The 230,686-nt window shown below is 35.7% G+C and carries 191 protein-coding genes and 3 tRNA genes (1 of these 194 running past the window's edge); 123 read left to right on the top strand and 71 right to left on the bottom strand.

Annotated elements, in window-relative coordinates:
* From ACFO7M_RS04140 to ACFO7M_RS04160, 5 genes are all read right to left on the bottom strand, one after another.
* Window positions 1-10,283, bottom strand: the 5' portion of a protein-coding gene (locus tag ACFO7M_RS04140; RefSeq protein WP_379734186.1) for a T9SS type B sorting domain-containing protein. Its footprint begins 3,013 nt before the window's first position; only the first 10,283 of its 13,296 coding nucleotides appear in the window; it begins with the start codon at window positions 10,281-10,283; the stop codon falls past the left edge of the window.
* Window positions 10,284-10,390: 107 nt separating this feature from the next.
* Entirely contained in the window at window positions 10,391-13,672 is a 3,282-nt protein-coding gene (locus ACFO7M_RS04145; protein WP_379734188.1) for a PorP/SprF family type IX secretion system membrane protein, read from the bottom strand.
* Between the two features lies 1 nt (window position 13,673).
* Window positions 13,674-15,209 (bottom strand): gliding motility-associated C-terminal domain-containing protein, encoded by a 1,536-nt coding sequence (locus tag ACFO7M_RS04150; RefSeq protein ID WP_379734190.1) that lies wholly within the window; start codon window positions 15,207-15,209, stop codon window positions 13,674-13,676.
* Window positions 15,210-15,333: 124 nt separating this feature from the next.
* Entirely contained in the window at window positions 15,334-16,614 is a 1,281-nt protein-coding gene (locus ACFO7M_RS04155) for a hypothetical protein (RefSeq protein ID WP_379717791.1), read from the bottom strand.
* Window positions 16,615-16,664: 50 nt separating this feature from the next.
* Complete coding sequence (locus tag ACFO7M_RS04160; RefSeq protein ID WP_379717789.1) at window positions 16,665-17,102, bottom strand: hypothetical protein; 438 nt, start codon at window positions 17,100-17,102, stop codon at window positions 16,665-16,667.
* 383 nt (window positions 17,103-17,485) lie between these two features.
* Here ACFO7M_RS04160 and ACFO7M_RS04165 point away from each other — a divergent pair, with 383 nt between their 5' ends.
* The 5 genes from ACFO7M_RS04165 to ACFO7M_RS04185 all read left to right on the top strand — a co-directional run bounded on the left by ACFO7M_RS04165 (window position 17,486) and on the right by ACFO7M_RS04185 (window position 23,564).
* On the top strand, window positions 17,486-18,634 hold the full coding sequence (locus tag ACFO7M_RS04165; protein ID WP_379734192.1) for an ATP-binding protein: 1,149 nt from the start codon (window positions 17,486-17,488) through the stop codon (window positions 18,632-18,634).
* 4 nt (window positions 18,635-18,638) lie between these two features.
* Window positions 18,639-19,022 (top strand): DoxX family membrane protein, encoded by a 384-nt coding sequence (locus ACFO7M_RS04170; protein ID WP_379734194.1) that lies wholly within the window; start codon window positions 18,639-18,641, stop codon window positions 19,020-19,022.
* Window positions 19,023-19,227: 205 nt separating this feature from the next.
* On the top strand, window positions 19,228-19,392 hold the full coding sequence (locus ACFO7M_RS04175) for a hypothetical protein (protein WP_379717784.1): 165 nt from the start codon (window positions 19,228-19,230) through the stop codon (window positions 19,390-19,392).
* A 100-nt stretch (window positions 19,393-19,492) separates the two neighbouring features.
* The gene (locus ACFO7M_RS04180) at window positions 19,493-20,644 is read left to right on the top strand and encodes a lanthionine synthetase LanC family protein (protein ID WP_379734196.1); all 1,152 of its coding nucleotides are present in this window, start codon (window positions 19,493-19,495) and stop codon (window positions 20,642-20,644) included.
* A gap of 37 nt (window positions 20,645-20,681) precedes the next feature.
* Window positions 20,682-23,564: a lantibiotic dehydratase gene (locus tag ACFO7M_RS04185; protein ID WP_379734198.1), complete on the top strand. Its 2,883-nt coding sequence runs from the start codon at window positions 20,682-20,684 to the stop codon at window positions 23,562-23,564.
* Window positions 23,565-23,625: 61 nt separating this feature from the next.
* Here the strand turns inward: ACFO7M_RS04185 and ACFO7M_RS04190 are convergent, their stop codons facing one another.
* The 7 genes from ACFO7M_RS04190 to ACFO7M_RS04220 form a co-directional block, all read right to left on the bottom strand.
* Window positions 23,626-25,920: a helix-turn-helix domain-containing protein gene (locus ACFO7M_RS04190; protein ID WP_379734200.1), complete on the bottom strand. Its 2,295-nt coding sequence runs from the start codon at window positions 25,918-25,920 to the stop codon at window positions 23,626-23,628.
* Between the two features lie 118 nt (window positions 25,921-26,038).
* Window positions 26,039-26,617, bottom strand: a complete 579-nt coding sequence (locus tag ACFO7M_RS04195; RefSeq protein ID WP_379717776.1) for an OmpH family outer membrane protein — start codon at window positions 26,615-26,617, stop codon at window positions 26,039-26,041.
* A gap of 251 nt (window positions 26,618-26,868) precedes the next feature.
* Window positions 26,869-27,717, bottom strand: a complete 849-nt coding sequence (locus tag ACFO7M_RS04200) for a class I SAM-dependent methyltransferase (protein ID WP_379734202.1) — start codon at window positions 27,715-27,717, stop codon at window positions 26,869-26,871.
* Between the two features lie 26 nt (window positions 27,718-27,743).
* Window positions 27,744-28,097, bottom strand: coding sequence for an SH3 domain-containing protein (locus ACFO7M_RS04205; RefSeq protein ID WP_379734204.1), 354 nt, complete (start codon window positions 28,095-28,097; stop codon window positions 27,744-27,746).
* A gap of 84 nt (window positions 28,098-28,181) precedes the next feature.
* The gene (gene mnmG / locus ACFO7M_RS04210; protein WP_379734206.1) at window positions 28,182-30,053 is read right to left on the bottom strand and encodes a tRNA uridine-5-carboxymethylaminomethyl(34) synthesis enzyme MnmG; all 1,872 of its coding nucleotides are present in this window, start codon (window positions 30,051-30,053) and stop codon (window positions 28,182-28,184) included.
* Window positions 30,054-30,192: 139 nt separating this feature from the next.
* Entirely contained in the window at window positions 30,193-30,612 is a 420-nt protein-coding gene (gene ybeY, locus ACFO7M_RS04215; RefSeq protein ID WP_379734208.1) for an rRNA maturation RNase YbeY, read from the bottom strand.
* Window positions 30,599-33,943, bottom strand: a complete 3,345-nt coding sequence (locus ACFO7M_RS04220; RefSeq protein WP_379734210.1) for a hypothetical protein — start codon at window positions 33,941-33,943, stop codon at window positions 30,599-30,601. Before ACFO7M_RS04220 ends, ybeY begins: the two co-directional genes overlap by 14 nt.
* Window positions 33,944-34,033: 90 nt before the next feature.
* On the opposite strand from ACFO7M_RS04220, the gene ACFO7M_RS04225 reads away from it, so the two are divergent.
* Both ACFO7M_RS04225 and gltX read left to right on the top strand, forming a co-directional pair.
* Window positions 34,034-35,056: an alkane 1-monooxygenase gene (locus ACFO7M_RS04225; protein WP_379734212.1), complete on the top strand. Its 1,023-nt coding sequence runs from the start codon at window positions 34,034-34,036 to the stop codon at window positions 35,054-35,056.
* A gap of 98 nt (window positions 35,057-35,154) precedes the next feature.
* A complete protein-coding gene (gene gltX, locus ACFO7M_RS04230) occupies window positions 35,155-36,657 on the top strand; it encodes a glutamate--tRNA ligase (RefSeq protein WP_379734214.1) in 1,503 nt (500 codons plus the stop codon).
* 31 nt (window positions 36,658-36,688) lie between these two features.
* On the opposite strand, the gene ACFO7M_RS04235 is transcribed toward gltX, so the two are convergent.
* Together ACFO7M_RS04235 and ACFO7M_RS04240 are read right to left on the bottom strand one after the other, a co-directional pair.
* A complete protein-coding gene (locus ACFO7M_RS04235; protein WP_379717761.1) occupies window positions 36,689-37,270 on the bottom strand; it encodes a hypothetical protein in 582 nt (193 codons plus the stop codon).
* A gap of 152 nt (window positions 37,271-37,422) precedes the next feature.
* A complete protein-coding gene (locus tag ACFO7M_RS04240) occupies window positions 37,423-38,079 on the bottom strand; it encodes a PorT family protein (RefSeq protein ID WP_379717759.1) in 657 nt (218 codons plus the stop codon).
* Window positions 38,080-38,185: 106 nt separating this feature from the next.
* Here ACFO7M_RS04240 and ACFO7M_RS04245 point away from each other — a divergent pair, with 106 nt between their 5' ends.
* Window positions 38,186-39,172, top strand: coding sequence for an SPFH domain-containing protein (locus tag ACFO7M_RS04245; RefSeq protein WP_379717757.1), 987 nt, complete (start codon window positions 38,186-38,188; stop codon window positions 39,170-39,172).
* A 949-nt stretch (window positions 39,173-40,121) separates the two neighbouring features.
* On the opposite strand, the gene ACFO7M_RS04250 is transcribed toward ACFO7M_RS04245, so the two are convergent.
* A complete protein-coding gene (locus ACFO7M_RS04250; protein ID WP_379734216.1) occupies window positions 40,122-41,807 on the bottom strand; it encodes a glutamine--tRNA ligase/YqeY domain fusion protein in 1,686 nt (561 codons plus the stop codon).
* A 109-nt stretch (window positions 41,808-41,916) separates the two neighbouring features.
* Here ACFO7M_RS04250 and folB point away from each other — a divergent pair, with 109 nt between their 5' ends.
* Window positions 41,917-42,273, top strand: coding sequence for a dihydroneopterin aldolase (folB, locus tag ACFO7M_RS04255; protein ID WP_379734218.1), 357 nt, complete (start codon window positions 41,917-41,919; stop codon window positions 42,271-42,273).
* Window positions 42,274-42,351: 78 nt separating this feature from the next.
* Window positions 42,352-42,422 (top strand) — tRNA-Cys (locus ACFO7M_RS04260).
* Window positions 42,423-42,553: 131 nt separating this feature from the next.
* On the opposite strand, the gene ACFO7M_RS04265 is transcribed toward ACFO7M_RS04260, so the two are convergent.
* From ACFO7M_RS04265 to rnr, 5 genes are all read right to left on the bottom strand, one after another.
* Window positions 42,554-43,219, bottom strand: coding sequence for a hypothetical protein (locus tag ACFO7M_RS04265; protein WP_379734220.1), 666 nt, complete (start codon window positions 43,217-43,219; stop codon window positions 42,554-42,556).
* A 52-nt stretch (window positions 43,220-43,271) separates the two neighbouring features.
* Window positions 43,272-43,958, bottom strand: coding sequence for a LysE family translocator (locus tag ACFO7M_RS04270; protein WP_379734222.1), 687 nt, complete (start codon window positions 43,956-43,958; stop codon window positions 43,272-43,274).
* Window positions 43,959-44,025: 67 nt separating this feature from the next.
* Window positions 44,026-44,697 carry a head GIN domain-containing protein gene (locus ACFO7M_RS04275; protein ID WP_379734224.1) on the bottom strand — a complete coding sequence of 224 codons (672 nt, stop codon included), beginning with the start codon at window positions 44,695-44,697 and terminating at the stop codon, window positions 44,026-44,028.
* A 222-nt stretch (window positions 44,698-44,919) separates the two neighbouring features.
* Window positions 44,920-45,603 carry a head GIN domain-containing protein gene (locus ACFO7M_RS04280; RefSeq protein ID WP_379734225.1) on the bottom strand — a complete coding sequence of 228 codons (684 nt, stop codon included), beginning with the start codon at window positions 45,601-45,603 and terminating at the stop codon, window positions 44,920-44,922.
* A gap of 29 nt (window positions 45,604-45,632) precedes the next feature.
* Window positions 45,633-47,813 carry a ribonuclease R gene (gene rnr / locus ACFO7M_RS04285; protein WP_379734227.1) on the bottom strand — a complete coding sequence of 727 codons (2,181 nt, stop codon included), beginning with the start codon at window positions 47,811-47,813 and terminating at the stop codon, window positions 45,633-45,635.
* Between the two features lie 778 nt (window positions 47,814-48,591).
* Here rnr and rpiB point away from each other — a divergent pair.
* From rpiB to ACFO7M_RS04305, 4 genes are read left to right on the top strand one after another with little or no spacing between them, the layout of a single operon-like run.
* Complete coding sequence (gene rpiB, locus ACFO7M_RS04290) at window positions 48,592-49,023, top strand: ribose 5-phosphate isomerase B (protein ID WP_379717741.1); 432 nt, start codon at window positions 48,592-48,594, stop codon at window positions 49,021-49,023.
* Between the two features lie 7 nt (window positions 49,024-49,030).
* Window positions 49,031-50,014 carry a hypothetical protein gene (locus ACFO7M_RS04295; protein WP_379734229.1) on the top strand — a complete coding sequence of 328 codons (984 nt, stop codon included), beginning with the start codon at window positions 49,031-49,033 and terminating at the stop codon, window positions 50,012-50,014.
* Window positions 50,007-51,068: a hypothetical protein gene (locus tag ACFO7M_RS04300; protein ID WP_379717737.1), complete on the top strand. Its 1,062-nt coding sequence runs from the start codon at window positions 50,007-50,009 to the stop codon at window positions 51,066-51,068. Before ACFO7M_RS04295 ends, ACFO7M_RS04300 begins: the two co-directional genes overlap by 8 nt.
* Before the next feature lie 7 nt (window positions 51,069-51,075).
* Entirely contained in the window at window positions 51,076-51,990 is a 915-nt protein-coding gene (locus ACFO7M_RS04305; protein WP_379717735.1) for a cation diffusion facilitator family transporter, read from the top strand.
* On the opposite strand, the gene ACFO7M_RS04310 is transcribed toward ACFO7M_RS04305, so the two are convergent.
* Window positions 51,987-52,667, bottom strand: a complete 681-nt coding sequence (locus ACFO7M_RS04310; RefSeq protein WP_379734231.1) for a trimeric intracellular cation channel family protein — start codon at window positions 52,665-52,667, stop codon at window positions 51,987-51,989. The two genes, ACFO7M_RS04305 and ACFO7M_RS04310, sit on opposite strands and share 4 nt — an antisense overlap.
* Before the next feature lie 27 nt (window positions 52,668-52,694).
* Between ACFO7M_RS04310 and ACFO7M_RS04315 the strand changes: the two genes are divergently transcribed.
* On the top strand, window positions 52,695-53,738 hold the full coding sequence (locus ACFO7M_RS04315) for a hypothetical protein (RefSeq protein ID WP_379717731.1): 1,044 nt from the start codon (window positions 52,695-52,697) through the stop codon (window positions 53,736-53,738).
* Here ACFO7M_RS04315 and ACFO7M_RS04320 read toward each other — a convergent pair.
* Window positions 53,735-53,995 carry a DUF1294 domain-containing protein gene (locus ACFO7M_RS04320; RefSeq protein WP_379734233.1) on the bottom strand — a complete coding sequence of 87 codons (261 nt, stop codon included), beginning with the start codon at window positions 53,993-53,995 and terminating at the stop codon, window positions 53,735-53,737. The two genes, ACFO7M_RS04315 and ACFO7M_RS04320, sit on opposite strands and share 4 nt — an antisense overlap.
* 54 nt (window positions 53,996-54,049) lie before the next feature.
* On the opposite strand from ACFO7M_RS04320, the gene ACFO7M_RS04325 reads away from it, so the two are divergent.
* From ACFO7M_RS04325 to argH, 9 genes are all read left to right on the top strand, one after another.
* Complete coding sequence (locus ACFO7M_RS04325) at window positions 54,050-56,173, top strand: Tex family protein (protein ID WP_379734235.1); 2,124 nt, start codon at window positions 54,050-54,052, stop codon at window positions 56,171-56,173.
* Between the two features lie 196 nt (window positions 56,174-56,369).
* A complete protein-coding gene (locus ACFO7M_RS04330; protein ID WP_379734237.1) occupies window positions 56,370-56,942 on the top strand; it encodes a GNAT family N-acetyltransferase in 573 nt (190 codons plus the stop codon).
* On the top strand, window positions 56,911-58,122 hold the full coding sequence (locus ACFO7M_RS04335; protein WP_379734239.1) for an argininosuccinate synthase: 1,212 nt from the start codon (window positions 56,911-56,913) through the stop codon (window positions 58,120-58,122). The genes ACFO7M_RS04330 and ACFO7M_RS04335 overlap by 32 nt, the downstream gene beginning before the upstream one ends.
* Window positions 58,109-59,071: an N-acetyl-gamma-glutamyl-phosphate reductase gene (argC, locus tag ACFO7M_RS04340; RefSeq protein ID WP_379734241.1), complete on the top strand. Its 963-nt coding sequence runs from the start codon at window positions 58,109-58,111 to the stop codon at window positions 59,069-59,071. The genes ACFO7M_RS04335 and argC overlap by 14 nt, the downstream gene beginning before the upstream one ends.
* A 35-nt stretch (window positions 59,072-59,106) precedes the next feature.
* Window positions 59,107-60,231 (top strand): aspartate aminotransferase family protein, encoded by a 1,125-nt coding sequence (locus ACFO7M_RS04345; protein ID WP_379734499.1) that lies wholly within the window; start codon window positions 59,107-59,109, stop codon window positions 60,229-60,231.
* 33 nt (window positions 60,232-60,264) lie between these two features.
* Window positions 60,265-61,212: an N-acetylornithine carbamoyltransferase gene (locus tag ACFO7M_RS04350; protein WP_379734243.1), complete on the top strand. Its 948-nt coding sequence runs from the start codon at window positions 60,265-60,267 to the stop codon at window positions 61,210-61,212.
* Window positions 61,213-61,216: 4 nt separating this feature from the next.
* The gene (argB, locus tag ACFO7M_RS04355; RefSeq protein ID WP_379734244.1) at window positions 61,217-61,990 is read left to right on the top strand and encodes an acetylglutamate kinase; all 774 of its coding nucleotides are present in this window, start codon (window positions 61,217-61,219) and stop codon (window positions 61,988-61,990) included.
* 3 nt (window positions 61,991-61,993) lie between these two features.
* A complete protein-coding gene (locus ACFO7M_RS04360) occupies window positions 61,994-63,088 on the top strand; it encodes a M20 family metallo-hydrolase (RefSeq protein WP_379734246.1) in 1,095 nt (364 codons plus the stop codon).
* A complete protein-coding gene (gene argH / locus ACFO7M_RS04365) occupies window positions 63,060-64,370 on the top strand; it encodes an argininosuccinate lyase (RefSeq protein ID WP_379717713.1) in 1,311 nt (436 codons plus the stop codon). The genes ACFO7M_RS04360 and argH overlap by 29 nt, the downstream gene beginning before the upstream one ends.
* On the opposite strand, the gene ACFO7M_RS04370 is transcribed toward argH, so the two are convergent.
* Window positions 64,367-64,828 (bottom strand): Lrp/AsnC family transcriptional regulator, encoded by a 462-nt coding sequence (locus ACFO7M_RS04370; RefSeq protein WP_379717711.1) that lies wholly within the window; start codon window positions 64,826-64,828, stop codon window positions 64,367-64,369. The genes argH and ACFO7M_RS04370 overlap by 4 nt on opposite strands.
* A 23-nt stretch (window positions 64,829-64,851) precedes the next feature.
* Entirely contained in the window at window positions 64,852-65,025 is a 174-nt protein-coding gene (tatA, locus tag ACFO7M_RS04375; protein ID WP_379717709.1) for a twin-arginine translocase TatA/TatE family subunit, read from the bottom strand.
* Window positions 65,026-65,171: 146 nt separating this feature from the next.
* On the opposite strand from tatA, the gene ACFO7M_RS04380 reads away from it, so the two are divergent.
* Genes ACFO7M_RS04380 through ACFO7M_RS04420 form a run of 9 tightly spaced genes read left to right on the top strand, consistent with a single transcriptional unit; the run spans window position 65,172 to window position 74,297 of the window.
* Entirely contained in the window at window positions 65,172-65,648 is a 477-nt protein-coding gene (locus ACFO7M_RS04380; RefSeq protein ID WP_379717707.1) for a peptidase, read from the top strand.
* Between the two features lie 52 nt (window positions 65,649-65,700).
* Window positions 65,701-67,182, top strand: a complete 1,482-nt coding sequence (locus ACFO7M_RS04385) for a GH3 auxin-responsive promoter family protein (RefSeq protein ID WP_379734247.1) — start codon at window positions 65,701-65,703, stop codon at window positions 67,180-67,182.
* Window positions 67,183-67,194: 12 nt separating this feature from the next.
* Window positions 67,195-68,073 carry a carboxypeptidase-like regulatory domain-containing protein gene (locus ACFO7M_RS04390; protein ID WP_379734249.1) on the top strand — a complete coding sequence of 293 codons (879 nt, stop codon included), beginning with the start codon at window positions 67,195-67,197 and terminating at the stop codon, window positions 68,071-68,073.
* Window positions 68,074-68,115: 42 nt separating this feature from the next.
* A complete protein-coding gene (locus tag ACFO7M_RS04395) occupies window positions 68,116-69,801 on the top strand; it encodes a DUF6909 family protein (RefSeq protein ID WP_379717701.1) in 1,686 nt (561 codons plus the stop codon).
* Window positions 69,801-70,352, top strand: coding sequence for a dTDP-4-dehydrorhamnose 3,5-epimerase (gene rfbC / locus ACFO7M_RS04400; protein ID WP_379734251.1), 552 nt, complete (start codon window positions 69,801-69,803; stop codon window positions 70,350-70,352). The genes ACFO7M_RS04395 and rfbC overlap by 1 nt, the downstream gene beginning before the upstream one ends.
* Window positions 70,346-71,197, top strand: a complete 852-nt coding sequence (gene rfbD, locus ACFO7M_RS04405) for a dTDP-4-dehydrorhamnose reductase (RefSeq protein WP_379717697.1) — start codon at window positions 70,346-70,348, stop codon at window positions 71,195-71,197. The genes rfbC and rfbD overlap by 7 nt, the downstream gene beginning before the upstream one ends.
* A gap of 1 nt (window position 71,198) precedes the next feature.
* Window positions 71,199-72,182 carry a UDP-glucuronic acid decarboxylase family protein gene (locus ACFO7M_RS04410; protein WP_379717695.1) on the top strand — a complete coding sequence of 328 codons (984 nt, stop codon included), beginning with the start codon at window positions 71,199-71,201 and terminating at the stop codon, window positions 72,180-72,182.
* Window positions 72,183-72,185: 3 nt separating this feature from the next.
* The gene (locus ACFO7M_RS04415; RefSeq protein ID WP_379734253.1) at window positions 72,186-73,544 is read left to right on the top strand and encodes an undecaprenyl-phosphate glucose phosphotransferase; all 1,359 of its coding nucleotides are present in this window, start codon (window positions 72,186-72,188) and stop codon (window positions 73,542-73,544) included.
* Complete coding sequence (locus ACFO7M_RS04420; RefSeq protein ID WP_379734255.1) at window positions 73,545-74,297, top strand: glycosyltransferase family 2 protein; 753 nt, start codon at window positions 73,545-73,547, stop codon at window positions 74,295-74,297.
* Here the strand turns inward: ACFO7M_RS04420 and ACFO7M_RS04425 are convergent.
* Complete coding sequence (locus ACFO7M_RS04425; protein ID WP_379734257.1) at window positions 74,294-75,604, bottom strand: phenylacetate--CoA ligase family protein; 1,311 nt, start codon at window positions 75,602-75,604, stop codon at window positions 74,294-74,296. The genes ACFO7M_RS04420 and ACFO7M_RS04425 overlap by 4 nt on opposite strands.
* A 112-nt stretch (window positions 75,605-75,716) precedes the next feature.
* Between ACFO7M_RS04425 and purD the strand changes: the two genes are divergently transcribed.
* The gene (gene purD, locus ACFO7M_RS04430) at window positions 75,717-76,991 is read left to right on the top strand and encodes a phosphoribosylamine--glycine ligase (protein WP_379734259.1); all 1,275 of its coding nucleotides are present in this window, start codon (window positions 75,717-75,719) and stop codon (window positions 76,989-76,991) included.
* Here purD and ACFO7M_RS04435 read toward each other — a convergent pair.
* Entirely contained in the window at window positions 76,983-77,213 is a 231-nt protein-coding gene (locus ACFO7M_RS04435; protein WP_379717685.1) for a DUF6341 family protein, read from the bottom strand. The two genes, purD and ACFO7M_RS04435, sit on opposite strands and share 9 nt — an antisense overlap.
* 46 nt (window positions 77,214-77,259) lie before the next feature.
* On the opposite strand from ACFO7M_RS04435, the gene ACFO7M_RS04440 reads away from it, so the two are divergent.
* Window positions 77,260-78,192: a DUF6427 family protein gene (locus tag ACFO7M_RS04440; RefSeq protein ID WP_379734261.1), complete on the top strand. Its 933-nt coding sequence runs from the start codon at window positions 77,260-77,262 to the stop codon at window positions 78,190-78,192.
* On the opposite strand, the gene upp is transcribed toward ACFO7M_RS04440, so the two are convergent.
* Window positions 78,187-78,840 carry a uracil phosphoribosyltransferase gene (gene upp / locus ACFO7M_RS04445; RefSeq protein WP_379717681.1) on the bottom strand — a complete coding sequence of 218 codons (654 nt, stop codon included), beginning with the start codon at window positions 78,838-78,840 and terminating at the stop codon, window positions 78,187-78,189. The two genes, ACFO7M_RS04440 and upp, sit on opposite strands and share 6 nt — an antisense overlap.
* Window positions 78,841-78,914: 74 nt before the next feature.
* Between upp and ACFO7M_RS04450 the strand changes: the two genes are divergently transcribed.
* Together ACFO7M_RS04450 and ACFO7M_RS04455 are read left to right on the top strand one after the other, a co-directional pair.
* Entirely contained in the window at window positions 78,915-79,520 is a 606-nt protein-coding gene (locus ACFO7M_RS04450; RefSeq protein ID WP_379734263.1) for a DUF4254 domain-containing protein, read from the top strand.
* A gap of 9 nt (window positions 79,521-79,529) precedes the next feature.
* Window positions 79,530-80,561, top strand: coding sequence for a glycosyltransferase family 9 protein (locus ACFO7M_RS04455; protein WP_379734265.1), 1,032 nt, complete (start codon window positions 79,530-79,532; stop codon window positions 80,559-80,561).
* 11 nt (window positions 80,562-80,572) lie between these two features.
* Here ACFO7M_RS04455 and ACFO7M_RS04460 read toward each other — a convergent pair whose 3' ends face one another.
* Window positions 80,573-81,358: a hypothetical protein gene (locus ACFO7M_RS04460; protein WP_379734267.1), complete on the bottom strand. Its 786-nt coding sequence runs from the start codon at window positions 81,356-81,358 to the stop codon at window positions 80,573-80,575.
* Between the two features lie 155 nt (window positions 81,359-81,513).
* Window positions 81,514-82,566: a 2Fe-2S iron-sulfur cluster-binding protein gene (locus ACFO7M_RS04465; protein WP_379734269.1), complete on the bottom strand. Its 1,053-nt coding sequence runs from the start codon at window positions 82,564-82,566 to the stop codon at window positions 81,514-81,516.
* A gap of 161 nt (window positions 82,567-82,727) precedes the next feature.
* Between ACFO7M_RS04465 and ACFO7M_RS04470 the strand changes: the two genes are divergently transcribed.
* Genes ACFO7M_RS04470 through ACFO7M_RS04485 form a run of 4 tightly spaced genes read left to right on the top strand, consistent with a single transcriptional unit; the run spans window position 82,728 to window position 86,329 of the window.
* On the top strand, window positions 82,728-85,331 hold the full coding sequence (locus ACFO7M_RS04470; RefSeq protein WP_379734271.1) for a tetratricopeptide repeat protein: 2,604 nt from the start codon (window positions 82,728-82,730) through the stop codon (window positions 85,329-85,331).
* A 6-nt stretch (window positions 85,332-85,337) separates the two neighbouring features.
* Window positions 85,338-85,724 (top strand): bactofilin family protein, encoded by a 387-nt coding sequence (locus ACFO7M_RS04475; RefSeq protein WP_379719019.1) that lies wholly within the window; start codon window positions 85,338-85,340, stop codon window positions 85,722-85,724.
* Window positions 85,714-85,938 carry an AtpZ/AtpI family protein gene (locus tag ACFO7M_RS04480; protein ID WP_379734273.1) on the top strand — a complete coding sequence of 75 codons (225 nt, stop codon included), beginning with the start codon at window positions 85,714-85,716 and terminating at the stop codon, window positions 85,936-85,938. Before ACFO7M_RS04475 ends, ACFO7M_RS04480 begins: the two co-directional genes overlap by 11 nt.
* A complete protein-coding gene (locus ACFO7M_RS04485) occupies window positions 85,928-86,329 on the top strand; it encodes a hypothetical protein (RefSeq protein WP_379717667.1) in 402 nt (133 codons plus the stop codon). The genes ACFO7M_RS04480 and ACFO7M_RS04485 overlap by 11 nt, the downstream gene beginning before the upstream one ends.
* Here ACFO7M_RS04485 and ACFO7M_RS04490 read toward each other — a convergent pair.
* Complete coding sequence (locus tag ACFO7M_RS04490; protein WP_379734274.1) at window positions 86,319-87,707, bottom strand: T9SS type A sorting domain-containing protein; 1,389 nt, start codon at window positions 87,705-87,707, stop codon at window positions 86,319-86,321. The two genes, ACFO7M_RS04485 and ACFO7M_RS04490, sit on opposite strands and share 11 nt — an antisense overlap.
* A 300-nt stretch (window positions 87,708-88,007) precedes the next feature.
* Between ACFO7M_RS04490 and atpB the strand changes: the two genes are divergently transcribed.
* The 7 genes from atpB (at window position 88,008) to ACFO7M_RS04525 (ending at window position 94,296) form a co-directional block, all read left to right on the top strand.
* Entirely contained in the window at window positions 88,008-89,183 is a 1,176-nt protein-coding gene (atpB, locus tag ACFO7M_RS04495; RefSeq protein WP_379717663.1) for a F0F1 ATP synthase subunit A, read from the top strand.
* A 34-nt stretch (window positions 89,184-89,217) separates the two neighbouring features.
* A complete protein-coding gene (gene atpE, locus ACFO7M_RS04500) occupies window positions 89,218-89,412 on the top strand; it encodes an ATP synthase F0 subunit C (RefSeq protein ID WP_379734276.1) in 195 nt (64 codons plus the stop codon).
* Between the two features lie 80 nt (window positions 89,413-89,492).
* Complete coding sequence (locus tag ACFO7M_RS04505; protein WP_379717659.1) at window positions 89,493-89,993, top strand: F0F1 ATP synthase subunit B; 501 nt, start codon at window positions 89,493-89,495, stop codon at window positions 89,991-89,993.
* A gap of 7 nt (window positions 89,994-90,000) precedes the next feature.
* Window positions 90,001-90,534: an ATP synthase F1 subunit delta gene (gene atpH, locus ACFO7M_RS04510; RefSeq protein WP_379734277.1), complete on the top strand. Its 534-nt coding sequence runs from the start codon at window positions 90,001-90,003 to the stop codon at window positions 90,532-90,534.
* Between the two features lie 14 nt (window positions 90,535-90,548).
* Window positions 90,549-92,126 carry a F0F1 ATP synthase subunit alpha gene (gene atpA, locus ACFO7M_RS04515; protein ID WP_379717655.1) on the top strand — a complete coding sequence of 526 codons (1,578 nt, stop codon included), beginning with the start codon at window positions 90,549-90,551 and terminating at the stop codon, window positions 92,124-92,126.
* A 73-nt stretch (window positions 92,127-92,199) separates the two neighbouring features.
* On the top strand, window positions 92,200-93,057 hold the full coding sequence (gene atpG, locus ACFO7M_RS04520; RefSeq protein WP_379717653.1) for an ATP synthase F1 subunit gamma: 858 nt from the start codon (window positions 92,200-92,202) through the stop codon (window positions 93,055-93,057).
* An 84-nt stretch (window positions 93,058-93,141) separates the two neighbouring features.
* A complete protein-coding gene (locus ACFO7M_RS04525; protein ID WP_379717651.1) occupies window positions 93,142-94,296 on the top strand; it encodes a hypothetical protein in 1,155 nt (384 codons plus the stop codon).
* A 69-nt stretch (window positions 94,297-94,365) separates the two neighbouring features.
* Here the strand turns inward: ACFO7M_RS04525 and ACFO7M_RS04530 are convergent, their stop codons facing one another.
* Window positions 94,366-96,450, bottom strand: a complete 2,085-nt coding sequence (locus ACFO7M_RS04530) for a prolyl oligopeptidase family serine peptidase (protein ID WP_379734278.1) — start codon at window positions 96,448-96,450, stop codon at window positions 94,366-94,368.
* Between the two features lie 53 nt (window positions 96,451-96,503).
* Between ACFO7M_RS04530 and ACFO7M_RS04535 the strand changes: the two genes are divergently transcribed.
* The 14 genes from ACFO7M_RS04535 to ACFO7M_RS04600 all read left to right on the top strand — a co-directional run bounded on the left by ACFO7M_RS04535 (window position 96,504) and on the right by ACFO7M_RS04600 (window position 110,828).
* Window positions 96,504-96,944, top strand: coding sequence for a GNAT family N-acetyltransferase (locus ACFO7M_RS04535; protein ID WP_379717647.1), 441 nt, complete (start codon window positions 96,504-96,506; stop codon window positions 96,942-96,944).
* 88 nt (window positions 96,945-97,032) lie between these two features.
* Window positions 97,033-97,695: a hypothetical protein gene (locus ACFO7M_RS04540; protein ID WP_379717645.1), complete on the top strand. Its 663-nt coding sequence runs from the start codon at window positions 97,033-97,035 to the stop codon at window positions 97,693-97,695.
* Window position 97,696: 1 nt separating this feature from the next.
* On the top strand, window positions 97,697-98,818 hold the full coding sequence (locus ACFO7M_RS04545) for a hypothetical protein (protein ID WP_379717643.1): 1,122 nt from the start codon (window positions 97,697-97,699) through the stop codon (window positions 98,816-98,818).
* 29 nt (window positions 98,819-98,847) lie between these two features.
* Window positions 98,848-100,662 (top strand): OmpA family protein, encoded by a 1,815-nt coding sequence (locus tag ACFO7M_RS04550; protein ID WP_379717641.1) that lies wholly within the window; start codon window positions 98,848-98,850, stop codon window positions 100,660-100,662.
* A 45-nt stretch (window positions 100,663-100,707) separates the two neighbouring features.
* Entirely contained in the window at window positions 100,708-101,478 is a 771-nt protein-coding gene (locus ACFO7M_RS04555; protein WP_379717639.1) for an ABC transporter permease, read from the top strand.
* A gap of 4 nt (window positions 101,479-101,482) precedes the next feature.
* Window positions 101,483-102,313 (top strand): ATP-binding cassette domain-containing protein, encoded by an 831-nt coding sequence (locus ACFO7M_RS04560; protein ID WP_379734280.1) that lies wholly within the window; start codon window positions 101,483-101,485, stop codon window positions 102,311-102,313.
* An 11-nt stretch (window positions 102,314-102,324) separates the two neighbouring features.
* Complete coding sequence (locus ACFO7M_RS04565; protein ID WP_379734282.1) at window positions 102,325-103,839, top strand: AAA family ATPase; 1,515 nt, start codon at window positions 102,325-102,327, stop codon at window positions 103,837-103,839.
* A 2-nt stretch (window positions 103,840-103,841) separates the two neighbouring features.
* Window positions 103,842-104,321 (top strand): hypothetical protein, encoded by a 480-nt coding sequence (locus tag ACFO7M_RS04570; RefSeq protein ID WP_379717633.1) that lies wholly within the window; start codon window positions 103,842-103,844, stop codon window positions 104,319-104,321.
* 26 nt (window positions 104,322-104,347) lie between these two features.
* Window positions 104,348-105,796, top strand: a complete 1,449-nt coding sequence (locus tag ACFO7M_RS04575; protein ID WP_379717631.1) for a lipopolysaccharide biosynthesis protein — start codon at window positions 104,348-104,350, stop codon at window positions 105,794-105,796.
* A gap of 169 nt (window positions 105,797-105,965) precedes the next feature.
* On the top strand, window positions 105,966-106,400 hold the full coding sequence (gene dut / locus ACFO7M_RS04580) for a dUTP diphosphatase (protein ID WP_379717629.1): 435 nt from the start codon (window positions 105,966-105,968) through the stop codon (window positions 106,398-106,400).
* Between the two features lie 53 nt (window positions 106,401-106,453).
* Window positions 106,454-107,467, top strand: a complete 1,014-nt coding sequence (locus ACFO7M_RS04585) for a sugar phosphate nucleotidyltransferase (protein WP_379734284.1) — start codon at window positions 106,454-106,456, stop codon at window positions 107,465-107,467.
* Window positions 107,468-107,533: 66 nt separating this feature from the next.
* Window positions 107,534-108,814: a tetratricopeptide repeat protein gene (locus tag ACFO7M_RS04590; protein ID WP_379734286.1), complete on the top strand. Its 1,281-nt coding sequence runs from the start codon at window positions 107,534-107,536 to the stop codon at window positions 108,812-108,814.
* 5 nt (window positions 108,815-108,819) lie between these two features.
* Window positions 108,820-109,599: a DUF4292 domain-containing protein gene (locus ACFO7M_RS04595; RefSeq protein WP_379734288.1), complete on the top strand. Its 780-nt coding sequence runs from the start codon at window positions 108,820-108,822 to the stop codon at window positions 109,597-109,599.
* 14 nt (window positions 109,600-109,613) lie between these two features.
* Complete coding sequence (locus tag ACFO7M_RS04600; RefSeq protein ID WP_379717621.1) at window positions 109,614-110,828, top strand: murein hydrolase activator EnvC family protein; 1,215 nt, start codon at window positions 109,614-109,616, stop codon at window positions 110,826-110,828.
* Between the two features lie 37 nt (window positions 110,829-110,865).
* On the opposite strand, the gene ACFO7M_RS04605 is transcribed toward ACFO7M_RS04600, so the two are convergent.
* Together ACFO7M_RS04605 and ACFO7M_RS04610 are read right to left on the bottom strand one after the other, a co-directional pair.
* Window positions 110,866-111,378 carry an acyl-CoA thioesterase gene (locus ACFO7M_RS04605; protein WP_379734290.1) on the bottom strand — a complete coding sequence of 171 codons (513 nt, stop codon included), beginning with the start codon at window positions 111,376-111,378 and terminating at the stop codon, window positions 110,866-110,868.
* A gap of 79 nt (window positions 111,379-111,457) precedes the next feature.
* Window positions 111,458-112,393 carry an SPOR domain-containing protein gene (locus ACFO7M_RS04610; protein ID WP_379734292.1) on the bottom strand — a complete coding sequence of 312 codons (936 nt, stop codon included), beginning with the start codon at window positions 112,391-112,393 and terminating at the stop codon, window positions 111,458-111,460.
* Between the two features lie 101 nt (window positions 112,394-112,494).
* Between ACFO7M_RS04610 and dprA the strand changes: the two genes are divergently transcribed.
* From dprA to ACFO7M_RS04665, 11 genes are all read left to right on the top strand, one after another.
* A complete protein-coding gene (dprA, locus tag ACFO7M_RS04615) occupies window positions 112,495-113,598 on the top strand; it encodes a DNA-processing protein DprA (protein ID WP_379734294.1) in 1,104 nt (367 codons plus the stop codon).
* Between the two features lie 74 nt (window positions 113,599-113,672).
* A complete protein-coding gene (locus ACFO7M_RS04620) occupies window positions 113,673-115,040 on the top strand; it encodes a rhodanese-related sulfurtransferase (protein WP_379717613.1) in 1,368 nt (455 codons plus the stop codon).
* Between the two features lie 161 nt (window positions 115,041-115,201).
* A complete protein-coding gene (locus tag ACFO7M_RS04625; RefSeq protein WP_379717611.1) occupies window positions 115,202-116,449 on the top strand; it encodes a PSP1 domain-containing protein in 1,248 nt (415 codons plus the stop codon).
* A complete protein-coding gene (locus tag ACFO7M_RS04630; protein ID WP_379717609.1) occupies window positions 116,424-116,924 on the top strand; it encodes a gliding motility lipoprotein GldH in 501 nt (166 codons plus the stop codon). Before ACFO7M_RS04625 ends, ACFO7M_RS04630 begins: the two co-directional genes overlap by 26 nt.
* A gap of 1 nt (window position 116,925) precedes the next feature.
* Window positions 116,926-119,256 (top strand): penicillin-binding protein 1A, encoded by a 2,331-nt coding sequence (locus ACFO7M_RS04635; protein WP_379734296.1) that lies wholly within the window; start codon window positions 116,926-116,928, stop codon window positions 119,254-119,256.
* A gap of 101 nt (window positions 119,257-119,357) precedes the next feature.
* Window positions 119,358-120,059, top strand: coding sequence for a CoA transferase subunit A (locus ACFO7M_RS04640; RefSeq protein WP_379734298.1), 702 nt, complete (start codon window positions 119,358-119,360; stop codon window positions 120,057-120,059).
* Between the two features lie 2 nt (window positions 120,060-120,061).
* Window positions 120,062-120,718, top strand: a complete 657-nt coding sequence (locus ACFO7M_RS04645; protein WP_379717603.1) for a CoA transferase subunit B — start codon at window positions 120,062-120,064, stop codon at window positions 120,716-120,718.
* Between the two features lie 268 nt (window positions 120,719-120,986).
* Window positions 120,987-123,722, top strand: coding sequence for a M4 family metallopeptidase (locus tag ACFO7M_RS04650; RefSeq protein WP_379734299.1), 2,736 nt, complete (start codon window positions 120,987-120,989; stop codon window positions 123,720-123,722).
* A gap of 127 nt (window positions 123,723-123,849) precedes the next feature.
* On the top strand, window positions 123,850-127,089 hold the full coding sequence (locus ACFO7M_RS04655; protein ID WP_379734301.1) for a GEVED domain-containing protein: 3,240 nt from the start codon (window positions 123,850-123,852) through the stop codon (window positions 127,087-127,089).
* A 189-nt stretch (window positions 127,090-127,278) separates the two neighbouring features.
* Window positions 127,279-128,445: a class I SAM-dependent rRNA methyltransferase gene (locus ACFO7M_RS04660; RefSeq protein ID WP_379734303.1), complete on the top strand. Its 1,167-nt coding sequence runs from the start codon at window positions 127,279-127,281 to the stop codon at window positions 128,443-128,445.
* Window positions 128,446-128,455: 10 nt separating this feature from the next.
* A complete protein-coding gene (locus ACFO7M_RS04665; RefSeq protein ID WP_379734305.1) occupies window positions 128,456-128,698 on the top strand; it encodes a hypothetical protein in 243 nt (80 codons plus the stop codon).
* A 71-nt stretch (window positions 128,699-128,769) separates the two neighbouring features.
* On the opposite strand, the gene ACFO7M_RS04670 is transcribed toward ACFO7M_RS04665, so the two are convergent.
* The 8 genes from ACFO7M_RS04670 to hemB form a co-directional block, all read right to left on the bottom strand.
* Window positions 128,770-130,371, bottom strand: a complete 1,602-nt coding sequence (locus ACFO7M_RS04670) for a fumarate hydratase (RefSeq protein WP_379717595.1) — start codon at window positions 130,369-130,371, stop codon at window positions 128,770-128,772.
* 72 nt (window positions 130,372-130,443) lie between these two features.
* Complete coding sequence (locus ACFO7M_RS04675) at window positions 130,444-131,379, bottom strand: leucine-rich repeat domain-containing protein (RefSeq protein ID WP_379717593.1); 936 nt, start codon at window positions 131,377-131,379, stop codon at window positions 130,444-130,446.
* A gap of 107 nt (window positions 131,380-131,486) precedes the next feature.
* Window positions 131,487-132,926, bottom strand: coding sequence for a nucleoside recognition domain-containing protein (locus tag ACFO7M_RS04680; protein WP_379734307.1), 1,440 nt, complete (start codon window positions 132,924-132,926; stop codon window positions 131,487-131,489).
* 64 nt (window positions 132,927-132,990) lie between these two features.
* Window positions 132,991-133,704 (bottom strand): 3'-5' exonuclease, encoded by a 714-nt coding sequence (locus ACFO7M_RS04685; protein WP_379734309.1) that lies wholly within the window; start codon window positions 133,702-133,704, stop codon window positions 132,991-132,993.
* 60 nt (window positions 133,705-133,764) lie between these two features.
* Complete coding sequence (locus ACFO7M_RS04690) at window positions 133,765-134,136, bottom strand: hypothetical protein (RefSeq protein ID WP_379717587.1); 372 nt, start codon at window positions 134,134-134,136, stop codon at window positions 133,765-133,767.
* A 25-nt stretch (window positions 134,137-134,161) separates the two neighbouring features.
* A complete protein-coding gene (locus tag ACFO7M_RS04695) occupies window positions 134,162-134,662 on the bottom strand; it encodes a methylated-DNA--[protein]-cysteine S-methyltransferase (RefSeq protein ID WP_379717585.1) in 501 nt (166 codons plus the stop codon).
* Window positions 134,663-134,721: 59 nt separating this feature from the next.
* Window positions 134,722-135,111, bottom strand: a complete 390-nt coding sequence (locus ACFO7M_RS04700) for a c-type cytochrome (protein ID WP_379717583.1) — start codon at window positions 135,109-135,111, stop codon at window positions 134,722-134,724.
* Window positions 135,111-136,109 (bottom strand): porphobilinogen synthase, encoded by a 999-nt coding sequence (gene hemB / locus ACFO7M_RS04705; protein WP_379734311.1) that lies wholly within the window; start codon window positions 136,107-136,109, stop codon window positions 135,111-135,113. The genes ACFO7M_RS04700 and hemB overlap by 1 nt, the downstream gene beginning before the upstream one ends.
* Before the next feature lie 104 nt (window positions 136,110-136,213).
* Between hemB and ACFO7M_RS04710 the strand changes: the two genes are divergently transcribed.
* Together ACFO7M_RS04710 and ACFO7M_RS04715 are read left to right on the top strand one after the other, a co-directional pair.
* Entirely contained in the window at window positions 136,214-136,846 is a 633-nt protein-coding gene (locus tag ACFO7M_RS04710; protein ID WP_379734313.1) for a hypothetical protein, read from the top strand.
* A 3-nt stretch (window positions 136,847-136,849) separates the two neighbouring features.
* A complete protein-coding gene (locus tag ACFO7M_RS04715; RefSeq protein WP_379734315.1) occupies window positions 136,850-138,706 on the top strand; it encodes a hypothetical protein in 1,857 nt (618 codons plus the stop codon).
* Between the two features lie 350 nt (window positions 138,707-139,056).
* Here ACFO7M_RS04715 and hemF read toward each other — a convergent pair whose 3' ends face one another.
* Genes hemF through hemA form a run of 7 tightly spaced genes read right to left on the bottom strand, consistent with a single transcriptional unit; the run spans window position 139,057 to window position 146,328 of the window.
* Entirely contained in the window at window positions 139,057-139,959 is a 903-nt protein-coding gene (gene hemF, locus ACFO7M_RS04720; protein WP_379717575.1) for an oxygen-dependent coproporphyrinogen oxidase, read from the bottom strand.
* A gap of 14 nt (window positions 139,960-139,973) precedes the next feature.
* Complete coding sequence (locus ACFO7M_RS04725; protein WP_379734317.1) at window positions 139,974-141,797, bottom strand: hypothetical protein; 1,824 nt, start codon at window positions 141,795-141,797, stop codon at window positions 139,974-139,976.
* Window positions 141,787-142,365 carry a DUF3575 domain-containing protein gene (locus ACFO7M_RS04730; RefSeq protein WP_379734319.1) on the bottom strand — a complete coding sequence of 193 codons (579 nt, stop codon included), beginning with the start codon at window positions 142,363-142,365 and terminating at the stop codon, window positions 141,787-141,789. The genes ACFO7M_RS04725 and ACFO7M_RS04730 overlap by 11 nt, the downstream gene beginning before the upstream one ends.
* An 8-nt stretch (window positions 142,366-142,373) precedes the next feature.
* Window positions 142,374-143,399, bottom strand: a complete 1,026-nt coding sequence (gene hemE / locus ACFO7M_RS04735; RefSeq protein ID WP_379717569.1) for a uroporphyrinogen decarboxylase — start codon at window positions 143,397-143,399, stop codon at window positions 142,374-142,376.
* Window positions 143,400-143,420: 21 nt separating this feature from the next.
* Window positions 143,421-144,098: a uroporphyrinogen-III synthase gene (locus tag ACFO7M_RS04740; RefSeq protein WP_379717567.1), complete on the bottom strand. Its 678-nt coding sequence runs from the start codon at window positions 144,096-144,098 to the stop codon at window positions 143,421-143,423.
* Window positions 144,099-144,105: 7 nt separating this feature from the next.
* Window positions 144,106-145,047 carry a hydroxymethylbilane synthase gene (gene hemC, locus ACFO7M_RS04745; protein WP_379717565.1) on the bottom strand — a complete coding sequence of 314 codons (942 nt, stop codon included), beginning with the start codon at window positions 145,045-145,047 and terminating at the stop codon, window positions 144,106-144,108.
* 39 nt (window positions 145,048-145,086) lie between these two features.
* On the bottom strand, window positions 145,087-146,328 hold the full coding sequence (gene hemA, locus ACFO7M_RS04750) for a glutamyl-tRNA reductase (RefSeq protein WP_379717564.1): 1,242 nt from the start codon (window positions 146,326-146,328) through the stop codon (window positions 145,087-145,089).
* A 225-nt stretch (window positions 146,329-146,553) separates the two neighbouring features.
* Between hemA and ACFO7M_RS04755 the strand changes: the two genes are divergently transcribed.
* Genes ACFO7M_RS04755 through ACFO7M_RS04775 form a run of 5 tightly spaced genes read left to right on the top strand, consistent with a single transcriptional unit; the run spans window position 146,554 to window position 151,278 of the window.
* Window positions 146,554-147,438 (top strand): helix-turn-helix transcriptional regulator, encoded by an 885-nt coding sequence (locus tag ACFO7M_RS04755; RefSeq protein ID WP_379734321.1) that lies wholly within the window; start codon window positions 146,554-146,556, stop codon window positions 147,436-147,438.
* On the top strand, window positions 147,439-148,455 hold the full coding sequence (gene hemH, locus ACFO7M_RS04760; protein WP_379717560.1) for a ferrochelatase: 1,017 nt from the start codon (window positions 147,439-147,441) through the stop codon (window positions 148,453-148,455).
* A gap of 5 nt (window positions 148,456-148,460) precedes the next feature.
* A complete protein-coding gene (locus ACFO7M_RS04765; protein WP_379734323.1) occupies window positions 148,461-149,009 on the top strand; it encodes a CopD family protein in 549 nt (182 codons plus the stop codon).
* A gap of 60 nt (window positions 149,010-149,069) precedes the next feature.
* On the top strand, window positions 149,070-150,488 hold the full coding sequence (locus tag ACFO7M_RS04770; RefSeq protein ID WP_379734501.1) for a sensor histidine kinase: 1,419 nt from the start codon (window positions 149,070-149,072) through the stop codon (window positions 150,486-150,488).
* Window positions 150,489-150,495: 7 nt separating this feature from the next.
* The gene (locus ACFO7M_RS04775; protein WP_379734325.1) at window positions 150,496-151,278 is read left to right on the top strand and encodes an enoyl-CoA hydratase/isomerase family protein; all 783 of its coding nucleotides are present in this window, start codon (window positions 150,496-150,498) and stop codon (window positions 151,276-151,278) included.
* A gap of 37 nt (window positions 151,279-151,315) precedes the next feature.
* On the opposite strand, the gene ACFO7M_RS04780 is transcribed toward ACFO7M_RS04775, so the two are convergent.
* From ACFO7M_RS04780 to metG, 9 genes are all read right to left on the bottom strand, one after another.
* Window positions 151,316-151,960, bottom strand: a complete 645-nt coding sequence (locus ACFO7M_RS04780) for an HD domain-containing protein (protein ID WP_379734327.1) — start codon at window positions 151,958-151,960, stop codon at window positions 151,316-151,318.
* Between the two features lies 1 nt (window position 151,961).
* Window positions 151,962-152,960, bottom strand: coding sequence for an acyl-ACP desaturase (locus ACFO7M_RS04785; protein WP_379717552.1), 999 nt, complete (start codon window positions 152,958-152,960; stop codon window positions 151,962-151,964).
* 2 nt (window positions 152,961-152,962) lie between these two features.
* On the bottom strand, window positions 152,963-153,700 hold the full coding sequence (locus ACFO7M_RS04790; RefSeq protein WP_379717550.1) for a lysophospholipid acyltransferase family protein: 738 nt from the start codon (window positions 153,698-153,700) through the stop codon (window positions 152,963-152,965).
* Between the two features lie 94 nt (window positions 153,701-153,794).
* On the bottom strand, window positions 153,795-154,205 hold the full coding sequence (locus tag ACFO7M_RS04795) for a BrxA/BrxB family bacilliredoxin (protein WP_379717548.1): 411 nt from the start codon (window positions 154,203-154,205) through the stop codon (window positions 153,795-153,797).
* Between the two features lie 305 nt (window positions 154,206-154,510).
* Window positions 154,511-155,026: a ferritin gene (locus ACFO7M_RS04800; protein ID WP_379717546.1), complete on the bottom strand. Its 516-nt coding sequence runs from the start codon at window positions 155,024-155,026 to the stop codon at window positions 154,511-154,513.
* Window positions 155,027-155,059: 33 nt separating this feature from the next.
* Window positions 155,060-155,683: a CatA-like O-acetyltransferase gene (locus ACFO7M_RS04805; RefSeq protein ID WP_379734329.1), complete on the bottom strand. Its 624-nt coding sequence runs from the start codon at window positions 155,681-155,683 to the stop codon at window positions 155,060-155,062.
* Window positions 155,683-156,366, bottom strand: a complete 684-nt coding sequence (locus tag ACFO7M_RS04810) for an HAD family hydrolase (protein ID WP_379734331.1) — start codon at window positions 156,364-156,366, stop codon at window positions 155,683-155,685. Before ACFO7M_RS04810 ends, ACFO7M_RS04805 begins: the two co-directional genes overlap by 1 nt.
* A 200-nt stretch (window positions 156,367-156,566) precedes the next feature.
* Entirely contained in the window at window positions 156,567-157,994 is a 1,428-nt protein-coding gene (locus tag ACFO7M_RS04815) for a hypothetical protein (RefSeq protein ID WP_379734332.1), read from the bottom strand.
* A gap of 14 nt (window positions 157,995-158,008) precedes the next feature.
* Entirely contained in the window at window positions 158,009-160,069 is a 2,061-nt protein-coding gene (metG, locus tag ACFO7M_RS04820; RefSeq protein WP_379734333.1) for a methionine--tRNA ligase, read from the bottom strand.
* A gap of 194 nt (window positions 160,070-160,263) precedes the next feature.
* Between metG and ACFO7M_RS04825 the strand changes: the two genes are divergently transcribed.
* The 4 genes from ACFO7M_RS04825 (at window position 160,264) to ACFO7M_RS04840 (ending at window position 164,456) form a co-directional block, all read left to right on the top strand.
* Entirely contained in the window at window positions 160,264-161,235 is a 972-nt protein-coding gene (locus tag ACFO7M_RS04825) for a S66 peptidase family protein (protein WP_379734335.1), read from the top strand.
* Window positions 161,235-161,594, top strand: a complete 360-nt coding sequence (locus ACFO7M_RS04830; RefSeq protein ID WP_379734337.1) for a YraN family protein — start codon at window positions 161,235-161,237, stop codon at window positions 161,592-161,594. The genes ACFO7M_RS04825 and ACFO7M_RS04830 overlap by 1 nt, the downstream gene beginning before the upstream one ends.
* 72 nt (window positions 161,595-161,666) lie before the next feature.
* Entirely contained in the window at window positions 161,667-162,329 is a 663-nt protein-coding gene (locus ACFO7M_RS04835; RefSeq protein ID WP_379717532.1) for an aspartate kinase, read from the top strand.
* A gap of 168 nt (window positions 162,330-162,497) precedes the next feature.
* The gene (locus ACFO7M_RS04840) at window positions 162,498-164,456 is read left to right on the top strand and encodes a M48 family metallopeptidase (RefSeq protein ID WP_379717530.1); all 1,959 of its coding nucleotides are present in this window, start codon (window positions 162,498-162,500) and stop codon (window positions 164,454-164,456) included.
* On the opposite strand, the gene mfd is transcribed toward ACFO7M_RS04840, so the two are convergent.
* Window positions 164,453-167,761 carry a transcription-repair coupling factor gene (mfd, locus tag ACFO7M_RS04845; RefSeq protein WP_379734503.1) on the bottom strand — a complete coding sequence of 1,103 codons (3,309 nt, stop codon included), beginning with the start codon at window positions 167,759-167,761 and terminating at the stop codon, window positions 164,453-164,455. The two genes, ACFO7M_RS04840 and mfd, sit on opposite strands and share 4 nt — an antisense overlap.
* Before the next feature lie 51 nt (window positions 167,762-167,812).
* Window positions 167,813-168,436 carry a hypothetical protein gene (locus ACFO7M_RS04850; RefSeq protein ID WP_379734338.1) on the bottom strand — a complete coding sequence of 208 codons (624 nt, stop codon included), beginning with the start codon at window positions 168,434-168,436 and terminating at the stop codon, window positions 167,813-167,815.
* A gap of 132 nt (window positions 168,437-168,568) precedes the next feature.
* Between ACFO7M_RS04850 and ACFO7M_RS04855 the strand changes: the two genes are divergently transcribed.
* Both ACFO7M_RS04855 and ACFO7M_RS04860 read left to right on the top strand, forming a co-directional pair.
* On the top strand, window positions 168,569-169,522 hold the full coding sequence (locus ACFO7M_RS04855; RefSeq protein WP_379717526.1) for an L-threonine 3-dehydrogenase: 954 nt from the start codon (window positions 168,569-168,571) through the stop codon (window positions 169,520-169,522).
* A gap of 314 nt (window positions 169,523-169,836) precedes the next feature.
* Entirely contained in the window at window positions 169,837-170,091 is a 255-nt protein-coding gene (locus ACFO7M_RS04860) for a hypothetical protein (protein ID WP_379734340.1), read from the top strand.
* Window positions 170,092-170,138: 47 nt separating this feature from the next.
* Here ACFO7M_RS04860 and ACFO7M_RS04865 read toward each other — a convergent pair whose 3' ends face one another.
* Window positions 170,139-170,642 carry a nuclear transport factor 2 family protein gene (locus tag ACFO7M_RS04865; protein ID WP_379734342.1) on the bottom strand — a complete coding sequence of 168 codons (504 nt, stop codon included), beginning with the start codon at window positions 170,640-170,642 and terminating at the stop codon, window positions 170,139-170,141.
* A gap of 298 nt (window positions 170,643-170,940) precedes the next feature.
* Here ACFO7M_RS04865 and ACFO7M_RS04870 point away from each other — a divergent pair, with 298 nt between their 5' ends.
* The 19 genes from ACFO7M_RS04870 to ACFO7M_RS04960 all read left to right on the top strand — a co-directional run bounded on the left by ACFO7M_RS04870 (window position 170,941) and on the right by ACFO7M_RS04960 (window position 198,045).
* Window positions 170,941-171,600 (top strand): Pvc16 family protein, encoded by a 660-nt coding sequence (locus ACFO7M_RS04870; protein ID WP_379734344.1) that lies wholly within the window; start codon window positions 170,941-170,943, stop codon window positions 171,598-171,600.
* A gap of 38 nt (window positions 171,601-171,638) precedes the next feature.
* Window positions 171,639-173,555, top strand: coding sequence for a phage tail sheath C-terminal domain-containing protein (locus ACFO7M_RS04875; RefSeq protein ID WP_379717520.1), 1,917 nt, complete (start codon window positions 171,639-171,641; stop codon window positions 173,553-173,555).
* A gap of 38 nt (window positions 173,556-173,593) precedes the next feature.
* A complete protein-coding gene (locus ACFO7M_RS04880) occupies window positions 173,594-174,025 on the top strand; it encodes a phage tail protein (RefSeq protein ID WP_379717518.1) in 432 nt (143 codons plus the stop codon).
* A gap of 5 nt (window positions 174,026-174,030) precedes the next feature.
* The gene (locus tag ACFO7M_RS04885) at window positions 174,031-174,489 is read left to right on the top strand and encodes a phage tail protein (protein ID WP_379734345.1); all 459 of its coding nucleotides are present in this window, start codon (window positions 174,031-174,033) and stop codon (window positions 174,487-174,489) included.
* A gap of 12 nt (window positions 174,490-174,501) precedes the next feature.
* Complete coding sequence (locus ACFO7M_RS04890) at window positions 174,502-174,675, top strand: DUF5908 family protein (RefSeq protein ID WP_379717514.1); 174 nt, start codon at window positions 174,502-174,504, stop codon at window positions 174,673-174,675.
* A complete protein-coding gene (locus tag ACFO7M_RS04895; protein WP_379717512.1) occupies window positions 174,672-175,442 on the top strand; it encodes a hypothetical protein in 771 nt (256 codons plus the stop codon). Before ACFO7M_RS04890 ends, ACFO7M_RS04895 begins: the two co-directional genes overlap by 4 nt.
* Window positions 175,443-175,447: 5 nt before the next feature.
* Window positions 175,448-177,130 (top strand): phage baseplate assembly protein V, encoded by a 1,683-nt coding sequence (locus ACFO7M_RS04900; RefSeq protein ID WP_379717510.1) that lies wholly within the window; start codon window positions 175,448-175,450, stop codon window positions 177,128-177,130.
* Window positions 177,131-177,421, top strand: coding sequence for a PAAR domain-containing protein (locus tag ACFO7M_RS04905; protein ID WP_379717508.1), 291 nt, complete (start codon window positions 177,131-177,133; stop codon window positions 177,419-177,421).
* Between the two features lie 13 nt (window positions 177,422-177,434).
* Window positions 177,435-177,851, top strand: coding sequence for a GPW/gp25 family protein (locus ACFO7M_RS04910; RefSeq protein ID WP_379717506.1), 417 nt, complete (start codon window positions 177,435-177,437; stop codon window positions 177,849-177,851).
* A gap of 75 nt (window positions 177,852-177,926) precedes the next feature.
* Window positions 177,927-181,250 (top strand): baseplate J/gp47 family protein, encoded by a 3,324-nt coding sequence (locus ACFO7M_RS04915; protein WP_379734346.1) that lies wholly within the window; start codon window positions 177,927-177,929, stop codon window positions 181,248-181,250.
* A gap of 6 nt (window positions 181,251-181,256) precedes the next feature.
* The gene (locus tag ACFO7M_RS04920; RefSeq protein ID WP_379734348.1) at window positions 181,257-184,286 is read left to right on the top strand and encodes a hypothetical protein; all 3,030 of its coding nucleotides are present in this window, start codon (window positions 181,257-181,259) and stop codon (window positions 184,284-184,286) included.
* Window positions 184,287-184,295: 9 nt separating this feature from the next.
* On the top strand, window positions 184,296-187,274 hold the full coding sequence (locus ACFO7M_RS04925; protein WP_379734349.1) for a hypothetical protein: 2,979 nt from the start codon (window positions 184,296-184,298) through the stop codon (window positions 187,272-187,274).
* A gap of 19 nt (window positions 187,275-187,293) precedes the next feature.
* Entirely contained in the window at window positions 187,294-187,905 is a 612-nt protein-coding gene (locus tag ACFO7M_RS04930) for a hypothetical protein (RefSeq protein WP_379717498.1), read from the top strand.
* A 2-nt stretch (window positions 187,906-187,907) separates the two neighbouring features.
* Window positions 187,908-189,416 carry a contractile injection system tape measure protein gene (locus tag ACFO7M_RS04935; RefSeq protein ID WP_379734351.1) on the top strand — a complete coding sequence of 503 codons (1,509 nt, stop codon included), beginning with the start codon at window positions 187,908-187,910 and terminating at the stop codon, window positions 189,414-189,416.
* Window positions 189,417-189,424: 8 nt separating this feature from the next.
* Window positions 189,425-190,600 carry a DUF4157 domain-containing protein gene (locus ACFO7M_RS04940; protein WP_379734353.1) on the top strand — a complete coding sequence of 392 codons (1,176 nt, stop codon included), beginning with the start codon at window positions 189,425-189,427 and terminating at the stop codon, window positions 190,598-190,600.
* 5 nt (window positions 190,601-190,605) lie between these two features.
* Window positions 190,606-191,955, top strand: a complete 1,350-nt coding sequence (locus ACFO7M_RS04945; protein WP_379734355.1) for a DUF4157 domain-containing protein — start codon at window positions 190,606-190,608, stop codon at window positions 191,953-191,955.
* Between the two features lie 15 nt (window positions 191,956-191,970).
* Complete coding sequence (locus tag ACFO7M_RS04950) at window positions 191,971-196,134, top strand: eCIS core domain-containing protein (protein WP_379734356.1); 4,164 nt, start codon at window positions 191,971-191,973, stop codon at window positions 196,132-196,134.
* 11 nt (window positions 196,135-196,145) lie between these two features.
* On the top strand, window positions 196,146-196,712 hold the full coding sequence (locus ACFO7M_RS04955; RefSeq protein WP_379734357.1) for an imm11 family protein: 567 nt from the start codon (window positions 196,146-196,148) through the stop codon (window positions 196,710-196,712).
* A gap of 28 nt (window positions 196,713-196,740) precedes the next feature.
* On the top strand, window positions 196,741-198,045 hold the full coding sequence (locus ACFO7M_RS04960) for an ATP-binding protein (RefSeq protein ID WP_379734359.1): 1,305 nt from the start codon (window positions 196,741-196,743) through the stop codon (window positions 198,043-198,045).
* Between the two features lie 271 nt (window positions 198,046-198,316).
* On the opposite strand, the gene ACFO7M_RS04965 is transcribed toward ACFO7M_RS04960, so the two are convergent.
* The 5 genes from ACFO7M_RS04965 to ACFO7M_RS04985 form a co-directional block, all read right to left on the bottom strand.
* Window positions 198,317-198,390, bottom strand: a tRNA-Asn gene (locus ACFO7M_RS04965).
* A 36-nt stretch (window positions 198,391-198,426) separates the two neighbouring features.
* A tRNA-Asn gene (locus ACFO7M_RS04970) sits at window positions 198,427-198,500 on the bottom strand.
* Between the two features lie 77 nt (window positions 198,501-198,577).
* Entirely contained in the window at window positions 198,578-200,176 is a 1,599-nt protein-coding gene (locus ACFO7M_RS04975; protein WP_379734360.1) for a site-2 protease family protein, read from the bottom strand.
* A 75-nt stretch (window positions 200,177-200,251) separates the two neighbouring features.
* The gene (locus ACFO7M_RS04980; RefSeq protein ID WP_379734362.1) at window positions 200,252-202,192 is read right to left on the bottom strand and encodes a M1 family aminopeptidase; all 1,941 of its coding nucleotides are present in this window, start codon (window positions 202,190-202,192) and stop codon (window positions 200,252-200,254) included.
* 97 nt (window positions 202,193-202,289) lie between these two features.
* Entirely contained in the window at window positions 202,290-202,622 is a 333-nt protein-coding gene (locus ACFO7M_RS04985) for a single-stranded DNA-binding protein (protein WP_379717480.1), read from the bottom strand.
* Between the two features lie 242 nt (window positions 202,623-202,864).
* Here ACFO7M_RS04985 and ACFO7M_RS04990 point away from each other — a divergent pair, with 242 nt between their 5' ends.
* Genes ACFO7M_RS04990 through ACFO7M_RS05015 form a run of 6 tightly spaced genes read left to right on the top strand, consistent with a single transcriptional unit; the run spans window position 202,865 to window position 208,300 of the window.
* Window positions 202,865-203,353: a DUF6265 family protein gene (locus ACFO7M_RS04990; RefSeq protein ID WP_379734365.1), complete on the top strand. Its 489-nt coding sequence runs from the start codon at window positions 202,865-202,867 to the stop codon at window positions 203,351-203,353.
* Entirely contained in the window at window positions 203,350-203,892 is a 543-nt protein-coding gene (locus ACFO7M_RS04995; protein ID WP_379717476.1) for a YfiT family bacillithiol transferase, read from the top strand. The genes ACFO7M_RS04990 and ACFO7M_RS04995 overlap by 4 nt, the downstream gene beginning before the upstream one ends.
* Complete coding sequence (locus ACFO7M_RS05000) at window positions 203,889-204,236, top strand: hypothetical protein (protein ID WP_379717474.1); 348 nt, start codon at window positions 203,889-203,891, stop codon at window positions 204,234-204,236. Before ACFO7M_RS04995 ends, ACFO7M_RS05000 begins: the two co-directional genes overlap by 4 nt.
* A 2-nt stretch (window positions 204,237-204,238) precedes the next feature.
* A complete protein-coding gene (locus ACFO7M_RS05005) occupies window positions 204,239-206,590 on the top strand; it encodes a M20/M25/M40 family metallo-hydrolase (protein WP_379734367.1) in 2,352 nt (783 codons plus the stop codon).
* Window positions 206,577-207,380 carry an SDR family oxidoreductase gene (locus ACFO7M_RS05010; protein WP_379734369.1) on the top strand — a complete coding sequence of 268 codons (804 nt, stop codon included), beginning with the start codon at window positions 206,577-206,579 and terminating at the stop codon, window positions 207,378-207,380. Before ACFO7M_RS05005 ends, ACFO7M_RS05010 begins: the two co-directional genes overlap by 14 nt.
* Complete coding sequence (locus tag ACFO7M_RS05015; protein WP_379734371.1) at window positions 207,380-208,300, top strand: DMT family transporter; 921 nt, start codon at window positions 207,380-207,382, stop codon at window positions 208,298-208,300. Before ACFO7M_RS05010 ends, ACFO7M_RS05015 begins: the two co-directional genes overlap by 1 nt.
* A 44-nt stretch (window positions 208,301-208,344) precedes the next feature.
* Here ACFO7M_RS05015 and ACFO7M_RS05020 read toward each other — a convergent pair whose 3' ends face one another.
* Window positions 208,345-210,417: a M13 family metallopeptidase gene (locus ACFO7M_RS05020; protein ID WP_379734373.1), complete on the bottom strand. Its 2,073-nt coding sequence runs from the start codon at window positions 210,415-210,417 to the stop codon at window positions 208,345-208,347.
* Between the two features lies 1 nt (window position 210,418).
* Window positions 210,419-213,817: a T9SS type A sorting domain-containing protein gene (locus ACFO7M_RS05025; RefSeq protein WP_379717464.1), complete on the bottom strand. Its 3,399-nt coding sequence runs from the start codon at window positions 213,815-213,817 to the stop codon at window positions 210,419-210,421.
* Between the two features lie 124 nt (window positions 213,818-213,941).
* Here ACFO7M_RS05025 and ACFO7M_RS05030 point away from each other — a divergent pair, with 124 nt between their 5' ends.
* From ACFO7M_RS05030 to ACFO7M_RS05045, 4 genes are all read left to right on the top strand, one after another.
* The gene (locus ACFO7M_RS05030; protein ID WP_379734375.1) at window positions 213,942-214,610 is read left to right on the top strand and encodes an SCO family protein; all 669 of its coding nucleotides are present in this window, start codon (window positions 213,942-213,944) and stop codon (window positions 214,608-214,610) included.
* 76 nt (window positions 214,611-214,686) lie between these two features.
* Entirely contained in the window at window positions 214,687-214,926 is a 240-nt protein-coding gene (locus ACFO7M_RS05035) for a FeoA family protein (protein ID WP_379717460.1), read from the top strand.
* A complete protein-coding gene (feoB, locus tag ACFO7M_RS05040) occupies window positions 214,926-217,028 on the top strand; it encodes a ferrous iron transport protein B (RefSeq protein ID WP_379717458.1) in 2,103 nt (700 codons plus the stop codon). Before ACFO7M_RS05035 ends, feoB begins: the two co-directional genes overlap by 1 nt.
* Window positions 217,025-217,150, top strand: a complete 126-nt coding sequence (locus ACFO7M_RS05045; protein WP_379734376.1) for a FeoB-associated Cys-rich membrane protein — start codon at window positions 217,025-217,027, stop codon at window positions 217,148-217,150. The genes feoB and ACFO7M_RS05045 overlap by 4 nt, the downstream gene beginning before the upstream one ends.
* Here ACFO7M_RS05045 and ACFO7M_RS05050 read toward each other — a convergent pair.
* The 3 genes from ACFO7M_RS05050 to ACFO7M_RS05060 are packed head-to-tail and all read right to left on the bottom strand — an operon-like array spanning window position 217,147 to window position 220,105.
* Window positions 217,147-217,539 carry a lipoprotein gene (locus ACFO7M_RS05050; protein WP_379734378.1) on the bottom strand — a complete coding sequence of 131 codons (393 nt, stop codon included), beginning with the start codon at window positions 217,537-217,539 and terminating at the stop codon, window positions 217,147-217,149. The two genes, ACFO7M_RS05045 and ACFO7M_RS05050, sit on opposite strands and share 4 nt — an antisense overlap.
* Before the next feature lie 37 nt (window positions 217,540-217,576).
* Window positions 217,577-218,230 carry a metal-dependent transcriptional regulator gene (locus tag ACFO7M_RS05055; protein ID WP_379717452.1) on the bottom strand — a complete coding sequence of 218 codons (654 nt, stop codon included), beginning with the start codon at window positions 218,228-218,230 and terminating at the stop codon, window positions 217,577-217,579.
* 3 nt (window positions 218,231-218,233) lie between these two features.
* Window positions 218,234-220,105, bottom strand: a complete 1,872-nt coding sequence (locus ACFO7M_RS05060; protein ID WP_379717450.1) for an Nramp family divalent metal transporter — start codon at window positions 220,103-220,105, stop codon at window positions 218,234-218,236.
* 105 nt (window positions 220,106-220,210) lie between these two features.
* Here ACFO7M_RS05060 and ACFO7M_RS05065 point away from each other — a divergent pair, with 105 nt between their 5' ends.
* The 8 genes from ACFO7M_RS05065 to mgtE all read left to right on the top strand — a co-directional run bounded on the left by ACFO7M_RS05065 (window position 220,211) and on the right by mgtE (window position 229,195).
* Window positions 220,211-222,430, top strand: a complete 2,220-nt coding sequence (locus ACFO7M_RS05065) for a TonB-dependent receptor (protein ID WP_379734380.1) — start codon at window positions 220,211-220,213, stop codon at window positions 222,428-222,430.
* Window positions 222,430-222,888 carry a thioredoxin family protein gene (locus ACFO7M_RS05070; protein WP_379734382.1) on the top strand — a complete coding sequence of 153 codons (459 nt, stop codon included), beginning with the start codon at window positions 222,430-222,432 and terminating at the stop codon, window positions 222,886-222,888. The genes ACFO7M_RS05065 and ACFO7M_RS05070 overlap by 1 nt, the downstream gene beginning before the upstream one ends.
* Before the next feature lie 66 nt (window positions 222,889-222,954).
* A complete protein-coding gene (serS, locus tag ACFO7M_RS05075; RefSeq protein ID WP_379717444.1) occupies window positions 222,955-224,226 on the top strand; it encodes a serine--tRNA ligase in 1,272 nt (423 codons plus the stop codon).
* 74 nt (window positions 224,227-224,300) lie between these two features.
* Window positions 224,301-226,145, top strand: coding sequence for a tetratricopeptide repeat protein (locus ACFO7M_RS05080; protein ID WP_379734384.1), 1,845 nt, complete (start codon window positions 224,301-224,303; stop codon window positions 226,143-226,145).
* 114 nt (window positions 226,146-226,259) lie between these two features.
* The gene (locus tag ACFO7M_RS05085; protein ID WP_379717440.1) at window positions 226,260-226,571 is read left to right on the top strand and encodes a DUF4286 family protein; all 312 of its coding nucleotides are present in this window, start codon (window positions 226,260-226,262) and stop codon (window positions 226,569-226,571) included.
* A gap of 89 nt (window positions 226,572-226,660) precedes the next feature.
* Window positions 226,661-226,972: a hypothetical protein gene (locus ACFO7M_RS05090; RefSeq protein ID WP_379734386.1), complete on the top strand. Its 312-nt coding sequence runs from the start codon at window positions 226,661-226,663 to the stop codon at window positions 226,970-226,972.
* 101 nt (window positions 226,973-227,073) lie between these two features.
* A complete protein-coding gene (rsmA, locus tag ACFO7M_RS05095; protein ID WP_379734387.1) occupies window positions 227,074-227,853 on the top strand; it encodes a 16S rRNA (adenine(1518)-N(6)/adenine(1519)-N(6))-dimethyltransferase RsmA in 780 nt (259 codons plus the stop codon).
* Window positions 227,843-229,195, top strand: coding sequence for a magnesium transporter (gene mgtE, locus ACFO7M_RS05100; protein WP_379717434.1), 1,353 nt, complete (start codon window positions 227,843-227,845; stop codon window positions 229,193-229,195). The genes rsmA and mgtE overlap by 11 nt, the downstream gene beginning before the upstream one ends.
* Window positions 229,196-229,449: 254 nt before the next feature.
* On the opposite strand, the gene ACFO7M_RS05105 is transcribed toward mgtE, so the two are convergent.
* Window positions 229,450-230,379, bottom strand: coding sequence for a magnesium transporter CorA family protein (locus ACFO7M_RS05105; protein ID WP_379717432.1), 930 nt, complete (start codon window positions 230,377-230,379; stop codon window positions 229,450-229,452).
* Window positions 230,380-230,686 lie beyond the last annotated feature (307 nt).

A 230,686-nucleotide genomic window follows, 5' to 3' on the forward strand; every position in this document is an offset into this window, starting at 1 on the left:
TATGGTGTTGTACCTCCACTCGCGGTTACAGTTATGGTAGCCACATTCGTAGTATTGTTCATTGCACAAGTAAATGGCGCAACTACCACACTATCAATAACTAAATCTGTTGGTTGATTTACAGTAATAGTTTGAGTAGCAGAACATCCTCTTCCAGAATTCACCTGAACTGTATATAAACCAGTAACTAAGCCTGTGAATACATTTGACGTTTGTGGAACAGCTGGTATTGGAGCACCAGGTCCCGCAATAATCTGATAAGTATAAACAGGATTATCATTACTAGCGTCTAAAGCAACAGTAATTGTACCGTTGTTACCACCAAAACAACTAACCGGAGTACTTGCTAAAGTAAATGTTACCGGAGTTGGAGCACCTAAAGTGAATGTTGTAGTAGCAGTACAAGATGTTGTTGTATCTGTTACAGTAACAGTATAAGTACCCGCAGGTAATCCTGTAATAGTATTTCCAGCAATGATACCAACAACTGGAGTGATTGAGTACGAATAATTTCCTGATCCTCCATTTGCATTGATTGTAATGCTACCATCATTGTTCGCACAACTTGGTAATGCAGTAATCGAAGTTGTAACTCCAAGAGCTGGGTAAATCAAAATAGTATCTGTTGCTGTACAACCGTTTGCATCTCTAACAGTCACAGTATATGGTGTTGCAGAAGCTACCACGGTAAATGTTGGACTGTTTTGGAAAGCACCTCCAATACTGTAAGTCAATGGAGCTACACCAGTACCAACAACAGTGAAAGTATAACTTGCACCAGTTGACGTACATTGGTCAGCCGCAAAATTTGGTGCAGTTACTGTTGGCGTAGGATCTGTTGTGATTGTTACATCCAACATTGCTCTACAACCATTCGCGTCTTGTACCCAAACATCCCATTGCGTATTCGTTAATGGATTTAATGATGCGCTATTTGCAGCAGCAAAATCAGCTGGAGTTGGAGCAACACCATTTTGCATGAATGCATAGGTGTAACCCGGAGTTCCACCAGTACCAATTACGGTAACTTGTGCATTAGCGTTACAATTCGCGTTTATATTAGAAACTAATTGAATACCAACCGCTGTGCCCGGTGTTGTTACATTGATTACACCAGTAGTATCTTGACAGAATGGCGTCGCAGTTTCTGTAATTTGAACCGTATAATTTCCTGCAGGTAAACCTGTTGGAATAGTAAATGGATTCGTAACTGTATTACCAGCACCACCTGCTACAGGAGTACCAACAGCATCGAAAACTGTATAGTTATAAGCACCTGAGTAACCCGTCACATTAATTGAAATAGCACCATTAGTACCACCTAAACATGACACTCCATTTACAAGTGTACCAGTTACATCAAGTGTATTGAAAGGGCTTACTGTATAAGTAGCTTGAATAGTACATCCCGTAGTAACGTCATTGACTTGGATTGTATAAGTACCAGGAGCTGGCAAGTTGAAAATATTCGAAGCTTGCGGAGTTCCAGATGGTAATAATTGATACGTGAATGTACCAGAACCTCCAACAACTGTAACATTTACTACCTCAGGGTTAGTACATGTAATCGCTGTTACTTGGTTAATTGTAGCAGATACTAATCTTGGTAAACGATTAACGGTTATAGTATTAGTTGCAATACATCCATTGTTATCTTTAACATAAACAGTAAATGTTTGATCTACGTTCGTATTGACAACTTGGAAAGTATTACCAGTAAAATAGTTAGTACCATCAATACTGTAAGTGTATGGAGTTGTTCCACCACCACCTACTACAGTTATTGTTGCTGTATTTTCAGAATTATCAGGAGCACAAGTAAACGCAGTTGCCGAAGCAGATGCTGTTACTGCTGAAGGTTCATTCACTACTACATTTTGTTGTAATGAACATCCTCTTCCTGAATTAACCTGAACTGTATACGTTCCTACTGGTAATCCTGTAAACACATTAGATGTTTGAGGACCAATAGCAGGTGAAATAATTTGATAAGTATAAACTGGGTTGTCGTTGCCCGGATTTAATGTTACAGTAATAGTACCATCACTTCCACCATTACAACTAACATCTGTAGAAGTAGCTGAGAATGATACCGGAGTTGGAGCTCCTAAAGTAACAGGAATATTAAACGTACATGATGTTGTAGTATCAGTAATTGTTACAGTGTAATTTCCTGCAGGTAATCCCGAAATAGTTGCAGGATTTGTACCAGTGATTGATCCAGCAACAGGAGTAATTGAATAACTATAATTACCCGATCCACCATTTGGCGTGATTACAATAACGCCATCATTATTTGCACAAGTTGGTAATGCTGAAATTACGCTTGCACCAGATAACGGTGTAAGAATATTTATGTTAACTGTTTCGCCACATCCATTAGAATCTTGAACAACAACTGTATGTGCGCCAGACGACAAACCATTAATCATATAAGGGAAAGTAACCGTTTGGAAAGCACCACCATCTAGACTTAATGAATATGGAGCAACACCTACTGTGTTCAAAGTAACGTTTAGTGAGAAGTTACCTTCAGCCGCACAAGCGTTGATTAAAGTAACATCGATATTTGGCGTAGCATCAAGATTCACAGTAACTGTCGTGCTTACTGTACATCCATAAGCATCTCTTACATATACTGTGTAAGTACCTGATTCTACATTAAATGTGTTAGGTGTATTGAAAGTAACACCATCTAAACTGTAAGTATAAGGAGCTGTACCACCTTGTCCTGATGCAGTAATTACACCAGCATTTGGATTACAATTGTCGTTTTTAATAGCACTAGCCACAATAGTTAACGGAGTTAACGATTCAACAACATTGAATACAGGCGTTGAAACTGAACATCCGTTATTCGGGCCACTAGTCTCAGTTAGTAATACAAAGTAAGATCCTGGTGCTAATGGACCTATATTATTAATTGTAAATGCACCTCCAGGTAAACCTACAACGTTTGTAGGACCTACAACAGGAGCTAATGTTACAGAATTGTAAACTGTCCATGATACTGAAGTACCACTGTAATTGTTAATTGTTACACTCACATTTGCGTCAGCACTTCCTCTACAAGTAACATTATTGACAACTAAAGTTGAAGTGGTCATGTTGGAATTTGAAGCTGTAGAAGTATCCGCTTGCGCATAATAGTAACAGTTGCTCGATTGATCCCAAACTACAAATGAATACGTAACACCTGTTAATAAACCTGTGAAAGTAGATGTTCCAGATCCAAGTGGTGATTCTGGTTGCCAACCTGCACCTGCTGGTGGCAATGTAGAAGTTGGATACAATGAGAAATAGTATGGACCACCAGCTCCGAAAGTTGAAACTGCATTCACTACAACTGATGCACCAGACAAACAGTCACCTGGTGGTAAAACTGTAGTAGTAATATCTAAACCTGATACAGGTGATGCAATCGCAATGTTGCTATTTGTAATCTGACATCCATTGGCATCTGTAACGGTAACATCATAGAAACCGAAATCTAAGTTGGTAAAACAATGGTTAATACCCGCTGTTGCAGCATTGAATGTTTGAGGTGGATTACCGTTTGAAAGATCTGTTAAAGTATATACATAAGGTGCTACACCTCCAGATACACCTTGAACGCAAATCTGACCTAATACTGTACCACCAGCCGTACACTGAATCGGTACAGTAGTTATCGTATAGTTAATTTGAGGGTTTTGAGTAATCGTAACTGAACCAGAAACTGTACACATTTTGGTGTCTCGAACTACATAGGTATAAGTACCAGCTGCTAAGTTAGAGTAAGTGAAGTTAGACGTAAATCCACCTCCGTTGAAATTGATTTGGTATGGACCTATTCCACCACCAGGTGTGAATGTTACCGAACCAGTAGCATCTCCGAAACATAATACATTTACTTGAGTAGTAGAAACTGTTACCGGTACCAAAGGTGGTATAGTAATTACACCAGATTGTACCACACAACCTCTACTGTCAGTAACTCTTATCACATATGTTCCAGGATTTGCTGTAGATACTGTATATGTAATGTTTGATCCTGCTACTGCAACTGGAGCACTGAATGCACCAGCATTGTAACTCACTTGATAGGTATAACCTGGATAACCACCTGTAATGTTTGCAGTAATCACCGCGTTTGGTGAAGCAGTACAGTCGAAATCTTTAGTCAATACTGTATTAAGAGTTAACTGAGGATTAATTGTTTGTGTAAATGGTACAGCATTAATACAGCCAAAAGAATCTCTTACTGCAATGGTATATGTACCTGGTGTCAAGTTAGAGAAAGTATGACTGTTAACCGGAGTATTACTCGGATTGAATGCGCCTCCATTAATACTGAAAGAATATGGTGCCACACCTCCTGAACCAACTACTACAAGTGATGCTCCGTTAGTTGTATCATAACAAAAATCTGAAGTAGCACTTAAAGCAATATTCGGTTGTACAGGAGCTGTTAATGTAAATGGTCTAGTAATAGAACAACCATTTGCATCAACAATTGTAATATTATATGAACCCGCAGGAATATTGGTAAAGGTATTACCGGCCTGAGTACCTGCAATAGGAGAAATTGCATAAGTATAACTTCCCCAACCACCTGAAGCATTAACTGTTACAGTTCCATTTATAGCACACGTAACCGGAGTCGTTGTTAAAGTAGCTGTTAACGGAGAAGCAGGACCACTTATCGTTACAGTAGTACTAGCGGTACATCCGGTTGTTGGATTGACAACATTAATAGTATATGTATTTGCAGTTAAATTATTAACTGTAACTGATGATGTACCAATATTGGTTCCTGAATCACCAGGGAAACCATTTGGAGTTATTGTATAGTTGTAAGTTGGACTGAATCCAGAAACCGTGAATCGAATAGATCCTGTTGCACTTCCTGCACATTGAATATTACTATTCACTACAGCACTAACAGTTAAAGCAGGTAGTGGGCTAATTGTAAATGACTCTTGATAGTTACAATTTCTACTATCAGTCACTAAGAAAGTATAAGTGCCAGGCGCTAAATTGTTAAATACATTTGATGCTTGAGGAGCAACAACTGTTGGTGCAATAATTTGATAAGTTAACGGAGCAGATCCACCAGTAACGGTCAAAGTAACATTTGAAGTATTACCTGAAGTACATGTAACTGCAGTAGCAGAGAATGTAATGTCTGTTGGTGGAGTCAATGGGGAAACAATAACTGAAGTAGTTGCTGTACATCCATTAGTATCTCTCACTGTAATGGTATAAGTCCCAGCGCTTGTAACTGTGAAAGTGTTTCCTGCTTGGAAAGTGGTACCATTTATGCTATAAGAAAGAGTTCCCGTACCTCCAGAAGCAGTTACAGTTATAATACCATTTGAACTACATGTATATGGAGTAGTCAATGCAGCTGAAACAGTAATTGCTGTTGGCTGTGTGATAGTTACTGAACCATTAAATGTACATTGTTTCGCATCACGTACAATATAGTTATAGGTGCCCGCAGCCAAACCGCTATAAGTAGTTGTTGCTGTAAAAGCGCTTCCGTTGAAACTGATTACGTAGGGAGCTGTACCAGATGAAGGTGTAATAGTAACACTTCCGTTAGAAAGACCATTACAAGTAACATTTGTAGCAACATGAGTTGCAGTTGGTAAAGTAAGTGCTGGGATTGTGATAACTCCCGATTGTGCAATACAACCTCTTGTATCTGTCACTTGGAATTGGTAGGTGCCTGGATTAGCCACAGGAACTGTATAGGTAAAAGGGTTTCCAACTGGAGCAGGAGTAATAGCGGTATAACCAGTATTATTAATGTTCACTTGGAATGTATAACCAGGATATCCATTTGCAGCGGTTACTGAAATAGTTCCGTTAGGTGAAGCCGAACAGTCGAAGTCTTTCGTTAAAGAGGCATTGATTGTCAGCTGTGGATTGATAGTTTGTGTAAACGCAGCAGCATTAGTACATCCATAAGCGTCTCTTACAACGATAGTATAGGTACCTGGAGTAAGATTAGCATAAGTATGGCTGTTAGCAGGTGAACTTGTATTACCAGCTACAAAAGCGCCACCATTGATGCTAAATTCATACGGAGCAACGCCACCTGAAGCGGTAACAATTAATGTTGCTCCATTGGTAGTGTCATAACAGAAATCTGAAGTCGCATTCAATGTCAATGTTGGTCTTACTGGTGTAGTAAACGTAACCGTATCTACATCTTGACAACCATTCGCATCTGTAGTTGTTATTGTATAAGTACCTGCCGGAACATTTGTGAACACATTTCCTGATTGGCTTCCTGCTACTGGTGAAATCGTGTAGGTATAAGCTCCCCAACCTCCTGTAGCGTTTACAGTGATTGAACCATTAGATGAACAAGTCACCGGAGTCGTCACTAAATTGGCTACCAATGCCGAAGCAGGTCCACCAATAGTTACTGTATTAGTAATTGTACATGTTTCATAAATAAGAGTTAACGTGTACGTTCCTGCAGGATAATTGTTCAACGGAATTGTTAAAGTTGTTGAACCACTATTCGGAGTAGTACCACTTCCTGAAGTTCCTGGTGAAGGAGTGATTGTATAAGAATAGTCTGCTCTATTTGGTAAACCTGTGATTGTAAATGAAGCGTTACCAGTACTTGTACCGAAACATCTCACATCATTAATCAATTGTGGAGTGATAACAGGTGGAGCAACAGATTCAAGAATAAATACTTCTTGGTATTTACATCCGTTTCTATCCGTTACTTCGAAAGTATATGCTCCTGGTGATAATCCTGAGAAATTACCATCCGCTTGAACTGTACTTGTAATAGGTGCAATAATTTGGAAACGCAAAGGAGGTTGTCCTCCAAAACCTGGAACTACGTCTACATTTAATTGACCCGTTACATTTTCACAACTTACTTTCACTTGATCTTTTAAGTACAAATCACTTGGACCAACTGGAGTTACCGCAGTAACAGTTGTTGTTCTAGTACAGTTATTGATATCTCGAACTGTAACAGTATAGGTTCCTCCCACAGTAATATTAAACACATTACTAGATTGGAAGTTAATTCCATCGATGCTATATTGTAAAGCACCTGTACCACCTGAAGCTGTAACAGTAATAACTCCTGGAGCCACACATGTAATTTGTGGATCTAGTACTGCAGCAATAGTTAGTGGACTTGGATTAGTTATTGTAATAGTTTGTGGAGTAGTTGTACATACTGCAGTTCCTGTAGTATATTGAACTACCGCAGTATATGTACCAGCAGCTAATCCTGTAAATACATTTGAGTTAGACCAAGTGGTACCATTATTGATACTGTACTGAAGTGCATTGCCATTAGCATTAGTAACATTGAAAGTAATGGTTCCGTTGTTTGCACCATTACATAAAATATTGGTTGAGGCTACTGTATAAACAGGAGGCTGTACTTGATTTACCACAATTGTCGTAACTGCCTGACAGTTGTTAGCATCTACAACTGTGGTTGTATAGGTACCCGGAGTATTTACCGTTATCACATTGGAAGTTTGGAAAGCTCCTGCGGGTGGTGTTGTATTTACATAGTATGCATACGGTGGTGTTCCTCCAGTTGCTGTAATAGTAACTTCGCCTGGATTACAAGACAATGGTCTTGTTAAAGCAGATGTTGCAACTAATTGCGCAGGGTTATTAATAGTAAACGTTGCATTTTGAGTACATCCGTTGTCTGTTCTTACCACCCAAGTATAGGTTTGACCCGGTGTTAAATTCGGGAAAGTATAAGTATTAGAAGCTTGTGGACCAGCACTAGCCACTAATGGACCTGCTGGACTTGCTCCGGAATGTAATTCGAAATAATATTGTGGGTTTACGTCATTAACACCTAAAGTAATGCTTCCTCTGTCACCAAAACATAGTGGTTGAGTAACATTCGCAGTAACTGTAAAGTTGCGTAAACGAACTTGAACATTTGGCACAGAGAATAAACATCCGTTAGTAAATCCTGTTTGTCTAATGAATACAGTGTAATTACCCGCCGTCATTATATTACAGAAAACATTACTTGTTTGCCATACACCTGTTTGAGCACCTGCTGGTGTCGATAAACTGAATTCGTATCCAGAAGATGGCACATTGTTTACGGTGATACATCCAGGAGTTGTACATATAATATCTGTAGCTACAGCTTGTGGGTCCAACAAGTTTTTGAATACATTAAAATAGAAAACACTTTGACAGTTATTTCCAGGATATGTAATCACAATCTTATATTGTCCAGCATCTGTTACTGTAAAATTGGGTCCTGTACCAACAGTTGGCCATGTACATGCTCCTGTATTAGCACACGTTGGCGGTAAAGTGGTAGCACAAGGCTCATTCAATTTCATCCATGTTATGGAAGTAGCATCTGCAATATTCGTCAAAATCGTTTCGGAATCTGTAGCACCACATAAATAAATATATGGTAATTGCTCCCCATCATTCGGACAAATTACAATCTCATCGGCATAAGGCAAAACAGGATTCGTAACGCCGGCTCCGAAAGTAATTACATTAAATGTTACAGGAATATCAATACAAGGATCTGGGGCATTACACATAACCGTGTATGTTCCAGGTTGAGTTACCGTAACTACTTGGCCTCCTACCGGAGTTACCGGTGCTGGACCGCTCCATGTATAAGTGGTATATCCACTAGGTGCGGTTAACTGAACACTAGCGCCACATAGAATTACATTTTGAGAATACACACAATCGTCGATGTTTCCAATGAAATTCGTTGGAGATGGTGTTCCCAAATTACATGCAGTGAATGATGACAAACTCGGGTCATCTGTAATTGGTGTAGTATTAATTACCCCTTGGTAACTTGCAAATGCCTGATTGATAATTCTATTTTCACAGGCATCTACTAATTCATAACAATTTTCAACAACACGAACTCTGATTCTAATAACGCTTCTTGGATCACCAACATTAACAATAGAAGGGTCGACATTAAAACGAATCTCTCTTGTTGTTGGATTGTAAGAAGCAACTGTTACGCCTGGTGGTAAAATCAAATCAGCAGGGTGATTGTAAATAACGTTGACCGGTAATACATCTCGTATGATTACATTAGTTGCATCATCATTACCGATATTTTGGAAACCGATAACATAAGTTAGGTATTGTCCTAAATTAACAGCCGATCCATCTGCAACAGGATTACCTGCGCTATCTTCTACAGTTTTAGTCAATACAATTTGTGGTTCGATGATATCAACTGCAAAAGCATTGAAGAAGTAAAAAAACACGTCTTGTGTACTTCCCAAGCGAATCGTTGCAGAAGTTGCATTATTTGCTAAAACTGAATTACTAGGATTAAAATTGGTAATAATACCGGCATCATATCCCAAAGTATTATCACTCGCTGGATTTCTTGTAGCCGCTATACCATTTAAATCGGTTATCGTACTATTGAAAAAGTTATTTAATAATCTTGGTCTTGTTCCAGCTGTAGTGGAAATCGTTGTACCGTTTATTCTAAGGTAATCCCCTGTAATATCGTAATCTCCCTCTAAACAAGAAAAAGCAAATTTTGCTCTAACTGGTCCTGCTGGGATAGTTCTAAATCCTGTGATAGGAATATCTAAAGTTGTTGCTCCACCAATACCACTAAATCCATCAAAAGTCACAATTGACTTTGAAGGTAAAAGTGGATCTTCATAAACGATAAAAATGGACCAACCAGCACTTAATCCGGTTCCTCCATTACTACCTGTACTAGATAATACGTTAGCTACTGTATACGTCCCTTGTGGATTTGTTAGCCCTGTCACAAGAGAGGTGATATCGTAATAACAAGCGTACACTTTATTTTGATCTGTTCCGATTGGTGCATTCGGATCATCATGAACAATTGTTCCGGTAATATCTGTATAAGTAGAAGAACCCGGTAGTTTTAATTTAACCTGATTAATCCCTGTTCGTGTATTGCTTTGCAATATTCCAGCCCAATACAATCCAGCATATCGAATTCGATAACAGCTTGCGCTTGTTGGTGGAATAACTAAATTAGCACTACTGGAACTAAAAGTAGACGGATCGGAATCGACATCAATAAAACCCATATTGATACTTCCGTTTTGTCCTGTTCCATTGTATGGTACATTCGGACCGTTACTTCCGGTACTTCTATTAATGGTATTGTTACCAATCAACAAAATATCACCTTTCAAATCCTGATCAAATCGCGGCGTGAACGGCTTCAAATTTTGTGCAAGTGCTATACTGTTGAAGAGCAACAGTATGGCAAACAGTGAGTAGATCTTTAACTTCATAGGGCTAGGGTTTTCTTTATTTAATAAAGGTATTCATTTTTAATCAGTTAACTTTTTTTTAAGAATATAAAATCGATATCCTGCATAATTGTTAACGAATTTTCTTGTTATTTTTCCACTTTTACAACTACCATTTTACCATTGTACGGTTTCGTACCTTTCGTTTCCATTGCTGTGTTGGCATCACCAATTTCTTCGAATTTTTGATAGTAAATATAGTACGAGCTTGTCGCAACATTATAGAAGAAATCTATATTGGTTTGACCTGCCTGAATTGCCTTTTTCAAGAACTCATCACGTTTTGCTGGATCTTTATGAACCGCCAATACCAGATAGAAACCAGGCTCGATATTTTCAACATTTTTAACAATCTGCATGTTTGCCTGATCTTCATCGCCATAGTTGAAATCTTCTGGTTTGAACGTTTGTCCTGTTGGTGATGTTGTTTCTTTAATTTGTTTTAACGATGCTCTATCTTTCAGATATTTATCTTGGTTGCTATCGAATTGAGCACGTTTAATTCTACGTTTTTTCTCAATCTCGATATCCGCCTTAATTTGATCCAATTGTGATAATAAAGCAGCATTTTGTCTATCTGTAACTGCCTTTTCAGCTTTCAATTTAGCCAAAGCTTCTGCATAGTTTTTATTCACTAAATCATTTTTATTCGGCACTGTTTTCAACCTTGCTGCGGCTAAAGTTTCAAATTCTTTAATAAATCTGTCCTGTTCTTGCGTACTTTGCGCAATTTCTGCTTTCAAGTTCTCGATAGCTCTGTTTGCTGCCGCTGAACTTTGGAACTCAATTTCTTTAGGTTGAGTAACGACACCTTGTTCAGACAAGTCGTTTTCCTTTCTCAAATCCAACAACTCTCTTTGTTTCGCATCAACCATAGATTTGAATTTATCCACATTTTCGTTTTGGATTTTCTTCGAATCGTCAATTACTTGAGTTAAGTTATCTATCTCTTTATCCTCTGCTGTTTTTGCAGCATCTGCTAATTCTTTTTCTTTACGTATACGTTCTTCTTCTTTCGCTTTCGCTTCCGCTGCCAATCTTTCTTGTTCAGCTTTTAAGCGTGCTGCTTCGTCTGCTTTCGCTTTCGCATCTGCAGCTTCTTTTTCTTTACGTAAACGTTCAGCCTCTGAAGCTTCTTTTGCTTTCGCTTCCGCTTCCGCTTTCAAGCGTGCTGCTTCCTCTGCTTTTGCCTTAGCATCAGCCGCTTCTTTTTCTTTGCGTAAACGTTCTGCTTCTGCTGCTTCTCTTGCTTTTGCATCTGCTTCCGCTTTCAAGCGTGCTGCTTCGTCTGCTTTTGCCTTAGCCTCTGCAGCTAAACGAGCATCATTTTCAGCTTTTAAGCGAGCCGCTTCTTCTTTTGCTCTAGCATCTGCTTCCGCTTTCAAACGTGCTGCTTCCTCTGCTTTCGCTTTGGCATCAGCCGCTTCTTTTTCTTTGCGTAAACGTGCTGCTTCTGCTGCTTCTTTTGCTTTCGCATCTGCTTCCGCTTTCAAGCGTGCTGCTTCATCCGCTTTCGCTTTCGCTTCTGCTGCTAAACGAGCATCATTTTCAGATTTTAAACGTGCCGCTTCGTCTGCTCTTGCTTTAGCATCTGCAGCTTCTTTTTCTTTGCGTAAACGTTCTGCTTCTGCAGCTTCTCTTGCTTTCGCATCTGCTTCTGCTTTCAAGCGTGCTGCTTCGTCTGCTTTAGCCTTAGCCTCTGCAGCTAAACGAGCATCATTTTCAGCTTTTAAACGAGCTGCCTCATCGGCTTTAGCTTTAGCATCAGCAGCTTCTTTTTCTTTGCGTAAACGTTCAGCTTCTGCAGTTTCTCTTGCTTTGGCATCCGCTTCCGCTTTCAAGCGTGCTGCTTCATCTGCTTTTGCTTTCGCTTCTGCCGCTAAACGAGCATCATTTTCAGCTTTTAAGCGAGCTGCTTCGTCTGCTTTTGCTTTCGCATCTGCTGTTGCTTTTTCTCTACGTAAACGCTCGGCTTCAGCCGCTTCTTTTGCTTTTGCATCAGCTTCTGCTTTTAAACGCGCCTGAGCTGCAAGACGATCTTGTTCCGCTTTACGTGCAGCTTCCGCTTTAGCACGTGCATCAGCTTCCAATCTTGCTTTTTCAGCCGCTTCTTTTTCACGACGTAAACGTTCTGCTTCCGTAATTGCTTTATTTTTATCCGCTTCCGCTTTTGCTCTTGCATCGGCTTCTGCTTTTGCACGTGCTTCTGCCAATGCTTTTTCTTGTTCTGCTTTAATTCGAGCTGCTTCTTCAGCTTTTGCTTTGGCTTCCGCCAATTCTTTTTCACGACGTAAACGTTCGTTTTCAAGGCGTTCCTTATCTTGTTGTGCCTTAAGCGCCAATGCTGCTTCACGTTCTTTTTGAAGTTCAGCCAACGATTTTTTCTTAACTGGTGTAGCTTTTACACCTGGATTAGTTTTCTTGGTAGCTTTAACGATAGGTTTAGATTCTTCATAATCGCCATATCCTCTTAATTTATAAGCCAAAGTAACTTCATGAGACAAGCCAAAATCGGTGAAATTGCCCAATCCTTTTTCAACATTATAACCAACAAAGAATTTTTTGGCCAACACGAATCCGACACCACCAGATACACCATTAACCGAATTGTATCCGGCTTGAGCCCAAAGACCTTTGGGTGCATAAAAAGAAACCAATCCAGAAACAATCGTTTTTTCTTTGGCCATTTCACCTTTAACCAAAGTAGAAAATCTTCCGTTTTCGAAGAAGCCATTATTGTATAAATAACCGGTATACATTAAGTGAGCACTGATGCTTTTCATTGGATCATCAGTCACTAGCCCGGAATTATTAAAATTGTAGTAAAAAATATTGTTTGCCGTTAATCCTAAATCAATCATTCCTGTACTGTAATTAATACCCGGATTGACAGAAACTAATGAATTCTTGGCGATATTTTGTAAAGAAGGATCTGGTTCATTGGTAATAATCTTACCTTCATTCAGTCCGCTATTGATGTATGCTAAGTTCAAACCAAAAGTAAAATTATTGTCACGATTGATTTCAACATTACGGGCAAAGTTCCCAACTACACCAAAAGAAGTTAATACGCCTACATTTCTCTGAAACGCACCAAAAGCCAAACCATTTTGGTCTCTGAATTTACCAGAGTAACTGAAAAAATAAGAAGTAGGTGCGTCCTCAAAACTAGCCCATTGTCGTCGATTCATAAACGTAATGAAAGATTCATCCTCTCGAATAAAACTGAAAGTTGGGCTAATTAAGAATTTATTGAACATTAATGAATTTCTTCCTGTTACGTCAAAAGAAGTCACGCCATCACCCGTTTGGGCATTAACAATGCCAAACGAATTAAAAATCAATAAAACACCTAATAATCTTCTTTTCATGCTACTTTATAACTGTAATAGATCCTTTTTTAACGGGGCTTCCTCCTTTAGAAATTACATAGTAGAAAATGGGATTTACTGACTTGAATTCTATACTATTTTGGGGCCAATCGTTTTGATAATTTGTCGTTTTTAAGATTTCTTTTCCAAAAGCATCAACGATAAAAATTTCGTGTTCTGCTGTTTGATAATCTTGTGGAATTTCCCATAGATCGTTAATCGAATCACCATTTGGGCTAATTGTATTTGGAATCTGAGTAGGATTAATTCCGAATTTTACTCTGAATAATATTTCTTTTGAAAAAATACAACCCGTTGTTTGCGTCACTACCAAACGATAGTCACCATCAATCGGTGTGCTGGTACTGAAAGTATCGGTTGTATTTATCGGTGATGATGAACCGGGATTATACCACTCATAGGTTGCATTTGCAGCAGTTGTCGTAACTGTTACTGAAAAAGTTCCCCCTTCAGGTATTTTATTGATACTAGGGGATTGCAATGCAGGGAAAGTGACATCAAAATCGAAACCATTCACCTGAATTGTATTCGTAAATACTTTTGGAACACAAGAGCCTTGGTCCACCTGAACTTTATAATTACCCGTAATTGCTGTAACGTAACTATTGGTCGTAACATTAGGAATCTCCACATCGTTTCTGAACCATTTATACACATAACCCGGAGACGTACTTAAAGTAGTTGGATTAGATGGACAGATATTATTTGGTGGATCTATACTTGATGTTAAGGTAAAAGTGGCAGAAGGTGATGCAATGATAACATTTACCTTTTGTGATTTTTCAATTTGATCGTCTAGAAAAGTAGAACATGGTCCATAATCAATGAATGCTTGATAAACACCTGTACTGTTTACTACCAAACTTGACCCTGTTTCTCCAACAATTGGGTTACCATTTTTAAACCATCTATAGGTAATATTTGGTATACCTAAAGGAGAGAGGTTTCCTGGTGTACTTGGATCAACGGATAATGTAGCTGAACCGCCGCTACAAATTCTAACATCGGTAGCATTATTATTCAATGTAAAATCTTCAAGGAATGCCTGATAATAGGCAGATATACCTGTTCTACCAGGTAATTTTGGATCAGGATTTGGTATTGCCCCTGTCGCAGGACCATTTACATCCGGTTCTGGAGCTGTATTTTTTATTCTGAATTTGTATTTATCACTTCCTTTTAAATCACTAGGTATTCTAAAAGTAAAATACCCTGGACTAGTAACTGTCTGTGACGCTAGAATAGTCAACGTTGGCATTGGAGAAACAAAAAAACCGTCTTTATTGGACATTTCCAATACGTAAGTTCCAGGCCCTGCAAATGAAAAATTTACAGTAAACTCGTTAAAATTTGATTCGGCTGGGTCATAAGGAAAAGTATATGGAGGCGGCTCTGCACACATTTTAGTAAAAGTGAACGTAGGCGCGCTCATCTGAGCATATACTCCGTCATGTATAAAAAACGGAATTAGCAGAGCCAAAAATAACCTGAATTTAAATGGTATAGTTCTCTTCATATTAACTTTTACTTAACACAAGATTGTTATAACGAGAAAGTGAAAATATTATTGTATAAAAATCTAGAAATCCATTAAAAGTTTTACCCTTTAATGGATTGTATTCTAGCTTATACTTATTAACTTATTTAGAAGCGGTAATTTTACCGATTTTAACTCTGTAGTCAGGTGTTTTTGCATCCCATGCAATAAACATTTCTGCGTTTGGAGTAGTTTCGTAAAGATTTGCGAATTGTGGATTTCCGTAATAATCTTCTAAGTCTTCGTTATTTGTAGTATTTTCAACAAAAATATTCCCCTTACAATTATTGAAATACATCTCCTCTAACTTAATTTTTTTAAGACCACCAGCTTCTGGTTTGATGTCATCATCCAAAACCACTGCTGGGCTGAATCCAGAAATAACACTTTTCTTAAGAGTTAACCCTGTGCTTTCTGCAACGAAAACCGATTCTTTTACTAAACCACTAGCTGAGTCTCTGTTAAGATCATCAGTTGAATTTACTAAAGTACAGTTAGTAGCAACTACATTCGTTAATGCTTTTGAAAAATCAGCCTCTTCTTTTTTCTCGTAAGAATTAACATTTAAACATCTAGCTCTAGTTGAACCAGAAGAGAATGAATGTCTAACTGCTAAAGAGTTTTCTAATCTAGTTTGAGAACCTTGAGTAAATCTGAAATCATCACCATTTGAGCGTAAAGTAACAGCATTTTTCATTGTAAGATCACCTCCTAAAATTTCAAAAGCATTACCTGCTGAGAAACTTGACATTACGTTTTCAATAACTGTTTTGTTACCAACTGCTGCCAAAGAGATTGCATTGTAATCTTTGTATCCTTTGATTTTCTTACCTGCAAATTCAACTCTCAAGAAACGTAATACTCCTGAGCTTGCTGTTGGGTTAGTTCCACCATAGATTGTTTGAGAAGGATCTCCTTCAAAATTTAAAGAAGCAGTTCCACCAAATTTATTGATTGGCGCATCACCAAGGATTACTAATCCTCCCCAGTCACCTGGTTTTCTTTGAGCTCCATTTGATGTAAATACAATAGGATCCGTTTCAGTACCTTCGGCCATTATCTTAGAGCCTTTAGTAATGATTAACGCACCATTTGTACCTGTGTCCCCTTTGATAACTGTACCTGCTTCAATGGTTAAGGTTGCTCCATTCGTTACGTATACCGGCCCTTGAAGTAAATAGGTATTTCTCTTCAATAACGTTGTATTCGTAGTAATCTTTCCGTACAAAATCTGATTGGTTTCGTTATATTCTACCTTCTTCGGGTTGAATTCTGTCCAGTTGTTTAACCAGTTACTAGCACCAATTATACCTTTTTCTTGTTGAGCATTTGCAGCGAAAGCTACAAATAGCGCAATCCATTTTAAGTTAGATAAGTTTTTCATGGGGATTTGGTTTTAGAAATTATTAACTAAAATTAAAAAATTAATTTATATTATTCACTAAAATTATATAATTCTTTTAACATCGCCTCGTAATATAGTATTGACGAAACTAAGTTTCCTTTGTCTGCATATGGTGTCATCAATCTTTGGAATTCAACAGTTGCAGTTAAGAACGTTCTTGTATTTTCCTGCTGAGCATCAAGAGCTTTGATGTTCTCAGAGTTATCAGGTATACCTACATCTTGCATGGTAATACCCGGTTTGTGTGTCAATGCAATATACGGAAGTGTATTTACTAACGAATTGATTCTTTCGATATATAACTCAAGTAATTGTCCTTTAGTCATCCCTTCCAATTCACTTTTTTCGTGAAATTTACGGATAGCAGAGTTAGTGCTGATGATGCTTTTGGGCTTTCCTTTAGCTTGAGCATTAATATTACCTACTGCGAAAAGCATAAATAGGCCTAAAAAGATAATTTTTTTCATGGTTGATTCAAAATTTTAGTTTAACTCTAATTATTCAAAAATATGTTTTTAAATTTAATTGACAAGTTTTTGAAAACATTTTTACGATATTTTGTAAAAACCTGTCTTTTTAGTTTAAAAACTTTAACAAAAAATTAATGCATTCATTTTTTATCATTCATACCAAAAGCGTGCCAAAATTTTGTTGCCTGTTAATTTTTTGTGAAATTTATTTGAAAAACCCTTATAAATAAAGCTTTTATAAAATTTCATTCGTGAGCAAAAATATTAAAATTTTTCTAATAAAAAATATTTATCAACAATATTTGGTTAAAAACTTATTGTTTTTCAAGTTTTAGAGAATCAAAAAACCAATTAAGGCATAGAAATTTTATATTTGCAACATGCTTTTTAAACAAATTGTAGGTCACGAACATTTAAAAAATCACTTGATTCAGAGTGCTTCTTCAGGTAGAATTCCTCATGCTCAATTATTTGTGGGACCTGAGGGGAGTGGAGTACTGCCAATGGCAATTGCGTATGCACAATATGTTTTGTGTGGTAATTCGGACAAAGAAAATACCGGAGGCAATGAAGCTTGTAATCTGAAATTTGATCATTTTGCGCATCCCGATTTGCATTTTATATATCCGACGGTAACGACAGAGGAGGTAAAATCCAAGCCAAAAAGTCTCGATTTTTTAAATGATTGGCGTCAGTTTTTACAGGAACAACCATATGGTTCTCTTTTTGATTGGTACACACTCCTTAATGTTCAAAACAAACAAGGAGAGATTAGAGTAGAGGATGCTCAGGAAATTTTAAAATCACTTTCTTTAAAATCGTATGAAGGTGGCTATAAGATTATGATTATTTGGATGGCCGATAAATTGAATATAGCCGCATCCAATAAATTACTTAAACTTTTAGAAGAACCCACCGATAAAACCGTCTTCATTTTGATAACTGAAAATGAAGAAGATATTATCCAGACTATCCGTTCGCGTTGCCAAGTTTTGCATTTTTCTCCATTGAGTGAAAATGCTATTGCGTCTCATTTGACGGAATACCAGAACGTAGAGGAGAAGAAAGCTAACTTAATTGCACATAAAGCACAAGGTAATTATAACAAGGCTTTACGATTATGTGAAGATAAAAACGACAATCAATCGTTCGAAGAGTGGTTTGTCATCTGGGTAAGAGCTGCATTTAGAGCAAAAGGGAATGCTTCGGCAATCAATGATTTAATTACCTGGAGTGAACAAATTGCAGGATTAGGGCGAGAGACTCAAAAGAAATTTTTACATTTTTGTATCGAAATGTTCCGTCAAGCTTTATTACTCAACTATCAAGCCGATAAATTGGTATATTTGGAAACATCTGTCGATAATTTCAATTTGAATAAATTTGCTCCTTTTGTGACCGGAAATAACATTACTACTATATATAAAGAAATACAAGATGCAATCTATCACATTGAACGTAATGGAAATGCTAAAATTATTTTAACCGATTTATCAATCAAATTAACCCGTTTAATACACAAAAACTAAACTTATGCACAATTTAGCTGGCTTACTGGTATTGCTGTTTTTAGCGATTACATTTTTACAATCTGGTTACGACAAATTCACAGATTATCAAGGAAATTTGGGATGGTTAAAAGAACATTTCGCCCAAACCTTTCTAAATGGAAAGGTCGATTTTGCCTTAAAAATATTATTGGTTTTTGAATTAATAGCTGGTTTACTTTGCGTGGTGGGTATAGTTGAAATGTGTGTCAACGGTGATACTACTTTTGGAAAATATGGAGCCGTTGTTTCATGTATCACTTTATTGATGCTATTGTTCGGTCAACGCATTGCCAAAGATTATGATGGTGCAAGAACTATTGCCATTTACTTTATAACTGCTGTTTTTGGCGTGTTTTTATTGCAATAATTTGGTTTACTTATAGTTATACTAAAAATGAAAGTTCGAAACTGTTAAAGTAAAAAAAAACTTATTAAATCCTCTTTTTTTTTAATCCAAATATATATATATTCGTTTTCCAATCGGGTATTAACAAACATATACTTATTGTTTTTTGGGGGGAAATAAGTCGAACAGGTACCTTACGATAGTAGACAAATCTAAATTATTACTTATGAAAAAGTTGGAGTTAAAAAACTTGACAGTTAAAAAATTAACAAACGAAGAAAAAGAAAACATTAACGGTGGATACTTGGCAAAAACAAATCCATCATCTAAAGCTAGTAACGATTCATCTTGTTATCCAATCGCTTGTATAACTACACCTTCTAACTGGTAATCAACCTAGTTTTTAAATTCTTTAAAAGAGTAATTTCCAAGATTTGGGAATTACTCTTTTTTACTAAATACAACAAAACCAATTAGTTAGGCTGTTAAATATGGAGAATGTTCTACTGACGATTGAAAAAAAAATATGGGAATCTATTGATAATGAAGAAAGGATTGGTTTATTTAACGGATTATCTGGCGTTGCACTTTTCTATGATTATTTGTTTCTCCATGATAACAGGGAAGAATACAAAGAAAAATTAATAATCTTACTTGACAAAATAAATACAATTATAGCGGAAGAACTCAGTTCAGTTAGCTTAAATAGTGGTCTTGCAGGTTTTGGATTGACGTTATTAAAGTTAAAAAATGATTTTGTTTCAATAGATGATTCCTACTTTACAGATATAGATGCTATTCTTAAAGAGGAACTTGAAGAAGAAGCAAACAATAGCAATTATGATTATTTGAATGGATCACTAGGTATAGCGATGTATTTCCTTGAAAGATATAAAAAGGATAAAAATATCGGAACTACAGCCATTTTAAACAATTACATTGGTAAATTTATCTCAAAAATAAATACCGATTTACTACTAATCTTAAGAAAACCAACGCTAAACGAAGGCCATTGCTATTATTTTGGGATGGCTCATGGTGTAGCAAGTTTCATCAATTTTTTACTTTATGCTAAACTTCATTTCACCGATCTCTCACATCAAATTGATGAACCTTTAAAGAATTGTATCGCATTTTTACACTTCCATAAATACAAGAATGACAACAGTAAACAATTGTATCCTAATGTGTTCTTGATAGAGGAGAATAAATTCATAAATCCTTTACTATCCTGGTGTCAGGGTGATTTAGGAATTGCAAATGCACTATACAATGCCGGAGTATTTCTAAATGAAGATCGCATAATAAAAGAAGCGCAAGAGTTGATTGAAAATACCTGTACGATTTCTTTAGAAGAGTCGGGGATAGCAGATTATTCCTTTTGCCATGGAACAATTGGAATACTGATTCAGTACCATTTGGCTTCGATTAAATTTAAGAATGATTATTCTGAAGTATCCGAAAAATGGAAGGAAATACTTGTAAAACAAACCAATAACTTCTTGACTTTTGAAAATTTTGAACAAAAAGAGAAAACTCAGGAAACAAACCTTTTATATGGCTTGACCGGATTAGGGTTAGGGCTATTGTCAATTGATAAAAAAATAAATACAGACTGGTTAGAAATAGTAAACTTGCACTAGTTTTGTACTCCAAATAAATAATAAATACCCAATATAAATGACTTTTTTTGATATTATAGTTAAAAGAGTAACCAATTTTCCTGTGCAATCGTATGAGAAAAACAGAGAGGATTTACACCGTTTTTTTAAAGAAAATAAACTTTTTAAACTTTCTGTCCTTTTATCTTCCATAAGCTTATACAATGATATTGAAAAGGATAAAACCGATAAAATCAAAAATGCGCTGAAAAAATATTTTATCAGGGCTCATTTTAATCCCACTCCATTTGGCACTTTTAATTCTGTTGGTACTTTACAATGGAATGATAAAACCCACATAATCAAGAAATCAACTATTCATTTGAATGTAAAGTACGACAATACTTTTCTTACATCGGTTTATGTGAAAGATTCAACTAAAGACTTATTATCAAGAACTTACACTTTAAATCCGACGATTCATTTCTTACAAAAAGGGAAAATATGCTTTTATAAATCAGAAATTCTAACCAACGACAAAGTAGAAATTAAATTTGTTGAAATTGATTACGATGAGGACTTGCAATGGTTGATGGATCAGTTTAAAAAAAATACTACTATTGATGAATTGGTAAAGCAAATAATGCTGGATGGATTTGAAGAATCCGATATTAGGGATTACTTACTAACTGTTATTGATAGTGGTTTGATAATTGATCAATTCATATTCAATTCATTTACCAAAAAGTTAAGCAATCATAATCCTTTATACCCTTCTTCAATAGTTGAAAAGAACAATCACCTTTTAACTACAACAGAAGCTTTAGAACACTTTACGAATCAATACATTAGCAATCAGGAATCTTTATTAAAAGACAATCCAGATCAGAAAAATTTCTTTGCCATCAACGCATTTGATGAAGAACAAGGAACTATGGATGCTGCGCTTCAAGAAAAAATAAGGAAATTTATTGATTTCACCATTACTTATAATTCCCATACTACATACATTAATGAAAGCCTTACGAAATTCATTACCAAAGTTTCGGAAAAATATAATGATGGTTTAATACCTCTAGTAAAGGTATTTAACCCAAACTCTGGTTTGAATTACACCTCAAATATTTCAGAATACAAGCTAAAACTTGCTGATGAAATTGTTCTAAAAATAGTAAATGCGAAAGATAATAATCTGTATCTGAATTTACCGATCACCGATGATAAAGAAAGGAAAAGAAATAATCTTCCTAATACTTTTACCGTGGTTGTAGAATTATTAACCTGCAAATCAACAGGTAATAAGATAACTTACATACGAAATTTAGGTGCAAATTCCGCATTGAATTTAGTGGCAAGATTCAGTAAAGTAACGAATCCTTTATGCCAAGATATTATCAATTATGAAAAGAAAGTACACGATGGTAAAATCATAGCCGATATAAGCTGCATCGGTTTGTTCAGAAGTGTAAATATTAATGCTGTAGAACAATTATACGACTACAGCTTACCCATAAATACTTCATATACTGATGAATCTAAAACCCTTTTATTATCTGATATCTATATACATCTCTCTAATGGGAAATTAAATTTAGTTTCTAAAAAACATAAAAAGCAAATACTTCCAAAATTAACAACAGCAATTAACACAAAATTGTCTGATTCGGAAATGTATAGATTCTTAAGTGATTTAGAGTTTTACAATCAGGAGCTTTATGATATCAATTTTAATTTTAATAGTTACGATTACTTAAAAAGCTATGTGCCAAGAATTTACTTGGATAAAGAAACATTGCTTCATCCGGCTCAGTTACTTTTGGCTTACGACAATTATACTTTGGAAGAATTTACCGTGTATTTAAATCAACGAATCAAGGAATCCGATTTTTCTACAATAGTAAATTTGAATACGCCTGAAGGTAACTTAACTCTTGACACAACCGATAATGAAGATGTTTTAGTGTTGTTCCAACAATTAAAAACCACTAAAAAACTGTATATCAACGAGTTTATCTATCAAAGTTTTAGTCCGGCCATTGTAGATAATGACGGGAACAATTATCCACATGAATTGGTTGTAAGCGTAAAAAACACCGACTATTTTAGAGACAGTTACCAATACGATGAAATCATTGAAGATACCACAAACCTGTCTGAAAATGTACCCATTGTATCGGACTGGTTGTATTTGGATTTATACCGAAATACCTACTCAAATAATGATATTCTAAAGCATATTCATGAAACTATCATTTCGAAAAATATCGTAAATAAATTCTTTTTCGTAAATTATAAAAACACCGAAGATCATATTAGAGTTCGATTCCAGACAACTTCAATTGAAGTGAAGGAATTAATAATTCAAAGCATTAATCAATTAAAAATAAACAGTATCATCAGTAAATATCATATTGTTCCTTATGAGCAAGAAATTCACCGATACGGAGGTTTAGAATTAATGGAATATGCTGAAAGTATTTTTGATTTGGATAGTCGTGACTTCATCGAAAAAATAGTTCTAGACGAATGTGATGATGAGACCAGACGTATACTATCTATTTTAAAAATCAAAAATTACTTGGAGTTCTTTGGTTTTACGCCTGATGAGATGATAACTCATTGTGAAAGATCTATCGAATCTTTTTCAAGAGAATTTGAACTTACACCTCAATTAAGAAAGACTTTTAATAAAGATTACGCCGACATCAAAGCAAAAATCGACAACTTAGACTATTCAAATTTTTTAAATAACAACAGTCTGAAAGGAAGGTTAGGTGAAAACTTACCAAAAATGAGACCAACTGCTTCCCATTATGCTTGGATTCTAATTCATATGAGTATGAATAGGCATTTCAATGAAAATCAAAGATTTAATGAGTTCAAATCCTATTACATGACTAAATCCTATTTGAATCAGCTCAAATATTCGAAAAAGAATATTGAGATAGCATTGGTATCGTAATTCTACAATAAATACGTTTTATCTTAATCTATTTCAATAAGATAACGATAAAAAAAGCCTCTTATTTTGAGGCTTTTTTATCATTATCCAATGCATTCCTTTCTATGAAAGCTTTATAGATTTTCAATTCATTCCAGGTAAATTGATCTCCATATTTTTCTTTTAACGGAGTAAGTGTTGTATCGATAAAACCGTCAAAGGCTTTTGCTAATTCGTCTAAAATATCCTTAGGAAGTACTTCTGTAATAGCAATAGTTCCATTTTCAATTAATTTAGCAATATGACTACCAATGGTTTGAGCGGATAGCTTTCGCACATCAGCTATCTCTTCAATAGAATGATTGGACTTCCAAAGTTCCAACGTTTCTTCATAAGTAGATTTTTTGGCAACCTTTTCCTTTTTTGATTTTTTTAAACTTGAATCATAATCGAAATCATCATCCATTAAGCTTGAATTACTACTTTTAAATTCTTTTTTCACAAGAGCTACCATATTCGCTTTATAAGTTTTCATTTCTTCAGATGACATATTCTCTTTTGAAATAGTTACGCCTGAAGTAATGTGTTGGGCCATCAATTTTGCTTTCATCATCCCGAATACTGCTTTAATTTGTAATTCTTCCAAAAGCTGTAACTCTTCTAGAATACCTTTCGTTTTCTTTTTTCCTTTGAATTCTTCTTGTTTCCAAAGGATTTCGAACACCAATCCGTCAAAAATCTTAAAAAAATAATCATAGGCAGCCGAAATTCGTTGGTGAATGTACTGGTAATCCTTTGTTTCACGTGAAAAGAGAAAATCCAATTGATTTCTAAATTTTTTAGCCGACTCCTGTATTCCTTCCAAAACTTCGGTTTGCTTCTTAGCCCATTGAAAATGCACAGATTGCTTCTTATTATCTCGAACGCCATATTGATGATTGCGCCATTCTTGCGTTAAATTCTGCCAATCAAAACTAGCTTTAAGGTATTCCAATAGGAATTTTTGAGTTTGTAAAGCCAAAGATTCAGCTAAAATGGTATTGTTTGCTTTATGATTTGTATAACCAACCACATCAGCGTCATTCAAAACTCCATTCAAATTAAGCGGAGAAAGCAAAATAAGGCCATTTAAGGAACGCAAACGCGATAAAGCAACATAGGCCTGCCCGGGTAAAAAAATATGCGACATATCCAACGCTGCTTTGTCAAACGTTAATCCCTGACTCTTATGGATCGTTATCGCCCAAGCCAATTTAATTGGGTAGTGCACATAAGTTCCCATTATTTCCTCTACAATCTCTTTAGTATCAGGATGTAATGAGTATCGAATATTTTGCCATTCGTAGCGTTCAACTGTAACAATTTTTCTTTCATCTGGAAAATCAACAACAATTTCTTCTTCAGACAAAGCTTTGATAATTCCCATTTTACCATTATAAAACCTCTTTTCAGGAGACAAATCGTTCTTAATGAACATAACTTGCGCACCTTCTTTGAGTTCTAACTCGCTATCAATGGGATAAATTTTTTCGGGAAAATCACCCACTATTTCAGGAAGGTATTTGAAAACTTTTGCTGGTAATTCGGCCAATGCTTTCGAATTCATTGCATCAGCTTTAGTGTTATGTGTTGTTAGTGTTATATAACCAGGATGCTCTTGCAAATTAAATTCCCGATTTACATACTGGTTCAGAAGTTGAATATTTTCATCTGTAATCTGATTTTGGCGTAAATTATTGAGTAACGAAACGAATAGGCTGTCGGTTTGTCTAAAAATTTTAGACAATTCAATGTATAACGGAGGGTTTTGACGAATAACCTGAGAGTGAAAAAAATACCTACCATTGTAATGATTTCGCAATACTTTCCACTCTTCTTCTTTGATTACTGGAGGCAACTGAAGTAAATCCCCAATAAAAAGTAACTGTACACCACCGAAAACGCGATCCGATTTTCGAACAATACGCAGCATAAAGTCCATAGCATCCAATAAATCGGCACGAAGCATACTGACTTCATCGATAATCAGTAAGTCCATGTTTCTGATAACCGATTTCTTTAGGTTGTTCATTTTGAAATGCCTAGAGAGTGTACTTTTGGTTTCAAAACGAACGAATTCAGAGAATTGCGGCGTACTGTAGTCAGGAATAAAGGCTGAAAAGGGGAGTTGAAACAACGAATGAATTGTTACCCCGCCGGCATTAAGTGCTGCAATACCTGTGGGCGCAACAACGACAACATTTTTATGAGTCGTTTGAATGATTTCGTGGAGTAGGGTAGTCTTTCCTGTTCCCGCTTTTCCGGTAAGAAAGATGTTTTGTTGTGTTTGATTGATGAATTGTAAAGTGAATTTGGCTTCTTCTGAAATTGTATACATATGGCTTATAATAAAAGAACTAAAGTATTGAATTTTAGCAAATAAGTTTTGAAAACTAGTGACCAATCCAAAAAAAAAGCCTTCAATTGTATTGAAGGCTCTATATTTTTCGAAGCAATTATTTTTTTACTTCCTCTTTCTTTTCTTCTTTCTTCTCTTCTGTTTTTCCTTTAGCGGCGTGACGATCGTTCAAGGCTTTGATAACATCTTTAGTGATATCATACGAATCTTTCGCATAAAGTACTGTAGCTGCATCACCCGTTCCATAGATATAATCGTAACCTTTCTCTTTACCATAGCCTTTGATAAAATCTCTTACATCTTTCACTATTGAATCTCTCTCAGTTCCACCTTCCATTTGCAATTGTTGTGCAATCGCTTGTTCAGCATACGCTAATTGTTGGCTTCTTTGTTGTAACTCTCCGTATTTTTGTTGTGCCCAAGCCTGACCTTTAAGTTGCGCATTTTTTTGAAAGCTTTGCTTTTCTGCTTCCAATTTTTTGGCTTCAATTTGGATTTCTCTAGCTTTTACTTGGCTTTTAGTTTTAAACTTTTCTTCCAACTCTTTGTACTGAGTATATTCTTCCATTAATTTAACGGTATCAATATAGGCAGTTTTGAATTCTTTCACTTCGGGAGCTTTGTTACATGCAAAAACAGAAACAACGATAGCTGCTACAACAACAATTTTTTTCATTTTATTCTTTTCGGTTAATTTTTAAATTTTGGTAAAAATAACATTTTTTTAGAATGTTCGTTTGATTCGCATTTTAATTCTTTTTTGGATAAAAAAACGATCATAAATTTTATCTATTAAAATCAAATTTTAATTATTTTCAACAATAAAAAACGGCGCAAATGCCTTTTATTTCTGCTTAAAACTAAAATTAGAAAGGTGTTTTCCTTGTAAACACCCTAAAACCCTTTTAAAACAGCTTAAAATGCGTTTTACTGGTTTTTTAGAAGATAAATGTGCGAAGAATATTCCTTCGAAACATTTGCTTTCCAATTGGAACAAAATCCAACCCAAAAAGCTCTCAAAAAATTCATTTTTCCATTTTTGTATTTTTCAGAGAGGAGAGCAACATAAAAACTATCAAAAACCATAGGAAGCACTTTTACCAGTTTCAGGTTTTCTTTAGCAAATAATTTTTCAATGCTTGTTTTGGAAAAATGCCAAAGATGTCTCGGAACATCATAAGCTGCCCAAAATTCTCCATAATACGTTGCATCATAAGATTTGAAGTTGGGAACAGCAATAATGATGGTTCCGTTAGGCTTTAGTAATCGCTTTAATTGTTGAATTTGGTGTTCCACGTTGGGCACATGTTCCAAGACATGCCACATAGTAATAACATCAAACTGCTGGTTTTCAATACTTTCTATGCTATTTTCAAAGCTAACACCTTTAGAAACAGCTAATTTTTTGGCATTTTCATTAGGCTCAATACCCGTAATTTGCCAACCGTTTGCCTTGGCTGTCACTAAAAAGTCACCTGTTCCTGCGCCAATATCCAATAAACTTCCTTTTTCATGGTGCAAAGAGTTGAGTAAACTCACTTTTTTATTCAAGGAATAAATTTTTACCCAATGATACATTTTTTCAAACAAAGAGCGTTTAGCATCTGTATGTGAAATGTAATCTTCACTTTCGTAATATTTCCCTAAGTTTTCCAATTCGGGTTGTGGATGCGTTTTTAACAATTGTAACTCTTCGTCCAAGAGTAATTCAAATTTTTCTCCCGATACGGAGTGATCTTTAACTTTGATGTAAACGTTTTGATTTGAAAAATTCATTATATCTGTAACTATTTTTATTTTATTTATAGCGCTATGCATTCTGATGGAATCCAGCCTTCATCTTGGGATACATGATTTTTAACCCAAGACCATCCATTCAATGATTCCAATAACTCGACTTGCTCGTCTTTGTGCACTGTTAATTCCTGCGCCGAATATTTTTTTAGTATGATTCCAGTTTTTTTATTTTCTGAAAATTGAATTATTTGATTGGGAATCCAGCCTGCATTACTTCGGTCTGACAATTCGGCCCAAATCCAACCTTTCCATTTTTCTTCAGTTTCTTCCATTCCCAAAAAAACAACATCTCCAACATTCAAAAGAATAGGGTTGGTGTACTGTTTTGTATAGGCTTGAGTAATTCTAAAAATTTTCATTGTATCCGTTCCACGTGAAACATTTTAATAAAATAAAATACGAAGTAAAAAGAAAATCTTTATACTTCGTAATTAATTTGTAATTTATCTACCCATGAAAACCAATAATACAGAAATATCATTTGGAGATACTCCACTAATTCGTGATGCTTGAGATATAGTCACTGGACGGATTTTTTTTAATTTTTCACGCGCTTCATACGAAAGCGATTTCAAAGCATCATAATCAAAATTATCCGGGATGCGAATATTCTCCAAACGATGCAACTTTTCCGCGTTAGTACGTTCCTTTTCAATATAACCAGAATATTTAACTTGTATTTCTGCTTGTTCTAAAATTTCAGTGTCCAATTGATTTTCATTAGTATAATCTCTCACTTTTTCAAACTTCATCATATCATCCATTTCAATTTGCGGGCGTGAAAATAATTTAAACATTTTATCGCCCTGTGAGATTGGCGAACTTTCTTTGGCTTCCAAAACCGGATTCGCTTCACCGATAGAAACCGAAGTTTCTTTAAAGAAGGAAACCATTTTTTCAGCTTCATTAAATTTATACTCCATGCGACGCATTCTTTCATCTGATGCCAAACCAATTGCATTCGACATTGGCGTTAAACGATAATCGGCATTATCCTGACGCAACAAAGTTCTATATTCGGCACGAGAAGTAAACATGCGATACGGTTCTTCTGTACCTTTTGTAATTAAATCGTCAATTAACACTCCAATATAGGCTTCATCACGTTTTAAAGTAAATTCATCACGTTCTTGTGATTTTAAAGCTGCATTAATACCAGCCATCAAACCTTGTGAAGCAGCTTCTTCATAACCCGTCGTTCCATTGATCTGTCCTGCGAAATACAAACCTTCCACCAATTTAGTTTCTAATGTATGCTTTAATTGGGTAGGAGGGAAGTAGTCGTACTCGATGGCATAACCCGCACGGAAAAATTTTACGTTTTCAAAACCTTCAACCGAACGTAATGCTTTGAATTGAACATCCTCAGGAAGTGAAGTAGAAAAACCATTTACATACACTTCAACCGTATTCCAACCCTCAGGCTCAACAAACAATTGATGTCTGTCTTTATCTGCAAATCGATTGATCTTATCTTCGATAGATGGACAGTATCTTGGTCCTAGTGATTTGATTCTTCCGTTAAACATAGGAGAACGTTCAAAGCCTTCGCGCAACAAATCGTGCACTAAAGGCGAAGTATAAGTCATATGACAATCACGTTGAACCGTCAAAGGTTTTGTTATATCTGAATAGGAAAATTTTGCAGGAGTAACATCACCTGGTTCAACACGCATTTTAGAATAATCCAACGATCGTCCATCCACACGGGGAGGAGTTCCAGTTTTCATTCTACCGGCTTGAAAACCTAATTGAATCAAATCTTCTGTAATACCATACGAAGCACTTTCTCCCGCACGGCCACCTCCGAATTGCTTGTCTCCAATATGAATCAAACCATTCAAAAAAGTACCATTAGTCAAAACAACCGTTTTAGCATAAATAGACAAACCCAAGGCAGTTTTGATCCCAATTACCTTACCGTTTTCTGCAATAATTCCAGAAGCCATTTCTTGGTAGAAATCCAAATTAGGAGTTTGTTCTAACATCAAACGCCACTCTTCAGAGAAACGCATACGATCACTTTGAACACGTGGAGACCACATGGCAGGACCTTTCGATTTATTCAACATCTTGAATTGAATCGCTGTTTTATCTGAAACGATTCCTGAGTAACCACCCAACGCATCAATTTCACGAACAATTTGTCCTTTTGCAATTCCACCCATTGCGGGATTACAAGACATTTGCGCAATATTCTGCAAACTCATCGTAACCAACAATGTTTTACTTCCTAAATTGGCGGCAGCGGCAGCAGCTTCACAACCTGCATGTCCAGCACCAACAACTATTACATCATACTTATCTAAAAACATTTTCTTATCTCTTTATTGTTTCACGTGAAACAAAATATTCAATTAAATTAAAAAGTTTAAAATTGTTTCACGTGAAACAATTTTAAAAACCCACCATCAATTTGTTTCACGTGAAACAAATTGATGGTGTAATAGAATCTTAATGTTTCACGTGAAACATTTGTAATTTTTCATCTTCCTTTAAACGCATTAAATTCGCTTCTTCTTCCGATTTGTCTTTATATCCGCAGTAATGTAAAACACCGTGGATAACAACACGCTTTAATTCATCTTCAAAAGCAACAGCTAAATCATTAGCATTGTCCCGAACACGCTCAATAGATATGAATATATCGCCACTTATTACATTGTCTTCAGAATAGTCGAAACTAATAATATCTGTTAAATCATCATGGTTTAAGTACTGTTGATTGATCTCTAAAAGATATTCATCATCACAAAAGATATACGTGAGTTCACCTAGAATCTTCCCTTCAGAAACAACAACATTTTCAATCCATTCTGTAAAAACAATTTCATCGTCTAAAGTAAAATCTATTTCGTAATTATAATCTATCATTCTCTTTAAAGTATTCTTGTACGCGTTTATTAAATTGAGAGCGCAAAGGTAATGTTTGTCTATTTAAAATTTCTATACTCTTTAAATATTCTTGTAATTTTAAAGGTAGGGCAGGAGCATTGTTTTGAAAATCCTTTTTATTGGTTGTAGCCTCTCTTTTATTGTCTTGCTTCTGTTCTTGAACGGCTTGTTCTAATTTGAGTAATTCGTATTTTAAATTCAATGCTTTTTGGATCACATCTTGTGTAAAACCTTTGTTAATTAATTGGCGTTCGATCTGTTTCATTTTATCCAAAGTTCCCTGACCTGCACCTGTTAAACCATGTTTTTGTAATTCGTTTTCCAAAGCTTCACGCAGTTGACGTTGCTCTTTAAGTATATCTAAAACTGCTTTTGCATCACCCTCACCATCGCTTCCTTCGCCTTCTTTACCTTTTCCATTATTGCCTTTGCTTCCGGATTGACCACCTGATTTGCCTCCCGACTTTTCACCTGGTTTATCACCTGGCTTTGCTCCAGGTTGTTCTCCTCCCTCTTTTTGTCCTTCTTGCATTTTTTTTCCTAAACCCTCTTGCTTCTTAATAATATCTGGTAATTGCATACCACTACCTTGTCCTTTTCCTGGTTTAGGTGCTCCTTGTCCAGACCCAGACATCGCCATCTGCATGTTGTTCAAAGCGTCTGCAAGAAGGTTGGCTAATGTATTGGCACTAGTTAAACTATACTGTTGACTAGCCGTGCCACGGCCCAATTGATTTTCGGTAAAATAATCAATACTCTTGTCGATGTTATAATATACATTTCCAATTTCATTAGTAATTTTTTCTCCAATTTTCGGGTTACGAAGTGACATGGCAAATAAACTATCATCAACATGTTTGAATTGAAATTTTAAATCTTGTTGTTCTTTCAAATACTTTGTAAAGGTTGAATTACCTCTAGATGCTTTAAAATTATTCATCAATTTTTCTTGTGAAAAAGAGAATTCTAAAAGATTATCCAAAATTTGACGGAGCATTTTTACATCTTCTTCCATTTGTTCTTGCTCACCACTTTGCATTTCCTGCTGCATACTTTGGCTCATTTGTTGCATTTTTTTGGCAGCACTCTTTTGTTTAGGCGACGCCTTAGATGGTGAATTTTTCTTTAATTCATCGGAAGCATTTTTTAAATCATTATCAATACTTTGTTCCTTTTCTTTATCATTAGGTATATCCAAAGGGGATTTTAATTCTTTATTCTCCTTCTGTAATTCCTCTAAATCTTTTTGAATTTTATCAAACTCCTGGTTGATTTGATTTTGCTTTTGTTCTAAATTCCCTTCTTTTTCTTCAGAAAGCTTTTCTTGTTTTTCAGCTAACTGATTTAATTTATCGGCAATTTGTTCCGCTTTCTTTTCTACATAATAACGCTTCGTTAGTTCAACCAATTGTTCTAAACTTTTAGTTTGGTTCTTGCTTTTTTGCTGGAACTTTTCTATCTTATCCAACAAATCTTCTTGTTCTAACTTATTGTTTAAATCTTTTAACTCATCCAAAAGTTTCTGATTCTTTTCAGCATCTTTATCCACTTTTTCCAAACGTTCTTTTAATAATTCCTTTTCAGGATCTACTTCATTAGGGTTAAACTTTTCCAAATTCTCTTTCATTTTTTCTGAGAATTCTTTCATCATTTCTTCCTGCTGTTTTTGACGCTTAATAAAATCATTTATCTTTTGTTGATCCTTATAATCCAATTCTTTTTTCTCTTTATTGGTATTTTGGATCTTATCCAATTCATTCAATTGTTTGTCTTGTGCCTTGAGTGCCTTCTCCAAACCTTGAATACTTTGGTTTTGATTTTCTAAATACTGATCTTGCTTTTCACTTTCTGTATCTTCACGGTGTGAGAAAACTACCGATTTTGAACTCTTAAAATTATGAATAGCATCATTATCGAAAACCTCAAAATAGTATTCATAATTAACCCCAGATTCAATTGGTAAATTACTAGGGAAAGCAAAAACAAATTGATCATAAATATCTTTTTTGATACCAATCGTACCACGTTTGGCAGCCAGTGGATTGTTCTTAGGATAATAAATAATTGAAAGTTTAGATAAACCATAATCATCAGATATCTGACCTAAAACAAAATTAGTTTTACTCTTCAAACTGTCTGGTGCCATCTCAACTTTAATTGTTGGATACTGATCTTTGACAACATTAATAGCATAGCTTAGCTTTTCATAGTTTTTTACCAACTTATTCGAAGTAACTATTTGATATTCTGAATTTTGATATAAATTTCTTGCTAAAACAAACGAATTTTCAACATTTCGAAAAGAAAAGTGTTGTTTACCTTCCAACATAGACACAAAATCAGTTGCAATTGTATTCATTTTCCAAGTAATAAAAGTTCCTTCAGGAACAATAGCATTACCCGTACCTTTAATAATTTCTGATTTCTTATTGAGATACTTTGGATAATTCAGCACCATCTCGAAATTAGCAATCGATGGTACAGTCGTTACTTTTAAAGTAAAATCCTCAGAAACTACATCATTGGCTTCGATATGAAAAGAAACATTATTGCTTGGTTTTTCGAAAACGTATTGGAAAACACCTGGCTGGATACTTTCCATAAAATAACTCTCATCATTAATAAAAATCATTGCTTTATCGGGAACAACATTGCCAACAGTTGTGATACGTAATGTGAAATCTTTATTCTGTTCGGTAATCAAATTTCCAGAAACAAGAAAGTTAAATGGGGCAGGTGGGGTGTAATGATTTTGATAATGCAAGACACGCCCCATACCATCAGTAATTAATTCTTGTCGTCCTGAAATCATTAAAAAGAATATAATCAACAATGGAATCAGGGCCAATGGCAAAAACTTTTTGTTTTTTTTAAAGTCAATGGCATTTGAAAACGGAATGGGTTGTAATGAATTCGCTTTTTGTTCGATGGAAGCTAAAAGTAATTCCGATTGATTGACATCATTACTAAGCTGTAAAAAATTGATCAACTTATCATTAACAGTCGAAAAGTGATTACCGATAATAGCCGAAGCTTCATTATAATCGATACCTTTTTGCAACTTAAATAATTTAAGAACCGGAAAAACGATAAACCTTCCTAGTAAAAAAAGTTCAACCAAAATAAACAACCAAAAAAGAATGGTTCTTCCAGAAGGTTGTAACCAAAGGAAATATTCCACAAAACTCGTAAAAAGAAAATACAACAAACCCAACCCGACGAAAAACAAAGTTCCACGTAAAAGCTCATTGGTGTAGAATTTCTTTATGAACTCTTCTAATTTAGTAAATATGATTGCTTTAGAATCCAAGGTAAATTATTTAAATATAACTTATAAAGTTACGATTTTTGCTGAATATCAAAACAATTAGTAATTTTAGTAGAATCTAAAACTAAAATTATGAAGTACTTATTGGCATATACGATACCACTTGTAGCATTTTTAGGAATTTACTATCAAGGTATTTGGGCCTATTCAGCTTGGGCATACGCATTCCTATTGCTGCCAATTTTAGAAATACTGATGCCTTTAAATGAAAAAAATTATTCAGAATCGGAAATACAAAGTAAACTTTCCAATCGATTTTATGATATTCTATTGTATTTGAATGTACCGATTGTTTATGGAATGTTATGGTTTACTTTAAATAAAGTCACTACGACTGAACTAACAGTAGTAGAATTTATAGGAACAATTTTAAGTTTAGGAATTGTTTTAGGTTCAAACGGAATTAATGTAGGACATGAATTGGGACACAGAGAGCAATGCTATGAAAGAATTTTAGGTAAACTATTACTCATTCCTTCACATTATACTCACTTTTTTATTGAACATAATCATGGACATCATTTACATGTGTCAACACCGGAAGATCCTTCTACAGCAAAATTGAATCAAAATTTATATGCATTTTGGATCCAAACAGTTGCAGGAACATATACCAAAGCATGGAAAATTCAGAAAAAAATAAATGAAGTAAACCAAATCAACTATTTAAATATAAAAAATGATATGTTTTGGTTTACCCTAATTCAAATAGGCTATCTAGTAACGATAATTTCAATTTTTGGAACCAAAGGATTTCTAGTCGCATTATTTTCAGGCATTGTTGGCTTGCTATTATTAGAAACAATCAATTATATTGAACACTATGGTTTAATGCGCAAACAGACACCATCTGGAAGATATGAAAGAGTTACAGAAAAACATTCATGGAATTCAAATCATATTTTAGGTCGAATCATATTATATGAACTAACAAGACATTCGGATCATCATTACAAATCACAAAAAAAATATCAAATCTTAGAGTATCACGATGTTTCTCCACAAATGCCCTATGGCTATCCAACGAGTATGGTTTTGTCATTTTTTCCACCGATTTGGTTCAACATTATGAACAAAAGAATTCCAAAAGAATAAATTACCAAAACTAGAGAAGAACATCACAGAAAGTTAAAGTCTAAAATAAGTCTATTGTAGCTAACTCTTTTTATCTTTGCAATCTAATTTTTAGCAACATGTCGAAGCCAGTTAGAGTGCGTTTTGCACCAAGTCCAACAGGACCTTTACATATAGGCGGTGTACGAACAGCCTTATTCAATTATTTATTTGCCAAAAAACACAATGGTGTTTTCTATTTACGTGTGGAAGATACAGATCAAACTCGTTTTGTTCCAGGTGCAGAAGCCTATATTATGGAAGCATTAGAATGGTTAGGAATTCCTCCTGATGAAACTGTGGGTAAAAATGAGAAGTTTGGTCCATACCGTCAAAGTGAAAGAAAAGAGTTATACAAGCAATATGCAGACCAGCTGATAGAAAATGGTTGGGCTTATTTCGCTTTTGATACCGCAGAAAAATTAGATGACTTGCGTAAAGCAGCAGAAGCAGAAGGTAAAACATTTATATATAATCATTCTGTTCGTGAAACTTTGGATAATTCATTAACTGTTTCACGTGAAGAAGTAGAAAAAAGAATAGCAAACGGTGATGCTTATGTTGTACGTTTCAAAACTCCGGTCAATGAAACTTTGCATTTACAAGATATCATTCGTGGGGATATAAAATTTGAAACCAATTTATTAGACGATAAAGTATTGTTTAAGAGTGATGGTATGCCAACCTACCATTTAGCAAATATTGTAGACGATCATCTGATGGAAACATCTCACGTTATCCGTGGAGAAGAATGGTTACCTTCGATGCCATTACATGTCTTATTGTACAAAGCTTTTGAATGGGAAGCACCTGAATTTGCACATTTACCATTGATACTGAAACCAGTTGGAAATGGAAAATTATCCAAACGAGATGGAGACAAAATGGGATTCCCAGTATTTCCATTAGAATGGAAAACCGAGGAAGGCACTTCTATGGGCTATCGTGAAAATGGTTTCTTTCCTGAAGCAGTAGTTAACTTTTTAGCATTACTAGGATGGAATGACGGAACGGAACAAGAAATTTTTTCTCTAAACGAATTGATTCAAAAGTTTGATCTAAACCGTGTTAATAAGTCGGGTGCGAAGTTTGATCCTGAAAAGAACAAATGGTTCAATCATCAGTATCTGCAAAAAGAAAGTGATGCCAATTTAGCTAAATCATTTGAAGCTATTCTTACTGAAAAAGGGATTTCAACTTCATCAGATATTACAAGAATTGTTTCTTTGAACAAAGAAAGAGCCAACTTTGTAACTGATTTATGGGATTTAACCGATTATTTCTTCGTAGCACCAACGTCTTATGACGAAAAGGCGGCTAAAAACTGGAAAGAAGAAACTCCTGCGTTGATGAAGCAATTAATCACAGTATTAGAAGCCATAACAGACTTTACTAGTGTAACTATTGAAAACGAAGTAAAAGAGTGGTTAACATCAAACGAAATTGGAATGGGTAAAGTAATGCAACCTTTCCGTTTAAGCTTGGTAGGGAAGATGATGGGACCCCATTTATTTGATATTGTAGAAATTCTTGGTAAACAAGAATCTATTGCACGAATAGAAAAAGCGATTGCAACATTATAAAAAGAAACCCCCGGATAACCGGGGTTTTTTATTATTTGGAGGTACAGTTGTAATAAATAGGCGTTTTAAAAAACAAAACAATTCTACTATGACTCATATCTGTCGAATACTGATCGTACAATTCCAATCGTTGAATCATATCTGTACAATCGGCAAAATAATAACGGATTTTTAAGAAAATTTCTGAACGTTGTGTTATACTCTTTTTACTTGTACCATTATCAAAAGAATGATAATCTAGAATCTTATTATTATTGTCAATTACATAAAAAACATACTTAATTAAACTGGAATCTTCGTCCTGAGTCGTTCTAAAAATTAGTTTCTTCGTCGCAGTTTCTGATAAAACAAAATAACCTTCGGAAACTGATGAACCTTCTAAGATAAAGGATTGAAATTTATTAACACCAACTGTTACCCAATCAAAATCCTTAAAATGTAGGGTTACCTCTTTATTGCTATTGGTTTGATAACTGATTTTTCTTTCGTTATAATCCACTTTAAATGTGTTGGTTTTAATAGTTTCCTTAATACCGGATTTTAAAAGAATTTCATCTTCGTCTAAAGCAGATAAAGACAATAAGTAACAAAAAATAAGTAATAGTTGTTTCATAGTTTTTAGCAATTGATTCTGATTCAAAACTACTTCTTACGTGTTAAATCAGCTTTACTATAAAACTATGAATGGTTTAAAAAACCAGTATAGTAAGGTTGTATTTGTAAACTAAATAAAAAGAAAAACTCCCAAAATTGGGAGTTTGTTTACTATAAGTTAATTAGAATCTGACCGGATAACATTCCTATGTGACCTTTAAAATCATCATTATTATTTTTAATTCTAAGATCGTCAAATTTATTTAAGTTGTTGAATATATTGTTTAAACCGTACTGATAAAAGATAAAAGCACGAATATGTTTACCACCTGCAGAGGCACCAATGTAGAAATTTCCATTAACTTTTGTAATATCTACAATGTCTTCGGCCAACAAGGCAGTTCCTTTAATCACATTATTTTTTTCGCCTTGATTGATTTTAAGTTTGCCATTTACCTGTAATACAGGACCAAAGTCAATTGAAACATGATTCTCAACTAAGTTAGCACTTAATAACAATCGGATTTGAGCTCCGGATAATTTGTAACAAACATTTTCGTTTTGCAATAAACCATTCAATGTTTCCACAGAAAAATTACTTTCAGTGAACTCCATTCCAAAAACCATACTCCAGTCATTGTAAAAGTTACCTCTAACAGAAAGACCACCAATCCATCCAATTTCCGGTTTGGTATTAAAATTAGATGTATAAAGCGAAGTATGAGTTACACCACCTGAAAAACCGATATGATTTCCATCATTCTTACGGTATTGTGAAAACGAAAGGGTAGTGCTCAAAACGAAGACAATCAATAGGATGCGTTTCATATATTTAAAAATTTCGGCGAAAGTAAACATTATAATTGTAAAACGGTTTGTAACATTTAAAATTATTTAGCGTATAACTTATATAACAAACTAATCTTTATAAATCATGAACCCATTTACAATTGCTATTCTCCTTTTCGGATTTATCCTTCTGATGTCTAGTTTTTTTACTGTTAAACAACAAACGGCAGCTGTTATTGAACGTTTTGGTAAATTTCAAAGTATCAGAAATTCCGGTTTACAACTTAAAATTCCTATTATTGATCGCATAGCAGGAAAAGTAAATCTTAGAATTCAACAATTAGATGTAATCATCGAAACACAAACGAAAGACAATGTGTTCATTAAAATGAAAGTTTCAGTACAATTTAAAGTAATACAAGAAAATGTATATGATGCTTTTTACAAATTAGAATATCCTCACGATCAGATTACTGCGTATGTATTTGATGTGGTTCGTGCTGAAGTACCGAAATTAATTTTAGATGATGTTTTTGTACGTAAAGATGATATTGCTATTGCTGTAAAACGAGAGTTGAACGAAGCAATGACTACTTATGGTTATGATATTATCAACACTTTAGTAACTGATATTGATCCGGATATCCAGGTAAAAAATGCCATGAACCGAATCAATGCTGCTGAAAGAGAAAAAACTGCTGCCATGTTTGAGTCTGAAGCACAACGTATTCGAATTGTAGCCAAAGCCAAAGCAGAAGCAGAAAGTAAAAAATTACAAGGACAAGGTATTGCTGATCAACGTCGAGAAATTGCTAAAGGATTAGTTGAAAGTGTTGAAGTGCTAAATAATGTGGGAATCAATTCGCAAGAAGCTTCGGCACTTATTGTAATTACTCAGCATTATGACACATTACAAGCAATTGGTGCTGATACCAATTCAAATTTAATTTTATTACCAAATTCTCCACAAGCAGCAACCGATATGTTAAATACAATGGTTGCAAGTTTTGCAGCATCAAATCAAATTGGAGAGTCGATGAAAAATCAAAAGAAAATTAGTAAAAAATCAAACGATACTACTTCGACAGATTTTAATCCATCTGATACTTCAAATCCAACTGACCTTTCGTAAGATTTTAAAAATACAATTTAAAAGAGTTCATTTCATGAGCTCTTTTTTTTTGTGATTAAAATGGTAACTAAAAAAAGTAAAATTTAAGCTTTCTGAATGTAAAATTAAAATAAAGTGATTTAAGCAATTTTTAGAGTTATAAACAATAAAATACCTTACCACATTTTTTTATACGCTTACAATAAAAATATGAAAGTCAACTATAATAAATAAAATCTATTCAATTTTATAAAAACATAGATTATTTCTAAATAAACTATTTTAAAGTAACTAAAAAAGTAGAAAATTCAAATAAGCTTATTAAAGCGATTTTTAGGTGTTTAAAAGTAAAATCACCTTGCTTAAAAAATAAAATACCTTAGAATTAAAATATGAAAGTCAATGTTAATAGATATAAACTATTATTTTAAAAATAAAATAAATTTAACATATAATAATAAAATTCATTCTATATTTTTTTTTCTATTAATAAAAACTATATTATCAATTAGCTCTAAAATTTTTAAGCAAAATAAATTTGATTGGATATTCATTAGTATCATTTTGTGGCTGATGAAAATTTAGAAATACTAATTTCTCTACATAAACTTTTTCCAATTGTACTTGTATGGAATTTCTCTTCGAAAATATACAAGTTTCAATGTTTCAAACCTGAATAAGTAAAAGCGCTTACTAATTTTAGTAGTTAACTAGTTGATTAATGATCCATAGTGTTGATAAACCAATTTTAAACCTTAGTTGTTAACATCTTTAACGTTAACTTGGTTATCCTTTTACTTCAAGTAACAGAACAAAACTAGCAGTAACATAGAACAATTAATAGTGAGAAAAGCCTATATTTTAAGAGGAAATACAATCAATTTATAAGAACTTTTTTTTATCAAAAAAAACAAAAAACCCTCTCAGTACTTTTACTAAAAGGGTTTTTAATCTATTGAAAATAAAATAGTTATTCTTTATTTTCCACTTTTGCCCAAGTATCTCTTAAACCAACCGTTTTATTAAATACCAGTTTTTGAGCAGAGGAATCACGATCTACACAGAAATAACCTAAACGTTGAAATTGAAATTGATCCAACTCTTTAGCTGATTGCAAACTTGGTTCAACAAATCCTGTAATTACTTTTAAAGAGTCAGGATTAATAAATTCTTTAAAGTCAACTTCTTTATTTCCATCAGGACTTTCATGCGAAAATAAACGGTCATAAATGCGTACTTCAGCTGGTAGAGCATGTTGTGTAGAAACCCAATGAATCGTTCCTTTAACCTTACGTTTACTAGCTTCTGTACCACTTCCAGAACGAGAATCTGAGTCATATGTAGCATGAATTTCAATGATATTTCCATCGGCATCTTTAACTACAGATTCACCTTTTATGATATATGCATTCTTTAAACGAACCTCTGTTCCAAGTGTTAAACGGAAGAATTTTTTATCAGCTTCTTCTTTAAAATCTTCTCTTTCAATATAAATCTCTTTAGAAAAAGGTACTTTTCTATAGGTTAATACCTCTTCTTCAGGGTTATTTTCAGCTTCTAACCATTCATCCTGACCTTCTGGATAATTAGTAATTACCAATTTTATCGGATCTAAAACAGCCATTACACGTGGTGCAGTCTTATTCAAATCTTCACGTACACAGAATTCTAAAAGCGAAACATCAATCAAATTGGTTCGTTTGGCAATACCAATTGTATCGGCAAAATTACGAATCGAAGCCGGTGTATATCCTCTTCTTCGCATACCTGAAATAGTACTCATTCGAGGATCATCCCAACCAGTAACATGCTTTTCTTCAACTAATTGCAATAATTTTCGTTTAGAAACGACTGTATGCGATAAATTTCTTCTGGCAAATTCACGTTGTTTTGGACGTACCTTATTTTCATCATAAATATTATCTAAAAACCAATCGTATAACTCTCTATGCGGTAGGAATTCTAAAGTACAAAATGAGTGCGAAATTTGCTCTAAATAATCACTTTCACCGTGTGCCCAGTCGTACATTGGATAAATACACCAATCATCACCAGTTCTGTGGTGATGTTTGTGTAAAATACGATACATAATAGGATCACGCATTAACATATTAGAAGAAGCCATATCGATTTTAGCACGTAAAATATGCGTACCTTCTTCGAATTCTCCATTTTTCATACGTTCAAAAAGATCTAGATTCTCTTCAATCGAACGATCTCTATAAGGACTATTTGTTCCAGCTTGTGTTGGAGTTCCTTTTTGTTTTGCCATTTCTTCAGAAGATTGGCTGTCTACATAGGCTTTTCCTTTTTTGATTAATTCAACTGACCAATCGTAAAGTTGTTGAAAATAATCCGATGCATAACATTCTTCTGCCCATTTGAAACCCAACCATTCTACATCACGTTTAATAGCATCAACATATTCCTGCTCTTCTTTAGCTGGATTGGTATCATCAAAACGTAAATTTACAGGTGCTTGATAATCAATACCTAAACCGAAATTTAAACAAATTGCACTGGCATGACCCACATGCAAATAGCCATTAGGTTCTGGTGGAAAACGAAAACGTAATTTAGCGGGAGACAAACCATTTTTTAAATCTTCTTCAATGATTTGTTCTATAAAGTTCAATGATTTTTCTTTTGTAGACATTGTATATTTTTATCTTTTGAACAAAGATAAAAAAAGTTTAAGGTTTAAGGTTTAAAGTTGTTTAATAAACCTTGAACTTGTACCTTTAACGTTCAATTTTTATAGCCAAATGGGAATTATTAGATTACAAAATATACGCACATTCTCTTATCATGGGTGTTTAGTAGAAGAAAGTAAAATTGGGAGTGACTACCGTGTTGATTTAGAAATACATGCCGATTTAACAAAATCATCAGAAAGCGATAAGCTTGCAGATACTGTAGATTATGTCCATTTGAATAAAATTGTAGTGGAAGAGATGGCGATTCGTTCCGAATTATTGGAGCACGTAGCGCAACGAATTATCAATAGAACACTTCAAGAGTTGCAAATGGTAACCCAAGTTACGGTAGAAGTTTCTAAAATTAACCCTCCAATTGGTGGTGACGTTCAACAAGTTACTATAGTGATCACAAAAAATAGGTAAAAGAAGAAAGAAAATAGACAAACTTTTAACTTTTGACTTTTAAAATTTAAACTTTTTACTATATTTGCAATCCACAATGGCGTCGTGGCCGAGCGGCTAGGCACCGGTCTGCAAAACCGTCTACCCCGGTTCGAATCCGGGCGATGCCTCAAAAAGAGTTACAGTAATGTAGCTCTTTTTTTTATGTTCTTTTTTTAGAAAAACTTAAGTTAAAGAGAACTAAACTAAATGGTATTATAATAAAAAAGAGCAACAAATGTTGCTCCTTATATAATTTGTTTTAAACCTTCTTAATCTTGATCACCGGTGTTTTGGCAACCGATAAATTCAAGTCGGAGGTAAAGGTAATTTTATGAATGATAATCAGGTTTGCTTTGTCATTCTTAATAATTTCATCATACACATCTTGTGGAATTTTATTTCCAGCAATTTCGTAACTGGCCAAAGTATCGCCATTAGTATTCGTTAAATACAAACGAAAACCTGTTATTGAAATCGTGTAATCCAAAAAGAAATCAATCATTTTAATAGAAACTTCCGCATTTAAAAGTTCTTTGGTAGGTATTTCAACCACACAATCCGTATTAAGACAGCCTTTTTGATTTACTAACAATGCAGCTGTAGGTAATGGTTTTACTTTAAAAACATGTTCTTCAACAACCTTAGTACTGTCTAAACTTTCAATTTCTAAAGTAATTTTAGTCTCGTTTCCTGATCTAGGTTTGATACTATAAGTTCCGTCTTCATTCTTTGTTATTTCCTGACCTTTTATTTTAAATGATTTTGCGTTGTTTACAGCAATCGAAATAGGATTGGGGATACCTCGGTAAAGAATATTCATTTTATCCGCGGAAATAACCGAAATTTTAGGTTTGATAGCAACTACAGAATCTTGTTGCGCATAAAAGGTAGAAGTAAACAGAAGTAGGAATAGTAGTTTTTTCATAGGGTTTTAAATTAAAAAAGACACTCGTTTTGGAGTGCCTTAATATAGTAAATTATTTGTTTTCAATCTTCTCAATCGTATCTTTTACAAACTGCTTATCGGAAGGGAACCAACCTTGACTTAATAAAATAGCTCCGAATATGATTAAAAGAATGCTACTTACTTTTTTGATTTTGATAATGTTGGGAGGTGTTAATTTGTTTCTCAACTGTTTTGCTAAAAGTATTTTACACACATCGGTAGCCAAATAAGAAAGTATTACCGTAGTAAAAAACCAAACAATATTCGAGGTTTCCATATGTAGTCTCGGTCCGAAAGTAATAATAATCAACAACCAGAAACCTAAAACACCAATGTTAATAAAGTTCAATAAAAACCCTTTGATGAATAAGCTGAAATAATCCTTTTTTATCAATTCAACCACTTCTTGATCCTCCTCGATGTTTTTACTTGCTTTACGTAGCTTAAAATACGAAATAAGGCCATAAGTTAACATAATAATCCCACCGAAAATAAATAAAGCAGGATCGTCTTTTAAACTTTGAATTAATCGGTAACTTCCTAAATAAGCTACACCAATAAAGAAAATATCACCAAGGACAACACCAAGGTCAAAAACAAAAGCAGCTCTGAATCCTTTGGTAATACTGGTTTCTAACAATACAAAAAAAACGGGTCCGATCATAAAACTTAAAAAAATACCCAGCGGAATTCCGTTGCTTATAATGTATTGTAACATAGAAATAATTTAGATACCGCAAGTTACTCTATATTCTTTAAAAATCTAATTTTTGTTTGCATCTATTTTATTTCATAATGATGTCGCCTCCTAGAATCATTTGTTTGTTGACTTTTTTGGGTTTTCCGTGGATAAAAATACTACCACCGGCACGTACTTTAGCATCAACCAATTGTGAAGCATTTACATAAATTTCTCCTCCAGCATTCGCATTTACATTGGCTTGTTTCACCAAACAGTCTTTAGCAAAAACCTGTGAAGCATTATTAGCCACCACTTCTAGATTTTCGGTACTACCCAATAAATCCAATTTAGAACCCTGAGAAATTCGGGCAGTAACCTTGTCTGATTTTAAATTCAATTTAATTTTAGAACTCTCTTTACCAATGATTTCAAAGCTAGGTGCAGTAATTAAACCACTAGCTCCAAAACTTGAACCATCATTCGCTTCTACCGCTATTAATTTCGTAAAATACACTTTGGCAAGAATATCATTGCTTTCCGATTCATTTTCAGAAGGAAATTTAATTTTGAGTTCGTTATTTTCAATAGTTACTTCCACCTTTTCAGCGTTAAAACCTGAAACTTCTACTTTATTTTCAGAAGATGGAATTAAAAAAACAGCAATTTGATTGTATGCGGTTACTTTGGAAAAATCACCCACTTTTTGAGTAATTTGACCAAATCCCACCATTGGAAATCCTATCAAAAAAAGTATAAAAAATAGTATATTTTTCATTTTTACATGGTTTTAAAAATTAGTAAAAGAAAAAAAAGAAATAGGCTAAAACCTTTTATACCATTAAGTTAGGGTTTATCTAGTGAGAATGGATAAAAAATCGATGAAGTGTATAAATACTATGTAAGAGGACAAAAAAAAAAGATTCCCAACTCATTTTCAAAAGAAATGAATTGGGAATCGTGCTATTCAAATAGTAAATTCTATGCTTAACTAAAAGACTTAATTAGTATCTTTTTTAATTACAATAGTACCACCTAAAATGGTTTTTTGATTCACTTGTTTCGGTTTTCCATAAACCGTAATATTTCCTCCGGCACGCGCTTTGGCTTCTACCACATCAAACGCTGAAATTGCGATAGTTCCACCAGCGTTAACAGTAACAGTTGCTTGTTGTGTTTTACAATTTTCGGCTTCCAAAATACCACCAGCAGTGGCAACGGCATCTATATTTTGTGTAGTACCTGATAAATTAACAACAGCGCCACTAGAAGTTTTTACCGAAATTTTAGAAGCCTCTATAGTAATTCGAACAGCTCCACCTTCTTTAGCAATGATATCGAAAAGATTGGATTTGAATGATTTTTCGCTACTAATAAAACTTCCTTCATTTGCTTCTACAGCTTCCAATTGCTTACAATACAAAACTGCAACCACATCGTCACCTTTCAACATTTTTCCTAAAGGCATTCGTACTTTTAGTTCATCGTCTTTAGTAACTAATTCCACCTGATCCGAATTCGTACCTGATAATTCTATTTTATTTTCATTGGAAGGAATCACATGCACTTCTATTTTATCAAAAGAAGTGACTTTCGTGAAACTCCCTAATTCTCTTTTCGTTTGCGAATATCCCGATATTGATAATGCAGCAAAAAGGGATACCGCTAAAAATTTGATTCTCATGATGATCTATTTAATTGATGATTAAAAAATTACTCATTTCTTCGGATGAAATGATAATCCAATTGTTTCTTAACCAAATCGGCATTTTTCACTTTAACAATCACTTCATCTCCTAATTGCAGTAAACTTTTGGTCATTTCTCCTACCAATGCATACTGTTTTTCATCAAACGTATAATAATCATCTTTTATTTCACGAATGCGAATCATTCCTTCACATTTGTTTTCAATAATCTCTACATAAATACCCCATTCGGTAACACCAGAAATCACACCTAAAAATTCTTGGTCTTTATGATCCTGCATGTATTTTACCTGCATGTATTTGATGGAATCTCTTTCGGCATTAGAAGCCAAACCTTCCATATTCGATGTATGGACACATTTTTCTTCATATACTTCTTCGTCAACGCTTTTTCCTCCATCCAAATAATACTGTAACAAACGGTGCACCATTACATCCGGGTAACGACGTATAGGCGAAGTAAAATGAGAATAATAATCGAAAGCCAATCCGTAATGACCAATATTATCGGTAGAATATTTTGCTTTACTCATGGTTCGAATGGCTAAAGTATCAACCATATTTTGTTCTTTCTTCCCCACAACTCCTACTAATAACTCATTCAATGATTTAGAAATAGATTGTTTACTTTTGAAATTGATGCTATAACCGAATTTAGAAATGACACCTTGAAGATTCATCAATTTATTTTCGTCCGGTTCATCGTGAATACGGTAAACAAAAGTTTTTTGTTGTTTTCCGATATATTCCGCTACTTTACGATTCGCTAAAAGCATGAATTCTTCAATCAGATGATTGGCATCTTTTGCAATCTTAAAATACACACCAACAGGTTCAGCTTCTTGATTCAAATTGAATTTAACTTCCACTTTATCAAACGATATCGCACCATTATTCATACGATTTCTTCGAAAAATTTTAGCCAATTCATCCAATTTTAAAGTAGCATTGACAATAGCATCATCAACAACATATTCATTTCCAGTAATTGAAATTTCGGAAGGAATTGTATTCGATCGAGTTTCTATAATGTGTTGCGCTTCTTCATAAGCAAAACGTTGATCCGAATAAATCACTGTTCTTCCAAACCATTGATTCGTAACTTGTGCTTTTTCATTGATTTCGAATACTGCAGAAAATGTATATTTCTCTTCATTTGGGCGAAGTGAACATGCAAAATTGGACAAAACTTCGGGTAACATTGGAACAACTCTATCTACCAAATACACCGAAGTTGCTCTTTGAAAAGCTTCATCATCTAAAATAGTTCCCTCTTGCACATAATGCGAAACATCGGCAATATGAATTCCAATTTCATAATGACCGTTTTCTAACTTTTTGAAAGACAAAGCATCATCAAAATCTTTAGCATCTTTCGGGTCGATCGTAAACGTCAGCGTATCGCGCATATCACGACGTTTTGCGATTTCACTTTCTTGAATTGACGTATCTAACTTTTGAGCATAGGCTTCCACTTCTACTGGAAATTCATAAGGTAATCCGTATTCAGCCAAGATCGCATGAATTTCGGTATTGTGTTCTCCAGGTCTTCCTAATACTTTGATTACTGAACCAAATGGTGAATCTGCTTTTTTAGGCCAATCTTCGATTTTAACTAAAACCACATCACCATTTAAGGCATTACCAATTTTATCTTTAGGAATAAAAATATCCGTATACATTTTTGCATTGGCCGTGGTAACAAAAGCAAAATTCTTTTGAATGTCAATTACACCCACAAATTCAACTTTTTTACGTTCCAATACTTCAATCACTTCAGCTTCAGGACGTTTTCCTTTTCTTCGGTTATAAACATATACTTTTACCGTGTCGCCATCCAATGCATGATTCAGATTGTTCGTTGGTATAAATACATCTTCTTCAAATTCTTCGCTAATAAAATAAGCCGTTTTACGAGAAGTCATATCAATTACACCTTCGTAATAATCTTGACTTTGTGCTTTGATTACATATTTACCCGGTTCAATTTCAACAATCTTCTTTTTAGACGCTAGTATTTTTAAATCTTTGATTATTTCGTTTCTGCTTTTAGTGTCATCTACTTCAAGTTTAGCGGCAATCTGTTTGTAGTTAAAAGGCTTATTAGGGTCTTTCGAAAGAATTTTCAAAATCTTTCCAGAAAAATCTTTTACACCTTTACTAAACTTTTTAGGTTTCTTGTTCATTATCTCTTTTCTAAATTATTCCTGAAAATTACAAAATACTTTACAGTAATTTCTATTCTGATAAAACAATTAAGTAAAAGATAACTTTTAAATTTTTTTATTTTTTAAAAACCAGAGTTTTCAACAATTACTAAAAACAAAAAAAAAATCTTTTTTTAAAAATTTAATTTATGATGGTTATGATAGGTTGTTAATAATAGGAATAACTTTTATGTGTTTTCTTTTTTTTGGAAGTTATACGGAGTTATACAACGATATTAACATACTTATACAAGGTTAAAGTATTGTAAATGAATTGTAAGAATATGGTTATTAACAATTGTTAACTACTGAATTTTACTTTCTTTTTTTGAAAACTTCCTTTGTGAATAACTGTTGAAAAGTCTGTTTTTTTGTTGAATAATTTTACAACAAATCGACGAAACTTTTCTTGTATAATCCAAATCAATTTTGGATTACACATTTTATCAATACAACCAAAAAATAGTTCTTATTTTCTTTACGAAGTTGTTAACAAAAGTTGTTAAACGCTAACAAGCTGATTTTAAACAGCTGTATGATTTTTATTAACAACGGTTAATAATTCACAAGAAAAGATTACAAATTATTGATTTATAATGAATTAAATTAATTTAACTGCTTTTGCACTATTCAAAAATAGTTGAGTAAATGTTACATAAATTAAAATAGAATTGTAATTAAATATCTAGACATCTTTTTTGCGCTTTATATAATTCTGTATTTTTGTAGAATACAAACACAACACAATCTTTATATTATGATTATCTCAATAGGTAACGATCACGCAGGTCCAGACTACAAAAATGCTATTGTAAAATACTTAGAAGCAAACGGGCATACTGTTATTAACCACGGAACAGACACTTTTGAAAGTGTAGATTATCCAGATTTAGGCCATCCTGTTGCCTATGATGTAGAAAGTAAAAAAGCTGATTTCGGAATTGTAATCTGCGGTAGTGGTAACGGAATTGCCATGACAGCCAATAAACACCAAGATATTCGTTGTGCCTTATGTTGGACAGTAGAGATTGCAGAATTGGCACGTCAACATAATAATGCCAATGTAATCAGTATTCCAGCCCGATATACATCGATCCAACAAGCGGTTGAAATGGTTGAAGTTTTCCTTATAACAGAATTTGAAGGAGGAAGACACGCTAACCGTGTTGATAAGATTGCTTGTAAGTAAATCGACTATGAAAAAACTATTATTCACATTCTTAACTATTTCTACTTCTCTTTTTTCTCAATCGGATTCTCAAAAAAGAATAATAGAAGAGAATTTACCAAGTAATAAATATTATAAGAAGGAATTTGGTCTAAAAGAAAATGTAAAAGATCTTAAAATAATAGTTTCTATTCTTTCAGACAACAAAGAATTGTACGAATATAAAAAGAACAAACTTTTTTATCATGATTTTCATTTTGATAAAAAGGGAAAGTTAATTACTAAAGGCATTATTGAAAACCCACCATTTATGCCAATTGAATACATTTCTAAAGATACTTTGATTTATTGGGAAAATAATAAACTAAAAAGTATTTACACTTATGGATCAGAAAAGCATAATAGGAGGTTTGATCAAGAAGGGAATGAAATAGAATTTAAAGAAATAAGTAATGAGGATGCTATGACTTACACCAAAAAGTATGTTTATAACAATCTAAAACAAATTACCAAAAAAATTGAATATTCTCCATTTGAGACGAAATCTTTAGATAAAAATATTGATAATGAGACACTTTATTTTTATGACAAAAATAAAAACGTTATCAAAACGGTTGAAAAAAATCCAGCAGAAGAATTATTCTATACATTTCCTCTTAAAAACAGACAATATGAACAACCTTTGGTAACAGTGTATTCCTATAATGTTACTAAATTAAAAAAAGTAATAGCAAGTATTGGGGATTGGCAAATTCATAGTACCAATTATAATTATGATAGTAATAACGCATTAAGTTCTATAGAATTTGAATCAGCGCAGATTACAACGAAAAGTTTTTTTAAAGATGATTTAATTACAGAAATTATCATAGCAACCAAAAATAAAGAAGAAAAGATAAAAATTCAGTATGAGTTCGATAGTAAATCGAACTGGATTAAAATGATTTGTAATTCTAGTTTATTGCCTCAAGAGACTTTATTAATTGAAAGAACCATTTCTTACTATGAATAAACTATTTATTGTATTTTTTTTTTGGCAAATCAGTCAAGCGCAGAATGACTTAAGTAAGTCTAATACCAAAGGTAATATAGTTTCTATAGATTACTCTATTGAAGTATTGTTTAAAAATGATAATCCCAACGCCTATTTTTACAAACAGATAATCAAACAATGTAATCCTTTTTACTCAAGTTGTAATTCTTCTATAGTTAGGTTAGATTTAGAAGCAAGTAATAGTTTTGAATCAATCCCTCATTATTTTCATGAATTTGATAAAAGTGGTCATCTTATAAAGTTTAGAAATAAATCGGAAAATAATTTCACAGCAGTCTTCTTTAAAGAAATAAAAGAAATAGATAAGTTACCTTTTCCAAAGTATCCCAACTATTTGGTCAATAGTCCAATTGCTAAACCTACTAAAAGGTTTTATAAATCTGAATATGGAGAACAAAATTTTTATTCGGATTTTACTAGTTATGAAATCAAAAATCAACAATTATTAAAAATGATAGAGTTTGATACGTTGATATATCATGACAAAAAAATAGGCAAATTGAATATAGTACAAACAGGATATGTATATGATTCCAATGGAAATGTTGTAAAAAGAACATTGACAAAAAAAGATGATGAGAATGACAAGGGTATTGCTAAAAATGAATTTTATCAAGAGCAATCCTTTGATGATATAAAAGAAGAAAAATCAATTTTTTACTACGATAAACAAAACCGAATACAAAAAGTACAATCCTTCAGAAATAGAAAGTTCAATTATCAAGAATTTTATTTTTTTAATTCAGAAGGTAAAATTGCTTCAATTGAAAGACATGGGGTATTTGATTCGGGTTATGAAAAAATTTGTAAAAAAAGAATGATCTATACTTTTGATGATAAAGGAAATATCAATAAAATAGAATTTTATGACAATGATTTTGGTATACAACTGATGAATACCTATGTATTTGAATATGTATATGATGATAAAGAAAATTGGTCATCTGCAAAATTAATTGCTGATGGAAATGAAATCGCTGTATTTAAACGAGTATTGAACTATTATAATTAGTATCTAAATGTCCCACAATCACAATCACATCCACATCCATAAACATGAGGTAGAAGGTAAAAATTTGGTAATCTCTATCATTTTAAACATGTTGATAACCGCAGCACAGGTAGTGGGCGGAATCATTTCAGGAAGTTTAGCTTTGATTTCGGATGCTTTGCATAATTTTTCAGATGTAATTTCCTTAGTTTTTAGTTATGTTGCACACAAGTTGTCAAGAAGAAAAGCTTCAATTAACAACACATTTGGTTACAAAAGAGCGGAACTTATAGCCGCCTTTGTGAATGCGTTTACACTTATTTTAGTTGCCGTTTATTTAGGCTATGAAGCGGTTGATCGTTTTTTAAACCCGCAACCAATTAAATCAGGAATGGTGATATGGTTAGCACTATTAGGAATTGTTGCGAATGGATTATCGGTTCTTATGCTTAAAAAAGATGCTGATCATAACTTGAATATGAAATCGGCTTATTTGCATTTATTGACCGATATGATGGCTTCGGTAGCCGTATTGGTTGGTGGTTTGTTAATGAAATTTTATGGATGGTTTTGGGTAGATAGTGTAATGACATTACTAATCTCAGTTTATTTGATTTATGTTGGTTATGATTTGTTAATCCGTTCCACTAAAATGCTGATGTTGTTTACGCCTGAGGAAATTGATATTAAAGAAATTGTTCGAGAAGTGCACAAAATCCCTGGAGTTGGAAAATTGCATCACATTCACGTTTGGCATTTGAATGAAGAAGAACTGCATTTGGAGGCCCATTTGGATTGTGCAGAAAATATTTTAATGAGCGAATTCAATGATTTACTCCATGAATTGGAGATTGTGTTGTTTACTAAATTTGGTATCAACCATATTAATATTCAACCAGAATTCAAAAAAGAAGATCCGAAAGATTTTATCGTACAGGATTAAATTCTAGGTAATTGTAGTTTTTTTCGAATGGCAAAAATCCGAATGGAAGCAATGATTACTATTCCGATCAACATGCTCATTTCCGATTGAAAATTATACGTCAGCATTAATAAATATAAACTTCCTCCAATCAAACAAGCTGTGGCGTACAATTCGCCCGGTTTCAAAATACTTGGCACTTTATTGCACAAAACATCAGCTAATAGTCCTCCAAATGTTGCGGTTATAATTCCCATGACCAAAGCATAACCACTCGAAATCCCATACCGTAAGGCTACTTGGATTCCAACTATTGTGAACAAACCAATACCAAAGGCATCAACCCAAAAAATTAGTTTTTTGATAATATTAGTATTCATTTTGAAAAAAAAGGCAACAACTGTTGAGGCAAGGACAATAAAAATGGCCACATTATCATTAACCCAATTGACAGGTCTGATTCCAATCAGTAAATCGCGTATAGTACCACCCCCGTAAGCGGTCACGAATGCCAATACCGAAGCTCCAAAAATATCAAAGCGTTTGGTTCGGGCTTTCAATACTCCGGTTACGGCAAACACAAAAACCCCAGTATAAGTTATGATTTGTAATGCATCCATGGAATCGATTATTGATACAAAAGTAATATGTATTTCTTTTGATGAACCTAAAATAATTGAAGTAACTTTACTTTTCACAAATTTGTTTGAAACTGTCACTTATTTATGAACGAAGACGCACCATTGTTTAAAAAGCAATACTATCCAATATCTGAAAACTTATTTCAGTATCTTGAAAAATACAAAAGAGTTACCAAAACCAATGTGTTTTACGATGATCTGCTTCGTTTTCAGGGATCAGTGGCTGTGTACGATTTAAAAGGAGAAGATACTTTGTGGCTTCGGGTGTTTTATAATGAATTCGACCAAAAAGAAATCGATTTGAGTCTGAAGAAAATTTACACCTTACTACATTCTGATGGCGATGAACGAGTACTGAATCATCTTACTGTCGACTATATCGACTTCTGTGCCTTTGGGAACTCGAAACCGTTCCGAGTAAAAGTCAGAAATATTTTAAATGACAACTACACCCATTTTTATGTCAAAAAAGCCGACGCTTCGCGTATTTTCGGACTGGAATTGGAGCATATTTTATCGCCCAACCGGATCAACTTTTTGGTCTATGGAAATACATTAATTGAAGAACATATTATTGGTATTCCAGGTGATATGTTCTTAAAAAACCACCTCGAAAAATGTACCGAAGCCGAAAAATCGCAAATAGCGAAAGAGTTTGTCAAGTTCAATGAACGCTGTATGATTGGACTGTTGGGCGATATGCGTTCCTATAATTTTGTGGTGATTCCTATTTATGATTATGATCATATAGTTTATAAAATCAGAGCGATAGATTTTGATCAACAGTGCTATGAAGGGAGTTTTAAACTCTATAAACCGCATTTATTCAAAGAAAACTTCCAGTTCACCCAATTGGTGAAAGACAAACTGGAACCGGATTCGATCGATCAGTATCAAAATGAAGAACGGTCATTGTTGGTCAAACGTTTGGCCGATTCCGAAGAAAGACTGACCGATTTGTTACAAGTCATGAAGTCAATGAGTCTGTCACCATCTTTCCATATGGAGCAACTGCGTAAAGAAACCTATGAGTTTACCAAAGACAAGAATTTCAAGAATGCGAAATCAATGGGTGAAATTATGGAAGCGGCGTTACTATTTATGAAGCGCAATTACAAGACACATTAAAAACGCATGAAGTAGAAAAGCAAAATCTGACAGACTAAAATAAAGACAAAACGCAACAGAAATGAAGGTTTTGCTGTTTTGTGACGGAAGATAAACATTCCCAATAAACCACCGATGGCACCGCCTACAATACAGAAAGCCAATAAATCCTTTTCAGGTATCCGCCTTTTATTTTTTATAGCCAAAAACTTATCGGTACCAAACAAACCGATAGTCAAAATATTAATACAGAGAATGTAAAGTAATATGATTTTCATTTCTTATAATTGCGCCAAAGATACTATTTTAGCACCCTTATTTTATTTTACAAAATGACAAATTTAGAATACATTTTAAAAGTAGTACCTACTGCTCCCAAAAATATAGAAGCAACATTACAATTGCTTTCAGAAGATTGCACTATTCCTTTCATCGCACGTTACCGTAAAGATAAAACAGGTAATTTAGATGAGGTTGTAATTGAGCAAATTGCCAAACTGAATAAGCAATTCGACGAAATTGTGAAACGTAAGGAAAGCATTTTAAAATCGATCGAAGAACAAAATGCTTTATCACCTGAACTGAAATCAAAAATTGAAAACAGTTTTGACCTACAGGAAATAGAAGATTTATACCTTCCGTACAAAAAGAAAAAGAAAACCAAAGCCGATACAGCGCGTGAAAACGGATTGGAACCTTTGGCTAAGATCATCATGTCGCAACGTAATGATGATATCGAATTCCTTGCATCAAAATACTTGAATGATAAGGTAGCCAATGAAGATGAAGCATTGCAGGGAGCGCGTGATATCATTGCCGAATGGATTAATGAAAACATCTATATCCGTAAAAATCTGCGTCGCATGTTTCAACGCAAAGCGGAAATCACCACCAAAGTGGTTAAAACGAAAAAAGACGATGAAGCCGCTCAAAAATTTTCACAGTATTTTGACTGGGCCGAGCCTATAAGTAAAGCGCCATCTCATCGTTTATTGGCAATGTTGAGAGCGGAAGCCGAAGGTTTTGTCAAACTGAATGTAGAAATTGAAAAAGAAGAAGCTATTGCATTCATTGAAGACAATATCATTAAATCAAATAATGATACTACTGAACATTTAGAATTGGCTATTAAAGACAGTTACAAGCGTTTATTGGAACCAGCTATTTCAAATGAAACTTTACAGGAAGCTAAAGAAAAAGCAGATATCAAAGCGATTGATGTTTTTGCAGGAAACTTGAATCAGTTGTTATTAGCACCGCCTTTAGGTGAAAAACGAATTTTAGCGATCGACCCTGGTTTTAGAACAGGTTGTAAAGTGGTATGTCTGGATGAGAAAGGCGATTTGTTGTACAATGAAACCATTTTTCCTCACGCACCGCAAAACGAAACGACTATGGCGATGAAAAAGGTAAAATCGATGGTGAATGCGTATAATATTGAAGCCATTTCAATCGGTAACGGAACGGCGAGTCGTGAAACCGAATTTTTTATCAAGAAAATTGCTTTTGACAAACCGGTGCAGGTTTTTGTGGTATCCGAAGCCGGCGCATCAGTATATTCAGCTTCTAAAATTGCAAGGGAAGAATTTGGAAGTTATGATGTAACAGTTCGTGGCGCCGTTTCTATCGGTCGTCGTTTATCTGATCCATTGGCCGAATTGGTTAAAATTGACCCTAAATCAATCGGAGTAGGACAGTATCAACATGATGTAGATCAAACGAAATTGAAAGAAGAATTAGACACTACAGTAGTACGTTGTGTGAACTCAGTCGGAATCAACATCAATACAGCCAGCAAATCATTATTGAGTTATGTATCGGGTATTGGTGAAAAAATGGCCGAAAATATCGTCGCATACCGAAGTGAGAATGGTGCATTTGAAGACCGAAGTCAATTGAAAAAAGTGCCACGCTTGGGAGAAAAGGCTTTCCAACAAGCTGCTGCCTTCATCCGAATTAAAGACGGTAAAAATCCGTTGGATAATTCGGCAGTGCATCCTGAATCGTATAAAATGGTAGAAAAAATGGCTAAAGATTTGGGTGTTAAAGTCAATGAATTAATCGGTAACAAAGAAAAAATAAGTCAAATTATACCGGAGAATTATATTACTGAAAACGTGGGTATTTTGGGTATCAAAGATATCTTGAAAGAATTAGAAAAACCGGGATTGGATCCTCGTAAAGCCGCTAAAATTTTCGAATTCGACCCGAATGTAAAAACCATTGCCGATGTGCGCAGTGGAATGATTGTACCAGGAATTGTAAATAATATTACGGCTTTTGGTTGTTTTGTGGATATCGGAATCAAAGAAAGCGGATTGGTACATATTTCCCAGCTTAAAGATGGTTACGTTAGTGACGTAAACGAAGTAGTAAAACTGCACCAACACGTTCAAGTCAAAGTCGTTGAAGTGGATGAAAGTAGAAAAAGAATTCAATTGACAATGATTTTATAATAGGTTTCATTATTTATAAAAGCCCTGATTTCAAATCGAAATCAGGGCTTTTTTATTTGGATAAAATATCTGATAATCAGAAATAAACAGGTTAAACGAGTTGTTATATTCATTTGCAAAGATAAAATATCTGTTAAATTTTATTAAAAAAAGATATTATATCTATTTGTTTGTATATTTGCGCAAAAATTAATCTATGTTTAGTATTCAAATTGCAAATAATAACCACATTCACTTCGCTCAGACGATATGCGACGAGATGGAAGCGTCCGCGAAAGTGAGAGGAACGGGTATTGCAAAGCGATCGGCAGAATATATTATTGAAAAAATTCAAGAAGGGAAAGCGGTTATTGCTTTGACAGAAAATAACGAATGGGCAGGGTTTTGTTACATCGAAACTTGGCAAAATGAAAAGTATGTGGCCAACTCGGGTTTGATTGTTTCACCTGAATTCCGTCAAAGTGGATTGGCTCGGCAGATCAAGGCCAAAATTTTTGAATTGTCACGAACCAAATACCCGAATTCCAAAATCTTTGGATTAACCACAGGTTTAGCCGTGATGCGGATCAATTCGGAATTGGGTTATGAACCAGTAACGTATTCAGAGTTAACCACTGATGAAAAATTCTGGAATGGATGTCAGAGTTGTGTGAATTTCGAAATTCTGCAAAGTAAAAATTATAAAAATTGTTTGTGTACAGCCATGCTGTATGATAGTAATATAAAAGAACAGAAAAATGCAAAAGAAGAAAATAGTATTAGCGTATAGTGGTGGTTTAGACACGACGTATTGTGCAGTATATCTGAGTAAAGTTGAAAATTACGAAGTGCATGCGGTGACCATTAATACAGGAGCTTTTGATCAGAAAGAGATTGAAGTCTTAGAAGAAAAAGCATTGCAGTGTGGCGCTGCTTCTTATACCTGCATTGATGTACGCAAGGAATATTATGACGATTGCATTAAGTATCTGATCTTCGGAAATGTATTAAAAAACGGAAGCTATCCATTAAGCGTCAGTGCGGAAAGAGCGGTTCAGGCAAAAAGCATCGCTGAATATGCTATCCAATTGGGAATTAATACAATTGCTCACGGAAGCACCGGTGCCGGAAACGATCAAGTACGTTTTGATATGATTTTTAATCATTTGTTACCAAATGTGGAAATAATCACTCCAATCAGAGATCAAAAATTAAGCAGAGAAGCCGAAATCGAATTCTTGAAGTTGCATGGTGTAAACTTCAATTTCGAAAAAGCAGTGTACAGTATCAATAAAGGATTGTGGGGAACTTCTGTGGGAGGCAAGGAAACCTTGACTTCACATCAAAATTTACCCGAAGAAGCTTGGCCTACACCAGTTTCGTCAACAGAATCAATAGATATTATATTGGGTTTTGAAGCTGGAGAACTGATTTTAATTAATGGGGAATCCTTCGAACATCCATCAATCGCTATTGAATATTTACAGCAAATCGCACAACCTTTCGGAATTGGAAGACACATCCATGTGGGGGATACGATAATAGGAATCAAAGGAAGAGTAGGTTTTGAAGCCGCAGCTCCAGAATTGATTATCAAAGCACATCATTTGTTGGAAAAACATACACTGACCAAATGGCAATTGTTTTGGAAAGAACAATTATCAAACTGGTACGGCAACTGGCTGCATGAAGGGCAAATGATGGATCCAACTATGAGAGATATTGAAGCCTTTTTGACCAATACTCAAAAAACAGTAAGCGGAGAAGTTCACATTACACTTCATCCCTACAGATATGAGCTAAATGGGATTGAAAGTCCATTTGATTTGATGTCGGCCAAATTCGGTTCGTACGGTGAAATGAATAACGGTTGGAGTGGAGAAGATGTAAAAGGATTTACCAAAATATTCGGGAACCAAACCTCGATTTATCATCAGGTTACAAAGGAATTGATACATGAAAACAATTAAAGCCGGAATTATTGGCGGAGCCGGATATACAGCCGGAGAATTGCTAAGAATCCTGATTAACCATCCGCAGGTAGAAATTGGGTTTGTACACAGTAAAAGTAATGCTGGCAAGTTCATTTATGAAGTACACGATGATTTGTTCGGAGATACCGATTTGAAATTTTCAGCAACATATAATTCAAATGTTGATGTCGTTTTTTTATGCGTGGCTCATGGTGAAGCTAAAAAGGTAGTGGCTGAATTTTCGTCTTCGGTTAATATAATCGATTTGAGTCAGGATCACAGAATTGAAGCAGATCATTCTTTTGTTTACGGTTTACCGGAATTAAACAAAGAAGCGATTCAAAATGCGGATTATGTAGCAAATCCGGGTTGTTTCGCAACAGCAATCCAGTTGGCTATTTTGCCTCTGGCTGAAGCCGGATTATTGAACGGTGAAGTGTATGCTTCGTGTACAACGGGTTCAACTGGAGCCGGACAATCTTTGGCTGAGACTTCGCATTTCAGTTGGAGACAGAACAATTTGTCGGTGTACAAAGCCTTTACACACCAGCATTTGGCAGAGATTAATCAAAGTCTAATGCAAGTTCAGAAAAACGATTTGGGCAACCTACATATTTTACCACAAAGAGGTTCTTTTACCAGAGGTATTTTGGCGTGTATTACATTAAAATCTGATTACTCTTTGGAGCAATTGATTGCCTTATTTGAAGAAAAATACAAAGACGAACCTTTTGTGTTTTTATCACCTCAGAATTGTCATTTGAAACAAGTCGTAAATACAAACAAATGTCTTTTGTATTTAGAAAAGAATGATGATGATGTCATGATTGTGAGTGTGATTGATAATTTATTGAAAGGAGCTTCGGGACAGGCAGTACAAAATATGAATCTGATGTTTGGTTTACCCGAAACGACTGGATTAAAATTAAAACCAAGTGCATTTTAAGTATGGAAACAAAAATTATAGATAGTTCAACAGGAATGAATTTGTTCGATGTGTATTCGGTTTCAGATATTGAAATCGTTAAAGCATCAGGATCTGATTTGTGGGATAAAAACGGAAAACACTATTTGGATTTATACGGTGGGCATGCCGTGATTTCCATTGGTCACACACATCCTCATTATGTTTCTAGCCTTACGAAACAATTGCAGAAAATTGGTTTTTATTCCAATTCGATTGTGATTGATCAACAGAAGCAATTAGCAGCAAAATTAGGCCAACTTTCGGGTTATACCGATTATCAGTTGTTCCTGTGTAATTCAGGCGCCGAAGCAAACGAAAATGCCTTCAAACTGGCATCTTTCCATAACGGAAGAAAAAAAATTATCGCTTTTAGTAAAGCTTTTCATGGTAGAACATCATTGGCCGTTGCAAGCACAGATAATCCTGCGATTGTGGCGCCAGTGAACGAAAACAACAACACAACTTTTTTACCATTAAATGATAGAAATGCTTTTGATCAGGCAGTAAACGATGAGGTATGCTGTGTGATAATTGAAGGAATCCAAGGTGTTGCCGGAATTCAGATTCCAGAAAAACAATTTCTACAATATGTTTCCAAAAAATGCAATGAGTTGGGAATTGTTCTGATTCTGGATGAGGTACAGTCCGGTTACGGAAGAACGGGTAAATTCTTCGCGCATCAACATGCCGATATTCAACCGGATATCATCACTGTGGCAAAAGGAATGGGCAACGGATTTCCAATTGCCGGAGTTTTAATAGCGTCACACATTCAGCCCAAAAAAGAAATGCTCGGAACCACTTTCGGAGGAAATTATCTGGCTTGTGCTGCCGGTTTAGCAGTTTTGGAAGTGATTGAAAAAGAGAACCTGATGGAGAATGCCCAAAAATTAGGAGATTACCTAAAAGAACAATTGCATACCATTACGAATATTAAGGAAATAAGAGGAAAAGGATTGATGATTGCCATCGAATTGTATGAGCCTTGCGCCGATGTCCGAAAAAGATTATTGGAGGAATTCGGAATTTTTACTGGAACCGCGAGCAATAAAAATACCCTAAGAATTTTGCCTTCATTGGCAGTAACCAAAAAAGAACTAGATGCCTTGTTAAAAGCTTTAAAGATTATTTTAAAGTAAACATCAGGATTTGAAACGATTAATGAAAGAGAAATGAAACATTTTACATCTGTAAACGATATAGAAAACCCTAAAACTTTGGTTAAAGAAGCTATAGCATTAAAAAATACTGAAAAGCAATCGGAGATTGGTAAAGGCAAAACTATCGGATTATTGTTTTTTAATTCAAGTCTTAGAACCAGAATGAGTACGCAAAAAGCAGCTCAAAATCTGGGAATGGAAGTCATGATTCTCAATGTGAACAACGATGGTTGGGCATTGGAATTTGAAGAAGGAGCCGTAATGAATGGTAAAACAGTGGAACACATTAAAGATGCAGCAGCTGTAATGGGTTTGTATTGTGATATTTTAGCCATTCGTTGTTTCCCGAATCTGGAAAATAAAGAAGAGGATTACGCTGATAAAATTATCAATCAGTTTGTTCAATACGCGAAAGTTCCGGTAGTGAGTCTGGAATCGGCAACGAGACATCCTTTGCAGAGTTTGGCTGATATGATCACAATTGAGGAGCACAAAACCAAAGAAAAGCCCAAAGTGGTGCTGACTTGGGCGCCACATATCAAACCGATTCCGCAAGTGGTTGCGAATTCGTTTGCTGAATGGACTTTGGCTAGCGGTTATGATTTAACCATTACACATCCTGAAGGATATGAATTGAGCGAGGAGTTTACAAAAGGCGCAACAATCGAATTCGATCAGGAAAAAGCGTTGAAAGATGCCGATTTTGTATATGTGAAAAACTGGTCTTCGTATACCGATTATGGAAAGGTTTTACCAGTTACGGAAGATTGGATGTTAACTAATAAAAAATTAGTAGTTACTAATTCAGCTAAAGTAATGCACTGTTTACCAGTGAGAAGAAATGTGGAATTGTCAGATGAGGTTTTGGACAGCGAAAATTCTTTGATTCTGCAACAAGCCGAAAACAGAGTCTATGCAGCACAGACAGTTTTGAAAAATATACTGGAAACTAATTTTTAAAGCTATGGTACATGTAATAAAGATTGGTGGAAATATTATTGATGATGCAACAAAATTGGATGATTTCCTCAACAGATTTGCCAAACTGAAAGGTTCAAAAATATTGATTCACGGTGGCGGAAAATTGGCTACCAGTTTAGCAAAAGATTTGAATATTGAACAGCAAATCATTGATGGCAGACGTGTTACTGATGCCGAAACTTTAAAAATTACAGCGATGGTTTACGCCGGATTGGTAAATAAAACTATTGTGGCCAAGTTACAGTCAAAAGCATGTAATGCCATTGGATTAAGTGGTGTGGACGGAAATATCATTCAATCGGCAAAAAGAAATCATCCGACTATTGATTACGGTTGGGTAGGTGATGTGGAAAGTGTTAATGCCGGGTTTTTGCAGAGTTTGATAGACAACGGAATTGTACCTGTTATCAGTCCGATTACCCACGATGGAAAAGGGAATTTATTAAATACCAACGCCGATACTATCGCAACAGAGGTGGCTATGGCACTTTCTGAAACCAACGAAGTGAATCTTAGATTTTGCTTTGAAAAATTAGGCGTGTTGACAAATCCTGAATTGGATGGTTCATGGCTAAGGGTTTTGGATAAAAGCGAATACGATTATTTAAAAGAAGGAAAAATCATTTCAAAAGGTATGCTTCCGAAATTAGAAAATGCGTTCAGAGCCAGCGAATCAAATGTAGCAAAGGTGGAAATATGTCATGCGGATTATGCGAGCGAGCAAGGCGAATCTTTTATCGGAACATTAATACTGTAAAAAATGGAACAGTTACAAAAAGAGGCATTGGAACTTTTGCAAAAGTTAATTGCCACGGAATCTTTCAGTACGCAGGAAGACAAAACAGCAGAAATTCTGAATGATTTCTTTATTCAGAAAGGAATTCCAACAACGAGATTGTTGCATAATGTTTGGGTAAAGAATAAGTATTTTGACGATTCAAAACCAACAATCTTACTGAATTCGCATCACGACACCGTAAAACCGAACAAACAATACACAAGAGATCCTTTTAGCCCGGATATCGAAGATGGAATTTTGTATGGTTTGGGAAGTAACGACGCTGGCGGACCGCTTGTTTCTCTAGCTGCCTGTTTTTTGCATTTTTATGACAGACAGGATTTGCAGTTCAACTTGGTTTATGCTGCGACTGCCGAAGAAGAAATATCCGGGAATAACGGAGTGGAAATCGTCTTGCCGGAATTAGGAAAGATTTATTTCGGAATTGTGGGCGAACCAACAAAAATGGATATCGCCATCGCCGAAAAAGGACTTTTTGTGATTGACTGTATTGCACACGGAAAATCAGGACATGCCGCTAGGGAAGAAGGAGAAAACGCGATTTACAAAGCTTTGAAGGATATTGAATGGTTCAAAACGTTTGAATTTCCCGAAGAATCCGAGATGCTGGGCAAAGTGAAAATGTCGGTAACCATTATCAACGCAGGCGTACAGCATAATGTGGTTCCGGAAAGTTGTCAGTTTACAGTGGATATCAGAACGACGGATAAATACAATAACGAACAAGCTTTGGAAATCATTAAACAATATGTGGATTGTGAAGTGATTCCACGCTCGACTCGATTGAACCCTTCTTTCGCACCGAAAGAGCATCCGATTGTACAAAGTGGTATTGCATTGGGAAGAGCTGTTTATGCTTCACCAACCACTTCAGATCAGGCTTTAATGAACGGTTTTCCAACATTTAAAATGGGACCGGGCGACTCGGCAAGATCACATACGGCGAATGAATATATTTATGTTGAAGAGATCAACAAAGGCATTGAAATTTATATCAAAATGCTCGAAAAATTTAATACGATAGACTATGAAGTTGTGGCAAAATACATCAGGTAACGTAAAAACTTCCATCGAAGAAATGGTGGAACAATTTACGATAGGTCAGGATACAATTTGGGATTTATATTTGGCAGAAGCAGATATTAAAGGTTCCATCGCACATACTTCCATGTTGCACGAAATAGGATTATTAACGACTGAAGAATTAAAGGAAGCCCACGACGGGTTACAAGCCATTCTAAAAACAGTATATGATAAGACTTTTGTTATTGAAGATGGAGTAGAAGATGTACATTCTCAAGTGGAACTTTTGCTCACTCAAATGAAAGGGGAAGTCGGAAAAAAAATCCATGCCGGACGTTCCAGAAACGATCAATCATTGTTGGATATTAAATTATTCATAAAATCAGAATTGAAACAAATTGTTGAAAAAACAGAGAACGTGTTCAATAGTCTGATAGATTTGAGCGAGAAGCATAAAAACGATTTATTACCAGGGTATACGCATTTCCAATTGGCCATGCCTTCATCATTTGGTTTATGGTTTGGTGCCTATGCAGAAAGTCTTTGTGATGATCTGGAATTGATTCTTGCTGCATATCATATGGCAAACAAAAACCCATTGGGATCAGGCGCTGGCTATGGCTCTTCTTTTCCCTTGAACAGAACATTCACAACGTTGCTTCTTAATTTTGAATCGATGAATCATAACGTGGTCTACGCCCAAATGACAAGAGGTAAAATTGAAAAAGTGACAGCCATGGCTTTGTCCGGAATTGCTGCTACTTTGACAAAAATTTCAATGGATGTGTGTTTGTACATGAACCAAAATTTCGGATTCATTAGTTTTCCGAAAGAATTGACAACAGGAAGCAGTATCATGCCACACAAAAAAAATCCGGATATTTTTGAATTAATCAGAGCCAAATGCAATAGAATTCAGTCATTACCAAATGAGTTGACGCTACTGACCAACAATTTGCCTTCGGGTTATCACAGAGACATGCAATTAACCAAGGAATGTTTATTTCCAGCCATTATAACTCTGAAAGAATGTTTGGACATGCTTGAAGTGATGTTGGAAAATATGACTATTAAAAAGGATATTTTATCAGACGAAAAGTATTTGAATCTATTTACTGTTGAAGCTGTTAATGAATTGGTGTTATCAGGAATTCCATTCCGTGAAGCTTATAAAATAGTTTCAAAACAAGTGGAGGAAAATCAGTTTTTGTATAATAGCAAAACGATTCATCATACCCACGAAGGAAGTATTGGTAATTTGCAAAATGATAAAATCATTGCAGAATTTATTCAAAAGAAAAAGCAATTGGTTTAATCTTCCGGTAAGTAGTAGGAAGTTTCGTTTTTCACCATGCTCATCACAATATTACTGTGATATTGACCAATGTTAGGAATATTGGCTAATTTATTCACTACAAAGTCATTGTATGCTTCTATATCTGTAGTGGCAATTTTCAATACATAATCATAAACGCCTGAAAGACTGGTTACTTCCAGAATTTCAGGCATTTTCATTACTTCTTCTTCGAAGCATTGTAAATTTTCCTTGGATTGTTGTTTTAAGGTTACATTGCAGTAGGCAAACAGCTTGATTCCCACTTTTGAAGGATTCAAAATCACCGCACTTTTTTTAATAACTCCAGATTCTTCAAGATGTTTAATTCTTTCGTACGTTGGAGTATAAGATAACCCTACCATAGCCGCCACATCTTTCACAGAAAGCGTACAATCTTTTTGTAAAATATTCAGAATTTTTGCGTCTATTTTATCCATAAGAGAAAAGTAAACAGTTATGCTTACTCTTTAGTTTCGTCTTTTTTTGCAGCAGTATCTTCGCCTTTAGAAGCTTTTTTGAATTCATTCAATCCACTTCCTAAACCTTTCATTAATTCCGGTATTTTTTTACCTCCAAAAAGTAATAAAACAACAACTAATATTACAATAATTTCAGTAGTTCCAAATCTTCCCATGATAAATAAAAATTATGCTTCCGCATCTTAAATTATTCAACAAAGATATTAAAGAAAAGAACAACACTTTCATTTTTTAACGATTTATTATTTATTGTCTTCAGAAAATTCGAAATTGCTATATTTGTAGATTAAGTTGCCCTCTTATGACTAAAAAAAGATTAAAAAGAAAAGCTTTTTTTGATGCGATCAAAGCCAGACGACGCTTGGTTATTATCAATGAAGAAACTTTTGAAGAGCAGTTTTCTTTGAAATTAAGTATACTTAATGTGTTCATTTTAGGAAGTATTGGAGCAATTTTCCTGATTTCTGTTACTAGTTATCTTATCGCTTTTACACCACTCCGCGAGTACATTCCGGGGTATTCTTCAACACAATTGAAACAAGACGCTTTGTTATTAGGGATTAAAGCCGATTCATTGGAATTTCAACTGAATAAAAATGATGAATACATCAAATCGGTAAAAAAAGTATTGACAGGCGACCTAGAATATGCCAAAGTCAATAAAGATTCTATTCTAGCTTCTGATTATGTCGATCCATCCGAATATGAAATGGAAGCAAGCAAAGCCGAATTAGAACTTAGAAAACAAGTACAACAGGAGGCACAGAAGAGTAAATAATTCATCAGAATACATCCTATGAAAGTTTCTAGGAAAATAATACGTATCGACAATGTCTGTTAAATCAATAATTGCCAAGCAATTTGCCAAATACATTTATCGTAAAACCCAACGCTGGGCTAATAATCCGGTAAAAACTCAAAATAAGGTTTTTCAAAAATTAATCGCACAAGCAAAAGAAACGCAATTTGGTCAAGAGCATCATTTTCGTGAAATTCGATCATTTGAAGATTTTGCAAATCGGGTTCCTGTTAGAGATTACGAACAATTACGACCGTACGTTGATCGTGTGGTACAAGGTGAAGAAAATATCCTGTGGACAGGAAAACCGCTATATTTCGCCAAGACTTCAGGAACCACTTCGGGTGCAAAATATATCCCATTAACAAAAGAATCCATGCCATATCATATTGAAGCGGCACGAAATGCAATTTTAAGTTATGTTCATGAAACTGGTAAAGCCAATTTTGTCGATGGGAAGATGATTTTTTTGCAAGGTAGTCCAATTCTCGACGAGAAAAACGGAATTAAATTGGGTCGTCTTTCTGGGATTGTTGCACATTACGTTCCTAAATATTTACAGAAAAACCGTATGCCTTCTTGGGAAACGAATTGCATTGACGATTGGGAAACCAAAGTAAGTGCCATTGTAGAAGAAACTTTCCACGAAGATATGGCGGTGATTTCGGGTATTCCTTCTTGGGTGCAAATGTATTTTGAAAAATTAGCTGCAAAAGGAAAAAAACCAGTTGGAGAGATTTTCAAAAATTTCAACTTATTTATTTATGGCGGAGTGAATTATGAACCGTACCGCGCCAAATTTGAAAGTTTGATAGGTAGAAAAGTTGACTCAATAGAACTTTTTCCGGCTTCTGAAGGGTTTTTCGCGTATCAGGATTCCCAAAAAGAAAAAGGAATGCTGCTATTATTGAACTCAGGGATTTTTTACGAATTCATCAAAGCAGAGGAATTTTTTACCGAAAATCCTCGTCGTTATACCATAGGAGAAGTGACATTGGGCGTAAATTATGTTATGATTATTTCCACTAATGCAGGTCTTTGGGCCTACAACATAGGCGATACTGTTCAATTTACCAGTTTGAAACCTTACCGAGTACTAGTTTCTGGACGAATCAAACATTATATTTCAGCCTTCGGAGAACATGTTATTGGAAAAGAAGTCGAAGAAGCACTCCGCTTGGCAATGGATGGGACAGAGGTTCGTATAAGTGAGTTTACTGTTGCACCACAAATCAATCCAGAATCTGGGTTGCCTTACCACGAGTGGTTGATCGAATTTGAAAACGAACCTCAGGATATCGACCAATTCGCTCTAAACATTGATCAGGCTATGCGTAAACAAAATGTGTATTATGATGATTTGATTACAGGTCATGTACTGCGAACAGTTGTAATTACCAAGGTTCCCAAAAACGGATTCCAAGAGTATATGAAATCTATCGGTAAACTAGGTGGACAAAATAAATTACCAAGGTTGTCTAATGACAGAAAGATTGCCGATTATTTCAAATAAATAAAAAATGCAATGAGGATAAAAGACGTATTGTTAGTTGGGTTTGGTTTTCTGAATGTACTGGTGAATGCTCAAATTAAGGGTAAAGTTATTGATGAAAACAATCAACCTATTCCTTATGTGAATATCTTGGTGGAAAACGAAAATATTGGAACAACCTCCGATCTTGACGGAAGTTTTGCATTAGGAATTAAAGAAGAAAAAACATTGATTTTTTCGATTTTAGGATACGAGAAATTAAAGTTAAAATCGACTCAAGCTACTGTAGTAAAAATGCGTTCTACTACATATCAGTTAGGAGAAATTTCCATTGTAAACAAGAAAGAAACCAAGCAACTTGAAATAGGTAAAACCGAAAATAGCATACGCCAAGCTTTTGAAAACGGCCCTAGATTTGACGCAAAGTTTTTCCCTTTTTTACCAAAATACACTAAAACCAAGTACGTAAAAAAAGTAATCATTTATACCGAGAGTAGTATTGAAAAGGCTACAGTGAAAATTCATTTTTATCAAATTGGAGATGACGGTTTGCCAGGAGAAGAACTATTAGAAAAGGATTATATCGCAACAGTGAAAAAAGGATCAAGGATGACACAATTTGATCTTTCAAGTTTGAATATTATTTTTCCTAAAAAAGGTTTGTTTGTAGCAATCGAACGATTATTTGTAGAAAGTAATAAATTGGAAAAAACAGTTGCTGCTTCCGATCCTTCAAAAACCAAAACACAGCGAATGTATTATCCTTTACCCTTTTACAACTTCGTGGAAAATGAATTTACCTATACTTTTTTAGGCGGTAAATGGACCAAGGAATTCAAGAAAGATGAAAACGATAAACCCGTAAAATCAAGAGTTTTTGAGCCCGCTATCAATCTTATCCTTACAAACTAAAAATAAAATCGTACCTTTGCAGGTTAGAAAATATAAAATTTAATGAAAGAGATTAAAAACATTTCGCGCTCAAGAGCGCAAGAGTCTTCGGGAGCTATCGAAAGACTGTACATTACCATGAGACATTTATTCAACAGAGGTTTCTACAAACCAATGGGTGTTTCGGGTGAAACTTTAAGAGAAGCTTTATTGGAGCTTCGACCAGAAATTTACGGTTCAATTGCCGAAGAAAAAGTTGAATTGAACGGATTGTTGTATGTAATCGAACGTCTTCCCGTTGGGATCGAAGAATGTCGCTACATCAATTTAACTTCAGACGAAGGCTATTCAAAATCCCATTTCCAACCTATTGTTCCTCCAAAACGCCGCAGAAACTGTTATCGTATTGACGACGAACAAATGAATGTGGAAATCACCAGAGGACGTTCGGATATCTATGATATCTTAACTCACTTGACTTTTATCTTTATTGAATCACACAAAATCAAGGACAGGGTTTTGGTTGACGAAGAAGGAAAAGTATCACGCGATTGGGAAAAACTAGAACAAGCGGCACTTCAATCTAAAAAACTGACTTTAATTGAAAGAGAAAAAGCAATTTCTCATGCGGCTAACGTATTAGGAAGAACTTTTGCTGAAGTAAGTGATATTTACGATGATTTTGGAAATAGTGCTTCACCAGACCGCTTCTTACATATTGTATACTGGTTGGGTAAAATTGCTATTGAAGAAGTGGTTGACAATAACAAAAGAACCATCACATTCAGTCCCATTTTAAGAGAACGTTTAGGACACCACATCTACGGTGATATCTGGGCAACTAACATAAAAAAGACTTTGGCTGACAACGGCTTGTTGGAAAGACCTATTCATATTATCAGTGCCAATATGCACAGTGTAATGAACTCGGTTTTTGCACCTAGTGTTCTGGCTTCAAAATACAAAGGAAAAGGTGAGTATCAGATTTACGAAGATTTATCGGCTTCAGGAAGTAAAGAGCTACGTAAAAAAGTAGAAGACTTTGCTTTACAACATGGTATGATTTCGCAACCGGATGAATCAGGAACGAATATCGATGTTCAGATTTTTGATACCGCTAAATTCGATTGGAAGAAAACAGCATTCCCTAATGCAAAAATTAATGGGGAAGCTCCAGTATTAATCGTTATGGATTATGCATTTGGAGAGCAAGCTTTTGAAACTATCGATGAGCTTTTGAAACCTTATAAAGTAGATAAAAAGAAAACATTACTCAATGTAGAATCAGTTTCAATCATGGGTAAAGCTGGAATTCTAGAAGGTGGAAAAGGAGATATTATGATTCCGAATGCACACGTAAACGAAGGTACAGCAGATAACTATCCTTTTGAAAACGAATTAACAGCTGAAATGTTTGAAGGTAACGATATTCCAGTGTATGCTGGTCCAATGATTACTGTTTTAGGAACATCACTTCAAAATAGAGATTTATTGAAATTCTTCCACGAGTCAACTTGGGCAGCCATAGGACTTGAAATGGAAGGGGCATATTACCAAAAAGCGATTCAATCAGCCTCTAGAATTCGTAAAAGCATCAATCCAGATGTTAAAGTACGTTATGCGTATTATGCTTCCGATAACCCTCTAGAAACAGGTAGTACTCTTGCATCGGGAGGTTTAGGAACAACAGGAGTAAAACCAACGTACTTGATTACAATAAAAATTTTAGAGCAAATATTTAACTGTTAATGAATTTTATTGAAACCAATCTTCCAGGTTGTTTTATTATAGAACCTAAAGTTTTCCATGATGACCGCGGTTATTTCATGGAAAGCTTTAATCAAAATACATTTGAGAAGGGAATAGGACAAAAAATTAATTTCGTTCAAGACAATCAGTCTTTTTCTAGCAAAGGTGTTTTGCGCGGTTTGCATTACCAATGCGGAGAACACGCTCAAGCAAAATTAGTACGTGTTTTAGAAGGAGAAGTTTTGGATGTAGCTGTTGATTTAAGACAAGGTTCTCCAACATATGGTCAGTCGTATTCCATTTTACTATCTACTGAAAATAAAAAACAGTTTTTTATTCCAAGAGGTTTTGCTCATGGATTTTTAGTACTGAGTGATACAGCAACTTTCTTTTACAAGTGTGATAATTTTTACAATAAGGAAAGCGAAGGCGGATTGATCTATAATGACGCAACGGTAAATGTGGATTGGGGATTTCCTACCAATGAGTTGATTATTTCGGATAAGGATCAAGTGTTACCAACTTTGGAAAACGCAAAAAAAGTATGGTAGTTTTAGTAACCGGTGCGTCCGGACAATTAGGACAGTCACTTCAATTTATCCAAAAAAAACATGCTGAAATTCGTTTTGTATTTGCGTCATCAGCAGATTTGGATATTACGAATGAAAAAAAGGTAACAGAATTTTTTGCATCTAATACATTTGATTTTTGTATCAATACAGCAGCATATACTGCTGTCGATAAGGCAGAATCGGAATCAGAAAGAGCACAATTGGTTAATGTTACAGGGCCGGAAAATCTGGCGAAAGCGTGTAGAAATGCTGGAACAACGTTGATTCATATTTCTACCGATTTTGTTTTTGACGGAACTTCATCAAAACCATATTTAGAAACAGATACAACAAATCCTATCGGGGTTTATGGGCAAACTAAATTGGACGGTGAGAAGAAAGTGATGGAAAATTGTGAAAACTACTTTATTATCAGAACTTCCTGGGTGTATTCTCAATTTGGGAATAATTTTATGAAAACCATGCTCCGTTTAGCACAAGACAGGAATGTTTTGAATGTTGTAAATGATCAAATTGGTACACCAACGAATTCGGTTGATCTAGCAGAGGCAATTGTAACATTGATTAAGCATCCCAATTCCAAGAAACTGCAATACTCGGGAATTTATAATTTCAGCAACGAAGGTATTTGTTCTTGGTTTGATTTTGCCAAAGAAATTTTTAGAATCAATACGATTCCAATAACCGTAAACCCAATACCTACAAGTGCTTATCCAACTCCGGCAAAAAGACCGGCTTACAGTGTTTTGGATAAGAATAAAATAAAAGCGATATTTGATATCAATATAAAATCGTGGCAGGAAAGCCTGTTACAAACCCTATAGAATGAAGAGAGTTTTAATTACCGGAGCAGCTGGCTTTTTAGGTTCACATTTATGTGACCGTTTTATTAAAGAAGGATACCATGTTATTGGTATGGATAATTTAATTACGGGCGACTTAAAAAATATTGAACATTTATTCAAATTGGAGCATTTTGAGTTTTATCACCACGATGTTTCTAAATTTGTACATGTTCCCGGCGAATTGGATTATATCCTTCATTTTGCTTCACCGGCAAGCCCGATTGATTATTTGAAAATTCCAATTCAGACCTTGAAAGTAGGTTCTTTGGGAACTCACAATTTATTAGGTTTGGCTCGTGTTAAAAAAGCACGAATTTTGATTGCTTCTACTTCTGAAGTATATGGAGATCCATTAATTCACCCGCAAACGGAAGAGTATTTCGGTAATGTAAATACAATTGGCCCCCGCGGAGTGTATGACGAGGCAAAACGTTTTCAGGAATCCATTACCATGGCTTATCACCGTTTTCACGGATTGGAAACACGCATCGTACGTATTTTTAACACGTACGGACCAAGAATGCGTCTCAATGATGGTCGTGTAATTCCAGCCTTTATCGGACAAGCATTGCGTGGTGAAGATTTGACCATTTTTGGTGATGGAATGCAAACCCGCTCGTTTTGTTACGTAGATGATCAAGTGGAAGGAATTTACAGGTTATTGCTTTCAGATTATGCATATCCGGTAAATATTGGTAATCCTGATGAAATAACCATCAAGGATTTTGCGGAAGAAATCATTAAATTAACTGGAACCAATCAAAAAATTGTATACCATCCGTTACCAGAAAACGATCCATTGCAACGTCAGCCAGATACTACTTTAGCCAAAGATATTTTAGGATGGGAAGCAAAAGTGAGTCGTTCTGAGGGTATGAAAATTACCTATGAGTATTTCAAATCATTACCCAAAGAAGAACTATTGAAAGAAGCACATAAAGATTTCAAAGATTATATCAAATAATAAGTGACTAAAGGAAGGTATTCAAAATACATTAGACCTATTAGCGTTTTGACCGATTTTTTTCTGTTGATTATTTTAGCAGAAATATTTCTGAAAAACTTCGCTATTTATTTACCGTATTTCTTTTTTTTTCAATTGCTTGCCTGGATTGTTATTGCTTATTTTACGGAATTCTACGAAGTTTACCGTTTTACAAAACCAGCCGAAATTTTAGCTAAACTAGCTAAACAGTTTACATTATTTACCTTAGTGGTTATTGCCTATTTCTCGTTAGCAAGAGAAATTATTTCAAGTTTTAGTAAATTATTAATTTTCATTGGTTTTGCTTTCCTATATATTACCCTTTTTAAGGGTTTGCTTTTTTATTACTTAAAAAAATACCGTATTGTTTTAGGAGGTAATTATCGAAGAGCCATCATTATTGGCCATACAGAAAGCGCCATTAATCTTAAGGAGTTATTTGTTTCTAGACCTGATTATGGTTACCGGTTTTTTGGTTTTTTTTCGGATAAGGTAGTAGATAAAGATGTAATTGGACCAATCAAAGAAGTTCAGGATTACGTATTAGCAAATAAAATAGATGATATCTATTGTGCACTTAAGGAATTATCAGAAGATGAACTGAAAGAGCTTGTAGAGTTTTCCGACTATAACCGAAAAACCATCAAATTTATTCCCGAAGGCAGCGAAATTTATTCTAAGAATCTTCAAATTGATTACTATGAGTTTTTCCCCGTATTGTCATTAAAAAGAACTCCATTAAATGATTTACCTAATAAGATAATCAAGCGATTATTCGACATAGTCTTTTCCCTTTTTATTGTCCTTTTTGTATTCTCATGGTTGATTCCTATTGTAGCCATTCTCATTAAATTGGAATCCAAAGGACCGGTTTTCTTCAAACAAGGCCGTCCCGGTTTGGATCAAAATGAGTTTTTCTGCTATAAATTTCGTTCGATGAAAATGAATGAGAAAACGGAAGAAATGACTACCAAAAATGACCCACGTGTTACTAAAATAGGATCTTTTTTACGTCGGACCAGTTTAGATGAAATGCCTCAATTTTTGAATGTTTTATTGGGTGACATGTCTATTGTAGGTCCAAGGCCACATCTGTGGATCCACAACAATGAATACCAGAAAAAAATAAAAAAATACAATGTCAGGCTACATGTTAGACCTGGAATTACTGGATTAGCCCAGGTAAAAGGATATCGTGGAGAAATTGAGACCGATGATGAAATGGTGAACCGAATTAAATATGATGTTTTTTACATAGAAAACTGGTCACTGTTTCTCGATATTAAGATTATCATGCTTACCGTCATCAATATTTTCAAAGGTCAGGAAAAAGCATATTAGATGAATGAATTGGTTTCTATAATTACCCCAACGTATAATTCTGAAAAATTCATTTCAGAGACCATCCAATCTGTACAGAAACAATCTTACACGAATTGGGAAATGATTATTGTTGATGATTGCTCGTCAGATAAAACGGTTGAAGTAATTCAAAACATGATGGAGGAGGATACAAGAATCCATCTTATCCGATTAAATAAAAATTCAGGTGCTTCCAAAGCTAGAAATGAAGCCATTAACCAAGTTCAGGGCAGGTATATGACATTTTTGGATGCAGATGATATTTGGTTTTCAGATTTCCTTAAGAACAGCATCAAAACAATACATGACACAGGAATACCATTTGTGTTCTCTTCGTATAGACGTTCCAATGAGATTTTAGAATTTGTGTATTCAGATTTTATTGTACCACAAAAGGTTACTTATACCGACATTTTAAAAACCAATTCGATTAGTTGTCTTACAGCCTTTTTAGATGTCGAAAGATTAGGTGTGAAATTTATGCCAGATATTCGAAAACGACAGGATATGGGATTATGGCTAAAATATTTAAAGGAAATTCCTTTTGCTTATGGAATTCAAGAACCACAGGCGATTTATCGTATCCGAGAAAATTCGTTATCGAGAAATAAAAAGAATCTGATCAAATACCAATGGCAGTTTTACAGAGAAGTAGAAAAATTGGGATTTTTCGAATCTGTTTATTACATGTTACATTGGATGTATCGTGGCTTTATGAAATATAGAAATTAAAGTATCGATTGAAATTGTTTCAGTTTTCCTCTGGCAGACCGCTGTAAAAATTCTTTTCGGTTGAAAGTAAAATGCAATCCTTTTTCTAAATACAAAGCAATTGCTTCTTCAATTTTTGAGATTTGTACAGTAGTTAATTCCACATCACTAACATAATCAATTTCGAAAGTATCCTTTTGTATTTGTCGAATGATGAATTCTTTGACATTTCCATCATCTTCAATAATGCTTTTGGTGACATAATAAAACGTTAGTCCCGGCGCTTTTTTTCCACTCGGTAGTAATGCTATATCATTAGTTCGGCCTATTAATGTCTTGAGCAACGGTTTTTGAGTTGTGCTTTTTTCGTCTACAATTCCAATATCACCAATATCATAGCGAATGAACGGATGTGCTTTGTTGAACAACGAAGTGATAACAATTTTTCCTTCCTGTCCGTTTGGTAACGGCTGGTTATTTTCATCCAAGACTTCAACAAACAAAGTTTCTGCATTCAACTGCCAATCGCCTGCACGATTTTGAAAAGCAATTAAATCCAGTTCGGAAGCACCGTATTCATTTACAACAGGAACGCCTAAGTATTTCTCTAACAAGATTTTGTCTTCTTCAAAAAGCATCTCTGATGTGACCATGCAGACTTTCAATGTTGGACAAATAGTGGTTAAAATGATATTCTTTTGTTGGAGGAATTTGGCAAATAATACAATTGAGCTGGTGTAGCCATTGATATAGTCAAACTCCTTCTGTTGGAATTTTTTCAGTACGTTTTCTAAAACTTTATCCGATAAATCAAAAATGGTAAAACGATACCTTTTTCCTAAAAAATCTTTAATCCGTTCTTTGGTATAACCAAAAAAATCTAATGGAATACCGTAAAATCGTGCTTGAAAGGATTGATTAAAATCGATACCGTACCAGCCAAATCGGTAAATAATAGACGCCCACGTAATGGCATGCGCATATTTGTCCTTCGCAAAAACGAACGGATCACCGCTAGAACCGGACGTTTTATTTTTAAAGACACTTTTCTCAGAATAACCTCGGGATAACCTTTCTACTAAGGGTTTCTGAAAATCTTTTTTGGTCATGACAGGGATATTGTTCCAGTCTTCAGTTTTAGTATTGCCAACAAAATTTTTGTAGTAGGGATTGTGCTCCAAATGAAAAGCGACAATTTCCTTTTTTTTGTTTTCAATAAATTGTTGGTGTTCAGTTTCTGACAAGGAAATAATGGCATCGAATTCTGCTGTGGCTTTCTTCATCGGAAAACCATTTATTCGTAACGACCAATCAAAAAACCGGATCATAATGTAAGATTTGCTCAAAAATAACAAATATGACACACAAAGCCATTGTCAATTGTTTTTTTTCTGTTGAAAACAAGCTATTTTTGCACCACAAAACAACAACACAACAACGATGACAATTTTACTTTTAGGTTCAGGAGGAAGAGAACATGCTTTAGCATGGAAAATGCTGCAAAGCGACAAATGCCAACAACTTTTTGTAGCACCGGGTAATGCCGGCACTTCACAAATCGCAACTAACATTAACCTTAATCCATTAGATTTTACTTCAGTTAAAGAGTTTGTTCTTCAAAATAAAGTGACAATGGTAGTCGTTGGTCCCGAAGATCCATTGGTTCATGGTATCTACGATTTCTTTAAAAACGACGTAAAAATCAATCATATTCCCGTTATTGGCCCATCTAAAATCGGGGCTCAATTGGAAGGAAGTAAAGAATTTGCTAAAGAATTTTTAGTAAAACACAACATTCCAACAGCACGTTATGAAAGTTTTACCAAAGAAACGGTAGAAGCAGGATGTGCGTTTTTGACCACATTAGACTCGCCTTATGTTTTGAAAGCCGATGGATTAGCAGCAGGAAAAGGAGTTTTGATTCTGAATGATTTAGCCGAAGCACAACAGGAATTGCATAACATGTTAGTAGATGCAAAATTTGGTCAAGCATCTTCTAAAGTAGTAATCGAAGAATTCTTGGATGGAATCGAATTGAGTTGTTTCGTTTTAACAGACGGAAAGTCCTATAAAATTTTGCCAACTGCAAAGGATTACAAGCGAATTGGTGAAGGCGACACAGGATTGAACACAGGAGGAATGGGAGCAGTGTCTCCAGTGCCTTTTGCTGATTCGGTTTTGATGGAGAAAATTGAAACCCGAATTGTAAAACCTACAGTGGAAGGTTTACAAAAAGACGGTATAGAATACAAAGGATTTGTCTTTATCGGTTTAATTAATGTGAAAGGAGAACCAATGGTTATTGAATACAATGTTCGTATGGGTGATCCTGAAACAGAAGTGGTGATGCCAAGAGTGAAATCAGATTTAGTTGAATTGTTTGAAGCTGTTGGTGCTCAAAAACTTGATGAGGTTTCCTTAGAAATTGATGAAAGAAGCGCTACTACCATCATTATCGCTTCAGGCGGATATCCAGAAGATTATGAAAAAGGAAAAGTGATTTCAGGTATTGAAACAATTGAAGATTCTATTGTTTTTCATGCAGGAACTAAAGAAGATAATGGTCAAATAGTAACCAATGGCGGTCGCGTACTCGCGATTACTTCCTACGGTAATGATTTCCAAGAAGCCATAAAAAAATCTTACCAAAATATAGAGAAACTACATTTTGATAAGATGTATTTTAGAAAAGATATCGGTCGCGACTTACTTTAAGAAAGAGTGAGCGGTAGTATCTTGTTCGTCTTCGTTATTGTCTTTGAAAATCTGTAATTGCTTTGTCCAGTATACGATGTAGTAACTGATGATTCCCCAAAGAACCCAGTTTACTAGGTTTGCGATCCACCAGTTGCTTAATTCCATTGAGCGCATTAGATCGTGTGGAGCAAAAAGGATTTGTTCAAATAACCAAGCAATTGCTTCAAAAAATGATTTCATCTTTTTTATGTATTATATTTACAAAGCAAAAATATAAAATATACTTATGATTACAAGCATTTTTAGTAAATCTAGACCAATAAATTATATTTTGACAACTCTACTGATGGTTGTCTGTTTTACAATTTATCAGTTTAGTACCAACTACAATACTATTTCCAGCTTTGAAATAGGCAAGAAAATAGTTTTTTTGTTGTTGTTGATTGGTTCTTTGTTTGTGTCAAATTTTATCACTAAAAAGAATGGACTAACGAAAGACAACAGTTATACATTTTTATTGTTTTGTATATTTTTTATCCTTTTTCCTTCGACTTTGTCTAATGGGTATTTGATTGTCTCCAATGGGTTGATTTTGTTGGCTTTACGAAGATTGATATCCATGCAATCCTTAATCACTCCGAAAGAGAAAATCTTCGATGCGTCTTTGTGGATTTTTATAGCCAGTTTATTTCATTTTTGGAGCATACTTTTTATGCTTTTGGTTTTTATTTCCATTATTTTCCACGTTTCAAGAGATTACAGGAATTGGATTATTCCTTTCATTTCTCTGGTGACAGTAGCAGTAATTACTCTGTTGCTTGCGTTGATTTTTGATCCGACTTTTATCAATAGATTTATTGCTACGATTCAAGTTGATTTTGATATCAGGTATATCGAAAATGTATTCCAAAGTTTTTCATTGGGGATTTACATCTTAACAGCGTTGGTGGCTTTTCTAACCATGCTTTTTATTCTTTCGAATAAATCATTGAACATGCAAGCATCGTATAAAAAAGTGATTTTTGCCTTTATCATTGGATTAGTGATATTTTTTATTTCTCCAAATAAAGACAATAGCTACCTGATTTTTACTTTCGTACCTGTAGCAATTATGCTGACCAATTACTTGGAGACCATCGAAAAATACTGGATCAAAGAAACCATTTTGGGAGTTATCCTATTTGCAAGTTTACTAAATTATGCGCTGAGATTATTATAATTTACTGCCGTAAGCTAAATCTCCAGCATCGCCTAAACCAGGAACGATGTAATTTTTCTCATTCAATTTTTCATCCAAAGCTGCTACCCATAAATGGCAGTTTTCTGGAAGATTTTCTTGAAGATAAGCTACTCCTTCTGGTGCAGCAATAACTACAGCAATGTGAATTTCTTTTGGTTTTTGTTCTAAATGTAATTTCTGTAAAACCGCAACAATAGATTGACCTGTAGCCAACATTGGATCAATTAGAATCAGATTTTTTCCTTCGAAAGAAGGAGCAGCTTGGTATTCTACCAGAATATCAAATGCATCATCGTTATTATAGTGATGACGATAAGCAGATACGAAACCATTTTCTGCATCGTCAAAAAAGTTCATAAAACCTTGGTGCAAGGCTAAACCAGCTCTCAAAATAGAACATAATACAACCGGTTCAGCAATAGTAGTAGTATGTTTTATGCCCAGTGGTGTTTGCACATCAATATTTTTATAATCCAAGGTCTTACTCAATTCATAGGCCATAATTTCTCCAATACGTTCGATATTTTTACGAAAACGCATGCTGTCTTTTTGAATATGAATATCGCGCAGTTGCGTAAGAAAATGATTCAGAATACTGTTTTGTTCCGAAATGTAATGGATGTGCATCTTGATAAATTTTACAAATTCAGGATAAAAGTACAAAAAAACGCTACTTTTGTAAAAAATAAAGAGTCAAAACTATGTTTGCAGAATTTGCTTTTCCAATATTTGAGCGTTGTATTAACGATTATCATGTTATTGATGATGTATATCAACCTGCTTTAAATCCTTATGAAAAAGGATCAATTGAATATTTATTATATGCTAAAAACTGGGTAGACACCGTTCAATGGCATTACGAAGATATTATTCGTGATCCGAAAATCGATCCGGTAGCTGCCTTGGATTTAAAAAGAAAAATTGATGCTTCAAATCAGGTTCGTACTGATATGGTGGAATATATCGATAGTTATTTTTTACAAAAATACAGTAATGTTGAGGTTAAAGCAGCTGCAAAAATCAACACAGAAAGTCCTGCATGGGCTATTGACCGTTTGTCAATTTTAGCATTGAAAATATACCACATGAGCGAAGAGGCAAATCGAGCTGAAGCTACTGCGGAACATAGAGCAAAATGTCAGGAAAAACTAAATGTTTTATTGGATCAGAAAAATGATATGTTCGTTTCGATTAGTCAGTTAATTGAAGATATCGAAAATGGCGACAAATACATGAAGGTATACAAGCAAATGAAAATGTACAACGATGAGGAGTTAAATCCAGTGTTGTACCAGAACAAAAAATAAAAGGTTTCGATGTCAAACATCAAACACATTTTAGTTATAAGGCTCTCAGCTATGGGTGACGTTGCAATGACGGTTCCTGTTTTGAGAGCTTTTTCTTTGGATTATCCTGAAGTAAAAATCACAATAGTTTCAAGACCTTTTTTTCAACCTTTTTTTAATGGTTTACCTAACGTTACTTTTTTCCCAGTCGATTTGAATTATAGGCATAAAGGAATGATCGGTTTGGTGAGATTGTATAACGATCTTAAAAAACTCGATATTGATGCTGTTGCCGATTTACATAATGTGCTCCGTTCCAAAGTGATTAGGGGATTATTTGCTGTAAATGGAAAAAAAGTGGCTTTTACGGATAAAGGTAGAACGGATAAAAAAGCATTGACTCGAGCCAAAAATAAAGTTTTTGTTCCAGTAAAATCAATGTTCGACAGACACGCTGCAACTTTTGAAAGTTTAGGTTTTCCATTGAATTTTAATTCACAACATTTTCCTGCCAAAGCAATATTATCACAAGAAGTTACTTCTATCACCGGAACTAAAAATGAAAACTGGATTGGTATTGCGCCTTTTGCTCAATACGAATCAAAAGTTTATCCTTTGGATTTAATGCAGAAAGTAATTGATGGATTAGCAGTTTCAAAATGTAAGTTATTCTTATTTGGTGGAGGAGAAAAGGAAATTCAACTTTTGAATCAATTAAGAGCCAAGCATGAAAATGTTATCGTAGTGGCTGGAAAAATAAAATTACAACAAGAGATGGATTTGATATCTAATTTGGATATCATGCTTTCGATGGATTCGGGCAATGCTCACATTGCTGCCATGTTAGGGATTAAAGTTGTAACCCTTTGGGGTGCTACACATCCTTATGCGGGTTTCAAACCATTTAACCAACCTTGGGAATTTTGTATTACTGCAGATCGTGAACTTTTTCCTTTACTTCCAACATCCGTCTATGGAAATAAAAAAGTGGAGGGCTATGAAAACGCTATGCGAAGCATCTCTCCCGAGACGATACTAAATACAATAAAAAAGGAGCTGTAAAGCTCCTTTTTTTATCTTCCGATATAGGTAACATTCACTTCACAAAAATTTCCTAAAGCCGTAGATCTACCTACGACATGGGCATTATTTTCTGTGATATTATCATCAGCCACACCATTGTAAGAACAATTGATAGTACAGGTTTGTCCAGCTGTTAAATAGACATTTACATTGATGTTGGTTTCATTAAATAATTCATAATATTCAGTTGCCGTATCACTATTGTAAAAACTTGAAGAATGAGAATACTTTCTGTAATCAGTTCCATTAATAGTCATTTTAAAATTTCCTTCCACAAAACCAACTTTAGAAGAATTATTGTCTACTGTGCCAGCTCCTAAATATCCAGAAAATAGTAATGTATATCTTCCTGTATAGGGAGCAGTGAAAGATTTGGAATTTAGTCCTGGTATATTCGTATATGAGGCTGAAGTAGCCACTGTAAGATCTGATGTTTGTGTGAATTTAGTTTCGTAATAACGATGTACTTGTGATACCCAATTGGTTCCATCCCAGTAGTATATTCCAGGAATTACTCCATAAGTTCCACCAGTTGTTGCGGTATTGAAAACGGCTGTTCCTATTTCTAAAGCAGTAGTTCCAGTAGCTGGATTTATTACCGGGGAAGCTACATTTGAAGCGGTGAGAGCAATTCGAGGCATTAAGAAACCATTGGTAGTACTTGTAATGTCTAAGGCACCTTTGGGTGTAGTTGTGCCAATTCCAACTTGAGCCCAACTTGCAGAGGTGAAAAACACCAATAGCAAAGCAAGCGAATTTATTGATAAATTCTTCATTTTTTGGTTTTTAGTTAGTTTGTTTTTGAAAAAGTTTCGGCGAAACTAACTAAAAACCAATTATTTATTAAAAGAGATAGTGTTTATTCGATAAAGTAATTAAAAAAATCGATTAAATGTAAGACAATCAACTAATTAAGAAAAAACTTACACATTTATACATCGTCATAATCGACAACAATTTCATTTGAGGTTGGATGCGCTTGACAAGTTAAAACCAACCCGTCTGCAATTTCTTTGTCTGTTAAAATTGAGTTTTTCTTCATTACAGCAGATCCTTTTGTAACTCGAGCAATACAACTACTACAAACGCCACCCTGACATGAATAAGGAGCATCTAAACCTTGTTTTAATGCAGCTTCTAAGAGTGTTTGTTTAGCCGACATTTCGAAAGTGGTTTCATCGGCATCTACGATAACGGTGATGTTGGCATGATCCGTTGCGCCCAAGTCAACTTTATTTTCAGAAGGTGATGCCGAAAACAGTTCGAATTTGATGGCTGATTCCGGAATGTTTTTTTCTTTCAATGTACTACTAACTATGTTGATCATTTCTTCAGGACCACATAGATAGAATTTTGAAAATTCCTTTCCAATATGTTTCGTATTCAGTACATTACTTATAACAGATTTATCGACTCTTCCAAAAAATGCATCAGAAACATTTGCTTGACTGTATACAAAATGAATAAAGAAACGTCCTAAATATTTTTGCTGTAAAGCTTGTAGTTGATCGTGGAAGATAGTTTCTTCAGGTGATTTGTTTCCATACACCAAAACAAATGTACTTTGTGGTTCACCAATTAATACAGACTGAATAATAGACATAATGGGAGTGATTCCACTTCCAGCCGCGAAAGCAATGTAATTGCGTTGTCTTTCAGCATTCGGTTCAAAAGTAAATTTTCCCTCAGGAAGCCCTACTTCAATCACATTTCCAACAGCCAATTGTTCATTAGCAAATTTTGAGAAATTACCATTTTTTACCGCTTTGATAGCGATGCGTAAATCACCACTAGTTGGTGCTGAACAAATTGAATACGCTCTACGTAATTCTTGCCCATCTAGCGTTAGTTTTAAGTTAACGTATTGACCAGCAGTAAACTTGTAAAATTCTTTGAATTCTAAGGGCATATTGAATAACACCGAAATGGTTTGCGGAGTTTCTTTAATGATTTCTTTTATAGCTAATTTGTAGAATGTTGACATAGCGATTTCTTTTTAGCAAAATTACTAAACAACATTGATAATATGACTTTACTGATTAAAATTAAACACATTTAAATAGTTGGAATTTCAAAAAGAAGCGTACATTTACGGGTTATAATACTAAAAAACAGATTTTGAAGTTTATATTTTAAAATTTTTTTATGTTGAAAATTAAGCACTTAAAATATTTCCCCCCATTTCTTTTACTTTTATTTATTGTAGCCTGTTCTACTAAAAAAAATTCGTTCGTAAACAGGAACTGGCATGCTATAAATACCGAATACAATACTTTGTACAATGGAGACATTGCGCTTCAGTCAGGTATAAACGAATTGAAATCAGGTTATTCGGACAATTTTTGGGAAATTTTACCAGTAGAACGTATGCAAATTGAAGAGGATGCAATGTTACCGGGTGAAAAGGGGAAAAATAAAAATTTTGAACGTGCTGAAGAAAAAGCCACGAAAGCGATTCAAAAGCATTCCATGAATATTGGAGGTAAAGAAAAAAACATGCAGATGGACGAAGCTCATCTGTTGTTAGGAAAATCGCGTTATTACGATAAAAGATACGTGCCTGCTTTGGAGGCGTTCAATTATATCTTGTATAAGTATTCCAATTCTGATAAAATTTATGAAGCTAAAGTTTGGCGTGAAAAAACGAATATCCGCCTCGAAAACGATGCTTTGGCAATAAAAAACCTCAAATTGTTACTGAAAAGAGATCAATTAAAAACGCAGGTTAAAGCGGATGCTAATGCAATTTTAGCTCAAGCGTTTATCAATTTGGAACAAAAAGACAGCGCCATCGCACCTTTAAAAATTGCGATCGAGTCTACCAAATTGAAAGAAGAAAGAGCGAGATATCATTTTATCCTTGGACAAGTTTATCAATCATTGCAATATAACGACAGTGCTTACGCTCAGTTTCAGGAAATCATCGAGATGAAGCGAAAATCACCGCGTCATTATGTAATTAGAGCACATGCGAAACAAGGACAACTTGTTGATGCGACAAAAGATACCGTAGCTTTTTTAGAAAAATATGAAAAATTACTGAAAGACAGAGAAAACCGTCCGTATCTAGACGTGCTGAATTATGAAGTTGGTTTATTTTATGATCATCTGAATAAGAAGCAACAAGCAGTTAAATTCTACAACAAATCGTTACGCTCTACTTCTACAGATTCCTATCTACAGGCGCAAACGTATAAAAATCTGGCGACTATTTATTTTGACAGAACAGAGTATGTTACTGCGGGTAAGTATTATGACAGTACTTTAATTCGTTTGGTTAAGAAGAATAAAGAATACTTCGCAATTGCGAAAAAACGTGAAAATTTAAATGATGTCATAAAGTATGAAGGAATTGTAAAGCACAATGATAGCATTTTAAATATAGTTTCGCTTTCTCAAGCAGATAGGCTAAGCTTTTTTGAAAAACACATTGCGGATTTAAAAGCAAAGGATGATGCCAAAAAAGAGTTGGAAAAAAAACAGCGAGAAGCTGAAGAAAATGCTCGTGGCGTTCAGGATATCAAACCTAACCTAGACATTAGCACAGGAAGAAAAACACTTTCACAAGATCCATCTTTGAGTCCACCGGGATTTAATACTGGTCAAGACAAAGGTTTGTTTTATTTCTACACACCGACTACAGTAGCTTATGGTAAAGTAGAGTTCCAAAAGCGATGGGGAAAAAGAGCTTTAAAGGACAATTGGCGCTGGTCTGTTCTAACAGAGAATGAGACAACAGATGGCGAAGTCAAAACGAATGAAGTCAAAAAAGACGAACCTGTTTCTGAATTGTATACTACGGAATATTATCTAAAAAAATTACCTACGTCTCAAGTTGTATTGGATAGTTTGGCTAGAGACAGAAATTTTGCCAATTACCAGTTGGGTGTTATATACAAGGAAAAATTTTTGGAACAAGAATTAGCATCATCAAAGTTTGAAAAGGTATTGGCAAGTAATCCTGAAGAGCGATTGATCCTGCCGTCAAAATACAATTTGTATCAAATTTATCAGAGCAAAAACCCGGCAAAAGCGGATGAAATAAAAAACAGTATCATTGCAGATTATCCAAATACGCGTTATGCGCAAATTTTGAGCGGTCAGATTGTTGATGAACCCGCTTTGAACCAGACACCTAGTGAAGTATACAATACTAACTTTAAATTATTCGGAAATCAAGAATATGTTCAGGTACTTCAGAATATTGATAAGTCTTTGGAACAATTTGCGGGAGACGATTTGATTCCGAAATTCGAATTGCTTAAAGCAAGTGCAGTTGGTAAACTCCGTGGTGTAGAAGAATATAAAAAAGCGGTGAATTATGTTGCGATGACATACCCTGACAGCAAAGAAGGAAAACAAGCGGAAGATATCTTGAAAGTAAGTATTCCTCGATTAGAACAAATGGCAATTTCTTTGGATACCGTATCTACGAATTGGAAGATTTTGTATAAAGTTGGAAAAAGAGACGATGCAGCTACTGTCGATTTGATGGATAAAATTAATCGATACATCAAAGAAAAAGACTACACAAAATTCAGAGTATCTTATGATGTGTACAATGAAGCTGAAAACTTTGTGGTAGTTCATGGTATTTCATCAAAAGAATTTTCTAGGTATTTAATTGAATTGCTTCAAACCAATAAAGAATATAAAATCAAAATACCGGCAAATGTGATCTCTTCGGAGAATTACGCCGTAATTCAGGTAAGAAAAAATTACAATCAATTTTTAGAACTTAAAATTTAAAAAATGATGTTTAAGGAAAGCTCAAAATCATATACCGATGCACTTGGTAAAACAAACCGAATTGTTGAAGGGACCTCTATTGAAGGAAATATTGAATCACTTGCAGATTTTCGTCTTGATGGAAAATTGAAAGGGAATTTTACTTCTAAAGGTAAATTGGTAGTCGGTCCTGCAGGAATTGTTTTGGGTGATATCAATTGTCCTAATGTAGATGTGGAAGGAAAAGTAGACGGTAAAATTGTAGTTACAGAAATTCTGAATGTAAAGTCAAAAGCCGTTATTAATGGAGAAGTGATTTGTGGTAAATTGGCTGTTGAACCAGGAGCTGATTTTAATGCCAGTTGTGTAATGAATCCAGACTCCAAAGCGGAACAACCAGCAGATGGAAAATAACCAACCGAAAAAGCCTAAGATGAATAAATGGTTGGGATTAATTAATATTCCCATCCAAATGGGGTTGATTATTTTTTTATTCTTTAAACTCGGAGAATGGCTTGACGTCAATCATCCGAGTGAAAAAATTTATTATAGTCAATTGTTAACGGTTGTAGGAGTTTTTATTGCGTTGTATAACGTTATCAAACAAGTGAATAGAATTGGAGAGTAATACAATGTTGTCAGATAATAAAGTGATTGTTCAAATTAGTAGTATTGGATTAGTAGTCTATACAGTTCAAAAAATTCTTTTTAAAATACTGAATGTAGATACCGCTTCTTTTCAAATCAACCTAGAAATCATACATGCAATTATGTTGGTATTCTCTTTGATTATTATGATAATTCTTAACGTTGTTTTTAAAAAAAATAAAGATGTGGTCGGCATGACTTTTTTATTGATCACTTCTATAAAAGTCTGTCTTATTTATGTCATAGGTTCATATTTCATTTTAGATTCTGGGAATGCAATTGAAAAATGGAATTTCTATGGACTGTTTGTACTATATCTTGGTTTAGAAACTTTCTTTACCGCACAAAGACTCAATCGGACTAGTTTTTAATAAACTTCACTTGGTACAATTGATTATCAGTTATGATTTGCAGAATATAGATACCTGAAGATAAAGGATCAATAGCTATTTCTTGACCATTGTTGGTGTTTAACAGTATTTTACCGGATAAGTCCAAAACGCGCAAAGTTGAAATAGTCAAGTTTTGGTTGTTTTTTAAATGCAAAATCGAACTCGCCGGATTAGGATACACAGAAAAATCTTCTGCTGAAACAAAATCATCGGTCGCTAATGTTGGGCACGAAACGTTTACCGGAGCACTTTTGGCAGTTTGTGAATTATCTCCTAATTGTCCCCATAAATTGGCACCCCAAGTATATAGAGTACCATCACTTCGGATAGCCGCAGTATGTGTGATTTTTGAATCGATATATATCCACGTATTGTTAAAGGTGTTTTCTTGAGTTGGATTTAGTGTTGGTGAAGGAGCAGGTGATAGTGGTGTACCAATTCCTAACTGACCCGAAGCATTGCCTCCCCACGACCAAATCGTTCCGTCATTTTTAATTACCAAAGTATGTTGATGCCCTTTTGCTATTTTTATGGCACCATTGAGAGAAGCTATGTTGATAGGGGTAGTTTTATCTACAGTTGTTCCATCACCCAATTGTCCAGTTGCATTCGAACCCCATGTCCAAAATGTGCCATTGGTTTTCAACGCCGCACCATGATCTCGCGATGCAACTACTTTTGACCAATCGGTATCGGTTTCCATTTGAATCGGTACATAAGAAAATGCAGGTAGCGTTGTACTGAATCTTGCTGTGTTATTAGTTCCCCAAGCCCACAATTCTCCATTAACTTTTAAACCTAATGCATGTTGTGTTCCGGCCGATACTGATGCCCAATTAGTTGCGGTTCCAATTTGTACCGGGGAATTTCTATCGTCAGTAGAAGTATCTCCTAATTGCCCAAAAGCATTATCTCCCCAAGCCCAAAGTGTTCCGTTGGTTTTTATGGCCAAAGAAAATTCATCTCCAGCAGATATGAAAGCCCAATCTGTATCCGTTCCAATTTGTTGTGGTGTATTAAAAGTGGACGCATTGGATCCTATGCCTACTTGACCATCTGAATTTCTACCCCATGCCCACAACGTTCCGTTGGCTTTTATTGCCAAATTATGAGCATTTCCAGCTGAAATTTTTAGCCAATTGGATTCCGTTCCGATTTGTTTAGGTAGTAAATTGATCGTTGAAGAATTTTGGCCAGTACCTAACTGCCCTGAGTTATTTCTTCCCCAAGACCATAATGTACCACCATCTCTTATTCCAATAGTATGTATACCTCCGGTGGATATTTCAGACCAACATTGAGAATAAGTAGTTATGGAATAGGAAAAGAGAAAGAAAACAAGTAAAGTTTTTCTCATATTTTACAGATTTAAGGAGCCTGCTAAAATAGGAAAAAATAAGTTATTAACAATTTCATTGTGCTTATATCGACGAAATAACCACTTTTACCGCTGAAATACAGGGTTTTAGCAAATAAAAAAGTCTAAAAATTGTTGATAACTATACCTAAAACTCTTGATTTTTAAGGGAAAAGCCTTCAAAAAAGCCTTCAAAAAGCCCTAAAAACGATCTTAAATAAAAAAAATAATTTAAACGTTTCGGATATTAATAAAAAATGTACCTTTGCACCAAATTTAAACACTAGCATTATAGTTTTTATGGTGATTACAAAAAAACCGGTATCATTAATATTATCAGCATTAGTAGGGCTATTTGCTTCGGCAGTTTTAGCCAATCCTACAACTGATTCTACCCACGTAACTACGCAAGAAAAACACGAAACACATGCTGTTGCTCATGATTCTACTCATGCGGCTGCAACACATGAAGAAAAAGCATTAACCCCTGAAGAGGAAAGAGCGGAATACATCCAGCATCACCTTTTGGATTCTCATGACTTTACCTTTTTCTCTTACGGTAAAGAATCAGGACATGAAAAACATATTGGTTTTTCGTTGCCTGTAATTTTATGGGATAATGGTTTTCAAATTTTCTCATCGTCTAAATTTGAACACGAAACTAAAGTTGCCGAGAATAATGGTAACTATTATAAAATTGTACACGGACAGATTTTTAAAACAGATGCTAACGGTACAATCAATATGGATGAAAAACACCATCCAACAAATGTAAAACCTTTAGACCTGTCTATAACTAAAAACGTCTTCATGATTTTAGTAACAGGTATTCTATTGTTGTTATTGTTTTCAAGTTTAGCAAAATCTTACAAAAAGAATAATGGTATTCCTTCTGGAGTTGGAAGATTCTTTGAGCCTATCATTATTTATATTCGTGATGAAATTGCAATTCCGAACATCGGAGAGAAGAAATACAAAAAATACATGCCATTCTTGTTGACAGTATTTTTCTTTGTGTGGTTTTTAAATATCTTCGGATTGACTCCGCTAGGTGTAAACGTTACTGGGAACATTGCAATTACGGCTGCATTGGCTATCTTAACGTATTTGATTACAACTTTTACAGCAAATAAAAATTACTGGGGACACATTTTCTGGATGCCAGGAGTGCCAGTTCCAATGAAAATTATTTTGGCCCCAATCGAATTATTGGGAACAATTATTAAGCCGTTTTCATTAACAATTCGTTTGTATGCAAATATTTTGGCAGGTCACGTAGTATTGATGAGTATTATTGCATTAATGTATACTTTCAATAATATGGTAGGAAGTACTTTATCTTTCTTCTTAGCTTTTGTACTTTCGTTACTTGAAATATTAGTTGCATTATTACAAGCATATATTTTCACGATGTTGTCTGCTCTTTATTTTGGAGCGGCTAACGAAGAACATCATCATGATGAGGATCATCATTAAAATTTGAATGTTTAATTAATTTAATATATACATTATGACTATTCCAAACATTGTAGGAGCTGGTTTGATCGTTATCGGAGCAGCATTAGGTATCGGTAGAATCGGTGGTTCAGCTATGGACGCTATCGCTCGTCAACCAGAAGCTTCAGGTAAAATCCAAACTGCTATGCTTATCGCTGCAGCTCTTATCGAAGGTATTGGTTTTGCTGCTTTATTCGCAGTAAAATAATCAAAAAAAAGCTAAATACAGTTGCAACGGTTGGTTGCAACTGTACTTTTTAAAATTTAATTTACTTAATAAAAAATATAATGGAAGAATTATTAGGACAATTTTCGTTAGGTCTATTCTTAATGCAAGTTTTATTATTTGTAGGTCTTTTACTTTTATTAAAAAAGTTTGCGTGGAAACCAATTTTGGACGCAGTTAATGAAAGAGAAGAAGGTATTAAGGATGCTTTGCTTTCGGCTGAAAATGCTAAGAAAGAAATGCGTGAATTACAAGCTAATAATGAGCGTATTTTACAGGAAGCACGTTTAGAGCGTGACACATTGTTGAAAGAAGCTCGTGAGATTAAAGAAAAAATGATTGCTGATGCAAAAGAAGAAGCGCAAGTACAAGGTCAAAAAATGATCGAACAAGCAAAAGCTTCTATCGAAGGTGAGAAAAATGCAGCTATGGCTGAATTGAAATCTCACGTATCTTCACTTTCATTGGAAATCGCTGAAAAATTATTAAAAGACGAATTGTCTAACAAAGAAGCTCAAGTAAAATTAGTTGAGAAATTGTTAGGTGATGTAAAATTAAACTAATTCAAGCATGTCAGGTACAAGAGCAGCCATTCGCTATGCGAAAGCAATTTTAGACTTAGCTCACTCAAAAAGCGTTGCTACTGAGGTGAGTCAAGACATGACTTTAATTGCGAATACGATTAAAGAAAGTAAAGAATTACAGGATTTTATCGTAAACCCAACTTTAAGAAATGAAGTAAAAAATAGTGCATTATTAGAGGTATTCGCTTCTGTAAATGGTGTAACTAAAAGTTTATTTCACTTGTTGTTTGAAAACAAAAGATTCGAAATCTTAGAATCAATTGCTGTTGAATACAACAAACTGTTTGATGAAGCTAATGGTGTTGAAGTTGCTAAAGTAACTACAGCTGTTGCTATGACTCCAGAATTGGAAGTGAAAGTTTTGGCTAAAATCAATGAGTTTTCAAACAAAAAAGTAACCATTGAAAATACAATTGATCCAACTATTATTGGGGGATTTATTTTAAGAATAGGCGACAAGCAATACAACGCTTCAGTTGCTAATAGATTACAAGTTTTAAAAAGAGAATTAAGTAATTAATTATTTATATAATTATGGCGGATATTAAACCTGCTGAAATTTCAGCAATCTTAAAAAAGCAATTATCAGGTTTTGAATCTGGTGCTACGCTAGAAGAAGTAGGAACAGTACTTCAAGTAGGAGATGGTATTGCTCGTATTTACGGACTATCAAATGTACAATACGGTGAGTTAGTAGAATTTGATAACGGTATGGAAGGTATCGTTTTGAATCTTGAAGAAGACAATGTTGGTGTGGTATTATTAGGCCCATCTACAGGTTTAAAAGAAGGTTCAACTGCTAAAAGAACACAACGTATTGCTTCTCTTAAAGTAGGTGAGCAAATGGTAGGTCGTGTAGTAAACACATTAGGTCAACCAATCGATGGTAAAGGTCCTATCGGTGGTGATTTATACGAAATGCCTCTTGAGCGTAAAGCACCAGGAGTAATTTTCCGTCAGCCAGTAACTGAACCATTACAAACTGGTATCAAAGCAGTAGATGCAATGATCCCTGTTGGTCGTGGACAACGTGAGTTGGTAATTGGTGACCGTCAAACAGGTAAATCAACTGTTTGTTTGGATACTATCCTTAATCAAAAAGAATTTTTCGATGCTGGTAAACCAGTATTCTGTATTTATGTAGCTATTGGACAAAAAGCTTCAACTGTGGCAGCTATCGCTAAAACATTAGAAGAAAAAGGAGCAATGGCTTATACTGTGATTGTTGCAGCTAATGCATCTGATCCGGCTCCAATGCAAGTTTATGCTCCAATGGCAGGTGCTGCAATTGGTGAGTATTTCCGTGACACTGGTCGTCCTGCTTTAATCGTTTATGATGATTTATCAAAACAAGCGGTGGCTTACCGTGAGGTGTCATTATTATTAAGAAGACCACCAGGACGTGAAGCTTATCCTGGAGACGTTTTCTACTTACACTCTCGTTTATTAGAGCGTGCTGCTAAAGTAATCGCCGATGACGATATCGCTAAAAACATGAACGACTTACCTGAGTCATTGAAACCAATCGTTAAAGGTGGTGGTTCATTAACAGCTTTACCAATCATCGAAACGCAAGCAGGTGACGTTTCTGCCTATATTCCAACTAACGTAATTTCGATTACTGACGGACAAATCTTCTTAGAGTCTGATTTATTCAACTCTGGTGTACGTCCGGCAATCAACGTAGGTATTTCTGTATCGCGTGTTGGAGGTAATGCACAAATTAAATCGATGAAAAAAGTATCAGGTACTTTAAAATTAGACCAAGCGCAATTCCGTGAATTAGAAGCTTTCGCGAAATTTGGTTCTGACTTAGATGCTGCTACATTAAACGTAATCGAAAAAGGTAAACGTAACGTAGAAATCTTGAAACAAGGATTAAACTCTCCGTTTACTGTAGAAGATCAGGTAGCTATTATCTATGCTGGTTCTAAAAATTTATTGAGAAATGTTCCTGTAAATAAAGTGAAAGAGTTCGAGAAAGATTTCTTAGAATTCTTGAATGCAAAACACAGAGATACATTAGACGCTTTAAAAGCTGGAAAATTAGATGACAACATTACTGATGTTATCGAAAAAGTAGCGAAAGAAGTTTCTGCAAAATATAACTAATAATTTAGTGAAGAGTAAGTAGTGATTGAACCAAAACAATCACTACTTGCCAATCATTATTTACTGATAAGAAATGGCGAATTTAAAGGAAATCCGTAATAGAATTACTTCCGTTTCATCAACGATGCAAATTACATCTGCGATGAAAATGGTTTCTGCTGCAAAGCTTAAAAAGGCACAAGATGCCATTACAGCAATGCGTCCTTACGCTGAAAAATTAACCGAATTATTGCAAAATCTTTCGGCTACTTTGGAAGGCGAAGTAGGAGGAGACTATACTACGCAAAGAGAAGTAAAAAAAGTACTATTGGTTGCTATCACCTCGAACAGAGGATTGTGTGGTGCCTTTAATACTAACGTGATTAAAGAAATCAAAACGATCACCGAAAAATACAAAGGTATTCAAGTGGATGTGTTGGCTATTGGGAAAAAAGGTAACGATGTTCTTAAAAAGACACATACTATTGTTGAAAACCAAAGTGCTATTTTTGACAATTTAACGTTTGATAATGCTGCTACAGTTGCTGCATTACTTACAGATAAATTCATTTCTGGAGAATACGATCGTGTTGAATTAGTATACAACCAATTTAAAAACGCTGCCACACAAATCGTGAAAGCAGAACAGTTTTTACCATTGGCTCCAATTGAAAAAGGTACGGCAGTAGCTGGAGATTATATCTTTGAACCTTCTAAGGAGGAAATTGTGATGACTTTGATTCCAAAATCATTGAAAACACAATTGTATAAAGCCATTCGCGATTCATTTGCTGCTGAACATGGTGCTCGTATGACGGCAATGCACAAAGCAACAGATAACGCTACAGAATTAAGAAATCAATTGAAATTAACATACAATAAAGCGCGTCAGGCTGCAATTACTGGGGAAATCTTAGAAATTGTAGGTGGAGCTGAGGCTTTAAATGGTTAATACTATTGTACTATAGTATCAATGAGCCTCATGATTTGAGGCTTTTTTTTATTTTATTTTTTCAATCCTAAACATTAAAACGTAATGAAATTTAGAATTACAATTTTCACTTTATTCATTGTTACGATGAGTTTTGCTCAAAAGGTTAAACCACCAAAAGTTGACCTTGATAGATATTCCTTCCGTGTTAGCTATCAAAAATTACCTGAGATTTTTGTTCCACTCGAAAATATGACGTATTCTACATACGTAAGTACAGCATTATCATTAAGAAGCGCTAATGTTGACGGATCAGTTTTGAATAGCCAACTTCAAATTTTTGGTTGGAAAAAAGTTGATGATAGTCCTAATCTAAAGGTTTCTCTTAATTTAAACGAATACAACCAACAGGGTTCAAAAGTGAATACAGAGGTTGTTGAAAATAAAGATAAGGATGGAAAAGTTACAGATAGATATAATTTATATCAACTTGTCGCAGATTATTCCGGAAGTGCAGTTTGTTATACTGAAGGTATTAAATCCGGTGAGGTAGAAGCTCCAAAACAAGAAACCAAAACAGAATCGAAAGTAAATCGCTTTTTGCAAAAAGTAAGTGATGGCGCCGCTAAATTAGATGATTCAGATTCAAACAATAAGAGCACTTTGAAAAGGAGTTTTGGGTATTCGTACCAGTATAAGTCGGATCAAGTGAAACACTCTTCTAATGAAATTGTTAAAAATTACAATTTAAGTAAAGGGGATTTATTTAGAACGTACGCATTAAAGTTTTCAAATGATGTTTTAAATGGTGCAAATGAATTTATAAACAATAAATACGGTTACACACCTCTAACAATTTCTGATAACCTTTGGATTATAGATTCTGAGGATGAAGAAGGTAAAATTCAAAAAGAAGCCGTTGACGCTGTTAGAACTATTTTTAACACCATGAATCCTAATATGCCATTGGATGATATTAAAACTAATATTCAACCCTTAATTGAGTATTTTGATTCTTTAAAAACTAAATATACAGGTGATGACAAGGGGAGTAGAAAGATTAGATATTCTGCGTATTACAACCTTGGAAAGATTTATTTATATTTGGATATGCCAGAGAAAGCAATCGCTGAAGGTGAAGGTTTGATTGCAAATGATTATGATAAAAAAGATGGGAATAATATCATCAATGATGCAAAAAGATTAATGGCTGATTTTGAAAGAACAAAACTTAAAAGCAGACATAATGTTTTGAATTAATAGTGCTTTTTCTATTGAATTATTTAAAAATAGCTGGTAATAATAAATTACCAGCTATTTTTTTTAGTATTATTTCATCAAGAAGTATAAGAGATAATCATAAAACTCCGCTTGTTCGCGTACATATTTTTCATAAGTATTACCACCGTAATGACCTAAATCTTTCCTCACAACCAATAAGATTTTATTTTTTTGAGCTTCTCTGTTCTTTAGCGAAGCATAAAATTTATAGGATTGAAAGGGAGGTACCCTATCATCATTGTCCGCAGTAAACACAATAGTTGTTGGATAGTTGACCTCATTTTTAATTTTATTTAAAGGCGAATAATTAAAAATTGCTTTGTATTCTTCCTCTATCTCTGGGTTGCCATATTCTATCGTATTATATACACCCACTGTATACTTGTGTTTATTAATTACATCAAATACACCCACTTTGGGCAATGCCAATTTGTACAAATCAGGTCTTTCGGTCAGTGCATAGCCAACAACCAAACCCCCATGTGATCCTCCAGTTATCGCCAATTTTTCTGAATTGGTATATTTTTCCTTTATCAAAAATTCAGAAGCATCTATAAAATCATTCAGACAATTTATTTTATTGATACCACTTCCTTTTTTATGCCAATCGGGTCCTTTTTCTCCACCACCTCTAATTTCTGCAAAAGCATAAATACCGCCTTTGTCTACAAAGTGCAAAAGCCCATTATCATATCTTGGTCCACTGATTATTCCAAAACCTCCATAGGCTTCTAGTAAACATGGATTTTCACCATTCAGTATTGTTCCTTTTTTGTAAAGTAGGGTTATTGGAATATCAATGTTATCTCTGTTTTTATAAGTGATACATTTCGTTTCAAAATGATCTAATGGGAAAACGGTTGGCCTTTGTCTATTAACGGATGTAAATACTTGTTCAGGCTCACCATTATTTAAACTTACTTTAAAGTTTCTATTGGGTATTGTATACGAAGAAACGCCAAAATAAATTTCGTTAGTTTTTTCATCGTAATTCTGAAAATTGATGTTCATGGCTAAAGGAACTTCAATTTTCTTGACGAATTTACCTGAATAGTCATAAATTGAAAGATAGATTTTACCGAGAGTTTTGTATTTACAAATAATATAATCATCTGTAAAGTAATTATTTACAAGTAAATGATTGTAGAATTGAGGAATAATTTGTTTGTCATCTTCTTTATTTTTCAAATCAAATGACCGTACTTCGCCCCAATTGAATTTATTGGAAGAGTAATAAATTCTTCCATTATGGTAATTGATGAAATTAAATGTATCATCATTGTTTTCATAAAATTTGATAAGTTCAAATTTATCGTTGGTCAAATCACTGTAATAGAAATTGGTTTTGGTGTAATTGAAGTTTTTCTCAATCACAAACAGTTTTGTTCTAGTTGTAAAAAAAGAGATATGATTTTTACTGTCGCTTGTATCAAATAATAGTTCATCTGCTTTTTGAGGTGTATTCAATCTATGGTAATATAGTTTGAAAGTTGAGTCTTTGGCAAATTTTGTTTGATTTGAATTTTGCTTATAGAAAACACCTAAATCTTTATTCCATGCTACAGTTGAAAACTTAAAATTAAGCAATGAATCTTTAATGGGTTTACGTAGATTTAAATCGTTAAAGCGTATTTCAAGTTTGTCACTTCCATTGATTCGAATACTGTAAGCAATATAATTTGAGTTTTTGGAAGGATAAAAATCTTCAATGTTTACATTTTTAGAGGTATAAATCTTAGTTGGATTGATGATTTCAAACGGCTCATCTTGAATCGTTTTAAACATAAATAATGAAGGCGCTTTTTTTCTGTCTACAGTCATGTATTTGTAGAAATACCTACCTGCTCGCATTGGTAAAGTTCCCGTGGAATTGGAATTATACAATTTTATGGTTTCTAAAGTTGAAACCTTTTTTTTAATTGTTGCGTAATAGCCTGCAGAATAACCACTTTGATAAGCTACCCAACTTTTAACGTCTTCCGATTCCAGATTTTCCAACCACGAATATTCGTCGTTGAATTGTAAGTTAAATTTAGAAATTTTATTGTCAACTTTTTTGGTTTGGTAAGAGCCGGTCTGCGAATAAGCGTTTACAGTCAACAAAGCAAAAAAGAAAAAGCTTTTTAAATTCATGGTATTATTTTTTGCAAAAGTAATGTAATTTTATAGACATTAACAGATACTATATGGAACTTAGAGAACTCACCACTATAGAAGAAATGTTGGCTCAAATTGAAGCCATCCATTTTTTATATCCCAAAATGACATTGGAAAAATACAGACAGTATTTATCACAAATGATACCTCATAATTATAAACAATTGGCAGTTTTTGACGGTGAAAAATGCGTAGGAATTACCGGTTTTTGGAAAGGAGTCAAACTTTGGTCTGGACCTTATTTGGAAATCGATAACTTTGTTGTGCACCCCGATTATCGTAAAAATGGCATCGGAAAATTAATGACAGATTATATTGACGCTCTAGCTCATGAATTGGGAAGTACCATGATAGTACTCGATGCCTATGTTGAAAATTTTACAGCTCATAAATTTTATTACAATCAAGGATTTGTTCCCAGAGGCTATCATTTCCTGAAAATCATTAATTCTGAGCAATTAAGCTCGTAATTCTAAAACTTTTTATATTTTTATTGGGAGTTATAGTAACTTTTTTTAAGAGCTTACGTATAAATGATGTAAACAAAAACCAAAGTACATGTCAAAAGAGAGTTTTAATTGGAAGAGTCTTTTTATAAATGAAGAGACTGGCAAATCTGAATCTTCAAGCCAAGAACCTCAAACCGTAATACCAGTAAACAAATTTCCTGAAGTCAACGCACCCGTAAATATTCCATCCAATTCCAACAATCCTTTTTTAAATGAAATTTTGGAAGTATATCAAAAAGGATTTGAAGGATTGAATCATGAAGGTTTTGATTTTTTCGAATTGTATAAATCAGTATCGGCAGTTGGGGTAACCAATCCACAAAGTTATCAAATGGCATTTGCCATGGGTAAATCACTTAATCCAAGTTTAAGTAAAGAATTACTTGTCGAAAAGGCAAAACATTATCTGACTGAAATTGATAAAGTACACCAAAAATACGATGCTACCGGTAATGCCAAAAAAAGTGATTTGAATAACAAAATCACTCAAGAAAAAAACACACTTTCAAAAGCAGTTTCCGATTTGGAACAGAAAATTGCACAATTGCAACAAGAATTGAATCAAAAGAAAATTGAATTGGAAAAAGTAGATTTAGTAAACCAAGAAGATTTTTCTGAAATTGAATTGAAAATTGAAGCCAATAATTTGGCAAAACAAAGAATAGTTGATTCAATCAACACAGTTTTAACAGGAGTAAACCAGTATTTATAAGATGAATAAATTCGAACAGGAAAAGAGCACTTTATTAGAGTTGCCTATTCTTAAGCACTTTGACGAAACAAAAGGGGAAATTGCATTAAAAACGGATGCACTAAAAAAAGGAGAAAAATCATTATTTTGGGTAATAGCACTTGGATTACTTGGTATTGGAGGTTATTTGACTTGGACTTATATCATTCCGCCATTGTTCACCATGCTAGGTCAAGCGATTGCTTTGTCGGCCACCGGAATTTTCTTGATTTTCTTGGTAATTATGTTTCCTGTAATCATGAAAGCACTGCGTTTTTCAGCTAAAAATCTTCACAAAGCATTAATACATAGTAATCCGTTCAATGAATTGGAAGAACAAAAGCAAAAAATGATCAAAAACCGTGAAGTTTTTAAAAACACAAAAGCCAAGCTTAAAGGTTTGAAAAACGAAATGGAAATTGAAGCGGGTAAATCTGAGAAGGAAGCAAAAGATTTTCAAGAACAAGTATTAAGCTTACAACGCCAAGCGGAAAAATTAAAATCTGCGATGGATGAAATGGTGAAGCAACACGGAATCGGAGCTAAAGATACTGATGAATATGTAGCGCTTCAAAGTGAATTGGCAAAAAAACTAAGTGATTCACAACGTGTTTCGAATCAGTACGAACAAAGCAAAACCTTCATTCAAAAGTATGGGGTTAGAGCGAATGTTCTTGGAAAAATGGACAGAAAACTTACACTTGCCGGAACAGCTATTGATATCAAAATTGCCGATTTTGACACTACAATTACCATGTTGCGAAAAGAATATGAGTTTGCTAAGAATGCCAAAGCAGCTACAGAAAGTGCCAAAAACGCCATGATGTTTACTAAAGACTGGGAACTGGAATATGCTCTAGAAGTGGTAACGTCGACTATCGCTCAGGATATTGCCAGAACATCTGAAAATTTAATTGACATCGATTCGTTAACATCACAATATTCGGTTGATAATGATGAGTTGTACACACGATTGGATTCGTTGGCAGACAAAATTAAAACAGGAGATAATACAATTCCGGACTCTACCAAATATACAAGTCCGAATTATAAAATGTCTAAAGAAGACAAACAAAACGCCGGAGGATTTGGCGATATATTTTAATAAACACACGTAAAACAAAATTTATAAAAATGGGAAAAATTTTAAGAATGGCTAAATTGACAACTCTTTCTGAGTTATTGATTGTAGCTGTAGGTATTGGAGGAGTTCTTGGTGGAATCTATTTTATTTCTCCTGGAATTAAAACTGCCGTTTCTAAACAATTAGGTGGAATGGAATTGAATTCTACCGATGTGAATAACGTTACTAATGCTGAAAAAATTGAACTTCCTTCAAAAGAAGTATCCACAGCAGTTGCTGATAAACCTTTGGTTCGTATCGCTGGATACGCATGGAACGGTCAATCAGGTATTATCGTTTCTAATGGTGGACCTAAAACAACTAAGGGTTCATTAATGGAGAAAAACGGAGTGAACCTACAAATCATCCGTCAAGACTGGTTGTCAGAACTTCGCAATATGCAAATGAAATTTATTGAAGAATTCGACAAAGGACAAGAATTCCCTTCTTCAGATAAAAGTGCTTTTGCTGTTATGATTATGGGTGACGGTGCACCGTTCTATATCAGTTCTGTTCAAAAATCGTTAGACGAAAAATACGGAAAAGATAAATACCATGTTCAGGTAATGGGAGCAATCGGTATGAGTTATGGTGAAGATAAATTAATCGGACCACCAAGCTGGAAATCAGATCCAAAATCAATGAAAGGTTCAGTTATTTCAGCTGTATTAGGAGACGGTGACTGGGTAACAACTGTTAATTACGCTTTCGCTAACGGTTTGAAAGTAAATCCGGATCCAACAACATATGATGCAGAAGCCGTAAATATCTACCCTTCTGAAAATGACGATTACATGAAATCAGCTGAAGAGTTGATCAAATCGCAAACCACTGGATGGACAGTTACTTTGAAAGAAGTAAATAACGGAAAATTAACAGGTAAAACGGTGAACCGTAAAATCGATGGTTGTGCAACTTGGACGCCTGGTGATAAAACAGTTTTTGATAAATTGTCAGGTTTCGTAGATATCGTTTCTACAAAAGAATTCAATAACCAAATGCCAACGGTTTTAATTGGTGTAAAAGAATGGGCAACTAAAAATCCGGAAATCGTTACAAATATTTTGAAATCGGCTTTGACAGCTTCCAACCAAATGAAAAACTATGAGGATTGGAAAGTGAGAGCTTCTGAAGCAGTTGCGGATACGTACCAAATCGAAAATGCAGAATACTGGTACAAAATGTTCAAAGGACAACAAGGAACTAAAAACGGATTAACTTACAACATGGGTGGATCGAAAGTATTCAACTATGCTGATGCAATGCAATACTTCGGTATGTCTGATGGTGTAAACAGATACAAATCGGTTTATAATCAAGTATCGGGTTATTTAACAGAATTGAACCCATTCAACTTCAATGAAAACGTGGGTGGTGTAGTAGCTTATGAAGATGCAGTAAACTTATTCTTCTTAAAAAATATCAACGATATCGAATCAACTTCAGCAGATAAAGCAGATTATTCAAAACAATCTACTGAAATTATGGCTTCTGGTGAATGGAAAATCAACTTCTCATCGGGTAGTACTAATATTCAAAACAACTCTACTAGAGATTTGGAAAAAATCTACAACTTGTTAATCCAAGCGGAAAATTCTAAATTGACTATTGTTGGACATACAGATAACGTAGGTAAGCCGGAAAGTAATTTATCTTTATCAAAAGGTAGAGCACAAGCTGTGGTGGATTATCTGAAACAAAAAGGTATTCCTGAAAATCGTTTCCAAATGATTGATGGTAAGGGTTCAAACGAGCCGGTTGCGGATAATAATTCAGAGTCTGGAAAAGCACAAAACAGACGTGTTGTAATCACTTTCTTAAAATAAAATTCAATAAAACAGGCTATTCTTCGGGGTAGCCTTTTTACTCTTATGATAAAATTAATTACGCCTTTCGAGAAAATTTCCAAAGCCAATAAAACAATTATTTTAGCGGTATGGATTATTGCATTATTAGCAATTTGGTTTCTAGGAACCATGGGTGAAAAACATTTGTTTCCTTCACCGGCACAAGTATTTAAGGGTTTTTCAGAATTGTATAATGAAGGTTTGGTAGTACACATTTTTAATTCGTTGAAATTGTGTTTTCTGTCTATTTTTTTGGCAGTCATCTTATCCATGATCTTTGCTTATTCGTTTCCGATTCCGATTCTGAAACCAATCGCTGAGTTTGTGACCAAACTTCGTTTCTTGCCGTTCACCGGATTATCATTTTATATCACGATGGTTATTCATGAAGCACGTAATATGCAAATTTGGATCATGGTTATTTTCTTGACAACGTTTTTAACTACCTCATTGATTGCCGTAATTTCAGCGATACCACAAGAAGAATTCGACCATGCCAAAACATTAAAATGCTCAAGATGGGAAGTCTTGTGGCAGGTAATTATTTTGGGAAGAGTAGATCATGTTATCGATGTAATCCGTCAAAATCTGGCGATTACTTGGATGATGTTAGTAACCGTAGAATCCATCGTTGTGGCTTCCGGTGGCTTGGGATTCCTAATCAAAAACTCGGATAAATTCATGAATCACGGACGTATCATCGCCTTGCAAATTATTATTTTATTAATCGGTCTCTTTTTAGATTGGGGAATAAATTTCTTACGTAAATCAATTTTTAGATACTCAAAAATATAAACTGATGGAATTTCATTTTAAAGACACTTTACTTTATGTAGAGAACTTAAGCGTAGCGTATGATGGTGTTACAATTATCAAAGACATTAGTTTAATTGAAAAAGATGTAGTTCGCAAGGATAAGGATCAAACCGGGCAAATTATTGCAGTCGTAGGAAGATCAGGTCGAGGTAAATCGACTTTTTTTAAAGCACTTACCGGACTGGTTCATCCCGAAACTGGAAAAATCTTGATTAAAGATTTTGAAAGTAATGAACCCAATGCAGCCAAACCAGTTAAAGAAGGAGATATCGGTTTTGTAGATCAGAAATATACCTTATTCCGTCATAAAACGGTACGACAAACTCTCGAATTTGCCTTACGAAAAAGTACACTTTCCAAAACAGAAAAAGACAAAAAAATCAACGATCATATCCAGAAATGGGGTTTGGAAACATGTGAAGACAAATACCCAAATGAACTTTCCGGCGGACAAAGACAACGAACCGCTATCATTGAGCAATTGTTTTCTTCGGATAAATTTATTGTTATGGATGAACCTTTTTCAGGTTTGGATATCGGGAACATTCAAGAAGTAAAAAAATCGTTCGATTTGTTGTGTGACGAATCAGAATTTAATACGGTATTGTTTTCAACACATGATATCGAATTGGCTATAGAAATGGCACAAGTTATATATGTTATCGGTCATCCCACAGTAAACGGATCCAAACAAAAATATGGTTCGATTATCGCACATTACGATTTGAGAGAAAAAGGATTAGCTTGGAAAGAGTACGGAGACGATCACCGTAAATTATACAAAGAAATCGTTCATCAAATGATGGAATCTTAATTCACACTGCCTTGAAAAACCAAAATCCAATAACAATTTTACAGGAATACTTGCTTTCACTCAAAAACAATATTGAAGGACAAGTCGAATCCGGACAAATGATTATCAAGAAAGAAGATATCGTAGCATTAAAAGAAGCGTCGTCTAAACTGCTTACTTTTTGTAAAGAGCTCAATAAAGATGCTCAGTTTGTTCAGCAGAGCAATGCGTTGGTTCATAAAGAGGCAAATCAAACAGGATTGTATAAAGCCGAACACTTTTTCCTTTCCGATATCATCACATTGATCGAATATCAAAAAGAATTGACCGAGAAACAATGGTTTTCTTTGGCGTATTTTTATGATGTATTGCGAAACGAAAAATTTGTAGACGAAGCAGCTATCAATACACTGAACCGATTAGCAGTTTCCCCAGATTTCAAACACAATATTCAAAAATTGTTGTTGGGTTGTAAAATTGCTTCCACTACAAAAGAGACGCAAAATTTTGTGATTGAAGCTTTAACCAATGCAAAGAATATAAAATTGGAAGAAGCAAAAAAACATTATGAAAGTGTGGGCCAATTGGTTTTTGGATCTTCAACTGAAGTTCAATCGAAAATCCAAAAAATAGTGGAGAATCAAGAATTAAAACAACCTGTAAATACAGCAATCAGCTTGCCTCCCGAAAATGATTCACTGGAAAAAGTCATGGCCGAACTCGAAGCTTTAATTGGTCTTGAAGAAGTGAAAGCGGATATCAAGGAACTGATTAATTTGCTAGAAATTCAGAAGAAAAGAAAAGAAGCCGGATTACAAAATATTGACATTGCCTTACATACCGTTTTTCTCGGCCCTCCAGGAACAGGTAAAACCACTGTGGCTCGATTATTGAGTCGTATCTTTAAATTACTAGGGTTTTTATCCAATGGTCAATTGTATGAGACGGATAGGGAAGGATTGATTGCTGGGTATGTGGGACAAACCGCTATTAAAACAGACAAAGTAGTCGATGAAAGTATAGGAGGTGTTTTGTTTGTGGATGAAGCTTATGCACTGAATCAAAATGCCATGCAAAGTGATTACGGTGCTGAAGCAGTGAATACCATCCTGAAACGAATGGAAGACAATCGGGATAATTTGGCAGTAGTTGTAGCTGGCTATACAGAACCGATGCAACTTTTTATTGAGTCGAATCCAGGTTTGCGTTCACGATTTAATAGGTATTTCCATTTTGAACATTTTAAGCCACAGCAATTGTATGCCATATTTGAAGCTTCATGCCAAAAATTGGATTTTGTTTTAACGGAAGATGCAATAGATAAAGTAAAAGAAACGTTCGAATTGTTATACGATAAACGAGATGAAAGTTTTGGAAATGCTCGTGTGGTTCGAAATTTATTCGAAAAATGTGTACAAAATCAAGCGAACAGGGTAATACAGATTAAAAATATAACTAGAGATGTATTGCGCGCTTTGACCGATGAAGACATCCCTGAACCAAAAGAAACTGTAGAAGATGTATTTTTCTTTTCTAAAAATGAGTAGTTATGAAAGTACTAAATATAATATTACTGTTACTGTTACAGCTTAGTTGTTGTAATAAGTTAGCGTATCAGGAAACAAGCACATTCCCAGTTAAAATTAAAGAAGTCTATTTTCAAAACTGGGTTGCAGGAGTTCGTGGGGGAGGTTCTGGCACCAATTTTCATCTGGAATTTGAACAGGAATTACCTACCGATATTATTTTGAATCAAGTCTATTTCAGAGGAAAAAAAGCCGTTGTCCAAAAAAATAGTGAAACACAATACGTTATTGCTTTTCACGGAACAGCTAATCTGCATAACAATGAAGAGCTAGTTTCTGATGCTCCACCTGTCGAAGTAAAGAAGATTGAAGCACCAATTCCTATTTCTGATGATGAAGCTGTTTTAGAATTTACGCAAAAAGGGAAACTCAAACACTACAAAATCAAAAATGTTACCAGAAAAGAAATGCTAGCGTATCCTTCAGTACGACCAAGAAATTAATTATTTTTGTTGCAAATAAATTCACTTTGAGCGTTTATAAAAGCCTTTTCAAACAAACACTGATTTATGGTTTGGCAACCGTTTTGCCAAGAATGATAAGCTTCATGCTTAATCCGTTGTATGTGCATGCATTACCAAAAACGGAGTTTGCGGATGTTTCCATTATTTTCGCTTACCTGGTTTTTTTCAATGTCATCTTATCCTACGGAATGGAAACCGCTTTCTTTCGGTTTTACAATCTGGAAGAAGATAAAAAAAATGTTATTGCTACATCCACCATATCACTGTTCTGGTCGTCTCTTATTTTTCTGTTTTCAAGTTTAATATATAGGGAAACCATCGCTGATTGGATCAATGTGAAAACCGAATACATTACGTATACCATTTGGATTTTAGTGTTGGATGCCTTGGTCATCATTCCGTTTTCAAAATTAAGAGCCGAAAGCAAACCCATGAAATACGCGATAATCAAAATCGCCAACGTTGGGATTAACTTCGGATTGAATATTTTCTTCTTGATGATTTTGCCAAAGTTGTCTAAAGACAATCTTTTAAGTACCATCTATTTTGAAAATTTTCAAGTCGGTTACATTTTCGTTTCGAATTTGTTGGCCAGTTTGTTCACTTTTGTGGTAGTATCAAACAACTATTTTAAAATCAATTGGCATTTCGATTTTGCACTTTGGAAAAAAATGATGCGCTACGGATTGCCTATCCTGATTGCCGGAATCGGTTTCGCCATCAACGAGCATTTTGATAAAATCTTATTGGAAAAATTAAATGTTCCCAAAGCCGATATCGGTGCTTATTCTGCCTGTTATAAACTGGGAATGTTCATGGTATTGTTCCGCACAGCCTATACACTGGGAATCGAACCTTTTTTCTTCAGCCATGCTGATAAGGAAAACGCTTCACAGACGTACGCCACCATCACTAAGTATTTCGTAATTTCGGGCTCATTCATTTTGCTGTTTGTCATCGTTTTCATTGATCTGTTGAAATTGCTTTTAGTTCCCAATAGCAACTATTGGGATGCTATGAATGTAGTTCCGTTAATTATTATAGCCAATTTCTTTTTAGGCATTTACACCAATCTTTCGGTGTGGTACAAACTCATCAATAAAACACATATTGGCGCTATTATTTCTATAATTGGTGCAATTCTCACGTTAGTGCTTAACTATTTGTTGGTTCGTTCAATGAGTTATTATGGTTCCGCAATCGCGACTATTGTGGCTTACGGAAGTATGATGTTTATTTCGTATTTTCTGGGTCAGAAAAAATACCCGATTCCTTACGATAAAGAAAAAATTGTTGCTTATCTTGGGCTCTCCATTTTTCTTTCGGCCTTGTCATTTTATGTTCCTAAATTTAGAGAAAGCTATATCTTCGGGATATTTGCTTTAGTAATTTTTGGTTATTATATTTATCGAAACGAAAAAGAAACCATTTTAAAAATAGTAAAACGAAAATAATTTTCAGGAGCTGATCGCGCTGTACGCTACAAGCTTTTGTATTCCTGTTGGTTTTCCATTGTCCTAAAAAGTGCTTCCTTCGGTCGCTTTTTCAGTACGGGAAAACAACAACAGTAATTTCAAAAGGCTTTTCGCTACCATCACGGCTAGCCACAAAGAAACTAAGAATATGCAAATCAAAATCATTAATAAATCACAGCATCTATTACCCAATTACGAAACCAATGCTTCTGCAGGAATGGATCTTCGTGCCAATATAGAAGCGCCCATTACACTAAAACCATTGGAACGCGCGTTGGTTAAAACAGGATTATTTATCGAGTTACCCATCGGCTATGAAGCTCAGGTTCGTCCGAGAAGTGGATTGGCATTCAAAAAAGGAATCACGGTATTGAATTCTCCCGGTACTGTCGATGCCGATTATAGAGGCGAAATTGGTGTAATTTTAGTAAATTTATCCAACGAAGCTTTTGTAGTGGAAAATGGCGAGCGCATTGCACAGCTTGTCATCGCCAAACACGAGCGCGCCGAATGGATCGAAGTAAATGAATTAACCGAAACCAATCGTGGTGAAGGTGGCTTCGGAAGTACAGGAGTAAAATAAATAATAATACATCGATTAAAAGATTTTTTTAATCATTCAATCATTCAATAAATATGAAAATAATCGTCCCTATGGCAGGCCGTGGCTCACGTCTTCGCCCACATACATTAACCGTTCCAAAACCGTTAATCCCAATTGCCGGAAAACCTATTGTGCACCGATTGGTTGAAGATATCGCAAAAGTAATCGATCATAAAATAGACGAAATTGCCTTCATTATTCATAAAGATTTTGGTGATAAAGTACCACAAGAATTAATTGCCATTGCAGAAAAATTAGGTGCGAAAGGTAGCATTTATTACCAAAATGAACCTTTAGGAACGGCACATGCTATTCTTTGTGCGAAAGAATCTATGGAAGGACCAATCGTTGTGGCGTATGCCGACACACTTTTTAGAGCCGATTTTACGTTAGATACTTCAGCAGATAGTGTGATTTGGGTAAAACAAGTAGAAGATCCAAGTGCTTTCGGAGTGGTACAATTAAACGATGCGAATGAAATAGTGGATTTTGTCGAAAAACCAAAGGAATTTGTTTCGGATTTAGCTATCATCGGAATCTATTATTTCAAATCAGGAGAAACGCTAAGAAGTGAGTTGCAATTCCTGTTAGACAACAATGTAGTAAAAGGTGGAGAATACCAATTAACCGACGGTTTGGAGAACATGAAACAAAAAGGCATGAAATTTGTGCCAGGTAAAGTAGAGGAATGGATGGATTGTGGTAACAAGAATGTTACGGTGGAAACCAATTCGCGTATGCTGAATTTTCTACAACATGACGGAGAGGAAAATTTAATAGCCGATACTGTTCGTATTGAGAATTCTACCATCATTCCGCCATGTTTCATTGGGGAAGATGTAATTTTAATTAATTCAACAGTAGGACCGAATGTGTCATTAGGAAAAGCAAGTCATCTAACGAATGTGAAAATTCAAAATAGTTTGGTGCAAACTCATGCGCATATCCGTAATGCAAAATTAGACAATGCGATGATAGGGAATCATGCAACATTTGATGGTGATTTTAAAAGTATCAGTATCGGAGATTACTCCGTTTTAGAATAAATGGTGAAAAAGGGGTTGGTAAATATTGCGTTAGCTTTTGGGATGTTTTGCATCTCAACTGTCGCTATGGCCCAAACCGAACCGGATGAAATTGCATTAGCGGAAGATGATTTTCAAGAAGCCTATTATGAATCGCTCAAACAAAAAGGCATCGAAAATTACGACAAAGCAATTGCTGCTCTGGAAAAATGCTTGAAATTGCAACCCAATAATTCGGTAATTTATCATGAATTAGGAAAAAACTATAGCTACCAAAAGAATTTTATTGAAGCTGAAAATGCGCTGATTAAAGCTACGCAAATGGAACCCAATAACAAATGGTTTTGGATCGATTTGTACGAAGTGTATTATGAAACTAAAAATTACAATCAGGGAATTTTAACACTTCAAAAAATTATTCCACTAGATAAAAACTACAAGGAAGATTTATTGTCACTTTACATGTACACGCGACAATACGATAAAGCCTTGGTTTTAATCAACGAATTAGACGAAGCATTCGGTAAAACGGAAGTTCGTGATCGCTATCGATTGGAAATTAATGCACAAGCGTTAAACAACAGTACTGGAAAAAGTGACCTCGAAAAAGCCATAGAGCAAAATCCGCTAAATGAGGAAAATTACATTTCTTTAATTTACAAATACTCGGAGAATAATCAAGAGGAAAAGGCGAGGCAGATTACCCAAAAGTTGGAACAAAATATTCCCAATTCAGAATGGGCGCAAGTATTCCTGTTCAAATACCATATCAATGAAAACAAAGGAAATGAAGCTTTAGGATCTTTGTTGAAAGTTTTGGATGGTAGAAAAATTGACAAGAAAATAAAATTCAGAATGTTTAATGAATTTCTGATTTTTACAACGAAAAACCCAACTTTCGAAAATCAATTGACAAAAATCGCAACCTATTTTGAAAACGACACCGATGTGAATGTTTACAAAGAACTGGGGAAATTTTATTACAAAAGAAAAGATTGGTCAAAAGCAACGCAATATTTAGAGAAATCATTTGTAACAAACAATAGCGATATAGAAGCCAATATTTTCTTATTAGCTTCGTACGAAGAGGTCGCTAATTTTGAAAGTATGTTTAAAAAGGCATCAGAATTGGTAGACACCTATCCAAATCAGCCCGAATATTATTATTTCGCTGGAAAGGCTTCCAGTAAACAAAAAAATTATAAAAAAGCTATCGACTTTTTGGAAACAGGCATAGATTATGTAGTAGACAATGTAGCACTAGAAACTGATTTTTGTCAGGTTTTATCAGATGTGTTTAAAGCATCGGGAGATAGTAAAAAAAGTGATGAATACGCCCTGAGGGCCAATCGTCTTAAAAAGAAATAAAAAGAATGCAAAAAATAATTCCTATACTGCTTTTGCTAGCAGTGGTTTCTTGTAAACCCAAACAGAATTTAGTAGTTCCTGTGGATGTCGAAACCACAGTGTCGAATGAAACGGTAAAAAATATCATTTCAAACCATTATGCCGTTAATCGTAATTTTAAAACACTATTGATAAATGCTAATGTTAGTTACGTAAGTCCAAAACAATCAATGAACGTTGCGGCTGATATCCGCATCAAAAAGGACGAAATGATTTTGGTGACAGTCAAGTTTTTTGGTATTACAGGAGCAAAGGCTTTAATAACGCCTACTCAGGTAAAATACTACGAAAAAGCAAGAAATACCTATTTTGAAGGAGATTATAAAATGTTAAGCCAATGGCTTGGAACCGATTTAGACTTTCAAAAGGTGCAGAACATGCTCATCGGACAAGCAATAGATGATTTATCAAAGGCAAAATATGATGTGGTTCAGGAGGAAAGCGCACCACGATTGGATGAAGTTACTACTGGAAATTTCATAAAATCGTTTGTGTTTAACCCCGACACTTTTACCATCAAAAAGCAAGAAATCAAACAATTGACACCAGAACGTAAAATGTTGGTGAATTATTCAGAGTATAAATCGTTCCCAGAAAGTGTTTTACCACAAGAAGTTGCTATTTTTGCAATGCAGAACAATCAAACTACTTCTATTGGTGTCGAATACAAAGATGCAAAATTCAATGAAGATTTGAATTTTGTGTACAATGTACCCAATGGATATGAACAAGTAATCATCAAATAGTCAAATAACACCGAATGTCAAAATATTTTATACTCCTTTTCGCTTTGTTTACGATAACTTCTTCAGTTGCACAAGAAGAAGAAAGACAACGCAAACTTGAAGAGCAAAAAGCGCGATTGCAAGAAGAAATCCGTCAGCAGGAAAAATTATTGCAAACACAGAAGAAAAAAGAAAAGTCGGCCGTAAAAGTGGTGGAACAGCAAAATGTGAAAATCGGTTTGCAACAAAAATTGATTAATACTACCGAAAAGCAAAAAAAGGTTTTGGGTAATAGTATGTACATCAATCAAGTGAAGGTAAATAATCTTAAAAAGGAATTGGTGGTATTGAAAGAAGACTATTCGAAGAATATCGTGAAGTCTTATAAAAGCCGATCGGAACAAAGTAAAGCCATGTTCATCTTGTCTTCTGATAATTTTTTGCAGGCCTACAAGCGTTTTCAATACATGAAGCAATATTCAAGTTTCCGTAAAGTGCAAGGAGAAGAAATTAAAGCCAAAACTTTAGAGTTGGAGAGATTCAATAATAAGCTATCAATTCAAAAGAAAGAAAAGGAAAAACTTATTGCCGAAAGCGAACAAGAGAAGAAAGAATTAGAAAAACAACGTCAAGAACAGCAAAGAGAACTGAATTCTATTAAAAAAGATAAGAATAAAATCATTGCTGACATACGTAAAAAACAAAAAGAAGCGAAGGCAATCGAACGTCAAATCGAAAGATTGATTCGTGAAGCAATTGCCGCTGCCAACAAGAAGGCGGGTAATACCACCAATACTACTACTTTCGTATTAACACCGGAAGCCAAAGAGCTAGCGAATGATTTTAAAGCCAATCGAGGCCGTTTACCTTGGCCAGTAGAAAAGGGAGCATTAACCAAACGTTTTGGTCGTCAACCACACCCATTAGAACCTTCCATTATGATTGAAAGTAGTGGTATTGAAGTTTCTTCTGAAAGAGGAGCTAAAGCACGTGCAGTCTTCAACGGTGAAGTCAGTGATGTGCAAATGGCACCAAACGGTACAGCTACAATAATGATTCGTCACGGGGATTATACCACTACCTATTCTAACATTGGAAAAGTGTTTGTAAGTAAAGGAAGCAAGGTGACAACCAAACAAGCATTAGGAGAAATCTTCTACAATCAATCAGCAGGAAAATCGGTTTTGAAATTCTTGATTTACCAAAATACGACCAAATTAAATCCACAATCCTGGATTATCAATATGTAATAAAAAAGTCCCGAATTCGGGACTTTTTTTATTGTAATTAAGAAGTAAATAATGCTTTCAATTCTGTAGCTTCGTCAGGTTTCATTTTCCCGGCCAAAACCAAACTCAATTGTTTTCTGCGTAATGCAGCATCGAAACGCGCTTTTTCTTCATCGGTTTCAGGTACAATTTGTGGGACTTCTACAGGGCGTCCCGTTTCATCAACAGCTACAAACGTATAAATGGCTTCATTCGCCTTGGTTTTACTGCCAGACTCACGGTCTTCAATCCAAACATCAATATAAATTTCCATTGATGACTTGAAACTTCTAGAGACTTTCGCTTCTACAGTGACTACACTTCCTAATGGAATGGCTCTGTTAAAAGCAACGTGATTTACAGATGCAGTGACGGTGATGCGACGGGAATGACGACGTGCAGCAATACTTGCAGCTCTATCCATTCTGGCTAATAGTTCGCCACCAAATAAGTTATTCAAAGGATTGGTCTCACTAGGTAAAACCAAATCGGTTAAAACCGTTAAGGATTCTGAAGGGAATTTAGTTTGCATGTTAATTTTTTATAAAGGTACTAAGTTATGATGTTTTGTAAATAAAAAAGCCTTTCAGTAGTGAAAGGCTTTGCGTGTATTATTTTTCTTCCAGGAGAATCCAAGCGTCTTTGTTTTCTTCACTTTGGATTTTCAATAATGCTTCGTCAGCCTCAACTTGAGATGAATACGTTCCATACAATACAGAAAATAAATCATCTTCATTTCTTGCTAAAACCGATGCCTGATACCCTTTTTGAATTAGTAAGTTCATCGCGTTTTCTGCATTTTTCTTATTTCTGAAAGAACCGGAAACAATGTGAAAATCGTAATTCAAGTTCGGGTTGATTGTTGCCTCAGTAATAGGATTGCTAATAAAAAATGTAGCTTCCTGTATTTTGTTTTTCAATTCTTTTTGAACCTCTGCCTGAACTATCATGGTTTCGGTTTGTTCCTGTTGGTTGATGTAAGTGGCGTAACCAAATCCGGCGCCTCCCAAAGAGAGAACAAACATTGCCGCATATCGTAAATAAGGACGGCTAATCTTTCGCTCTTGGATCAATTCAATTGTTGGCTTTTCTTCAACTGAAGCATCAATAACTTTCTTCAATTCTTCACGCTTAACTACCGGAGAAACAAACGAACTTAATCCGAATGCATCGGTAAGATAGTTCACATGACTAGAAGCTTCAAAGACAATGTTGTTTTCAGGATTTAATTTCAAAAGTCCAATGCCTTTGAAAATCAAATAATCGCGATTCTCTAATTTGATATTCCATTCTGCAACTTCGGTTTTAACTTTACCAAGAGCTTCCGCATAGGTGGTTTTTTCAACTTGAGCAATGTGATTGGCTAATAAGCCATCGTTACTTTTTATATTCGCATTAAAAGCAATAACTTTTTTCGGTGGGAAAAAGGTGTGATTACTTTCCTGTATGTTTGCAGATATGGTTTCGGTTAAAAAAGCACCAAAACCCGGAACCGTTACACATTGATAACGGTACAATAACTGAGAAATGTATTGTGAGATATTCATAGCAACAAAAATAAAGAATACAAGACGAAATAAAAATTTTATCAACAAATGTTATTAACAATTTAAATTTCGTTTATTTTGTGATTCTATTTTTATACGCCATGTTACAACAAGATTTATTATATGCCTTAGCCTTATTAAAGGTAGAAGGGATCGGTGATGTCACCGCAAAAAAGTTACTACAGCATTTGGGTTCAGCAGAAGAAGTCTTCAAAGCCAAACCTAAGGAGTTGGCAAAAATTGACGGTATCGGACCTTTACTTAGTAAAGGTCTTCAAAAGAACACTTACTTGCAACTAGCGGAAGCAGAATTGCAATTCATACAACAACAAAACATTCAGGTTTTACATTATCAGGAAGCGCTGTACCCAGAAAGACTCAAACATTGTTTTGACGCTCCTGTTTTACTCTTCACGGCAGGAAACATCAATCTGAATAATCGAAAAATAATTAGTCTCGTAGGAACTCGAAAGGTGACTTCTTATGGTGCCGAATTTTGTAAAAAACTTATTGCTGATTTAGCACCACTGAATCCTATTATCGTTAGCGGGTTTGCTTATGGTGTTGATATTATTGCACATCAATCGGCGATGGAAAATAAACTACAAACAATTGGTGTTTTAGCACACGGTCTCAATCAGATTTATCCGAAAGTACATAAAAAGTATATGGCCAAAATGGAAGAAAATGGAGGCTTTATAACCGAATTTTGGAGTACTTCCAATCCGGATCGAGAGAATTTTGTCAGACGAAATCGTATCGTAGCCGGAATGTCTGAAGCGACTGTTGTGATTGAAAGTGCTGAAAAAGGAGGCTCATTACTTACTGCTACCATGGCTAATGACTATAATCGTGATGTGTTTGCCGTACCAGGCCGTACCACCGATAAATACAGTCAGGGATGTAACGAACTAATTAAAAACAATAAAGCACAAACTTTAACAAATGCCTGTGATTTGATTTATCACCTGAATTGGGATATTAAAAAATCAACTCAAAAAGCGATTCAAAAACAGTTGTTTGTTTCGTTAGATGGTGATGAACAAAGTATTTATAATTATCTACAAAAACAAAGTAAGGCGCACTTGGATACAATCGCCATCGAATGTGGAATTCCAGTCTTTAGACTTTCTTCTATTCTGTTAAATATGGAATTGAAAGGAGTGTTGAGGCCTTTGCCTGGGAAAGATTTTGAAATTATATAAAAAGCAATACCTTTGCATCGGAATCCTTCCATCTAGGGTTTGTATTTATTAATTTCTCACTTAACGTTTATAGCATGCAACTGTATAACACCTTAAGCGCAGAAGAAAGAAAAGAACTGATTGATCAGGCTGGTCAACAACGCCTTACGTTGTCTTTCTATGCGTATGCAAACATTGAAAATCCTCAAAAATTCAGAGACGATTTATTTATTGAATGGAATAAGCTAGATGCTTTAGGCCGAACTTATGTGGCCAAAGAAGGTATCAATGCGCAAATGTCGGTTCCGGCTGAAAATTTCGAAGCTTTCCGTGAAACTTTGGAAGCCTATGATTTTATGAAAGGTATTCGATTGAATGTTGCTGTGGAACAAGATGATCATTCATTTTTGAAATTAACAGTTAAAGTTCGCCATAAAATTGTTGCCGATGGGTTAAATGACGCAACTTTTGATGTAACAAACAAAGGAGTGCATCTGAATGCAAAAGATTTCAATGCCATTTTGGATGATCCCAATACAATTGTAGTGGATTTCAGAAATCATTACGAAAGTGAAGTAGGTCATTTCAGAGGAGCAATTACTCCCGATGTGGAGACCTTCCGCGAATCACTCCCAATCATCAATGATCAATTGAAAGATTTCAAAGAAGATAAAAATTTGGTGATGTATTGTACCGGCGGTATTCGTTGTGAAAAAGCTTCTGCCTATTTCAAGCACCAAGGCTTTAAAAATGTATACCAACTAGAAGGCGGTATTATAAATTACGCCAAGCAAATTAAAGAAGAAGGACTAGAAAGTAAATTCATTGGTAAGAATTTCGTATTCGATCATCGATTAGGAGAAAGAATTACAGATGATATTATCGCGCAATGCCATCAATGTGGTAAGCCTTGTGATACCCATACGAATTGTGCTAATGATGGTTGCCATTTGTTATTCATTCAATGTGATGAATGTGCAGATAAAATGGAAAACTGTTGTTCATCCGATTGTTTAGAAACAACGCATTTGCCTTTGGCTGAGCAGGTGAAGAAAAGAAGAGGAATTCAAGTTGGTAATAAAATTTTCAGAAAAGGTAAATCGGATTCGTTAGTGTTTAAAAAATCAGGTGAGCTTTCTGCAATTCCATTAGCTAAAGCGACCGGTGAAGAAAAACCAAGAAATATCCGTCAGAAAATAAAAATTAAAAAAACGCTCGTTGGAAAAGCGGAACATTTCTTCGTAAAAGCCAATGTTGCACAGTTTTTAATTACCAATGGTGAAATTGAGGTGGGTAATACAATTTTGATTTCTGGCCCAACAACAGGTAACCAAGAATTGGTAATTTCCAAATTGCGTGTAAATGGTTCAGAAGGTACAAAAGGAACTGTAAATGATAAAATTACCTTTGAAGTGCCTTTTAGGGTACGTCTTTCTGACAAACTATTCAAGATCATCGAATAAATTTTTTAAAATTTACCGATTTTAAATCCCAAATCCCAAAATGTAAAAATTGGTATTTGGGATTTCTTTTTTGGAATTTAAAATATGTATCTTTACCCTCTAATAGTAATTTGGCAATAGTAGTTTCATGTTACAATGGAACGATCAATATATATAAAATTATGGCATGTAATAGTTGTTCAACCTCGACTGGCGGAGCGCCAAAGGGGTGTAAAAATAATGGGACTTGCGGTACCGATAGCTGCAATAAATTAACTGTTTTTGATTGGCTTTCTAATATGAGCCTTCCAGGAGGTCAAGAGCCTTTTGATTGTGTGGAAGTGCGTTTCAAAAACGGGAGAAAAGAATTCTACAGAAATTCAGAAAAGCTGACCCTTAGCATTGGTGATATTGTTGCCACTGAAGCATCTCCAGGACACGATGTAGGTATTGTTACTTTAACCGGAGAATTGGTTAAGGTTCAGATGAAGAAAAAGGGGGTAAATCACGAAGGCGAAGTTCCTAAAGTGTATCGTAAAGCATCACAAAAAGACATCGATATTTGGAGCGAAGCACGCGATAGAGAAGAGCCAATGAAAGTTCGTGCTCGTGAATTGGCAATTGCATTGAAATTGGAAATGAAAATTTCGGATATCGAATTTCAAGGTGATGCCTCAAAAGCAACGTTCTATTATACAGCCAATGACCGTGTCGATTTTCGCCAATTAATTAAAGATTACGCAAGCGAATTTAAAATCCGTATCGAAATGAAACAGGTAGGTTTCCGTCAGGAAGCTTCTCGTTTGGGTGGTGTTGGTTCTTGCGGACGAGAATTGTGTTGTTCTACTTGGTTGACCGATTTCAGAAGCGTGAATACTTCTGCGGCACGTTACCAACAATTGTCGCTAAATCCTCAAAAATTAGCGGGACAGTGTGGTAAATTAAAATGCTGTCTGAATTATGAATTGGATACGTATATGGATGCTTTAAAGCATCTTCCGGATATGGACACGAAGTTATATACGGATAAAGGAGAAGCAGTATGCCAGAAAATAGATATTTTCAAAGGGTTAATGTGGTTCTCTTATGTTGATAATTTCTCTCAATGGCATGTATTGAAAGCAGAACATGTAAAAGAAATTATGGCATTGAACAAACAGAAAACGAAAGTTTCTGCGTTAGAAGATTATGCAATTGAGGCCGATAAACCGGAAGTGGAAAAAACGTTCCAGAATGCAATGGGTCAGGATAGTTTAACCCGTTTTGATCAGCCTAAAAAGAAAAATAAAAACAACAATAAAAAACGTCGCCCTCAGCAAAACCAAAATAAAGAGCAACAACAACCGGTTGCACAAGCTGGTGGTGAGAAAAAAGAGAATAAACCAAACCGTTCTAAATTTAGAAATGACAAGAAGAATCCTAAAAAGTAGCCTGCTGTTTTTTTTCTCCGCATTGATGTTGGTGTCATGTGATGAAAGTCAGGTCTTTGATGAATACAAAACAATCGAAGATGGATGGCATAAAGACAGTATTATTACATTTGATTTTGAGCAAAAAGCGTCAAATATTCCTGTAAACTTGTTTCTTAATGTAAGAAATAATAACGATTATGAGTTTAGTAATCTATTCTTGATTGTGAAAATGGAACAGCCCAAAGGAAAAATAAAAGTGGACACTTTGGAGTATCAAATGGCTAATGCTGATGGAACACTTATGGGTGAAGGTTGGTCAGATATTAAAGAAAATAAACTTTGGTACAAAGAAAATATGTCTTTCCCTGAAGACGGAAAATACAAAGTATCCATTCAACAAGCTGTAAGACAAACCGGAAAGGTTAAAGGTGTGGAACGTTTGAATGGAATTACAGAAATAGGTTTTAGAATAGAATCATTACAAAAGAAATAGGATGACACAAAAAACAAAAACTAGCAAACCAGACTATTCACCTTACGTGAAAAAATTCTGGAAATTTTTCTTCATGGGATTTGGAGGAATTTTATTGTTTTTCCTTTTTGCTTCTTGGGGACTTTTTGGTCCTATGCCTTCTTTCTCAGAGTTGGAAAACCCGGAATCAAATTTAGCTACCGAAATCATCTCGTCCGATGGAGTTACTATCGGAAAGTTTTTTAACGAAAACAGAACACCAATCAAGTACGAAGACTTGCCTCCACATTTGGTAAAAGCTTTGGTTGCAACCGAAGACGAACGTTTTTATGAACACTCAGGAATCGACGGAAGAGGAACAATGCGAGCGGTTTTGAGTATCGGTACAAGCGGAGGTGCAAGTACGTTAACTCAACAGTTGGCTAAGTTATTGTTTCACGGTGAAGGTTCCCGATTTTTACCATTTCGTATCGTTCAAAAAGCGAAAGAATGGATTATTGCTATTCGTTTAGAACGTCAGTATACCAAAAATGAAATCATTGCAATGTACCTAAACAGAGCCGATTTTATCAATACGGCTGTTGGTATCCGATCGGCTTCCAAAGTATATTTTGCTAAGGAACCGAAAGATTTAACTGTTGATGAAGCAGCCATGCTGGTCGGAATGCTTAAAAACCCTTCTTTGTTTAACCCTCTTCGTCGTGAAGAAAAAGTAAGACTTCGACGCAATGTGGTATTGAAACAAATGGAAAAGAACAATTTCTTGACGGCAAGCCAAAAAGAAAATTTTCAGGCGAAACCCATTAAATTAACATTTACTCCAGAAAAATACAACGAAGGAACAGCTACTTATTTCCGTGAATACCTTCGAGATTACATGAAAAAATGGGTATTGGAAAATAAAAAAGAAGACGGTTCTGATTATAATATCTATTCTGACGGTTTAAAAATCTATACTACCATCGATTCTAGAATGCAATTGTATGCCGAAGAAGCTGCGAAAGAACACTTGGCAAATCTGCAGGAAGAATTTTTTACGGAAATGAAGAAAAATAAAACGGCACCGTTCGTGAATATCCAACAAACAGACATCGATAAAATTATGGAACGATCCATGCGTAATACAGAGCGTTGGAGAATTTTGTCGGAAAATGGAAAAGATGAAGAGGAGATTAAAAAATCATTCTACATCAAAACGAAAATGACCGTTTTCACTTGGAAAGGAGATAGAGATACCATCATGACACCGTACGATTCTATTCGTTACTATAAACATTTTTTACAACCGGGATTAATGGCAATGGAACCGCAAACCGGTTTCGTTAAAGCGTGGGTTGGAGGTATTGATTATCGTTATTTCCAGTACGACCACGTTGGTTTAGGTGCAAGACAAGTGGGTTCAACTTTCAAACCGTTTGTGTATGCGACAGCTATCGAACAATTAGGGATGTCACCATGTGATACTATTGTGGATGGTCCTTTTATGATTCGCAAAGGTAGACATAATGTAACGGAAGATTGGGAACCGAGAAACTCTGACCATAAATATCGAGGAATGATGACATTGAAAAAAGCTTTAGCCAATTCGGTGAACACGGTTTCAGCAAAATTAATTGATAGAACGGGACCGGATGCGGTGATTGATTTAGTGAAGAAATTGGGAGTTGAAACGGATATTCCTTCTCAACCTTCGATTGCTTTAGGAGCGGTAGATATGACCGTGAGAGATTTAGTGGCCGCTTTCAGTTCGTTTGCCAACCAGGGAATTTATTTGAAACCACAGGTAATTACGAAAATCGAAGACAAAAACGGTAACGTCATTTTTGAACCAAAATTAGAATCCAAAGACGTATTGAGTAAAGATGTTGCGTATGCGGTTATCAAATTGATGGAAGGAGTAACCGAATCCGGTTCCGGTGATCGTTTGAGAACACAAGGAGGAGGATGGAAATACAATAGAGTAACGGGTTATCCGTACATGTTTGATAATCCTATTGCCGGTAAAACAGGAACAACTCAAAATCAATCCGACGGTTGGTTTATCGGAATGGTACCTAATTTGGCAACAGGTGTCTGGGTAGGTAACGAAGACCGTTCGGCGCATTTCAGAACATTGGCATCCGGACAGGGTGCTACCATGGCTTTGCCAATTTGGGCTTTGTTCATGAAAAAATGCTATGGTGATCCTACTTTGAATGTATCGAAAGAAGGTTTCGAAAAACCAAAAGATTTATCAATCAAAGTGGATTGTTATGTTGCTCCGAAAAGAACGGTTAGTGACTCTATCGCCAATGATTCTATTGCGGTTAAACCAGAAGATGAAAATAATACAGACGAATTTAAAATTAATTAAATTGTACTTGAAGCTTTTCCAGCTGTACGCTGTATCTTTTATTGCCATTTGTTAAAGCAATAAAAGGATGCCGCTTCCATCTGGGCTAAAACAACAAACTAATGATTAACAGAAAAGTAAACAACGTTAAAGAGGCTTTGCACGATATTAAAGACGGACAAACCATCATGCTAGGTGGTTTTGGTCTTTGTGGAATTCCTGAAAATAGTATTGCCGAATTGGTAACTAAAAATGTAACGAATTTGACTTGTATTTCGAACAATGCAGGTGTAGACGATTTTGGATTGGGTTTATTATTGCAAAAGCGTCAAATTAAAAAAATGATCTCTTCTTATGTGGGTGAAAATGCCGAATTTGAAAGACAAATGTTGTCCGGAGAATTGGAAGTGGAATTAACACCTCAAGGAACTTTAGCAGAGAAATGCCGCGCCGCTCAAGCCGGAATCCCCGCTTTTTTTACTCCGGCAGGTTTTGGTACCGAAGTGGCTGAAGGAAAAGAAACTCGTGAATTTAACGGAAAAATGCATGTGATGGAATTAGCATATCAAGCTGATTTTTCAATCGTAAAAGCTTGGAAAGGGGACGAAGCAGGAAATTTAATCTTTAAAGGAACCGCACGTAACTTCAACGCTTGTATGGCAGGAGCTGCTAAAATTACTATCGCCGAAGTAGAAGAATTAGTGCCGGCGGGTACATTGGATCCAAACCAAATTCACATTCCAGGGATTATGATCAATCGTATTTTCCAAGGTGAGAAATTTGAAAAAAGAATCGAACAACGTACGGTAAGACATAAAAGTTAATCATGGCATTAGGTAAAGAAGAAATCGCAAAAAGAATCGCAAAAGAAGTTAAAGATGGATACTATGTGAATCTGGGTATCGGTATACCTACTTTAGTAGCCAATTATGTTCGAGAAGATATTTCGGTTGAATTTCAATCTGAAAACGGAGTTCTGGGAATGGGACCATTTCCTTTCGCAGGAGAAGAAGATGCAGATGTAATTAATGCCGGAAAGCAAACTATTACTACATTACCAGGCGCAAGTTTTTTTGACTCTGCATTCAGTTTCGGAATGATTCGCGCGCAAAAGGTTGATCTAACTATTTTAGGCGCTATGGAAGTTTCTGAAAATGGAGATATAGCCAACTGGAAAATCCCAGGAAAAATGGTAAAAGGTATGGGAGGCGCTATGGATTTAGTAGCTTCTGCCGAAAATATTATTGTAGCCATGATGCACGTCAATAAAGCAGGAGAATCTAAAATTCTGAAAAAGTGTACTTTACCACTAACCGGAGTAGGTTGTGTGAAGAAAGTGGTTACTGAATTGGCTGTTTTGGAAATTACAGACAAAGGCTTCAAATTATTGGAAAGAGCACCTGGTGTTTCAGTAGACGAAATCATCAAAGCTACCGAAGCAAACCTGATTATAGAAGGGGAAATTCCTGAAATGGTATTTTAAATAATTATTAAAAAATAAGTAAAAGGGTCGTGCATTGCACGACCCTTTTTTGTTATGACATTAACAAAAAATATGGTTTTACCATATTTTTATTTCAATACTTTAACATATTTTTGTTTTTTAACGATATAAAACCAAATATTGTTAAGAATATTCAAAATTTGTAAGTGTTACGCTCGGTTTTTATTAATGTTAATAATTCTGCATAAACACTGCGATTTTGATAAAAATAAACAAATTATTAACCAACCAAAAAACCAACCAAATTATGAAAAAACAACTACGCGGTTTAGCCTCGCTGACTGCATTGTCGTTGTTTACATTGTCGTCGTTTGCTCAAACAGACAAAAATGTAAGCAAAATTGAAAAAAATGGAAATGGAACTCCTGGTTTCATAACATTTAATGAAAATGCAGGCTTCAAAACCTCAGATTCTCAATCGCTGTTCAAAAGCCAATTGGGTTTAAAAAACAACCAAAACTTCTCAAAGATTAAGTCAAACACTGACGAATTGGGTTACACCCACGAAAAATTTCAATTGTTTCACCAAGGTATTAAAGTAGAATTTGCCAATTACACGCTTCACGCTAAAAATGGCAGAGTTACTGCAATGTCAGGTGAGTACTACACGATTGGAAATATCGATGTACAACCTTCGCTTTCTGCAGATGCAGCATTGAATAGAGCATTGTCACAGATCAAAGCTAAAAAATACCTTTGGGATAATAAGGAAGAAGCTTCAAAACTGAATTATGAAAAACCAAAAGGGGAATTGGTATTGCTACCCGTTAGTGATAATGAAGTAAAACTAGCCTATAAATTTGACATTTATGCTACCGCTCCGGTAAGTAGAGGTGATGTTTATGTTGATGCTAAAAACGGACAAATCTTATTCTATAATGCAACCATTAAGCACTTAGGCGAACATAGTCATGGTAAGAATTTAGTACCTAACAATAACAATGATGTTAACCTATTCAAAACACCTTCAATGTTCGTTGCAGCCAATGCAGCAACACGTTACAGCGGTACACAAACTATCCAAACGCTATTGAGTGGTTCTTCGTATATCCTTCAGGATAATACAAGAGGTGGTGGTATGCAAACGTATAACATGAAAAAAGGAACCAATTATTCTTCAGCAGTAAACTTTACGGATGTAGATAACAACTGGACTGCTGCGGAGTTTAATAACACCAATAAAGACAATGCTGCACTAGACGCACATTGGGGTGCCGAAAAAACGTACGATTATTTTAGTACCGTGCATTCTAGAAATAGTTATAATAACGCAGGTGCAAAGATTAACAGTTATGTTCACTATAGCAGCAACTATAACAATGCGTATTGGGATGGTTCTCGTATGACCTACGGTGACGGAAGTGGAACAGGAGGTTTTAACGCTTTAACGTCTCTAGACGTTGCTGCACACGAAATCGGACATGCTGTATGTACTTACACGGCTAATCTAGCCTACCAAAAAGAATCAGGTGCAATGAACGAAGGTTTCTCAGATATCTGGGCAGCTTGTGTTGAGTTCTTTGCTGCACCAACAAAACAACCTTGGTTAATTGGTGAAGATATCGAAATGAGATCAGGACATGTGGCATTGCGTTCAATGAGTAACCCAAATGCTGAAGGACAACCGGACACGTATGGTGGAACGTATTGGATTAACCCTAATTGTACACCAACACAATCCAACGACTATTGTGGAGTGCACACGAATTCAGGGGTGCTTAATCACTGGTTCTACATTTTGTCAGTAGGTAAATCGGGAACAAATGATTTAGGGAATGCTTTCAATGTAACAGGTATCTCTGTTGATAAAGCTGCTAAAATCGCGTACCGAACAGAAGCAAATTATTTGTCTGCCAATTCAACTTTCGCGAACGCAAGAACATATTCTATACAATCGGCTACAGAATTATACGGTGCCGGTTCTGCGGAAGTAATCGCTACTACAAATGCATGGCATGCTGTAGGTGTAGGTGCTGCTTATTCTGGTGGAGGAACAGATACTACTGTACCAACAACACCTACAAATTTAGCAGCTTCAGGAACAACTTCATCTTCTACAAACTTGACTTGGACAGCTTCTACAGATAATGTTGGAGTTACAGGTTATAACATCTATAATGGGGCAACTTTAGTTACGACTTCTACTTCGAATTCAGCTACTGTTGCTGGGTTAACAGCTTCAACGGCTTATACTTTCACAGTTAGAGCAAAAGACGCAGCAGGCAATTTATCTGCAGCTAGTAACGCGGTGAATGTAACGACTTTAGCTGGAGGAACTACAACCTACTGTGCATCCAAAGGAAACAGTGTAGTCGATGAATATATCGATTATGTTGCTCTTAACGGAATGACGAATACTACCGGTGCAAATGCTGGTTACGGTAACTTTACAAGCTTAGTAGCGAATTTACCTTACGGATCCAATACTATTGTTTTCAGCGCAGGATTTACAGGATCTGCTTATACAGAATACTGGTCAATCTGGATCGATTACAACAAAAACGGTACGTTTGAAACTTCAGAAAAAGTAGTAGCAGGTTCTTCTTCAAGTAGCGGCAACTTATCATCAACTTTCACAGTACCAACCACTGCTTCGGCTGGAAATACAAGAATGAGAGTTCAAATGAAATACGGTTCTACTTCAACGGCTTGTGAAACGTTTTCTTATGGAGAAGTGGAAGATTATACAGTAAATATTGGCGCTTCTGCTATTACAACTGTAACGGGTGATACTACAATCGCAGAAGAATCTAACGTGTTCGATTTCGATATGTATCCAAACCCAACAGAAAATACTTTGAACATTAGAATGATAGATAACCGTAGTGTTTCTTATCAAATTTACAACCTTATGGGACAATCTTTGAAAACAGGAAAAGTAACACAACAAGAAATTAATGTGGCTGACTTAGCTTCTGGATTGTACATTGTAGAAGTGAATGATGGTCAAAAAGCGATTACTAAAAAATTCGCAAAAAAGTAAATCAAATAAATTAAACTAATCTAACTGGAAAGAGGCTGAGCAATCGGCCTCTTTACATATCTAGGTTTTTGAACAATTTCAAATGTTTTAAAAGCGATACTAAAAATTTAAAAAAAACCAACACACCATGAAAAACAAACTAATTAAAAAGTATAGCCAACTAGTAATAATTGGTTGTATGTCGTTTTTTTCTACTGTTGTGAATGCACAGTTTAATTCGGATGCACCATGGATGAATGAAGCGTCTACAAAAGCAAAAGGAAAAGAATTGACTATGGATGAAATAGTAGCTTCTTTTGATGCGTATTGGCTAACACACGACAAAAACAAAAAAGGATCGGGTTACAAACCGTTCATGCGCTGGGAGTACTATTGGAGAAATAATACACACCCTAACGGAACTTTAATCACACCTTCGGAAACTTGGAACGCTTGGAAAAATAAAAAGAATGCCAAAAAAAGAAGCACCAATTCCATAACTGCTAAAGTAACAAATTGGCAACCAGTGGGACCATTTTCACATACAATTACAGGATCATGGTCTGCCGGACAAGGAAGAGTCAATGTAGTCTATGTCGATCCTAATAATTCCAATATTATATATGTAGGAACACCTGCCGGAGGGATTTGGAAAACGACCAATGCCGGAACCAATTGGACTCCACTATCGGATGAATTACCACAAATTGGAGTGTCAGGAATTGTGACCGATCCTACCAATTCCAACATCATTTACATTGCTACCGGGGATAAAGATGCAGGTGATACTTATTCAATTGGAGTGCTAAAATCAACAGATGGAGGAACAACATGGAATACTACCGGATTGTCTTTCTCAAATACTTCCACCAGAGCTGCAGATATTTTTATCCATCCTACCAATCCAAGCATCCTATGGGTGGCAACCAGTGCAGGGGTATATAAAACTTCCAATGCAGGGGTTTCTTGGACCAATGTATTAAGCGGAAATATTAAAGATATTAAAATAAAACCGGGTGATCCAAATACGGTGTATGCCGTTACAACTTCAACGTTTTATAAATCAATAGATGCGGGCTCAACATTTACTGCCGTTACTTCTGGATTACCAGCAAGTTCCGGACGATTAGCCATTGATGTGACGCCCGCAAATTCCGCCTATGTATATGTATTAAGCGCAACAACAGGAAATGGTTTCCAAGGATTGTACCGCTCTACAAACAGTGGAACATCATTCACTAAAACAGCTTCAACCACCGATATTTTCGAATCTACTCAAGCATGGTACGATATGGCATTGGCCGTTTCTAGAACCAATGCCGATTTGGTCTTTACAGGTTGTTTGAACGTTTGGAAAAGCACGAACGGAGGAACTTCTTTCACAAAAGTGAACAGCTGGAGTTCGCCAACTTCTGCAACATATACACATGCAGATATTCATTTCTTAAGATATTATGGTGATAAGCTATACTGCGGAAGCGATGGTGGTATCTATGTTTCTTCCAACAATGGAACCTCTTTCAGTAGCCTAACTACCGGTTTGCAAATCGGACAATTCTATAAAATCGCCGTGTCCAAACAATCCTCAGGAAATATGGTTGGTGGATTACAGGATAACGGAGGGTATGCTTATAGCGGTAGCCAGTGGAAAAATTATTATGGCGCCGATGGAATGGATACTGGAGTAGATCCCAATAACAGCAGTAAATACTACGGTTTTATCCAATCGGGTTCGAATTTGTATGTAACAACTAACGGTGGGAATAGCTTGACTTCAACCATTACCGGTCCTGGTACTGGAAACTGGGTAACACCGTTGGCTATAAACGCAGCCGGAGATGTTTTCGGAGGGTATACCAAAGTCTACAAACTAAACGGAACTTCTTGGATTGGCAGTACAACCACTTTCGCCAGTAATGTGGAAAATGTAATTATCGATCCGTCAAACGACAATATTATGTATGTTTCTGACGCAGCCAAATTGTATAAAAGTACCGATAAGGGAGTTAACTTTACCTTATTGTATACTTTCCCAACAACAGTAAAAGACATCCGTGTTCATTCTACCAATGGCACTATCATTTATGCAATTACGCAAGGAACCGGAGGTTTGGTATATAAATCAACCGATTCTGGTGTTACGTTTACAAGTATAAATACCGGATTACCGTCTATTGGTAAAAATGTAATTGTGCATCAGGCAAATAATCCGTTAAATCCTTTATATGTTGGTACTTCATTAGGAGTATACTACAGAGACGATAGCTTGACGGCTTGGGAACCTTTTGATACAAATTTACCGAATGTACCGGTAACCGATTTGGAAATCAATTATGTCGACAACAATATTACAGCTGCAACATACGGTCGTGGTGTTTGGAGAACGACTATTGCAACAAGTACAGATACTCAGGTTCCATCTACACCAACTAATTTAGCAGCCTCAGGAACCACATCTTCGTCAACAAACTTGACTTGGACTGCTTCAACTGATAATGTTGGGGTTACCGGATATAATATCTACAACGGAGCAACATTGATCACAACTTCCGCATCGAATAGCGCTACAGTTTCCGGATTGGCAGCTTCAACGAATTATTCTTTTTCTGTTAGAGCGAGAGATGCTGCAGGAAATGTATCAGCATCTAGTAATGCGGTTGCCGTGACAACTTCTCCTATAACGATTACCTATTGTGCTACTAAAGGAAACAGTGTGGCCGATGAGTTCATCGATTATGTAGCCATCGGTGGAATAGCTAATTCGACTGGAGCTAACGCCGGATATGCTAATTTTACCAACTTGGTAGGTAATCTACCTTACGGATCCAACACCATTACCTACAGTGCCGGTTTTACAGCCTCAGCGTATACCGAATTCTGGGCAGTGTGGATTGATTATAATAAAAACGGTACTTTCGAATCAACAGAGCAAGTGGCTTCTGGTTCATCGTCGAGCAGTGGAAATCTATCCAGTACGTTCACTGTGCCTACCACAGCTTTGGCCGGAACTACAAGAATGAGGGTTTCTATGAAATACAACGCAGCACCAACGTCTTGCGAAACGTTCTCGTATGGAGAAGTGGAAGATTATACCGTGAATATTGGCGCAGCAGCACCGGTAGTACCAATTAGTGCAACTGCAATCGCTAATGAAGAGAATATTTTCGATTTTGATATGTATCCGAACCCTGTGGAAAGTATATTGAATGTTGCTATGGTAGATAACCGTAAGGTGTCGTTTGCAATCTACAATCTGAACGGTCAACAAATCAAAACCGGAAAAGTAGCTCAAAAAGAAATTAATGTGTCCGACTTGGCTTCAGGATTGTATATTTTAGAAGTTAATGACGGCCAAAAAACAATCAGTAAAAAGTTTACCAAAAAGTAAATCGGTATAACGAATACAGAAACAGAAGAGAGGTTGAGCAATCAGCCTCTTTTTTTATAAAATAAATCATAGCTTTGCATAATAATTTGGGCGTGCCCCTTATCCCGTTTTACAAACGCAATAAGGGTCGGGCTGTTCGCGCTACACGGTAGCTTGCTTCCATCCCTCACGCGGCTTAACACAGAAAAAATGTCCTATCCGAAAGTTATTTTAAAATCAGGTAAAGAAAAATCCATTCAACGTCGCCACCCATGGGTGTTCAGCGGAGCCGTTTATGGTGTAACACAAGAAGTGAATGACGGTGAAATGGTCGATGTGGTCGATTCCAATAACAATCATTTGGGTACAGGCTATTTCAGTGATAAAGGAAGTATCGTAGTACGTATCTTAACTTTTGCCAAAGAAACATTTTCAGAAAACTTCTGGAACGATAAATTGCAATCGGCTTGGGAATTACGCACGAAATTATTGGATTTGGAAGTAACCAATGCGTTCCGTGTAATTCACGGAGAAGGCGATGGAATTCCGGGTTTAATCATCGATTATTACGATAAAAACTGGGTACTGCAAGCACACTCTTCGGGTATTTATTTCCAAATTGAGAAAATAGCAGAAGCCATAAAGCATAATTTTGCTACCAATTGTGATACGATTTATTGTAAAAGCAGTGGTACGTTACCCAATACGGGTAAAGACTTTTTCTTACATGGCGATAAAGCTGAAACCGTAGCTAAAGAAAATAATATTCTATTTGCTGTTAACTGGGTTGAAGGCCAAAAAACGGGCTTCTTCCTGGATCAAAGAGACAATCGTAAATTGTTAGGAGAATACGCGAAAGGCAAAAAAGTATTGAATACCTTCTGTTATACGGGTGGTTTCTCTATTTATGCCATGAGCGCCGGTGCCGAGTTGGTCACTTCCGTGGATATTTCCCAAAAAGCAGTCGATTTGGCCGACAAAAATATGCAACTGAATTTCCCGGATTCCAATCATAATCCTGTCGCTTCCGATGTATTCGAATTCATGAAAGCACACACACAACAGTACGATGTAATTGTATTGGATCCGCCGGCTTTCGCTAAAAGCATCAAAAGCAAACATACCGCTACACAAGCATACAAACGGTTGAATATTGCCGGATTGAAAGCATTGGCGCCAAAAGGTATTCTGTTTACTTTTTCTTGTTCTCAGGTGATTGACGATGTATTGTTCTACAACACGGTTGCCGCAGCGGCTATCGAAACCGGAAGAAACATCAGAGTATTACACAAACTTTCACAAGGTCCGGATCACCCAACCAACATTTACCATCCGGAAGGACATTATCTAAAAGGTTTGGTTTTATACGTAGAGTAGAATTACTGAAATGATTTTTAAGCAAAAGTTTTCAAATTATAATGTTTTATCTACGGGTGTAGATGGAGGACATTGCTATATTTCAACTGAAATTAAATACAAAGGATTAACAAGAACAATAGTAGTGTTTTTTGAAAATAAATTAGACGAAAAAGCGCTATTGGCTAATGAAGAGATTTTGGTAAGAGGTAATTTAATTGACGATGGTTTGCAACAATCATTAACTCTAAAAAATACTATAATTATTCGTTAAATAAAAAAACCCGCTTCATCATTGAAGCGGGTTTTCTATTTTCTTTACTCTTTATTCTATTGTCTTAAAAACTATAAATTAGCAAAGAAATCATTGCCTTTGTCATCGGTGATGATGAACGCAGGGAAATCTTTCACTTCAATTTTACGAACGGCTTCCATACCTAACTCTTCAAAGTCAACCACTTCAACTGATAAAATGTTTTCTTTGGCTAAAATAGCTGCTGGACCACCAATAGAACCTAAATAGAATCCTCCATAAGTAGCACAGGCATTGGTCACTTCTTTAGTACGGTTTCCTTTTGCTAACATGACCATACTTCCTCCGGCTGCTTGGAATTCGTTCACATAAACGTCCATTCTTCCCGCAGTAGTCGGCCCAAAACTTCCCGATGGCATACCGTCTGGGGTTTTGGCTGGTCCGGCATAATACACCGGGTGATTTTTAAAGTAGTCCGGCATCGGTTTTCCGGCGTCTAATAATTCTTTGATTTTAGCGTGAGCAATGTCTCTAGCAACAATCAATGTTCCGTTAAGTTTCAAACGGGTTTTGATCGGATACTTCGACAACTCAGCCAATATTTCTTGCATTGGTTTGTTCAAATCAATCTCCACTGCAGGTTCCAAATGCGGTGCGGTTTCTGGTAAAAATTGTTTCGGATTGGTTTCCAATTGTTCCAAAAAGATACCGTCTTTGGTAATTTTTCCTTTGATATTTCGATCGGCAGAACACGATACTCCCATTCCAACCGGGCACGAAGCAGCATGACGCGGCAAACGAATCACTCGAACATCGTGGGTTAAATATTTTCCTCCAAACTGCGCACCAATATGACTTTCTTGACAAATTTGTTGTACTCTGGCTTCCCATTCTAAATCACGAAACGCCTGTCCTGACATGTTTCCAGAAGTAGGTAGGTTGTCATAATAACCGGCAGAGGCTTTTTTTACAGTAGCTAAATTCGCTTCTGCAGAAGTACCACCAATTACAATAGCCAAATGGTAGGGAGGACATGCCGAAGTTCCTAAATCCATGATTTTTTCACGGATGAATTCTTCTGTCGATTTCTCGTTCAATAAGGACTTTGTCTTTTGGTATAAGAAAGTCTTATTTGCCGATCCACCACCTTTGGTCAAGAATAAAAATTCGTAAGAATCTCCTTTTTTAGCATAAATGTCAATTTGCGCCGGAAGATTCGATCCCGAGTTTTTCTCTTCAAACATAGAGATAGGAACAATCTGTGAATAACGAAGATTTTTGTTTTGGAACGTATTGAAAATCCCTTTCGATAACCATTCACCATCATCTACACCAGTATACACATTTTCTCCCTTTTTTGCCATCACGATTGCAGTTCCTGTATCTTGACAAGAAGGCAATTCTCCATCAACGGCTACCACTGCATTCTGCAATAAGTTGTATGCCACGAAACGATCGTTGTCTGTAGCTTCGGGATCATCAATAATATTTTTTAGCTTTTGTAAGTGTTTTGAACGAAGCATGAAAGAAACATCATTCATCGCTTCCTGCGCCAATAATTCCAAACCTTTTGGATCTACGGTTAAAATTTCACGGTCGCCTAATTGTTCTGTTTTTACATAATCAGAAGTTAATTTTTTGTACTGCGTATCGTCCTTTAAAATAGGATACGGGTCTTGGTATATAAAGTCCATGAAGTTATTTTTTGATGCGTAAAGATAGCAATAATTACGAAAAAAGCCGATCAGAAATCGGCTTTGAAATTTTTATGGTTTCGGAGTGGTTACCAGTTTTTTTACTAAATCAGACTGTCCGAACAGCATTTTTTCCAGTAATGGTTTTAAGCTGTCTGGGAAGGAAACCCACGGATTGGTTCCTAAATACAATTCTTTTAAAACTACCAAATTGTTCATTTCCTCTGGAAGTGTTTTCAATTGGTTTTCATCCAAATCGACTATTTTCAATTGAACCAAATTCCCAATAGAATTCGGAACTTTACGAATCAAGTTCTTTTCCACATTCAAGGTTTGTAAATTGGTCAGATTCCCAATTTCATTCGGAAGTACACTAATTCTGTTTTGGTTAACCATTAGGGTTGTTAAGTTAGGTAACGCGCCAATCTCTATCGGAAGGATTTCAATTTTATTATTACCTGCATTGATTACTTTTAAATTTCTGCAGTTCTCGAAACCGGGAAAAATAGCTCTGATGGTATTGGTAGAAAAATTGATTTCAGTCAAATTAACCAATCCACTCATTTCGGCAGGAAGATCACTAATGCGGTTATTGCTCACATCCAGTTTTCTTAATTTGGTCAACTTTGCAATGGAAGTTGAAATGTATTCCATTTTATTGCGACTCAATTCCAGTTTTTCAAGATTTGGAAGTTTACAGATTTCAATCGGAAAACGCTGAATCTGATTGTTGTTCAAATACAACTCCTTCAACTTGGTCATTTTACTGATCTCAATCGGTAAGGAAACGATTTGATTGTTTCTCAAATACAACTTCTCTACATTGACAAATCGAGCAATTTCAGGCGGAACCTTGGTTAGTTGTTTGTTCGAAAGGTCTAAGATTTTTACTTTCTGAGGGTTCTCAGCATTGATATCACTCTCAATACCTACTTCTTCTTCTTGTGCGGAAGCGGCAATTGGGAGTAGAAAAAACAAGGCCAATAAGGCTAAAATAGATTTTTTCATATTCATAAATTTGGGCGCTATAAAAATAATCATTTTGCTCAAAATCAATCTATAAAATTGTTTTTTTAAGATTAAATTATTGTAAACATCCTAAACTACTTACAGGATTAAAAAAACAAACTGGCCACTAATATGGCTGTGATAACACAAATCAAATCTACCAGTAACATCATCCCTAAAGTATATCGGGTGTTTTTAATATTAACCGATCCAAAATAAACGGCAATCACATAAAAGGTGGTTTCTGCACTACATTGGAAGATACAAGCCAAACGTCCAGTGAAGGAATCCGGGCCGAAATTACGCATCGCATCAATCATAAATCCTCTGGAACCTCCCGAACTAAAAGGACGCAACATGGCTACAGGCAACGAATCGGTGATTTGTTTGCTCACACCAATGTTCGAAAAGACAAACGAAATACCATTACTGATAATTTCAAATAAACCACTGTTTCTAAAGAAGGAAATGGCAACTAACATTCCCATTACGTATGGAAAAATCTTTACTCCGGTAGTCAATCCGTTTTTAGCTCCTTCTACAAAAGTGTCGAATATGGTCGTGTCTTTTTCTGTAAATTTCGCTTCGTTCTTGAAAGCAAATACCAACGTAAAACCAATAATCGTAACCAACATCAATCCGGAAAGATTCCCGGTGAAATAATTTTTACCGATTAAATCCATACGGTTGATATAGAATAACAAACCGGCAATTCCCGCTATAACTGTCGTAATGGCAACAACTAATGAAGCGCTTTTGAAATTGATTCGTTGTTTGATACCCACCAGAATAAATGCAGCAATCGTACCTACAAAAGAGGTAATAATACAAGGTAACATCACATCCGCAGGATTGGAAGCGTTTTCAGCAGCACGGTAACCAATAATAGAAGTTGGAATCAAGGTCAATCCTGCCGCATGCAAACACATAAACATAATCTGTGCATCACTCGCTTTGTCTTTCTCCGGATTGATTTCCTGCAAACTCTCCATGGCTTTCAAACCGAATGGCGTTGCAGCCGAATCCAACCCCAAAAAGTTAGCCGCAAAATTCAACGTCATATAGGAAATCGATTCGTGATTCTTCGGAACGGTTGGAAAGACTTTAGAAAAAACCGGACTCAACTTCTTCGCTAATTTTTCGGAAGCGCCAGAAATAATGAGTAATTCCATCAAGCCGCAAAAGAAAGCCAAATACGCAATCAACGGAATAATCAAATCTGTCAAACTGTTTTTACAGGTAGGTAATAATCCATCCGATTTTTGAACACCACTGTATACTTTTACAGTCTGGTTTTTATACACATAGGTAGTATCAGCATTAACAGTATCACGATTAACAACCATAGTCATATCAGGCGCTTTTTCAATACTGTCGGCAATAAATTTCGGCACTTGTTTTAAGTATTGCTCTGAAACTAAAATAGGTTCATCCTTTTTGCCATTCAATACGTAATCGATCGAATAACTGTTTCCGGTAAACAAACTTACCACCACAAATAGAATAGATGAAATAAAAATAACGAGCCAAAATCTGCTTAAAACCATAAAGTGTATTTTTTGTAAAGATATTTATTTTTTTATTCGCAATGTGATTTCCATAAGGATTGCCTTACACATGAATAATTTCTTCCTCAATCAATAAATCTTCCCTGCGCAAACGAAGCAGGATTTGTGCCACAGCAATCACATCTTTTTCGCAATAGGTGACTATACGGTCAATGTTTTTGTCTGCATAATAAACCTGTGCTACTTCACTGCCGTCAATATCATCCTTCGGGGAAGGAATGCCCAAAACATTAGTCAGTAATTTCAATGAGGTGTAATGTTTGAAATCCCCGAATTTCCATAATTCCAAGGTGTCCAAATGGGGTACTTCCCAAGGTTTCTTCCCAAATAAATTCAGCTTTTGCGGTATCGGAAGTCCATGAATAATCATACGTCTGGCGATAAATGGAAAGTCGAATTCCTTGGCATTGTGTCCGCATAAAATATGTTGGGGCTGACTGAAATGATTGTTCAGTACATTAGAGAAGTCTTTCAGTATCTTGACTTCTTCACCGAAAAAGGAAGTAACTCTAAAGTGCCTGATATCTCCTTTGAACGTAAAATAGCCTACCGAAATACAAACTATTTTTCCAAACTCGGCCCAAATCCCGGCACGGTCATAAAACTCCTCCGGAGTAAAATCGTCTTTGCGTTGGTATTTGGTTTTAAGATCAAAAAGTTCTTGCTTGGTATCGTCTAAGTCTGAAAAGGATTCCGTTTCAGGAACGGTTTCAATATCTAAAAAGAGGATGTTTTCGAGCTGGATTTTGTCTAACATGATATGATGATTTTGGCGTTGATGTTACGAATGTAATAAATAGAAAGGTGTAAAACCGATTTAAGATTTTGATAATACGAAGGGGGTATTTCCTAATTCGATTACTAATTCACTTTCATCTAGTTTGATGATAACAAGTTTTGCCTTTTTGCCGGTTTTCGAAACAGTATTAATGATATTGGAATTGTCTGCATCAAAACTCCATTGGGCTGCCTCTGATTTTCCCATTAAGGTAAGGATCATTTCACTTTCTTTAAAATCCAGACTAAAGCCTTTAAACATCATTTCAGTCATTGCTAAGTTTTCCTCCTCTTGTTTTTCTTTTTCATAAATTTCCTTATAAGTCCATTTGCCAATTATAGCCTTTTTTTCCTGGGCTAAACTGGATAAGGAAAAGAACAAAATACAAATAGTTACAATGATGTTTTTCATGATATTGATTTAGTTATTGAATAATTTAAAATAAACTTTGCTGTTGCGACGGACTTTCATGTTCCAACAACCATTTCTTACGCCACAATCCTCCGGCATAACCGGTTAGCGATCCGTCACTGCCAATCACTCGGTGACATGGCACTACAATCCATAACGGATTTTTACCATTGGCCGATGCCACAGCTCGGATGGCTTTCACATCACCTAATTTCTTGGATAAGTCCATATAGGAAGTGGTCTTGCCAAAGGGTATAGTAAGTAATTCCTGCCATACTCTCTGTTGAAATTCGGTGCCTTGTGGATTGAGTGCGAAAGTGAATTCGGTACGTTTGCCTTCAAAATAATCCTGTAGCTGCGTAACGGCTTCTTGAAGTACTGCAGGAATGGTTTTGCTTTCGTTCCCCTCGGATGATACCGACTCGAGAGCAACGCTCGAACTGGCGCAGCAAATCACCGCAATGCCGTTCTCGTCTCCTTCTATTTTTGTAATGCCCAATGGCGATTGTATATACGCAGTTTCCATCGCATAAAAGTAAAACATTTAAATAAAAAAAGCCATCCGGGGATGACTTGATTTTTGTTTTATTTTGCAAAACTGAGCATATACGCTTCTAACGCTTTTAACTCTTCTTCAGGTAAATTCTTAGTGATTGCAAAGTTGGTTTTCATCGTTGCATACTGACTCGGATCAACAATCGGTTCGCTTTTTTCCTTCAGGAATTCAGTAATGCTTCCGCCTTTTTCTTTGTAAATTTTGGCAATGTCCTGTATCGAAGGTCCAACTGTTTTTACTTCTGGTTTATGACAAGTATAACAAACACCTTTTCCTTCAAATATTTCTTGTCCTAATGCCTCCGGTTGTACTTTCGTTGTTGTCGTTAGGTCTTCATCGGTTTTCCCAAACTGCTCTTGGCTTTCTTTTTTACACGATAAAAAACTGAAAACAAGTAGGGTAAATAGTAATTTCTTCATTATTTCTGATTCAATAAAATAGCAGCTTCTTTAGCAAAATAGGTAGAGATTAAACTGGCACCGGCACGCTTGATACACATCAATTGTTCCATCATGATTTTATCATGGTCCAACCAACCTCTTTCAGACGCTGCTTTAATCATGGCATATTCTCCGGATACATGAAATACTGTTACCGGAACATTCACCGCATTTTTGACTTCTCGAACAATGTCCAAGTAGGCAATCCCGGGTTTTACCATAACCATATCGGCACCTTCTTCCACATCCATAACGGCTTCTCTAATGGCTTCAATACGGTTGGCATAATCCATTTGATAGGTTTTTTTGTCTTTCGGAACGGCAATTTCAGCTTCTTTTGGCGCACTGTCCAAAGCATCACGGAAAGGACCGTAAAAGGCAGAGGCATATTTCGCCGAATAACTCATGATGCCTACATGATGAAATCCTGCAGCATCCAATCCTTCACGCAAACGCAAAACACGACCGTCCATCATATCACTCGGTGCTACAAAATCAGCTCCGGCCTGCGCATGTGAAACCGCCATTTTAACTAAGGCTTCTACTGTAGCATCATTGGCAACATCTCCGTTTTCAATAATTCCATCATGACCATAAATCGAATACGGATCCAATGCCACATCGGGCATCACAATCATCTCAGGACAAGCCGCTTTGATGGCACGAATGGCTTGTTGCATCAATCCGTTCGGATTCCACGCTTCTTTTCCGGTATTGTCTTTCAAATCGTCATTGACTTTCACATAAATATTAACCGCTCGAATTCCTAAGGAAAATAATTCTTGCACTTCAGCTACGGTCAAATCAATCGATCGTCTATAAATGCCTGGCATCGAAGGAATAGCAACGGAAACATTTTCGCCTTCGGCAATGAACATGGGAAACATAAAATCGGCAGGACTTAAACTGGTTTCGCGCACTAAACTTCGTATCGATTCATTCACGCGCAATCTTCTGCCTCGGTGTAATGGAAACATAATGTGATATTCAATTATTGAGGGTGTAAAGGTACGGAATTCGGGTTAATATCTTTCTCTTTACAAATGATGACTATATGTTAATTATATCTTATTTTTGCACCATGAAAAAATGGACTTTATTAAGTATTTTCTTCCTTCTGACCAGTTGTTTTGAAATCACCGAAAAAATCAAACACAATAAAGACCAATCGGGTGATTATACACTGATTGTTGATTTTTCCAATTCGTGGCTCAAAATGAAATCGGCAATTATGCTGGAAGAAGTCGACGGTGTTAGCATTCCCAATGAAGAGGAAATCAAAGCGAAATTGGCACAATTCAAATCGGATGCACTTAAAATAAAAGGGGTTTCTAATGTCTCAACCTCCCACGATTTTAGCAGTTATATTTTTAAAATCAATTTTTCCTACAGCTCGGTTGAGGTGCTCAATAAAGTGCTCAATAACATGAATAAAAAAAATAACCTGGTGCACTTCAGGGAAAATGATGGTAAATTTGAACGTATAGCCTCCTATCCATTACCGAAAAGTCTAACGAAGAACGACGATAAGAAAGAAGATTTACTCAAGGCGCATATTACTGCGGTGTATACTTTCGATAAAGAAGTAGCCAATAGTCAAAATCCCAATAGTAAACTGTCAAAATCCAAAAAAACAGTGTTTTTAAAACAGAATATATGGAATGTTTTAAATAACAATAAACTGATGAACAATTCCATAAGCTTCACAAATTAATTTATGAAAAAGTATTTCTATTTATTTTTAATGCTACCTGTATTGGCTTTTGCACAGGTACAAAAACAAAATCATGACTATTTTGTTCAATTCAACATGCCGCAATTGGATAAAAAAGTAAACATTGATAGTATCTTAAATCACAAGGCTTTAAAAGGTTTCAGTCAGGAAAGTGCTAAGGTGAAACTAAACGATTTTATGTCGTTTGTTGACAAGACGAAACCGGTTACCATTCACGGAAATTACACCGATAGTATTCCGTACTACCAAATTTCATTGCCACTTCGCAATAACAAAGGGTTGAAGCAGTTCATTCAGAATCAAATCGATCAAGACAAAGCAAACGATACTATCGTAGAAACCATAAAAAGTTTCCCAAAATACGAATTGTATTCTCCTAAAAAGAACAATTATACGCTGGCATGGAACAATGAACATCTCGTTTTGTTCGGTCTATTGGATAAAAAAAACTACGAAGCATACGCTGCTGACAGTGTCGCAGTAATTGATTCAGCAGCTGCTGTGGTAGATACAGCATATGCAGTAATTGAGGAAACTGCTCCAATTGTAGTGGATGAACCGGCAGTAATTGAGGAATTGAAACCTATAACCGAATTAGAACCTGCAAATGATGATGAGGAAGGGGAGTCCGGTGAGGCCGATCTTTACAATGAAGACTATTACCGAAATCTTGAAGAGGAAAATAGAAAGGAACGCGAAAGAGAACGTTTGGAAAAACAAGCGGAACAGGAAGCTCAATTGGCACTCTTGTTCGAAAATGGTTTTACGTTGCCGGTTTCAGCTAAAATCAATACCAAAGCAGATATCTCGGCGTGGGTCAATTATACCAGCTTAATGGGTAAATTCAATGCGTTATCCTACTTATACCGCTATATGCCGAACGTTAATAGCTACAATGCAACACACTCCATCAAAGGAATGAACTGTGACTTTTATTTTGAAAATGACAAAGCCAGAATGGAACAATCAGTTGAATATTCTGAACCTTTGGCCAAAATTGTTGCGAAAGTAATTGCAAGAAAACCCAACAAAACAATCTTTAAGTATTTTCCAAATGAGGCGCCACTAGCCTTTATGTCGTACCATGTGAGTACGGAAGAAGTGCTTAAAAGTTACCCGAAATTAACAGAGCAAGCGCTGGCAAGCTTACCAATGGAACAACAAGACTTAGATATTATTACCGACTTGTTTAGCACCATTATCGATGAAAAAGCTGCAGCTACAATTTTTGACGGTGACGTTTCCATGTTCCTGCACAACATGACACCTTACACTAAAAATATAACCGAGACTACCTACAACGAAGACTATGAAGAGGTGTTGGAAGAAAAAACAATCACGAAAACAAAACCGATTTTTTCTATACTTTTAACTTCTTCGCACCCAACATTGGTGAATAAATTATTGGATCTTGGAGTACGAAAAAAAGGTTTGGAAAAAGTAGGGAATGATTACGTAATCACTAAAACTTCTGAGGAATTCGGACCAATTGTCTTACTGAAAGACGGTGATGTTTTCGTGATCACCAACGGATTGAATTATTTGGTAAATCCTACCAAATCCGGTTTTGCTGTCAATACCAAAAAAGAAATCGCTAAAAATTACTTTGTCGGAAATTTGGATGTGAGTGCATTCATAAGAAGCCTAGTGAAAGCAAATCCATCTGAAAAAGATGCGGATAAAATGATGAGATTCGCCAATCAATTCAAAAATTTACAAGTCAAATCGGCTAAAAAACTGAAAGAGAATACCATGAAATTAGAAGCAGAATTCAATGCTACTAACAATTCGAAAAATGTTATTCTGCAGTCTTTGGATTTATTCAGCTACTTGAAGTAAAAGAAGTTACAACCTACCTTTAACAAGGATTTCCAATGAGCCCGATACTATTTCGGGCTCTTTTTTTGTAAGTTACGGTTGCATTAATATCGCCTCAAAGTATATAGTAATAAGTGAACTGTATATGACGTATATATGACGTATATATGGCGTATATATGGCGTATATATGGCGTGTATATATCGTATATATGTCGTGTGTATCTAGCACATGAATTGCTCTTGAGTGAAGAAGGAGCAGTGTATAATCGCTTTTCACCTTTAACTATAAACGACAAACCATAAACGATAATCAACTCCTGACCATAAAAAAAGCCCCAAATAGGGGCAGTTTGAATCTGTTTTTATTTTTTAAACCCAAGCTTTTGGGTTGGCTAAGACTTGAATTAATCGCTCTTCTTCACTTCCTTTTTCAGGATGATGGTCATATACCCATTGTACATGGGGCGGTAAACTCATTAGTATGGATTCCATTCTTCCATTGGTTTTTAACCCAAATAAGGTGCCTTTATCATGTACCAAATTGAATTCCACATAACGTCCTCTACGAATCTCCTGCCAAGTGCGCTGCGCTGAGGTATAAGGCAAGTCTTTTCGCTTCTCGACAATTGGTAAATACGCTTCAAGGAAACTATTGCCTACCTCGGTAACAAACTGATACCAATCTTCCATAGACATAGTTTCGGTTGCTTTGCAATGATCAAAGAATAAACCGCCAATACCGCGGGCTTCATCACGATGCGCATTCCAAAAGTACTCGTCACATTGTTGTTTAAACTTCGGATAAAACTCCGGATTGTGCTTGTCGCAAGCTGTTTTACACGTCTGATGAAAATGACGGGCATCTTCCTCAAACAAATAATACGGCGTCAAATCTTGTCCGCCACCAAACCAGGAATTGAGTAATGTTCCTTCTTTATCATACATTTCAAAATAGCGCCAATTGGCATGAACTGTAGGAACCATAGGGTTTTTCGGATGGATAACCAAACTCAGTCCGCAGGCAAAAAAATCAACCTCGCCCACATTGAAATAGGTCTGCATGGCTTTAGGTAAAGCGCCATGTACCGCAGAAATATTTACTCCGCCCTTTTCGAATACTTGACCGTTTTCAATAACACGGGTTCTTCCACCTCCACCTTCGGGACGCTCCCACAAATCCTGACGGAATCGGGCAACACCATCCATAGCTTCCAATCCTTTGCAAATTTGATCTTGCAGTGTTTCTATGTAGTGATAAAATTTAGTTTTCATCTATTCTGTATCGTTTATTCGTAGTCTAATTTAAACTTCTTTTTCAGTTGTTCTATTTTTTTAGTTTCGCCAAAAATATACATCGCATCTTGTCCTCCGGTACTAACGTAAACAAATTCTTCTGTTATCCCAGAATCTTTTACAATTAAGTCCAATAATTTTGGAAAACTTTCCATATCATACCAGTCGCCGAAATCTTCTGGAAACATTACATAACATTTGTTTTTATAATGAACCAAAAACTGGTAGTCTAACTGCTCTTTTTGGGGATTCAACTTTGCAATTACAACCGATTGTATACCGCTAATTTTATGCTTGGATGCCTGAGCAAAATTATCCAATAATACATCATAGTCTACTGGTGTGAATCCGGTTTCGGTATCAAATGCCACACTGATTTTAGCGATTTCCATACAGGTATAAATCGAATTGAGGTCATTGGGATACTCATTTTCAGTCAGGTAGTTGGTAACCTGTTCTTTCGAAATCGGCTGTTCAATTAAGCCGCTACTATAAAGGTACTGATTGATTTCGTCAAACGTATATTTGTTAATGGTAAACGCTTCCAACAATTGGTGTTGTAGTTCTTTGGAGCGGATGTTTTCTCGAACCAATAAGGTAAATTCCTCTTTTTTCTTGTTCTTAAAATACGTTAGTAATCGGTCATGATCATAGGCGTCTGTAAATCCAAATCGGTCAAACTGTTGTAAAACGTGTTGCTCAATATTTTTGTTTTCTTGTAAAAATGGATCTTTTTGAATCACTTCAAGCATTTCAAAGTAAATGTCTTTTTTTGTAAGACTCTCCAATGTAGCGCCTACTTTCTCTGAATTGTTTAGAAACCGTATTGATGTCAGCTTTATTTTATTTTTAAAATCGTCAATATCTTCCATCCCTTTTAATTCTTTGATCAAGATATCTTCAATTTTTTTAAGTAAGCCGAATGTTCTTTGATCTCCATTATCCAGTACTATTGAAAGTAAAGCAAGTTTAAGTTGTGATTCTGAAAAAAAGGAGAAATGGGTGTCATGTTTAAAATCGGCATTCGTAACAGGATTTTTTTCAAGGTAATCAAAAACAATGTCTAAGATTTTCTTTTTTTCCTGCTCTGATCCTTTTTTCAATATTTCTGAAATTCCCTCAAAAATCCACGTTTCGTGAAGTAAATTTTTACCTTGTTTAAAATAGAGTTCGTGGATGTAATTGACTGCTTTTTCTGTTGTGCCTTCTTGGGCAAGCCAGAAGAAAATACGTCCGTTATCCTTCGATTGCCCTGAGAGTAATCGGTTTTCAAATAAAGGAATACTTCCTTCTATCTTGTTAATTCCTAAAAATTGAACAATAATATGTTCTAGATTTTCATCTTCAATGTATTGAAAAAGCAGTTGCTTTATCGCTGGATCAAGAATTAGTTTCTTGGGTTTCTCATCAAAACCCAAATCCATTTCAGAAAGCAGGGTATTGATTTTTTCTAGATTTTTTTCTCTTAAAATCTTTATAATATCGGGTACAACCGAATTGTCACCATTGCGATAGCGTCTCCCAAGTTTGGATTCGTGCTCCAACTTTAGTTTAGCCTCCTTCTTTTTTTTCTCAACAACACATTTTTCAATATATTGAGAAATCAATTGCACCTCTTTGGTATCGGTAATGGTAAGGAGTGTAGGGACTTTTTTCTCCTTGTTGTATTTCTGAATTATTTTTTGAACGGCGATACTGTCTTTCTTTAAGCTTTGTGCATTTACCGATGTAAGTATGCCCAGCAATAGAAAGGAAAGTGAATGGTTTACAACGAATAAACTAAGATTTTGGATAATTTGAAATAACTTATTTTTCATTCTTCCGATTCAGTTTGTATACAATCATAATGCCACCACGGTAGGGCAATAATTCGCCACTTTTGTTGAAGTGTCTGGCATTTTCATAACGTTCTCCGGTACTTAATAAATAACCGTTATAGTAGGCTTGTTGGGATCCGCCTCCTAAAAAGGCATCCATTGCAAAGCGCTCATTAATTTTTACTTGATAACCCACCGTAACACCGTAGAGTACATTATATCCTTTTTGGTAATAGTCGGTATTGATATAGCTCCACTTCTGCATTTTGAAAGCCGAAGCACCTACATGTCCACCTATATAGAATCCTTCCATCGCTTTTTTGGGGTAATACCGAAACTCAGGAATCACCATATAAGCCTGCTGTGGAGCACCGTTGATCGATTTCCAAACCGAAGCCAAAGCATCTACTTGAAAACTGGTTTTCTGTCCCAAAGCAGTTTCAATCCCAACTTGTGGAAAACCAAGAACGCTGATGACATTGGCCTTTACAGTAGTTTGTGCTTGTGAAAAGTGACAAACCAACAGCAATAGAAAAATAAAGGAACTAGTAGTGAGGCGACGACGCATGCCCAAGATTACTTTTGGTATTCTTTAACGGCTTCAATAAAAGCTTTAGCATGGTCTACCGGGATGTTCGGTAAAATACCGTGTCCAAGGTTTACAATGTATTTGTCCTTTCCAAATTCATCAATCATCTCATGTACCATTTTTTTGATGGTAGGTATTGGAGATAATAAACGTGATGGGTCAAAATTACCCTGTAGTGTGATGTTACCGCCGGTTAAATAACGGGCGTTTCTTGCCGAACATGTCCAGTCTACTCCTAAAGCTGATGCTTTCGATTTCGACATTTCATTCAAGGCAAACCAACATCCTTTACCGAAAACAATTACTTCTGTTTCTTCGGCTAAAGCTTCTACAATCTGGTTGATGTATTGCCATGAGAATTCCTGATAATCTACAGGCGATAACATTCCGCCCCAAGAATCAAAAATCTGTACGGCATTTACGCCTGATTTTACTTTTTCTTTTAAGTATAAAATGGTGGTATCTGTAATTTTCTGTAATAAAGAATGTGCTGCTACCGGGTTTGAAAAACAGAATCCTTTGGCAGTATCGAAACTTTTAGATCCTTTCCCTTCTACAGCATAACAGAAAATAGTCCATGGGGAACCCGCAAAACCAATCAAAGGTACTTCGTCGTTCAACATTTCTTTGGTCAGTTTGATGGCATCCATTACATAGCCCAAACTTTCTTCAATATTCGGAATGAATACTTTTTCAACTTGCTCTGTTGATCGGATAGGATCCGGGATAATTGGACCTAAATTGTCTTTTAATTCCACATGGATTCCCATAGCTCTTGGAACTACAAGAATATCAGAGAATAAAATCGCAGCATCCGGCTTCACAATTCGGATAGGTTGAACTGTAATTTCGGCAGCCAATTCAGGGGTTTCACAACGGGTAAAAAAATCATATTTATCACGTAATGCTCTGAATTCTGGTAAATATCTTCCGGCCTGACGCATCATCCAAACAGGTGGACGTTCAACAGTTTCTCCTTTTAATGCTCTTAAAAATAGGTCGTTTTTTATCATCTTATTGCTTTTAGCGAACTGCTATTCGTGTTTGTAATAATTTATGGTTTGAATAATCGTGTTTTCCACAGTAGGTTGATTCGCGATTATAATGTTTTTTATTTTCTTGGATTCCAATGCTTCTGCAGTAGTGTTGCCTATGCAGAATGCAATTTCATCAGTAATGTTGTTTTGCTGAAAATAACTTTCTACCGCCGACGGACTAAAAAATAGAATACAGTCCGGTTTGGCGTTCATCTTTTGGGGTGTTAAAAGTGTTTCATAAACCTGTATCTCATTGAAAACAATTCCGGCTTCCTTCAATAAATCAGGAAGGGTATCCCGACGTAAAGTACCACTAAAAAAAGTATAACTTAAATCACTATATACTAAAGCTATGATTTCGGCCAAATCTTGTGCATATCCGGTATAAGCCACTACCTTAAATCCGTTTTCTTCCAGTAATGCTTTTGTTTTTAATCCCACACAGAAGACTTCTTTGGACTTCAACTGCTCAATAGAGGGATGATTCAATAGTGCATTTACAGCATTCTGACTCGTAAAAATCAAAGCACTATTGGTGTTTTTTAATTCGAAATCCAAGGTTTTGGTTTCGATGAAATCTGCTTCAATAACAGAGAAATCTGCATTCAATAAAAACTGCTTTTGATTGGTCAAAAGTGTTTTGGTTGAGAGTATACGGATTTGTTTCGCTGCCATAAACCGGTTATTTTTTTAATTTTTCCTTGATGTCGGCCATCAATTCCGCACCACCATTGGCTAAGATTTCTTTTGCACAATGGAATCCTAATTTCTTCCATTCCGAAATATCAAAAGCACGGTCTATTTCTAATTTCTGCTGACCATCCAACGAAAACAATACACCCTGAAATTCAATCGTATCATTATCTTCATTGTATTTTGCTAAAGCACCGATGGGTGCAGTACAACCGCCTTCTAATGTTCTTAAGAATTGACGTTCTATGTAGGTGCAAATTTCGGTTTCAACATGATTCAACTCACGCAATGCTTCCAATGCAAACGTGTCATTTTCCATGGCCACTACTAACATGGCACCCTGAGCAGGTGCAGGAATCATCCAATTCAAATCAATATAAGTTTCAGGTTTTAAATTGATTCGCTCTAAACCTGCTGCTGCAAAAACAGCTCCATTCCAGTCGTTGTCTTGTAGTTTCTGCATGCGTGTATTGACATTTCCACGCAAATCAACTACCGTATGAGTAGGGTATTTGTTCAGCCATTGTGCCTGACGGCGTAAGCTTCCAGTAGCGATAGTTCCGGTTGATTCCAAAAAATCAAGATTGCCTTTGTGTACCAAGATATCTAGTGTGTTGGCGCGTTCTAAAACTGCTGCCTGTACTATCCCTTTTGGCAAAGCAGTCGGCACATCTTTCATAGAATGTACCGCAATATCCACTTGACCTGAAATCATGGCTACATCAAGTGTTTTAGTGAAAATTCCGGTAATTCCTAATTCGTATAAGGGTTTGTCAAGTATGATATCACCTTGCGATTTTACGGCAATGATTTCTGTGGGATAACCTAAATCGTTTAACTGCTTTTCAACAGTATGCGCCTGCCATAAAGCTAATTCACTATCGCGGGTTCCTATTCGGATGTTTTTTTTGTTTGAACTTTGTTTTGACACGTATATTGGAGTGTTTATCAGTGTTGTACTGATTGGCTTTTACAATTGAAATATCTTTTGGATCCATTCTACACTTTCGTCAACCGTAGTGTTTTCGTCTTTTAAATGATTCGCAAAATGATTGGTTATTTTTTGGATAATTCGGTTACTGATGATTTCAGCTTGTTCCTCATCAAAATTATCCATTTTTTTCTTTTGGTAGGTCAATTCTGTTTGTTTGATAGCATTCAGTTTCGCCTTTAACGCATGAATGGTTGGAGCATACTTTCTGCCTTTAGACCAAGTAATAAACTCTTCTTTGATTTCTTCAATAATCGCTTCGGCAGCCGGTACTTGTTTCTTTCTGTTTTCCAAAGTTTCATCTGTAATTTGCGACAAATGATCCATGTGTACCAGTGCTACACCTTCTACATCCAATACGTTTTCGTTTACGTTTTTCGGAATCGATAAATCTAAAATCAAAAGTGGTTTTTTTAGATTTAGAATAGCCTTGTCTACTGTAGGGTTTTGTGCACCAGTGGCAACCACTAAAACATCGGCTTTTTGAATCTCAACCTGTAAATCAGTATAGTCTTTAACAATTAAGTCTAGTTTTTTTGCTAGTTTTTCTGCTTTATCTTTGGTACGGTTAATTAAGGTAATTTGGTCGTGTTTGGTATGTTTTACCAGATTCTCACAAGTATTTCTTCCTATTTTTCCAGTACCGAAAAGTAAAATGTTTTTCTCCGAGATATCGGGAACAGTCTTGAAAATATATTGTACTGAGGCAAACGACACCGAGGTAGCTCCAGAGGAAATTTCGGTTTCATTTTTCACTCTTTTGCTTGCCTGTATTACTGCATTGACCAAACGTTCAATATAAGCGTTAATCAATCCGTGTTTTTTAGAAGTAACAAACGCGTTTTTGATTTGAGATATGATTTCAAAATCACCTAAAATCTGGCTATCCAATCCAGTGCCTACACGAAATAAATGATTGATGGCTTCTTTGCTTTTGTAAACGTAAGCTACTTTTTGAAAGTCCTCTACTGTGCCTTGACTATTGTCACACAATAATTTGATGAGTTGGAATGGATGTTGTGCAAAACCGTAGATCTCGGTTCTGTTACAAGTTGAAGTAACAATTAAACTTTCTATACCTTCATTTTTTGCTTGAGTTAACAAGGATTCTTTAGCCTGTTCGTCCAGACTAAATTTTCCTCTTATCTCCGCATCAGCCTTCAAATAACTTAATCCAATTGCGTAAAATGTAGTGGTTTTGGCCTCCAAATTGTTCGTCATCCCTTAAAATCAATTGATGGGACAAATTTAATCGGTAGGAATTTATAAAAGTAACGCTAAAAGTTCTTTTTGTGTCGCTAAACGTTTTTTTGGGAATAAAAAAGATTTCAATCGTTATTTCTTTTATTTTTGTAGCAAAATAGGGTCGTTAGAACATGATTATGTAGAATCATTCTAAATAAATAGTTTTCTAGACTTTTGTTTATATTGAAAAAAAGTATCGCTATGAGTACCAGAGAAGCATCAAATTTTTCGGAAGAGATTAAAATTGACGATGAGTTTATTTTAATTCGTTTTCAGAATGATACCGTAGAACATCTGACCTATAAGCGTCAGGTTAAGACCGGATTGATTCAGTTTCATTTTGGTTTAAAAGGCAAGGCAAAATTTATTTTTAACCAAGGGAATTATACGCTGGATTTGATGGAAGAAAAGTCTTTACTTTTTTATAATCCTGAAAAAGAATTGCCTTTGGACGTTGTTTTAGAACCGAAATCCTGGATAATCTCCATTTTGATCTCCATAAAAAAATTCCATGGTTTGTTTACTTCCGATGCCGATCACATTCCGTTTTTAAGTGAACAGAACAAAGACCGAAAGTATTATGGGGAAGAGAATATTACGCCTTCAATGGCAATTGTACTAAATCAGATGTTTCATTATAGTCTCAATCCTTCCATAAAAAATTTATACTACAAAGGGAAAGGATACGAATTGTTGAGTTTGTTTTTTAATAAAAATGAAGACCCTAATGCGGAACAATGCCCCTTTCTTATAGATGAGGAGAATGTGCAGCGTATTAAGAAAGCCAAAGAAATTATTATAGCCAATATGGCCGAACCTCCAGGCTTGGAAGAGTTGGCACATCAGGTTGGTTTAAACCTAAAAAAACTAAAAGCCGGTTTCAAACAAATTTATGGAGATACGGTTTATGGTTTTTTGTTTGATTATAAAATGGAGTATGCTCGGAATTTGTTAGATTCTGGTTCCTACAATGTGAATGAAGTCGGACTAAAAATAGGCTACAGTACCGCCAGTCATTTCATTGCAGCATTTAAGAAAAAGTACAATACTACACCCAAGAAATATTTATTAGAAAAAAGCATATAGATGAAAGGAGTTTTATTAGTGAATTTAGGATCTCCGGAAAGTCCGGATCCAAAAGATGTGAAACCATATTTGGATGAATTTTTAATGGATAAATACGTGATTGATGTTCCGTATTTGTTGCGTGCATTTTTAGTACGAGGAATTATTTTACGAAAACGACCAGAAGAATCTGCTCATGCCTATGGTAAAATATGGACAAAAGAAGGTTCTCCGTTAGTGGTGATTTCTAAAAATGTACATCAAAAAGTACAAGAAAGAGTTGCTATTCCAATCGCTTTGTCAATGCGTTATGGTTCAATGACCATTCAAAAAGGACTTCAAGAGTTAAAAGATAAAGGTGTTACTGAAGTATTGCTTTTGCCAATGTATCCACAGTATGCAATGGCATCGACCAAAACAATTATAGTTTTAGCGGAAGAGTTGCGTAAAAAGCTTTTCCCTGAAATGAAATTCACGGTCATCAATTCATTTTACAACCGAAAAGAGTATATTCAAAATTTAGCCGATTCCATTAAAAAACATTTGGAAGGATTCGAGTACGACCATCTTTTATTCTCTTATCACGGGATTCCTGAACGTCATATCCGTAAAACCGATGTAACCAAATCTCATTGTAAAATTGATAAAAGTTGTTGTGTGACGGCATCTCCGGCTCATGAATTTTGTTACCGTCATCAATGTTTTGAAACCACACGCCAAGTAGTTGAACTTTTAAATATTCCAAAAGAAAAATACAGTGAAACGTTCCAGTCTAGACTAGCTGGTGACAAATGGCTTGAACCGTATACTGATATCGAAATCAATAAAATGCCGAAAAAAGGTATCAAAAATTTAGCAGTGGTTACTCCTGCATTTGTTGCCGATTGTTTGGAAACTTTGGAGGAAATTGCCATGAGAGCTAATGAAGATTTCGTAGAAAATGGTGGTGAGAAATTCAAAGCGATACCTTGCCTGAATGATGATGAAGCTTGGATGGATACTTTAGCAAAATGGATTACCGATTGGGCTAAAAATTAACCAATATGGAGCTTTACAATTACATCAAATCACTGCATTTAATTTTTGTAATCACATGGTTTGCCGGATTGTTTTATATCGTACGCTTATTTGTTTACCATGCCGAAGCGAAACAAAAGCCTGAACCTGAACAACAAATCCTAATCAAACAATACCAGTTGATGCAATACCGTTTGTGGTATATTATTACATGGCCAAGTGCGATTTTGGCTAGTTTTTTTGCGTATTGGATGTTGTTTTTTACAGATGCAGGTACAGTTTGGCTAAGCCAATCGTGGATGCATGTTAAATTGGGATTTGTGTTTCTTTTGTATTTCTACCATTTGAAATGCCATCAAATTTTTCTTCAGCTACAAAAAGACGATGTAAAGCATTCTTCAGGATTTTTCCGATTATGGAATGAAGGTGCTACCCTAATTTTATTCGCAGTTGTTTTTTTGGTTATCCTAAAAAATGCCATCAATTGGATTTATGGGGTAATAGGTATTGTACTTTTTTCTGTACTTTTAATGCTGGGTTATAAATTCTACAAACAAATCAGAGAAAAAAAGTAATCAATGGAAACCCTTTTGAAGGTAAAAAACTGGTCGTTACGCGTTAGAATCTTTTTAGCAATGATTCTCATAACGATTGTATCGTCTATTTTAATTGCCGGGGTATCATTAGTGCATTTTCAAATTGAAAATCAAGAGTACCATCAGGACAGGCTAATTCGGAAGGAAAATCAAATTAAGCAACATATTCAATATGTCCTCGAAGTGACTCCGCATCCACTGACAACATTCAACTTGCAATCTATTTTTAAAGATAAAATATTTGAGATTGCTGATATTCATAATATCGAAATCGATATTTATGACTTATCTGGACATTTGATAATTACATCGAAAGCACCCATAATAAAAGGACAGTTGTCTCCTAATTTACCTGAAGCAATAATTCGTAGAATTAAAACTTCAGAAAACAACAGGTATGTATCCATAGCCGAAGACGAGCAAAATACCTACCGTTTTTCCTATACGTATCTGATGGATTATATCGAAGACAAACCGATAGGGATAATTCGTTTACCCTACGTTGAAGAAGATGATTTTTACAAAGAAGAAATTATCAGTTTCCTGAAAATTTTTGGGATGGTATATTTTGGAATGATTGTTATTTCTATTTGGATTGCGTATTATTTATCACGTTATATCACGAGATCTCTTAAAACCATTTCCGATCGTTTAACCGAGACATCTTTAACGGAGAAGAACGAAAAAATTGATTTAGTAACCAATAGTTATGAAATCGATAGATTAATACAATCGTACAATCATATGATCGATGAGTTGGAAGAAAGCGCCAACAAATTAGCACAAGGTGAAAGGGAAGGAGCTTGGCGAGAAATGGCGAAACAAGTGGCCCACGAAATTAAAAATCCTTTAACACCAATGCGTTTGACTGTGCAGAGCTTTGAAATGCGATTTAACCCAGAAGATCCAAATGCAAAACAAAAACTTGCGGATTATTCCAGAACTTTAATTCAGCAAATTGACACGATGAGCGCTGTAGCTTCTGCTTTTTCTAATTTTGCTTCGATGCCGGCACAGCAAAACGAAACCCTTAATGTGGTGGATGTAGTGGATTTGGCACTGGATATTTTTAATGAGGATTACATCGAATTTTCAAGCGAATCGGAAGAAATTATTACCAAAATTGATAGAACGCAACTGATTCGTATTATCACCAATTTAGTTAAAAATGCTATACAGGCAATTCCAGAAGAACAAGATATCAAAAGAATTGACGTTACGGTAAAAAGAGAAGATGGAAATGCGGTCATTAAGGTGCATGACAATGGAAATGGAATAGCCGTAGAGGATTTTGACCGAATTTTTGAGCCTAAATTTACAACCAAAACCAGCGGAATGGGATTGGGATTGGCAATTATTAAAAATATTATAGAAAATTATAACGGAACCATTACCTTCGATTCTACCATTGGTAAAGGAACTGTTTTCAAAGTAACATTACCTATCATTAACCAATAATTTAGTTATGACATTTGAGAATATTTTAGTCGAACACGAAAAAGGAATTGCAACAGTAACCATTAATCGTCCCGAAAAATTGAATGCATTGAATAAAGCTACTATTGAAGAGTTGCATGATGTATTAAAACAATTGGATGCGAATGAAAATGTACAAGTGGTTATCATTACCGGAAGTGGTGAAAAAGCTTTCGTTGCGGGTGCTGATATTTCAGAATTTGCTCATTTCTCGGCAAAAGAAGGCGCGCAATTAGCAGCCAAAGGACAGGAATTGTTGTTCAATTTTGTAGAAAACATGAAAACACCGGTAATCGCTGCAGTGAACGGTTTTGCTCTAGGAGGTGGATTGGAATTGGCCATGTCGTGTCATTTCCGTATCGCTTCAGATAATGCTAAAATGGGTTTGCCTGAAGTTTCTTTAGGAGTTATTCCAGGATATGGTGGAACGCAACGTTTGCCTCAATTAGTAGGTAAAGGTCGTGCAATGGAGATGATTATGACTGCAGGTATGATTGATGCTGCAACAGCATTGAATTATGGTTTGGTAAATCATGTGGTGCCACAAGCAGATTTATTTGCTACCTACATGACTATTGCCAATAAAATTTTGAAAAATTCACCGGTTGCTATCAGTAAAGCTATGCAGGCTGTGAATGCCAATTTTAAAGACGGCGTAAATGGTTATGATATCGAAATTAATAAATTCGGTGAATGTTTTGCTACTGCCGATTTTAAAGAAGGTACAACGGCTTTCTTAGAAAAGAGAAAAGCCGAATTTACTGGAAAATAATGTATAAATAAAAAGAGAACCATTACGGTTCTCTTTTTTATTTATGGCCTTCCCATTCCGCGTAAAATTGGGAAAGAAATTGTTCCATGTAACGATGACGTTCTTCCGCAATTTTCTTGCCGGATACAGTATTCATTTTGTCTTTTAAGAGCAGTAGTTTCTCGTAAAAATGATTGATAGTTGGGGAATCACTTTTTTTGTATTCTTCCTTACTCATGTTGAGGTTGGGTTGAATGTTCGGATTGTATAAGGCACGGTTTTTAAAACCACCATAATTGAAAGCTCTTGCCACACCTATCGCTCCTATAGCGTCTAATCGATCGGCATCCTGAACAATTTCCAACTCAATAGAGTTGAATTTCTTCTCGAAATTCCCACCTTTGAATGATATGTTTTCAATGATGTTAATGACATGTTGGATGGTTTCTTCTGCGGCATTTTGACTTTCCAAAAATTCACGAGCTACTTTTGGACCAACCGTTTCGTCGCCATTGTGGAACTTACTATCGGCTACATCATGCAACAAAGCACCTAACTTCACAACCGTCAAATCGCAGTCTTCTCCTTGTGCAATCAATAAAGCATTTTTAAACACACGCTCGATATGAAACCAATCATGTCCTCCTTCGGCATCGTGTAATTGTTCTTTGACGAAGGTAATGGTAGTATCGATCAAGCTCATATTAAACGGTTATTGAAGGTTGTACCCATTTGAATAATTTTTCTTCTGCAGGAATTACTAAACGTTCCGCAATTCTGGTCATTCGTGAAGGTAATTTCATTAAATAATCTCTCGCTTTTTCTGCTTCATCTGTCAAACCAGTAATCTTATCAATTTCCCATTTGTCAATTAATTTTTGAAGAATCTCTACATAATCCATAGCAGTATATACTCCAATACGTTGCGCCGATTCTGAGAATTTTTCAAAGGCTGTACCTATAGATTCTCCAGATTCACGAATTAAATGCGCAGGCATAGTGATTTTTTGTTTCATCATGTATTGAAAAGACAACATCATTTCGCTTGGATCAATTTTGAAAATACGGTTAACAAACTCTGAATAAGCATGATGGTGGCGCATTTCGTCCCCAGCAATCAAACGACAAATTTTAGATAATTTGTGATCTCCAAATCGTTTGGCAATTTGAGCTACACGATTGTGAGAAATGTAAGTTGCTAATTCTTGAAAGCTAGTAAATACAAAGTTTTTGTAAGGATCTCTGTCGGTTCCCGGATCAAAACCGTCATTAATTAAATGCTGTGTAGTAATTTCCACTTCACGCATGTTTACTTTTCCGGATAGGTACAAATATTTGTTTAATAGATCGCCATGACGGTTTTCTTCTCCCGTCCATTGACGTAGCCATTTTGCCCATCCGTTATCGCCGCCTTCTCCTTTTTGAGAAACGCCTTCCACGTCCATCAACCAAGATTCATAAGTTGGTAAAGCTTCTTCGGTAATGGTGTCGCCGACTAAAACTACCCAGAAATCATACGGTAAATCTTTTGCAATTTCTCTCAATTCTGTTACTTCTTCTAGAAAAGTATCTTTTTCAGAATTGGGTAATAAATCACTTGGCTGCCATATTTTTTCTACAGGCATCAAGTAGGTCTCGACAAAGGAGTCGATGTTTTTTTCTAAAAACTGCATCACTTCACGACGCACATTTTGTATAGACATAATTAACTTTTTTTGATGTTTTGCGTGATAACACTTTCGGTTTTTTCGATAATTTCTTCGAAAGTATGATCGCTAATTTTAAGTGGTTTGTGAATGGTAAACGACAAACGATTCCCCAAACCTAAAGGGAATTGTCCATAACGCGTCATTTTCCATGAATTGTTTATGGTAACAGGTAAAAAGTACGCGTCGGGCGCAAATTTATACAGCATTTTCAATCCGTTGACAGCAAAAGGTTTTGGTACACCGGTTTTGCTTCTTGTTCCTTCCGGAAAAATAACAACAGAATAATTATTTTTGTTAATATACTCAGCTACACGTTTGATTTCAGGCAGAGCTTGTTTCGGATCTTTTCTGTCTATAAGTGCAGAGCCACCATGGCGGAGATTAAAGGAAACACTTGGAATTCCTTTCCCTAATTCTTTTTTACTGATGAATTTTGGATGGCATTTTCTTAAAAACCAAATATACGGCGGAATATCGTATAAACTTTGATGATTGCTTACAATAATTAACGGCTGATTGTTGGGTATATTTTCAAAACCTTCAATCGAATAAGTAGTGCCGAGTAGGTGAGTGGTTCGAACTAAAAAACCATTTAAAATCGCAACACTCCATCGATGTGCGTTATAACCGAATACAGTAATACAAAACCATTGAATTGGATGAAACAGAACTAGCCAAAATCCGAAAAATAAATAATAGACTATAGATAGCGGATAGGAAATAATTTTTTGCATCGCTTTAAAGTTTGCACAAAATAAATAAAAAAATGTCATTCTGATGAAAGGATAGCCTTCTTCCAGAATGACATTTGTATTGTAATCAAATCAATTAACAGAATTCGCTATACGCATCTGTTAAATTTTCTGCAATAATTTCAGCTGGGCGACCTTCAATGTGGTGACGCTCTAACATGTGAACCAATTCTCCGTCTTTAAATAAAGCAATGCTTGGTGAAGACGGTGGAAAAGGAAACATGTGTTGGCGAGCAGCATCTACAGCTTCTTTGTCTACACCTGCAAAAACAGTTACCAAGTGGTCTGGTTTTTTGGCACCAGCTAAACTCATTTTAGCTCCCGGGCGCGCATTACGTGCTGCACAACCACAAACCGAATTTACCACTACTAATGTTGTTCCTTTTTGAGCTAAAGCATTTTCGACAGCTTCAGCACTATATAAATCTTGAAAACCTGCCTCTGATAATTCAGCACGCATTGGTTTTACCATTTCCTCTGGATACATAATTTTTGAGTTAAAAAGTTAACGAACGCAAAGGTACGAACTTGATGGATTATCTTCTAGTATGTTTGGCTATTTTTTAACGAATTATTCTTTTTTTGAATTCAGCTCAAAATCATTGACATGAAGTTTTTTGATGAGATCAAACATGGGACATCGTTTGCAACGCTTGCTTTCTTTTTTTTTGTACTTCTCACAGCATTTCGACTTACAATCTTTGGCGATTTTAAGTTGTTTTTGCAACACTTTATCGTGTTTCTCTTTTTTTTTATGTTTCTCTTTTTTACTCAAAACATAATGGGATACGATTAATTTTTGGCCCCCACCGAACTTTTAACATTCAGTTGTTGTATGTCTCTGTCAAATAGATATAACCCTCCTTTGTCATCTCCAATAAGATTGATTTTATCCAAAATGGTTTTCGCTTGTGCTTCTTCTTCGATTTGTTCGGCTACATACCATTGTAAGAAATTGTGGGTGGCATAATCTTTTTCCTGTAAAGCAATATGTACCAGTTCGTTGATTGAGTTGGACACGAATAATTCGTGCTTGTACAATTCTTCAAACATTTCTTTAAAATCGCCAAATTGTGTTTTGGGTGCTTTTAGTTCGGTTACAGTTGCGTGTCCGCCACGTTCGTTAAGGTATTTAATCAGTTTGAGCATGTGCGCTCTTTCTTCATCCGATTGTAAATACATAAAACTGGCAATTCCTTCAAAACCTTTAGTTTCGGCCCAGCAAGCCATAGATAAATAAATTTGTGAAGATTCGGCTTCGATACGAACTTGGTTATTTAATGCTGATTCGATACTTTTAGATAACATAACTTTACTTTTTTCATAAAGTTACGAATTTTTTTATTGCATTTCTGCTTTCAATCTTTCTAAAAATAATCCTACATGATAGCCATCCATTAGACCGTGATGTACGTGTACAGAGAAAGGCATACTTTTTATTCCATCGGTTTCAGTGTGTTCACCAAAGGCTATTTTTGGACAGCTGTCAGGGTAATTAAAGCCGCGTGCATGAGAAACGGATGAGAAATTGACCCATGGTACTGCAGAGAAATGAATCAAATTCACTTCATTGAATTCGCGGGTAAACAATCCAGAAGTAGTTTGAATTCTTTGGATTTCTTTTTGGGCAATTTCATTAAATCTATGAATGTCTTCGTCAAACTCGATGAATGAAAAGCCAAAAGTTTTGTCTTCACGCATAATGGTTGCCGAAACATTGATTCTGTCAAATACAACCACTTCATTGTTTATGATCCTATACCTGAAATTTTCAATACTATTAATTGCGATAAGCGTTTTATGTAGGTAATAGACAAAAAACGAAATGTTTAACTCTTTCGCTTTTTCATAGGCTCCCGTGCAATCCAGTGGAATGGTAAACCCAAAAAAAGGTTCTTCCATTTTGCTGAAGAACTCGTAATGTTCTTTACGATTCCAGGTGGCTATATCAAGTTTGCGCATCATTATAACAAAGGTAAGATATTCATAATTTGTTCAACCGCACGAAAGTTAATGTGGTCGATTTCAAAATCTATTTTTTCGTATTCCCATGTCGTATGGTAAGGTATATGAATAGCGTGACCACCTATGTTCAATACAGGAAGAACATCTGATTTCAGTGAATTGCCAATCATTAAAAATTCAGATTCTTTGATATCCAGTCGGGACAACATTTTTTGATAATCCAAATCGGTTTTATCGCTCATTACTTCAATATGGTGAAAATAATGACCCAAATGCGAATCGTGTAATTTGCGATGTTGGTCTTTCAAGTCGCCTTTAGTAGCTACAATCAATTTGTATTTACCGTGGAGTTCTTTTAAAACAGTTTCTACATTAGGTAACAATTCCACCGGTTTTTCCAATAATTCCTTTCCTATTTGCAGAATTTTTTCCACTGCTTTACCGGAAAGCTGATGATTGGTCAAGGACAAACCCGTCTCAATCATGGATAACGTAAATGCTTTAATCCCGAAACCATACAAGGGTAAGTTTTTTACTTGATGCGTCAGAATGAGCTGTAACAATTCCTGACGAGAAGCAAAGTCCTGGAATAGGTCGCAAAACTTGGCCTGTGCTTCATCAAAATAAGGTTCGTTGTGCCATAAAGTGTCGTCGGCATCAAATGCGATTACTTTAATGTTCATTAGGGTGTGAATTTTCAAAAATCTTTCTTTAGAGGGATTTTTCTGATATGTACTAAGTTATAAAACTTTAGCGTATTTAAAAAGGATTTAGTAATCAAACCGGATTGCGGGAAAATAACTTTTATGGGTGTTTATCAATCAACAAATTTTATGAAACTGTATTTTATCATTTATAGTAAGCCGTTGAAGGTTATTTTGATTTAAAATTGATAGAAGGTAGTTTGTTTTAATTCCTTGTTATAACTTGTTAAATACAACTTGTTTTTTAAACTGTAAACCAATTGAAATTCTTGATCTTTTTGAGTTTCAATATATTTTCTCAAGTTTTCTAATTTTGAATCCTGTGCTTTTTCGGCAACATGATTAAAATTTGAATCAAAAATGATTTTGGTATGTACAACTATTTTATTGGCATAGGAATTAATTTCCAAATTACTAGTATTTCCAGCCACCAAAGCACCAACTATTCCACCAATTAACCCACCAAATGCTCCGCCAATAAATGCTCCTGAGTTTTGTTGTGGATAAGAAACACCACCAAGTGTAATATGGTATTTGTCATTTTCAAAATAACCTGAGATAGAAGGATTTTGTCTGTTAACTCGTCTTACAAATTGATTCGGCTTTTCTAAAATTGTTTTTTTGGTAATGCTACCAATTTCCTCAGTTAAATCAGAATTATAAGTAGTTCCAAAATTATCTATTTGATATAATATATTTTTAACTTCATTGTTTTCAGCATCTTTTATGCTTAAATAAATCTTTCCTTCGATTGTTTTTATTTGAAAAACATGATTGTTGATGATATAGGAATTTGAATCAATAGTAGCTAACTGATTGTCTGTAGTAACAAACTGTTTGTTGAAAACCTTCTGTGATGCGGAAAAGTCTTTTAAATTAATGGATAGTGTTTGCGTGAAATTGGAATTGTAATCAAAACACAAAGTTAATACGTCATCTTTTAAGAAGATCTTTTTCTTTTGAGTACTTGAAACTAACGATGGGAAGGTATTGTTTGACATAACTCTGAAACCGTCTTTATAAAAAGCTCCATTTCCTTCCCAACATATATCATTAAAATTGGCGAAACCACCATCTGAGTTCAAGAATTTCATATCTTTAAGATCGACTGTTTTTTGAATTGCAGCATTTTTTTCTAAAACGAAAATGGTTAATAAGTTGCTTCCTTTACTAGAAGATAAAATATAACATTTTCCGTTTTCCGATAAGTAAGAAATTACTTTTCCTTTGTTTTCTGAAATCAAATCAATTTGGCTTGTTTTTACAGTATTGGTAGCAAAGTCCAATTCCTTGACTTCAATAGTATTATCTTTTGCCCAATAGGTGTAATAAAGATTGTCGCTAAAACTATATCCCAAATAGAATCTATTTTCCTTTTCTGCAAATGATTCCGAAATTTTTCCTTTAGGACTCATAGTATCATCGAAAAGTAAAAAATCGATTTGAGTTTTATAGTTGTAAATAAATACAACTTTTTCATTTATGTCATCCGTTAGAGTGACAACATTTTTTGGTTTATTAATTTCATAACTAAATGTGTTTATCTTTTCTTGAGATAATGAAATTTGCTGCACAAATAGCAGAAAAGCAATGATTTTTAGTTTCATGATGTAGTAACTTATTATGCGATAGTTGCTCCGTTTTCCACTCCTTCTTTTTCAGGAGATACAAATACTAATTTTCCTTCAGCATTGTTAGTCAATAATAACATTCCCTGACTTTCTACACCACGTAACGCTCTTGGTGCTAAGTTTACTAAAACTGTTACTCTTTTTCCAATTACTTCTTCCGGTGTAAAGTGCTCGGCAATTCCCGAAACAATCGTACGAACGTCAAGTCCGGTATCTACTTTTAAAACTAATAATTTATCGGCTTTTGGCATTTTTTCAGCTTCGATAATGGTTCCAACACGTAAATCGATTTTTGAGAAATCATCGAAAGTAGCAGTTTCTTTTTGAGGCATAATTTTATTGTTATCAGCAACTACATTGGCTTTTTTAGTTGCTTCGAGTTTGTCAATTTGTTTTTGTATTTCAGTATCTTCAATCTGAGCGAAAAGAATTTCAGCTTCGCCAATAGTGTGACCTGCCGGTAATAAATCGCTGGTTTCAGCAACCGTATTCCAGTTCAATTCGTCTAATTTTAAAATGTTGGCCAATTTCGTAGCAGTAAAAGGCAAGAATGGTTCAGCCAATACACGCAAAGCAGCGGCAATTTGCAACGCCACATACATTTGTGTCTTTACACGCTCAGGATCGGTTTTTACCATTTTCCAAGGCTCTTCATCGGCTAAATATTTATTACCCAAACGGGCTACATTCATCATCTCACCCAAAGCTTCTCTGAATCGGTAGCGCTCCACAGAAGATGCAATCACTGCAGGATAGGCTTTTAATTCTGTTAAAGTTGCTAAATCAACTTCACTATATTCATTTGGCGTTGGAACAACTCCTTCATAATATTTATTCGTCAATACCACTACACGGTTGATGAAGTTTCCGAAAATAGCCGCTAATTCGTTATTGTTTCTCGCCTGAAAATCTTTCCAGGTAAAATCGTTGTCTTTGGTTTCAGGTGCGTTCGCCGTCAAAGCATAACGTAAAGCATCCTGTTTTTCAGGAAAATCAATCAAGTATTCGTGTAACCAAACCGCCCAGTTTTTAGAAGTAGACAATTTGTTGCCTTCTAAATTCAGGAATTCGTTCGCAGGAACATTATCCGGCAAAATGTAACTTCCTTCCGCTTTTAACATCGCTGGGAAAATCACACAGTGGAATACAATATTGTCTTTTCCGATGAAGTGTACTAATTTGGTATCATCCGATTTCCAATACGGCTCCCAGTCTTTTCCTTCACGTGCCGCCCATTCTTTGGTGGAAGAAATATAGCCTATAGGCGCATCAAACCACACATATAGTTTTTTGCCTTCAGCACCTTCCACGGGAACATCAATTCCCCAATCCAAGTCACGGGTTACCGCACGGGGTTCTAATCCACCATCAATCCATGATTTTACCTGTCCGTACACATTCGGTTTCCAGTCATTTTTATGACCTTCTACAATCCATTCCTGTAAGAAATCAGAATATTCATTTAAAGGTAAAAACCAGTGTTTGGTTGATTTTAAAACCGGCGTTGTACCAGTAATGGTTGATTTCGGATTAATTAAATCCGTAGCATTTAAAGAGGAACCACATTTTTCACATTGATCACCATAGGCTTCCGGATTGGAACACTTCGGACAAGTACCGGTAACAAAACGATCGGCTAAAAACTGTTCTGCTTTTTCGTCATACAACTGATCTGTTGTTTCTTCGATGAATTTACCTTCATCGTATAATTTTCTAAAAAATTCTGAAGCCGTTTTATGATGAATTTCCGCAGAAGTTCTAGAATAATTGTCAAAAGATATTCCGAAATCAATAAAGGATTGACGAATGATTCCATCGTATTTATCAATTACTTCCTGAGGGGTAATGCCTTCTTTTTTGGCTTTCATGGAAATGGCTACACCGTGTTCATCGCTTCCGCAGATGTAAGCTACATCTTTTCCTTGTAAACGTAAAAAGCGGGCATAAATATCACCGGGCACATAAACACCAGCCAAGTGACCAATGTGTATGGGACCGTTTGTATAAGGCAATGCTGCCGTAATAGTATATCTCTTCGGATTTTGTAACATAACGCAATTAAATTGAGTGCAAAAATAAGGTTTTTAGATTTATTATGCTGATTTTTATTAGAAGCTATTCTCCCGTCTTTAGGACGAGATCACTCTATCTTTTTTTGCCATTGGTCAAAGCAAAAAAAGGATGCCGTTTCCATCAGGGCTATTGTATTATAATTTTTATATTTGTCAAACCTGATGCAGTTCAAATGAAAAAGGCACTTACATTTTTACTTTTAGTATTTTCATTCACCTTAATGGGACAAACCAAAACTATGATTACACCTCCTTTATTAAAAAAAGGCGATACCGTAGCCATTGTAGCTACAGCGCGTAAAAATATTGATGACAATTTAAAACCGGCAATCGATTTGCTTAAAAGCTGGGGATTGGAAGTAAAAGTTGGGAGCACAATTGGTTTGGATTTGAATCAGTTGGCAGGAACCGATGAACAACGTGCTAAAGATTTTCAAGAACAGTTGGACAATCCTAATATTAAAATGATTTGGTGTGTTCGTGGGGGTTATGGAACGGTTCGTATGTTGGATTTATTGGATTTTACAAAGTTCAAACAAAATCCAAAATGGATTGTCGGCTTTAGCGATGTTACTGTTTTACACAGTCATTTGAATACGATGGGTTATCAATCCATTCACGGTATCATGCCAGTAACCGTTGCTAAAGCATCGAAACAGGCAAAAGAAACAATGAAGGTCGCTTTGTTTGGTCAAGAACGATTGGAATATGATATTCCGTTTCATCCGATGAATAAATTAGGCAAAGCCAAAGGAGAATTAGTCGGAGGGAATTTGTCGATTTTATACAGTTTATTTGGTTCTCCTTCTGCCATAGATTGCAATGATAAAATTTTATTCATTGAAGATTTGGATGAATACCTGTACCACATTGACCGAATGATGATGAATTTAAAACGCAATGGCTGTTTGGAAAGCATTAAAGGAATCATGGTGGGTGGAATGACAAAAATGAAAGACAATGACATTCCTTGGGGTAAAGATGCTTTGCAGATTATCGAAGACGTTACCAAGAAATACAATATTCCTATCGTTTATAATTTTCCTGCAGGCCATATTCAGGATAACCGCGCATTGGTTTTCGGTTCTCAAATCGAATTGGATGTGAATGCAGAATGTACTAAAGTTTTTTTTGAATATAAATAATGGCGGATCATAACGATTTAGGAAAACAAGGTGAAGTAGCTGCAGTTGCCTATCTTCGAGAAAACGGCTATGAGATTTTAGAACAGAATTTCGTTTTCCAAAAGGCGGAAATTGATATTATTGCCCGAAAACAAGATTGGCTTATCGTAGTGGAAGTGAAAACCCGTTCTACTGTAGAATTTGGTTCGCCCGAGGATTTTGTCAACAAGAAAAAAATCAAACTCTTGGTAAAAGCCATTGATGAGTACGTGCAGCAAAGTGGTCTTGACTTGGAAATTCGTTTCGACATCATAGCAGTGGTGAAAGAAAATGGTAATTTTAACATAGATCACCTGGAAGACGCCTTTTATCACTTTTAAAAAATATTCTGTTGTTTTTGTAACAAATTGTTTTATTTAGTAAATTTGCACAGAATTTAAAACAAGTTGGAAATGAAAACGATTTCTTCTGTTGTAGAAAACTACATTAAGACTAAGCCTTTCTTACTGAACGCCTTATCGCAAGGCATTATTAATTTGACTTCTTTGGCCAGAAATATTTCTGACGAATTGGAAGCGGAATTAGGAAAAGATGTGAAGCAGGGAGCTGTCATTATGGCTTTGAAACGTCTTTCCGAAGATTTGGATTTTCAAGTGAATCATAAAGTTACCAAAGTATTGAAAGGAATTGGTGAAATCACCGTTCGTTCTTCCTTAACAGATTATACTTTTTTAGTCTCGGATACCATTTTTGCAAAACAATCCGAATTGATTGCCGAAATTAATGACTTACCGGATGTTTTCTTTACATCTTCTCGCGGAGTTCATGAAACTAATATCGTGTTAAGTGACAGCCTGGCGCATTTGGTAGACAAATATTTCAAAGGGGAAAAGTTGACGCAAAAACTGGAAAACCTTTCATCAGTAACAGTAAAATTACCCAAAGAAAATACTACTACATCAGGGATTTATTACTTTATTTTCCAACGTTTGGCTTGGGAAGGTATTATTATCTACGAAGTAATTTCGACTTCTAATGAATTTACGGTATTGGTAAGTGAAGATGTGGTAGATAAAGCTTTTAAAGTAATTAAAGACTTGAAATTGACGAAGTAAAATTCAATACAATTTTTATTTATTCCGATGAACATAATTACAATTTCCAATCCGGTTTTAGTTCCTAAAAATCTGACTAGTTTATCTAAGTCCTATATGTTTAGGGCGGGTTTGGCAATACTCGCAATTATTCTTTTTTTCGTTTTATACCTTGCCTTGCTATTTGGTTTGGTACAATTAGTAAAGCTTGCTTTTTTTTATGAGATTGAAAATGTCAACAAATTCACTCTTTTAGTAAAATTGGGCTCAATTGCAGGATCAGTAATGCTATTGTTATTTACATTAAAGTTTATAGTAAAGCTTAAAAATGTAAAGCCGCAGAACAGAATAAAACTCAAAAAAGAAGAAAACCCTCTTATATTCGATTTCATTCATCAGATTTGCAAAGAGACAGGTGCGCCCAAACCTAAATCAATTTATATAGACCCCGATGTTAACGCCTATGTCAGATATACTAATGTATGGTTAAGTTTGCTATTACCTACAAGGAAAGAATTGACTATTGGACTTGGTTTGGTGAGTTCATTGAATTTGAGCGAATTTAAAGCGGTAATGGCTCATGAGTTTGGTCATTTTTCCCAAAGAAGCATGAAAATAGGCAGTTATATACATAGCGCAAATACCATTATTTATGATATGATTTATGACAGGGATAAATGGGATGAAATTCTTGAGCAATGGAGAAATTCCGATTTTAGGCTTTCTGCTGCAGCGTGGGTTATAACACCTATTATTTGGATCATTCGAAAAACTCTCGAACTTTTTTATATGTTTCTGAATTTAATGCATTCCTCTCTTTCGAGGGAAATGGAGTTCAATGCGGATAAAGTAGCTGTAAAAAGCGCAGGCAGCCTCGCAATTGTATCAGCTTTATGGAAACTTGATTTTGGTTTTTCCTACTGGGAGACAATATTGAATAACGCCTATTATGCTTCAAAAAAAGAGATATTTACAGATAATCTTTATCATCATAAATTAAATTATGCACAGAAAAACCTACCTCATTTAGAGGAAAAATTTGAGAATCTATCTGTCGAAGAAAATGGTGTTAGAAAATTTTTCAATGCTGATGAGCATTCAAGTGTAAGTATGTATTCCAGTCACCCGCCTAATGATCAGCGAGAAAAGAGTGCTAAAACTCCTTTTGTAGAATGTGATGAAGATCAACGCTCGCCTTGGATTTTATTTTCAAAAGAAGAAGAAATACAAAAGGAAATGACAAAATTCATTTATGACAAGTATTTTGGGCTTCAGCCAGAAGTTTTTGTCAATCACAATGAATTTGAGAATTTTATCGAATTGGAGTCAAGAAATTTGAATCTCGTAAATGAATATCAAAATACATTTCAATTTCGTTTTATCAATTTGCCTGAATTAAATTCGTTGGAACAAAATGATATTTTTGAAGGGGATTTCAAGAAAAGGGTTGAACTTTTAAAAGAAGAATTAACAGTTTTAATGGAACCTGTCGTTAACATTGAAGAAAAAATGAATCTAGCTATTCAAATTTCCAATGACGAAACCAAAATTAAATCTCTAGAATATAAAAATACTCACTACAATAAAAAAAATATTATTGAAGCGTATAATATGATGTTTAATGACAGAGAAGAATTATTCACAACTACTTTTAAAGAATGGGATGAAAAGTTCATAAAGTCACATTATCGATTGGCCAAAAAGTACAATAAGGATAATGAATATAAAAAATTACTTACTCAGCATAGTAAAATAATAAATGTCTACAAAAAACTTATTGAAGTTAAAAATCAAATCATAACCGAGATAAACATACTTCAAGCTAAATCAGATGTAACACCTTCTGAGGTGACTTCCCTTTCTGAAGATATTATTCATTTTTGCCTGAAGATTAATGATGAAATCAATAATATTGATGAAAATAGTTTTGTAATGATTTCAAATATCGACTCTGTTCAAGAATTAAAAGATGCCTTTATTGATGGTGGATTAATTAAGAAAGAAACAGGTAATATATTTGAAAATGGAGGATTAGATAGGATTATGTTTGCAATTGAAAACGGAATTGTAAATTCTAATCGTATTGAAAATAAGAACTTGGATGAGGTTCTTAAATTCAACAATGATCTCGTTTTACTTGAAACCTAAACCATTTCCATCAATTCCAAGCCTTTCTTAATCGATTTTACATTTTCGAATGTCAACAATAAACGGAGACCATTTTTGGTCTCTTTTTCTTTCATCTTGCACAGGTTGCTGTTTTGCTGTACAAACTGCAATACTTTATGAAAACGCGCCGATTGGTAATACGTACTTTGTTGATCGCCTATAAAATAACACACCATTTTGCCTTGCTTCAAAATGACCCTTTCCACTCCAATGTGAGTGGCTTTCCATTTGATGCGTAAGCTATCCAATAAAGCCAAGGCTTGCTTAGGTAGTTTCCCGAAACGGTCTTCTAGTTGTTGTTGGTATTCCTGTAATTTTTCTTCGGTTTTGATGATGGCCAAATCGTTATACAAACTCAAACGCTCGGTAACACTGTTGATGTATTCGTCCGGGAATAACAATTCGAAGTCGGTATCAATTTGTAAGTCTTTGACATATTCTTTGGTTTCCACATCGCTTTCTTCGGGATACAAATCTTTGAATTCGTTTTCTTTCAATTCTTCGATGGCTTCCTGCATGATTTTCTGATAGGTTTCGAAACCAATTTCGTTGATAAAACCACTTTGTTCACCACCCAATAAATCTCCCGCTCCACGAATTTCCAAATCTTTCATCGCAATATTGAAACCACTACCCAATTCACTGAATTGCTCCAATGCCTGAATACGTTTTCGGGCTTCATCGGTCATCGCCGAATACGGTGGCGTAATAAAATAACAAAACGCTTTTTTGTTGCTTCTTCCCACACGACCGCGCATTTGATGCAAGTCAGATAAACCGAAATTATTGGCATTGTTGATGAAAATAGTATTAGCATTCGGTACATCCAATCCACTTTCAATAATGGTGGTTGCAATTAATACATCAAAATCACCTTCCATGAAAGAGAGCATGACTTCTTCTAGTTTTTTGCCATCCATTTGTCCGTGACCTATTCCCACTTTGGCATTAGGAACCAAACGCTGTATCATTCCGGCAATTTCTTTGATATTTTCAATACGGTTATTGATGAAGAAAACCTGACCGCCGCGTTCAATTTCGAACGAAATGGCATCACGGATAATTTCTTCGTTAAAACCAACCACTTGTGTTTCGATAGGATAACGATTAGGCGGAGGAGTGGTAATTACAGATAAATCCCTGGCTGCCATCAATGAAAACTGTAAGGTTCTCGGTATTGGAGTGGCTGTCAATGTCAGTGTGTCGACATTGGTTGCGATGGTTTTCAATTTGTCTTTCACGTTGACTCCAAACTTCTGTTCTTCATCAACAATCAATAATCCTAAATCTTTGAATTGTACATTTTTATTCACCAATTGATGTGTGCCAATAACTATATCCAGTTTTCCGGATTCCAAATCTTTCAGGATTTCTGTTTTTTGTTTGGCCGAACGGAATCGGTTCAGATAATTCACATTGACCGGTAAATCTTTCAATCGTTCTTTAAAGGTTCGGTAATGCTGATAAGCTAAAATAGTGGTTGGAACCAGAACGGCTACCTGCTTGCTGTTATCTACGGCTTTGAATGCCGCACGAATGGCCACCTCAGTTTTTCCGAAACCTACGTCACCACATACCAAGCGATCCATTGGACGTTCATTTTCCATATCAGCTTTCACTTCCTGAGTGGCTTTTAGCTGATCTGGTGTGTCTTCATATAGGAAGGAACTTTCCAATTCAAGTTGTAAATAACTGTCGGGCGCAAAAGCAAATCCCTTGTCAAGTCTTCGTTTCGCGTACAATTGAATCAAATTGAAAGCAATATGTTTGACACGGGCTTTGGTTTTTTGTTTTAACGCTTTCCAAGCACCGGAACCTAATTTGTAAATTTTGGGCGGTGCTCCGTCTTTTCCGTTGTATTTCGAAATCTTGTGCAGGGAATGAATACTCACATACACAATATCATTGTCAGCATACACCAGTTTAATCGCTTCTTGGGTTTTACCTTCTACTTGTATTTTTTGCAATCCACCAAACTTTCCAATACCGTGGTCAATGTGTGTTACATAATCACCCACTGACAAAGCATTCAATTCTTTTAAAGTGATATTCTGCTTTTTGGAATAGCCGTTTTTGATGGAGAATTTATGGTAACGTTCAAAAATCTGATGATCAGTATAACAAGCAATTTTATTTTCTTCATCAATAAAACCTTGATATAAGGGCAGAACAATAGTTTCGTAATCTTTGACAAAATGCTCATGGTTTTGCTCGTCCATGGATTCAAAAATGTCATGGAAACGTTTCGCCTGTTGCTCGTTAGCACAAAACAAATAGTTTCTGATGCCGTTTTGCCTGTTTTCCTTCAAATTCTCCATCAACAAATCGAATTGTTTATTGAATGAAGGTTGTGGTTTGGTATAAAACTCAAAACTTTCCTGAATCTTGAAAGTAGGTTTTGTACTCAGCTCCACTACCGAAAATTGCAAGGCTTGTTTAAGAAAGGCTTTCTGATTCAAAAATAATTCTTCGGGCGAAGCGTGCTTGATTTCTTTTGATAATTTCTCGAAACTCTCTTCGGCTTTGCCAAATAATTTGTCCAGATTCGCCCCAAGCAAATCGGTATTCTGAATAAAAAGAGTGGTTCTTGGATGGATATAGTCTAAGAAACTTTCTCTTTTTTCTTCCAATAATTTATTTTCAAAATTCGGAATGATCGTAATCTTATTTTTCTTTTCTACCGATAATTGTGTAGCCACATCGAAAGTTCGTATACTATCGACTTCGTTGCCGAAAAACTCAATTCGGTATGGATTGTCATTGGAGAAGGAAAATACATCTAATATCCCGCCTCGTACTGAAAATTCACCGGGCTCAGTAATAAAATCGACCCGTTTGAAATGGTATTCGAATAATACTTCGTTGATGAAATCGATGGAAAGATTGTCGCCAACCGCAATTTTTAAGGTGTTTTTTTCAAGCTCTTTTTTGGTGACTACCTTTTCGAACAAAGCCTCCGGATATGAAACAATAATAACCGGTTTTTTTCTTGAATTAATACGGTTTAATACCTCGGAACGCAACAATACATTGGCATTGTCTGTTTCTTCAATCTGATAAGGTCTTCGATAAGAACTAGGATAAAAAAGTACGTCTTCTTCACCTACTAATTCTTCCAAATCGTTGAGTATATAAGCAGCTTCTTCTTTCTCATTACAAAGTAAAAGAAACGAATTTTCCTTTTTCCGGAACAGACTCTCGACGACAAAAGATAAGGAAGAACCTAATAATCCTTTGATGTGCAATTTGGCATCACCGGTAATAGCATCGGCAATGGAAGTAATTTTAGATTGTTCTGCAATCAGCTGCTTGATGTAATCGGTACTCAACGGTTTTTATTTTATTTCTTCAAATGATTCTATTTCTTCGTCCAAAGCAGGTTGTACCGGCGCAGAAGGCTTCACTACAGTTCCGCCTGCACGTTGGATCATTTCGGCTTCTCCTTCTTCCAGTTGGATTTGGCTTCTTCTCACCGTTTCTTCAATTTGGTCTTGAAAAGCATTGACTTCGAGATTTAAGTCACGCACCAATTGCAATACTTTTTTTTCCGGGATTCGGTCCAGATTAATGAACATATGCAATGCTTTGACTTTAGTGATTAAAGTTGCGAGGCGACTTTTGGTTTGTCTTTTATTGAGCTTTTCCGGAATAGTGGTTTGAAGCACTTCTGTTTTAGAGACTAAACTGGTTGTCTTACGTTTGAATGCACCAATGGTTCCTTTCGGTTTTTGGTACAATTCATCAGTAAACAAACGCCATTCATTCCAGTTGGATGCAATGGATTGTGAGGCCGGAGTTAATTTTCTTCGATTAAAATTCCATGCCTTATTGATGTTATTGAAGACTAATTCTTTTTCTTTTTTGGCTCTTGTGATTTCAATTTCATGCTGTTCGCTATCGTCTTTACACGAAAATACAACAAAAATTAAGCTCGATAGAACTACTAAAAATGATTTCATAGCTTTGGATAAAAATGTAATAGCAAATGTAAGGTTTTTGTTTTTTGGATAACTATAAGTGTTAAAGTTCTTAAGAGTTAATAGAGTTAGAAATAACGAAAACTGTATCTTTGTAACACAACTTTTCTTAAAATGGATACTAAAATTTTAATTATAGGTGCCTGCGGTCAAATAGGTACTGAACTTACTCAAAAATTAAGAGAAACTTACGGGAACGAAAATGTAATTGCTTCTGATATCAGAAAATTAAATATCGACGTAGTTAATGATGGTATTTTTGAAGTAGTCAATGCGCTGGATTACAATCAGATTGAACATTTGGTAGAGAAATATCAAATTACCGATGTCTATTTAATGGCAGCATTGCTTTCGGCTACCGCCGAGAAAAACCCTGCATTTGCTTGGGATTTGAATATGAATTCCCTTTTCCATGTTTTAAATTTGGCGAAAGCCGGAAAAATAAAAAAGGTTTATTGGCCTTCAAGTATTGCTGTTTTTGGACCAACAACACCAAGGGATAATACCCCACAATATACCGTTATGGAGCCATCTACTGTTTATGGAATCAGTAAACAAACCGGTGAAAGATGGTGTGAATACTACCACGTGCAATATGGTGTTGATGTGAGAAGCATCCGTTATCCAGGATTAATCAGTTGGAGTACACCTCCAGGTGGCGGGACAACCGATTATGCTGTAGATATTTATCATAAAGCGATTACCGAAGGGAAGTTTACTTCATTTTTATCTGAAAATTCGGCTTTGCCAATGATGTATATGGATGATGCGATCAAAGCAACGATCGGCATCATGCAGGCACCGGCAGAGCAGATTAAAATCCGTTCGTCGTATAATTTATCGGCCATGAGTTTCACACCGAAAGAAATCGCAGAAGAAATCAAAAAACATTTCCCAGAGTTCACCATTGATTATGCACCTGATTTTCGTCAGAAGATTGCTGACAGTTGGCCAGCTAGTATTGATGACTCAAGAGCAAGGGAAGATTGGGGTTGGAAGAATGATTTCAACATGGATAACATGACGGTCGAAATGATCACAAAACTGAAAGAGAACATTTATAAATAATAAAAAGGGAACGTTGAAGCGTTCCTTTTTTTATGAAGTTGCACTTCTGAAAGAAATAAACTGGGGCTCATAGTCGCTATACTCACAGCGATTTTATTTTGGAAACGCCGGCATACCACAATTTTCAGGCCATTCCACAGTTGCATGGCCGTTTTTGTCACTTTTTGCCGTTTTTTGCCACTTTTGGTGAGTAAATTGCACTTTCGGGTTACTCTTAGTACGGTATGGCACCTAGTAAAATAAGGGCTTCCCAATAGTTCATCCATAGTTCATCCATAGTAAAGTGCTATATAAGTGTTATATAAGTATAGTATATGTACTGTATAAGTGTAGTAGGACTTATGGTCCATTGGGCTATTCTACTTCTTAGACACGCAATTGAAATACTTCAACCTCAAACGATTTCCACATTCCAACGCAACACAATCCAGCCTAACCATTTTGTAATGAGATATGATGGTCTGGAATTAAAAAGGAACGCCTTAGCGTTCCTTGTTTTATTTTCCCAAAAAGAATTTGGTGCCAAAAAAGGCAACCAGAAAAGTAACCACAAAAATGATAATTTGTAACAGTAACTTGTTCTTGGGTTGCGGTTGATTGTTGTTTTCCATCGGTATTAATTCGGTTTGTAATTTGCTTTTAATTTTTCAATCAACGGATCTTCTAAAGCAGCTTTGACTTTAATCACCTCATTGGTGTTATCATTCGGAACGGTCATCGATAAAACATAATGCTTTATCTTCCATTCTTTTCCTACTTTCATTAGTACACCGCTGCCACGGCAGATTTTCATCTGTGTATTTAATAATTCGTCAAACCAAGCCATTTTTCCTGATTTGTCAAAATAGATATTTCTTTCAATAGCCGTGAAATTCCAGGCTTTTCCTCTATCAAAATAGGGTTTGGCGAAATCCATAAACTGTTTTTTGTTCCAGTTTTCGGTGGCATCTGTTCCAATGAAAATAGATTCTTCAGCTAGGTAATTAAAGTAAGTGTCAAATTTACCTTCCGCCGCAGCTTTATGCCAATTGTCTAATAGTAAACTGATGTTAGTTTTCTCTTTAGTTTGTGCCTGAACCAATGTAGAAAGGAATACGAAAGCAAAGAATATTTTTCTCATAAAAATTGAAATTGACGGTACTAAAGTACTTAAAAAAATTAAGAAGATTTAGGCTTTTAGATAGATGTTTCAGTTAATCAATTGTTACTTACCCATTTATTCAAAAACAGATGGAAAAACACGCCAAAAAAATCAGGAAAAACACCCTTCAAAAAGTGCGGTTTTCCCGTAATACAGATTGAATTTGTTTTAGTTACTTTGTAATACAATACATACAGCATTTTTATATAATGCTGATAATGAGTATTTTGGAAGCCCCCTTTTCTTACCCTAAACATCTCATTTAAAATAAAAAGAGATGAATTTAAAAGTCGTTATAGAACAACTCAGCAAGCTTGTTGATCCCGGTCAAACAGTAGTTGAAATCACCAATATTGCCACTTTAAATGACGGGGATGATTTTCTGTTATCAAAATCGGTCATCGTTTTGTCAATCGTAAATATCGAAGAAGACAAAACGCTCAAAAATCAATCGGTCTACTTAAGAGATACAAACGATCAAACGAATATTAGCCGATACAAACAACCTACCCAGCATTTAATTATTTCGGTGCTGTTTGCTTCATATAATAAAGACATGGCAAAGTACCTCGATGGTATTGATAAGCTAAAAAATGTAATCAGTTATTTCCAACAAAACAATTCATTCTACTATAAGATAGATGATACCGAGATGATTGATTATGATACTTATTTAACCAAAACCGAATTGCAAAAAGAACAATACCAAAAAATTACTATGGAATCGGTGAGTTTAACCACAGAGCAGCTCAACCAAATGTGGTCGTGTCTAGGATCGAAGTATATGCCTTCCATGCTATACAAAATGCGCTTGTGCATGATCCAACAGTCACCAACTATTCAGGAAAAAGTCATCAAGAAAGTGAAGGTCGATTTGTGGGAAAATAATCAGAACGATCACGTAGGCCTATTAGAATCAGGCGAATTTGATAAGTAACCAATAAAATAACAATACAAACAATAAATTAAACAGTCATGAATGTAAGTTCTCTAAAAACACCGGGGGTCTATATCAATGAGATTGATGCTTTTCCTCCTTCCGTTGCACAGGTTGCAACAGCAGTACCCGCTTTTATAGGTTATACCGAGAAAGGACCTTTGGTTCCTACTCGTATCACTTCCTTTATGGAATTTGAGCAAATTTTCGGAGGTGCGCCTAGCCCTGACAATGTAACGATAAACATAGGTACAGAAACGTATGACGTTGCAGAAAGTAAATTTAAATTATACAACAGTCTCCTTTTGTTTTATTTGAATGGTGGAGGGGTATGTTACATTGTTTCGTTGGGTAAGTTTACAGATAACCCAACTTTTTCAGCAGCTACTGAGTTTGTTGATGGGTTGGATCTTTTGAGAAATTTTGATGAGCCTACTTTATTGTTGGCCCCAGATGCAGTCAATTTATCCGCTGATAATCTTGCAGCACTACAACAACAAATGTTGATGCAATGCAGCGATCTTATGGACAGATTTTCAATTTTTGATGTAAAACCGGTAACTGCTGTTAATAAAACAAATTTGATAGCAAGTAGTGAAAGTTTTAGAGACAAAATTGGTAATATGAACCTAAAGTATGGAGCAGCCTATTATCCGTTTTTAAATATCAACTCGACTTATAAATTCAGATTCAGCACAATTGACGCTCAAGTTAATTTTGCAAGTATTTATGCATCTGATGCTGTTGTTCTACCATTAATCACGAAGTTCAAAACACAATACGATTTAGTCTATAAACCAACAGCAACCAAAGGGATTGTGTTTCTTTGGAATGAAGCAGCTTTTCAAGTAAACAAAGATAAGGTTGTAATTGCAAACGATTTTTCAAATACCAATGCTTATTTCGCAAAGCTTGTCAACTTATTGGCAAAATTGGGTAAGACTTCAACGGTAACTGATGCAGATTTAAAAACGTATGTTGAAAATGTAATTGCTACTTCACTACGCCCTTATCTTCAAAGTCTAATTGATTTTAAAGCGATTTATAATACGTTAAAAGATCCGGGAACGAACGCTGTTTTTGTTGCTGGAAAACAAATTGCAGCAACTATTGTTGTAGCTGATTTTGAAGCTATATGGGGTCCTTTAACAGTTTCGGGTACTAATCCATACACCGGCGTTTTGGAAACATCGACTCCTTTAATTGCCGATCTAAACAAAATACAATCGGCATTAGATAAGTTAAGAACATCTATTCTGAATGGTATGAACAATGCCATGACTTCGATTGAAAATTATATTCAACAACAAGAAAGTACTCTGGTAGCCAATATGCCATTATTTGCAGATATCGTTGCCAAGCTTTCAGTTTCTATGAATACTGTTCCTCCATCTGGTGCCATCGCCGGGATCTATGCTAAAACAGATGCAACCAGAGGGGTATGGAAATCGCCTGCAAATGTTAGTATCAATAGTATTATAGGGTTGACCGATGATATTAATGATGCTAGTCAGGAAGATATGAATATTCATGAAACTGGAAAATCTATCAATGCTATCCGAAAATTTACTGGGAAAGGCTTCCTAGTTTGGGGCGGAAGAACCTTGGCAGGTAACAGTAACGATTGGCGTTACGTGAACGTTAGAAGATTAGCCAATATGATTGAAGAATCGGTTAAAAAAGCATGTATGCAATTTGTATTCGAACCGAATGTTGCTCAAACATGGGTAAGTGTGAAAGGGATGATAGATAATTATCTGACCACTTTATGGAACGATGGTGCTTTGGCTGGACGTAAACCCGAACATGCCTTTTTTGTGTCGGTAGGATTGAATGAAACGATGTCGGCTCAGGACATTCTGGAAGGTAGAATGATTGTGAAAATCGGTTATGCTCCTTCAAGACCAGCTGAGTTCATCATATTGGAATTCAAACAAATGCAACAAAGATCATAGTCAGTTATTAATTTTTAAAAGATAGAGATATGCCAAATATGGATTTTCCACTACCAAAGTTTCATTTTAGCGTGACTTGGGGTGGCAGTAAAATAGCCTTTACAGAAGTTTCAGGCTTGAATAAAGAAATGGATGTCATTGAACACCGTGTAGGGTCAAGCCCTGAATTCTTTAAGAAGAAAATGCCAGGTATGCAAAAATTAAGCAACATTACTCTGAAAAGAGGAGTGTTCGTGGGTGATAACGAATTTTTTGAATGGTACAACACTGTTGCACTTAACACTGTTGAAAAAAGAACAATCATCATTTCATTGTTGGACGAAAACCAAAAACCAAGAGTAGTTTGGACAGTCAACGACTGTTTCATTGTTTCCTTGAAATGTACCGATTTGAAATCGGATGCCAATGAGGCAGCCATTGATACTGTAGAAATTGCGAATCATGGTTTCACTGTTGAATATAAATCATAAGCACTATGTCTAGCAGTGATCCTATAGTTGGTTTTCATTTTTCGGTGATTTTTGAATTGGTTCCACAATTTTCGATTGATACCAAGTTCCAAAGTGTTACCGGATTGAAAGTAACTATGGAAACAGAATCCTATACCGAAGGGGGGCAAAACCGTTTCAAACACAGTTTTCCCCTTCGTTCGGGATACCAAGATTTAGTCTTGAAAAGAGGATTGACTTCTGACATGTCAGGATTGTCGATGTGGTGTACTCAAGCATTGGAGGATTTTGTTTTTTATCCCGCCAACCTCGTAGTTTCATTACTTAACGAAAATGGAAATCCTATTAAAGTATGGTATGTTTCGCATGCCATTCCTTTAAGTTACGAGTTTAGCGATTTTAATGCTGAGGAAAACAAAATTGTGATTGAAACCATTACACTACGGTACAACTTTTTTAAGGAAATACCTGTTCCAAGTTTCTAAAAAAAATGACAAATGGCAATAGAAATTAAAGAGTTGCGAATCAAAGTAACTGTTACTGAACCAGGAGAAAATTCATTCATTACAGACAAAATAAGTCCAACGAAACTTCAGGAAATGAAAGCTGAAATTGTGAATGAATGTACTCGGAAGGTTTTGGAAAAAATTAAAGAAAGAACAGAAAGATGATAAGTGGATTATTAGGCATAATAGATAAAATGCGCATTGAGGTCTTTCCAACCAAGGATTATATAGAACCTCCAAAGAAAACCATTTTTGTGCAACTCAATCCGGAAAAATATTCCATGAGACACAATGTGGAGTTTTGCGAAGGGCAAGCCATGGGAACTTCAGGAAGCGATCTACGATTTAACCGCATCGAAGGGGAAGAAGTCAATTTTGAGTTTTTTTTCGATAGCTCGGGTATCGTTCCTCCTGGAAAGATTAAAGACGGAAAAGGAGAGGAAGGTTTACTAGATGCACTCGGAGATATTGCAAATGCACTTAAACCGGCTATTGTTAATCCCTTTGCTGAGGTAGAAACCGTTGAAAAAGAAGTCGAGGAGTTTAAAAATTTATTAATGGGCTACGACGGTGAAACGCATCAGACTGCTTTTTTAAAATTGCTTTGGGGTGGCTATAGTCTTACATGCCGTTTGAAAAGTATGGAGATTGAATATACGCTATTCCGTAAAGATGGACGACCAATTCGCGCTAAAGTCAAGTGTGTTTTCAAAGGAACTATCGACTATAAACTTATGGTTGCCAAAGAAAATAAAAACTCACCGGATTTAACACATCAAAGAGTGATAAAAATGAATGATAAACTTACACTGTTGTCTGAAGATATCTATCAAAACAATAATTACTATATCGATGTGGCTCAGAACAATAAATTGTTGAGTTTCAGACAGCTTCAATTAGGGCAAAAATTAAAATTCCCACCAATTAAATAATAATCATGCCAAACGTACAACCTTTTTATCCTTCTGAGACATTGCTCAAACTGGAGTTCCTTATTAATGGAGAGAATAAGGGTTTGGATAATTTATTAACCGAAGGGAAAGTACATTTCGAATTGAATAAAATTCCCTTTGCAAAATTTACCTTCACTTGCTCTGAAGAAGATTTTAAAGAAGGAGGTGATTCGCCTTTACAATCTTTGAACAGACCTCAAGGATCGGCACCCATAGAAATTGAAGTTAAGGTGGCAGCAGGAAATGAAATGAAAACGCTATTTAAAGGAGTCATCAAATCATTAGATCTTGAGCATGAAAATTGTAATGTGGTAGCCAAAATAGAATGCAAAGACATTGCTTTACGGCTGTCACAATCATCTACGGAAGCCGAAAACAACAATCAAACTTTCGGGGAAAGACTCACGGCTTTTACTAATGGTTTGCAATTGAGCGACAATCTCTCAGGACAAAGCTGGAGTGAAGAGCATATCACACAAAATAATAACGCAGTTCCGTGGGATTATTTGATTGGTTTTCTCGATTCTATAGGAATGCTAGTGTCCTTACGTAATGCAGAATTCACCGGAATTGACATTGTAAATCCAGAAACCTCTGCTACTTATATGGCTGAAAACGGAATCAATGTTTTTGGGTTTACCGGAAGAGTAGATCCTGAGAGAAGACGTTCCATGGTAACTATTCAACATTGGGATATTGAAAATCAAACGGTAAATACAGTGACATCAGAACAAGATGCAACGGAGAATCCACATACAGTACGAATCGATCAAACCAATCTGCAACCGGAAACCTTGCAAAGGATAGCGGATACAATTATTGCCAAAAGTAAAATTGCTTCAATAACCGGGACGGTAACCACATTTGGAAATCTAGAAGCTAAAGCTGGAGACTATATCGGATTTAGTAAAGTGAATCCAGAAATTGACAAGGAAACATTGCTTATCAGTACTGAGGAACATCTTATCACCAATGGCTGTTGGAAAACGGTTTATACCTACGGTTTAGAGAGTGAACGATCATTTACCGAGAATACAACTACAGGAATCAATAACGCTCATGCACAGGTGGGGCAATCCAATACTATCAACGGATTATTGATTGGTATTGTGACTCAAATTGTGGAGGATCCCAATAATCAGTTCAGGATTAAAGTCCGAATTCCACTTTTGTCAGAAAATGGAGAAGGGGTTTGGGCTAGGTTGGCAACCCTGAATGCAGCAAATGAAATGGGAAGTTATTTTATTCCCAATATCGATGATGAAGTAATTGTAGGTTGTTTAGGAAATAATCCAGATACACCAGTAATTCTTGGTAGTCTTTACAGCAGTACTCGTGCAATGCCTTTTCCCATCACCGAAGAAAATTATCTCAGTGGTTTTGTAACCAAAGAAGGTACAAAAATTATCATGGATGACGAAAAAAAGAGCATTGAAATTAGTACTAAAAAAGGAAACATATTAACCATCAGTGATGACCTTAAAGGGTTTGTACTGGAGGATGAAAATAAAAATAAAATCACTATGAACGATCAGGGAATTACAATAGAAAGTTGTAAGGATTTGAATTTGAAAGCCAAAAGTAATATCAAAATCGAAGGAGCTCAAATATCAGCAAATGCTAGTGGTACAATGGAATTAAAAGGATCAATTATTAATATCAACTAAATGGGAGCAGCAGCAAGAGCAACAGATATGCACACTTGTCCAATGGTAAATGGCACTGTGCCTCATGTAGGCGGACCTTTATTACCCGGTGGCAATACTACAGTTATAATCGGAGGAGTAACAGCATCAGTTGTTGGGGATAGTTGTGTGTGTACCGGACCAACAGATTCTTTGGTCGCAGGTTCTTCAAGTGTTATGATTGGTGGTAAACCTGCCGTTCGAATGGGAGATTCAACAGCTCACGGAGGTGTAGTGGTGGCGGGTTGTCCAACAGTTATCATTGGCGGATAAATAAAATAGTAACATGAAAAACAAATCATTTTTAGGAACAGGTTGGGGGTTTCCTCCAACATTTAGTAACCAATCGGGTACAGTACAAACGGTTTCGGATGAAGAAGATATTTACCAGAGCCTACACATTTTGCTCTGCACACAGTTGAAAGAAAGGGTAATGCGATCGGATTTTGGTTGCGATTTAAGTGCTATGTTGTATGAAAGTATAACCGTCACACTTTTGACGAAAATTAAAGGAATAGTGAAAAATGCAATTCTTCAGTATGAGCCAAGAATAGATTTGCTTGAAGTAGAATTTTATATGGAAGATGTAAATAACGGACTCATCAAGATTGAGGTTGTATATAAAATTAGAGCAACAAATTCTAGAAAGAATTTTGTATTCCCTTACTATCTGGAAGAGGGAACATTTGTGAAACCGCTTTAGCAATAAACTAGGTAAAATCAAGCGACAAAAGATGATTTTTAAAATAAGATTTTACAGAAGAAACAATAATCGAAAATGAAAAACTGTAACACCATATTATCTATACACGAAGGAATGGGAACAACTCAATTGGATCGAGTGCGCCCCGAACTTCAAACAGATTTTTTTCTGATCGATGAGAGAAAGGAAGAAGACTTTATTTTGTTTATACAACGTCTTTCGAAGTATGTGTCTTTTTATAACGAATTTGATATTGAAGAAAGTGATTGGAGTGCTTTTTTTAGCAAAGAATCCACAGCGATACTTATCTATATTGCCGGTTGGAATATTGAAGTGCAGCAACGCCTTTTTGAAGTAAAAAAGAATGAAATTCTTCTCAATACTGATTTTTTAATTCAACAAACATTACTGCAAAAATACTTCACTCAAATCAAAACCGATTTCGAAGATTTGCTGGATCGCGCAGCCATACTAGACAACGAAATTCCCGAAAAGGAAAATTTGATGGCTTCTTCGTATGCTATCAGTAATCAATTTGATACAGTATCCAATTTGATCACAAATGCTGACGATATTCCGGCTTTACTCCAAAATTACGTGTTCATCAAGAGTGTACAACAATTATTCGGATTATTATTGTCCTGGAAAAATTTTTCCAACAATGCCATCGAATTTCAGTTGAACGGATACACGAAACATACACCACATTATGCATTGTTCCTTGCTTTCGTTAAATTATTAAAGGTTGCTTCAAACCATTTTAATGAACTCACAAAAAAACATCTGGATTTTTATTATAAAGATGTCCTTAAAACAGAAAACCAACGAGCAACACCAGATTATGTTCATATTGTATTGGAACCCTTTGATACCAAACCTTTTTTAGTGCCTAAAGACACCATTTTCTTGGCAGGAAAAAACAGTATGGGGCAAAAGAAGTTTTTTGCTTCTACAGCAGATCAAACGGTTAATGGCATTAAGCTGAAATCATTTTGCAGCTACCATCGAAATGGAGATTTATTTTATAAAGTAGCTAATTTATTGCCATTAAACGGACAAGGAAAAAGCTTTGATTGTTTTAACTCAGAAAAAGAAGTATTCAAAGAAGGTATCCTAATTGCGAGTCCGCTTTTATTTCTGCAAAGTGGAGAAAGAAGTATTTTTTTACGTTTTAATGATAAAAATTTCAATGCTACTGATTTTGATTTTTACCTAACGGGTGAGAAGAAAGTAATTGAAGTTCTAGAGAAGCAAAATGTTAAGGAAACAAATAATGCGGCCAATACACTCATAAAATTAACAATTCCAGCAAAAGAGAAAGCAATTGTGCCTTACAATGCAGAATTGCATCCGGAAATTTTGGTAAAAACAGACTTCCCGGTTTTGAAAGTTATACCAAAAAATAAAAATGTCATCAATTCGGTTAAAAATATCTTCATCAAAGTGGAGGTAAACCAATTCAAATCCTTTGTGCTTGAATCTGATTTTGGCGGGATTGATTTTGAGAAACCGTTTTATCCTTTTAGCGAATTTCCAAAAAATGGGAGTGGTTTTATGTTGTCTTCCAATGAATTTTTCATGAAGAATAAAGCCGTGGCTAATCTGGGTATACCAACTGATTTCAGTGGTTATGAATACATTGTTGTCAACGATGGGGCGGATAAAATTCAAGCTGTAGAGGATATCCAAAAAGCGAAAAGCGCTAAAAAACAAAATGACGATTTTCTAGGATTTGACATCGATGCTGAGATGATGGAAATTCAGGATGAATTCGATGAGATTACTAAGAATGTGACCAAAATCAAATGGCTGACAGGAAACGATTGGATGCTCAATAAAGTGAATGTATTTCAATTGGATAACGGTCAATGGAAAAGCTATTCGGAAGGTTTACGGTCAATTACCAATGAATATCCAATCGAAGAATTTCACTTTGATGAAATCATAACCGAAGAAATTACATCAAGTGGTAAAATCAGAATTGAACTCGATGGTGTTGATTACGAAGGAGAGAAATACATTCAAAATTATATTGCAGCAAGCGCAGATGAAGGTCATGATGCAACTTTTCCCTACAAGCCAAGAATAAAAGAATTCACTTTCAATTATTCGGTTTCTGAGACAATTAATCTAGCAACCAAAGCCAATGGAGCGAATAATACGGTAGAATTGTTTCAAGTGTTACCTTTTGGGTATGCCAAAAAAACAAAAGGAGCTATTACCTTTTCGACAATTTCTTCTCAGGAAGGCTATATTTATTTGGGATTTGATAAAGTACAACCCAATGACGGACTTACTTTCTTATTACAACTGGAAGAAGGTACCGCCAATCCACAACTTCAGCCGGCTACTATCACATGGCATTATTTGTCTAACAATGGCTGGACCGATTTTGAATCCAATGCAATTGGTGATGAAACACGTTCGCTTACACAATCTGGGTTGGTGGCAGTAAGCATTCCTGAATTTAACAGTTCCAACAATACAGAATTGTCACCTAATGTTTTTTGGATGCGCATTACAGTTTCTAATGTTCAGGCAACGTGTAAATGGCTGGGCGTTCATGTTCAGGCGTTAAAGGCAGTATTAACAGATTATGAGCATACCGGCATAGAATTTCTAGAAACGACACCTAAAGAAACCATTAGTAAGTCCTATAAATCTATTGGTGGAGTAAAAAAAATTCTACAACCCTACGCTTCTTTTGGAGGAAGGGTTAAAGAAGAGGATTCGTCTTTGTATACTCGTACAAGTGAACGATTACGACATAAAAAAAGAGCCATTACTACTTGGGATTATGAGCGTATTGTCTTGCAGCAATTTCCGGAAGTAGCCAGAATAAAAACCTTGAATCATTACCGATATGATACTAAAATATCCAATGTGGCAGCGGGGTATGTAACATTGATTCCCATTGCCAAAACATCACCAACAGAAAATATTAACTGGAAACCTTTATTGAGTCTTTCAAAGATGATGGCCATTAAAGAATACTTAAAGCAAATCAGTTCTCCACATGCTCGAATCAATGTAAAACCTCCGAAATCAGAAATGGTTAAGGTTAATTTTAAAGTAAAATTCAGAGAGCAAGAAGGGATGGATACCCGATTGTATCTGCAGCAATTAATGGAAATCATTAATCAGTATCTGAGTCCATGGGCGTATGATACTGTGGATGTCAATTTCGCCGGGAGTATTGAATTTTCTGCTATTATTCAACTCTTAGATAATCAGCCTTTTGTTGATTATATAACCGATTTTAAAGTTACTCAATACATTTTGGATGAAAACTATCAGATTGTAGGAAGCCCGATTCAGAACTTGAATAAAATTACACCGCAAACGGATTTTACACTTTTCATTCCAACAGAAACGCATCAAATAAAGGAAATAAAATAACAGGTCATGGAAACAGAATTTTTTATACCAAAAGACAGACAGCTGCTCCCATCACAGGACTTTCAATACCTGTATAAGGCCGGTTTACAATTTATCGAACAATTGGGGCAGCAATTTTGGACCGATTACAATGCACATGACCCAGGAATAACCATTATGGACGTTTTGTGTTATGCCATTACTGAATTGGGGTATCGCGCAGATTTCGACATTAAAGACATTTTGACCCACAAAGACGGAGTCATTCGGAATAATACTTTTTTCTCACCGGCAACCATTTTTATCAATGCTCCATTAACGGTTATGGATTATCGTAAAATGCTAATCGATATAGAGGGAGTTTCTAATGCCTGGCTATTGGCGACAAAGAAAATAAAAGATGGCCAAGGCTATAACTTGCCAAATGATGCTGAAGCGAGCTTGTATCTCAACAAACTTGAAGACAAATTAAGTTTGAAGAGTAAAGACAAAAAAAATAATCCACTTCCGAAACTGGCTCTAAGAGGACTTGGAAAGGTGAAAATTGAATTGGACGAAGATCCTATATTAGGCGATTTGAATACGTTATTGCTGGAACATGCTTTCTGGAAAAATAACCGATGGGTGAATTTTAAAATCATTCCTCAATTCACAACTTGGAATCATCCCGATGCCCAATTGTTTAAAAAAATGAACACACCTTCTAAAATTACTATAGATAGTGTGAAGAAAGTACAGGATATTGTTATGTTGATTGTGAACCGATATACTAAACCATCGGATTCATTACACTTTAGAATTTTCCCTGAAGATGCCTCGGAAGCCGATCTTATAGTACAGTATTTTAGTACTGAAGCACACGTGTGCGAAGTGATTTCTCTTTTTGATCAGAAAAAAACAAAAATTCAAAAAATAGTTTCAACGATTGCGCTCAAATTACAGCAAAACAGAAATCTTACTGAAGATTATTTGTGTACGGAGATTATCGAAAAAGTTCAAATTGGGGTTTGTGCCGATATCGAACTGGAACCAGGATCCGATGCCGTTGAGGTAATGAGTAAAATACAAATAGCGATTGATAATGTAATCAGCCCGAAAATCAACTTTTATACGCTTACTCAACTGGTAAATGAGGGTTGGCATTCGGAAGATATTTTTCTTGGGCCTAGATTGGAACATGGTTTCCTAAAAGATGAAGAAATTGAAAAAGCACAATTAGCACAAGAAATTTATGCTTCAGACATTATTGCTATTCTGATGGATGTGGATGGGGTTCATTCAGTTAAAAACCTAATGATGACAGCCTACACTAACTTAGGAAAGCCTATCCCGGGAGCTATGAATCAGAGCTGGGTTTTGGAACTTTCGGGAGAAGTAAAACCAGTTTTTAGTATCACACAATCTAAACTGTTACTTTTTCAAAAAAACATTCCTTTTTTGCTAACCGAAAACCAGCAAATGTTGGTAGAGCAAAAAGTAATGTTCTACAAAGCACAATTTCAACAAAAGAAGTTACGAAATACTCAAAATGATTTCACCATAGAAAACGGTGAGCATTTTGAACTCCAAAAATATTACAGTATTCAGGATGATTTCCCAGCGGTATATGGATTGGGTAAAAATGAAGTTTCAGAGAAAGAAACGCCCCTTCGTAAGGCTCAGGCGAAGCAATTGAAAGGGTATTTGTATTTCTACGAACAACTTTTGGCCGATTTTTTTAATCAGTTGTACAATGCCAAATGGCTTTTAGATACCACTACTTTGGAACAGACTTATTTCCCAACCTTTCTTGATAAGAATCATTGGACAGATGAAGAGTTTTATTCGAAATCGCTTTTCAAACCATCACTAAAAGATGCATTGTTAAAAGGGGAGTTGCTAGACAATGAAGTGTCATTGTATGAGACCAAAAGTGACTTTTACGACCGTCGTAACAGATCATTGGATCACTTGATAGCGCGTTTTGGAGAAAGTTTTAGCGATTATGTTTTTATGATGTATCAGGTTGCACAGGATACATCAGGTATGGGGTCACTTTCTTTTGATAACGCTGATTTGATTCTCGATAAACAAAATTTTATTAATGAATATCCAATCATCAGTAGCAATCGTGGTTTAGGTATGGATTATTTGAATGCTTCTTTGAACACAATAACGGGAGTATTGGATTTTGCTCCGTTCTGGAATACTGAACATCGAAGCGGATATGAAAAAAGAGTCGCCAGACTATTGGGTATTGGAGAGATTCCATTGCGCGATATTGTGACCGAAGAAGGCCCTCAGACACAATGGACCGTAGAAACACCAACAGGAGATTATCTTTTTAAAATTGTTTCCCCTGCAGTGGATTTGGTAGCAAAATGGGAATGGGCACAACTACATTTCTTAGATCAAAATTTGTATAAAATAGACAGTTATGGGGGTAAATATTATTTGTATTTGATGAATGATACCCTTAAAACTGCTCGCTTTGAAAAGAAATTTGATACGGCGGAATTAGCGTATGATTTTCTGGAAAAAATGATGAAAGTACTCAATTTATATTATGAAAATTTCTACTGCTTAGAACATATTTTATTGCGTCCTTTCAATAATTCTACATTTACTGACAATGACCTGTTAACAGTTTGTCTGAATGACGACTGTGATGATGAAGCCAAAAATGATCCTTACTCTTTTAAAGCTACACTTGTTTTGCCAGGGTATTTATCACGCTTCAAGAGCTTGATTTTTAGAAAATATGCCGAAAAAACTTTCCGGCAAGAAGCACCGGCTCATGCCTTATTGAAAATCTGCTGGGTTAATGCCAGTGATATGTTAGGATTTCAGAAAACCTATAAAAAATGGCTCGAGGAATACCGTCATTACCGATTGAAATTCTGTGAAAATACACTCACTAAAAACGACCAAGTACAATACAATAAAACATTAAACGAATTGGTAGTGGCTTTGAAGGAGCTTAATACCATTTATCCAGAAGGTAATTTATACGATTGCCAAATCAGTGAAACCAAAAACCCAATCATTCTAGGAAATACATCATTAGGAACTTTATAAAAATACATCATGGAAGCATATAACACATTTACATATCCCGTTTTTGAAGCCGATCAGGTTTTAAGTCAGAAGGAACTTAACATGGCAGTAAGCCATCTTGAGGAACAAGACCGTATTACCCGGAAAAATTTAACAGGAATTGGAATCATCTGCGGATTGGATTTGGTTTTTCCAAATGCGAACAGCGTGAAAATAACTTGTGGTACAGCTGTAACCTCATTGGGGTATCAAATAAATTGGAAAGAACAATTATTAACACACTATCAGGATTATGAGTTGTCGGAACAGTTTTTACAGCCCGATTATACAAGAGAACCTTATTTGGTAAATATTTTTAAGTATTCTGCCAAATATACTCCAATAAAAAACTCTTTTGAATTGCTTCCTTCAAATTCCGCTGTTGTCAATAAAAAAAGTATTCCTAATGACTTTTTTGATGATAAAGTAATCATGCTTCTTTTGGAGGTTACGCTAATTGATCAGAAAAATTGTGTGACCACCAATTGTGATGACAAAGGGAAAAGAATGGAATTCAATGTCCGACCATTAGTAATCCCAATTTCGGAATTGACAGAAGCTTTGGCTCCGGATTATCCATTACCTACTTGGTATAAGAAATTGAGTTTCCCTAGATACAATGTGCCTTTTAAAAACACAGTTAACGCAATTCAAGTTTTGGATGGCTTTACAAAAGCTTATAGTGATGCCTATCTTACCGAAATTTCAAATGCGATCAAAACAATTTATGACGCACATCAAAATAATTTGCCAGCAAGTACAACTGTTTTGGGGAATTGTAAATCTACTTTACTCAATTCAGTCAATACCTATAAATCGAGCGTATCTGTTCAGTATTTATGGGATTGGATTTCTGATATAGTTGCTGGGTATAACGAAATCATTGCCTTTAAAAAAATAAACCCGGCTTTGTGTTGTGTTGATGAAAATTTATTTCCTTTTCATGTCATTCTGGGTGGTGATACTCCTGAAAGTATGGCGTATAGAACACCTTTTTTTGCTACGCTGAATGAAAAACAAAAAGAAGGGCTACAACTGAAAAAGTTAATCGGACTTTTTGAAAAATTAGCTTTGATTATTACTTCTTTCGATATTGAAAAAGGAGCCAAAATTAAAGTGACACCTTCTTCTTACGGAAATGTGTCGCTAGCAGACAAAGCCATACCGTTTTATTATGACCAAATTTTGGAGTTGAACAAGAAATGGAACCCTGAGTTGACGGTGAAAAATCAAAATGACTCAATATTATCTTACTATTCTGATTTACCCAATTATACCAATAAAACAGAGGTCACCAAACCATTGTTGTTTGATATCGAACCGTATAATTTTTTCCGTGTCGAAGGTCATGTCGGAATGAATTATAAAAAAGCATTGAAGGATCTGAATTTAATCCGTGACAGCTACAATCTACCTTTTAAAATTACAGCGTTAAATGCAGTTGATTTTTTGAATAAGGAAGTTGATATCATGAAGTTTGACGGTCGTTGGGACGATTTGGAAACGGATTATGATCTGGCTCGCAAAAGGGTGTATAACATCACAGAATTCGTGATCAAATGGATGGATCAAAGAAGAAATGTGCTGGAACAGAAGAATATCATGACCAAACAAAACATTGATAACTTCAAAAACATTCTGACACAACTTAAGAACTTATTGACTAATGATTTGAAGCAATTTCTTCCAAACTACAAATCATTTTACGAAATTTTCAAGCAACTGAATTTGGTCTTTTTGTTTCATCGTTGGTGTATCCAATTGTTCAATCCGGAATTATCCACTTTGGCAGAAGATCTTATCGATAGAATGGACGATATCAACGAATTATTTTTGGAAGATCCGTTCACAGTAATTTACGAAGAAGCCAATTTGAGATGGCAAAAATTATACAAAGATTTGTTCTTTACTACTTTCCTTAAAAAACACCCGGGACTAGAACATAAAGCAGGAGTAACAAAAGGAGGAACGTTTGTAGTGGTTTATGTGGATACTACAATCTTCAAAGCTGCTGCGCCACCCTTGATTTATACCAATTTATTGAATGCCGTTACAGCGTATAAAGACAATATTGCAATTGATCAGTCAGTTAAAGATGATTTGGCCAACAGTGTGAAGTTCACTGATTACAAGTCTCAATTGAAGAAAAAACCGGTACAAACTTCAAGTACAAAATGTCAAGAGGAAGCGGATAATATCAAAAATGATATTCTAGAATTGGCTCAATACAACATGGAAGCACACTATACTGCTGAAATGAGTGGGTATATTTTAGAAAACATCAAAGGCGTTTTGGAATATGAAGTGGGTTCAGCAAACCAAAATATTCCTTTTCAGCAAACCGTAATTGCCGATTTCTTTTTACCGTATACCTGTTGCAGTGATGGAAATACTATCGAAGTAAAAATTGAAGTGGAACAACCCTTAAGTATCTCTCTTGATCCGAAGGTATTTTGCCAAAAAGATCCTGGTGAATATGAGATTATCATCAAAGGACCGTCAACCGGAATATTTACAGGCACTGGAAAAGAGGCTGTAGTGAAAAGCGGTGACAAATATTACCTACAGCCAGGAAACGATTCGGTGGAACAACCTAAAATTTATACGCTCCAATATGAAGCAGAAGGAGAATTGAGTAACACAATTGAATTCGAAATCAAAGCGCCTTCCGGATTAAAATGGAAAGCGGAAAGAGATGCAAATGATCCTAAAAAATTCATTTTCACCAATACTATACCTGGAGATACACATGAATATGAAATTGATTTCGGTGATGGTACACCCGATGTAATTAGTAAAGTAAGTCCAATCTCTCACGTTTTTGATTTTGACGAAACCCAAAAACAATTTGTCGTTACCATCAAGCAATTGGGAGAAGTATGTGCAAATACACAAAGCTTGACTGTTAAAATTATAGGCGACTTTAAAGCGGGCGATTTTAATTCAAATGATTTTTATACTGAACAATAATTAAATAAACTAAAGAACTATGGCAACTTATCAGCAAATAATTGACAAAATCAATGGTATTACCGATAATGGTAATAATACGGCAGCGGAAGTAAGAAGTGTACTTACTGATATTTTGAATTATAACGATACTGAAGCATTTGAAGTGGCAACTGCCGATATGGTGGAAACTCAGGAAAGTTTTTATCATTACTCCTTTAGAGGAATAAAAAAGCAATGTTGTAATTTGTATTTTATTTTTTCTCCTAAAGCAGAAACAGCAACAACAGGCGCAGGAAGTCCAGGTCTTATTCTTGAAATTTCTCAAGCTGATTTTGATTTGTTATCGCCTTTTATTCCTGTCATGGATTATACAGGAGGAAAACTTAACAACTATCAAGGATATTTGGCTTATATCGTGCCCGAATCTCAGAGAGGTACACCTAAAAACATGAATATAGTATTGATAAAATACCAAGGAAAATTGTACTTGTGGATAATGACTACTTTGGGAGGTGGAGAGTCAATTATGACAGCAGTAGCAGTTAATTACAAACCTTTCAAATTTACAAATCTTACTGATGTTAAAAATGAAGCTGCAGCATTCACCAAAGGTTTTGAGGCAAGTTTTAAAGCTGGAAATATTAAATAATTATGTATTTACTCCGGCAAAACACATTTGATATTCATTGTTCTTCTCAAGCGTTTGGGGCAGAACTGCAATTGCAATTGAGTTCGCTGCTGGAGAAATCATTTTACCCGAAGTTAGAACAATTATTCATGAAGTATGATGTTTCTGACTTGTATTGGACTATCGATAAGTTGGAAATCGAATTGCCTGATATTTCAAAAAAATATTGGAAAGAAGAGTTAATAAATAAATCGTTAGCGCAAATCGAAGAGTTTTTACTTCGTAATAGCCCTAAAACAGAACTCCGCATAGCTGCACTGTTGGGAAACGATGTTAGTGTAATCGCTTCAGAAAAGAAGGCGGCAACATTAGTATTGGAATTTCTCCAAAAAGGCTATTTTCCGAGAAATGTGATAGGCAATAGCTTACTCAAAATTATTGAGGTTGTTACTATTGATCAGGATTTCGTAAATCGACTTTTAGCACTTTTTAGAAACGATTTTAACGCTTTAACACGTTGGGTTTTTTCGGTTCCAGAAGAGTATAAAAATAAAGTACTGAACCTTTTGCCGAATTCCGATAATGGGCAATTTTTAATGAATATTTTCATGAACCTGTCCTCTTACTCTTCTTTTGATTCAAAAGTTCTGAGGTTGATAAAAGATAGGATTTTCTCCGATGAAAAAAAAATAGGTCAATGGCTAGAACTAGTTCAGTGGTCCAAAAATTTAATCGATAAAGGAATGCACTCAGCGCAATCATTCGCGTTTCTTAATCAAACAATTGAGAAGTATTGGGGTGTTTCACAAATTGAAATGCAAGAATTTTTCACAGTGATAGTTCATGAAAATAATTTTAAAACTTTTGCAGAAAGTAGAAGGTCAGAACTTGAATTCTTTATTGATTGGCAGCAGCAAATGGAGGCAGGAAATTCAATTTCGCAACAATACCAAAATGGAAATCAGTCAAATGAACAACATAATGTTGAAGCGGAGTTTACGCAACGATCCAAATTGGTTGAAGAAGAATCTGTTTTTTATATTAATAATGCCGGATTGGTAATTCTTCATCCTTTTTTGCCCATGCTTTTTGAGCAACTAGGATTTACTATGAACCAAGAATGGACAAGTGAACTTGCAAGACAAAAGGCGATTTTAGTATCACATTATTTGGTTTTCAATAACCAGGAAATGGAAGAAAGTCAAATGATATTGAACAAAATTATTTGTGGGTGGTCTATTGAAGAAGTCATTACTACTCAAGTCATTTTGGAAGAAAATGAAAAAGAGAAATGTCAAAGTTTGTTGGATGCGGTGTTGGAACATTGGAAAATTATGAGAAATTCCTCGAAAGAGGCATTACAGGAAACATTTCTGCAAAGAGAAGGAAAACTGGAAATTCAAGCCAATGGCTTTGAAATGTGGATTGAAGAAAAAGGATATGATATTCTTTTAGAACAATTGCCATGGGGTATCGGAATGATTAAAACGCCATGGATGGAATCGTATTTGATTTGTAATTGGAACCAATAAAGAACAATATGGAGAATGTTTCAATTTTTAGAGAACGAAATGATGGTGCTAAAAACACTTCTTTTTTTAAACCGGTCATACAAAAGAAATTGAGTGTTGGTTCTTCTAACGATAGTTATGAAGTAGAAGCAGATCACATGGCCGATCGTGTGATGAGCATGCCCAAACCATCACTGACAGATTTTTCACATTCAGGTGCACTAATTCAACGAAAGTGTTCTGCATGTGAGCAAGAGGAAAAAATTCAAAAAAAACCATTGGCTGAAACGATTCAAAAAGTAGGTAATAGTGATTCACAAACTTCGACGGCTCCTTCTCAAGTAGAAACTGGAATTAATAGTAGTAAAGGAGGTGGGAATTCTATGGATCATAGTACTAAAGATTTTATGGAAAGCCGCTTTGGTATAGATTTTTCTCAAGTACGAATACATACAGGAGGTGAAGCCATACAAATGAGCCGTGATTTGAACGCACAGGCATTTACTGTGGGCAATGACATTTATTTTAATCAAGGAAAATACAACCCCGCAACAGAATCTGGAAAACATTTATTAGCCCATGAGTTGACACATACAGTACAGCAATCAAAAACGTTGCATCGTAAAATACAAAGGTCTTGCCACGATGGGCAATGTGATACTTGTGCAGGAGGTGTAAAAGATTTATGGATTAGTGTTTTCTTCAGAAGAGCAGCTACTTCAAGAGCAATTTCAGAATTGCGAAGACAAATTAATGAAGCAAAAACCATTTTAAGAAATTGCTGTATTAATTTAAAATTTGATTTTAATTGGAACCGGGTAAGTGGTGCTGCAAGTATGGATGCCTATACCCCGGCAACAGCTACAGATAGATGGAGATTTACGGCCGAGGAAACGGCTTTAGGAACTGGAACAACGTTTAGCGGAGCCAGAGGTATACCAATGCTTGTCGTAGATGATGTTCCTTTGTCTGGAGGCGGAGTTACCGTAGATACAAGATTTGATCCCGGCTACACAGGAAGCAGTTATTTTATCATTGGATTATTTCAAAGTACCACTCCAAATAACACCACAAATCATATAGCACACGAGTTGTCCCATATTGCGGGCATCAATCATGGTCAAGCGGGAAATAGTTCACTCGATAACAGTTCAGGAAATGAAGTGAGTTCTAGATATTGTACAGGTCTTAGAGCATTAACATAAAAGATATGGAACAATTGCAAAAAAATAACGATGAAAAGGCAAAAAATGGAGCAGTCAAAACTGGAGTTCCTTTTTTTGCGAAGTCTTCTCTGATTCAAAAAAAACTGAGTGTTGGTTCTTCTAATGACAGTTACGAAACAGAAGCAGATCACATGGCCGATCGTGTGATGAGTATGTCGAATCCTGCAAAAACCAATGTTTTTCACTCCGAGGGGTTGATACAAAAAAAATGTGCTGCTTGTGAAGAAGAGGACAAAATTCAGAAAAAACCATTGGCCGAAACCATCCAGAGAGCAAGTTTAAATGCTAGAGAAACATCCGTTGCACCAAACCATATTGAGGACGGAATTAAGAGTAGTAAAGGCGGTGGAGAAAGTATGGATGACGCAACCCAAAATTTTATGGAAAACCGCTTTGGTAACGATTTTTCAAATGTTCGTATACATACTGGAAGTCAAGCTATCCAAATGAGTAGGGAATTGAATGCACAAGCTTTTACCGTTGGCAATGATATTTATTTTAATCAAGGAAAATATAACCCTGACACACATTCTGGGAAGCATTTGTTGGCCCATGAATTAACACATACGATACAGCAAGGAAATCAAAACATACAGCGAAAAGTTGAATTTAGAGATGTCGGAAGGGGTGAAGCGTCTGGTTTTGGACAACGTAATGATATCATTCAGCGGTTAAATGATGTATCAACAGGAGCAACGTATTCATTGGATGCCAGTAATGATCTTCAATACGTACTTAGACCCGGAGGGACTTTGAATAATTTCGACACACAATTAACCGGATTTATTGATAACGCAAGATCCATTCGTCTACGATTGTCCAATCATCATGGATTAATGGGTGATCGCGCTTCTGGTTTTAATACACCTATTGATGGAGACAGCTTTACTACAGGATATGTTGATGTAGACGATTTGATGGGAGGAACCAATTTAGGATTTCAAATGTTGTTTCTGCACATCATAAGAGAAAGAATGTCAGTAAATCGCTACACACAACGAATAGGTACGTGGACTCAAGCTCAGTTTGATAGTGAATTTCCAACTGCCCATTCTAACGGAATCGACTCTGAAACGCAAGTATTACGTGAGTTTTTTAATGATCCTAGTATTAGACTTGTTAATGATTCGCCAAGTGCAACTGTAAGAAGAGTTTTTAGGAATTGCCATAGACACTTAATCAGAAGACGTATAAGCAGTGTGAGAAATGTTGACTCCTCTTTTATCGATATCATTGATCCTCGACAAACTAGAGCCGCTTTTTATTTTACTGATCAACCTGGACATGCTGGGAATACGCTACAAGATTACTTAGCTCAATTTCCCACATGTTAAAAATTGTTATTGAATATGCATCAAACGCAAAAGAATAGCGAAAATACAACCACCACTACAACGGCACCGGCAGTCAAATCGACTCCGGCACCTTTTTTTGCGCCCGCTCCAATTGTTCAAAAAAAAATGGATATTGGAGCAGCAGATGATGCGTATGAATCTGAAGCAGATGCAATGGCAGATAAGGTCATGCAAATGCAAGGGGAGCATACACATAGTTTTAAAAATGGAGGACCATTGGTACAACGAAAATGTGCCAAATGCGAAGAAGAAGAAGAAAAACTACGAATGAAACCAATTGGTGGTGAAATTTCACACTTCATTCAAAAATCGGCTTTGACAAATGGGACATCTCTGTCAGCACCGAACCATATAGAAAGTCAAATCCATAACTCAAAAGGTGGTGGAAGTGCAATGGATGGAAGTACAAAAAGCTTCATGGAATCCCGTTTCGGAATCGATTTTTCTTCAGTTAGAATTCATACTGATTCCCGTGCTTCACAAATGAGCCAAGAATTGAATGCAAAAGCTTTTACCGTTGGAAACGATATTTATTTTAATCAAGGCTATTACAATCCCAACACATCAGGAGGAAAACATTTATTAGCACATGAATTAACGCATACAGTACAACAAGGAGGTAGCAATGTAAAAAGATTACCATTACCGACAACAGCAACTCCAACTCAAAAAATTCAAAGAGGGATTTTAGGAAGAATAGGGAGTGGGATAGCCGGAGCAGCATCAACAGCTTGGGATTACACAGGTGGTGCGGTTATTCGTTTTGGAGGAAGAGTGATAGAATGGGTTGAGGATAGAGCAGAGGATATTATCAATTCCATTGCGCCAGGACTATTGGATTTTCTTCGTTCTAGTATTTGGGAACCAATCCGTGATATGATTGCCAGAGGTCTTGATGCTATGACAGGAGGCTTGTTTAGTCGTTTACAAGAAGAAGGTCTTTCTGGAATTCTTCATGAATTTGTTGATGGTGTTATGCAAACTCTTCAAGGGGCTATTGCCGATGCATGTAGAAGTTTTGCACAATTGGCAGATAAGGTGTTTAATTTTATTAGCCGTTTGGGTAGTGGAGCATTGGCTCGTTTGAGAGCTACTTTTAATAGAGTAAGCGGCTTTTTTAGTTCCATTTGGAGTGAATATGGTCGCCCAGCTATGGATGCCATCCGTCATTTTGCTAGCGATGCATGGAATTGGATTGTTGAAAAGGCACAATGGGTTTGGGATTTGATCGAACCTATTCGAAATGCCATAGCAGCAGCATGGAATTGGATCAAAAGAATGTTTAATATTGCTTGGGAAGGTGCTAATTCGGTTTGGGATTGGCTAGTTGAAAAAGCAACTCAGGCTTGGGATTGGATAAAAGAGGCCATCGAGCCAATCAAAACCCCTTTAATGATTATTGGAGGTGTAATTCTTATGCTTTCTCCTTTGGGTCCGTTTGTGGCTATTGGAGCAGCGGTTTATGGAATATACAGGGCGGTTCAATGGGTAAGAGCTAACTGGAATAATGAGGTGTTTGTCCGCTTTAGAAATTTCCTTCAACAAAATATTTTAGATCCGATTCAAAGAGGAATTGAACAGTTGAGAAACATGGTCAATGCCGCTATGCGATGGTTAAGCGGTCTATTTCAACAACTGCAATCTGCTTTTATGTCATTGGTTAATGCCGTAATGTCTTCGAGTATATTTGTGTTTTTGAGAGGAATAGTGCAAACTGTTGCTAATGCAATACAGGAAGCAGCTGGATGGGTAGCAGATCAATGTATCAGTATCGGACAGTTTATAGCTGAACTCGCTCAGGAAATATGGGGATTGATTCGTCCTTTTGCTGTATTGGTAGCCAAATTGATCATTTTAGCCAATTATCCTTTCCTGATTCCAATAGTTTTAATGGCATGGTACTGGCGATTATTGCCAGATTGTTTCAAACCGCCTATCATCAATTTTGTTTTGCGGGTAATGATTGGTGTTTTGAGAGCCATGCCAAATTTTGCTATGTTTGGAGAAACCTGGGGACAAGTCAAATTGAGAATTGTTCAGTTTTTACAAGAGAAACTTAATGATACTGATGAAGCAAAAACAGCAGCTGCAAATCGAGTAGCAGTAATGGTTTCAGAAATGGACTTGAGTTTGATTAGCAATCAAATTGCAGCCGCCGCTGGTGCGCCTGCCGAGTTTGAAGGTCAAATGGAGGAAGAGTTGTTAGGTGTGAATTTAACTACACCATTACCTTTTGAGAGAACCAGTGAAGAAGAGCCAAGTTTAATGAGCCAATTCCAATCTTCTGGAATCGCTGAAAATTTAAGTACTGAGGATGCTTCTTTATTTAATAGAACGGAGTATACAGATCAACATATTGGTGTAGATAGTTTGGGAAGTTTGGATGTTTCCCCAGAATTGCAACAGAGTATTTTAAGTCGAACAGGAGGTGGTGATGGAACAGTTGAGTTTGGTAATTCGGCAGATTCGTCGAGAACAGTTCATGGTATCTTGTCAGAAATGATACCGGCTGGCGGTGTAGCTGGAGGAGAATCGGGTGAGGGCACTGAAGCAGGTTCAGAATCTTCTCCCGGAAATGAAACTGAAGCTGGACCTCCAATGACACGGGAAGAGGAAACAGAAATGCGTTTACAGCAAATGATGGACCAAAGTAGTGCGGAAATAGCAAGACAACCATGTGCTACTCCAGAAGCTGCTCCAGCAGGTGGAGAAGGCGCTTCAGTTCCGTTTCCGGAAGCCGCTAAGTTCGGTCCATTGACAAGAGGTCAGCGTGCTCGATATTCGTTGAACCAAATGTACAACGGTTTAGGTCATTGGTGGCGCTGTAATAGAAGTTGGTTGATTCCAACAATTATAGGAATAATTATTGTCATAGTTTTAGCCGAAGTACTTTCTGGTGGTGCTGTAACCGCTGCTTTGCCGGCCATTTTTGGAGCTTTAATGCCTATAATGATTGGTGTTGCTGTTATTAGAGCATCTTATTATTTAGGAGAATATGTATATAAGTCAATTGGAGGTGATATACCAGGCGCCAGTAGGTCTTTAGCACGCGCATTTGCGGTAGCCGCCGTGGAAGCTATTTTTGCTTTGTTGGGAAGTTCGGCTTTCTGGAAATCAATCACCTCAGGAATAAGTAGAGCAGGAAGAGCGGTAGGTCGTGCTGCCAGTACACTTGTTAGTGGAGCAGGTAGAATGATTGCCAATACAGGAAGAGTTGGAGCCCGTTTTGTAAGAGGCGTAACCGAGGCAGGGCATTTTATTTTGCAAACATCCAGAGCTGCAGTCAGTAGAGGACGTTTGGTGATGCAGGGTGTAAGAGGAAGAATTGGAAGAGGAGTTCGTTCCTTGGAAGAATTGGGAGAACGTTTGTTGGGAAGAGTCCGTTTTAGAAGATTCAGAATACGCTTTAGCAGAGGATGGTTCCGACTAGAAGGGTACATTAATCCTTGGGTACTCTTGGCAACAGGTGAATTGCAATTTATTGAGCAAGGAAGATTGAGACCAGCCGGTGGAGGTGGTTTGTTGGATGATACTGTTCGATTAGGAGATGAGGTGTTGATAGGTAATTCGACTTCTCGGGGTATAATTGTTGGTGTAGAGAATACACCTAGCCGATTTGTAAGAGAATTGGACGATTTGTCACGTACTGCAAGGTTAGAAGAATTTAGAGAATTGAGAGGTCCACTTGGAAGTCGTTTGTCTGCAGCTGATAGATTAAGAATCATACAAAACGGTGAAACCACTGCAGCTCTTCGACGAGGAATTCCCGGAGCTCAACCACTTAACTTTCAAGCGCATCATATTGTGCCTAGAGAATTGAGAGGGACTTTTGATGATTTCTTCAGAAGAATTGGGTTTGACATTGAAAATGGAGCCCGCAATGGTATCATGATAGCGCCTGATTTGGCTACAAGAAATGCGGCTTTATTAGCAAATCCAAGTTTAGCTAGTCAATTCGGAAATGCGGCTCTACATTTGGGTTCGCATCCAGCTTATACTTTGAGAATGTCAAGTGAATTGACTACTATACGAAGTGCGTTAACTAGTGGTATTATTACCGAAGCGCAAGCATTGGCAAGGGTTGATGCAGTAATTGCAAGAGCTAGAACAGCCATATCCAGTGCGGGTGGAATACATATCAATAATGTTGTTTTTTAAAAAAAAATAGTATGAGTGTTTATAAACGTTTTTATCCTTTTTTAGAAGCCGGAGGCTTATATATTTCAGAAATTAAGTTTGATCCAGTGTTTGAACCTTTTTTATTCAATGGTTCTTCACTGAAAGGAATGAAATTCCCACAAGCTACTGTCAAAAATGCTACTGGAAAAGCAGCTGATTTTTTATATTCTTATAGTGGAAAACTTATTGTTTCTGAAAAAGCCAAACAGTTTCTGAAAACTTCTAATGACGCTGAATACTTCGAATTCATTCCCATTGAGTTTACCAATAAAAAAATAAAACCGTACTATCTACTTACTATTTTACAATTGGTAGATGCTTTCGACTGGGAGAATTCTAGCTATGAACTTTTTGATGAATTAGGACCAAAAGGAAATAAAGTAATTCGGGATTTAGTCAAAATGGAGCTCATCGATGCGCAAATCAAAGGTCGGAAGCTTTTCTCGTTATTGAATTTTGAAGGAAATGCAATTGTGCATATTGATTTTGTAGAACAAATGAAAGCGGAAGGTTTGACAGGAATTTTGATAGATCCACTTTGGGGACATTCAAAATAGGTAGTATAAATAGTTAAATAAATTTAAGATGCATTTCAATCATTTAAAAAATTATATTCTTTCATGCCTAACAACAGGTGAAATACCAGTTATTAATTTTCAAGGCGCTTTTTCTGAAGTTTTGGGAAGAGAAACGACTCATGAAGAGGCTTTTATTCTTTGGATTGCCTTAATTCCGCATATTCATCCTGTTTTTTTTGATGAAATAGTAAAAGAAATTTATCCGGAAGGTGGTGATCTTCCAGAACTTGGAGGCGTTAGGGAAGGAAGTCACCGAGGAATGATTCCTACCGGAGAAACTGCTTTGTATTTATTAGCTAAAACGGATTTGAATTATCGGTTGAATGTTCAACAAGTTTTTGCTCCTGATCACTGGTTTTACAAAGAAAGTGTTTTGTTTTTGGAAGAAGTGAAAGAAGGCAGCCCAGCAATGAGTGGAAAGATGATGTTGCCGAAAGAAATTGTTCATTTACTTTGTTATGGGGAAAAATTAAAACCGAAGTTCGGAATTAATTTTCCTGCCAAGGAAACTAGTACTTTAATGGAATGGGATGATTTAATTGTAAGCGAAGCAGTGCACGAACAAATCAATCAAATTAAACTTTGGATTAAGCATCATAAAACATTGTTGAATGAGTGGGAAATGAAGAAAAAGATTTTGCCAGGCTTCAGAACATTGTTTTACGGCCCTTCCGGAACAGGAAAAACGTTAACAGCGACTCTTTTAGGTAAAGAATTTAATCGTCCGGTATATCGCATCGATTTATCTCAGGTAGTTTCCAAATACATTGGAGAAACTGAGCAAAATCTTGAAAAAATATTCAATTTGGCCGAACATAAGGACTGGATTCTGCTTTTTGATGAAGCGGATGCCTTGTTTGGTAAAAGAACAAGTACAAAATCATCCAATGACAGGTATGCGAATCAAGAGGTAAGTTATCTTTTGCAAAGAGTAGAGCAATTCAGTGGATTAGTCATTTTAACCTCAAATTTCAAAAACAATATTGATGATGCTTTTCTAAGACGATTCAATTCAATTATCAAATTTTCCAAACCTACGATAGAAGAGCGTTTGAAGTTATGGATGAAAGCAATACCTAAGTCTGTATCGGTAGAAAGTCTTCTTATAGAGCAATTGGCGGCTTATTATGAATTAACCGGAGCGCAAATTGTTTCGGCGGTAATGCATGCGTCTCTTTTAGCTTTAGAGGAACAATCCAATGTTTTGTCCAGTGAAAATCTTTTGTCGGGAATAAAAGCAGAGTTTGATAAAGAAGAAAGACATTTTAATGCAATTAAAAATCAATTGGAACTCAATAAAGATTTGAATTAATGCTAGTGAATTCTTGAAATAGACATAGAATCTTCTATGAGTTTGTATGGATAAACGTGGTAATCTTGAAAGAAATTATTTCCAATAGTTATTCGGGGTAGTTTTTTAATAATGTTTTAGAAATTTTTTCAAATGAAAGAATAACGATTTTGGGTTTGTTCTCCCTTTCCTTCTCTTTCTTGAGTTCACTTTGACAGATTGGGGATAAGATACCCTTTTGATATATAAAATAAAAAAAGCCTCTACATTGCTGTAAAGGCTTTTTTTGAAGCTCCCCCTCTTGGGCTCGAACCAAGGACCCTCTGATTAACAGTCAGATGCTCTAACCAACTGAGCTAAGGAGGAATCACCTAAAAGGTAAATATGTTTGCTAAAAAGTTGCTCCCCCTCTTGGGCTCGAACCAAGGACCCTCTGATTAACAGTCAGATGCTCTAACCAACTGAGCTAAGGAGGAAGATTAATATCTTTTTAGCGAGTGCAAATATAATTGATTTTTTAAAATCTCAAATAAAAATTGCACTTTTTTTACGATTATTTTTTAGGGATCACTTCCATGACCCATTGGTAAATGTCTTTTCCGAAGGTAAAAGCCATCAAAGTCAGCAAGATAATCATTCCGACAGTTTGAACATAACCTGCCGCTTTATCATTTAATTTTTTTCCAGTTATCATTTCAACAATGGTAAATAAAGCATGTCCGCCATCCAAACCTGGAATAGGTAATAAGTTCATGAAAGCCAAACCAACAGAAAATATTGCGGTAAAACCCCATACAAATTCCCAATCCCAAGTGTCAGGCAATTGTCTTGCAATACCTATTGGGCTTTTAAGTTGCATGATCGCACCTGTTTTAGGGCGCAATAGAAGTTTGAATGAATTGATATTGTAAACAAACATATCCCACGTTTGTGAAATTGCTTCTGGAATCGCTTGTCCTATAGACATTTTATGTCTCTGAATATATTTTTCTTCTAAACGTTTGTCAGAAAGTGCAATGCCTACTTTTGCATTTTTGTCTAAAGTTACCTTTAATGGTAGTACATTATTGTTTCTAAGTACTTCGATTGTAATGATTTGATTCGGCTTGTATTTAGCAATTTCTGTTTTGAAAGCTACGTAATCGTCTATTGCATGATTGTTTACTTTGGTAATTTTATCATCAAATTGAATACCTGCTTTTTGTGCTCCCGAATCTTTCGCCATTCCTGCTATGACAGCATTTTTCATGTCGAAATTAAAATTCAATAGAAGATTTTCTTTATTGATTCCGGTTTTGCCAGTACTGTCTATTTTAACATTGGCAAGAACTTCTTTGCCGTTTCTAGTTATAATTAATTCTACTGTATCATTTTCTCTGTTTCTTAGCACATCTGCTAATTCATCAGTATAGGTGAATTTTTTATTGTCAGCACCAATGATTCGGTCAAAACGCTCAATACCTGAATTTTTAAGACCGATAGAGTCAACAAAAAAATCATGGATGGAATTTCTTCCAGCTACAAATCCTCTACCTTCTTTTTTAATGATTTCACCTTTCTCTTCATCGGTTAAAGTAAGTTCTACTTTTTGACCTTTCCTGTCAAGTACAACTTTGTCACCAAACAAAACGGCCATAGTAACGAATTTGAAGTCGTCGTATTTTTTTCCATCAATTGTTACAATTTTGTCACCATTTTTGAAACCTACCTTATGACCAACTTCTCCAAATGACAAACCATTTTCTTGTACTTTATTAGTGTCAATCACCTTTTTCCCAACTGTTGAAAACATCGCAGAATAAATTAGCAATGCCAATAGAATATTAACAATAATACCCCCAAGCATAACAATAAGACGTTGCCAAGCTGGTTTTGATCGGAATTCCCATGGTTGAGGTTCTGATTTTAGTTGTTCACTATCCATACTTTCATCCATCATCCCTGAGATTTTTACGTAACCTCCCATTGGAAGCCAACCAATTCCCCATTCTGTATCTCCAATTTTCTTTTTTACCAAAGAAAACCAAGGATCCATAAAGAGATAGAATTTTTCCACTCTCATTTTAAACATTTTCGCTGTGATATAATGTCCAAATTCGTGTAGAATAACTAAAACGGAAAGGATAAAAAGTATTTGCGCTAATTGAATCATTTTTAAATTGGTTTGGTATTAAAACGACAAAAGTAAGGTTTTCGCCTTACTTTTTATGTCAATATGTATGCCGAATTAATTTTTTATAAATTTTTTAAGAGCTTTGCCTTCTGATGTTTCAATAATGATATTGTAAATTCCATCACTCAGGTTTGAAATATCAATTCTATTTGTGTTGTTTTCATAGGCTTTCTGCCCTAAAACAGTATAAAAGTTGACTTTAAGTAACTCAACTTGAGCTGGTATATCTATTGTTATATAATCATTCGAAGGATTAGGATACAGATTGACTTGATTACTAAAGGTAAAGTCATCACTAGACAAAGTGGCAGTGCTGTTTCTTGAAATAATGTCTTTATTAGGATCGAATAGTACACCTGTAATTGTTGTACCTGCTGGAAGAGCTACATTAAAACTTTGTCCTCCAAAAGTGTTGGTTAATCGAACATCCAGCGTTGTACTATTGCTTAAATTTAAACGAACTGTTACTGGCATTTCGAAGTAAGATACATAACCAACTTGTGAAGAATTAGTGATGGATTGTGTTTGATTAATGACTACTGTAGCCTGATTTACGCCCGAATTATAAGCATTGATGCTGTAAGTTGGGTAACCTTCATTGTAAACCCAGTCATTAAAAAACTCTTGAAGACTACTACCATGTACCGCTTCCAAATGGGATTGAAATTGTGGAGTTACAGCATATTTATAAGCCAATGCCGAATCATTTAAGTAATTACGTAAAGCCAAAAAGAAGTTGTCGTCACCCATGATATAACGCAACATATTGGTTACCATGGATCCTTTGTTGTAAGTTAAACGACTACTGAATATACGACCCACATCTGTCAGTTGTGAATCATAAAGATATAAGTTGCCTGTTGGTTGACCAGTAATGCTATTGATTTTATTAGTTTTCCAAGTTATAAATGCGGCTTGGCCGTCTAAATTTTCAACCACACAACCCGACATATATTCCGTAATTCCTTCATTTAACCAAATGTCTTTCCATGTTCCGCAGGTAATTTTGTCTCCAAACCATTGATGAGCCAATTCGTGTGCAATTAGGCTTCTACCGAAATTTCCCATGTAAGAGTTTGTTGCGTGTTCCATCCCTCCGAAAGTCGGTGCCCATTGTGTATGACCGTATTTTTCTGTATTGTAAGGATAAGCTCCAATTTTGCTTTCAAAAAAGTTAATGATTGGTGCTGTTATCGCTAAACTTGACGCTGTAGTTGCATTATCAATTTCAGGATAGATATAGTCAATAATTGGGAAAGTTGTTGTTAGTCCAGCTGTCCCTGTATTTTTTTTAGTATAATTGGTAACTGCAATGGCAACCAAATAGGCTGGTATTGGATAATTGTGTCTGAATCGTGTTGTAGCATTCGCCCCATTTATAGTTCTTGACATTTCAACACCATTAGAGGAACTTAAATATTGTGAAGGTGCCGTAATGTAGATGTCAATGGAATCAATTTTATCATTTAAATCTTGTTTGCATGGCCACCAATCTCTAGCGCCATAAGGTTCGGATAGAGTGCTTAGGATAGGTATATTACTACCATGTGTTCCTGTGTAAAAAGCGCCATTGCCTGTAGCAGGTGTTCCACTGTAATTGATTTCTACAGTTTCGGAATTCCCTGTTGTTACTGTTGTTGGTAAGGTGATTACAACCTCGTTATCTGCATTTTGTATAAATGTTAAATCAACAGCTCCTTTTTTCACTGATGATACTGTAAGTTGATTGGTCAAGTCAAAAGTTACGGTTGACATATCAGACAAAGCAGAGAAAGTAGTAGTCACTTTTCCAGAAATAGCAAAGACAGCAGGATTAACTGTAAATTCTAGTTTTGAGTACGTTATGTCGTAATTTAAGGTGTTGGGATTCACTCTGAGATCTATTTTTTTGGAGGCTGATTTCATTTCAGTTTCAACCATTTTATGAAAATCGTCATCTTGTGCGAATCCAGCTACATAAAATAAAATTAATAAGATTTGGGTGGTTTTTTTCATTTTTTTGATTGTTATTTTCCACAAAAGTAGTGAAATGTGTATTTTTTTTAACAAAAATGTTGTTAAATTAAAACAGAGGGTTTTAACCCTCCGTTTTTTATTTTCCTAAAAGCAGCAGTTCGTTGGCTATTATTTCTGTTGAATACCTTTTTTCACCGGTTTTGTCTTCCCAGGTGCGATACGTTATTTTTCCTTCTACTGCTATTTCTTTGCCTTTGGAGACGAAATTTTCTATTATGTCAGCAGTTTTACCCCAAGCGGTGATGGTATGCCATTGGGTGTCAGTAACTTTTTCTTTTTTGTCGTTGTAATACGATTCGTTGGTGGCTAATGTAATTTTGGCTACTTTTTTTCCTCCGTCAAGGTTTTTGATTTCTGGTTCCTGACCCACATGTCCGATTAATTGTACTTTGTTTCTTAGTGTACTCATGGCTTGTAATAATTTTAGTTAATGTTTATACGATGTCGTTTATCGATTTCGACTTGGCAAATATCTGTCCGCCGAATTGCTCTATTCGGTTGTAAAATATTTATTATCGTTTGTAACCATTTGTTGTCGTTTGTAATCGGGATTTTAACTATATTTGAAGGAACAATTATTTCTCAATGCAGAATTTGTTAGCCGGGTGAGGAGAAATACAACTTTTTTAGGACAAACTAAAATCATTGATGATGAAAAAAGTATACTTACTCGCGCTTCTTTTTAGTACACTACAAACTATAAAAGCACAAAATACCATTCGTTTAGAGGAAGGAAAATCGAGTCCGTCAGCCACTTTGCATGATGTTAAATGGATGAGCGGTAATTGGGTGGTCGATTCTCCCATTGGTTATTGTGAAGAAAATTGGGGGGTACCTAGTGGTAATACTATGATGTTCTGCTTCAAAATGGTAAGAAACGGTGCCGTTTTCTTTTATGAATTAGGACATATCGAACAAAAAGACACTACTATTCTTTTAAAAATAAGACATTTCGATTCTGTATTGCAACCGATTTCTCAATCTATGCAAGAAGAATTCAAATTAGTAAAAATTGAAAAAAATCGAGTATATTTTGAAGGCATAACCTATGAAAAATCCTCAAATGGAATGAATGTTTATGTCTTTGAAGAAGACGCTAAGAAAGAACTGAAATTTGAATTCAAAAAAGCAAAAAAATGAATCTTGACAATTTAAAATTTCCAATAGGTCAATTTTCTTTTCCTGAAGATTGTAATCAAGAATTAGTTGTCAGTTGGATTGAGACAATCGCTTCATTTCCGATGCAACTCAAACAAGTAGTTGGTCAATTGTCATGTGTAGAATTAAATTGGAAATACCGACCAGAAGGTTGGTGTATCAAACAAGTGGTACATCATTTGGCTGACAGTCACATGAATGCATTAATCAGAATTAAATTGGCATTGACTGAAGATTCACCCGTAATACGACCCTATGAGGAAGGATTATGGGCCCAACTTTCCGATGGTTTAAACGACGATATTTCCGCTTCTTTAAAAATTATTGAAGGTGTTCACATACGCTGGTCACAGCTTTTAGAAAATCTTACCGAAAAAGAATGGAACAAAACGTATTTTCATCCGCAACATCAACGATTATTTTCTGTTAAGGAAGGATTAGGGATTTACCAATGGCATTGTAACCATCATTTGGCGCATATCAGACAAGCATTGAATAATAAAGGAGAATTCGAGCTATGAGAAATTGTTTGGAATGTGGAGAAAAAGTATTAGGACGCGAAGACAAAAAGTTTTGTAGTGATGGTTGTCGTAATGCTTATAACAATAAAATGAATAAAGACAGCAATAATTTAATGCGAAACATTAATAATAAGCTGCGTAAAAACTACCGAATCTTAACCGAGTTAAACCCTGAGGGTAAAGCGAAAGCAACTAAGAGTAAAATGCAGAGTAAGGGTTTTGATTTCGAATTTTTCACCTCTATCTATACCACTAAAACAGGTAACACGTATTATTTTCTCTATGATCAGGGCTATATGGCTATTGAAAATGAGAGTTATGTGTTAGTAAAAAAAGACAGTTAATTATGCAAAAATCTCCTATTACCGTATTTACTTCAATATTTTTTTTAGTTGCCGTTTTGTTTTTTGTTTTCTTTTCGATGACTCCACAGTATGATCCTTTGGATAAAGTTACTATTACAGAGTTTTCGACAAAAAGAGCATTGGAAAAGGTTAAAGCAATGACACAACAACCTCATTATGTAGGTTCTCCCAATCATGAAGTCGTCGCTCAATATTTGAAGAAGGAATTGCAATCGCTGGGATTACAGCCCCAAATTCAAGAAGGTTTTACTCTTTCAGATGGAGGTACTTTGGTCAAATCAAAAAATATTTTAGCCCGAATTAAAGGTTCTTCCAACTCTAAAGCATTACTGTTATTGTCACATTACGATAGCGCACCTCATTCGAAATCATTAGGTGCCAGTGATGACGCAAGTGGAGTAGCTACGATTTTGGAAAGTATCCGTGCCTATCAAGCCAATAAAGAACAGCCCAAAAATGATATTATTATTTTATTTACCGATGCGGAAGAATTGGGACTAAACGGTGCGGCTCTTTTTGTAACTCAGCATCAATGGGCCAAAGAAATTGGTCTTGCCATTAACTTTGAAGCACGCGGATCAGCGGGTCCGGCTTATATGCTAATGGAAACCAATCAAGGAAACGCCAAAATGGTGGAAGCTTTTCAACAAGGAAATTCAAAATTTACGGTTTCCAACTCTCTAATGTATAGCATTTATAAAATGCTACCGAACGATACTGATTTAACAGTTTTTAGAGAACAGGGCAAAATTCAAGGGTTTAATTTTGCCTTTATTGATAATCATTTTAACTACCATACTGCGCAAGATTCTTATGAAAATTTGAATCCAAATTCTTTAATGCATCAGGGTGCGAATCTGATGTCGTTACTACGCTATTTTGCCGATGCCGATTTATCCGATTTGAATTCTGCGGAAGACAAAGTATATTTTAGCCTACCTTATGCTTTTGTTACTTATCCTTTTGATTGGATTTTTCCAATGTTGATTATTACATCAGTATTATTTATATTCTTTGTTTTCGCTGGAATGGGGAAACAGGTTTTACTTCCGGCAAAAATGTTGGGTGGATTTTTACCTTTCTTGGGTGCTTTAATTGTCTCAGGGGCACTAACTTTCTTCGGTTGGAAGTTATTGTTGAAATGGCATCCGGAGTATTTGGATATCCAACAAGGTTTTACTTACAACGGACATGATTACGTTTTTGCTATTGTAAGTTTGACGCTTGCCATCTGCTTTTTGTTTTATCACTCTAATGAACAAAAGCCTTTAGAATACAACCAACTTATAGCGCCATTAGTATTTTGGTTGTTAATTAATACTGTTATTGCTTACAAATTGAAAGGAGCCGCTTTTTTTATCATTCCAGTTGTGGCTAGTGTATTGTTGTTGGGTTATCATGTAATTACTCAAAGATCTAAAGGGATACTGAATCTAGTCTTAGTAATTCCGACTTTAATTTTAATCGTTCCTTTTATACTTATGTTCCCGATTGGATTGGGATTGAAAATTTTAGAAGGAAGTGCCGTATTGACCGTTCTGGTGTTTGGATTGATGTTACCTGTTTTTGGTTCGTTTCCCCGTAAAAAAGCATGGTCAGGATTGTTTTTATTGTTGGCAGTTGCCTTTTTGGTGAAAGCCCACCAGTCGTCAGGCTATGAAAAAGGAAAAGCAAAACCGAACAGTTTGGTCTACCTTTATAACGCAGATCAAAACAAAGCCTATTGGACAACCTATGATAAGAACTTGGATGAATGGACTAAAGGGTACTTGGGTGAAAAACCCGACACAGCAACGGTTTTGAATAAAAATAAAATGTATAGCAAATACCAAGCAGGATTTACATTTATGGCTAAAGCACCAATTAAAAATATTGCAAAACCAAGTATCGATTTTGTGAAGGATTCGATTATTGGATCTAAAAGATATCTTAAAATTAGTATTACGCCAAACCGAAAAGTAAATCGTTATGATATCTTCTCAAACGGAACCACAGTCAGTAATTTGAAGGCTAACGGAGTGCAATCTTTGGATTTGAAAAGTAAAATATCGGGTTCAGAGAAAAATAAATTGATTACCTATTATGTGGTTGATCAGATTCCGTTGATTATGGAATTTACAATACCGAGGAATCAAAAACTGAATTTGGAATTAAAAGAAAGTTCGTTTGATTTGTTGGACAATCCAATGTTCAGTATCGCGAAAAGAAGAGATTGGATGATGCCAATGCCTTTTGTTTTGAATGACGCGATTGTTATTGAGCAAAAGATTATGCCAACTCCAAAAATCATTACTACCACTAATTTAATCACAACTCCTAATGGCACAAATTAGTATTCTAGGTTGTGGATGGCTAGGGTTGCCATTAGGCGAAACGTTACATTCGAAGAATTTTACCATAAAAGGTTCTACAACTTCTCCAGAAAAAATAGAGCGACTAATGGAACGAAACATTGTTCCATATTTAGTAACTATTTCTGAAAATGGAATTGAAGGTGATCTTACAGGTTTATTGAATGGCTCGTCGATTTTGATTATTGATATACCGCCTAAATTACGAGGTACGAATGCCGAAAATTTTGTCAAAAAAATACAATATTTAGTCCCATTTATAGAAGCATCTACAGTTGAAAATGTGGTATTTGTTAGTTCTACCTCGGTTTATGGTGAATCTAATGCTTTGGTTACAGAAGCCACTAGTCCAAACCCTGATACTGAAAGCGGAAAGCAATTATGGGAAGTTGAAAAAATGCTGCAAAATAATTCAGTGTTTAGCACTACTATTCTTCGTTTTGGAGGATTAATAGGAATAGACAGAAATCCTATAAAGCAATTGGCAGGAAAAGTAAACCTAGAAAATCCGGCATCGCCAATTAATTTTATTCATCAGGAAGACTGCATTGGAATTATTTGTTCAATTATAGAACAGCAAAGTTGGGGAGAAACATTTAACGCTGTGGCACCTTTTCACCCTTCAAGAGCAATCTATTACACTCAAATGGCCAATAGAATGGGGCTCGTTCCTCCTCAATTTTTAAAAGACAATAGTTCTACTGGAAAGGTAATCGGATCAGAGAAAGTAATCAATAAATTAAAGTATTCATTTAAGTTAGAATTGTACTGATGTTATCCAAAACTAAAAATAGTATTCTTCAAAAATCAGCATCTATAGGTTTGCCAATGTTGGCTTTGTTTTGGGTTTGCTTTTTTTGGGGCACTACTTGGTTGGCAAGCAAAGAAGGGGTAAAATATATGCCTGCATTGCAATTGGTAGCCATTCGTCAATTTATTGGAGGACTGTTTTATGTTCTCTATTTTGTTTGCAGGAAAGAACCATGGCCGAAGAAAAAACAATGGAAAACTATCTTTATCTTGAGTATTCTCAACTTTGTATTGAGTAATGGTTTAAGTACATTAGGGGTCAAATACATCTCTAGCGGATTGGGCGCAGTGATAGGAGCTATATTTCCTTTGTGGATTGTCATTATCAGTTTTTTTCAAGGGCAACGATTGTCGAAACTTGCCGTAGTTGGACTATTGGTGAGTTTTGGAGGAGTGTGTGTGGTTTTTTCCGATTATTTAAACGATTTGTTACGCCCGGATTTTCAGTTAGGTATATTATTATCATTGATCGCGACTATGACTTGGGCAGCTGGTAGTATGTATACTAAAAAGAAAGCGGCTAGTTTTAATCCCTATTTTAGTTTAGGATTACAGATGTTAATATCATGCATTATGCTTTTTGCATTTAGCGGAGCGACTGGAACTTCGGTTCCATTAACTGAAGTGCCTTCTCAAGCATGGTGGTCTATTGCCTATTTGGTGATTTTTGGATCCATAACCACTTTTATTGCATTCATTTATGCTCTGCAGAAATTACCCACAGAATTGAGTAGTATATACGCGTATGTAAATCCAATAATAGCGGTGATTCTCGGAAGTCTTATTTTTAGTGAACCTTTAACAATTGCTATTATAATAGGAGTAGGATTAGTAATATTGGGTATTTATTTGATCAATTATTCCTTGCGGAAAATAAAATAAAAAAGGCGCTATAACAGCGCCTTTTTAGTACAGTATTGTATAAATTACCAGATTTTAACTCTGTTTTCAGGTTTTACATACAATTTGTCACCTTCTTTGATACCAAATGCTTGGTAGAAAGTGTCAACGTTTTGTAGTGGTACATAAGCACGATAAATACCTGGAGCATGCGGGTCTGTTTTTACCTGGTTTTTAACCGCTTCGTCTCTCATTTTCGAACGCCAAATTGTTCCCCATGAAATGAAGAAACGTTGCTCCGGTGTAAACCCGTCAATGTCTGCTGGTCTTCCGTTTTTGTTTAAGTACAATTGTAAACCATCATAAGCAGCATTAACACCACCTAAATCACCGATGTTTTCACCCAAAGTGAATTTACCATCCACGAAAGTTCCAGGAAGTGGTTCCAATGCAGAATATTGATCAGCTAAAGCACCTCCTAATCCAGTAAATTGTTTCAAATCATCCTCAGTCCACCAGTTGACTAAATTCCCGTCAGCGTTGTAGCGCGATCCAGAATCATCAAATCCGTGAGAAATTTCATGTCCTATTACTGCACCAATTCCTCCATAGTTAACCGCCTCATCAGCTTTGTAATCGTAAAATGGTGGCTGTAAAATTGCAGCTGGGAATACGATTTCGTTGTACGAAGGGTTATAATAAGCATTTACTGTTTGTGGAGACATTCCCCAACGAGTTTTGTCTACCGGCTTTTTAAGGTCAGCAACATTTTCGGCAAATCCCCAACGAGCAACATTTTTCATGTTGTCATAGTAGTTTCCTCCTTTGTCCAGAGCAATAATTTCTAGTTTTGAATAATCTTTCCATTTGTCAGGATATCCAATTTTTACAGTAGATTTTCGTAATTTTTCGATTGCACCTTTGCGTGTAGCTGGTGTCATCCAAGGTAAATTGTTAATACGGTTTTCAAAAGCAAGGAAAACATTGTCAATCATTGCTTTAGCTTTTTCTTTAGCTTCAGCTGGGAATTTTTTCTCAACATATAACTTTCCTAAAGCTTCTCCAACAGTTCCATTAACAACTTGTAAAGCTCTTTCCTCACGAGGACGTTGTTTTAAAGCGCCTGTCAATGTTTTGCTGTAGAATTCCCAATTGGCAGTTTCAATATCAGTGGTAAGTACACCTGTTGATTTATTAATTAAAGTCCAACGTAAATAGGCTTTCCAATCTTCTATTTTATTTGCTTTGAAAATATCTTCTAAAGCAGTCATATATTTTGGTTGAGAAACCACCAAAGAATCTACTTTCCCGATACCGATACCTTGTAAATAATTCTCCCAATTGACAGATGGAGTTAATTTTTGCAAATCAGCAACTGTCATAGGGTTATAGGTATTTCTTCGGTCACGACGTTGAACGCGATCCAAACGAGGGCGAGACATCTCAATCTCTAGCGCTAATACTTTTTCTGCATTTTTTTGAGCCACCTCCGGTTTTTCTCCTAAAAATGTTAGCATTCTAGCCACGTGAGCTACATATTTATCGCGTTTTTCTTTAGAATCTTTATCTTCGGATACATAGTAATCTCTGTCTGGTAGACCAACGCTTCCTAGTCCGATGTAAACTACATTTCGATTCGAATTTTTAGCATCCGGTCCAACACCGGCTGTATAGAACCCAATACCACCTTCCGGCGTCATTTCAGTAATTAAAGCATTGATGTCTTTGACTGATTTGATGGCATTAATCTTTGTTAAATACGGTTTTAAAGGTTTAATTCCTTTTTTATTTCTGGTAACAGTATCCATGTACGTTTTGTATACATTTACCGCTTTTGCTTGATCCGATTTAGGATCTAAATTTTTAGAAGCCGCTTCTTTTAAAATGGCCAAAACATCGTTATCTGTATTTTGACGTAATTCGTCAAAACTTCCCCAGCGGGTTTTGTCGGCAGGAATTTCGGTTTTTTCATACCAAGCTCCGTTTACAAAACGGAAGAAATCATCACCGGGTTTTACAGAGCGATCCATTAAGCTAAGATCGATTCCTGGGTTTTTGGTGTTAAGTTTTTTGATATCCAGCTTGCTGTCTTGTGCATAACCTTGCGAAGCTGTGAAGCATAGTAAGGCCAATAAGCCAAATTGAGTTGGTCTTTTCATACTAATTTTTAATAATTCGTTTAACAGTACTTTGGTTGGCTGAAGTTATTTTTACGAAATAAATTCCGTTGGCAACAGCACTCAAGTCTAATGAGTATTCAAAATTTGAATTTGTTACATTTTTGCTGTTGAAAATTATTTTTCCGCTTAAATCGTAAACTTCCAATTTATCTATCGTTTTATTTCCGGAAGCTATCGAGAAAATACCATCAGAAGGATTTGGATAGATGCTAACATTCTGTAACTCAAAATCATCATTGGCAAGTGTTCCTTCAATTACAAAATCATCGACAACTACTCCTAATTGATTGGCACTTTCGTCGGTATGAAAAACAATTCTGAATATTACATTAGATTGCCCAACAAGGGTATTTAGTGGGTAAAAATAAGTTTTAAGCGTGTTGTCAGTTCCAGTCCATTGACCACCAGGACAATTGTTGCAATCAGTGCCTGAAGTTGCAGGTGTTCTGTTGCTGTTGTACCAGTTGGCGCCTTGACTACCTAATAAGTTCCAATTTTGTCCAAAATTGGTAGAATATTGAACATAAACAACATCCCAATTGTTTTCTAAATTATAAGCTAATTTGAATTTAATTAAAGGGTTAGTTGCGTTCGTTAAATTGTAACATTGAGAAATCAGATAGGCTTTCGTATTGTCTGGATAATTTCCTGTAAAGTTGGTTGTATATACATTGTTAGTTCCGGTTGCTAATGCACCATTGGTATTTACACCTCTTTGCCATTGGCTTGAAGTACTTCCTTCAGTATACGTTAATAAATTTTCAGGAGTGGTTTCGAACGTGTTTACCAATCCAATTGTTCCAGAATCGTTCACGTAAAATTTGGTTTTCCCTTTGTTGTTGTCTGAATAAGCATCACTTACAATTGTTGAAGTAACATTCAGTGTATAAATACCTTTCGATGCAACGACGAAACTTGGAATTGTAATGGATTGAGTTGCTCCAGGTGCAATTGTACCGTTCCAAGTCAAATTTTGAGGTGTACCATTATATTCATAAGTAATATCTACACTAGAAACGGGATTTGTACCACTGTTTTTAACACTGATTTGTGGTGAAATAGTCCCATTACAGGTAATGCTTTCTGAAGGTGCATCAACTGAAACCAATTTCAAATCGTTGGCAGGTACTTCTACAGGTATTGGCGATTGCCAGATTCCTCTTCCGTAAGTTGCTGCTGTAATTGTATTGTCTTCGATGTTAATTTCTAAATCGGTTACCGGAACGTTCGGCAAATTAATATCGAAAGGTTCCCATTGCGACATAGAATCGTCACGGTAATACACACCAAGCGTGGTGCCCAAATAAAGTGGGTTAAGCGTGTTTCTTCCTTGATGTCTGATTACATTTTTTCCAATAGCTGGTAAATTGGTTGAGAAATTCGTGAATGTCGTACCGCCGTCAATCGATTTTTGAGCTTGTCCACCTGTGCCCGATGTAGTTAAATAGACAATGTTACTGTTTGAATAATTTACACAGATAGAGGTTATTGTAGAACCAGCTGTATATGTATTCACAAATGTTACTCCTCTGTCAGTACTCTTGTACAATCGGGTTCCATTAGAAACATACATTGTATTGTCATTGCTTGGATCTACCGCAACCAATTCAATATCACCTGTTCCTATTGTACCCGTTGATTGTTGTGTCCATGCACTACCATTAAGTCGGTAAAGTCTACTGTAACCTGAAAAAATTTCTCCAGCAGAATTGGTCGCCAAAGGCGTTACCCAATTTCCTCCATCATCATTGGTTCCTTTTTCTGCAGCAGGAGCACTTACACTAGACGAGTTTGAATTTCCGGCATTGTTACTAATATACATTGTGCCGCCATATTGTATAAAACCATAGAATTTATTGCTGTCATTAGGATCAACACCAGTATCCATTCCATCGGCGCCATAATAATTTTTCCAAACACTACCACTGTAGGCATGTCCACCATTATCTTGTAGTCCACCCACTAATTTACCTGAAGATTGTTTCGAAACTGCTACTTTGTAGAATTGACTGATTTGTAATCCTGCAGTTAAGCTGGTAAAATTAACCCCACTATTAGAAGAAACATAAATCCCTCCATCTGTTCCGGCAAAAAGGCGATTCCCATAGAAACCCAAATAATGAATATCTGCGTGGGTATAACTTGCACTTGAAGGGGAACTCCAGTTATTTACTTTTACGGCTGTTGCACCACCATCGGTAGATTTCCAAACATTTAAGCATCCAGTAAACAATTCATCTGCATTGGTAGAAGATACGGCTAAAGCCAAATCATACCAAGATTGTGTTGATTCTAAAACATTAGTGGTTACATCGGTTTTTGTCCAAGTAGCCCCACTGTCAACGGAACGATAAATGCCTTGAAAACCATTTCCAGTAGTTGAACTTAAAATATAAATATAGTTTGAATTGGCAGGAGTAACATCCATTACTAGTCGTCCAGATGCTGCTGGTAAACCAGCCGCACCAGTGTTCATTGTAAAGGTTGCTCCCGTATCGGTACTTTTGTAAAAATTATCGCCATCTACAGCATATACTGTTGTGGGATCTGAAGGTTTTAATCGCAATGATCCTTGTGCGAAATTACCCGCTCTAACATTCGTCCATGAGGTACCTCCATTTGTTGTTCTGAAAATTCCTGAATTGGTAATGCACCAAAGAATTTGATTGTTTGTTGGATGGATAAATAAATCACCGGCTAGAGTTGTTCCTGAAAGCGCTCCAGTATTGGTCCAGGTTGTTCCTCCGTCTGTAGACTTAAATACACCGGCAAAATTAGTATCACTTGAGTCTTTGTCTCCTGTAGCAATATAAATTGTGTTTGGATTGGAATAATCTACAGCAATCCCCGAAACACCAATTTGTGGTAAATTATCGGTTAGTACTGTCCATGTAGAACCATTGTTAGTCGATTTCCAAAGGCCACCTGCTGGCGCACCTATGTATATTGTGCTTGGATTTGATGGGTCTACGCAAATGAAATTTACGCGGCCTTGACCAGAAGACCATGATCCTGTATTGGTATGTGTGAAAGGTCCAGTTGGAGTCCAGTTGCTTGTTGGTAATGCAAGACGAGCATTTTTGGAATTGTTTTTTTGTACCCAAGCCTTCCAAAGATCTTCCGAAGACATCAAGGTTCCATCTTCTTTAACTAGATTCTGCCAATAGTTTTCCCAACGTTTGAATGGCTTATGTCCAGAGCCTTTTGTATTATGATCTTTGTCTTCCCAATAGGTATTAAAAGCGGATACAATATCGTTAAATGTTTGTTCTTTTTTTGCGGTGCTATTTGGTTGCATCCAAGGAGCTTTGTCATTGTATTGTGAAAAGCCGGAGAATGAACCTAAAATAATTAGGGTTAACTGGTAGATTTTTTTCATTTTGGTTTAGTTTTGCCAAAAATAAAAATGTTTTGTTGTAATAGGAAAATTTTAACATTGTTTTTTCTTACAACAAAGAAACTAAGCCATTGATTTTTAATATTTTTGATAAAAATTCATTTGAATGACTTCTCAATTAAGAAAATACAAGACCTTTATTGTAACGTTAAGTTTGCTTTCAATTCTTTGTATCGTCCTATTTTATTTTGTTTTAAAACCTAAAAAAACCCTGCCAATTTACACTCCGTCAATGGTAAATCCAGAATTGGTAGATACAACGATCCAGCATATTGCGAACGAACATTATATTGCAGATTTTTCATTCCTTAATCAAAATGGAAAGAAAATCACCCAAACGGATTATGAAGGTAAAATCTATGTAGCTGATTTCTTTTTTACCACTTGCCCCACTATTTGTCCGAGAATGACTAACAATATGGCGTGGCTCCAGGATCAGATTAAGAATAATCCAAAAGTAATGTTGCTTTCCCATTCTGTAACCCCAGATATTGATAGCGTACCAGTATTAAAAGAATATGCGCAAAGAAATGGAGTACTTGACGCAAAATGGAATTTGGTTACAGGAGATAAAAAGGACATTTATTACATAGCCCGAAAATCGTATTTAGCTGTAAAAACGGGTAGACCAGAAGAAATGTACGATATGGTGCATACCGAAAATTTTGTTTTAGTAGATCAGAAAAGACGCGTTCGTGGATTTTATGACGGTACTAAAAAAGAAGAGGTTGAGAAGCTATTGCAAGACATTCTATTTTTAGCTGAAAAAGAATAATTTCAGTTGTTTGATATTTATCATATTTAGAATCGTTTTAATTAGTATTTTTGCAATCTTAATTCAATCTAAATAAGTGGAAGTTAATTTAGCACAACTACAAATTGGCCAAAAAGGAATCATACTGGATTTTGACATCGATTTAGTTCCTTTAAAATTATTGGAAATGGGTTGCTTGCCTGGAAACGAGGTGCAATTACTTCAAGTGGCTCCTTTCGGAGATCCTTTGTATTTGAATGTCAATGACTCTCATTTAGCAATACGTATTGAAACGGCTAAAGCTATTATAGTGCAAATTCCTAATGAAAACCTATAATGAAAGTTGGGAATATTAACATAGCACTTATTGGTAATCCTAATGTGGGAAAAACTTCGGTGTTTAATCAACTGACAGGCTTAAATCAACAAGTAGGAAACTATCCCGGAATTACCGTTGAAAAGAAAGTTGGCGTTTGTAAATTGGCTTCCAATCTTAAAGCAACTATTCTTGATTTACCAGGAACCTACAGTTTGAATGCAAGTTCTTTGGACGAAAATGTGGTAATCGAATTATTGCTCAACAAAAACGATAAAGACTATCCAGATGTGGCCATTGTGGTTACCGAAGTCGAGAATCTGAAGCGAAATTTACTGCTTTTTACTCAAATAAAAGACTTGGAAATCCCTACCATTTTAGTGATTAATATGGCTGATAGAATGTCCTACAAAGGGATTGAATTGGACATTCCATACCTTGAAAAAATACTGAAAACCAAAATTGCTCTTACCAGTTCTAGAAAAAAAGAAGGTATTGAAGATTTGAAAAACCTTATCATCAATTATAAAAACTTACCAACCGAACCTTGTTTGAATGCTTCGGAAATTGATCCGGTTTATTTTGGTAATCTTCGCAAAGCTTTCCCAAATCAGTTGTTGTATAAACTTTGGTTGGTAATTACACAGGATGTCAATTTTGTAAATTTAGACCGAAAAGAATTACCCAATCCTTCGTTTACCAAATCGAAAGACGAATTAAAAAGATTGCAGCATAAAGAAACGATTAAACGCTATCAGTTTATCAACGAAGTACTCAAAAATGGACAAACCATCAACACAAGTACGGCCAAAGATCTTCGCAGTAAGTTGGACCGTATTCTGATGCATAAAGTGTATGGTTATTTGATTTTCTTCGGAATTTTAATGCTTATTTTTCAATCCATTTTCGATTGGTCGAGTGTTCCGATGGATTTTATTGATGGTAGTTTTGCAACGCTTAGTTCTTACGCTAAAAATAATCTTCCGCCAGGAATATTAACCGACTTAATTGCCGAAGGGATCATACCGGGATTGGGTGGTATCGTCATCTTTATTCCGCAAATTGCCTTCTTGTTTCTCTTTATTTCTGTATTGGAAGAAAGTGGTTATATGAGTCGCGTGGTGTTTTTGATGGATAAAATCATGCGCCGATTCGGACTTAGTGGCAAAAGCGTAGTGCCTTTAATTTCGGGTACTGCTTGTGCTATTCCAGCGATTATGGCTGCCCGCAACATTGAAAACTGGAAGGAAAGATTAATCACTATTTTGGTAACACCTTTCACTACATGTTCGGCAAGATTACCCGTATATGCTATTCTGATTTCATTAATCATTCCTGATAGACGATTGTTTGGTATATTTAATCTGCAAGGATTGACATTAATGACGCTTTACATGCTAGGTTTCGGTATGGCGATTTTTTCAGCCTATATTCTGAACAAAGTTCTCAGAATTAAATCCAACAGTTATTTTGTTGTTGAGATGCCAGGTTATAAAGTGCCAATGTTTAAAAATGTGGCCATTAACGTTATAGAAAAAACTAAATCTTTCGTTTTTGGTGCCGGAAAAATCATATTGGCTTTGTCTGTTATTCTTTGGTTTTTAGGTTCCCATGGCCCTGATGCTACGTTTCATAACGCCGAAAAAATTATAGCGACCCAATTGCAAAATAAAAAAATTAGTGGTGATAAAGACGACTTAGTGGCTTCTTATAAATTGGAAAATTCATACATCGGAATTGTGGGTAAAAGTATTGAGCCTGTTATTAAACCTTTGGGTTACGATTGGAAAATTGGAATTGCCGTAGTAAGTTCTTTCGCTGCACGTGAAGTTTTTGTGGGTACGCTAGCTACAATTTATAGTGTGGGAAGTCATTCAGATGAAGAGACAACCATAAAAAAGAAAATGGCAGCTGAAGTGCATCCGGTAACTGGAGATAAAATTTTCAATTTCGCTACAGGTATGTCGTTGCTGTTGTTCTATGCTTTTGCGATGCAGTGTATTTCGACTTTGGCGATTACTAAAAAAGAAACAAACTCATGGCAATGGCCAATGGTTCAGCTGTTCTTTATGAGTGGATTTGCTTATGTTGTCTGTCTAATCGCCTATCAATTACTAAAATGATACAACAAATTATAGCTTTTGGACTTTTAGCAATAGCCATTGCTTTTTTGGTTAAGAAATTCTTTTTCAAAAAGAAGAAGAAGAACGATAAGAATTGCGGCAACGATTGCGGTTGTCACTAATAAATTAATTGAATATAATAATCTTTCGGATCAATTTGCTGATCTTGTTTCGGGTAAGGAGAGATGCTAATTTCTTTTAAAGGCGTTTTGCTTTCCGGTAAATGTTTGACAAACCATTCAATTACTTGTTTTTCTTTATTGGGCGTTATTGTTAATTGGGTCTGTTCAATTAATTTTCCGTTTTCGAAGGCTGCCGCTTCAAAGGTGATCTCGCCTGCCCAAATGCATTGCACTCCTTGTGGGCATCTTGAGTCATTGATGACTTTTACCAATACAATTTCCTTGTCTTTTTTTGAATCTAGTTTCTGGTTGATAATGTTGTCGTTTTGTGCAGTGGCACACCCGGCAAGTAATAAAGCGCTTGTAAAAAATTGTAAATACTTTTTCATAGAATGTTTTTTTATGCAATCATAAATGATTCACAAATTACACTTTTTTTACAAAAAGGTTGGCGGCTATTTTATTGGAAATCATCAGTTCTTTGTGACTGACTCTTATTCGTAATGACAAATCAAAGCTTTCTTTGGAAAGTACTTCAATTTTAGAACCTAAAGCAATTTCCTGTTTGTCCAAATACTGTAAAAATTCTGAAGAAGTGTCTTTTACTCCCACACAAACGCCTATTTGTTTTTCGGATAACTCGGAAAGCAATTGTTTTTCTACTTTAACAATCATTCCGTCGGCATTAGGGATGGGGTCGCCGTGCGGATCTTCTGTCGGATAGTTCAAAAACTCATCCAATTTATTGATTAACTTTTCTGATTTGATGTGTTCCAATTGTTCTGCAATATCATGTACTTCATCCCATGGAAAATCCAACTTGTCTACTAAAAACACTTCCCACAATCGATGTTTTCTGACAATCATTTTGGCCGAATGCAATCCTTTTTCGGTTAACGAAACGCCTTGGTATTTTTTGTAATTGACCAAATTCTTATCCGCTAATTTTTTTAGCATATCGGTTACCGATGATGCCTTCGTTTCCATCTTTTCGGCAATCGCATTGGTACTGATTTCCGAATCGAGTAGCGTCGTCAAATGGTATATGGTTTTTAGATAATTCTCCTCTGAAAATGTCATGCTTTACTTCTTTACTATGAACAAAGGTATAGAAATTTGATGGCGTAAACGATCAACAGTCGTTCCAAAAAGTAAATCGCTTAGGCCGGTATGACCGTGAGTTCCCATTACCAAAACATCAAAAGTACCTTCGTTGATAATCTTTGAAATGGCTTTGTTCGGTTTGCCGAAGCCTAAAATGGTATTCACATGGAAACCTTTTTCAGTAAGCATTTGTTTGTATTCTTCCAATAGTTTTTCATCTATAGAGGTTTCGCAGTCTTCTATATGTTCACCATACATCATGGCTCCAACGGTTTCAACAACATGAATTAACGAATATTGTGCTTCTTTTCCACCCAATTCAAATGCTTGATTGATTGCCGCTTCGTCAGCATTGGAGAAGTCAACCAAAATAGCAATGTCTTTTTTTGAATTACTGGCTGATGGCGAAAAATGTAATTTTAAATTATGCGGCGAATGATTGAGTAGGTCGGTTTTGGATTTTGATATAAAGGGTTTGAATACGATGTACAAAAGCAATAGTAAAAAACCAATTGCTAAAGGAACTACAGTAAACCAAAGTATTGTTGGGTTTTCCGAAGATTCTAATAAACCAACAATTTCCGAAAACACCAATTTAGCATTCAATGAAACGATAATAGTGGCAATTATCCATGCAGCAATTTGAGTTGGTTTACTAATGTGAAATCCTTTCATCTTGGATTTGTCACTCACAAAATGGATTAATGGTATAATTGCAAAACCCAATTGTAAACTTAAAATTACCTGACTCAGAATAAGTAGCTTACCGGTTACACTTTCTCCGAAAATTGATATGACAATGACAGCGGGTACTATTGCAATTAATCGGGTTAAAATGCGTCGAACCCAAGGTTGAATTCGAAGATTTAGATAGCCTTCCATAATAATTTGCCCGGCTAGTGTTCCTGTAATCGTCGAACTCTGTCCCGCTGCAATCAAGGCTACCGCAAATAAAACAGGCGCCCATTTGGTTCCCAACAATGGCGCTAATAATTGATGCGCATCCTGTATTTCAGCGACTTCAAAATAACCGTTTTTATGGAATGTAGCGGCAGCTAAAATTAAAATGGCAGCATTCACAAAAAAGGCCAAATTCAACGCAATGGTAGAATCAATAAAGTTGTATTTTAATGCTTGTTTGATACCTTGTTTACTACGATCAAATTTTCGGGTTTGTACCAAAGAAGAATGCAAATACAAGTTGTGCGGCATCACAGTAGCTCCAATAATTCCAATAGCAATGTATAAGGCAGTATCATTTGGAATAGAAGGAACCAAACCGGAAATAATTTTGCCTACTTCAGGTTGTGCAAATATCATCTCAAATACAAATGAAAAACCGATGATGGCTACCAAGGCAATAATGAAAGCTTCCATTTTTCGAATGCCTTTGTTGATCAAAAACAACAACAAGAAAGTGTCTAAAACGGTGATGAAAACGCCATTGATAAGCGAAATGTCAAACAATAAGTTCAAACCGATGGCCATTCCTAATACTTCTGCCAAATCACAGGCCGCAATAGCTATTTCTGCTAAAAAGTACAAAATGTAATTGACAAACTTGGAATAGGTTTCCCTAGAGGCCTGCGCTAAATCACGCTGCGTTACAATTCCTAATCGAGCACTTAAACTTTGTAAAAGCAATGCCATGATATTACTCATCAATAAAACCCAAAGTAAAGCATAACCAAACTGACTACCGCCAGCTAAATCGGTCGCCCAGTTCCCCGGATCCATATAGCCGACACTTATTAAGTAGGCTGGACCAAAAAAGGCTAGTATTTTTCTAAATAGGGAAGTTTTATTTTGTGTCGAAACCGATTCGTGTACTTCTTCTAACGATTTACTCATTTCTTTTATAATTGGTTAAGGCAAATTTAATTAAAATATTTGCTTTCTAAAATTTAATTTTTAGCTTTGTCTAAAAATTAATTTAAATATATAAAAATCACAATTGTGAAAAAGCTAATTATAGTTGTAGGAATCCTTTTGTGCAACTTATTGAACGCACAAAGCGTTAAAGGAACGGTGTCGTCGGATGGAATAACTTTTGAAAATGTTGTCATTACTCTTGATAAAATAAAAAAGGTAAAAACAGATAGTGAAGGGAACTATGTGTTCGAAAATGTAAGCCTTGGAAACCACGAAATCAGTGTGGTTTTTGAAAGCTTTCAAAGTCAGAAAAAGAAAATTGAAATTAAGGATACAATAGGTTTAACGGTAAACTTCGATTTGATTCCACAAAAACAAAAGCAGAATGAACTAGATGAAGTTGTGGTAACCGGAACGCTTAAACCGGTAAGCCGATTGGAAAGTGCAGTTCCTGTAGAAGTGTATAAGCCTTCATTTTTTAAAAAAAATCCAACAGCAAATATCTTTGAAGCGCTTCAAAATGTCAATGGTGTTCGTCCACAGCTCAATTGCAATGTGTGTAATACGGGCGACATTCATATCAACGGTTTGGAAGGACCTTATACCTTGGTTCTAATTGACGGAATGCCAATTGTGAGTGGATTGTCAACAGTGTATGGATTATCAGGTATCCCTAATTCACTATTGGAAAGAATCGAAGTCGTAAAAGGTCCTGCATCTTCGTTGTATGGTAGTGAAGCCGTTGGAGGATTAATCAATATCATTACTAAAAACCCTAAAAATGCTCCTTCTTTTGCCATCGACGGTTTTTCTACGAGTTGGGGTGAAGCCAATTTGGATTTAGGCTTGAAGGCAAATATTGGAAAGGAAATTTCGGTTCTTACGGGAGTTAATTACTTCAACTATTCAAAACCAATCGATAACAATGACGATAATTTTACCGATGTAACTTTGCAAGACAGAATATCGGTTTTTCAAAAATGGAACTTAAACCGAAAAAGTAAAAAGCTATTCTCTATGGCTGGACGTTATTTTTATGAAGACCGCTGGGGTGGCGAAATGCAATGGAGAAAAAAACACCGCGGTGGGAATGAAGTCTATGGAGAAAGTATTTACACAAGCCGCTATGAAATCTTAGGGGCGTATGAACTGCCGGTAAAAGAAAAACTACTATTTTCATTCTCGTATACAGACCACGATCAAAATTCGGTCTACGGGACCACTCCCTATTTAGCGAAACAAAAAATCGGTTTTAGTCAACTAACGTGGGATAAAAAAATAAAAAAACATGATTTCCTTTTCGGAACGGCAATCCGTTACCAATTGTACGATGACAATACTCCGGCTACCGTGAAAAAAGATGAAACATGGATTCCGAGTCTCTTCGCTCAGGATGAAATTAAACTGGCAGAAAAACATAGTGTATTATTAGGTGCTCGTTACGATTACAACAACAATCACGGTAACATTTTTACACCACGATTGGCTTATAAATGGAAGAAAAATGATAATACTATTTTCAGATTCAATGCCGGAACGGGTTTCCGTGTGGTGAATTTGTTTACCGAAGAGCACGCAGCACTTACAGGTTCTCGTGAAGTAATTGTTTTGGAAGATTTAAAACCGGAACGTTCCTACAATGCCAACCTGAACTTTCTGAAGAAGTTCTACTTGAACGACGGTAGTTTCATCGGTTGGGAAACGACAGCTTGGTATACGTATTTTACCAATTCAATCATCCCGGATTATGATACCAATCCAAATCAGATCATTTACAAAAACTTAGATGGTTTCGCTGTTACGCAGGGGATCAGTACCAATATCGATATGGTGTTTACCAACGGACTCAAATTCATCCTGGGAGCTACTTTTATGGATGTCAATAAAACGGAAAACGACGTAAAAACACGTCAGATTTTAACCGAAAGATTCACCGGTACTTGGTCGGTTTCGTATCGTATTCCGAAGTTTTATCTAGACATCGATTATACCGGAAATGTTTACGGACCAATGCGTTTACCTCATTTGGGCGAAAACGATCCAAGAAAAAAATATTCTCCGGTATGGAGTATTCAAAACATTCAGTTTACATTTAATAAGTTGAAGAATTGCGAGGTATACTTCGGAGTGAAAAACTTGTTGAATTGGACACCAAACAAAGGAAATCCTTTTATTATCGCCGGAGCAGATGATCCATTCGATGAAGATGTACAGCCAGGTGAACTAAGCTTCGATCCGGGTTATGTGTACGGCCCCAATCAAGGCATCCGAAGCTTTTTAGGTGTGCGATATACTTTAAAATAATGAAAAATTGTTGCATCATACTATTGTTTTTGTTGGCCTGGACAGGATTCGGGCAAATAAAAACGCATACTTTTCAAGAAGTCGAAACATTGAATAAAACAACACCAAAACCGACTTTGGTTTTTATACATACTTCTTGGTGTAAGTACTGTAAAATGATGGAAAATAGTACCTTCAAAAATCCGGAAGTGATGCAACTGTTAAATGACAGCTTTTATTTTGTTTCGCTCAATGCGGAGGAAAAAGCAGACATCACTTTTCTCAATCGTACGTTTCAGTTTAAGCCTTCGGGTACTACTACTGGTGTACATGAATTGGCAACCGAATTGGCCACAATAAATAATGAAATAGTATACCCAACAATTGCTATTCTAGGCACTGATTATTCCTTGCTTTTTCAAAAGCATTCTTTTACCAATGCAAAGGAATTGTTAGCAATACTACAAAAGCTCAAATAATTTTTACATTTTATCAGCATTGCATCGACTAATTCTTAAATTTGCGTTCTTATAAAAATTTAAGTCATGTTACAAATCGCAGTTATTAGAGAAAAAAGGGAAGAAGTGATTAAAGCGTTGGCCAAAAGAAATTTTGATGCAACCGCTATAGTTGATTCTGTAATTGCATTAGACGAAAAACGTCGTGCAACACAAGTGGAATTGGATAACATTTTAGCCGAATCTAATAAACTGTCCAAAGACATTGGCGCTTTAATGAAATCGGGGGAAAAAGCTAAAGCCGAAATCCTAAAAGAAAAATCAACGCAGTACCGTGAAAAAGGAAAAGAACTTTCGGAAGTGTTGAATGCGGTTTCTGAAGAATTAACGCTAGAATTATACAAATTACCCAATACACCGGCTGCTATCGTTCCGGAAGGAAAAACAGCAGACGATAACATCAATGTATTCGAAGAAGGTGAAATCCCGGTATTGCACGAAGGCGCACAACCACACTGGGAACTGATCAAAAAATACGATATCATCGATTTTGAATTGGGAACCAAAATTACAGCTCCAGGTTTTCCTGTGTATAAAGGAAAAGGCGCCAAGTTACAACGAGCGCTGATTGCTTATTTCTTAGATAAAAATACAGAAGCTGGTTACGAAGAAGTACAAGTACCTCACTTGGTTAACGAAGCTTCGGCTTATGGTACAGGACAATTGCCGGACAAAGACGGACAAATGTACCACGATGCCAAAGATGATTTGTATTTAATCCCTACGGCTGAAGTTCCGGTAACAAACATCTACCGTGATGTTATCTTACAGGAAAGCGAATTGCCGGTAACTGTTACAGGATATACGCCGTGTTTCCGTCGTGAAGCTGGTTCTTGGGGAGCACACGTTCGTGGATTGAACCGTTTGCACCAATTCGATAAAGTGGAAATCGTTCGCATCGAACATCCGGATAAATCACACGAAGCCTTAGATGGTATGGTGGAGCACGTAAAAGGAATCATGCGCGAATTGAAATTACCATTCCGTATCTTACGTTTATGTGGTGGCGACATGGGATTTGCTTCGGCTTTGACTTATGATTTCGAAGTGTTCTCAACAGCGCAGGATCGTTGGTTGGAAATTTCATCAGTATCTAACTTTGAAACTTTCCAAGCCAATCGCTTGAAATTACGCTTCAAAGGAAAAGATGGAAAAACACAATTGGCACATACATTAAACGGAAGTTCATTAGCATTGCCTCGTGTCTTAGCCGGAATCATTGAAAATTACCAAACGCCGGAAGGAATCGTTATCCCTGAAGTGTTACGCAAATACACTGGTTTCGATATCATCAACTAGAAGTTTAACGAAAACATAAAATGTACTAAAGTGGCAAAATTATTGCTACCTTAGTACATTGTTTTTTTATACCCATGAGAAATACTGTTCAAATCGTAGTGTTGCTAGTAAGCGGAATCGCTTTTGGACAAACGTATACTGTTACTCCTCCTAAAGACGGAAATCCTCAAGCGCACATGCAACAACAAGGTGGCGGTAACGAATTTCTGGCACAAAATTATTTTGACCGTGGCGAGTTCGATAAAGCCATTCTGATTTACGAAGACTTGATTCGTTCTCAACCCAATAACCACCAGTTTTTTCAAAGACAAATCGTCTGCTATCAGCAACTCAAAGAGTTTGTGAAAGCCGAAAATGCCATTAAAACGAAATTAGATAGAACAAAAGCACCGCAATTCTACGTAGAGTTGGGGTACAACTACCAATTGCAAAACCAATTGGACAAAGCACAAAAAAATTACAAACTGGCACTCGATAAAATCCAAGAAAATCCAAGTCATGTTTATGGTGTAGCGCGCGAATTTGAAAACAAAGTGCTCATTGCTCAGGCGATTGAAGCCTATACCTTGGCGCAACAATTGAATCCAAACAATAACTTCGATTACCAAATTGCGCTCCTGCAAGGCCAACTCGGTAAATTCGATCTGATGATTGATGCACTAATCGATTACGGTTATAAGTATCCCAATAACTTACTATTGGTACAAAACCAACTCAACCGATTCCTTGCCGAAGACCATAGTAAAGTATTTGCTGACTACCTGCGCAAGGCATTGTTGGTAAGAACACAAAAAAATCAAGACTTGTTCTGGAATCAATTCATGAGCTGGTTTTTTGTACAGCAAAAAGAATTCGGAAAAGCATTCATTCAGGAAAAAGCAATCTTCAAACGCAATCCGGATAATTTCAGCAACATTCTAAACCTGGCTCGCCTGGCTTCAGACGAAAAAGAAAAAGAAATCGAAAAGGAAATTTTAGAATTTGTCTTGGCCAATACACAAGATCGAGGTATTCTTATCGGGGTAAATCATGCCCTGCTGAAAATGGATATCGAAAATGCAACTCCAGCCGAATACCCAAAGCTTTCTCTTCGAATCAATCAACTGTTGGAACAGTACGGAATGTCAGGAAACACCTTACCGTTGCAACTCCTCAAAGCGCACTTCGATGCCTTTTATCTGAAACAGTTCGAATCGGCAAAAACAATACTCACTCAAGCATTAGATTTGCCTTTGGATTTATACCAAAAGGCAGAAATCAAACTGGAATTAGCCGATGTTTTATTGCTCAATGAAAAATTCAACCAAGCCATTATTTACTACGCTCAGGTAGAGGAAGAATTGGCCAATGACGAAATAGGCCATCAGGCTAGCTTGAAAATGGCCAAAGCAAGTTATTATAAAGGCGATTTTGAATGGGCGCAGCAACAGTTCAAAGTATTGAAATCGTCTACGTCACAATTAATCGCTAACGATGCCATGCAATTGTTTTTGTTAATCTCGGATAATACGGTGGAAGATTCTACACAAATGGCTTTGAAAAAATTTGCAAGAGCCGATTTCTTAACGTATCAAAATAAAAATGCTGAAGCATTGGAACAATTCAAGGCCATTCTGGAACAACATAAAGGACAAGCTATAGAAGATGAAACGCTGTTGCAAATCGGTAAAATTTACGAAAAGCAAAACAACTACCAACAGGCGTTAACCTTCTACCAACAAATCATCGACAAACACGCTGAAGATATTTATATTGATGAAGCCTTGTTCTTCTCTGCCGAGATTTACAGAAAACAGCTACAGGATAATGAAAAAGCAAAGAGTTTGTACGAGAAAATCTTGTTCAATCATCAAGATAGTATTTACTTTGTAGACGCTAGGAACAACTTCCGAAAATTAAGAGGAGACACTAATTTATAAATAGACTGGCTTAGACTAACTTAGGCATCTTGGAAAAAGAATAGATTGAAAGAATCTACTATTCTAACAATCTAAGAAGTCTAACAATCTAAGAAGTCTAATAATCGAAAAGAAATGATAATCTATAACGTTACTATAAACATCCATGAAAGTGTTCACGACCAATGGATGAACTGGATGCAAAACAAACACATCGCAGATGTGTTGGCTACTGGAAAATTCTCAGCAGCTCGAATGGTGAAAGTTTTAGTAGAAGAAGAAATGGGAGGCGTTACGTATTCCATCCAATATACAACCGACAGCAAAGAAATGTTGCAACGCTACTACGACGAAGACGCCGATCGCTTGCGAATGGAAGGACTGCAACTTTTTGGTGATAAAATGCTAGCCTTCCGAACAGAGCTGGAACTAATTTCAGAGCATTAATAAAAGACAGTTAGACTTACTTAGACTACTAAGATTTATGTATAATTTCTAAGGAGTCTAACAATCTAAGAAGTCTAAAAATCCAAACAATGCATAACAAGCTATCAGATTCTAAAGTGAATGTAAGAGGTCAATTGAGTGTCAACATTCCGGTTGCCCTAATAATCTGCTTTTCACTTGTTGTTTTGTCTATGTTTATGCAATCTAGGATGGCAGTTATCTTGGGATCAGCTATCGGATGGCTTTACTGGAAATATGCTACGCCAAAATGGATAAAATGGGCACACTCCAATGGCGTTGAGGCAGAACGAATTGCCGCAATCGGAAAACGCGGTTTCCTCGTTTGGAACAAACAATACGTAATTGATGTTATCGAAGGCAATAAAAAGCCTTGGTTCTAATTCTGACTTACTGTCTTTAGATTACTAGAAAGTCTAATAGTCAAACAGTCTAAAAATCTAAGAAGTCTAAGCAGTCTAAAAATCTAAGCAGTCTAAAAAAAATGGATAAAGTAAAAGCAAAAAAACACCTCGGTCAGCATTTCTTAAATGACGAAAACATCGCACAAAAAATAGCCGATGCACTTACCTTGGACAGGTATAATAAAGTATTGGAAATTGGTCCGGGAATGGGTGTGCTTACAAAGTACCTTCTGGAGAAACCCATCGAAACTTTCGTGATTGAAATCGATACCGAATCTGTGGAGTATTTGCAAAACCATTATATCAAACTGAGCAACAAAATCATTTCTAAAGATTTCCTGAAATACAACATCAACGAAGTCTTTCAAGGGGAACCGTTTGCTATCATCGGTAACTTCCCGTATAATATCTCGTCGCAAATCGTGTTCAGAACACTGGAAATGCGCGACCAAATCCCAGAATTCGCCGGAATGTTCCAAAAGGAAGTAGCCGAGCGTATCTGCGAGAAAAAAGGAACGAAAGCCTACGGAATCTTGTCGGTATTAACCCAAGCTTTCTACGATACCGAATACCTATTTACCGTATCAGAACACGTATTCACTCCACCTCCAAAAGTGAAATCCGGAGTAATGCGTATGAAACGTAAAGAAAATTATAAGCTGCCTTGCGACGAGAAATTGTTCTTCAACGTAGTAAAAACAGCCTTCAACCAACGAAGAAAAACACTCCGAAATAGCTTAAAAAGCTTTAATATGTCTGTTAATTTAAGAGAAGATAGTATCTTTGACCTGCGTCCGGAACAAATTTCGGTAGAGCAATTCATAGAACTCACTCAAAAAATCGCAGCCGATGGAGTTTAAAATCAGTAGAGACTTTCTTGTTCAAATCGAACAACTCATTAGTGAAAACCGTGCACAGGAACTCGAAAACTTGTTGCAGGATATTCACTTTGCTGATATTGCCGATATCATGGATGAGCTTGACGACTACGGTGCAAGCTACATCTTTAAGGTATTGGATTCCGAAAAAACAGCCGAAGCGCTTCTGGAATTAGACGAAGAAGTTCGTGTCAAAATCCTTAAAAACCTCTCGGCAAAAGAAATTGCAGAAGAATTAGATGAGCTGGATACCGATGACGCTGCCGATATCATCGCAGAATTACCGCAATCCAAAAAAGAAGAGGTAATCTCTGAGCTGGAAGACGTCGAACACGCAAAAGACATTGTCGATCTATTGCGCTACGACGAAGATACCGCCGGTGGTCTAATGGGAAAAGAGCTCGTGAAAGTAAACGAAAACTGGAACGTTTTAACCTGTGTTAAAGAAATGCGTATGCAGGCCGAACACGTTACCCGTGTGCATTCTATTTATGTAGTCGACGACGACGACCGCCTGAAAGGCCGATTGTCCTTAAAAGATTTATTAACCACTTCTACTAAAACACCAATTAGCGATGTCTACATCAAAAAGGTGGATTATGTAAAAGTGGATACCAAAGATGTCGAAGTGGCACGTATCATGCAAAAATACGACTTGGAAGCCATTCCGGTCGTAGATGAAATGGGACGCCTTGTAGGCCGTATCACCATCGACGATATTTTAGACGTGATCAAAGAGGAAGCCGACAAGGATTACCAGTTGGCTGCCGGTATCTCGCAAGACGTAGAAGCAGATGACAGCATCCTGCAACTTACCCGTGCTCGCTTGCCTTGGTTGGTCTTGGCCTTATTCGGCGGATTCATTAGCGTTCGTGTGTTGGGCTTCTTCGAACCGGCCATGAAAACGCATCCCGAATTGTTTTTCTTTACTCCACTAATCGCCGCAATGGGCGGAAACGTCGGAGTACAGTCGTCCGCAATCATTGTTCAAGGTTTGGCCAACAACGCCATCACCGGAAGTATCGTGGAACGCCTATTGAAAGAATTATCCCTGAGTTTGTTAAACGGCGTAATTTTAGCTTCCATATTGTTTCTGGGAAGTTATTACTTGCTCAATTTCGAAGCACACATCGGTGTAACCGTAACCGTAGCGCTCATCTCGGTAATCGTTATCGCATCACTCAACGGAACGTTTATTCCAATCATCTTGAACAAATACGGTATCGATCCGGCTTTAGCTACCGGACCTTTTATTACAACCAGTAACGATATCTTGGGAATCTTAATTTACTTCTCTATCGCTAGAATTATTCTTGGATTTTAAGTTAGACAAGTTAGACTTCTTAGATCAGTTAGATAGTTTAGATTGTTAGACTATCGATGAATTAAACACTCCAAAAGTCTCAGAAATCCAAGCAGTCTAAGTAGTCCAAGAAATCCAAGAAATCCAAGAAATCCAAGAAATCTAAAAATCTAAGCAGTCTAAGTAGTCTAAAAATCCAAGTAGTCTAAAAACCTAAGTAGTCTAAGCAAGTCTAAAAATCTAAGCAGTCTAAGTAGTCTAAAAATCCAAGTAGTCTAAAACAAATTCTTTTTCTTAAACAAAAACGCCCCAACCATAGCCAAAAATCCAGATACCAATACGATAATTAGCAATCCGTTCGGGTTGTTTTCCAATGCATTCGGTACATTCATCCCGTAAATACTTGCAATTAATGTCGGAATCATCAAAATAATCGAGATCGAAGTCAAACGCTTCATAATCACATTCAAATTGTTCGAAATCACAGAGGCATATGCATCCATCATCCCTGATAAGATGTTGCTGTAAATGGTAGACATCTCTTGTGCCTGCTTCAACTCAATATCTACATCTTCTAAAAGGTCTTCATCAAAGGAGTCTTTTTCGGATTTGACGTTTTTAATCTTATGAAATAAAATATCGTTGCCTTTGATTGAAGTGATAAAATACACCAAACATTTCTCCAACTCCAACAAGGCTTGTAGCTCCTCGTTTTTAATCGATTTCTCTAAGTTGTCTTCCGCTAATTTGATGCGCTGATTGATTTGCTTTAAGTATTTCAAATACCAAATACTCGATGATAACAATAGTTTCAATACCAAATCATAATGGTTGCGTACCACCAAATGCTTGCGTTGGGTATACACTACAAAATCATCCAAGACTTCGGTTTTGTAAAAACAAACCGACACAAAACAGTTGTCTTTGAAAATAAGACCTAATGGAACGGTGGTAAAGGGTAATTTCGAATCGGTATTCTTATACGGAATGCGCATAATAATCAAATGCCACCCATTTTCTTCCTCAATACGGGGTCTTTCATCAACGTCTTCAATATCATTGTAAAACGCTTCAGGAATTCCTAAAGTGTCCAATAAAAAGGCTTTGTCGTTCTCGGTAGGGTTTTCTACGGCAATCCAGCAGTTGTCGTTTAGGTTCTCAGTACTGTCTAATCCTGAAACACCATTGCGGTAAAAGTTTCTCATGCTTAGGGCTGTTGTTTGACGAACAAAGCACTGGCATGGCTTTGCTCTAAATTAATTGTATTTCCTCTGGGAGTCGTCCATTGTAAATTATGAATAGCAAAATTTGGCGCAAATGTAGGTTTTCTTAAACGGAGAAAACTTAAAATTGACTTAATTTTTATGGAATAATGAAATTGGTTCTGAAATCATGATCCAAGCCAACAAACTATGCCTCGGAAGTAGTCAAGTACGCCTCGCTCGAACAAAATATGGCGCGGAAGAGATGAAGTAAGGCTTGGGAAAAGCAAAGTAAGCTTTGGGTTGAGCA

The sequence above is a fragment of the Flavobacterium sp. GCM10023249 genome (assembly GCF_042653365.1).
In the GTDB taxonomy this organism is placed as follows: Bacteria; Bacteroidota; Bacteroidia; order Flavobacteriales; family Flavobacteriaceae; genus Flavobacterium.

Coding starts and splice junctions, on each gene's coding strand:
- ACFO7M_RS04145 (WP_379734188.1), bottom strand. CDS start 13,672: ATGAAAAGAAGATTATTAGGTGTTTTATTGATTTTTAATTCGTTTGGC.
- ACFO7M_RS04150 (WP_379734190.1), bottom strand. CDS start 15,209: ATGAAGAGAACTATACCATTTAAATTCAGGTTATTTTTGGCTCTGCTA.
- ACFO7M_RS04155 (WP_379717791.1), bottom strand. CDS start 16,614: ATGAAAAACTTATCTAACTTAAAATGGATTGCGCTATTTGTAGCTTTC.
- ACFO7M_RS04160 (WP_379717789.1), bottom strand. CDS start 17,102: ATGAAAAAAATTATCTTTTTAGGCCTATTTATGCTTTTCGCAGTAGGT.
- ACFO7M_RS04165 (WP_379734192.1), top strand. CDS start 17,486: ATGCTTTTTAAACAAATTGTAGGTCACGAACATTTAAAAAATCACTTG.
- ACFO7M_RS04170 (WP_379734194.1), top strand. CDS start 18,639: ATGCACAATTTAGCTGGCTTACTGGTATTGCTGTTTTTAGCGATTACA.
- ACFO7M_RS04175 (WP_379717784.1), top strand. CDS start 19,228: ATGAAAAAGTTGGAGTTAAAAAACTTGACAGTTAAAAAATTAACAAAC.
- ACFO7M_RS04180 (WP_379734196.1), top strand. CDS start 19,493: ATGGAGAATGTTCTACTGACGATTGAAAAAAAAATATGGGAATCTATT.
- ACFO7M_RS04185 (WP_379734198.1), top strand. CDS start 20,682: ATGACTTTTTTTGATATTATAGTTAAAAGAGTAACCAATTTTCCTGTG.
- ACFO7M_RS04190 (WP_379734200.1), bottom strand. CDS start 25,920: ATGTATACAATTTCAGAAGAAGCCAAATTCACTTTACAATTCATCAAT.
- ACFO7M_RS04195 (WP_379717776.1), bottom strand. CDS start 26,617: ATGAAAAAAATTGTTGTTGTAGCAGCTATCGTTGTTTCTGTTTTTGCA.
- ACFO7M_RS04200 (WP_379734202.1), bottom strand. CDS start 27,717: ATGAATTTTTCAAATCAAAACGTTTACATCAAAGTTAAAGATCACTCC.
- ACFO7M_RS04205 (WP_379734204.1), bottom strand. CDS start 28,097: ATGAAAATTTTTAGAATTACTCAAGCCTATACAAAACAGTACACCAAC.
- mnmG (WP_379734206.1), bottom strand. CDS start 30,053: ATGTTTTTAGATAAGTATGATGTAATAGTTGTTGGTGCTGGACATGCA.
- ybeY (WP_379734208.1), bottom strand. CDS start 30,612: ATGATAGATTATAATTACGAAATAGATTTTACTTTAGACGATGAAATT.
- ACFO7M_RS04225 (WP_379734212.1), top strand. CDS start 34,034: ATGAAGTACTTATTGGCATATACGATACCACTTGTAGCATTTTTAGGA.
- gltX (WP_379734214.1), top strand. CDS start 35,155: ATGTCGAAGCCAGTTAGAGTGCGTTTTGCACCAAGTCCAACAGGACCT.
- ACFO7M_RS04235 (WP_379717761.1), bottom strand. CDS start 37,270: ATGAAACAACTATTACTTATTTTTTGTTACTTATTGTCTTTATCTGCT.
- ACFO7M_RS04240 (WP_379717759.1), bottom strand. CDS start 38,079: ATGAAACGCATCCTATTGATTGTCTTCGTTTTGAGCACTACCCTTTCG.
- ACFO7M_RS04245 (WP_379717757.1), top strand. CDS start 38,186: ATGAACCCATTTACAATTGCTATTCTCCTTTTCGGATTTATCCTTCTG.
- ACFO7M_RS04250 (WP_379734216.1), bottom strand. CDS start 41,807: ATGTCTACAAAAGAAAAATCATTGAACTTTATAGAACAAATCATTGAA.
- folB (WP_379734218.1), top strand. CDS start 41,917: ATGGGAATTATTAGATTACAAAATATACGCACATTCTCTTATCATGGG.
- ACFO7M_RS04265 (WP_379734220.1), bottom strand. CDS start 43,219: ATGAAAAAACTACTATTCCTACTTCTGTTTACTTCTACCTTTTATGCG.
- ACFO7M_RS04270 (WP_379734222.1), bottom strand. CDS start 43,958: ATGTTACAATACATTATAAGCAACGGAATTCCGCTGGGTATTTTTTTA.
- ACFO7M_RS04275 (WP_379734224.1), bottom strand. CDS start 44,697: ATGAAAAATATACTATTTTTTATACTTTTTTTGATAGGATTTCCAATG.
- ACFO7M_RS04280 (WP_379734225.1), bottom strand. CDS start 45,603: ATGAGAATCAAATTTTTAGCGGTATCCCTTTTTGCTGCATTATCAATA.
- rnr (WP_379734227.1), bottom strand. CDS start 47,813: ATGAACAAGAAACCTAAAAAGTTTAGTAAAGGTGTAAAAGATTTTTCT.
- rpiB (WP_379717741.1), top strand. CDS start 48,592: ATGATTATCTCAATAGGTAACGATCACGCAGGTCCAGACTACAAAAAT.
- ACFO7M_RS04295 (WP_379734229.1), top strand. CDS start 49,031: ATGAAAAAACTATTATTCACATTCTTAACTATTTCTACTTCTCTTTTT.
- ACFO7M_RS04300 (WP_379717737.1), top strand. CDS start 50,007: ATGAATAAACTATTTATTGTATTTTTTTTTTGGCAAATCAGTCAAGCG.
- ACFO7M_RS04305 (WP_379717735.1), top strand. CDS start 51,076: ATGTCCCACAATCACAATCACATCCACATCCATAAACATGAGGTAGAA.
- ACFO7M_RS04315 (WP_379717731.1), top strand. CDS start 52,695: ATGAACGAAGACGCACCATTGTTTAAAAAGCAATACTATCCAATATCT.
- ACFO7M_RS04320 (WP_379734233.1), bottom strand. CDS start 53,995: ATGAAAATCATATTACTTTACATTCTCTGTATTAATATTTTGACTATC.
- ACFO7M_RS04325 (WP_379734235.1), top strand. CDS start 54,050: ATGACAAATTTAGAATACATTTTAAAAGTAGTACCTACTGCTCCCAAA.
- ACFO7M_RS04330 (WP_379734237.1), top strand. CDS start 56,370: ATGTTTAGTATTCAAATTGCAAATAATAACCACATTCACTTCGCTCAG.
- ACFO7M_RS04335 (WP_379734239.1), top strand. CDS start 56,911: ATGCAAAAGAAGAAAATAGTATTAGCGTATAGTGGTGGTTTAGACACG.
- argC (WP_379734241.1), top strand. CDS start 58,109: ATGAAAACAATTAAAGCCGGAATTATTGGCGGAGCCGGATATACAGCC.
- ACFO7M_RS04345 (WP_379734499.1), top strand. CDS start 59,107: ATGAATTTGTTCGATGTGTATTCGGTTTCAGATATTGAAATCGTTAAA.
- ACFO7M_RS04350 (WP_379734243.1), top strand. CDS start 60,265: ATGAAACATTTTACATCTGTAAACGATATAGAAAACCCTAAAACTTTG.
- argB (WP_379734244.1), top strand. CDS start 61,217: ATGGTACATGTAATAAAGATTGGTGGAAATATTATTGATGATGCAACA.
- ACFO7M_RS04360 (WP_379734246.1), top strand. CDS start 61,994: ATGGAACAGTTACAAAAAGAGGCATTGGAACTTTTGCAAAAGTTAATT.
- argH (WP_379717713.1), top strand. CDS start 63,060: ATGAAGTTGTGGCAAAATACATCAGGTAACGTAAAAACTTCCATCGAA.
- ACFO7M_RS04370 (WP_379717711.1), bottom strand. CDS start 64,828: ATGGATAAAATAGACGCAAAAATTCTGAATATTTTACAAAAAGATTGT.
- tatA (WP_379717709.1), bottom strand. CDS start 65,025: ATGGGAAGATTTGGAACTACTGAAATTATTGTAATATTAGTTGTTGTT.
- ACFO7M_RS04380 (WP_379717707.1), top strand. CDS start 65,172: ATGACTAAAAAAAGATTAAAAAGAAAAGCTTTTTTTGATGCGATCAAA.
- ACFO7M_RS04385 (WP_379734247.1), top strand. CDS start 65,701: ATGTCTGTTAAATCAATAATTGCCAAGCAATTTGCCAAATACATTTAT.
- ACFO7M_RS04390 (WP_379734249.1), top strand. CDS start 67,195: ATGAGGATAAAAGACGTATTGTTAGTTGGGTTTGGTTTTCTGAATGTA.
- ACFO7M_RS04395 (WP_379717701.1), top strand. CDS start 68,116: ATGAAAGAGATTAAAAACATTTCGCGCTCAAGAGCGCAAGAGTCTTCG.
- rfbC (WP_379734251.1), top strand. CDS start 69,801: ATGAATTTTATTGAAACCAATCTTCCAGGTTGTTTTATTATAGAACCT.
- rfbD (WP_379717697.1), top strand. CDS start 70,346: ATGGTAGTTTTAGTAACCGGTGCGTCCGGACAATTAGGACAGTCACTT.
- ACFO7M_RS04410 (WP_379717695.1), top strand. CDS start 71,199: ATGAAGAGAGTTTTAATTACCGGAGCAGCTGGCTTTTTAGGTTCACAT.
- ACFO7M_RS04420 (WP_379734255.1), top strand. CDS start 73,545: ATGAATGAATTGGTTTCTATAATTACCCCAACGTATAATTCTGAAAAA.
- ACFO7M_RS04425 (WP_379734257.1), bottom strand. CDS start 75,604: ATGATCCGGTTTTTTGATTGGTCGTTACGAATAAATGGTTTTCCGATG.
- purD (WP_379734259.1), top strand. CDS start 75,717: ATGACAATTTTACTTTTAGGTTCAGGAGGAAGAGAACATGCTTTAGCA.
- ACFO7M_RS04435 (WP_379717685.1), bottom strand. CDS start 77,213: ATGAAATCATTTTTTGAAGCAATTGCTTGGTTATTTGAACAAATCCTT.
- ACFO7M_RS04440 (WP_379734261.1), top strand. CDS start 77,260: ATGATTACAAGCATTTTTAGTAAATCTAGACCAATAAATTATATTTTG.
- upp (WP_379717681.1), bottom strand. CDS start 78,840: ATGCACATCCATTACATTTCGGAACAAAACAGTATTCTGAATCATTTT.
- ACFO7M_RS04450 (WP_379734263.1), top strand. CDS start 78,915: ATGTTTGCAGAATTTGCTTTTCCAATATTTGAGCGTTGTATTAACGAT.
- ACFO7M_RS04455 (WP_379734265.1), top strand. CDS start 79,530: ATGTCAAACATCAAACACATTTTAGTTATAAGGCTCTCAGCTATGGGT.
- ACFO7M_RS04460 (WP_379734267.1), bottom strand. CDS start 81,358: ATGAAGAATTTATCAATAAATTCGCTTGCTTTGCTATTGGTGTTTTTC.
- ACFO7M_RS04465 (WP_379734269.1), bottom strand. CDS start 82,566: ATGTCAACATTCTACAAATTAGCTATAAAAGAAATCATTAAAGAAACT.
- ACFO7M_RS04470 (WP_379734271.1), top strand. CDS start 82,728: ATGTTGAAAATTAAGCACTTAAAATATTTCCCCCCATTTCTTTTACTT.
- ACFO7M_RS04475 (WP_379719019.1), top strand. CDS start 85,338: ATGTTTAAGGAAAGCTCAAAATCATATACCGATGCACTTGGTAAAACA.
- ACFO7M_RS04480 (WP_379734273.1), top strand. CDS start 85,714: ATGGAAAATAACCAACCGAAAAAGCCTAAGATGAATAAATGGTTGGGA.
- ACFO7M_RS04490 (WP_379734274.1), bottom strand. CDS start 87,707: ATGAGAAAAACTTTACTTGTTTTCTTTCTCTTTTCCTATTCCATAACT.
- atpB (WP_379717663.1), top strand. CDS start 88,008: ATGGTGATTACAAAAAAACCGGTATCATTAATATTATCAGCATTAGTA.
- atpE (WP_379734276.1), top strand. CDS start 89,218: ATGACTATTCCAAACATTGTAGGAGCTGGTTTGATCGTTATCGGAGCA.
- ACFO7M_RS04505 (WP_379717659.1), top strand. CDS start 89,493: ATGGAAGAATTATTAGGACAATTTTCGTTAGGTCTATTCTTAATGCAA.
- atpH (WP_379734277.1), top strand. CDS start 90,001: ATGTCAGGTACAAGAGCAGCCATTCGCTATGCGAAAGCAATTTTAGAC.
- atpA (WP_379717655.1), top strand. CDS start 90,549: ATGGCGGATATTAAACCTGCTGAAATTTCAGCAATCTTAAAAAAGCAA.
- atpG (WP_379717653.1), top strand. CDS start 92,200: ATGGCGAATTTAAAGGAAATCCGTAATAGAATTACTTCCGTTTCATCA.
- ACFO7M_RS04525 (WP_379717651.1), top strand. CDS start 93,142: ATGAAATTTAGAATTACAATTTTCACTTTATTCATTGTTACGATGAGT.
- ACFO7M_RS04530 (WP_379734278.1), bottom strand. CDS start 96,450: ATGAATTTAAAAAGCTTTTTCTTTTTTGCTTTGTTGACTGTAAACGCT.
- ACFO7M_RS04535 (WP_379717647.1), top strand. CDS start 96,504: ATGGAACTTAGAGAACTCACCACTATAGAAGAAATGTTGGCTCAAATT.
- ACFO7M_RS04540 (WP_379717645.1), top strand. CDS start 97,033: ATGTCAAAAGAGAGTTTTAATTGGAAGAGTCTTTTTATAAATGAAGAG.
- ACFO7M_RS04545 (WP_379717643.1), top strand. CDS start 97,697: ATGAATAAATTCGAACAGGAAAAGAGCACTTTATTAGAGTTGCCTATT.
- ACFO7M_RS04550 (WP_379717641.1), top strand. CDS start 98,848: ATGGGAAAAATTTTAAGAATGGCTAAATTGACAACTCTTTCTGAGTTA.
- ACFO7M_RS04555 (WP_379717639.1), top strand. CDS start 100,708: ATGATAAAATTAATTACGCCTTTCGAGAAAATTTCCAAAGCCAATAAA.
- ACFO7M_RS04560 (WP_379734280.1), top strand. CDS start 101,483: ATGGAATTTCATTTTAAAGACACTTTACTTTATGTAGAGAACTTAAGC.
- ACFO7M_RS04570 (WP_379717633.1), top strand. CDS start 103,842: ATGAAAGTACTAAATATAATATTACTGTTACTGTTACAGCTTAGTTGT.
- dut (WP_379717629.1), top strand. CDS start 105,966: ATGCAAATCAAAATCATTAATAAATCACAGCATCTATTACCCAATTAC.
- ACFO7M_RS04585 (WP_379734284.1), top strand. CDS start 106,454: ATGAAAATAATCGTCCCTATGGCAGGCCGTGGCTCACGTCTTCGCCCA.
- ACFO7M_RS04590 (WP_379734286.1), top strand. CDS start 107,534: ATGGCCCAAACCGAACCGGATGAAATTGCATTAGCGGAAGATGATTTT.
- ACFO7M_RS04595 (WP_379734288.1), top strand. CDS start 108,820: ATGCAAAAAATAATTCCTATACTGCTTTTGCTAGCAGTGGTTTCTTGT.
- ACFO7M_RS04600 (WP_379717621.1), top strand. CDS start 109,614: ATGTCAAAATATTTTATACTCCTTTTCGCTTTGTTTACGATAACTTCT.
- ACFO7M_RS04605 (WP_379734290.1), bottom strand. CDS start 111,378: ATGCAAACTAAATTCCCTTCAGAATCCTTAACGGTTTTAACCGATTTG.
- ACFO7M_RS04610 (WP_379734292.1), bottom strand. CDS start 112,393: ATGAATATCTCACAATACATTTCTCAGTTATTGTACCGTTATCAATGT.
- dprA (WP_379734294.1), top strand. CDS start 112,495: ATGTTACAACAAGATTTATTATATGCCTTAGCCTTATTAAAGGTAGAA.
- ACFO7M_RS04620 (WP_379717613.1), top strand. CDS start 113,673: ATGCAACTGTATAACACCTTAAGCGCAGAAGAAAGAAAAGAACTGATT.
- ACFO7M_RS04625 (WP_379717611.1), top strand. CDS start 115,202: ATGGCATGTAATAGTTGTTCAACCTCGACTGGCGGAGCGCCAAAGGGG.
- ACFO7M_RS04630 (WP_379717609.1), top strand. CDS start 116,424: ATGACAAGAAGAATCCTAAAAAGTAGCCTGCTGTTTTTTTTCTCCGCA.
- ACFO7M_RS04635 (WP_379734296.1), top strand. CDS start 116,926: ATGACACAAAAAACAAAAACTAGCAAACCAGACTATTCACCTTACGTG.
- ACFO7M_RS04640 (WP_379734298.1), top strand. CDS start 119,358: ATGATTAACAGAAAAGTAAACAACGTTAAAGAGGCTTTGCACGATATT.
- ACFO7M_RS04645 (WP_379717603.1), top strand. CDS start 120,062: ATGGCATTAGGTAAAGAAGAAATCGCAAAAAGAATCGCAAAAGAAGTT.
- ACFO7M_RS04650 (WP_379734299.1), top strand. CDS start 120,987: ATGAAAAAACAACTACGCGGTTTAGCCTCGCTGACTGCATTGTCGTTG.
- ACFO7M_RS04655 (WP_379734301.1), top strand. CDS start 123,850: ATGAAAAACAAACTAATTAAAAAGTATAGCCAACTAGTAATAATTGGT.
- ACFO7M_RS04660 (WP_379734303.1), top strand. CDS start 127,279: ATGTCCTATCCGAAAGTTATTTTAAAATCAGGTAAAGAAAAATCCATT.
- ACFO7M_RS04665 (WP_379734305.1), top strand. CDS start 128,456: ATGATTTTTAAGCAAAAGTTTTCAAATTATAATGTTTTATCTACGGGT.
- ACFO7M_RS04670 (WP_379717595.1), bottom strand. CDS start 130,371: ATGGACTTTATATACCAAGACCCGTATCCTATTTTAAAGGACGATACG.
- ACFO7M_RS04675 (WP_379717593.1), bottom strand. CDS start 131,379: ATGAAAAAATCTATTTTAGCCTTATTGGCCTTGTTTTTTCTACTCCCA.
- ACFO7M_RS04680 (WP_379734307.1), bottom strand. CDS start 132,926: ATGGTTTTAAGCAGATTTTGGCTCGTTATTTTTATTTCATCTATTCTA.
- ACFO7M_RS04685 (WP_379734309.1), bottom strand. CDS start 133,704: ATGTTAGACAAAATCCAGCTCGAAAACATCCTCTTTTTAGATATTGAA.
- ACFO7M_RS04690 (WP_379717587.1), bottom strand. CDS start 134,136: ATGAAAAACATCATTGTAACTATTTGTATTTTGTTCTTTTCCTTATCC.
- ACFO7M_RS04695 (WP_379717585.1), bottom strand. CDS start 134,662: ATGGAAACTGCGTATATACAATCGCCATTGGGCATTACAAAAATAGAA.
- ACFO7M_RS04700 (WP_379717583.1), bottom strand. CDS start 135,111: ATGAAGAAATTACTATTTACCCTACTTGTTTTCAGTTTTTTATCGTGT.
- hemB (WP_379734311.1), bottom strand. CDS start 136,109: ATGTTTCCATTACACCGAGGCAGAAGATTGCGCGTGAATGAATCGATA.
- ACFO7M_RS04710 (WP_379734313.1), top strand. CDS start 136,214: ATGAAAAAATGGACTTTATTAAGTATTTTCTTCCTTCTGACCAGTTGT.
- ACFO7M_RS04715 (WP_379734315.1), top strand. CDS start 136,850: ATGAAAAAGTATTTCTATTTATTTTTAATGCTACCTGTATTGGCTTTT.
- hemF (WP_379717575.1), bottom strand. CDS start 139,959: ATGAAAACTAAATTTTATCACTACATAGAAACACTGCAAGATCAAATT.
- ACFO7M_RS04725 (WP_379734317.1), bottom strand. CDS start 141,797: ATGAAAAATAAGTTATTTCAAATTATCCAAAATCTTAGTTTATTCGTT.
- ACFO7M_RS04730 (WP_379734319.1), bottom strand. CDS start 142,365: ATGCGTCGTCGCCTCACTACTAGTTCCTTTATTTTTCTATTGCTGTTG.
- hemE (WP_379717569.1), bottom strand. CDS start 143,399: ATGATAAAAAACGACCTATTTTTAAGAGCATTAAAAGGAGAAACTGTT.
- ACFO7M_RS04740 (WP_379717567.1), bottom strand. CDS start 144,098: ATGGCAGCGAAACAAATCCGTATACTCTCAACCAAAACACTTTTGACC.
- hemA (WP_379717564.1), bottom strand. CDS start 146,328: ATGACGAACAATTTGGAGGCCAAAACCACTACATTTTACGCAATTGGA.
- ACFO7M_RS04755 (WP_379734321.1), top strand. CDS start 146,554: ATGAGTACCAGAGAAGCATCAAATTTTTCGGAAGAGATTAAAATTGAC.
- hemH (WP_379717560.1), top strand. CDS start 147,439: ATGAAAGGAGTTTTATTAGTGAATTTAGGATCTCCGGAAAGTCCGGAT.
- ACFO7M_RS04765 (WP_379734323.1), top strand. CDS start 148,461: ATGGAGCTTTACAATTACATCAAATCACTGCATTTAATTTTTGTAATC.
- ACFO7M_RS04770 (WP_379734501.1), top strand. CDS start 149,070: ATGATTCTCATAACGATTGTATCGTCTATTTTAATTGCCGGGGTATCA.
- ACFO7M_RS04775 (WP_379734325.1), top strand. CDS start 150,496: ATGACATTTGAGAATATTTTAGTCGAACACGAAAAAGGAATTGCAACA.
- ACFO7M_RS04780 (WP_379734327.1), bottom strand. CDS start 151,960: ATGAGCTTGATCGATACTACCATTACCTTCGTCAAAGAACAATTACAC.
- ACFO7M_RS04785 (WP_379717552.1), bottom strand. CDS start 152,960: ATGTCTATACAAAATGTGCGTCGTGAAGTGATGCAGTTTTTAGAAAAA.
- ACFO7M_RS04790 (WP_379717550.1), bottom strand. CDS start 153,700: ATGCAAAAAATTATTTCCTATCCGCTATCTATAGTCTATTATTTATTT.
- ACFO7M_RS04795 (WP_379717548.1), bottom strand. CDS start 154,205: ATGTATCCAGAGGAAATGGTAAAACCAATGCGTGCTGAATTATCAGAG.
- ACFO7M_RS04800 (WP_379717546.1), bottom strand. CDS start 155,026: ATGTTATCTAAAAGTATCGAATCAGCATTAAATAACCAAGTTCGTATC.
- ACFO7M_RS04805 (WP_379734329.1), bottom strand. CDS start 155,683: ATGATGCGCAAACTTGATATAGCCACCTGGAATCGTAAAGAACATTAC.
- ACFO7M_RS04810 (WP_379734331.1), bottom strand. CDS start 156,366: ATGAACATTAAAGTAATCGCATTTGATGCCGACGACACTTTATGGCAC.
- ACFO7M_RS04815 (WP_379734332.1), bottom strand. CDS start 157,994: ATGAAACTAAAAATCATTGCTTTTCTGCTATTTGTGCAGCAAATTTCA.
- metG (WP_379734333.1), bottom strand. CDS start 160,069: ATGTTACAAAATCCGAAGAGATATACTATTACGGCAGCATTGCCTTAT.
- ACFO7M_RS04825 (WP_379734335.1), top strand. CDS start 160,264: ATGAAAAAGGCACTTACATTTTTACTTTTAGTATTTTCATTCACCTTA.
- ACFO7M_RS04830 (WP_379734337.1), top strand. CDS start 161,235: ATGGCGGATCATAACGATTTAGGAAAACAAGGTGAAGTAGCTGCAGTT.
- ACFO7M_RS04835 (WP_379717532.1), top strand. CDS start 161,667: ATGAAAACGATTTCTTCTGTTGTAGAAAACTACATTAAGACTAAGCCT.
- ACFO7M_RS04850 (WP_379734338.1), bottom strand. CDS start 168,436: ATGAAATCATTTTTAGTAGTTCTATCGAGCTTAATTTTTGTTGTATTT.
- ACFO7M_RS04855 (WP_379717526.1), top strand. CDS start 168,569: ATGGATACTAAAATTTTAATTATAGGTGCCTGCGGTCAAATAGGTACT.
- ACFO7M_RS04860 (WP_379734340.1), top strand. CDS start 169,837: ATGTACTGTATAAGTGTAGTAGGACTTATGGTCCATTGGGCTATTCTA.
- ACFO7M_RS04865 (WP_379734342.1), bottom strand. CDS start 170,642: ATGAGAAAAATATTCTTTGCTTTCGTATTCCTTTCTACATTGGTTCAG.
- ACFO7M_RS04870 (WP_379734344.1), top strand. CDS start 170,941: ATGAATTTAAAAGTCGTTATAGAACAACTCAGCAAGCTTGTTGATCCC.
- ACFO7M_RS04875 (WP_379717520.1), top strand. CDS start 171,639: ATGAATGTAAGTTCTCTAAAAACACCGGGGGTCTATATCAATGAGATT.
- ACFO7M_RS04880 (WP_379717518.1), top strand. CDS start 173,594: ATGGATTTTCCACTACCAAAGTTTCATTTTAGCGTGACTTGGGGTGGC.
- ACFO7M_RS04885 (WP_379734345.1), top strand. CDS start 174,031: ATGTCTAGCAGTGATCCTATAGTTGGTTTTCATTTTTCGGTGATTTTT.
- ACFO7M_RS04890 (WP_379717514.1), top strand. CDS start 174,502: ATGGCAATAGAAATTAAAGAGTTGCGAATCAAAGTAACTGTTACTGAA.
- ACFO7M_RS04895 (WP_379717512.1), top strand. CDS start 174,672: ATGATAAGTGGATTATTAGGCATAATAGATAAAATGCGCATTGAGGTC.
- ACFO7M_RS04900 (WP_379717510.1), top strand. CDS start 175,448: ATGCCAAACGTACAACCTTTTTATCCTTCTGAGACATTGCTCAAACTG.
- ACFO7M_RS04905 (WP_379717508.1), top strand. CDS start 177,131: ATGGGAGCAGCAGCAAGAGCAACAGATATGCACACTTGTCCAATGGTA.
- ACFO7M_RS04910 (WP_379717506.1), top strand. CDS start 177,435: ATGAAAAACAAATCATTTTTAGGAACAGGTTGGGGGTTTCCTCCAACA.
- ACFO7M_RS04915 (WP_379734346.1), top strand. CDS start 177,927: ATGAAAAACTGTAACACCATATTATCTATACACGAAGGAATGGGAACA.
- ACFO7M_RS04920 (WP_379734348.1), top strand. CDS start 181,257: ATGGAAACAGAATTTTTTATACCAAAAGACAGACAGCTGCTCCCATCA.
- ACFO7M_RS04925 (WP_379734349.1), top strand. CDS start 184,296: ATGGAAGCATATAACACATTTACATATCCCGTTTTTGAAGCCGATCAG.
- ACFO7M_RS04930 (WP_379717498.1), top strand. CDS start 187,294: ATGGCAACTTATCAGCAAATAATTGACAAAATCAATGGTATTACCGAT.
- ACFO7M_RS04935 (WP_379734351.1), top strand. CDS start 187,908: ATGTATTTACTCCGGCAAAACACATTTGATATTCATTGTTCTTCTCAA.
- ACFO7M_RS04940 (WP_379734353.1), top strand. CDS start 189,425: ATGGAGAATGTTTCAATTTTTAGAGAACGAAATGATGGTGCTAAAAAC.
- ACFO7M_RS04945 (WP_379734355.1), top strand. CDS start 190,606: ATGGAACAATTGCAAAAAAATAACGATGAAAAGGCAAAAAATGGAGCA.
- ACFO7M_RS04950 (WP_379734356.1), top strand. CDS start 191,971: ATGCATCAAACGCAAAAGAATAGCGAAAATACAACCACCACTACAACG.
- ACFO7M_RS04955 (WP_379734357.1), top strand. CDS start 196,146: ATGAGTGTTTATAAACGTTTTTATCCTTTTTTAGAAGCCGGAGGCTTA.
- ACFO7M_RS04960 (WP_379734359.1), top strand. CDS start 196,741: ATGCATTTCAATCATTTAAAAAATTATATTCTTTCATGCCTAACAACA.
- ACFO7M_RS04975 (WP_379734360.1), bottom strand. CDS start 200,176: ATGATTCAATTAGCGCAAATACTTTTTATCCTTTCCGTTTTAGTTATT.
- ACFO7M_RS04980 (WP_379734362.1), bottom strand. CDS start 202,192: ATGAAAAAAACCACCCAAATCTTATTAATTTTATTTTATGTAGCTGGA.
- ACFO7M_RS04985 (WP_379717480.1), bottom strand. CDS start 202,622: ATGAGTACACTAAGAAACAAAGTACAATTAATCGGACATGTGGGTCAG.
- ACFO7M_RS04990 (WP_379734365.1), top strand. CDS start 202,865: ATGAAAAAAGTATACTTACTCGCGCTTCTTTTTAGTACACTACAAACT.
- ACFO7M_RS04995 (WP_379717476.1), top strand. CDS start 203,350: ATGAATCTTGACAATTTAAAATTTCCAATAGGTCAATTTTCTTTTCCT.
- ACFO7M_RS05000 (WP_379717474.1), top strand. CDS start 203,889: ATGAGAAATTGTTTGGAATGTGGAGAAAAAGTATTAGGACGCGAAGAC.
- ACFO7M_RS05005 (WP_379734367.1), top strand. CDS start 204,239: ATGCAAAAATCTCCTATTACCGTATTTACTTCAATATTTTTTTTAGTT.
- ACFO7M_RS05010 (WP_379734369.1), top strand. CDS start 206,577: ATGGCACAAATTAGTATTCTAGGTTGTGGATGGCTAGGGTTGCCATTA.
- ACFO7M_RS05015 (WP_379734371.1), top strand. CDS start 207,380: ATGTTATCCAAAACTAAAAATAGTATTCTTCAAAAATCAGCATCTATA.
- ACFO7M_RS05020 (WP_379734373.1), bottom strand. CDS start 210,417: ATGAAAAGACCAACTCAATTTGGCTTATTGGCCTTACTATGCTTCACA.
- ACFO7M_RS05025 (WP_379717464.1), bottom strand. CDS start 213,817: ATGAAAAAAATCTACCAGTTAACCCTAATTATTTTAGGTTCATTCTCC.
- ACFO7M_RS05030 (WP_379734375.1), top strand. CDS start 213,942: ATGACTTCTCAATTAAGAAAATACAAGACCTTTATTGTAACGTTAAGT.
- feoB (WP_379717458.1), top strand. CDS start 214,926: ATGAAAGTTGGGAATATTAACATAGCACTTATTGGTAATCCTAATGTG.
- ACFO7M_RS05045 (WP_379734376.1), top strand. CDS start 217,025: ATGATACAACAAATTATAGCTTTTGGACTTTTAGCAATAGCCATTGCT.
- ACFO7M_RS05050 (WP_379734378.1), bottom strand. CDS start 217,539: ATGAAAAAGTATTTACAATTTTTTACAAGCGCTTTATTACTTGCCGGG.
- ACFO7M_RS05055 (WP_379717452.1), bottom strand. CDS start 218,230: ATGACATTTTCAGAGGAGAATTATCTAAAAACCATATACCATTTGACG.
- ACFO7M_RS05060 (WP_379717450.1), bottom strand. CDS start 220,105: ATGAGTAAATCGTTAGAAGAAGTACACGAATCGGTTTCGACACAAAAT.
- ACFO7M_RS05070 (WP_379734382.1), top strand. CDS start 222,430: ATGAAAAATTGTTGCATCATACTATTGTTTTTGTTGGCCTGGACAGGA.
- serS (WP_379717444.1), top strand. CDS start 222,955: ATGTTACAAATCGCAGTTATTAGAGAAAAAAGGGAAGAAGTGATTAAA.
- ACFO7M_RS05080 (WP_379734384.1), top strand. CDS start 224,301: ATGAGAAATACTGTTCAAATCGTAGTGTTGCTAGTAAGCGGAATCGCT.
- ACFO7M_RS05085 (WP_379717440.1), top strand. CDS start 226,260: ATGATAATCTATAACGTTACTATAAACATCCATGAAAGTGTTCACGAC.
- ACFO7M_RS05090 (WP_379734386.1), top strand. CDS start 226,661: ATGCATAACAAGCTATCAGATTCTAAAGTGAATGTAAGAGGTCAATTG.
- rsmA (WP_379734387.1), top strand. CDS start 227,074: ATGGATAAAGTAAAAGCAAAAAAACACCTCGGTCAGCATTTCTTAAAT.
- mgtE (WP_379717434.1), top strand. CDS start 227,843: ATGGAGTTTAAAATCAGTAGAGACTTTCTTGTTCAAATCGAACAACTC.
- ACFO7M_RS05105 (WP_379717432.1), bottom strand. CDS start 230,379: ATGAGAAACTTTTACCGCAATGGTGTTTCAGGATTAGACAGTACTGAG.